262 protein-coding genes, 4 pseudogenes and 2 riboswitches (2 of these 268 only partly in view) are annotated in these 220,645 nt (G+C 47.8%); of the genes and pseudogenes, 93 read left to right on the top strand and 173 right to left on the bottom strand.

Annotated features, from left to right (window positions below; all coding sequences use genetic code 11):
• Positions 1-156, top strand: the end of a protein-coding gene (locus ACNA6I_RS12280) for a class I SAM-dependent methyltransferase (RefSeq protein WP_416313387.1). Its footprint begins 390 nt before the window's first position; the window shows 156 of its 546 coding nt (coding positions 391-546); its start codon lies off the left edge, out of view; its stop codon occupies positions 154-156.
• Positions 157-200: 44 nt separating this feature from the next.
• Here the strand turns inward: ACNA6I_RS12280 and ACNA6I_RS12285 are convergent, their stop codons facing one another.
• Positions 201-1,118 (bottom strand): alcohol dehydrogenase catalytic domain-containing protein, encoded by a 918-nt coding sequence (locus tag ACNA6I_RS12285; RefSeq protein ID WP_416313388.1) that lies wholly within the window; start codon positions 1,116-1,118, stop codon positions 201-203.
• A gap of 116 nt (positions 1,119-1,234) precedes the next feature.
• Here ACNA6I_RS12285 and ACNA6I_RS12290 point away from each other — a divergent pair, with 116 nt between their 5' ends.
• Positions 1,235-1,381 (top strand): hypothetical protein, encoded by a 147-nt coding sequence (locus ACNA6I_RS12290; RefSeq protein WP_159129422.1) that lies wholly within the window; start codon positions 1,235-1,237, stop codon positions 1,379-1,381.
• Positions 1,382-1,422: 41 nt separating this feature from the next.
• Here the strand turns inward: ACNA6I_RS12290 and ACNA6I_RS12295 are convergent, their stop codons facing one another.
• The 3 genes from ACNA6I_RS12295 to ACNA6I_RS12305 are packed head-to-tail and all read right to left on the bottom strand — an operon-like array spanning position 1,423 to position 4,034.
• Positions 1,423-2,340 (bottom strand): ribokinase, encoded by a 918-nt coding sequence (locus ACNA6I_RS12295; protein ID WP_159129421.1) that lies wholly within the window; start codon positions 2,338-2,340, stop codon positions 1,423-1,425.
• A gap of 1 nt (position 2,341) precedes the next feature.
• Positions 2,342-3,016, bottom strand: a complete 675-nt coding sequence (gene rpe / locus ACNA6I_RS12300; protein ID WP_159129420.1) for a ribulose-phosphate 3-epimerase — start codon at positions 3,014-3,016, stop codon at positions 2,342-2,344.
• Positions 3,009-4,034 (bottom strand): LacI family DNA-binding transcriptional regulator, encoded by a 1,026-nt coding sequence (locus ACNA6I_RS12305; RefSeq protein WP_159129419.1) that lies wholly within the window; start codon positions 4,032-4,034, stop codon positions 3,009-3,011. The genes rpe and ACNA6I_RS12305 overlap by 8 nt, the downstream gene beginning before the upstream one ends.
• A gap of 167 nt (positions 4,035-4,201) precedes the next feature.
• Between ACNA6I_RS12305 and ACNA6I_RS12310 the strand changes: the two genes are divergently transcribed.
• Positions 4,202-5,614: a PTS transporter subunit IIC gene (locus ACNA6I_RS12310; protein WP_159129418.1), complete on the top strand. Its 1,413-nt coding sequence runs from the start codon at positions 4,202-4,204 to the stop codon at positions 5,612-5,614.
• A gap of 47 nt (positions 5,615-5,661) precedes the next feature.
• Here ACNA6I_RS12310 and ACNA6I_RS12315 read toward each other — a convergent pair whose 3' ends face one another.
• Positions 5,662-6,252 carry a histidine phosphatase family protein gene (locus ACNA6I_RS12315; RefSeq protein WP_416313389.1) on the bottom strand — a complete coding sequence of 197 codons (591 nt, stop codon included), beginning with the start codon at positions 6,250-6,252 and terminating at the stop codon, positions 5,662-5,664.
• A gap of 97 nt (positions 6,253-6,349) precedes the next feature.
• On the opposite strand from ACNA6I_RS12315, the gene ACNA6I_RS12320 reads away from it, so the two are divergent.
• Genes ACNA6I_RS12320 through ACNA6I_RS12335 form a run of 4 tightly spaced genes read left to right on the top strand, consistent with a single transcriptional unit; the run spans position 6,350 to position 8,287 of the window.
• On the top strand, positions 6,350-7,054 hold the full coding sequence (locus ACNA6I_RS12320) for an MBL fold metallo-hydrolase (protein ID WP_416313390.1): 705 nt from the start codon (positions 6,350-6,352) through the stop codon (positions 7,052-7,054).
• A gap of 24 nt (positions 7,055-7,078) precedes the next feature.
• Positions 7,079-7,642: a TetR-like C-terminal domain-containing protein gene (locus ACNA6I_RS12325; RefSeq protein ID WP_416313391.1), complete on the top strand. Its 564-nt coding sequence runs from the start codon at positions 7,079-7,081 to the stop codon at positions 7,640-7,642.
• Positions 7,635-7,988 (top strand): YrdB family protein, encoded by a 354-nt coding sequence (locus tag ACNA6I_RS12330; RefSeq protein ID WP_251527949.1) that lies wholly within the window; start codon positions 7,635-7,637, stop codon positions 7,986-7,988. Before ACNA6I_RS12325 ends, ACNA6I_RS12330 begins: the two co-directional genes overlap by 8 nt.
• 17 nt (positions 7,989-8,005) lie before the next feature.
• Complete coding sequence (locus ACNA6I_RS12335; protein WP_048005225.1) at positions 8,006-8,287, top strand: RNA polymerase alpha subunit C-terminal domain-containing protein; 282 nt, start codon at positions 8,006-8,008, stop codon at positions 8,285-8,287.
• On the opposite strand, the gene ACNA6I_RS12340 is transcribed toward ACNA6I_RS12335, so the two are convergent.
• Entirely contained in the window at positions 8,277-9,389 is a 1,113-nt protein-coding gene (locus ACNA6I_RS12340; RefSeq protein ID WP_416313392.1) for a serine hydrolase domain-containing protein, read from the bottom strand. The two genes, ACNA6I_RS12335 and ACNA6I_RS12340, sit on opposite strands and share 11 nt — an antisense overlap.
• A gap of 75 nt (positions 9,390-9,464) precedes the next feature.
• Between ACNA6I_RS12340 and ACNA6I_RS12345 the strand changes: the two genes are divergently transcribed.
• Both ACNA6I_RS12345 and ACNA6I_RS12350 read left to right on the top strand, forming a co-directional pair.
• Positions 9,465-9,647 (top strand): hypothetical protein, encoded by a 183-nt coding sequence (locus tag ACNA6I_RS12345; protein ID WP_148795991.1) that lies wholly within the window; start codon positions 9,465-9,467, stop codon positions 9,645-9,647.
• Between the two features lie 91 nt (positions 9,648-9,738).
• Entirely contained in the window at positions 9,739-10,485 is a 747-nt protein-coding gene (locus ACNA6I_RS12350) for a class I SAM-dependent methyltransferase (protein ID WP_148985162.1), read from the top strand.
• A gap of 17 nt (positions 10,486-10,502) precedes the next feature.
• Here ACNA6I_RS12350 and ACNA6I_RS12355 read toward each other — a convergent pair whose 3' ends face one another.
• A complete protein-coding gene (locus ACNA6I_RS12355) occupies positions 10,503-11,225 on the bottom strand; it encodes an alpha/beta fold hydrolase (protein ID WP_148985161.1) in 723 nt (240 codons plus the stop codon).
• Between the two features lie 266 nt (positions 11,226-11,491).
• Between ACNA6I_RS12355 and ACNA6I_RS12360 the strand changes: the two genes are divergently transcribed.
• Positions 11,492-12,799, top strand: coding sequence for an aldehyde dehydrogenase (locus ACNA6I_RS12360; RefSeq protein ID WP_416313393.1), 1,308 nt, complete (start codon positions 11,492-11,494; stop codon positions 12,797-12,799).
• A 36-nt stretch (positions 12,800-12,835) separates the two neighbouring features.
• Here ACNA6I_RS12360 and ACNA6I_RS12365 read toward each other — a convergent pair whose 3' ends face one another.
• From ACNA6I_RS12365 to ACNA6I_RS12375, 3 genes are read right to left on the bottom strand one after another with little or no spacing between them, the layout of a single operon-like run.
• The gene (locus tag ACNA6I_RS12365; protein ID WP_416313394.1) at positions 12,836-13,585 is read right to left on the bottom strand and encodes a phosphotransferase family protein; all 750 of its coding nucleotides are present in this window, start codon (positions 13,583-13,585) and stop codon (positions 12,836-12,838) included.
• The gene (locus ACNA6I_RS12370; protein ID WP_309517577.1) at positions 13,582-14,211 is read right to left on the bottom strand and encodes an HAD family hydrolase; all 630 of its coding nucleotides are present in this window, start codon (positions 14,209-14,211) and stop codon (positions 13,582-13,584) included. The genes ACNA6I_RS12365 and ACNA6I_RS12370 overlap by 4 nt, the downstream gene beginning before the upstream one ends.
• 60 nt (positions 14,212-14,271) lie before the next feature.
• The gene (locus ACNA6I_RS12375) at positions 14,272-14,652 is read right to left on the bottom strand and encodes a VOC family protein (protein WP_416313395.1); all 381 of its coding nucleotides are present in this window, start codon (positions 14,650-14,652) and stop codon (positions 14,272-14,274) included.
• A gap of 155 nt (positions 14,653-14,807) precedes the next feature.
• Here ACNA6I_RS12375 and ACNA6I_RS12380 point away from each other — a divergent pair, with 155 nt between their 5' ends.
• Positions 14,808-15,662: a PhzF family phenazine biosynthesis protein gene (locus ACNA6I_RS12380; RefSeq protein WP_416313396.1), complete on the top strand. Its 855-nt coding sequence runs from the start codon at positions 14,808-14,810 to the stop codon at positions 15,660-15,662.
• A gap of 33 nt (positions 15,663-15,695) precedes the next feature.
• Here the strand turns inward: ACNA6I_RS12380 and ACNA6I_RS12385 are convergent, their stop codons facing one another.
• Entirely contained in the window at positions 15,696-16,313 is a 618-nt protein-coding gene (locus tag ACNA6I_RS12385) for a class I SAM-dependent methyltransferase (RefSeq protein ID WP_416313397.1), read from the bottom strand.
• A gap of 248 nt (positions 16,314-16,561) precedes the next feature.
• Here ACNA6I_RS12385 and ACNA6I_RS12390 point away from each other — a divergent pair, with 248 nt between their 5' ends.
• Genes ACNA6I_RS12390 through ACNA6I_RS12400 form a run of 3 tightly spaced genes read left to right on the top strand, consistent with a single transcriptional unit; the run spans position 16,562 to position 18,561 of the window.
• Positions 16,562-17,089, top strand: a complete 528-nt coding sequence (locus ACNA6I_RS12390) for an RNA polymerase sigma factor (protein WP_159644521.1) — start codon at positions 16,562-16,564, stop codon at positions 17,087-17,089.
• Positions 17,073-18,107, top strand: coding sequence for a DUF4030 domain-containing protein (locus ACNA6I_RS12395; RefSeq protein WP_252266182.1), 1,035 nt, complete (start codon positions 17,073-17,075; stop codon positions 18,105-18,107). Before ACNA6I_RS12390 ends, ACNA6I_RS12395 begins: the two co-directional genes overlap by 17 nt.
• A gap of 16 nt (positions 18,108-18,123) precedes the next feature.
• Entirely contained in the window at positions 18,124-18,561 is a 438-nt protein-coding gene (locus ACNA6I_RS12400) for a DUF4362 domain-containing protein (RefSeq protein ID WP_252266180.1), read from the top strand.
• A gap of 65 nt (positions 18,562-18,626) precedes the next feature.
• Here ACNA6I_RS12400 and ACNA6I_RS12405 read toward each other — a convergent pair whose 3' ends face one another.
• Positions 18,627-19,463, bottom strand: coding sequence for an aldo/keto reductase (locus ACNA6I_RS12405; RefSeq protein ID WP_048005238.1), 837 nt, complete (start codon positions 19,461-19,463; stop codon positions 18,627-18,629).
• A gap of 183 nt (positions 19,464-19,646) precedes the next feature.
• On the opposite strand from ACNA6I_RS12405, the gene ACNA6I_RS12410 reads away from it, so the two are divergent.
• The gene (locus tag ACNA6I_RS12410) at positions 19,647-20,300 is read left to right on the top strand and encodes a DUF3885 domain-containing protein (RefSeq protein WP_048005239.1); all 654 of its coding nucleotides are present in this window, start codon (positions 19,647-19,649) and stop codon (positions 20,298-20,300) included.
• A complete protein-coding gene (locus tag ACNA6I_RS12415; protein ID WP_148796004.1) occupies positions 20,297-20,854 on the top strand; it encodes a GNAT family N-acetyltransferase in 558 nt (185 codons plus the stop codon). The genes ACNA6I_RS12410 and ACNA6I_RS12415 overlap by 4 nt, the downstream gene beginning before the upstream one ends.
• A 17-nt stretch (positions 20,855-20,871) precedes the next feature.
• Here the strand turns inward: ACNA6I_RS12415 and ACNA6I_RS12420 are convergent, their stop codons facing one another.
• Positions 20,872-21,531 (bottom strand): O-methyltransferase, encoded by a 660-nt coding sequence (locus ACNA6I_RS12420; protein WP_252266176.1) that lies wholly within the window; start codon positions 21,529-21,531, stop codon positions 20,872-20,874.
• Positions 21,532-21,628: 97 nt separating this feature from the next.
• Between ACNA6I_RS12420 and ACNA6I_RS12425 the strand changes: the two genes are divergently transcribed.
• The 3 genes from ACNA6I_RS12425 to ACNA6I_RS12435 are packed head-to-tail and all read left to right on the top strand — an operon-like array spanning position 21,629 to position 22,664.
• Positions 21,629-21,733: a EutP/PduV family microcompartment system protein gene (locus ACNA6I_RS12425; RefSeq protein ID WP_416313398.1), complete on the top strand. Its 105-nt coding sequence runs from the start codon at positions 21,629-21,631 to the stop codon at positions 21,731-21,733.
• A gap of 9 nt (positions 21,734-21,742) precedes the next feature.
• Positions 21,743-22,162: a DNA topology modulation protein FlaR gene (locus tag ACNA6I_RS12430; RefSeq protein WP_416313399.1), complete on the top strand. Its 420-nt coding sequence runs from the start codon at positions 21,743-21,745 to the stop codon at positions 22,160-22,162.
• Entirely contained in the window at positions 22,155-22,664 is a 510-nt protein-coding gene (locus ACNA6I_RS12435) for an NUDIX hydrolase (protein WP_416313400.1), read from the top strand. Before ACNA6I_RS12430 ends, ACNA6I_RS12435 begins: the two co-directional genes overlap by 8 nt.
• 36 nt (positions 22,665-22,700) lie before the next feature.
• On the opposite strand, the gene ACNA6I_RS12440 is transcribed toward ACNA6I_RS12435, so the two are convergent.
• A complete protein-coding gene (locus ACNA6I_RS12440; protein WP_416313401.1) occupies positions 22,701-23,609 on the bottom strand; it encodes an alpha/beta fold hydrolase in 909 nt (302 codons plus the stop codon).
• Positions 23,610-23,744: 135 nt separating this feature from the next.
• Between ACNA6I_RS12440 and ACNA6I_RS12445 the strand changes: the two genes are divergently transcribed.
• Complete coding sequence (locus ACNA6I_RS12445; RefSeq protein ID WP_416313402.1) at positions 23,745-24,146, top strand: YybH family protein; 402 nt, start codon at positions 23,745-23,747, stop codon at positions 24,144-24,146.
• 98 nt (positions 24,147-24,244) lie between these two features.
• Here the strand turns inward: ACNA6I_RS12445 and ACNA6I_RS12450 are convergent, their stop codons facing one another.
• On the bottom strand, positions 24,245-24,877 hold the full coding sequence (locus tag ACNA6I_RS12450; RefSeq protein ID WP_416313403.1) for an NAD(P)-dependent oxidoreductase: 633 nt from the start codon (positions 24,875-24,877) through the stop codon (positions 24,245-24,247).
• 346 nt (positions 24,878-25,223) lie between these two features.
• Here ACNA6I_RS12450 and ACNA6I_RS12455 point away from each other — a divergent pair, with 346 nt between their 5' ends.
• On the top strand, positions 25,224-25,565 hold the full coding sequence (locus tag ACNA6I_RS12455; RefSeq protein ID WP_416313404.1) for a hypothetical protein: 342 nt from the start codon (positions 25,224-25,226) through the stop codon (positions 25,563-25,565).
• 9 nt (positions 25,566-25,574) lie between these two features.
• The gene (locus tag ACNA6I_RS12460; RefSeq protein ID WP_416313405.1) at positions 25,575-25,853 is read left to right on the top strand and encodes a hypothetical protein; all 279 of its coding nucleotides are present in this window, start codon (positions 25,575-25,577) and stop codon (positions 25,851-25,853) included.
• A 72-nt stretch (positions 25,854-25,925) separates the two neighbouring features.
• Here ACNA6I_RS12460 and ACNA6I_RS12465 read toward each other — a convergent pair.
• Positions 25,926-26,331: pseudogene (locus ACNA6I_RS12465) on the bottom strand (YjdF family protein).
• 167 nt (positions 26,332-26,498) lie between these two features.
• Between ACNA6I_RS12465 and ACNA6I_RS12470 the strand changes: the two are divergent.
• Positions 26,499-26,804 carry a hypothetical protein gene (locus ACNA6I_RS12470; protein WP_252266164.1) on the top strand — a complete coding sequence of 102 codons (306 nt, stop codon included), beginning with the start codon at positions 26,499-26,501 and terminating at the stop codon, positions 26,802-26,804.
• On the opposite strand, the gene ACNA6I_RS12475 is transcribed toward ACNA6I_RS12470, so the two are convergent.
• Genes ACNA6I_RS12475 through ACNA6I_RS12485 form a run of 3 tightly spaced genes read right to left on the bottom strand, consistent with a single transcriptional unit; the run spans position 26,774 to position 29,416 of the window.
• Positions 26,774-28,258, bottom strand: a complete 1,485-nt coding sequence (locus ACNA6I_RS12475) for a HEAT repeat domain-containing protein (RefSeq protein ID WP_416313406.1) — start codon at positions 28,256-28,258, stop codon at positions 26,774-26,776. The two genes, ACNA6I_RS12470 and ACNA6I_RS12475, sit on opposite strands and share 31 nt — an antisense overlap.
• A 19-nt stretch (positions 28,259-28,277) precedes the next feature.
• Positions 28,278-29,081, bottom strand: coding sequence for a metallophosphoesterase (locus ACNA6I_RS12480; protein ID WP_416313407.1), 804 nt, complete (start codon positions 29,079-29,081; stop codon positions 28,278-28,280).
• Positions 29,078-29,416, bottom strand: a complete 339-nt coding sequence (locus tag ACNA6I_RS12485; protein WP_048005251.1) for a hypothetical protein — start codon at positions 29,414-29,416, stop codon at positions 29,078-29,080. Before ACNA6I_RS12485 ends, ACNA6I_RS12480 begins: the two co-directional genes overlap by 4 nt.
• 89 nt (positions 29,417-29,505) lie before the next feature.
• Here ACNA6I_RS12485 and ACNA6I_RS12490 point away from each other — a divergent pair, with 89 nt between their 5' ends.
• Together ACNA6I_RS12490 and ACNA6I_RS12495 are read left to right on the top strand one after the other, a co-directional pair.
• Complete coding sequence (locus tag ACNA6I_RS12490; RefSeq protein WP_048005252.1) at positions 29,506-30,327, top strand: hypothetical protein; 822 nt, start codon at positions 29,506-29,508, stop codon at positions 30,325-30,327.
• The gene (locus tag ACNA6I_RS12495) at positions 30,324-30,809 is read left to right on the top strand and encodes a GNAT family N-acetyltransferase (protein ID WP_416313408.1); all 486 of its coding nucleotides are present in this window, start codon (positions 30,324-30,326) and stop codon (positions 30,807-30,809) included. Before ACNA6I_RS12490 ends, ACNA6I_RS12495 begins: the two co-directional genes overlap by 4 nt.
• Before the next feature lie 62 nt (positions 30,810-30,871).
• Here the strand turns inward: ACNA6I_RS12495 and ACNA6I_RS12500 are convergent, their stop codons facing one another.
• From ACNA6I_RS12500 to ACNA6I_RS12535, 8 genes are all read right to left on the bottom strand, one after another.
• A complete protein-coding gene (locus ACNA6I_RS12500; RefSeq protein WP_416313409.1) occupies positions 30,872-31,852 on the bottom strand; it encodes a quinone oxidoreductase family protein in 981 nt (326 codons plus the stop codon).
• Positions 31,853-32,035: 183 nt separating this feature from the next.
• Complete coding sequence (locus tag ACNA6I_RS12505; RefSeq protein ID WP_416313410.1) at positions 32,036-32,719, bottom strand: alpha/beta fold hydrolase; 684 nt, start codon at positions 32,717-32,719, stop codon at positions 32,036-32,038.
• Positions 32,720-32,738: 19 nt separating this feature from the next.
• Entirely contained in the window at positions 32,739-33,293 is a 555-nt protein-coding gene (locus ACNA6I_RS12510; protein ID WP_416313411.1) for a 2'-5' RNA ligase family protein, read from the bottom strand.
• A gap of 24 nt (positions 33,294-33,317) precedes the next feature.
• Positions 33,318-34,307, bottom strand: a complete 990-nt coding sequence (locus tag ACNA6I_RS12515; RefSeq protein ID WP_252266151.1) for a serine hydrolase domain-containing protein — start codon at positions 34,305-34,307, stop codon at positions 33,318-33,320.
• 1 nt (position 34,308) lies between these two features.
• Positions 34,309-35,250 carry a serine hydrolase domain-containing protein gene (locus ACNA6I_RS12520; protein WP_416313412.1) on the bottom strand — a complete coding sequence of 314 codons (942 nt, stop codon included), beginning with the start codon at positions 35,248-35,250 and terminating at the stop codon, positions 34,309-34,311.
• A gap of 45 nt (positions 35,251-35,295) precedes the next feature.
• The gene (locus ACNA6I_RS12525; protein ID WP_148796034.1) at positions 35,296-35,763 is read right to left on the bottom strand and encodes an NUDIX hydrolase; all 468 of its coding nucleotides are present in this window, start codon (positions 35,761-35,763) and stop codon (positions 35,296-35,298) included.
• 12 nt (positions 35,764-35,775) lie between these two features.
• Positions 35,776-36,894 (bottom strand): DNA polymerase III subunit beta, encoded by a 1,119-nt coding sequence (dnaN, locus tag ACNA6I_RS12530; protein ID WP_416313413.1) that lies wholly within the window; start codon positions 36,892-36,894, stop codon positions 35,776-35,778.
• A 126-nt stretch (positions 36,895-37,020) separates the two neighbouring features.
• A complete protein-coding gene (locus ACNA6I_RS12535) occupies positions 37,021-37,287 on the bottom strand; it encodes a PH domain-containing protein (protein WP_148796038.1) in 267 nt (88 codons plus the stop codon).
• A 133-nt stretch (positions 37,288-37,420) separates the two neighbouring features.
• Between ACNA6I_RS12535 and ACNA6I_RS12540 the strand changes: the two genes are divergently transcribed.
• On the top strand, positions 37,421-37,945 hold the full coding sequence (locus ACNA6I_RS12540; protein ID WP_416313414.1) for a histidine phosphatase family protein: 525 nt from the start codon (positions 37,421-37,423) through the stop codon (positions 37,943-37,945).
• Between the two features lie 32 nt (positions 37,946-37,977).
• Here the strand turns inward: ACNA6I_RS12540 and ACNA6I_RS12545 are convergent, their stop codons facing one another.
• Entirely contained in the window at positions 37,978-38,250 is a 273-nt protein-coding gene (locus tag ACNA6I_RS12545; RefSeq protein WP_416313415.1) for a hypothetical protein, read from the bottom strand.
• 292 nt (positions 38,251-38,542) lie between these two features.
• Between ACNA6I_RS12545 and ACNA6I_RS12550 the strand changes: the two genes are divergently transcribed.
• The 4 genes from ACNA6I_RS12550 to ACNA6I_RS12565 are packed head-to-tail and all read left to right on the top strand — an operon-like array spanning position 38,543 to position 41,415.
• Positions 38,543-38,977, top strand: a complete 435-nt coding sequence (locus ACNA6I_RS12550) for a type IV pilus modification PilV family protein (RefSeq protein WP_053428292.1) — start codon at positions 38,543-38,545, stop codon at positions 38,975-38,977.
• Positions 38,974-39,396: a PulJ/GspJ family protein gene (locus ACNA6I_RS12555; protein ID WP_318340856.1), complete on the top strand. Its 423-nt coding sequence runs from the start codon at positions 38,974-38,976 to the stop codon at positions 39,394-39,396. Before ACNA6I_RS12550 ends, ACNA6I_RS12555 begins: the two co-directional genes overlap by 4 nt.
• Before the next feature lie 6 nt (positions 39,397-39,402).
• Entirely contained in the window at positions 39,403-40,854 is a 1,452-nt protein-coding gene (locus tag ACNA6I_RS12560; protein WP_416313416.1) for a PilX N-terminal domain-containing pilus assembly protein, read from the top strand.
• 60 nt (positions 40,855-40,914) lie between these two features.
• Entirely contained in the window at positions 40,915-41,415 is a 501-nt protein-coding gene (locus ACNA6I_RS12565) for a VanZ family protein (RefSeq protein WP_367259532.1), read from the top strand.
• Between the two features lie 37 nt (positions 41,416-41,452).
• Here ACNA6I_RS12565 and ACNA6I_RS12570 read toward each other — a convergent pair whose 3' ends face one another.
• Positions 41,453-42,745 carry a helix-turn-helix domain-containing protein gene (locus ACNA6I_RS12570; RefSeq protein WP_416313417.1) on the bottom strand — a complete coding sequence of 431 codons (1,293 nt, stop codon included), beginning with the start codon at positions 42,743-42,745 and terminating at the stop codon, positions 41,453-41,455.
• A gap of 159 nt (positions 42,746-42,904) precedes the next feature.
• Between ACNA6I_RS12570 and ACNA6I_RS12575 the strand changes: the two genes are divergently transcribed.
• Complete coding sequence (locus ACNA6I_RS12575) at positions 42,905-44,143, top strand: MFS transporter (RefSeq protein ID WP_416313418.1); 1,239 nt, start codon at positions 42,905-42,907, stop codon at positions 44,141-44,143.
• Between the two features lie 52 nt (positions 44,144-44,195).
• Here the strand turns inward: ACNA6I_RS12575 and ACNA6I_RS12580 are convergent, their stop codons facing one another.
• Positions 44,196-45,797: an ABC transporter permease gene (locus ACNA6I_RS12580; protein WP_416313419.1), complete on the bottom strand. Its 1,602-nt coding sequence runs from the start codon at positions 45,795-45,797 to the stop codon at positions 44,196-44,198.
• On the bottom strand, positions 45,797-46,684 hold the full coding sequence (locus tag ACNA6I_RS12585; protein WP_251527877.1) for an ABC transporter ATP-binding protein: 888 nt from the start codon (positions 46,682-46,684) through the stop codon (positions 45,797-45,799). The genes ACNA6I_RS12580 and ACNA6I_RS12585 overlap by 1 nt, the downstream gene beginning before the upstream one ends.
• Before the next feature lie 144 nt (positions 46,685-46,828).
• Between ACNA6I_RS12585 and ACNA6I_RS12590 the strand changes: the two genes are divergently transcribed.
• Positions 46,829-47,416, top strand: a complete 588-nt coding sequence (locus ACNA6I_RS12590) for a TetR/AcrR family transcriptional regulator (protein WP_159129393.1) — start codon at positions 46,829-46,831, stop codon at positions 47,414-47,416.
• Between the two features lie 30 nt (positions 47,417-47,446).
• On the opposite strand, the gene ACNA6I_RS12595 is transcribed toward ACNA6I_RS12590, so the two are convergent.
• Genes ACNA6I_RS12595 through ACNA6I_RS12625 form a run of 7 tightly spaced genes read right to left on the bottom strand, consistent with a single transcriptional unit; the run spans position 47,447 to position 52,970 of the window.
• The gene (locus ACNA6I_RS12595) at positions 47,447-47,827 is read right to left on the bottom strand and encodes a VOC family protein (RefSeq protein WP_416313420.1); all 381 of its coding nucleotides are present in this window, start codon (positions 47,825-47,827) and stop codon (positions 47,447-47,449) included.
• Positions 47,818-48,183 carry a hypothetical protein gene (locus tag ACNA6I_RS12600; RefSeq protein WP_416313421.1) on the bottom strand — a complete coding sequence of 122 codons (366 nt, stop codon included), beginning with the start codon at positions 48,181-48,183 and terminating at the stop codon, positions 47,818-47,820. Before ACNA6I_RS12600 ends, ACNA6I_RS12595 begins: the two co-directional genes overlap by 10 nt.
• 33 nt (positions 48,184-48,216) lie before the next feature.
• Positions 48,217-48,672 (bottom strand): VOC family protein, encoded by a 456-nt coding sequence (locus ACNA6I_RS12605; RefSeq protein WP_416313422.1) that lies wholly within the window; start codon positions 48,670-48,672, stop codon positions 48,217-48,219.
• A gap of 15 nt (positions 48,673-48,687) precedes the next feature.
• Positions 48,688-49,494 (bottom strand): DUF6597 domain-containing transcriptional factor, encoded by an 807-nt coding sequence (locus ACNA6I_RS12610; RefSeq protein WP_416313423.1) that lies wholly within the window; start codon positions 49,492-49,494, stop codon positions 48,688-48,690.
• Position 49,495: 1 nt separating this feature from the next.
• Positions 49,496-50,875, bottom strand: a complete 1,380-nt coding sequence (locus tag ACNA6I_RS12615) for a sensor histidine kinase (RefSeq protein WP_148796062.1) — start codon at positions 50,873-50,875, stop codon at positions 49,496-49,498.
• The gene (locus tag ACNA6I_RS12620) at positions 50,872-51,543 is read right to left on the bottom strand and encodes a response regulator transcription factor (RefSeq protein ID WP_048013670.1); all 672 of its coding nucleotides are present in this window, start codon (positions 51,541-51,543) and stop codon (positions 50,872-50,874) included. The genes ACNA6I_RS12615 and ACNA6I_RS12620 overlap by 4 nt, the downstream gene beginning before the upstream one ends.
• A complete protein-coding gene (locus tag ACNA6I_RS12625) occupies positions 51,540-52,970 on the bottom strand; it encodes a PLP-dependent aminotransferase family protein (RefSeq protein ID WP_416313424.1) in 1,431 nt (476 codons plus the stop codon). The genes ACNA6I_RS12620 and ACNA6I_RS12625 overlap by 4 nt, the downstream gene beginning before the upstream one ends.
• A gap of 100 nt (positions 52,971-53,070) precedes the next feature.
• Here ACNA6I_RS12625 and ACNA6I_RS12630 point away from each other — a divergent pair, with 100 nt between their 5' ends.
• On the top strand, positions 53,071-53,673 hold the full coding sequence (locus ACNA6I_RS12630) for a LysE/ArgO family amino acid transporter (RefSeq protein WP_252266115.1): 603 nt from the start codon (positions 53,071-53,073) through the stop codon (positions 53,671-53,673).
• Between the two features lie 38 nt (positions 53,674-53,711).
• Here ACNA6I_RS12630 and ACNA6I_RS12635 read toward each other — a convergent pair whose 3' ends face one another.
• Positions 53,712-55,826, bottom strand: coding sequence for an MMPL family transporter (locus ACNA6I_RS12635; protein WP_416313425.1), 2,115 nt, complete (start codon positions 55,824-55,826; stop codon positions 53,712-53,714).
• Between the two features lie 116 nt (positions 55,827-55,942).
• Between ACNA6I_RS12635 and ACNA6I_RS12640 the strand changes: the two genes are divergently transcribed.
• Complete coding sequence (locus ACNA6I_RS12640; RefSeq protein WP_251527859.1) at positions 55,943-56,110, top strand: hypothetical protein; 168 nt, start codon at positions 55,943-55,945, stop codon at positions 56,108-56,110.
• A 100-nt stretch (positions 56,111-56,210) separates the two neighbouring features.
• Here ACNA6I_RS12640 and ACNA6I_RS12645 read toward each other — a convergent pair whose 3' ends face one another.
• Positions 56,211-58,124: a S9 family peptidase gene (locus ACNA6I_RS12645; RefSeq protein ID WP_416313426.1), complete on the bottom strand. Its 1,914-nt coding sequence runs from the start codon at positions 58,122-58,124 to the stop codon at positions 56,211-56,213.
• Between the two features lie 244 nt (positions 58,125-58,368).
• Positions 58,369-58,818 carry an AraC family transcriptional regulator gene (locus ACNA6I_RS12650; RefSeq protein WP_416313762.1) on the bottom strand — a complete coding sequence of 150 codons (450 nt, stop codon included), beginning with the start codon at positions 58,816-58,818 and terminating at the stop codon, positions 58,369-58,371.
• Between the two features lie 108 nt (positions 58,819-58,926).
• On the opposite strand from ACNA6I_RS12650, the gene ACNA6I_RS12655 reads away from it, so the two are divergent.
• Complete coding sequence (locus tag ACNA6I_RS12655) at positions 58,927-59,160, top strand: DUF3953 domain-containing protein (RefSeq protein ID WP_416313427.1); 234 nt, start codon at positions 58,927-58,929, stop codon at positions 59,158-59,160.
• Between the two features lie 39 nt (positions 59,161-59,199).
• Here ACNA6I_RS12655 and ACNA6I_RS12660 read toward each other — a convergent pair whose 3' ends face one another.
• Together ACNA6I_RS12660 and ACNA6I_RS12665 are read right to left on the bottom strand one after the other, a co-directional pair.
• Complete coding sequence (locus tag ACNA6I_RS12660; protein WP_048005281.1) at positions 59,200-59,514, bottom strand: hypothetical protein; 315 nt, start codon at positions 59,512-59,514, stop codon at positions 59,200-59,202.
• A gap of 90 nt (positions 59,515-59,604) precedes the next feature.
• Positions 59,605-60,546: a pectinesterase family protein gene (locus tag ACNA6I_RS12665; protein WP_148796573.1), complete on the bottom strand. Its 942-nt coding sequence runs from the start codon at positions 60,544-60,546 to the stop codon at positions 59,605-59,607.
• Positions 60,547-60,681: 135 nt separating this feature from the next.
• Here ACNA6I_RS12665 and ACNA6I_RS12670 point away from each other — a divergent pair, with 135 nt between their 5' ends.
• Complete coding sequence (locus tag ACNA6I_RS12670) at positions 60,682-60,996, top strand: SDR family NAD(P)-dependent oxidoreductase (RefSeq protein ID WP_416313428.1); 315 nt, start codon at positions 60,682-60,684, stop codon at positions 60,994-60,996.
• A gap of 173 nt (positions 60,997-61,169) precedes the next feature.
• Here ACNA6I_RS12670 and ACNA6I_RS12675 read toward each other — a convergent pair whose 3' ends face one another.
• The 5 genes from ACNA6I_RS12675 to ACNA6I_RS12695 all read right to left on the bottom strand — a co-directional run bounded on the left by ACNA6I_RS12675 (position 61,170) and on the right by ACNA6I_RS12695 (position 64,722).
• Positions 61,170-61,661: a hypothetical protein gene (locus ACNA6I_RS12675; protein WP_416313429.1), complete on the bottom strand. Its 492-nt coding sequence runs from the start codon at positions 61,659-61,661 to the stop codon at positions 61,170-61,172.
• A gap of 27 nt (positions 61,662-61,688) precedes the next feature.
• The gene (locus ACNA6I_RS12680; RefSeq protein ID WP_148796575.1) at positions 61,689-62,318 is read right to left on the bottom strand and encodes a hypothetical protein; all 630 of its coding nucleotides are present in this window, start codon (positions 62,316-62,318) and stop codon (positions 61,689-61,691) included.
• A gap of 168 nt (positions 62,319-62,486) precedes the next feature.
• Positions 62,487-63,173, bottom strand: a complete 687-nt coding sequence (locus tag ACNA6I_RS12685) for a hypothetical protein (RefSeq protein WP_159129385.1) — start codon at positions 63,171-63,173, stop codon at positions 62,487-62,489.
• A gap of 186 nt (positions 63,174-63,359) precedes the next feature.
• Positions 63,360-63,986 (bottom strand): hypothetical protein, encoded by a 627-nt coding sequence (locus tag ACNA6I_RS12690; protein WP_156183327.1) that lies wholly within the window; start codon positions 63,984-63,986, stop codon positions 63,360-63,362.
• An 85-nt stretch (positions 63,987-64,071) separates the two neighbouring features.
• Positions 64,072-64,722, bottom strand: coding sequence for a hypothetical protein (locus tag ACNA6I_RS12695; RefSeq protein ID WP_148796581.1), 651 nt, complete (start codon positions 64,720-64,722; stop codon positions 64,072-64,074).
• Positions 64,723-64,964: 242 nt separating this feature from the next.
• Here ACNA6I_RS12695 and ACNA6I_RS12700 point away from each other — a divergent pair, with 242 nt between their 5' ends.
• Positions 64,965-65,375, top strand: a complete 411-nt coding sequence (locus tag ACNA6I_RS12700) for an OsmC family protein (RefSeq protein ID WP_048005300.1) — start codon at positions 64,965-64,967, stop codon at positions 65,373-65,375.
• Between the two features lie 50 nt (positions 65,376-65,425).
• On the opposite strand, the gene ACNA6I_RS12705 is transcribed toward ACNA6I_RS12700, so the two are convergent.
• Positions 65,426-66,163, bottom strand: a complete 738-nt coding sequence (locus ACNA6I_RS12705) for a class I SAM-dependent methyltransferase (protein ID WP_048005301.1) — start codon at positions 66,161-66,163, stop codon at positions 65,426-65,428.
• Between the two features lie 65 nt (positions 66,164-66,228).
• Complete coding sequence (locus ACNA6I_RS12710; protein ID WP_416313430.1) at positions 66,229-67,935, bottom strand: methyl-accepting chemotaxis protein; 1,707 nt, start codon at positions 67,933-67,935, stop codon at positions 66,229-66,231.
• A gap of 538 nt (positions 67,936-68,473) precedes the next feature.
• Here ACNA6I_RS12710 and ACNA6I_RS12715 point away from each other — a divergent pair.
• The 5 genes from ACNA6I_RS12715 to ACNA6I_RS12735 all read left to right on the top strand — a co-directional run bounded on the left by ACNA6I_RS12715 (position 68,474) and on the right by ACNA6I_RS12735 (position 72,943).
• Positions 68,474-68,791, top strand: coding sequence for a PadR family transcriptional regulator (locus ACNA6I_RS12715; RefSeq protein ID WP_048005303.1), 318 nt, complete (start codon positions 68,474-68,476; stop codon positions 68,789-68,791).
• On the top strand, positions 68,778-69,350 hold the full coding sequence (locus tag ACNA6I_RS12720) for a DUF2812 domain-containing protein (protein WP_048005304.1): 573 nt from the start codon (positions 68,778-68,780) through the stop codon (positions 69,348-69,350). Before ACNA6I_RS12715 ends, ACNA6I_RS12720 begins: the two co-directional genes overlap by 14 nt.
• Positions 69,351-69,499: 149 nt before the next feature.
• A complete protein-coding gene (locus tag ACNA6I_RS12725) occupies positions 69,500-71,443 on the top strand; it encodes an ABC transporter permease (RefSeq protein WP_048005305.1) in 1,944 nt (647 codons plus the stop codon).
• 213 nt (positions 71,444-71,656) lie between these two features.
• Positions 71,657-71,896 carry a DUF896 domain-containing protein gene (locus ACNA6I_RS12730; RefSeq protein ID WP_048005306.1) on the top strand — a complete coding sequence of 80 codons (240 nt, stop codon included), beginning with the start codon at positions 71,657-71,659 and terminating at the stop codon, positions 71,894-71,896.
• 24 nt (positions 71,897-71,920) lie between these two features.
• Positions 71,921-72,943, top strand: coding sequence for an LLM class flavin-dependent oxidoreductase (locus ACNA6I_RS12735; RefSeq protein ID WP_063190827.1), 1,023 nt, complete (start codon positions 71,921-71,923; stop codon positions 72,941-72,943).
• Positions 72,944-73,002: 59 nt separating this feature from the next.
• Here the strand turns inward: ACNA6I_RS12735 and ACNA6I_RS12740 are convergent, their stop codons facing one another.
• The 13 genes from ACNA6I_RS12740 to ACNA6I_RS12800 form a co-directional block, all read right to left on the bottom strand.
• Positions 73,003-73,599: a class I SAM-dependent methyltransferase gene (locus ACNA6I_RS12740; protein WP_249931565.1), complete on the bottom strand. Its 597-nt coding sequence runs from the start codon at positions 73,597-73,599 to the stop codon at positions 73,003-73,005.
• A 249-nt stretch (positions 73,600-73,848) separates the two neighbouring features.
• Positions 73,849-74,346, bottom strand: coding sequence for a hypothetical protein (locus ACNA6I_RS12745; protein ID WP_148796593.1), 498 nt, complete (start codon positions 74,344-74,346; stop codon positions 73,849-73,851).
• Positions 74,347-74,629: 283 nt separating this feature from the next.
• Complete coding sequence (locus ACNA6I_RS12750) at positions 74,630-75,673, bottom strand: sugar ABC transporter substrate-binding protein (protein ID WP_048005309.1); 1,044 nt, start codon at positions 75,671-75,673, stop codon at positions 74,630-74,632.
• Positions 75,674-75,686: 13 nt separating this feature from the next.
• Positions 75,687-77,207, bottom strand: a complete 1,521-nt coding sequence (locus ACNA6I_RS12755; RefSeq protein ID WP_148796595.1) for a response regulator — start codon at positions 77,205-77,207, stop codon at positions 75,687-75,689.
• Positions 77,182-78,642, bottom strand: coding sequence for a sensor histidine kinase (locus ACNA6I_RS12760; protein ID WP_148796597.1), 1,461 nt, complete (start codon positions 78,640-78,642; stop codon positions 77,182-77,184). The genes ACNA6I_RS12755 and ACNA6I_RS12760 overlap by 26 nt, the downstream gene beginning before the upstream one ends.
• A complete protein-coding gene (locus tag ACNA6I_RS12765) occupies positions 78,639-79,616 on the bottom strand; it encodes a sugar ABC transporter substrate-binding protein (RefSeq protein ID WP_148796599.1) in 978 nt (325 codons plus the stop codon). Before ACNA6I_RS12765 ends, ACNA6I_RS12760 begins: the two co-directional genes overlap by 4 nt.
• Positions 79,617-79,927: 311 nt before the next feature.
• A complete protein-coding gene (locus ACNA6I_RS12770; protein WP_048005313.1) occupies positions 79,928-81,100 on the bottom strand; it encodes a sugar ABC transporter permease in 1,173 nt (390 codons plus the stop codon).
• Between the two features lie 14 nt (positions 81,101-81,114).
• On the bottom strand, positions 81,115-82,638 hold the full coding sequence (locus tag ACNA6I_RS12775) for a sugar ABC transporter ATP-binding protein (protein WP_148796604.1): 1,524 nt from the start codon (positions 82,636-82,638) through the stop codon (positions 81,115-81,117).
• A gap of 72 nt (positions 82,639-82,710) precedes the next feature.
• Complete coding sequence (locus tag ACNA6I_RS12780; protein ID WP_375540498.1) at positions 82,711-83,781, bottom strand: sugar ABC transporter substrate-binding protein; 1,071 nt, start codon at positions 83,779-83,781, stop codon at positions 82,711-82,713.
• A gap of 861 nt (positions 83,782-84,642) precedes the next feature.
• Positions 84,643-85,599 (bottom strand): arsenic resistance protein, encoded by a 957-nt coding sequence (locus tag ACNA6I_RS12785; RefSeq protein WP_416313431.1) that lies wholly within the window; start codon positions 85,597-85,599, stop codon positions 84,643-84,645.
• A gap of 142 nt (positions 85,600-85,741) precedes the next feature.
• The gene (locus tag ACNA6I_RS12790; protein WP_416313432.1) at positions 85,742-86,581 is read right to left on the bottom strand and encodes a methyl-accepting chemotaxis protein; all 840 of its coding nucleotides are present in this window, start codon (positions 86,579-86,581) and stop codon (positions 85,742-85,744) included.
• 20 nt (positions 86,582-86,601) lie between these two features.
• Positions 86,602-88,056, bottom strand: a complete 1,455-nt coding sequence (locus tag ACNA6I_RS12795; RefSeq protein ID WP_416313433.1) for an aldehyde dehydrogenase family protein — start codon at positions 88,054-88,056, stop codon at positions 86,602-86,604.
• 179 nt (positions 88,057-88,235) lie between these two features.
• Positions 88,236-95,810 (bottom strand): carboxypeptidase regulatory-like domain-containing protein, encoded by a 7,575-nt coding sequence (locus ACNA6I_RS12800; RefSeq protein WP_416313434.1) that lies wholly within the window; start codon positions 95,808-95,810, stop codon positions 88,236-88,238.
• A 68-nt stretch (positions 95,811-95,878) separates the two neighbouring features.
• Between ACNA6I_RS12800 and ACNA6I_RS12805 the strand changes: the two genes are divergently transcribed.
• From ACNA6I_RS12805 to ACNA6I_RS12815, 3 genes are all read left to right on the top strand, one after another.
• On the top strand, positions 95,879-96,172 hold the full coding sequence (locus ACNA6I_RS12805) for a hypothetical protein (protein ID WP_416313435.1): 294 nt from the start codon (positions 95,879-95,881) through the stop codon (positions 96,170-96,172).
• Between the two features lie 79 nt (positions 96,173-96,251).
• Positions 96,252-96,476: a helix-turn-helix domain-containing protein gene (locus ACNA6I_RS12810; RefSeq protein WP_416313436.1), complete on the top strand. Its 225-nt coding sequence runs from the start codon at positions 96,252-96,254 to the stop codon at positions 96,474-96,476.
• Between the two features lie 166 nt (positions 96,477-96,642).
• Positions 96,643-96,864: a hypothetical protein gene (locus ACNA6I_RS12815; RefSeq protein ID WP_416313437.1), complete on the top strand. Its 222-nt coding sequence runs from the start codon at positions 96,643-96,645 to the stop codon at positions 96,862-96,864.
• 341 nt (positions 96,865-97,205) lie between these two features.
• On the opposite strand, the gene ACNA6I_RS12820 is transcribed toward ACNA6I_RS12815, so the two are convergent.
• The 3 genes from ACNA6I_RS12820 to ACNA6I_RS12830 form a co-directional block, all read right to left on the bottom strand.
• Positions 97,206-97,577 (bottom strand): DUF1304 domain-containing protein, encoded by a 372-nt coding sequence (locus ACNA6I_RS12820; RefSeq protein ID WP_416313438.1) that lies wholly within the window; start codon positions 97,575-97,577, stop codon positions 97,206-97,208.
• Between the two features lie 116 nt (positions 97,578-97,693).
• Positions 97,694-100,288: a polynucleotide kinase-phosphatase gene (locus tag ACNA6I_RS12825; protein WP_416313439.1), complete on the bottom strand. Its 2,595-nt coding sequence runs from the start codon at positions 100,286-100,288 to the stop codon at positions 97,694-97,696.
• Positions 100,285-101,607, bottom strand: coding sequence for a methyltransferase domain-containing protein (locus ACNA6I_RS12830; RefSeq protein ID WP_416313440.1), 1,323 nt, complete (start codon positions 101,605-101,607; stop codon positions 100,285-100,287). The genes ACNA6I_RS12825 and ACNA6I_RS12830 overlap by 4 nt, the downstream gene beginning before the upstream one ends.
• A 511-nt stretch (positions 101,608-102,118) precedes the next feature.
• Here ACNA6I_RS12830 and ACNA6I_RS12835 point away from each other — a divergent pair.
• Positions 102,119-103,192, top strand: coding sequence for a peptidyl-alpha-hydroxyglycine alpha-amidating lyase family protein (locus ACNA6I_RS12835; RefSeq protein WP_416313441.1), 1,074 nt, complete (start codon positions 102,119-102,121; stop codon positions 103,190-103,192).
• 416 nt (positions 103,193-103,608) lie between these two features.
• On the opposite strand, the gene ACNA6I_RS12840 is transcribed toward ACNA6I_RS12835, so the two are convergent.
• Positions 103,609-104,652: a 2,3-butanediol dehydrogenase gene (locus ACNA6I_RS12840; RefSeq protein ID WP_416313763.1), complete on the bottom strand. Its 1,044-nt coding sequence runs from the start codon at positions 104,650-104,652 to the stop codon at positions 103,609-103,611.
• A gap of 117 nt (positions 104,653-104,769) precedes the next feature.
• Between ACNA6I_RS12840 and ACNA6I_RS12845 the strand changes: the two genes are divergently transcribed.
• A complete protein-coding gene (locus ACNA6I_RS12845) occupies positions 104,770-105,666 on the top strand; it encodes a LysR family transcriptional regulator (RefSeq protein ID WP_048005327.1) in 897 nt (298 codons plus the stop codon).
• A 90-nt stretch (positions 105,667-105,756) separates the two neighbouring features.
• Here ACNA6I_RS12845 and ACNA6I_RS12850 read toward each other — a convergent pair whose 3' ends face one another.
• Both ACNA6I_RS12850 and ACNA6I_RS12855 read right to left on the bottom strand, forming a co-directional pair.
• A complete protein-coding gene (locus tag ACNA6I_RS12850) occupies positions 105,757-106,938 on the bottom strand; it encodes a transglutaminase-like domain-containing protein (protein ID WP_416313442.1) in 1,182 nt (393 codons plus the stop codon).
• A gap of 119 nt (positions 106,939-107,057) precedes the next feature.
• Complete coding sequence (locus ACNA6I_RS12855) at positions 107,058-107,378, bottom strand: hypothetical protein (protein WP_053428359.1); 321 nt, start codon at positions 107,376-107,378, stop codon at positions 107,058-107,060.
• A 149-nt stretch (positions 107,379-107,527) separates the two neighbouring features.
• Here ACNA6I_RS12855 and ACNA6I_RS12860 point away from each other — a divergent pair, with 149 nt between their 5' ends.
• Both ACNA6I_RS12860 and ACNA6I_RS12865 read left to right on the top strand, forming a co-directional pair.
• Positions 107,528-107,809 carry a hypothetical protein gene (locus ACNA6I_RS12860; protein WP_416313443.1) on the top strand — a complete coding sequence of 94 codons (282 nt, stop codon included), beginning with the start codon at positions 107,528-107,530 and terminating at the stop codon, positions 107,807-107,809.
• A 181-nt stretch (positions 107,810-107,990) separates the two neighbouring features.
• The gene (locus ACNA6I_RS12865) at positions 107,991-108,551 is read left to right on the top strand and encodes a hypothetical protein (RefSeq protein ID WP_416313444.1); all 561 of its coding nucleotides are present in this window, start codon (positions 107,991-107,993) and stop codon (positions 108,549-108,551) included.
• Positions 108,552-109,077: 526 nt separating this feature from the next.
• On the opposite strand, the gene ACNA6I_RS12870 is transcribed toward ACNA6I_RS12865, so the two are convergent.
• The 7 genes from ACNA6I_RS12870 to ACNA6I_RS12900 all read right to left on the bottom strand — a co-directional run bounded on the left by ACNA6I_RS12870 (position 109,078) and on the right by ACNA6I_RS12900 (position 114,283).
• Positions 109,078-109,884: a hypothetical protein gene (locus ACNA6I_RS12870; RefSeq protein ID WP_048013712.1), complete on the bottom strand. Its 807-nt coding sequence runs from the start codon at positions 109,882-109,884 to the stop codon at positions 109,078-109,080.
• Positions 109,885-109,909: 25 nt separating this feature from the next.
• Complete coding sequence (locus ACNA6I_RS12875) at positions 109,910-110,257, bottom strand: hypothetical protein (protein WP_416313445.1); 348 nt, start codon at positions 110,255-110,257, stop codon at positions 109,910-109,912.
• 29 nt (positions 110,258-110,286) lie between these two features.
• Positions 110,287-111,834, bottom strand: coding sequence for an LXG domain-containing protein (locus ACNA6I_RS12880; protein ID WP_367259227.1), 1,548 nt, complete (start codon positions 111,832-111,834; stop codon positions 110,287-110,289).
• 40 nt (positions 111,835-111,874) lie between these two features.
• Positions 111,875-112,243, bottom strand: a complete 369-nt coding sequence (locus tag ACNA6I_RS12885) for a YwqH-like family protein (RefSeq protein WP_375540496.1) — start codon at positions 112,241-112,243, stop codon at positions 111,875-111,877.
• Between the two features lie 310 nt (positions 112,244-112,553).
• Positions 112,554-113,216 carry an MBL fold metallo-hydrolase gene (locus ACNA6I_RS12890; protein WP_416313446.1) on the bottom strand — a complete coding sequence of 221 codons (663 nt, stop codon included), beginning with the start codon at positions 113,214-113,216 and terminating at the stop codon, positions 112,554-112,556.
• A gap of 230 nt (positions 113,217-113,446) precedes the next feature.
• Entirely contained in the window at positions 113,447-113,638 is a 192-nt protein-coding gene (locus ACNA6I_RS12895) for a hypothetical protein (RefSeq protein ID WP_416313447.1), read from the bottom strand.
• A gap of 102 nt (positions 113,639-113,740) precedes the next feature.
• Complete coding sequence (locus tag ACNA6I_RS12900; RefSeq protein WP_416313448.1) at positions 113,741-114,283, bottom strand: nitroreductase; 543 nt, start codon at positions 114,281-114,283, stop codon at positions 113,741-113,743.
• A 332-nt stretch (positions 114,284-114,615) separates the two neighbouring features.
• Between ACNA6I_RS12900 and ACNA6I_RS12905 the strand changes: the two genes are divergently transcribed.
• The 3 genes from ACNA6I_RS12905 to ACNA6I_RS12915 are packed head-to-tail and all read left to right on the top strand — an operon-like array spanning position 114,616 to position 115,732.
• On the top strand, positions 114,616-115,002 hold the full coding sequence (locus tag ACNA6I_RS12905; protein WP_416313449.1) for a hypothetical protein: 387 nt from the start codon (positions 114,616-114,618) through the stop codon (positions 115,000-115,002).
• A gap of 16 nt (positions 115,003-115,018) precedes the next feature.
• Positions 115,019-115,258, top strand: a complete 240-nt coding sequence (locus tag ACNA6I_RS12910; RefSeq protein WP_416313450.1) for a hypothetical protein — start codon at positions 115,019-115,021, stop codon at positions 115,256-115,258.
• Positions 115,259-115,312: 54 nt separating this feature from the next.
• A complete protein-coding gene (locus ACNA6I_RS12915; protein ID WP_367023836.1) occupies positions 115,313-115,732 on the top strand; it encodes a hypothetical protein in 420 nt (139 codons plus the stop codon).
• A 13-nt stretch (positions 115,733-115,745) separates the two neighbouring features.
• Here ACNA6I_RS12915 and ACNA6I_RS12920 read toward each other — a convergent pair whose 3' ends face one another.
• Positions 115,746-116,654 (bottom strand): iron-hydroxamate ABC transporter substrate-binding protein, encoded by a 909-nt coding sequence (locus tag ACNA6I_RS12920; protein ID WP_159642292.1) that lies wholly within the window; start codon positions 116,652-116,654, stop codon positions 115,746-115,748.
• A gap of 483 nt (positions 116,655-117,137) precedes the next feature.
• Positions 117,138-117,241, top strand: a riboswitch (SAM riboswitch).
• Positions 117,242-117,325: 84 nt separating this feature from the next.
• Positions 117,326-117,431: riboswitch (SAM riboswitch) on the top strand.
• 90 nt (positions 117,432-117,521) lie between these two features.
• Here ACNA6I_RS12920 and ACNA6I_RS12925 point away from each other — a divergent pair.
• Genes ACNA6I_RS12925 through ACNA6I_RS12940 form a run of 4 tightly spaced genes read left to right on the top strand, consistent with a single transcriptional unit; the run spans position 117,522 to position 121,257 of the window.
• Complete coding sequence (locus ACNA6I_RS12925; RefSeq protein WP_251401650.1) at positions 117,522-118,553, top strand: methionine ABC transporter ATP-binding protein; 1,032 nt, start codon at positions 117,522-117,524, stop codon at positions 118,551-118,553.
• Entirely contained in the window at positions 118,543-119,193 is a 651-nt protein-coding gene (locus tag ACNA6I_RS12930; RefSeq protein WP_048005662.1) for a methionine ABC transporter permease, read from the top strand. The genes ACNA6I_RS12925 and ACNA6I_RS12930 overlap by 11 nt, the downstream gene beginning before the upstream one ends.
• A gap of 14 nt (positions 119,194-119,207) precedes the next feature.
• A complete protein-coding gene (locus ACNA6I_RS12935; RefSeq protein WP_367023834.1) occupies positions 119,208-120,032 on the top strand; it encodes a MetQ/NlpA family ABC transporter substrate-binding protein in 825 nt (274 codons plus the stop codon).
• Positions 120,033-120,054: 22 nt separating this feature from the next.
• Positions 120,055-121,257: a M20 family metallopeptidase gene (locus tag ACNA6I_RS12940; protein WP_416313451.1), complete on the top strand. Its 1,203-nt coding sequence runs from the start codon at positions 120,055-120,057 to the stop codon at positions 121,255-121,257.
• A gap of 142 nt (positions 121,258-121,399) precedes the next feature.
• Here ACNA6I_RS12940 and ACNA6I_RS12945 read toward each other — a convergent pair whose 3' ends face one another.
• Positions 121,400-121,525, bottom strand: coding sequence for a hypothetical protein (locus tag ACNA6I_RS12945; RefSeq protein WP_416313452.1), 126 nt, complete (start codon positions 121,523-121,525; stop codon positions 121,400-121,402).
• Between the two features lie 166 nt (positions 121,526-121,691).
• Here ACNA6I_RS12945 and ACNA6I_RS12950 point away from each other — a divergent pair, with 166 nt between their 5' ends.
• Both ACNA6I_RS12950 and ACNA6I_RS12955 read left to right on the top strand, forming a co-directional pair.
• Complete coding sequence (locus ACNA6I_RS12950) at positions 121,692-122,141, top strand: hypothetical protein (protein WP_416313453.1); 450 nt, start codon at positions 121,692-121,694, stop codon at positions 122,139-122,141.
• Positions 122,142-122,216: 75 nt separating this feature from the next.
• Positions 122,217-123,083 (top strand): GNAT family N-acetyltransferase, encoded by an 867-nt coding sequence (locus ACNA6I_RS12955; RefSeq protein ID WP_416313764.1) that lies wholly within the window; start codon positions 122,217-122,219, stop codon positions 123,081-123,083.
• 131 nt (positions 123,084-123,214) lie between these two features.
• Here ACNA6I_RS12955 and ACNA6I_RS12960 read toward each other — a convergent pair whose 3' ends face one another.
• From ACNA6I_RS12960 to ACNA6I_RS12990, 7 genes are all read right to left on the bottom strand, one after another.
• A complete protein-coding gene (locus ACNA6I_RS12960) occupies positions 123,215-123,505 on the bottom strand; it encodes a 2-acyl-glycerophospho-ethanolamine acyltransferase (RefSeq protein WP_416313454.1) in 291 nt (96 codons plus the stop codon).
• Between the two features lie 80 nt (positions 123,506-123,585).
• A complete protein-coding gene (locus ACNA6I_RS12965) occupies positions 123,586-123,930 on the bottom strand; it encodes a hypothetical protein (RefSeq protein WP_063190857.1) in 345 nt (114 codons plus the stop codon).
• Between the two features lie 14 nt (positions 123,931-123,944).
• Positions 123,945-124,952 (bottom strand): ABC transporter permease subunit, encoded by a 1,008-nt coding sequence (locus ACNA6I_RS12970; RefSeq protein WP_416313455.1) that lies wholly within the window; start codon positions 124,950-124,952, stop codon positions 123,945-123,947.
• The gene (locus tag ACNA6I_RS12975; RefSeq protein WP_416313456.1) at positions 124,949-125,683 is read right to left on the bottom strand and encodes an ABC transporter permease subunit; all 735 of its coding nucleotides are present in this window, start codon (positions 125,681-125,683) and stop codon (positions 124,949-124,951) included. Before ACNA6I_RS12975 ends, ACNA6I_RS12970 begins: the two co-directional genes overlap by 4 nt.
• Positions 125,684-125,860: 177 nt before the next feature.
• Positions 125,861-126,139: a hypothetical protein gene (locus tag ACNA6I_RS12980; protein WP_416313457.1), complete on the bottom strand. Its 279-nt coding sequence runs from the start codon at positions 126,137-126,139 to the stop codon at positions 125,861-125,863.
• A 40-nt stretch (positions 126,140-126,179) separates the two neighbouring features.
• Positions 126,180-126,986, bottom strand: a complete 807-nt coding sequence (locus tag ACNA6I_RS12985) for a hypothetical protein (protein WP_416313458.1) — start codon at positions 126,984-126,986, stop codon at positions 126,180-126,182.
• A gap of 634 nt (positions 126,987-127,620) precedes the next feature.
• Complete coding sequence (locus tag ACNA6I_RS12990) at positions 127,621-128,244, bottom strand: LysE family transporter (protein ID WP_416313459.1); 624 nt, start codon at positions 128,242-128,244, stop codon at positions 127,621-127,623.
• Positions 128,245-128,371: 127 nt separating this feature from the next.
• Between ACNA6I_RS12990 and ACNA6I_RS12995 the strand changes: the two genes are divergently transcribed.
• Both ACNA6I_RS12995 and ACNA6I_RS13000 read left to right on the top strand, forming a co-directional pair.
• Positions 128,372-129,199 (top strand): TrmB family transcriptional regulator, encoded by an 828-nt coding sequence (locus ACNA6I_RS12995; protein ID WP_148796658.1) that lies wholly within the window; start codon positions 128,372-128,374, stop codon positions 129,197-129,199.
• A gap of 31 nt (positions 129,200-129,230) precedes the next feature.
• Positions 129,231-129,737, top strand: coding sequence for a GNAT family N-acetyltransferase (locus ACNA6I_RS13000; protein ID WP_048015621.1), 507 nt, complete (start codon positions 129,231-129,233; stop codon positions 129,735-129,737).
• Between the two features lie 70 nt (positions 129,738-129,807).
• Here the strand turns inward: ACNA6I_RS13000 and ACNA6I_RS13005 are convergent, their stop codons facing one another.
• The 12 genes from ACNA6I_RS13005 to ACNA6I_RS13060 form a co-directional block, all read right to left on the bottom strand.
• Positions 129,808-131,217 (bottom strand): ATP-binding protein, encoded by a 1,410-nt coding sequence (locus ACNA6I_RS13005; RefSeq protein WP_416313460.1) that lies wholly within the window; start codon positions 131,215-131,217, stop codon positions 129,808-129,810.
• Positions 131,214-131,897, bottom strand: coding sequence for a response regulator transcription factor (locus ACNA6I_RS13010; protein ID WP_063191061.1), 684 nt, complete (start codon positions 131,895-131,897; stop codon positions 131,214-131,216). Before ACNA6I_RS13010 ends, ACNA6I_RS13005 begins: the two co-directional genes overlap by 4 nt.
• Positions 131,898-131,922: 25 nt before the next feature.
• Positions 131,923-132,489 (bottom strand): class I SAM-dependent methyltransferase, encoded by a 567-nt coding sequence (locus tag ACNA6I_RS13015; RefSeq protein ID WP_416313461.1) that lies wholly within the window; start codon positions 132,487-132,489, stop codon positions 131,923-131,925.
• A gap of 300 nt (positions 132,490-132,789) precedes the next feature.
• Complete coding sequence (locus tag ACNA6I_RS13020; RefSeq protein ID WP_416313462.1) at positions 132,790-134,199, bottom strand: MFS transporter; 1,410 nt, start codon at positions 134,197-134,199, stop codon at positions 132,790-132,792.
• Between the two features lie 313 nt (positions 134,200-134,512).
• Complete coding sequence (locus tag ACNA6I_RS13025) at positions 134,513-134,761, bottom strand: phosphatase (protein WP_416313463.1); 249 nt, start codon at positions 134,759-134,761, stop codon at positions 134,513-134,515.
• Positions 134,762-134,816: 55 nt separating this feature from the next.
• A complete protein-coding gene (locus ACNA6I_RS13030; RefSeq protein WP_309517695.1) occupies positions 134,817-135,023 on the bottom strand; it encodes a hypothetical protein in 207 nt (68 codons plus the stop codon).
• 90 nt (positions 135,024-135,113) lie between these two features.
• Positions 135,114-135,980: a GNAT family N-acetyltransferase gene (locus ACNA6I_RS13035; RefSeq protein ID WP_416313464.1), complete on the bottom strand. Its 867-nt coding sequence runs from the start codon at positions 135,978-135,980 to the stop codon at positions 135,114-135,116.
• A gap of 154 nt (positions 135,981-136,134) precedes the next feature.
• Positions 136,135-136,815: a metal-dependent hydrolase gene (locus tag ACNA6I_RS13040; protein ID WP_048005355.1), complete on the bottom strand. Its 681-nt coding sequence runs from the start codon at positions 136,813-136,815 to the stop codon at positions 136,135-136,137.
• Between the two features lie 174 nt (positions 136,816-136,989).
• Complete coding sequence (locus tag ACNA6I_RS13045) at positions 136,990-137,571, bottom strand: histidine phosphatase family protein (RefSeq protein ID WP_048013740.1); 582 nt, start codon at positions 137,569-137,571, stop codon at positions 136,990-136,992.
• A gap of 3 nt (positions 137,572-137,574) precedes the next feature.
• Positions 137,575-137,991, bottom strand: coding sequence for a GNAT family N-acetyltransferase (locus ACNA6I_RS13050; protein WP_048013741.1), 417 nt, complete (start codon positions 137,989-137,991; stop codon positions 137,575-137,577).
• Between the two features lies 1 nt (position 137,992).
• Positions 137,993-138,181: a hypothetical protein gene (locus ACNA6I_RS13055; RefSeq protein WP_416313465.1), complete on the bottom strand. Its 189-nt coding sequence runs from the start codon at positions 138,179-138,181 to the stop codon at positions 137,993-137,995.
• Positions 138,182-138,326: 145 nt separating this feature from the next.
• The gene (locus ACNA6I_RS13060; RefSeq protein ID WP_048005359.1) at positions 138,327-138,665 is read right to left on the bottom strand and encodes a YolD-like family protein; all 339 of its coding nucleotides are present in this window, start codon (positions 138,663-138,665) and stop codon (positions 138,327-138,329) included.
• Between the two features lie 287 nt (positions 138,666-138,952).
• Here ACNA6I_RS13060 and ACNA6I_RS13065 point away from each other — a divergent pair, with 287 nt between their 5' ends.
• Both ACNA6I_RS13065 and ACNA6I_RS13070 read left to right on the top strand, forming a co-directional pair.
• Complete coding sequence (locus ACNA6I_RS13065) at positions 138,953-139,465, top strand: hypothetical protein (protein WP_416313466.1); 513 nt, start codon at positions 138,953-138,955, stop codon at positions 139,463-139,465.
• A 407-nt stretch (positions 139,466-139,872) separates the two neighbouring features.
• Positions 139,873-140,328, top strand: a complete 456-nt coding sequence (locus tag ACNA6I_RS13070; protein WP_416313467.1) for a VOC family protein — start codon at positions 139,873-139,875, stop codon at positions 140,326-140,328.
• Positions 140,329-140,366: 38 nt separating this feature from the next.
• Here the strand turns inward: ACNA6I_RS13070 and ACNA6I_RS13075 are convergent, their stop codons facing one another.
• The 4 genes from ACNA6I_RS13075 to ACNA6I_RS13090 form a co-directional block, all read right to left on the bottom strand.
• Entirely contained in the window at positions 140,367-140,633 is a 267-nt protein-coding gene (locus ACNA6I_RS13075) for a type II toxin-antitoxin system HicB family antitoxin (RefSeq protein ID WP_416313468.1), read from the bottom strand.
• 86 nt (positions 140,634-140,719) lie between these two features.
• Positions 140,720-143,098 (bottom strand): FtsX-like permease family protein, encoded by a 2,379-nt coding sequence (locus ACNA6I_RS13080; protein ID WP_416313469.1) that lies wholly within the window; start codon positions 143,096-143,098, stop codon positions 140,720-140,722.
• Entirely contained in the window at positions 143,067-143,786 is a 720-nt protein-coding gene (locus ACNA6I_RS13085; protein WP_416313470.1) for an ABC transporter ATP-binding protein, read from the bottom strand. The genes ACNA6I_RS13080 and ACNA6I_RS13085 overlap by 32 nt, the downstream gene beginning before the upstream one ends.
• 21 nt (positions 143,787-143,807) lie before the next feature.
• The gene (locus ACNA6I_RS13090) at positions 143,808-144,467 is read right to left on the bottom strand and encodes a DUF4097 family beta strand repeat-containing protein (RefSeq protein WP_416313471.1); all 660 of its coding nucleotides are present in this window, start codon (positions 144,465-144,467) and stop codon (positions 143,808-143,810) included.
• A 187-nt stretch (positions 144,468-144,654) separates the two neighbouring features.
• Here ACNA6I_RS13090 and ACNA6I_RS13095 point away from each other — a divergent pair, with 187 nt between their 5' ends.
• From ACNA6I_RS13095 to ACNA6I_RS13105, 3 genes are read left to right on the top strand one after another with little or no spacing between them, the layout of a single operon-like run.
• Positions 144,655-144,807, top strand: a complete 153-nt coding sequence (locus tag ACNA6I_RS13095; RefSeq protein ID WP_053428394.1) for a hypothetical protein — start codon at positions 144,655-144,657, stop codon at positions 144,805-144,807.
• Positions 144,808-144,812: 5 nt separating this feature from the next.
• Entirely contained in the window at positions 144,813-145,556 is a 744-nt protein-coding gene (locus ACNA6I_RS13100; protein WP_416313765.1) for a MerR family transcriptional regulator, read from the top strand.
• On the top strand, positions 145,546-146,193 hold the full coding sequence (locus ACNA6I_RS13105) for a GAP family protein (RefSeq protein ID WP_416313472.1): 648 nt from the start codon (positions 145,546-145,548) through the stop codon (positions 146,191-146,193). Before ACNA6I_RS13100 ends, ACNA6I_RS13105 begins: the two co-directional genes overlap by 11 nt.
• A 44-nt stretch (positions 146,194-146,237) precedes the next feature.
• Here ACNA6I_RS13105 and ACNA6I_RS13110 read toward each other — a convergent pair whose 3' ends face one another.
• The 4 genes from ACNA6I_RS13110 to ACNA6I_RS13125 form a co-directional block, all read right to left on the bottom strand.
• The gene (locus ACNA6I_RS13110) at positions 146,238-147,629 is read right to left on the bottom strand and encodes a GntP family permease (RefSeq protein WP_416313473.1); all 1,392 of its coding nucleotides are present in this window, start codon (positions 147,627-147,629) and stop codon (positions 146,238-146,240) included.
• An 81-nt stretch (positions 147,630-147,710) separates the two neighbouring features.
• Positions 147,711-148,724: a 4-hydroxythreonine-4-phosphate dehydrogenase PdxA gene (pdxA, locus tag ACNA6I_RS13115; RefSeq protein WP_367259203.1), complete on the bottom strand. Its 1,014-nt coding sequence runs from the start codon at positions 148,722-148,724 to the stop codon at positions 147,711-147,713.
• Positions 148,721-150,028, bottom strand: a complete 1,308-nt coding sequence (locus ACNA6I_RS13120) for a four-carbon acid sugar kinase family protein (RefSeq protein WP_367259202.1) — start codon at positions 150,026-150,028, stop codon at positions 148,721-148,723. The genes pdxA and ACNA6I_RS13120 overlap by 4 nt, the downstream gene beginning before the upstream one ends.
• Positions 150,029-150,050: 22 nt before the next feature.
• Complete coding sequence (locus tag ACNA6I_RS13125; RefSeq protein WP_349665690.1) at positions 150,051-150,809, bottom strand: DeoR/GlpR family DNA-binding transcription regulator; 759 nt, start codon at positions 150,807-150,809, stop codon at positions 150,051-150,053.
• 236 nt (positions 150,810-151,045) lie between these two features.
• Here ACNA6I_RS13125 and ACNA6I_RS13130 point away from each other — a divergent pair, with 236 nt between their 5' ends.
• The 4 genes from ACNA6I_RS13130 to ACNA6I_RS13145 all read left to right on the top strand — a co-directional run bounded on the left by ACNA6I_RS13130 (position 151,046) and on the right by ACNA6I_RS13145 (position 152,522).
• A complete protein-coding gene (locus tag ACNA6I_RS13130; protein WP_416313474.1) occupies positions 151,046-151,522 on the top strand; it encodes a DUF2975 domain-containing protein in 477 nt (158 codons plus the stop codon).
• A gap of 10 nt (positions 151,523-151,532) precedes the next feature.
• Complete coding sequence (locus ACNA6I_RS13135; protein WP_063190886.1) at positions 151,533-151,751, top strand: helix-turn-helix domain-containing protein; 219 nt, start codon at positions 151,533-151,535, stop codon at positions 151,749-151,751.
• Positions 151,752-151,861: 110 nt separating this feature from the next.
• Positions 151,862-152,155: a hypothetical protein gene (locus ACNA6I_RS13140; protein ID WP_416313475.1), complete on the top strand. Its 294-nt coding sequence runs from the start codon at positions 151,862-151,864 to the stop codon at positions 152,153-152,155.
• Positions 152,156-152,174: 19 nt separating this feature from the next.
• Positions 152,175-152,522, top strand: coding sequence for an SH3 domain-containing protein (locus ACNA6I_RS13145; protein ID WP_416313476.1), 348 nt, complete (start codon positions 152,175-152,177; stop codon positions 152,520-152,522).
• 376 nt (positions 152,523-152,898) lie between these two features.
• Here the strand turns inward: ACNA6I_RS13145 and ACNA6I_RS13150 are convergent, their stop codons facing one another.
• Positions 152,899-153,141, bottom strand: a complete 243-nt coding sequence (locus tag ACNA6I_RS13150; RefSeq protein WP_416313477.1) for a hypothetical protein — start codon at positions 153,139-153,141, stop codon at positions 152,899-152,901.
• 160 nt (positions 153,142-153,301) lie between these two features.
• On the opposite strand from ACNA6I_RS13150, the gene ACNA6I_RS13155 reads away from it, so the two are divergent.
• The gene (locus ACNA6I_RS13155) at positions 153,302-153,724 is read left to right on the top strand and encodes a helix-turn-helix domain-containing protein (protein WP_416313478.1); all 423 of its coding nucleotides are present in this window, start codon (positions 153,302-153,304) and stop codon (positions 153,722-153,724) included.
• An 82-nt stretch (positions 153,725-153,806) separates the two neighbouring features.
• Complete coding sequence (locus ACNA6I_RS13160; RefSeq protein WP_416313479.1) at positions 153,807-154,286, top strand: hypothetical protein; 480 nt, start codon at positions 153,807-153,809, stop codon at positions 154,284-154,286.
• Positions 154,287-154,312: 26 nt separating this feature from the next.
• On the opposite strand, the gene ACNA6I_RS13165 is transcribed toward ACNA6I_RS13160, so the two are convergent.
• From ACNA6I_RS13165 to ACNA6I_RS13175, 3 genes are read right to left on the bottom strand one after another with little or no spacing between them, the layout of a single operon-like run.
• Positions 154,313-155,650 carry a replicative DNA helicase gene (locus tag ACNA6I_RS13165; protein ID WP_416313480.1) on the bottom strand — a complete coding sequence of 446 codons (1,338 nt, stop codon included), beginning with the start codon at positions 155,648-155,650 and terminating at the stop codon, positions 154,313-154,315.
• Entirely contained in the window at positions 155,607-155,909 is a 303-nt protein-coding gene (locus ACNA6I_RS13170) for a hypothetical protein (protein WP_416313481.1), read from the bottom strand. The genes ACNA6I_RS13165 and ACNA6I_RS13170 overlap by 44 nt, the downstream gene beginning before the upstream one ends.
• Positions 155,899-156,618, bottom strand: a complete 720-nt coding sequence (locus ACNA6I_RS13175; RefSeq protein ID WP_416313482.1) for a hypothetical protein — start codon at positions 156,616-156,618, stop codon at positions 155,899-155,901. Before ACNA6I_RS13175 ends, ACNA6I_RS13170 begins: the two co-directional genes overlap by 11 nt.
• Before the next feature lie 256 nt (positions 156,619-156,874).
• Between ACNA6I_RS13175 and ACNA6I_RS13180 the strand changes: the two genes are divergently transcribed.
• On the top strand, positions 156,875-157,543 hold the full coding sequence (locus tag ACNA6I_RS13180) for a haloacid dehalogenase type II (RefSeq protein WP_416313483.1): 669 nt from the start codon (positions 156,875-156,877) through the stop codon (positions 157,541-157,543).
• Between the two features lie 40 nt (positions 157,544-157,583).
• On the opposite strand, the gene ACNA6I_RS13185 is transcribed toward ACNA6I_RS13180, so the two are convergent.
• From ACNA6I_RS13185 to ACNA6I_RS13200, 4 genes are all read right to left on the bottom strand, one after another.
• The gene (locus tag ACNA6I_RS13185) at positions 157,584-158,411 is read right to left on the bottom strand and encodes a GNAT family N-acetyltransferase (protein WP_416313484.1); all 828 of its coding nucleotides are present in this window, start codon (positions 158,409-158,411) and stop codon (positions 157,584-157,586) included.
• A gap of 25 nt (positions 158,412-158,436) precedes the next feature.
• Positions 158,437-158,673 carry a hypothetical protein gene (locus tag ACNA6I_RS13190; protein ID WP_416313485.1) on the bottom strand — a complete coding sequence of 79 codons (237 nt, stop codon included), beginning with the start codon at positions 158,671-158,673 and terminating at the stop codon, positions 158,437-158,439.
• A gap of 580 nt (positions 158,674-159,253) precedes the next feature.
• Positions 159,254-159,562: a hypothetical protein gene (locus tag ACNA6I_RS13195; RefSeq protein ID WP_416313486.1), complete on the bottom strand. Its 309-nt coding sequence runs from the start codon at positions 159,560-159,562 to the stop codon at positions 159,254-159,256.
• Positions 159,563-159,647: 85 nt separating this feature from the next.
• Positions 159,648-159,824, bottom strand: a complete 177-nt coding sequence (locus ACNA6I_RS13200) for a hypothetical protein (protein ID WP_251526164.1) — start codon at positions 159,822-159,824, stop codon at positions 159,648-159,650.
• A 173-nt stretch (positions 159,825-159,997) separates the two neighbouring features.
• On the opposite strand from ACNA6I_RS13200, the gene ACNA6I_RS13205 reads away from it, so the two are divergent.
• The 4 genes from ACNA6I_RS13205 to ACNA6I_RS13220 all read left to right on the top strand — a co-directional run bounded on the left by ACNA6I_RS13205 (position 159,998) and on the right by ACNA6I_RS13220 (position 164,403).
• A complete protein-coding gene (locus ACNA6I_RS13205; RefSeq protein ID WP_416313487.1) occupies positions 159,998-160,678 on the top strand; it encodes a response regulator transcription factor in 681 nt (226 codons plus the stop codon).
• On the top strand, positions 160,675-162,519 hold the full coding sequence (locus ACNA6I_RS13210) for a sensor histidine kinase (RefSeq protein ID WP_416313488.1): 1,845 nt from the start codon (positions 160,675-160,677) through the stop codon (positions 162,517-162,519). The genes ACNA6I_RS13205 and ACNA6I_RS13210 overlap by 4 nt, the downstream gene beginning before the upstream one ends.
• A 131-nt stretch (positions 162,520-162,650) precedes the next feature.
• Positions 162,651-163,166, top strand: a complete 516-nt coding sequence (locus ACNA6I_RS13215; RefSeq protein ID WP_063190897.1) for a hypothetical protein — start codon at positions 162,651-162,653, stop codon at positions 163,164-163,166.
• 301 nt (positions 163,167-163,467) lie between these two features.
• On the top strand, positions 163,468-164,403 hold the full coding sequence (locus ACNA6I_RS13220) for an LCP family protein (RefSeq protein ID WP_416313489.1): 936 nt from the start codon (positions 163,468-163,470) through the stop codon (positions 164,401-164,403).
• A 91-nt stretch (positions 164,404-164,494) separates the two neighbouring features.
• Here ACNA6I_RS13220 and ACNA6I_RS13225 read toward each other — a convergent pair whose 3' ends face one another.
• From ACNA6I_RS13225 to ACNA6I_RS13240, 4 genes are all read right to left on the bottom strand, one after another.
• On the bottom strand, positions 164,495-165,037 hold the full coding sequence (locus ACNA6I_RS13225; protein WP_416313490.1) for a GNAT family N-acetyltransferase: 543 nt from the start codon (positions 165,035-165,037) through the stop codon (positions 164,495-164,497).
• A gap of 49 nt (positions 165,038-165,086) precedes the next feature.
• Entirely contained in the window at positions 165,087-165,596 is a 510-nt protein-coding gene (locus ACNA6I_RS13230; protein ID WP_416313491.1) for a GNAT family N-acetyltransferase, read from the bottom strand.
• Positions 165,597-165,747: 151 nt separating this feature from the next.
• A complete protein-coding gene (locus ACNA6I_RS13235; RefSeq protein WP_416313492.1) occupies positions 165,748-166,743 on the bottom strand; it encodes a hypothetical protein in 996 nt (331 codons plus the stop codon).
• Positions 166,744-166,818: 75 nt separating this feature from the next.
• Positions 166,819-167,547, bottom strand: coding sequence for a hypothetical protein (locus ACNA6I_RS13240; RefSeq protein ID WP_416313493.1), 729 nt, complete (start codon positions 167,545-167,547; stop codon positions 166,819-166,821).
• A 142-nt stretch (positions 167,548-167,689) separates the two neighbouring features.
• Here ACNA6I_RS13240 and ACNA6I_RS13245 point away from each other — a divergent pair, with 142 nt between their 5' ends.
• From ACNA6I_RS13245 to ACNA6I_RS13255, 3 genes are all read left to right on the top strand, one after another.
• The gene (locus ACNA6I_RS13245) at positions 167,690-168,040 is read left to right on the top strand and encodes a hypothetical protein (protein ID WP_416313494.1); all 351 of its coding nucleotides are present in this window, start codon (positions 167,690-167,692) and stop codon (positions 168,038-168,040) included.
• A 229-nt stretch (positions 168,041-168,269) separates the two neighbouring features.
• Entirely contained in the window at positions 168,270-168,893 is a 624-nt protein-coding gene (locus ACNA6I_RS13250) for an HNH endonuclease family protein (protein WP_416313495.1), read from the top strand.
• A gap of 63 nt (positions 168,894-168,956) precedes the next feature.
• The gene (locus ACNA6I_RS13255) at positions 168,957-169,199 is read left to right on the top strand and encodes a hypothetical protein (protein WP_048005410.1); all 243 of its coding nucleotides are present in this window, start codon (positions 168,957-168,959) and stop codon (positions 169,197-169,199) included.
• Between the two features lie 61 nt (positions 169,200-169,260).
• Here ACNA6I_RS13255 and ACNA6I_RS13260 read toward each other — a convergent pair whose 3' ends face one another.
• On the bottom strand, positions 169,261-169,695 hold the full coding sequence (locus ACNA6I_RS13260) for a DUF4275 family protein (RefSeq protein WP_416313496.1): 435 nt from the start codon (positions 169,693-169,695) through the stop codon (positions 169,261-169,263).
• Between the two features lie 171 nt (positions 169,696-169,866).
• Here ACNA6I_RS13260 and ACNA6I_RS13265 point away from each other — a divergent pair, with 171 nt between their 5' ends.
• A complete protein-coding gene (locus ACNA6I_RS13265) occupies positions 169,867-170,442 on the top strand; it encodes a uridine kinase family protein (protein ID WP_416313497.1) in 576 nt (191 codons plus the stop codon).
• A gap of 124 nt (positions 170,443-170,566) precedes the next feature.
• Here the strand turns inward: ACNA6I_RS13265 and ACNA6I_RS13270 are convergent.
• Positions 170,567-170,683 (bottom strand): annotated as a pseudogene (locus tag ACNA6I_RS13270) (IS1595 family transposase); the annotation flags it as partial.
• A 130-nt stretch (positions 170,684-170,813) separates the two neighbouring features.
• Between ACNA6I_RS13270 and ACNA6I_RS13275 the strand changes: the two are divergent.
• Positions 170,814-171,077, top strand: coding sequence for a hypothetical protein (locus ACNA6I_RS13275; protein ID WP_416313498.1), 264 nt, complete (start codon positions 170,814-170,816; stop codon positions 171,075-171,077).
• Positions 171,078-171,176: 99 nt separating this feature from the next.
• Here the strand turns inward: ACNA6I_RS13275 and ACNA6I_RS13280 are convergent, their stop codons facing one another.
• On the bottom strand, positions 171,177-172,022 hold the full coding sequence (locus tag ACNA6I_RS13280) for an aldo/keto reductase (protein ID WP_416313499.1): 846 nt from the start codon (positions 172,020-172,022) through the stop codon (positions 171,177-171,179).
• 164 nt (positions 172,023-172,186) lie between these two features.
• Here ACNA6I_RS13280 and ACNA6I_RS13285 point away from each other — a divergent pair, with 164 nt between their 5' ends.
• Positions 172,187-172,603: a MerR family transcriptional regulator gene (locus tag ACNA6I_RS13285; RefSeq protein WP_416313500.1), complete on the top strand. Its 417-nt coding sequence runs from the start codon at positions 172,187-172,189 to the stop codon at positions 172,601-172,603.
• A gap of 36 nt (positions 172,604-172,639) precedes the next feature.
• Here the strand turns inward: ACNA6I_RS13285 and ACNA6I_RS13290 are convergent, their stop codons facing one another.
• On the bottom strand, positions 172,640-173,047 hold the full coding sequence (locus ACNA6I_RS13290) for a cupin domain-containing protein (RefSeq protein ID WP_416313501.1): 408 nt from the start codon (positions 173,045-173,047) through the stop codon (positions 172,640-172,642).
• 14 nt (positions 173,048-173,061) lie between these two features.
• Positions 173,062-173,919: an aldo/keto reductase gene (locus tag ACNA6I_RS13295; protein WP_416313502.1), complete on the bottom strand. Its 858-nt coding sequence runs from the start codon at positions 173,917-173,919 to the stop codon at positions 173,062-173,064.
• 206 nt (positions 173,920-174,125) lie between these two features.
• On the opposite strand from ACNA6I_RS13295, the gene ACNA6I_RS13300 reads away from it, so the two are divergent.
• Positions 174,126-174,671 (top strand): TetR/AcrR family transcriptional regulator, encoded by a 546-nt coding sequence (locus ACNA6I_RS13300; RefSeq protein ID WP_416313503.1) that lies wholly within the window; start codon positions 174,126-174,128, stop codon positions 174,669-174,671.
• A gap of 41 nt (positions 174,672-174,712) precedes the next feature.
• Here the strand turns inward: ACNA6I_RS13300 and ACNA6I_RS13305 are convergent, their stop codons facing one another.
• Entirely contained in the window at positions 174,713-175,618 is a 906-nt protein-coding gene (locus tag ACNA6I_RS13305) for a helix-turn-helix transcriptional regulator (RefSeq protein ID WP_416313504.1), read from the bottom strand.
• An 81-nt stretch (positions 175,619-175,699) separates the two neighbouring features.
• Between ACNA6I_RS13305 and ACNA6I_RS13310 the strand changes: the two genes are divergently transcribed.
• The gene (locus ACNA6I_RS13310) at positions 175,700-176,143 is read left to right on the top strand and encodes a VOC family protein (protein ID WP_416313505.1); all 444 of its coding nucleotides are present in this window, start codon (positions 175,700-175,702) and stop codon (positions 176,141-176,143) included.
• A gap of 227 nt (positions 176,144-176,370) precedes the next feature.
• Here ACNA6I_RS13310 and ACNA6I_RS13315 read toward each other — a convergent pair whose 3' ends face one another.
• The gene (locus ACNA6I_RS13315) at positions 176,371-177,015 is read right to left on the bottom strand and encodes a hypothetical protein (protein ID WP_416313506.1); all 645 of its coding nucleotides are present in this window, start codon (positions 177,013-177,015) and stop codon (positions 176,371-176,373) included.
• A gap of 318 nt (positions 177,016-177,333) precedes the next feature.
• On the opposite strand from ACNA6I_RS13315, the gene ACNA6I_RS13320 reads away from it, so the two are divergent.
• The 3 genes from ACNA6I_RS13320 to ACNA6I_RS13330 all read left to right on the top strand — a co-directional run bounded on the left by ACNA6I_RS13320 (position 177,334) and on the right by ACNA6I_RS13330 (position 178,733).
• Positions 177,334-177,486 (top strand): hypothetical protein, encoded by a 153-nt coding sequence (locus ACNA6I_RS13320; RefSeq protein WP_416313507.1) that lies wholly within the window; start codon positions 177,334-177,336, stop codon positions 177,484-177,486.
• Positions 177,487-177,533: 47 nt separating this feature from the next.
• Complete coding sequence (locus ACNA6I_RS13325; RefSeq protein ID WP_416313508.1) at positions 177,534-178,040, top strand: hypothetical protein; 507 nt, start codon at positions 177,534-177,536, stop codon at positions 178,038-178,040.
• Between the two features lie 285 nt (positions 178,041-178,325).
• Positions 178,326-178,733, top strand: a complete 408-nt coding sequence (locus ACNA6I_RS13330) for a hypothetical protein (RefSeq protein WP_416313509.1) — start codon at positions 178,326-178,328, stop codon at positions 178,731-178,733.
• A gap of 156 nt (positions 178,734-178,889) precedes the next feature.
• On the opposite strand, the gene ACNA6I_RS13335 is transcribed toward ACNA6I_RS13330, so the two are convergent.
• On the bottom strand, positions 178,890-180,116 hold the full coding sequence (locus ACNA6I_RS13335; protein WP_416313510.1) for a DUF819 domain-containing protein: 1,227 nt from the start codon (positions 180,114-180,116) through the stop codon (positions 178,890-178,892).
• A 159-nt stretch (positions 180,117-180,275) separates the two neighbouring features.
• On the opposite strand from ACNA6I_RS13335, the gene ACNA6I_RS13340 reads away from it, so the two are divergent.
• Entirely contained in the window at positions 180,276-181,043 is a 768-nt protein-coding gene (locus ACNA6I_RS13340) for a hypothetical protein (RefSeq protein WP_416313511.1), read from the top strand.
• 50 nt (positions 181,044-181,093) lie between these two features.
• Here ACNA6I_RS13340 and ACNA6I_RS13345 read toward each other — a convergent pair whose 3' ends face one another.
• The 5 genes from ACNA6I_RS13345 to ACNA6I_RS13365 all read right to left on the bottom strand — a co-directional run bounded on the left by ACNA6I_RS13345 (position 181,094) and on the right by ACNA6I_RS13365 (position 188,595).
• Positions 181,094-182,203: a type I restriction endonuclease gene (locus ACNA6I_RS13345; protein ID WP_252265961.1), complete on the bottom strand. Its 1,110-nt coding sequence runs from the start codon at positions 182,201-182,203 to the stop codon at positions 181,094-181,096.
• Positions 182,204-182,386: 183 nt separating this feature from the next.
• On the bottom strand, positions 182,387-185,278 hold the full coding sequence (locus tag ACNA6I_RS13350) for a DUF3427 domain-containing protein (protein WP_416313766.1): 2,892 nt from the start codon (positions 185,276-185,278) through the stop codon (positions 182,387-182,389).
• Positions 185,279-185,384: 106 nt separating this feature from the next.
• A complete protein-coding gene (locus ACNA6I_RS13355; RefSeq protein ID WP_048015958.1) occupies positions 185,385-185,780 on the bottom strand; it encodes a (deoxy)nucleoside triphosphate pyrophosphohydrolase in 396 nt (131 codons plus the stop codon).
• A gap of 52 nt (positions 185,781-185,832) precedes the next feature.
• Positions 185,833-188,268, bottom strand: coding sequence for a DEAD/DEAH box helicase family protein (locus ACNA6I_RS13360; protein WP_416313512.1), 2,436 nt, complete (start codon positions 188,266-188,268; stop codon positions 185,833-185,835).
• A gap of 3 nt (positions 188,269-188,271) precedes the next feature.
• Complete coding sequence (locus ACNA6I_RS13365) at positions 188,272-188,595, bottom strand: nucleoside triphosphate pyrophosphohydrolase (RefSeq protein ID WP_048015956.1); 324 nt, start codon at positions 188,593-188,595, stop codon at positions 188,272-188,274.
• Between the two features lie 296 nt (positions 188,596-188,891).
• On the opposite strand from ACNA6I_RS13365, the gene ACNA6I_RS13370 reads away from it, so the two are divergent.
• From ACNA6I_RS13370 to ACNA6I_RS13380, 3 genes are all read left to right on the top strand, one after another.
• Positions 188,892-189,503: a hypothetical protein gene (locus ACNA6I_RS13370; RefSeq protein WP_416313513.1), complete on the top strand. Its 612-nt coding sequence runs from the start codon at positions 188,892-188,894 to the stop codon at positions 189,501-189,503.
• A gap of 247 nt (positions 189,504-189,750) precedes the next feature.
• Complete coding sequence (locus ACNA6I_RS13375; protein WP_048015954.1) at positions 189,751-190,008, top strand: helix-turn-helix domain-containing protein; 258 nt, start codon at positions 189,751-189,753, stop codon at positions 190,006-190,008.
• 63 nt (positions 190,009-190,071) lie between these two features.
• Entirely contained in the window at positions 190,072-190,245 is a 174-nt protein-coding gene (locus tag ACNA6I_RS13380; protein ID WP_156183394.1) for a hypothetical protein, read from the top strand.
• 63 nt (positions 190,246-190,308) lie between these two features.
• Here the strand turns inward: ACNA6I_RS13380 and ACNA6I_RS13385 are convergent, their stop codons facing one another.
• Positions 190,309-190,845 carry a DUF2247 family protein gene (locus ACNA6I_RS13385; RefSeq protein WP_416313514.1) on the bottom strand — a complete coding sequence of 179 codons (537 nt, stop codon included), beginning with the start codon at positions 190,843-190,845 and terminating at the stop codon, positions 190,309-190,311.
• 901 nt (positions 190,846-191,746) lie between these two features.
• On the opposite strand from ACNA6I_RS13385, the gene ACNA6I_RS13390 reads away from it, so the two are divergent.
• The gene (locus tag ACNA6I_RS13390) at positions 191,747-192,220 is read left to right on the top strand and encodes a CBO0543 family protein (RefSeq protein WP_416313767.1); all 474 of its coding nucleotides are present in this window, start codon (positions 191,747-191,749) and stop codon (positions 192,218-192,220) included.
• Here ACNA6I_RS13390 and ACNA6I_RS13395 read toward each other — a convergent pair.
• The 26 genes and pseudogenes from ACNA6I_RS13395 to ACNA6I_RS13520 form a co-directional block, all read right to left on the bottom strand.
• Positions 192,215-193,315, bottom strand: a complete 1,101-nt coding sequence (locus tag ACNA6I_RS13395; RefSeq protein WP_416313515.1) for an L-dopachrome tautomerase-related protein — start codon at positions 193,313-193,315, stop codon at positions 192,215-192,217. The two genes, ACNA6I_RS13390 and ACNA6I_RS13395, sit on opposite strands and share 6 nt — an antisense overlap.
• 146 nt (positions 193,316-193,461) lie before the next feature.
• A complete protein-coding gene (locus tag ACNA6I_RS13400; RefSeq protein WP_416313516.1) occupies positions 193,462-194,223 on the bottom strand; it encodes an SDR family NAD(P)-dependent oxidoreductase in 762 nt (253 codons plus the stop codon).
• An 80-nt stretch (positions 194,224-194,303) separates the two neighbouring features.
• A complete protein-coding gene (locus ACNA6I_RS13405) occupies positions 194,304-194,609 on the bottom strand; it encodes an ArsR/SmtB family transcription factor (RefSeq protein WP_416313517.1) in 306 nt (101 codons plus the stop codon).
• A 75-nt stretch (positions 194,610-194,684) separates the two neighbouring features.
• Positions 194,685-195,467, bottom strand: a complete 783-nt coding sequence (locus tag ACNA6I_RS13410; RefSeq protein WP_416313518.1) for an SDR family NAD(P)-dependent oxidoreductase — start codon at positions 195,465-195,467, stop codon at positions 194,685-194,687.
• A 114-nt stretch (positions 195,468-195,581) separates the two neighbouring features.
• Positions 195,582-195,797, bottom strand: a complete 216-nt coding sequence (locus tag ACNA6I_RS13415) for a hypothetical protein (protein ID WP_416313519.1) — start codon at positions 195,795-195,797, stop codon at positions 195,582-195,584.
• Positions 195,798-196,132: 335 nt separating this feature from the next.
• Positions 196,133-196,618, bottom strand: coding sequence for a DUF6985 domain-containing protein (locus ACNA6I_RS13420; RefSeq protein ID WP_416313520.1), 486 nt, complete (start codon positions 196,616-196,618; stop codon positions 196,133-196,135).
• Positions 196,619-196,672: 54 nt separating this feature from the next.
• Positions 196,673-197,227, bottom strand: a complete 555-nt coding sequence (locus ACNA6I_RS13425; protein WP_416313521.1) for an SMI1/KNR4 family protein — start codon at positions 197,225-197,227, stop codon at positions 196,673-196,675.
• A 293-nt stretch (positions 197,228-197,520) separates the two neighbouring features.
• Entirely contained in the window at positions 197,521-197,982 is a 462-nt protein-coding gene (locus ACNA6I_RS13430; RefSeq protein ID WP_416313768.1) for an Imm30 family immunity protein, read from the bottom strand.
• Positions 197,983-198,105: 123 nt separating this feature from the next.
• Positions 198,106-198,420, bottom strand: a complete 315-nt coding sequence (locus tag ACNA6I_RS13435) for a hypothetical protein (RefSeq protein ID WP_416313769.1) — start codon at positions 198,418-198,420, stop codon at positions 198,106-198,108.
• A 171-nt stretch (positions 198,421-198,591) separates the two neighbouring features.
• Complete coding sequence (locus ACNA6I_RS13440) at positions 198,592-198,954, bottom strand: hypothetical protein (protein ID WP_416313522.1); 363 nt, start codon at positions 198,952-198,954, stop codon at positions 198,592-198,594.
• A gap of 197 nt (positions 198,955-199,151) precedes the next feature.
• Positions 199,152-199,475, bottom strand: a complete 324-nt coding sequence (locus ACNA6I_RS13445; protein ID WP_416313523.1) for a hypothetical protein — start codon at positions 199,473-199,475, stop codon at positions 199,152-199,154.
• Between the two features lie 160 nt (positions 199,476-199,635).
• Positions 199,636-200,154: a SecY-interacting protein Syd gene (locus tag ACNA6I_RS13450; protein WP_416313770.1), complete on the bottom strand. Its 519-nt coding sequence runs from the start codon at positions 200,152-200,154 to the stop codon at positions 199,636-199,638.
• 30 nt (positions 200,155-200,184) lie between these two features.
• Positions 200,185-202,068, bottom strand: a complete 1,884-nt coding sequence (locus tag ACNA6I_RS13455; protein ID WP_416313524.1) for a T7SS effector LXG polymorphic toxin — start codon at positions 202,066-202,068, stop codon at positions 200,185-200,187.
• A gap of 12 nt (positions 202,069-202,080) precedes the next feature.
• On the bottom strand, positions 202,081-202,362 hold the full coding sequence (locus ACNA6I_RS13460; protein WP_416313525.1) for a YwqI/YxiC family protein: 282 nt from the start codon (positions 202,360-202,362) through the stop codon (positions 202,081-202,083).
• Positions 202,363-202,741: 379 nt separating this feature from the next.
• The gene (locus ACNA6I_RS13465; RefSeq protein WP_416313526.1) at positions 202,742-203,098 is read right to left on the bottom strand and encodes an Imm3 family immunity protein; all 357 of its coding nucleotides are present in this window, start codon (positions 203,096-203,098) and stop codon (positions 202,742-202,744) included.
• 650 nt (positions 203,099-203,748) lie between these two features.
• Complete coding sequence (locus ACNA6I_RS13470) at positions 203,749-204,057, bottom strand: hypothetical protein (RefSeq protein WP_048016398.1); 309 nt, start codon at positions 204,055-204,057, stop codon at positions 203,749-203,751.
• A 61-nt stretch (positions 204,058-204,118) separates the two neighbouring features.
• Complete coding sequence (locus ACNA6I_RS13475) at positions 204,119-204,412, bottom strand: hypothetical protein (RefSeq protein ID WP_416313527.1); 294 nt, start codon at positions 204,410-204,412, stop codon at positions 204,119-204,121.
• Positions 204,413-204,507: 95 nt separating this feature from the next.
• The gene (locus ACNA6I_RS13480) at positions 204,508-204,993 is read right to left on the bottom strand and encodes an antitoxin YezG family protein (protein WP_416313528.1); all 486 of its coding nucleotides are present in this window, start codon (positions 204,991-204,993) and stop codon (positions 204,508-204,510) included.
• A 132-nt stretch (positions 204,994-205,125) separates the two neighbouring features.
• A complete protein-coding gene (locus ACNA6I_RS13485) occupies positions 205,126-205,785 on the bottom strand; it encodes a hypothetical protein (RefSeq protein ID WP_416313529.1) in 660 nt (219 codons plus the stop codon).
• 325 nt (positions 205,786-206,110) lie between these two features.
• Positions 206,111-206,977, bottom strand: coding sequence for a hypothetical protein (locus ACNA6I_RS13490; RefSeq protein ID WP_048016402.1), 867 nt, complete (start codon positions 206,975-206,977; stop codon positions 206,111-206,113).
• A gap of 110 nt (positions 206,978-207,087) precedes the next feature.
• Positions 207,088-207,330, bottom strand: a pseudogene (locus ACNA6I_RS13495) (immunity protein YezG family protein); the annotation flags it as partial.
• 13 nt (positions 207,331-207,343) lie between these two features.
• On the bottom strand, positions 207,344-207,700 hold the full coding sequence (locus ACNA6I_RS13500; protein WP_048015401.1) for an Imm3 family immunity protein: 357 nt from the start codon (positions 207,698-207,700) through the stop codon (positions 207,344-207,346).
• A 144-nt stretch (positions 207,701-207,844) separates the two neighbouring features.
• Positions 207,845-208,288: an SMI1/KNR4 family protein gene (locus ACNA6I_RS13505; protein ID WP_416313530.1), complete on the bottom strand. Its 444-nt coding sequence runs from the start codon at positions 208,286-208,288 to the stop codon at positions 207,845-207,847.
• A gap of 11 nt (positions 208,289-208,299) precedes the next feature.
• Positions 208,300-208,606 (bottom strand): annotated as a pseudogene (locus ACNA6I_RS13510) (cytoplasmic protein); the annotation flags it as partial.
• Positions 208,584-209,714 (bottom strand): low temperature requirement protein A, encoded by a 1,131-nt coding sequence (locus ACNA6I_RS13515; protein ID WP_416313531.1) that lies wholly within the window; start codon positions 209,712-209,714, stop codon positions 208,584-208,586. The pseudogene ACNA6I_RS13510 and the gene ACNA6I_RS13515, both read right to left, overlap by 23 nt.
• A gap of 437 nt (positions 209,715-210,151) precedes the next feature.
• Positions 210,152-210,478 (bottom strand): DUF2834 domain-containing protein, encoded by a 327-nt coding sequence (locus ACNA6I_RS13520; RefSeq protein ID WP_416313532.1) that lies wholly within the window; start codon positions 210,476-210,478, stop codon positions 210,152-210,154.
• Between the two features lie 178 nt (positions 210,479-210,656).
• Here ACNA6I_RS13520 and ACNA6I_RS13525 point away from each other — a divergent pair, with 178 nt between their 5' ends.
• Positions 210,657-211,202, top strand: a complete 546-nt coding sequence (locus tag ACNA6I_RS13525; protein ID WP_416313533.1) for a TetR/AcrR family transcriptional regulator — start codon at positions 210,657-210,659, stop codon at positions 211,200-211,202.
• A 397-nt stretch (positions 211,203-211,599) separates the two neighbouring features.
• On the opposite strand, the gene ACNA6I_RS13530 is transcribed toward ACNA6I_RS13525, so the two are convergent.
• The 16 genes from ACNA6I_RS13530 to ACNA6I_RS13605 all read right to left on the bottom strand — a co-directional run.
• Entirely contained in the window at positions 211,600-211,932 is a 333-nt protein-coding gene (locus tag ACNA6I_RS13530) for a hypothetical protein (RefSeq protein WP_416313534.1), read from the bottom strand.
• 135 nt (positions 211,933-212,067) lie between these two features.
• A complete protein-coding gene (locus ACNA6I_RS13535) occupies positions 212,068-212,496 on the bottom strand; it encodes an SMI1/KNR4 family protein (RefSeq protein WP_416313535.1) in 429 nt (142 codons plus the stop codon).
• Positions 212,497-212,615: 119 nt separating this feature from the next.
• Positions 212,616-213,089: an SMI1/KNR4 family protein gene (locus ACNA6I_RS13540; protein ID WP_416313536.1), complete on the bottom strand. Its 474-nt coding sequence runs from the start codon at positions 213,087-213,089 to the stop codon at positions 212,616-212,618.
• A 150-nt stretch (positions 213,090-213,239) separates the two neighbouring features.
• Positions 213,240-213,716 carry an SMI1/KNR4 family protein gene (locus ACNA6I_RS13545; RefSeq protein WP_416313537.1) on the bottom strand — a complete coding sequence of 159 codons (477 nt, stop codon included), beginning with the start codon at positions 213,714-213,716 and terminating at the stop codon, positions 213,240-213,242.
• Positions 213,717-213,754: 38 nt separating this feature from the next.
• Positions 213,755-214,366 carry a DUF600 domain-containing protein gene (locus ACNA6I_RS13550; protein ID WP_416313538.1) on the bottom strand — a complete coding sequence of 204 codons (612 nt, stop codon included), beginning with the start codon at positions 214,364-214,366 and terminating at the stop codon, positions 213,755-213,757.
• Positions 214,367-214,392: 26 nt separating this feature from the next.
• Positions 214,393-214,830: an SMI1/KNR4 family protein gene (locus tag ACNA6I_RS13555; RefSeq protein ID WP_416313539.1), complete on the bottom strand. Its 438-nt coding sequence runs from the start codon at positions 214,828-214,830 to the stop codon at positions 214,393-214,395.
• A gap of 365 nt (positions 214,831-215,195) precedes the next feature.
• Positions 215,196-215,534: a hypothetical protein gene (locus ACNA6I_RS13560; RefSeq protein WP_416313540.1), complete on the bottom strand. Its 339-nt coding sequence runs from the start codon at positions 215,532-215,534 to the stop codon at positions 215,196-215,198.
• 59 nt (positions 215,535-215,593) lie between these two features.
• Positions 215,594-216,127, bottom strand: coding sequence for a hypothetical protein (locus tag ACNA6I_RS13565; RefSeq protein WP_416313541.1), 534 nt, complete (start codon positions 216,125-216,127; stop codon positions 215,594-215,596).
• A 105-nt stretch (positions 216,128-216,232) separates the two neighbouring features.
• Entirely contained in the window at positions 216,233-216,544 is a 312-nt protein-coding gene (locus ACNA6I_RS13570; protein ID WP_416313771.1) for a suppressor of fused domain protein, read from the bottom strand.
• Between the two features lie 9 nt (positions 216,545-216,553).
• Positions 216,554-216,835, bottom strand: a complete 282-nt coding sequence (locus ACNA6I_RS13575) for a hypothetical protein (RefSeq protein ID WP_416313542.1) — start codon at positions 216,833-216,835, stop codon at positions 216,554-216,556.
• Positions 216,836-216,849: 14 nt separating this feature from the next.
• Entirely contained in the window at positions 216,850-217,272 is a 423-nt protein-coding gene (locus ACNA6I_RS13580; RefSeq protein WP_416313543.1) for a hypothetical protein, read from the bottom strand.
• A gap of 380 nt (positions 217,273-217,652) precedes the next feature.
• The gene (locus ACNA6I_RS13585; RefSeq protein WP_048015391.1) at positions 217,653-218,159 is read right to left on the bottom strand and encodes a hypothetical protein; all 507 of its coding nucleotides are present in this window, start codon (positions 218,157-218,159) and stop codon (positions 217,653-217,655) included.
• A gap of 157 nt (positions 218,160-218,316) precedes the next feature.
• Positions 218,317-218,694: an immunity 22 family protein gene (locus tag ACNA6I_RS13590; RefSeq protein WP_048015390.1), complete on the bottom strand. Its 378-nt coding sequence runs from the start codon at positions 218,692-218,694 to the stop codon at positions 218,317-218,319.
• Between the two features lie 520 nt (positions 218,695-219,214).
• Positions 219,215-219,694, bottom strand: coding sequence for an immunity protein YezG family protein (locus tag ACNA6I_RS13595; protein WP_416313544.1), 480 nt, complete (start codon positions 219,692-219,694; stop codon positions 219,215-219,217).
• An 82-nt stretch (positions 219,695-219,776) separates the two neighbouring features.
• Complete coding sequence (locus ACNA6I_RS13600; protein WP_416313545.1) at positions 219,777-220,190, bottom strand: hypothetical protein; 414 nt, start codon at positions 220,188-220,190, stop codon at positions 219,777-219,779.
• A 128-nt stretch (positions 220,191-220,318) separates the two neighbouring features.
• On the bottom strand, positions 220,319-220,645 hold the 3' portion of the coding sequence (locus ACNA6I_RS13605) for a hypothetical protein (RefSeq protein WP_048015387.1). 120 nt of this gene lie beyond the right edge of the window; 327 of the gene's 447 nt are visible here — the last part of the coding sequence; its start codon lies off the right edge, out of view; it ends in the stop codon at positions 220,319-220,321.

Here is a 220,645-nt window from a genome sequence, read left to right on the forward strand (position 1 = left end):
GTCAAATTATTGGAGTACTGCGATGAGAATGGACAGTTTCACGCTTCCGAGTGGGATGAAGCAAAGGGCGTGATCTTCCGTTCGAAGAAGGTGGATCCCCGGAATCGGGAAGTCTTGACGTTCCCTTCTTTGATGGTGGATGCGGTGAAGAATTAACAAAGAGACTCGGCCATCGGCTCTTTGCGTACCCTGCCTTCACCCTATTGATAATCAACAAACACCTTCAGCGGCCGGACGGATTCCATCTCTTCAAAGCATGACATCACTTGATCCGGAGCAATCTCTTTTTCAAATAAATCCATAAGATAAGGCGTCTCTTCATATGTACTGAAAAACCACTCACCATGTTTGCGATAGTCATAGCCATCACTTGAAGCGACCATCTTCAATTCTTTCTCGAAGAAAGAAGAAGGGAGCGTAAATTCATCACGATTCCCATCTGATAAAACACAGATTGTCCCCTCCCGCTTCATGACGTTCATTAGCGTGAGAAATGCAGCACTGTGGGCTGAGCACTCCAATCCCGCATCATAAGAATCTTCTATTTCGGCTTCACTGCGGTAGATCCTGTCGGCACCAAGTCGCATCGGCAACGGATGTCTCGCTTCATCGGGCTCCACCACATCCACATGCCTCACCCCGAGATGATGTTTCAAAAAATGAACTGCAAGGACCCCCATCGTCCCTGCTCCTGTTACAAGGACACGATCTTCTTCCGAAAGATTCAGCTTCAGGACGCCCTTGGCTGCATCACAGGAATGCGTATTAAGAAGCGCATACTTCCACTCTACATCCGCAGGAATCCTGACCGCCTTACTGGACGGGGTCACCCCGAATATCTGCTGACCGTAAAAAGCGATAACGCGATAGCCCACTTTGAAATCTGTCACGGCACCCCCAATTTCAATGACCTTCCCTGCGCTTTCGTACCCGACCTTTCGCGGATAGACGGGCTCCAGATCGGTCGGGTCCGTCCCTAGATATTGAGGCATTTCAGCCCCGATGCTTATTCCGCACGCATTGGTTTCAACCCGGATTTCGTCTTCTGATAGGACATAGTCCTCTTCACTGAGCCATTCCAACTTCCTTGGGGCATTCAGGACAAGACGTTTATTCATATTGATCACTCTTTTCTCTATACTCCTTTGACAAGGGATGGTAAGTCGTCCTACACTTGCATTTAGCTATATTTTACCAAAGGAAGGGACGTTCGCATTTGTTTTTATTGTTTTTAATGGCTGTAAGTAGCCTGATCGGATTCGTTCTCTTAGGAATGGATCAGCTTGGCATGGTGATTGGATTCGGGATGATTTTGGGTTGTTTGATCAGGGGGATTTTTTTAATGAAGGAGATATTGAGTAAATTAGACGAAACCAAATAAAAAAAAAGGATGCCACCATTAAAGGAGGCATCCTTCTTCTATTACTGAGGTTGCTTATAGGCTTGGACTTCTTCCATCGTCGGAATCGCATCCTGCCCACCTGAACGGGATACCTTGATTCCTGCTGCAACGCTTGCAAATTTGGCAGCCTCCACTAGATCATTGGTATCTAGATAGGCACATGCCAATGCTCCTGCATAGCAATCTCCCGCCCCTACCGTATCCACCGCTTTCACTGCAATGGCGTCAACAAATGTTATGTTGCCGTTTTGTGAGATGAGGCTGCCGTTTTCAGCCATTTTGATAATCACATCTTTTACGCCAAGTTCATGAATCTTTTCAGCGGCAAGATGGGCACTGGTCTGGTCATGAACTTGAATGCCTGTAATTCGTTCGGTTTCCTGCTTATTCGGAACAACTAAATCGGCATAATTAAAAGCTTCATTGAAGATGCCGTCTGCTGGTGCAGGGTCTAAGATCACATACATACCTTTACTCTTTGCTGCTTTCATTGAAGCGATAATGGATTCTTGACTTGTCTCCATCTGTACCAAGAGGATCTTGGCATCGATCTGTTCAAACACAGAGTTGATGTCCTCTTCGGAAATATGGTCATTTGCACCCTTCGTTCCCACCATCGTGTTCTCACCTGTTTCATCAATCATGGCAACGAATGTTCCTGTACCGTGTTCTTCCACCTGAAGGATGTGACTTGTGTCGACGCCTTTGGAAGAAAGATTCTTCAAGAGTTGTGTACCCGCAGAATCTTTCCCTACCGCACCGATCAGTGCCGTCTTCTTCCCCAAACGTGCTGCTGTCACCGCTTGATTTGCCCCTTTTCCTCCGGGAGTCATTCCGATTGAGTTGGCAAAGACGGTATCACCATATGCCGGGTACTGCGGGCACTCGACTATTACATCCATATTGATACTTCCAACTGTGATCACATCGTATTTCATATTAATTCGCCTCCACTGCTTGAAATAGTTTTCTCGTGTTTTCAACGTTCTCTTGCAATGTATGATTGCTATTGAATACTGCACTGGTACCTAGAACATACATGGATGCCCCATTTTCTCTGCATCCAGGAATGGTTGCTGCACCAATGTTCCCGTCTACCTGTATTTCAATATCTCGATCGTATTGGTCAATTTTCTGTTTCAAGTTCTTGATTTTTTCATACATTGCCGGGAGGAATTTCTGACCGGCAAAACCGGGATTGACCGTCATCAGCACTACGTAATCGGTTACGTCAAACACATAGTCAAGAAAATCCAGTGGAGTGGCCGGATTGACCGCTACTCCTGCCTTGATCCCCTTACTTTGAATCTGAGACAGGGTCCTTTGCAGATTCGGAGTCGACTCCTGGTGTACCGAAATCATCTCCGCTCCGCAATCAGCGAACAGATCTATGTAACGCTCAGGTTCCTCAATCATTAAGTGGATGTCTAACGGTTTATCCGTGATCTTCCTCACCGTCTTGACGAAATCCGGCCCCAAGGTGAAGTTGGGGGCAAACTTCCCATCCATCACGTCAATATGATAGAAATCTACACCTGCATGATCCAATGCACGAATATCCCTTTCCAAGTTTCCTAAGTCTGCGCACATCAATGATGGTCCAAGTTTACACATCTTCACTACCTCCAGTTGTTGAATTTCTTGTAATAAGTTTAGGCTTAAGTTGATGATGTTTTGGTGACTCGTTCTGACCTTGAATAAGTCGTACGAGTTCATTTACGGCCACTTTCCCTATTTCCCTCTTTTGCTGATCGATGGTAGAAAGAGGCGGTGCCGTATACGAAGAAAAACTAACATTGTCATAACCGATGATCTTGATATCCTCAGGAATCTTCACACCCGCTTCATGGCAAGCCCTGATGGCGCCGATGGCCATGGCATCATTGGAACTGAAAATCCCATCGAAGTGTACCCCTTTTTGGAGCAGTACCCTGATTTGTTCATATCCACTTTCCATTTCAAAATCACCATATACGGTGAATGTTTCAATTGGATGGTGAGTGGATTCAATTGCATGATTAAATCCTCTTAATCGATCCTTTGCGCTCTTTTCAATTTTCGGGCCGGATATAAACACAATCTTTCGGCATCCGCCTTCCTCAATCAAATGCGTAACCGCGTGCTCAGCGCCTAATTGATGGTCGACGGTAACAGCGGAATAAGGATGTTCAAAGTTGGCACGGTCAATGGTGATCGTCTTGATCCCGCGCTCCTCAAGCATTTGCAGATCTTCCTTGTCTACATGCAGGGAGTTAATGATCGCACCACTTACATAGTGATCCACCATGGAATCCAGATAATATTTCACTTTGGACCTTTTATCATCGCTATTACACAAATAGATATTGTATCCGCTCTCATTTGCAGCCGACTCGATTTCCTTCACAAGTTCTGGAAAGAACGGGTTGTTTAATGTTGGTATGAGCAGGGCAATCAGATCGGAATGACGCTTTGACAAGCTTTTTGCAATCGCGTTCGGCTTGTAATTCAATTCTTTAATAATTCGTTTCACACGGGCAATGGTTTCCGGACTTGCTTCACCTTTATTATTGATGATCCTTGAGACCGTTGCGGAGGAAACACCTGCTGCCTTGGCAACATCTTTAATGGTTGTCATGTGATTATCCCTCATTTTACGTAACCGGTTACTTCACAGTTAATCATTCCCACTTTCAATTGTCAAATAAAATTTTATATTTGCTTTTTTGGGAATATGGTGATAGTTTATAGTTAATTGTTCCTGCATTGTAATGTAACCGGTTACGTAACATCACATTACAACTGGAAGGACGTTATCATATGTTAGATCTTATCAATGATGGCTTTAATGGGTTCATTAATCTTGGAGGGGCCGCGATGATGTTCATCATCATAACGCTTCTGTCTTTATGTGTAAGGGTTTCCATTTCTAAATCCATTGAAGGCGGCTTGCGAATGGCCGTGGCACTTACAGGAATGGGCGCTGTAATTTCCTTGTTGACCAGCGCGTTCGCCCCTGCTTTGGAAGATTTCGTGGAATCTACAGGCGTAGCCCTTTCCGTCACGGATCTTGGCTGGGCACCTCTTGCTGTTATTACATGGGGCTCTGTATATACGCTGTATTTCGCTTTTATCTGTCTTGTTGTCAACTTCATCATGCTCATTACGAAACGAACCACTACATTCAATGTAGATTTGTTCAATATATGGAACCTCTCGGTGATCGGTCTTCTTACGATGTATTACTCCGGAGATAATCTTGTGCTGACCTCGCTCTTCGTCATGGTCATTTATGCTCTGATGCTGATCAATGCCGATGTGATGAAACCGACAATCAATGAACTGCTGGGTTATGACCATACCAATATTACGACCACTGCCCACCCATCCCTTCTTATTGCACCGATTGTCATGGTGTTCAATAAACTGATTGACGTGTGTCTGCCTTTCATCGATAAATTCGACTTCAATGCCGAAGTGTTGAATAAGAAAATCGGATTCTGGGGAAGTAAATTTGCAATCGGTGCTTATCTTGGGGTGTTCATCGGTTTGCTTGGACAACAATCTGCTGGTGAGATCTTTACCCTTGCCTTTACAGGAGGGGTAGCGCTGGAATTGTTCGGTCTTGTTGGCGGCTGGTTCGGCCCTGCCATTGAACCGTTATCGGATGGAATCACGAAGATGATGAGTAAAAAACTTCGCGGAAGAAAACTTTTCATCGGAATTGATTGGCCGATCCTTGCTACGAGAGCAGAACTTTGGGCGGTAGCAAATATTCTTGCACCGATCCTTCTGATCATCGCCATCTTCTTACCAGGTAACACCGTTCTCCCACTTGGCGGAATAATCTTGACTGTTCTTGCTCCAGCTCTCTTAATTGTTACAAAAGGGCGCGTCATCCGTATGACACTGATTGGAACGATCCTGATCCCACTATTCCTTTGGGGAGCAACGCTCATTGCAGAATTCGTCACCAATACATCCAAGGCCATGAACAATTTCCCATCCGGCTTATCTGAAAGCGCTCTATTCTCTTCGGTTGATTCTGACCCAATTGAGAAAATGCTCGGAATCCTTATGGGGAAAGCCGTCGAGTCGATGGATATCAAACTCATTCTATTTGCAGTCATCGGTTTTGTTGCCTATCTCCTTATGTTCTTCTGGTACTTCAGACAAATGCGTAAAGAAAATGCAAAGGCAGGGAAGAAAGACGATTCTGTCTCTGCTGCCTGATATGAAAGCAACCTCTATCTAGATTGATAGGGGCTGTTTTTTTCGTTTTACGTCAAAGTATGCCCCGTATCATTCAAAAAGTGAACCAACCTCTCCTCCCCGTCCTTCTCCAACAGATGCATTCCTGTGTCACCCGTGATAAACCACACATTCTGATCAACCGGATTCCCCATAAAGATATTCAGAAGCATGGATAAAACACCGCCATGAGCGACGATGATGATCCTGTCTGCATGCGTTGTATGAATGATCTGGGAGAAGATGTGCTCCATCCTCATCCGGAACTCAATGAATGTTTCCCCTCCCTCCACAGCTTCGTGAAGATACTGAGGGAGGGGGATCTTCTCAGCTTCCACAAGTGGCATACCGGCTAAGATTCCATTATGTTGTTCCATCAGCTCGTCTACATAGCGGACGTCCTTGCACCCCGCTTTATTTGTCAGGATATCCGTGGTTTCGGCTGCTCTTTTTAACGTACTGGACCAGATGATGTCTGGTTTGAAAAAGCTTTCTACTTTTGCCGCCATGGCTTTTCCTTGCGTACGACCAAGCTCCGTCAACGGATAGTCGGCCCTTCCTTCATGTACGTTCAGGACATCTGCCTCGGACTGTCCGTGGCGAATCAATAACAGTTTCAAATAATTCCCTCCTCATCACTAGACAAAACTAATACCATTAGTTATATTGTTATTATCATTAGTTTTAAAATTCATTTTCTTAAAGGAGAACGCCATCATGCGTCTAACCCGTATAAATCAGATCCATCAGTTATCTTTTCTGCCGCGGTTGTTTCCTGTGAATTGCTATCTTGTTGAAGAACAGGATGACCTGACCCTTATCGATGCCGCACTCCCTTATAGTGCAAAAGCAATCCTGGCTTCTGCCGAGAAAATTGGCAAACCCATTACCCGCATCGTCTTGACCCATGCCCATGACGATCATATCGGTGCGCTGGATAAACTGAAGGAATCACTGCCTCATGCTGAAGTCTATATTTCCAAACGGGATGAACGACTTCTTCGCGGGGATGTTTCCCTGGATGATCACGAGCCCCAGACACCTATCCGCGGCGGCGTGCCAAAGAACATCCAGACCCGTGCGGATATCCTTCTTGAAGAGGATGATGTGGTCGGTTCCCTCCGAGCCATTTCAGCACCGGGGCACACACCGGGGTCAATGGCTTTCTTCGACCAGAGGGACGGTAGCCTGATTGTTGGAGATGCTTTTCAAACGCGCGGAGGGACGGCCGTTTCCGGGCAGCTCAATGTGCTCTTCCCGTTCCCTGCGCTTGCAACTTGGAATAAAGAGGTGGCAGTGAAAAGCGCTCAAAAGCTGGTTGATCTGAAGCCCACTCTCCTCGCCGCAGGTCACGGAGGGATGATCCCGTCACCTGAATCGATCATGAATAAAGCCATCTTAAAGGCAAAAAAGAAAGGTTGAATCAGTATGTCACCACGAATCGGAATGGATCTTAATATCATCGTAAAAGCAGCAATCGAGCTTGCTGACCGTGAAGGGATGAGTGAGGTTACCCTTGCCACCTTGGCAAAATCATTACATGTCCGGCCCCCTTCCCTCTATAATCATGTAAAAGGCGGACTCCCTGCACTGAAGATTGAATTGGCCAAACGCGGCTATTCCCAGTTGAACCGACGATTGACGGACGCTTCAGTCGGCCGTTCAATGGATGCCGCTGTCCTCGCCTTCGGTATGGCCTATGTACAATTCGTCCGGGACCATCCGGGACTGTATGAAGCCATGCTCATGGTAGCGGTCGGAGCCGATGAAGAGCTGCAGGACATCCAGGATCAAAGCATCAGGATCATCACTCAAGTCATGGAGGGCTATGGTTTGGGTGAACATGGTACCCTTCATGCCGTTCGGGGACTGCGGAGCATTCTCCATGGCTTTGCTTCATTGGAGCAGCACGGAGAATTCGGACTTCCCCTTGAAAAAGATGAGAGCCTCACCAAAAGCATCAACGCTTTTCTTGCAGGAATCCACTGGTTCAAGGACTCCAATGAGTAGATGGCTTAGAAGGTTGAATGCTGCCCTTCGCTTCACGCTGGAGCTGATGGGTTTGACGGCAATCGGGTATTGGGGGTTCCATATGGGAGATGGCTGGATGGGGTGGCTGAGCGGGATCACCCTTCCCCTGTTATTCGCAATCGCGTGGGGAATGTTCGGTTCTCCGCGCGCCCCATTCCCACTCCCCAAAAATGGTAGGCTTATGCTCGAAGCCTTGATATTCGGGCTTCCAGGGGCCCTTCTATTGGGGTTGATGCCTGTGACGGCCATTATTTATCTAGTAGGTGTGGTCCTCAACCGTGTGCTCATTGTATATTGGAAACAAGAAAACCTGATTCACACTTGAAAGGAGATGCCTCTAACATGACATCCAAACGAGTCTGCGAACAAGGACATGTTTATTACAAGAGCAGTGATTGCCCCACATGCCCGACCTGTGAGAAAGAAAAAAAGCCTTCTGAAGGCTTTCAGTCCAAGCTTTCGGCTCCGGCACGCAGGGCTTTGGCCAGTGAAGGAATTGCGAAGGCAGAGGACCTCTGCAGATACACGGAAAAAGAAATCCTTTCCTTGCACGGGATTGGTCCTTCCTCGCTTCCTGTGTTGAGGGATGAACTGGAACGGAATGGGCTTGCTTTCAGGGCGTAGACAGGAGTTCCCTGAATGGCGTCAAATCTGCATCTTCCCCCCATATTACCTTCTCCATAGCCAGCGTGAGCAGGTGGGGGATCTTTACGTATCCTTCACCGATGAAGTCGTGGTTGCTCAAGAGGAGAAGCGTCTTATCAAGATGCAAATATTTCACTAACCCATGACAGTACCCCGCCCAATAGCCATCATGCATGGCTATTTTTCCGTATTCAAGATGCTCTTCAATCTTCCAGCCGGCTCCATATCCCCCGTAGTGTTCTTCATGTAGGGCTGGGCAATAATCTGTATATCTACCATCTTTTAGAACGGCTGGCTGTACGATCTGCTGGACGCTCTCCTCCGATAGCAAGATTCCTGAAAAGAGACCCTGCTCCCACTTCAAAAGATCTTCTGCCGTGGATTTGATGCCCCCGTCCCCCTTTACACGGTCAAACATCACGACATATTCATGGTCAGGAAGATTGGCCGGCAGTTCGATGCGACCGTCGCCGTCCACTACATAACCCGTTGCGTAGTCTTTCGGTGGCCCGTCCACAAATACAGAGGAAAGGGAACTTCTACTCATGCCCAGAGGCTCGAAAATCCTACGATTCACAAACTCTTCATACGTCATCCCGGACTTCAATGCTATGATTTCAGCGAGTAGGACATACCCTGAATTGCAGTACTCCCACCGTTCACCGGGGAGGAATTCAGCTGGTAAAGTTTCAAGGCACTTCACTACGTCCGCGTTCGTGACCATATTCGTCCTGTCCCACTTGTCTTCAAACCACTCCATATAATCCGGCAAACCCGATGTGTGATGTAGAAGATGTCCTACTGTCACGCCTGGAAAGGATAAGCGCGGGAAAAAGGCAGCCAATTCATCTGAAAGTGACAATCCTCCCTCCTCTACAAGCATCATGATGCACGCTCCGGTGAATGGTTTGGTCAACGAGGCGATTTCAAATACAGACTGGCTGGTAAGAGGGGATGCTTCATTACGTTTTCCCACACTCCGCTCATACACCGGGACACCTTTGTCTGCGATCATAATGACCCCGTTGAAAAGTTGATGCTTCTCCAAGAAATCCATCACTAGATCATATTCATTCTTCATGTGCTCACACCTTTTTTATATAAATTTTACCATAAATAATAGCGTGTGGTACGATATCCCCAAGGAGTGATGAACATGCCAGATAAAGAACCCTTCAACGATGTAACCGATCACATGAGTAAAATCGAAGGATCACCAATAAGTACAGACCCAGGGAATGGAAGCCTCCCTAAACCCATACGATGGATTGGTATCTTCATCATCGGAGCGTTTGTTCTCGGGGCTTTATTCATCTTGATTGGCAGCTTCATGAATTGACGACTGAATTTCCTAGAGGGAAGTTCAGTTTTTTTATTTACAGGAAATGTTCACCAGTTTATAGAAGTAGTACGGGGAAGGATGTGTTGAGATGAAACCTGTAGATATTTTGACGATGAATAAGACAAGCTGGGAGCAATCGGCCGAGCGCTTTTTCGGACGGACGGCCCTCCCGGAGTTCGGCCCGAATGCCCCGAGTGAAGATGAGCTTCACCTGTTTGGAGATGTAAACGGAAAAACCGTACTCGATATCGGGTGCGGGAGTGGACATTCCCTGGCCTATATGGGAAATCAGGGGGCCGGTGAGCTGTGGGGCCTCGACTTGACCACAAAGCAGATCGAAGCGGCGACGGGTGTGCTTTCGGAACAGAATGCCACAGTGAAGTTGTTCGAATCCCCCATGGAGGAGAATCCCGGGCTTCCTATGAACCATTTCGACGTGGTGTACTCCATATACGCCCTGGGGTGGACGTATGATTTGAAGAAAACATTGAGCCACGTCCACTCTTACCTGAAACCGGGCGGCACGTTCATCTTCAGCTGGGAGAATCCCATGCACGACCGCCTCCAGTACAGGGACGGCGAGTTCGTCATGACCAAATCGTATGTAAAGGAAGGTCCTGAATACAATGAGGGGTGGAATAAAAGTGTCGTGATTCACCACCGAAAGCTGACCACCTACATCAATACGCTCATACAGTGTGGATTTACGATTGAAAACGTCATTGATGAAGCAGTGATTGCCGACATTCCGTCTGACAACCCGGAACGTTGGTACGCCAGTCAGAAGGCGGAATGGGTGCCTTCCACGTTTATTGTGAAGGCGAGGAAGATGTGAGGGGATGTTTCCCCTCTCTACTTCTTAATGAGTTCCTTAATGGCCGAAATAACCACATCCGGCTGATCACGTTGTATGTAATGAGCACTATCTTCTATGACCCTGTATTCTCCCCTTGTAGACAATAAAGAAAGCTCTTGCTGCATATCATTCCAAAGTGATTGTGCCTCCTCTGAATAGTGATCCTTCTTCCCTGCACAAAGAACAACGACTGGTATTTGTAGAGGCTTCTTCTCTGCAGACTTGCATTGATCCAAGCTCTCCTGAAATTCATCGTAGTTGCCTTCGAGGGTGAATTGTTGTGCATACCTGTTTTTGAACCCGTCAGACATTACAGGGAGAAAACGTTCCCTATAGTCAACGGGAGTGGAGTCCACAAGAATCAGTCCGGCAACTTCATCAGGATACATGCTTGCAAACAGCCTGATATTTACTCCTCCAAAAGAGTGCCCAACCAAGATCAAAGGGCGTGTGATGCTTAATTCATGCAGGACCTCCCTAAGTTCTTCAACCATGTGAAGACTGGTTCTCTCCGACCTAGTTGGATCGCTCCTCCCCAACCCAGCTCGATCATATAAAATCACTTGTGCATGGTCAGATACGTTTTCCCACACCCCATCCCACGCTTTCGAATCATTTCCATATCCAGCTTCAAAAACAACGGTGTGGCCACCTTCTTCTTGACCTGTCATCCTTACAAAGATGTTTACATCTTTTACTTTCACCCAACGTTCATTCATAGTGGTTCTCCTCCTGTATAAAATCCATTAGAATCTTGCTATACCTTAGACAAACGAGCGTGTAGTATGATCCTTCTCTCCTTCATTTCAGGCACATCAAGCACATCCCTTGCAAACAAAAAACGGCTGTATTATAGTAGTCCTAGTCATCAATTGACATATCAACTAATTGCGCACAATCAATTGGAAATTCGAGAAATAGTTCCCATGATTATTTTTGTCCCAAACGGGAAAAGCAATAGAGTAGCCAAATCAAAGGAGTGTTCATGTTGGAAAACTACCAAGATCTTTTAACAAAACAACGTACGTATTTCCGTACGGGAGAAACCAAAAGTGTTGCTTTCCGTATTAACACATTAAATACATTGAAATCACTTGTTCAAAAGCACGAGCAGGATATCCTGGATGCTGTGAAACAGGATCTGAATAAATCCGAGCTTGAAGCAAAACGTGCCGAGGTCGGCCTCGTGATCGGTGAGATCGACTTCATGGTGGAGAATCTTGAAGAGTGGGCAGCGACAAAAGAAGTGCCGACACCTGCTTCCCACGAGGGAGCAAAAAGCTTCATCCAGCCTGAGCCGTATGGTTCCGCACTTGTCATCGCACCTTGGAACTATCCATTCCAGCTTGCTGTGACACCGCTTGTTGGCGCCATTGCCGGTGGGAATACGGCCGTATTGAAGCCTTCCGAGCTTACACCGAAAACATCTGCCCTTCTCTCTACATTGATCAACGACAACTTCCCTGAAGAGTATCTTCATGTAGTGGAAGGCGAAGTTGAAACCAGCACGGCCCTATTGAAAGAAGACTTTGATTACATCTTCTTCACAGGCAGCACCGGAGTAGGTAAAATCGTAGCTGAAGCGGCAGCGAAGCACCTGACTCCGACTACGCTTGAACTGGGCGGTAAAAGTCCGACGATTGTTCACGAAGATGCCAACCTTGATGAAGCAGCTCAGCGCATTGCACGCGGTAAATTCGCCAATGCCGGCCAAACCTGTGTGGCACCGGATTATCTTCTTGTCCACAGCAGCGTAAAAGATGAACTCATGAGCAAATTCAAAGAAGTCATCACGGCTTCTTATGGTGAAAACATCGTCGAGAACCCGAACTTCGGACATGTAGTGAGCGAGCGCCACTTCGACCGCCTTGTCGGCTTCCTCGATAACGGAAGCATCGTGACCGGCGGGAAACATGACCGTAACAACCTGATCATCGAGCCGACCATCCTTGATAACATCTCATGGGATGACTCCGTGATGCAGGATGAGATCTTCGGACCGATCCTGCCTGTCATGACGTATGACAGCTTGAATGAAATCATCGAACCGATCGTGAAACGTCCGAAACCACTGGCTCTTTACCTGTTCTCTGATGACGAAGCCGTACAGGATGAGATCCTGAGCACGATTTCCTTCGGTGGCGGATCCATCAATGATACGATCAACCACATGACATCCCACTACCTTCCATTCGGAGGCGTAGGCGATAGCGGAATGGGTGCCTATCACGGGAAAGCAAGCTTCGATACGTTCACTCACTTCAAGAGCGTGTTGAAACGTTCAACGAATTAAATGACGAAGAGAACCCCTTGCTGATGCAGGGGGTTTTTAGTTTTGTTTAGCCAGTCCTTCCAACACAATCTCCAGAAGCCGGTCCGCATCCTCACCCGGAACGTTTTCCGACAGCCTAGCCCCTGCAATCATCGGTCCCCACTGAAGAATCTCTTCCCTCCGCAGCCCGCTCTTCTCGCAGTATAGTGCAAGGTACTGCTCGGCGATTTCCTGATCGAAACCAACATACAAGAGATAGGTGCGAACCACATCGGCGCGGATATCCCCCGAACTGGCGTCCACCCAATCGAGGACCCGGATCCCATCCTCGGTTTCCACCAGATTGAATAGATGAAAGTCACCGTGACACAGCTTGGTTCCCGACACTTGGTCCACCTGTTTCAACAGACCCATCTTCTCTTCTGAAGATAGTGATGAGGCGTCATGGAGCTGCCTGGTCAGCTTATCTGTCATCGGTTCAAGTCCCGGCGCGTCTTTCTCATGAATCATCATCTGGATCTCGACTGACACGGACAGATAGTCCTCCAGAAGGGTTCGGTCCTTCATGGCGAGATCCCCGAGTGTTTCCCCCTCTATGTATTCCATGACCAGGGCCTGTCTTCCGTTGAAAGTGGTGAGTTCAAGGACTTCCGGCACAGGGATGCCAAGGGAATGGATGTAACGCTGCTTTTCCGCTTCCTTCAGGACTACATCTGCCGGGAAGCCTTCCTTGTACACCTTGACGGCATGGCCTGCATCATTCAGATAGATCTCCGCCGTGTTACCCGTGGCGATGGGTCCCTTCATATCAACCCTTCTTCCTTCAAGAGCTCCCATAGATCCTGCTTCTTCCGCTGGAGATGCAGGGCCTTCATGCCGATCCGCTCGGCCCCCTGGATGTTCTCGATAAGATCGTCGACGAAGACGGCTTCTTCCGCGCGGATGTTCATCTCTTCTAGTGCGTAGCGGTAGATCGCTTCGCTCGGCTTCACTTTATTGACGGTGGAAGAGAGAATGATCCGCTCGAAATATTTCCGCAATCCGAGCTGGTCGAATACCCAGTCCATGCTAGGCACGGCGTTTGAGATGACCGCGAGGCGATAATGCTTTGCTTTCAGCTTCTCAAGCACTGCCTTCACTTCCATGAACATCTCGCAGTGGCGGGCATAGTGGCAGAAGTAAAAAAGTTCCGGCGCTAACTCCCTTGCCCCCATTTCGTCTGCAATGACCTCGTAATAGCGTTTGAAATAGCGCTCCTCTTCTTCCCAGTTCGTGATGAACGGAAGCTCCAGCATCTTCGCCTTCCCGATCGCCGCCTGCACATCCTGTCGCTCGAATCCCCGTTCTGCGAGAATGTGATGGACCCGGTCTTCCCCTTTTTTGACTGTATCGAATAAAACGCCCCCTGCATCCAGGAATATGACGCGCTCCATACTTGTTCCTCCTTCATAAAAACAGGCCCTCAGCTCATGTCTGAAAACCTGTCACCTTCTCTATTGTTTATGATCCATAACGGCAAAATAATTGTCTTCATCATCAGCGAAATTGAACACACGCTGCGGGCCCATCTGGACGATTTCCCCGACGGTCACGCCACCCGAGGAAAGCTTATCATACAATTCGTCAAACCGGTCGCTGAAAAACATGATGGAGGGCGTTCCGAGATTGAGCTCCGGTGACATCTTGGCAATAAGTTCCTTATTGTGCAGGATCATTGTCGTCTCGGCCTCGGCTGTAGGAGCGATTTCCACCCAGCGCATATGACCGTTATCCTCTTCCGACTTGATGTGGAAGCCTGCTTTTTCACTCCAGAATGCCTTCGCCTGATCCTGATTGTTCACATAGAGCATGATTTGACCGATTTGATTGATCATGTTTTGATCCTCCTGGTAAATGGGGTATGTTTCTTCATTCGCCATGGATACCTGTTTTCCTGCCTTGAACTGCATGTTTCCATCTATATTTACGCTGATGGGACAAGAAGGTTTCAAAAATTTGATACAATAAGGAAAAATGTCTGGGGAGGAAAATGATGAAGTTTTTTATTGTGGATGCCTTTACCGATGTTCCGTTCGGCGGGAATCCTGCCGGGGTCGTCCTGGTGGACGCCATGGACGAGTCTTCCATGCAGCTGTTTGCCCGTGAACTCGGATATTCGGAGACCGCTTTTGTGGAAAGGAAGAGTGATTCTACTTTCCACGTGCGGTTCTTCACGCCGAATGCTGAAGTGGACCTATGCGGGCACGCCACCATCGCTGTGTTCACCGTCCTTTTTGACAAGGCATTGGTGGCAGACGGTCGCTCGTACATAATGAAAACCGGAGCGGGCGACATCCCCGTCCATTTATCGGATGGTTGCATCATGATGGAACAGGCACCACCAAGGCTCGGGGATCTCTGTGAAGATGTGGTGGAACTGGCTGGGCTCCTTGGAATCGAAGCGTCCTACATCGGAGGATCCCTGCCGCCTCGTGCCGTGAGCACCGGCCTGATGGATCTCTTGGTTCCGATTACAAGCAGGCGCGCACTCGACGCCATCAAACCGGACATGAAGGCTTTGGCAGCTTATCAAAAAAAGCATGGCTTGGAAGGGATCCACGCGTTCACACTGGATACGACGGATGCCCTTGCATGCAGCCGGAATTTCAGCCCCCTTTACGGGATTGACGAAGAATCCGCCACCGGGACGGCGAGTGGCGCGATGACGTACTATCTGTATCATTATGGGGTGTTGACGGAGTTTGACGAGGAGTTCCGGTGTTTACAGGGTGAAAGCCTCCAACGGCCATCGGTCATTACGACGGTGCTGACTGATCCCACGAAGCCCCGGGTGCTTGTTGGAGGGACTGGGATTGTCATTTCGGAGGGAACCATACGAATTTAAAAAGAGGACGCCACTCAGCGTCCTCTTCCTTATTTACCCAATCACATAGACGCCGCCACAGTGGGAAATCTGATGATACTCATACATCACTTGGAGCGAGTCCATCAGTTCATCCCTCACAAAATAAAACTCGTCATCATCCCAACGTCCCCGATTGTCCTTCCGACACGCCTCAAGGTCTTCCCTCGTTTGAAACGAAATGTCTCCGATCAGGAGTTTGCCCCCGGTCTTTAACAGACCCATCAACTCCTTGATCAGCGCTGTCTTCTTTTTATCCGTAAGGTGGTGGAGCGTGTAGGTGCTGATGATGACGTCATAGGATGACTGCTTGATGACAGAAGGGAGCCCTTCCTGCAAGTCCGCTTGTATCAATTCCGCAGCCGGCATCTTCTCACGGGCTTTCGCCATCATTTCCCTGGAAAAGTCGATTCCGGTGATCGTGTGACCATGATCGTAAAGCCTGCTTGTGAGAACCGCGGTCCCAAAGCCGATGTCGAGGATTTCAGCATTGTCCTTCCCCATCGCTTCCTTATAAATCACATTCAAAATTTCCCTGTACCCCGCAAACGGGTACTGGTTGCTTTCCTCGCTCTTTTTTACCGTTTCATCGTATTGGTCCGCCCATAGATCAAACCCAGTACTATTTAACATATATGCCCTCCGTAAGTGTTGATTCATCACGGGCATGGTGTTGGTTTTTACCCGTGACGTGCCTCTATCAGGTTGGTTGCAAGTGTTTGGAATTTCATGTGGATCACGCCTTTCGATTTTGTTGATTCAATTGTAACATGAATAAATGGGTTTAAATGGATAGGAGTTTTAATTTGATCGAAATCACAACGTTTTTCCAAGCTATCCGTCTAAGCTATAGTGGACACCAACGAAAGGAGGTAATGATCATGACCGCTTCCCCAAAAGATGAGATAACCCGCTTATATGATGAGCACAGCCGCTCCATCATTCATTTCATTATCCTTATGGTCAAAGACTATTCATCGGCAGAAGATCTCACTCACGATACGTTTGTCAAAGCCTATACGAAGTGGGATTCCTTCAACCATCAAGCCAGCGAGCGGACATGGCTGTTCAGCATCGCACATAACGTAACGATGGATTACATACGCAAACGAAAACCGGCCCTCTTCATGAAGGAATTCTTCCAACGTCAGCATGACTCGGCTCCCTTGCCAGATGAGTTTGTCATAACAGAAGAGACTTCATCCGAACTTCATTTGGCCATCGGCAGTCTCAAAGATTCATATCGAAAAGTCATCATTCTGAGAAAGATCAAGCAGTTTTCCATTGAAGAAACCTCAGAGATATTGGGATGGTCAGAGAGTAAAGTGAAATCCACCCTTCACCGGGCCATGCCTGCACTTCGGAAACAAATTGAAAAGGAGGGCTATTGGGATGAAGAGATCATCTAGTGAAACGCAACTCGATCAACAGCTGTCGGAGCTGGAATCCAATATGAAGTGGCGTGGAGAACGTAACCTGAAGAACAGAATTCTCTCTACGATTGATACCAAACAGCCTCTTCGAAAAGGCTGGTTACGCATGACAGCTTATGCTCTGACCGCATGCCTCTTCCTTTTCGGTATCTTCATTGGATCGGCTTTTGTTTCCCCTACAATGGCAAAGGTGGCTTCTAAAATCCCCTACCTTAGCACCATCTTTCATTCTGAAACCTTGCATGAACGTTTATGGGAGGAATTTAAAAAGAATGACATCAATGTGATCGGCATTTCCGGGACACGGGATATCATCGTTTCCATTGAGGGTTCAGAAGAGGATCTTCGTGAGGTCAGTGGGAAAATCAAATCCATCTCAAGGAAAGTATTTTCGGAAAAAGGATATGATGCTACTACTGTGGAAGTGGTACTTCAAGTTGACAAGATTCCACAGCCATCGGAAATGGAAGAGAAGCTGAACTTGGCATGGGAGGAAGCAAAGGAAAAACTCACTGCAGTTGATGTGACCATTTTGTCTGGCGGTTTTTCTTTAGAACCGGACTCCGACCACGTATCCGTGGAAGTGAGCGTTCCAGCATCTGAATCAAGAAAAGAAGAAATCAAAACCATCATTCAGCAAACATTTGAGGTTCATGGCACCAAGGATTTGAATGTTAAGCTCCAATCAGTCGATGTAGAAAAAGAAAAAGCAAGATCAACAGCATGGAATGAGTTATTCCAAACGATGATTGAAGGATTGATGACCAAGAAAGAGTACCAGGTCACAGGGTTTGCTTATTCGTTCTCCCCTCCCCCTCTTCAGATCATCATCAAAACGTCAATCAAGGAATCAGATCCTGATCGATTAGAAAAAGTCGGAAGGATCGAAACAGACATCCAACAATTCCTTCAGTCTGATGAAGTACAAAAGAAAATCAATAAGGAAGAGTACCAGCTAGTAATCAGAAGTAAGGACGGAAACAAAATCAATTAATGATGGAGGTGTAAAATTGAGGACTCTCATCCCTGTTATCCTATTAATAGTACTTTCCTCGGCCTGCTCAAACGGAGCCTACAACTCCGATGAAGCAATCAAACGTGGTGATGTCGTAGTCCAGAACGGGGTAGAAAATCCGGGACCCTTCATAGAGTTTGTGAAGAATGTGCAGGATAAGAATGAAGCTACACTGAGGATAACGGGATATACCAAGGAAGGAGATCCGATTTTTCATGATGTGGAGTATGACGGAAGTAAATTCGGATTTTCCTATGATGACTCCCATGATAAATTTGGCGGTGAAGATATAGGGGTTACAACGGACACCTGCACTGAATTGGAGCAAAGGGAAACACCGAATGATGAAATAGGGTTTTATTTGAAGGGGTGCTCTAAGGAAACGGAGCACCCGCTTCTTGAACTATCAAAAGAACAGTGGGAAGAACGCTAAGATCCTGGTTCCCATCCATGCAAAAAACCGGATGCCCAATCGCATCCGGTTCTTTGTTGTTAGGTTTATTTAAAATCAAACTGGTCCGGATCCGGCCCGATGCGTTTGTGCTCATCGAGGGCGTCCAGGGTTTTGACTTGTTCTTCGGTCAGTTCGAAGTCGTAGATGTCGATGTTTTCCTTGATGCGTGATTCTGTCATGGATTTCGGGATGGTCACGACGCCGTGTTGAAGATCCCAGCGAAGGATGACCTGTGCCGCTGATTTGCCAAGGGATTCGGCGATTTCGTTCACCGTTTCATGGTTCAATAGCTCGGCGTTCATGAGCGGGGACCATGCTTCCACCTGGATATCATGTTTTTCACAGAATGCACGTACTTCTTCCTGTACAAGTTTCGGATGGAATTCGATCTGGTTGATGACCGGTTTCACCTCTGCTGTTTCAAGAAGATGCTCGAGATGGGATACTTGGAAGTTGCTCACACCGATTGATTTGATGCGACCTTCTTTATAAAGGGCTTCAAGGGCTTTCCAAGGCTCCATGTATTTGTTTTGGCCTGGCCAGTGGATGAGGTACAGGTCAAGATACTCAAGACCGAGTCTCTCCAATGTATCTTCGTATGCCTGGATCGTTTCATCGTATGAAAGACCGTCATTCCACACTTTGGATGTGATGAACAGCTCTTCCCTCGTCACGAGACCGGCGTCAATGGCGTTTTGGACACCTTTCCCTACGCTCTTCTCGTTTTGATAGATCGCAGCCGTATCAATGCTGCGGTATCCGATGCGGATCGCGGTTTCCACTGCTTTCTCCAGGTCTTTTCCTTCTTCGACACGGAACACGCCGTAGCCGATTTCCGGCATTTGTACGCCGTTATTTAGTGTAATGGATTTTGCACCCATGAATGAACTCCTCCTTCAAAAATCGTTTCTACTTCAGTATGTACCATCTTCCCAAAAGATAGAAGTAGGCACTTTCATGTGCGATAGGCACTGACAGGTAACCTTTACCCGCTGAAACTATGACAAAAACATATCCAAAATGTTCCACTATGGTAGAATAGTTGATACGAAAGGAGCCTTATCATGAATACACACAACTATCTACACGAACACTTTCCTGGGCTCACCCTCGAACCACCGCTCTTTTATTCATGGCCGACGGGGCTGCGGTTTGAAATCGCCAAGCCCGGAAGTGAGCACCTCGACAAAGACAACCTTGAGCAGATGGGCGAAAGGACGACAAGCTTATTCAAGGCGGTGTTTGAGCAGGACGATGATGTGATCCTCGTGACAGATCTCCTTGGTCTATCCGATTCTTCACTACCGAAGACCAACATCTTTCTCAAATACATCAAGGATAAAGACGTACGCAAGAAGCTGCGGGTTGAACGGTTAGACAGAAGGTTTGATGAGGAGGATGAGACGGTGACTCATCGCTTCTCCCTGCAATGCAAAGCAGGCGACATCCGCTATCGGCCGCTCCTGATGGCAATCTGTCATGAAGATTTTAATCATCCGACACGGATTCTGAAGAATCGTTGGAACATAGGGATCGACATTTACATCGTCAACATCACCAAGCACCTCATCTACCATCTCTATGACGACCGCGGCTGCGATATTATTTCAGCTGAAAAAGATACCCTCCTTCCACTTTATCATTCGGCATCCCCTTGGATCCTAGAGTATGATCGGGAGCAGATTAATGAGGTTTTCATGAAAGAGGAAACAGGATGAAACAAGCATTCCCCACCATTGAAACCAAACGGCTGACACTCGTAAACACCACAGCTGACGATGCCAGATTCATTCTCGCACTCTACAAGGATCCCCTCGTCTGCCGGTACCTCTATGATGAAGAGCCTTTCACCTCGATCGATCAGGCAAAAGAGTGGATCGACTGGCATGAGTATCCGGAAGACTATGGACGGAACCGTTGGATCATCCGAAAGAAAGAAACCGCCACCCCGATCGGAACGTGCGGCTTCGACCAATGGGATGTCGTGAATCATGTGGCTGAAATCGGCTTTGATCTCTGGCACGGGGAATGGGGAAAAGGATATATGAGCGAAGCCTTGACCGCCGCCATCGACAGCGGCTTCCGCAACATGGGGCTCAACCGGATACAGGCATTCGTCGCCCTTGAAAACACGGCATCCTGCCGGTTACTCGAGCGGTTGGGGTTTGAAAGGGAGGGAATCTTCAGGGAGAAGCATTTCTTCCAGGGGGAGTACTACGATCACTACATCTACTCCCTCTTGAAGAAGGATTGGAAAAAGGGCGGCTTGTGACCGCCCTTCGGGGATGTTCATTTGACTATGCTGATCACGAGGCCGTCATAGCCTTTGGAACCGACGGTCTGAATCGCAGTCGATTCGATGCGGGGATCACGCTGGGCAAGATCCATATACTCCCGGATCCCGATGACGCGTCCGTCCGTGGAGGCGGCATCCACGACCTCTCCATTCCGTACGACATTATCGGCGATGATCACGGATCCTGATGTCGTGAGGGCAAGGGCCCATTCCAGATAGCGCGGATTGTTCTCTTTATCGGCGTCGATGAAGACAAGATCAAAGACGTGGCCCGCTTCCTTCAGCTTCGGCAGCGTATCAAGGGCACTCCCGACCAGGACTTCCACCTGCTCATGGAATCCCGCACGCCGGATGTTCCCTTCTGCAATCAGGGCGTGGGCCTGGTCCACTTCAAGGGTCGTCACCCTTCCGTCGACACCGATTCCCTTTGCCAAGCAGATGGTACTATAGCCGCCAAGGGTACCGATTTCAAGCACCCGCTTTGCCCCCTTCATCTGGGCCATCAGGGTGAGGAACTTCCCTTGCAGGGGAGACACATCGATCTCGGGAAGGCCGGCTTCCCTGTTCGCCTGAAGCACCCGTTCCAATTCATCATCACCTAATAGCTTTCTGGCAAAATACTGATCCACTTCATTCCACAACTCAGAACCCATATGCACCGTCTCCTAATCTAGTATTTTCACACCTTCATTATATGCTAAAATGTTCCATACAGGAAATCGTAGACTCAACTGAAAGGACGGAGCCCCCATGCCAACCATCCCAAAACGAATCCATATCATCGGCTCCGTCGGAAGCGGGAAAACCACATTGGCCCGCGCCCTCTCTACCGCCACCAGTATCCCCTTTCACTAACTCGACAATGTGGTGTGGGAACGGAGGCAGGGTGGAGACCGAAGACGCACAGATGAAGAGCGCAACGCCGTCCTCGCCGACCTTGTGAAAGCGGAGAGCTGGATCATCGAAGGCGTCCACAGCACTGCCTGGGTAGAAGAAAGCTTCCGGAATGCAGACGTGATCCTCTTCCTCGACACCCCCTACTATAAGAGGATGAAGCAGATCACCTTCCGCTTCCTCCGTCAGAAAACGGGCCGTGAATCCGCTCACTACACGCCGGACTTCACGATCTTCAAGAACATGTTCAAATGGAACGCCCTGTTTGAAAAGGAAACAAAACCGTATATCCTCAAGCTCTTCAAAGAAAGAGGGTACCCGCTTCTCATCCTTCACGACAATCAACAGCCCATCGACTGGGACTTACGAAAGGAGAAACGCCATGTATAAGTACACGCTATGCTTCATCCAGCGAAACGATGAAATCCTCATGCTCAATCGCGATAAACCCCCGGTACTCGGTCTATGGAACGGAGTCGGCGGCAAAATGAATGACGGGGAAACCCCGGCGGCATGCATCCTTCGCGAAATAGCTGAAGAAACAGGCCTTCACCTTGCCCCGGAACATATTCAGGATAAAGGAACCGTTTCCTGGAATACGGATGATGGCACAACGGGCGGAATGCATCTCTTCACGGCCGTGATTGCAAGTGACGTTCCCTACTCCACCCCGATCAGGACCCTTGAAGGGCTGCTCGACTGGAAAACGATTGATTGGCTTCTCATGGACCTGAATCACGGTGTCGGCAGCATGATTCCTCATTATTTTTCAAGGATGTTGAAAGAGAAGAGCGGATTCCACCACCGGTTCACCATGGAAAATGGGTCTGTTCGCACCTACTCGTATGAAGAGATTCCTGCTTCCGGAGTCATCCCACTTGTCCAGGCATAGAAAAGACCCTGCATCAATGGGCGCAAGGTCTTCTCTCTAAGCCGTTTCTTCGTTAATAAAGCGCAGCACTTCCTCCTTGAAGGCATCCGGCTCCTCATAATGAGGCGTATGACCGCTATGCTCAAAAATGGTGACACTACCGTTCGGAGCGTCATGCTGGAACGCTTTGATCTGCTTCTCGCAGGTGGTCGCGTCGAATTTCCCTAGAGCAAGGAGCATGGGATTCGGCACGGTACTCAGCAGGGGCAGGAGGGATCGGAACACTTCCCCTTCTTCACGTAGAAGATCATAGTGAAATTCAGAGCGGTCATAAAATTCATCCCATTCTTCTTCAGAGTGATAGGATTCGTAATCGGTGGGATTGTCGTGATTGTAACGATAGATTTCCATGCGGTGTTCCCCGAGATGATCACTCAGCTCCATATACCCTTCCGTCAGTTCCCTGATGGATACATCGGCTTCAGCAAGCTCCCTCCCCTGTTCGGCGAGATTGCGTTGTCCGTACTTTTCCAGCAGGCAGGACGTTTTCCGGATCAGGCTCCGGGATGTGAGCTCAAAATCGAACGTCGGCCCCTCAAAGATGATCTTCTCAATGGACCCGGGATAGGCTGACGCATACAGGAGCGCGAGGAATCCCCCGAATGAATGGCCAATCACCGACCACCGTTCGATGCCGAAGTAATCCCGCAGTGCTTCACAATCCTCCACAAGGTCACGGAGTCCGAACGCTTCCCCCTCCTCGATTCCTTCAGACCTGCATACGCCCCGCTGATCGATGATGATAAGGCGAACATGTTCACCCAGACGCTTCGCCTGGTGATAATAAAAGTCATGGCTGCCTTCCCCAGGTCCACCGTGAAGATATAAAACACCCGGAAGCTCTTTCTCTCCAAATGTCTCCACATACAGCTTCTTCCCTCTGATTTCAATCAGTTCTCCTATCATAGCATCCTCCTAGAATTTCTTTTCTTTTATTCTAGCACACCACATAATAAATGATGTAAATTAAGGGTTATTATGGTAAATTAGTTGCACTAGAGATTTTGCTTTTCGTACTGAACCCATAAGGAGGAAACGAACATGAAGCAAGCTGCAATGGAGAACGATTACGTACATCCGGCAGAAGAAACCTTAGACCGTTACATCGACGCGACGAACACCCATCGCTTCAGCGAGGTCGAGAAACTTCTCCATCCCCATGCCGTTTATTATTTTTCTGACCGGACCTGCTCTTCTATGGAAGAAATACAGACTTACTTTGAACACGCCTGGTCGGTCGTGAAGGATGAAGTATATGGTGCGAGTGATGTGAACTGGCTACAACGAGGAGAGCAGGAGGCACTTTGCGTCTATCGGTTCACGTATGAAGGCTATGTGGATGGGGCATTTGTGAAAGGTCACGGGAGAGCGACGAATGCGTTTGTTAAAGATGAGGGGTGTTGGCTTCTTATTCATGAACATTTGAGCAGGAATCCTATATAGGATAGAGCGGAAAGGACTATGCGTCCCCCGGGCTTAAGGTAGGCAGACAGCCATAAGTGTTGCAGCATCCAGTTCCTTCACCTATAACCAGGATTGAATCAAGTGACGGAGCCGTTGGAAATGAAAGGAAGTTGTTGAGAGAAGCGCTTGCTCTCAAGTTCATCCAAAATGAATGCTGCAATGACTTCCGGTGATACAGATAGACCTGGCATGTCGGTCAGACTGACCTCATACCCGGTCACTGAATGATCTCTAACAAATGGAAGACGAATAAGCGTCCAGTCTCTATCGCTTTCCTTTAAGATTTCATATTCCAATTGCTTATCTTTGATCATAGGACCATAGAAGATGCTAAAACCGAATGCACCGATTCGATTGACCAGCGATTTCCGGTCTCCTAGAATGGTTAGAGATCCTCCGGTCACTCCTATGTATCGTTTTATCCCCATATGAGTCATCTTGCGTAAAATCTTCTTCGTTAATGTACTATATAAGGGCTTTGCGCGGTTGGGTTGTCCAAATACGTTGATAATGACTTCACATTCTGACATCAGATCGACTAAGGTATCCTCACTAAACGCATCACCTGTCACCACCTTCAGAGAAGAATCCGTAATTGACACCTTTTTTGGATCCCTCACGAGCATATGAACGTGGTGACCTTGATCTAACGCCATTCTCGTAAGGGCCTTTCCAGCTGTCCCTGTGCCCCCAATAATCGCTATTTTCATAATGGTTCCCCTCTTTCTCTCCACTACTTTTATATTCATGAGTATTTTACCACAATATTCCCTCTGGCTAGGAAAATAGTCATTTCATACTCAATGTCCAAAGGGGTAGTTGGTGTTTTAATAGCCGGTGTTTTTAGCGTAAGGAGTCTAACCAACGACTGTAATAGCAAACTATTATTTACAATTGTTGGGGACTAATAGGGTTCCAGACGAAAAAAAAAAAATCGTCAAGTTGAAGCGAATTAACTGGAGGAAGATCTGTGTGATACAGGTCTTCTTTTTTATCTTTACAGGAAGGATTTGTGGTACAGTATATTTATCATATTTTTCCAAAAGGAGTGGTTGAATGAGATTCCTTCTTCTTTTATCCGTTATGCTGGTGGCGGGGGGATGCAGCATGTCCCCTTCAGAGGTACAAACGAAAGTGGAATGGGCCGATATTGTCCGTTGGAACGGACACAACTACCTCCTTGATCAAGACTTTGGCGAGGCTCGGGCCGATGAGAAACTTGGTGAAGTCTCATTTTCCTTGGTCGGTAGTGAGGAAGAAGATAACCCAACGTATCAATTAAAGGACGGGGAAGCTACTTTCGCTTCTCCGGGGAGTGCGATCCAATCAGTGGCGGGGATTCCCGTAGAGAAGGCCGTTTTGGTCGAGGACAATGTGTATACCACAAGGGAGGAATGACAGGAATCAATGGGAAAAAGACTAGTTACCGTTTTATCTTTGCTCCTTGGCATCCTTCATCTGATGCTGATCGATCGCTTTCTTCATGGTTGGCAATCGTTTACGACTGCATCTGGTTTCATCAATTGGGTGGGTTCAATCCTGATCGGTATGATCATGTTGCTTTTTCATCGGACAACAAATGCGCTGATGGGAAATTCTCTTTCGATCAGGTTGGTCAGGAGTTCGACCTTGATGGTGATGGCGATCGGTTTGACAGCGTACCTGATTGAAGGAATTATCTACTGAATTGCGTAGTTGAGACGCCCATCAAGGAAAGAAAAAAAGAAACCCCACGGATCTATCCATGGGGTTCCAGCTCTACTTGCCGCGATGACGCGCTTTAGCTTTTTGTTTCTTTTTCTCGTATTTCAACTGTTGAAGCGTATCCCGTTCGATGCGATTTTGAATCTTCGCTTGCACTTTTTTGTGTTCAAGCGCTTCTTTCATGGCTTCCTGGGCCTTGGTCGAGATTCCTTTTTTCATTTCCTTGGCTGCGAGGCGCTGCAGGCGTTTCGACCTGTCCACGCTTTTTGTGTGCCACCTCGACTCCCGGCTGTGATGATTCGTCCAGCAGCCTGGATAATCTTCCATGAATGAATAACAGGATGTCTTCCTCTTTCGGTTCGGTGCCGAATACATGGCGGAAGGCCTTAAGCTTGCCTTTCTCCACTACTTCAACGATGCCGACCCAGTACTGACCATCATGGTAAATCGTTAAGGTCATAACGATTCCCTCCTCTTTGTTTACTGAAATGATGGACATCCCGAGGAGGGGAAGGTCACTGACACGCCAAGCGTGCATCCGGACTACCAACCGGATCGTGTTTTTACATTTCATTTCCATTATACTATTTTTGTATAATGGATGTCATCCTGAAAGGAGAGACTCCTATGGCTATGATTCTAGCTTGTCTGTCATTCATCACGGTTTTGTTGCTCTTCAGGGGGTTTGCATGGGCGGAAGCAAAACCGTGGCGTGAGGTCGGGAAGCACCTTGTTCTGCTCTTATTTGGCCTCCCGTGCCTTTTCCTGATCCCCTTTTTCGCCTATGAAGTGTGGCTCGCAACCGGACTTCCACCTGACTTCGGAGCTGTTTATGTAATGGGCGGGAGTTCTGCTGTCGTGACACTTTTCGGGATCATGTCCTATTTCAGCGGAAGACGATCCTATTTAAGACAAAAAGCAAGTTCACGCTGAACATCCGGGGGTAACGCATCACCGTGCTTTTGCAAGGCTTCCTTGATGCGATGCTTTTGGTCAGAGGTCGGGACAGTGAAGGTTTTGTTAAAGGTCCTGAGCCATCTGTCCACCTGGTGGCGACCGAGTTCCCGGATGGCCGGCTCAGTTGATGCGCTCATTTCGATACTGTAGCGGATCCCCTTCCATTTTGGAAGGGTCCCCAGTAGAACGGCACACTGCAAAGCCGTATGAAGAGTGGAAGCCCCGGCATACACCCCGTAAATCCTATCTTCGAACGCATCATACCCGGTGTGTTGCAGCGCTCTTCTCGCTTCCTTCGCCACCCCTCTATGCTCATGATCCAACAGGTCGATCAGCTCCTCCTGATAACATCCGCCTCCGATGAAACCAAGTGAACGGATCGAGGCCTTGACGATCCCTGGCTCACTTCTTTCCAGGAAAGGAAGGATCCTCTCGGCATCACCCGCATCTCCTGTTTCACCCAGACCCAGGATGGCTCCCCTAAGAGAGGTTCCTTCCTGGATGGCCTCCCGGTAAATAGGAGCAAGATCGGCGACTCCGTTTTCCTTCATAAGGTAGCGGGCGACGGAACGGATCATTCCGCTCCGGTCAAATAGAGCTTTCCTGACTTCATTCTCATCTTCTGGATGCATGGAATGATAGCGCCTTAAGACATCCGCCCTGATTTGAGGAAAGCGGTCGTGTTTCAAGACGAGATAGGCAGCCTTGAAGGCATCCTCCGTCACGTTTTCCGTGAATGAACGGTAAAGCAGAAGCCTGGAATTCGGCTCTGACTCCCTCTTCATCCACTCTATGAGCTGGCACTGTGTAGCCCGGCCCCCTTGAAGGATCGATCTGTAGCTGAAATGGCGGATTCTCGGATGGTTGGATGACGTCCCTTTAATAAGGGCGGCTCCTTCTTCCGTGAGCATCGAGAAGATCACCTCAAGCAACCCCTTGTCAGCCCGCTCTGATTCTCTCCATTTAAACAGGATCGGCAAATGGTCAACGAACGAATTGGCATGCTCCGGTCGGATCTTTGACCGGACGAGATGGTTCGCGACTTCCCTGACTTCCTTTACCCAATCCATGCAGCGCAAGAGTAAAAATGGTAATGAGAGAATGGAATCCAATTCTTCATGTGCTCTCAGTGCCCGTTCGCGAAAATAGCCGTTTGGATGAAAGGTAGCGAGGCCAAGAATGGTCTTCTTCATATCTTCACTTACGCTTCGCGGCAAAAGGGTCAGCGGATCTTTCCGGGACCAGTCCCGGGACCAATCCATGGACGTGCGTTCCCGGAAAAGGACATCGAGCGTGATGAGATCGGTGCTGACTAATGTGCTCACATAGGTGTGGAGCTCTCTTGCTGCTTTTTCTTTTTTCCGTGTGAGCAGCTGTTGGAATTGATCAGGGACCTGCGAGAGGTCTCTTTCATGCTGTGTATTCTTCATCCCATTCCCACCCTTTCGTTTATTTTGCCAAAAGCGTGATCTCGACTACCTCGGGGCGATTGAAGATCCGGAGGGGAATGATGCTATTGCCGAGTCCTCGATTGACAACCATATGCGCGTCTCCATCTTTATAGAGCCCCTCTGTATACGCTGGAAACAACCCTTGATCAGGAGCCACTAGTCCTCCGATGAACGGCAGACGGACCTGGCCGCCGTGGACATGACCGCTCAGTACAAGATCCATTCCGTATTCTTTATAGAGATTGAAGAGCTCCGGTCTATGAGAAAGAAGGATGTTAAACCCTTTTTCCTTTCCAACTGACTGAAGGGCAGCTGGCACATCTCCACCGGCAGGGTCATCCACCCCGAGGAGCCCGATTTCTTCCCCATTCTCCGTGATGGTGACCGCATCATCCTCGATGAGGAATGCGCCTGTTTCCCCCACCTCATCCCTCAGTTCCTCCCACCGGCCTGACCACCATTCGTGATTTCCTGAAATGATGTATACCGGTGCAAGGGTGGACAGTTCCTTTAGGAGGGTGAGTCCGGGACCTGGATCATATCGCTTTGCGTCGACAAGATCTCCTGTGAATACTATCAAATCAGGCTCAGCTTTCTTCACCTTTTGTATCAACCTGTCCTGATTGGGTCCGAAAGACTTTCCATGAAGATCGGAAAGCTGGACGATCCGATAGCCATTGAATGCTTCTGGGATCTTCGAAGATTCTATTTCAAGCTTCGTGGTGACAAGGGCATTATTTTGAAAGTAGCAAAACAATCCCAGAAGAAGGACGATTCCACTTACTACAACCCTTTTCTTCACCGGCTGATTTCCAGTTGGAACGCTTTTTTAAGATAGATGTACTGCTCTTCATTTGTATCGGCATATGCTTCGTCTCTTGAGGATCGTCGGTCCTCGTAGTCGGGGATGCAATCAAACTGTGAAACCGTGAAATCTTGACGGACGCCGTCTATCATATTGTAAAAATGCCAACTTCCTTCGATCGGGGTTTTGGCGATTTCACCTCCCAGATGATCATGGATGACGAGAGCCGTCACCCCGCACTGCCCTCTCGCCGGATTCTCCTCGACCCACTTCGAGCTGGACTTGATGGACCACGCTATCCGCAAAGCATTTTCTATGGTTTTTATCTCCAATTCCCCCCGCCTCCTCTTCTTTTTCTATTAAAATAATAGCAGAAGCATTTTCCAAATACAGATTTTATTACAAAAAGGAGGAAACATCTTTGATTAAACTTCAATCGATTGGCTCGGTCTGCCGGGTGGATGAAAACGGCGTATTCGTGAATGAGTCGAGTCTGGAACGGGTGCATCCCACTTTCAGGCCTGTGGTGGAAGAACTGACGGAACGAATCGCTGACGGGTTTGGGGATATGATTCACAGCGTGTATCTGAGGGGATCACTGCCGAGGGGGCTCGGGGTGGAAGGGATTTCGGACATCGACCTGCTGGTGATCACCCATCAACCGTGGACGGACGTAACCAAATCCCGCCTGCAAGCATTGGACACCGGTTCACACCCGCTGATCAACGGGGTCGAGTTTGCCGTATGCACGCTGAATGAACTCTTGGAGCCACAGCGCTTCCACCTGATTTCGTTCATGATCAAGGTGTATGGCGTGCATCTTTATGGCGAGAACCTCCAGCCTGTACTCCCTGACTTCCGTCCAGATGCGGAGCTTGCCCGTGACCATATCGCATCCATTTCCGACCAGATTGTCCTTGCGGTAAATGATCTGAAGGGAAATGAAGACCCGGACGATGTGATGGACTGCTGCACGTGGATCATGAAGCTGATCATCCGGTGCGGAATGGCCTTTGTGATTGAGGAAGAAAGAACCTACACCCGCGACCTGTATCCTGCGTATCAGCTATTCTCATCGCACTACCCTGAGAAGGAAATGGAAATGAGGCAAGCTGTGGAATATGCCATCAATCCGGTGCGTGATCCAGAAGAGGTCATCCGATTCCTGAACGAATTTGGGGATTGGATGGTGACAGAAGCCGAACGCTGGCTTGTTGTACATAGAGAGGAGCAAGATCAATGAACTGGACGATCACAGAATTGAACAGGGAAGCAGCGGAGGAAATCCTCGCGTGGAAATATGAACCACCCTATGACTTTTATGAAAATGAAAGGTCGGAAGAAGCCGTGGCGGAGCTTTCAGGCGGTGAATATCGCCTGGTCCTGGATGAGTCGGGGCAAATTTACGGATTCTTCTGTACCGGTTCTTCCGCCCAGGTCCCCATCGGCCATGAGTTTGATGTCTATCCGGACGATCATGTCGATTTCGGACTCGGCATGAATCCGACATTCACCGGGAAAGGAACGGGGGCCGCTTTCACTGCCTTTATACTAAAAGAGATCCGGAGGGATACGTCCTTGCCGATCAGGCTTTCCGTGGCGACCTTCAATAAGCGCGCCATTGCTGTGTATGAAAAGCTTGGGTTCCGGAAAGCAGATGACTTCCGCACCCGCAGCGCCGAGTTCATTACAATGGTTGAAAACCGGGGGAATTTGACCATTTGACGGAATACTTGGAATGATTCATGATGAGGCAAGTGGTTTATCTATCCCACAGATGATTGTCATTACTCCTCTCCAACAAGAATGACAATCTTCCCTTTACTCCCCCTGTTCTCCATGAGCACGTGCGCTTCTTGAATGTCGCTCAAACTGAACTCATGACCCACATCCACGGTCAATCGGCCTGATGCGAGCATGGGGATCACGGCATCTGCGGTTTCTTGCAGGGTCTCCGGTCTTTTTTTCCGTGTGGTACCGAGGCTGAATCCCAGTATGGAGCGGCAGCTTGAGTGAAGATCGACCGACCGGATCATGCCGGGAGGTCCTCCAGCGTTGCCGAAGTGAACGAGCCTTCCGTAGGGGGCGAGACAGGTGAGGCTTCGCTCCGTGACCTCACCTGATATGGAATCCAGGACGATATCGACTCCGTTTCCATTCGTGAGCTCGTTCACCCGTTGGGCAAAGTCTTCTTCCTTGTAGAGGATGACCTCGTCCACTCCTGCTTCACGGGCGATTCCTGCTTTTTCCTCGCTTCCTACCGTTCCGATTACGAGACCCGCACCGAGCTGCTTCGCCAGGCGTGCCGCAGTGGTTCCGACCCCACCTGCCGCTGCATGGATCAGGACGGATTCCCCCTTCACCATACGGGCCACATCCGTCAGCAGGCGATGGCTCAGAAAGGAGACGACGGGGCTTGCGGCTGCAACGGTCATGTTCATCTCATCAGGTATTGGAAACACTAATACCTCGCGGACGATGACATATTCCGCATACGAGCCGTTATCCGGGAAACAGATGACCCGCTGACCGACGGATACGCTCCTGCAGCCTTCCCCGATCTCTTCCACGATGCCAGCAGCATCAAGCCCCGGAATGAAGGGAAGTTTGTTTCCCTTTCCTCCGCGGCGCGCTTTGATATCGGCAAAATTGACGCTCGTCTTCACCACCCGTACGAGTACCTCCCCCGCACCTGGAACCGGCCTGTCCACCTCTTCTAGGTACATTCCCGTCACATCTCCATATTCCTTCACCACAACTGCTCTCATTTTCTTCACTCCTCCTGCCATGATTGTAGTTTAAGAATAGAAGATTTTTCCTGATAAGCAAAGATGTTTTTTTCGATGAATGGTCATAAGAAGGACTTATCAATAACGGTTCCATCTATTCATAACAATTTAAAAAGAAAAGGGATTCCAACTATCCGGAATCCCTTTTCTCATTGCTTCCCTCTACAGAATCTTCTCTAAGAATGCTCGCAAAATCTCATTATACACCTGAGGACAGTCCATATTGGCAATATGGCTGCCACCCGGGATGAGCCCCGCCTCGATGGCCGGGTTGGCCTTCTTCATGAATGCGACGGCATCGACTTCGTGGGGGTCGATGCTTCCGTTCAGGATGAGGGCCGGGACCGACAGAGCGGCAAGGTCGGCGGCGCTCACGGAAGGATAGTCGTAGGTCATCCGGTCGAGGACGACCCTCCGGATCTTCTTCCACTTTTCGCCGTGCAGGTTGTTGAAATGTGCGGCCACTTCCGGCTCGTGATCTTCAATGCTCAGGAAATGGCGGTGCTGCTCTTCCATGATGCCTTTCAGCTCATCAGGGATGAATGGTGAATAGCCGGTGAGGACGATCCCCTTCATCAGTTCCGGTGTGCGGAGGGCGAGATGGATGGCCAGGGTTGCCCCGAGTGACAAACCGACCACATAGCCTTTTCCGTGCTGTTCAATCTGTTGTTCAACAAAGCGGATGGCGCCTTCTATGTAATCTCCTTTAAGCTCTACAGTTGAATTCCCGTGCCCGGGAAGATCCAGTGCAATGACGTCATAGTCGGCTTTGAACGCTTCGATCTGGTGGGAGAAATGAGCTTGCCCCGTTCCCATGAAGCCGTGAATCAGATAGAGTTTTTCCATGATTGTTCTCCTTTTTTTATCAGACTGTGCGTAATGGCAGGTCGATGAGCGGTTCGTATTGCTTTTTATCCGTATTCAATTCGTACACCCGAATGGAGGTGACATCAAAACGAGGATACGGGACGAGCTCACTTCTAGCCTGGTGTTCCATGACGCCAAGATCCGTTTTTCCTACCCCTTCCCGGATCGATGAGGGATACAGCTCTTTTCCCAGTGTCAGATGCGGTACGAATGCCTCCAGTTCAAAGTACTGCCGGATCTCTTCCGGTGAAGGGGACACAGCCTGGACAATCTCGCGATGAAGATCAAAGAGAGCAGGGGAATGGACAGTAAGATATAGGATGATCCCTCCGAAATAAGCCTGTTCCCCGAGACTTAAGGAAAACGGGCGGAAGCGTGAAACCACCCCCTTCACTTCATCCAGCCACTTCCGGTCAGGCGATAGTCCCCCTTGGGCTTTCAGGGTGATGTGGGGCTCCACCCCTACGTTTCCCATCCACCTGTTCTGAAACTGTTGAACCCTTTCCAGGTACTCTTCTGGGGGTACGATGCCGATAAAGTATTCCTTTTTCACTGGCTTTCCCTCCTTTTCCAAGCGCTATGTTGTGAGTAGTCGGTACACATCACCAATCAGCCCATTCATCTGATGGATGCCCGTATTGCCGTTTGTCATGATGATCCATGCTTTTCCCTCCAATGGCTCGGCGACCATCATGGACTGAAACCCTTCTCCCCAACCGAGGGAAGAAATCTCCTTGGAGTTTCCTTCTCCATCCACGAACACGCCAAGTCCTGCCCAGGATGCGGCGCCTTGCGGAGAAATCATGTCCATCGCATACTCTTTGGAAAATAAGATCCCCTCTCCGTTTAAAGAACGGAAGAGCTCCTTCACGAGTTTCATCAAGTCGGAAGGCGTGCTCCATAGACCCGATGCCGCGGCATACGGATAATGGGGTATCCGGTCCTTCATGACGGAGCCATCGGGCTCGTGTCCAGAGGTCATGGGAAAAGTCGGCTCGTACATGCTTCGCTTCATTCCCAGTGGACGGAACAGGTGCTCTTCGATCGCCGTTTCAAACGGGATATCCAGTACGTCTTCCACCACCTGTTGGACGATGCAATAGCCGGCATCTGAATAGATGAACTCCTGGTTTGGCGGCTTGACTGCCTCAATGCGTGCGGGGCATGCAGGCGTTTCTCCATTAAGGATCTGTGCCATATCAGGGCGGCCTGGATGAATGCCGAAGCTACCTTCAGGATCCTCAATTCCCCCCTGATGACTGAGGAGGTGGCGAAGGGTAACGGGGCCATCACCACTCTTGAGCGACCAGGACCTCAGGTAGTCTTGAACGGGATGATCCAGTGAGAGCAATCCTTGGTGGCATAGCTTCAGTACCAGCATGGAGGTCGCGAATTTGGAAATCGAGCAGGTGTGGAAAAGGGTGTCTTCCGTTATGCTCCCTTTGCCTCTTTGAGCCTGGCCGAGGGAGAGAGTAAAGGGCGTTTGATTGTTAAATATTGCGAGACCCATTCCAGGTACGTAATAGGGTTTCATAAGGTTCGTAATTTTGTTGGTCAGCGTAATCATATCAGCACTCTCCCTTTCTCAACCCTCTCATCACTTCATCCCCAAACCCCCGGATATCGGCCAGATAGTCATATCCCTCATACAAACTATTAAACAATCGAACCGCAACGGCCCGGTACTCCGGGATGACGAGACAGGCGCAGCCAGAGGCACCGAAGATCTGGAAGGAGCCGTCCGGCAGCGTTGCGCCCAGTTCGTTTTGCGGGTGACAGCTGTATCCTTCTTTCAGCCACCAAAAATAGCCGAAGGATGGTTGCCCAGACCGGTGGACGGGGGTGGTTACCTGCAGGATCACCTTTTCGGGAAGAATCTGTTTTCCGTCCTTCATGCCACCCGTCACATGGAGGTTCCCCCACTCGGCGAGCTCCCTCGCATTCACAAATAGATTGCGGTCCGTCCCGTCGTCGGCGCCCAACCGGATCGTTGGGTATCCGAGGGAAGACACGTCACAGACGAGATTCTCTGCGGCCGCTCCCATCCACCCTGTATGGGTCCATCCCATGGGGTCGATGAGCCGTTCATGAAGGATTTCCCGGATGGTTTGACCCGTTGCTTTCTGTATGATGGCGGCCACGAGGTCCGGCCGCTTCCCTTCCAGTACGGTGCCCGGCGGAGCCACCACTTCTGCCCTTCCTTCCGTCCACTTCAATCCCGTGCTCCTCGTAAGCAGATGTTGAACGGTTGCCTCACCCGGGATTCCGGGAAGGTAGTCCTTCAGGGGATCGTGGAGATGGATAGATCCTTCCTCGATGCAGATGGCGGCGGCCAGGGCGATATAGGTCACGCGGACGGAGTAGACGTTGAAACGCGAAGAAGCATCGATGCTCCTCGCCCCTGTCCGGCCATGATGGAAACCGTCGTACCATTCCTCGACGACCCGGTTATCCTTCATGACCACAAGGGCTGCACCTGATGCTTTCATTCTTTCCTTCATAGTTTTCATATGGGATCTCAGCCCATGAAATGGATCATTCATCCCGCTTCCTCCTCAGCTCACTTCCGGCCTCAGTCCTGCATAGAGATCCACAGGGTAAAGGTCGTCATTCTTCATGTGGTCGATGATGTTCCGCAGGGTAGCGGGTTCTCTGAGATCTGCGTCGTCCATCGCTTCTAGCTCTGCAAGGGTCATCCATTTCCCGTCCTGGATCTCCCCTTCTGCCGGGCGGAAGCTTCCCCCGGTCACCACCCCGGTGAAATGGAACAGGACGATACGGCTGCCTTTTTCACTGATGAACGGATAGACGCCTGTCGTCGAAGTGAGCTGGACGGAGTAGCCCGTCTCTTCTTTCACTTCCCTCCAGGCAGCGTCGGCAATATCTTCCCCTGCTTCGATCCGACCTCCGGGAAAATTCCACTTGCCCCTGATCCCGGGCTTATTTTCTTGGATCAGAAACACCTGATCGCCCTGGGTGAGGGTGACGCTGACGACTGCGATCGTATTCGGTACGATATTCATGTTGTCTCCATCCTAGTAGGCCCTGACCGGTGAAATGAGCTGAAGATGGGCGGCATTGCCTTCAGGGCGAATCACCACAGGCTTCATGATGCCCCCGAATTGCAGGGTCACGGTCTCTTCCTTCACTGATCTCAGTGCTTCCATCAAGTACTTCCCGTCGAGGGTCATCTTCATTTCCTCCGTGCCTTCGATCTCCATGATCTTCTGTGATTCTTGGATATTCCCAAGCTGTGTGGCGGCAGATGAAAGCTTCATCCTTCCGTCGTGAATGGTGATGTATACATTATGATTCTTCCATTCCCCGGCAAAGAGGCACGCGCGGTCGACACCTTTCAACAGCTGCTTCGTCTCCATCTTCACGAGCGTCTCACCGCCTTCCGGAATGAGACCAGATACGTTGGGATACTTCCCATCAATCAAGCGGGAATAGAGGCTGGTTTCACCTAGGCGGCAGTGGATATGATGCTCGTTCATGGCCACCTCCACTGCCTCTGTCTTGCCGTCCCACAGCTTGATGAGCTCCCCGATCGCCTGATACGGGACGATGCATGCCCATTCGATTTGTTGATCAATCATTGTTTCACGATAGGCGAGGCGGTGTGAATCGGTGGCAACCGATTTCAGCCGCCCCTCCCCCATGGAAATATGTACTCCGGTCAGGACCGGTTTTGCTTCACTTTTCGAAACGGCAAATACGGTCTGCTTCAGCATTTCCATCCACTGGGAGGCATCAAGCTGAAGCGTTTCGCTCTCTTCCATGACGGGAAGCTTCGGATAGTCATCGGAAGGGAAGCCCTTCAACTTCGTCTTGATCTCCCCGCACCGGATATCGGCCGTCGTATCGTCAATCAACTGGAGGTGGATCGGACCCGAGAGCTTCTTGACGATCTCAGCCAAATACCTGGCAGGAAGGACAATCGCTCCCGGCTTCTCAACGTCGAGCCTCCCCGCTTCAGCAGGCAGCTCCCTCGTGATAATCAGGTCGGAATCGCTGCCGACAAGCGTGAGCCCTTCCTCCGTCGCTACAAGATGCACACCCGTCAGCACCGGCATCGGCGTTCTCGTCGAAACCGCCCTCACCACATCTCCCAACGCCTGGTGGAACACCTCACTCATAATCGTGATCTTCACCACAATTCCCCCTCGGAACTTTTCTATTATTCTTACAATTACGCGCAAACATTTCCCTACCCGAACTAGTTTACCAGAAAATGAAGGGGAATATGGATAAATATTACTAGAATCTACATGTATTTTTTATACAGCGGCCTGTTTCATGAGTGTTTCAATCTTATCTTTCATGCCACCATTGCTTGTATAAAGCAGATAGGTTTCGCTCCTGGTCTTGATTACCACCCGGTCGGTGTGGCCGTATGGGAATCCGAGTCTGATGGCCCGTTTTTCTTCCCCAGCATACGTGTCATCCAGCGTTACGTCTGTGATGTCGGAGACGGGGATGTCGATTGTACTGAACTGCCATTTGATGCGCAGATTATGGTGTTTGATTGAAACTTTTGGTTCCATGATGGTCACTCCTTATGCAGAAAAATATAATTGCTAGTTGTATATACGTTCCGAATTGGAGAACGTTCCCAAGAATTCTTAAACATGCTATACTATCAAGAAAAAATTCAGTCAATTCGAAAGGGAGTTACAGATGATCTACGTCATCCGCCACGGCCAAACCGATTGGAATAAAGAACGCAGGATGCAGGGCAGACGGGGCCTGCCCCTGAATGACCACGGTATCGGGCAGGCTCATTCGTTGCGGGACGCCCTAAATGGAATTTGGTTCGACCACGTATTTTCCTCCCCTCAGGAACGGGCACGCCAAACGGCAGAAATCGTATCGGGCAGATCACCCGTGATAGATGAACGCCTGAATGTGATCGATCTCGGGGAAGCAGACGGGGTGCGGCTGGAGGAACTGAAGCGCGTCGGTCCGCTTCCCGATCCAGAAATATATAAGGGCATTGAAGACCCGAACGCCCTGGTCCGCCGTGTGTTTCACTTCATGAATGAGCTCCAAGCGACGCATAGAAGTGAAGAAAACATCCTCATTGCCGGGCATCGCTGTACGACCGGCTGCATCGGTGCCTTCTTCAAAGGGATGCCGGAGGACCGGAATATCCTAACCCTTTCCTCCGACACCGGTGGATACAGAACCTATCATTTCGCATAAAGAAAGGGACCTCAATTCGGAGGTCCCTTTCTTTATTCTTCTGACAAATATTCGTCCACTTCCTGTTGCATGACCGCAAGCTTCGACACAACGGTGGATTTTGGAATCTGATAGTTCTTATCGTATTTGCACATCCTGCATGAGCAGTGCAGTTTTCCCTTTGCCAGTTTCCCCGGATGCACGATGAACGGATGCGGAATATGTTCTTCCCCATCCCTCCCCCACACATTGCGGACGACAAACAATTTTTGTTGGATGACGCGACGACGTTGGTGCCGTGTATTGGCACGTGTTCGATTCTTCATAGATGAAGACCTCCCTTGAATGGAACCCGCCTGCACGGGGCCTCAAGGTCTGTCCCCTACAGGCAGGTACTAAGGAAAGGCTTCGCTGCTTCAGTACCTGACATATTTTCTCACGTCCTTTATCCCTATAAGTCTATCATGTTTCGATTCGCAGGCTCAAATCTTATGGAAGGTCCATCTTCAAGTAAGTGGCACATCGGAACCGTCCCCATGCGCCAAAAATAACCCAAAAGCCTGACAGTCTATGGTACTATATGAATAGAAAAATACGGAAACAAAGGATGGTCAAACCATGAAATGGATCCTTCAATATACGCGGAACGCCCGCGGTGTCACCCTTGTTGAAATTCTTGCGTCACTGGTCATCTTAAGCGTCATCCTGGCGGTATTCGTGCCCCTGTTCGGCCACTCCATGACCTCGACAAAAGTGTCGGAGGATATGCTGGATGCCACCTACGTCGCCCAGACGACGATGGAAGAGCTCCACCAGCAGATGACCACGCTGAATGAAACCTCGATCGGCTCATTGAAAAACATCACCTACCTAAGAAAAGACACAGAGCGCTACTACTATAAAAAAGAAACGTCAGATGCCTATATCGAAATCTCTATCAAAGCACCGGTGGACGGGCTATCCAGTGTCCTGGTCAAGGTGTACCCGAATTCCGGGAAGAGCAAGCTCCTCGCTCAGATGGAGACGATCAACCGCTGGGGGAAAACACCATGAAGAAGCTGATTCATAATGAACGCGGCGTCACCCTGATTGAACTGCTGGGGGCCATGGTCGTCCTCGCCATCGTCATGGTGCTGATCGCCAATGTCCAGATCTTTGGACAAAAGCAGTTCGTCAATCAAACGGAACAGGTTTCCCACGAAGCAGATATCAGGCTTGCCATGAACCTCCTGACGAAAGAAATCCGTTCCGCCACTTCGATCTCCGTTACCAACAACACCATCCAGACGGATACAGGCAAGATCGAGCTTAAAGGCAGCACCCTGCAAAAAGGGTCCAAAACAATTGGAGAGAATATCGCCTCCTTCTCCGCTGTCCAAAAAGACGGGAACATCACCCTTACCATCAAGAGCAAGGCAAACGGAAACCAAAAAGCATCCTCATTATCCACGACACTGTACATAAGGAAGTGATCAGTCATGTTTAAAAAACACCTCACGAATGAACGGGGCATGTCCCTTCTGATGGTCCTCCTTCTCATGACCGTCCTGACAGTGCTCGGGATGGGTGTGATGAGCATCGTCATCAATAATACGAAGACCACTTCATCCGAACGGGACAATCAATCCGCCTATTACATCGCCGAAGCCGGCATCACCAAGCAAATGAAGGCTGCTGAGGATGCTGCGCGCAAGCTCTACCCACTTCAATCGACCGCACCCGGCTTTTACACCAACCTGGAATCCCAAATCGTGAAAACGACGACTCTCACTGATTTCGCCTCTTCTTTCGGAGAGAAGCCTTCAGCCAAAGTGACCATCGCCAAGGTATCGGGTGAAAACCCCCGCCAATATATGATCACCTCTGTCGGTACCATCGGAAAACGGTCCAAGCAGCTAGAGAAGACGTTTACGATCAGCTGGGAGATGAAGGGCGGACTTCCCCTCAACAAAGACCTGGCCGTATACACCGATACAACCATTTCCCTTTCCGGCGGAGCCCACATCAAAGGAAATATGGGGACGAATTCCAAGGCCGCAAGCACGATTCGATTCGATGGTGGTGCGGGGATCGACGGGAATATCTATGTACCAAAGGGATCGGAGAATATAGCCATTTATAAACCTGATTATATGAAGGTCCCGCAACCTCAACCATTCAAGGAACAGGCACAGTTTCAGCTACCTCCTTTTCCTTCCTACCCAAGCTACCCGCTTCACCCAAATGTGACAGTGGGAAATGAATACAATAAATACAATGTGATCAACAATGGGGTCCTGCAGGTGGATAACTATCTTGCAGCTGATTATGAACTCAAGCTTAATAACAATACCGCCTTCAAGGAAATCAAAATGGGCTCCAATTATACCCTTTATATCAATGTCGGAAATACGGACAAAGCCATCGTGGTGGATCACCTCAACGTTCAAAACGGACACATCATCCTGAAAGGGACAGGCAAACTCACGATCTACGTCAAGAACGAGATCAGCATGGGATCCGGGAGCACGGTGAATAATGATGGCGACATCAAGCGCCTGAACATCTACCTTGCTAAATCCACCGCATCATCCAACGTCAAACTGGGAGGCAATCAGAAGATCTTCGGTTCCCTCTATGCAGAAAATGCAGATATCGAAATGAACGGAAGCGGCGGATTTCAGGGTCACATTTTCACAGGAGGAAAGAATGTGACCATCACCGGTGGTGCGCGTGCGTATTCCACCCTCATCTACGCTCCGAATTCGACATTTCAAGTACTTGGAGGTGGTACGGTCAAAGGCATGATCGTGTCCAGGTCGTTTGAAGGAGCTGGAGGGGCAGATGTCATCTATGAATCAATCAATCTCAATGAAGTCCCGTTTGCAACAGGCGGAAGCACCGAAATCCCTGAAGGACTCATCACCTCCGACCCGGTCCGGGAGAAATAAACCTCCCAATACTACTAATAATTGGTATAATAGGCGAGAATCTATTCGGAGGTACCTACCATGAAACGCATCATCAAATCGATTATCATCCTAAGCTTTATTGTCTACATCGCCGTCTGCGTGAACTTGCTTTTCCTTGATCAAAGGACATTCGGGGCAAGCGAGATCACGTATGCCCAGTACATCCGCTTCAGCTCGAATTTCATACCGTTCCGTACGATCTGGAGCTATGTGCAGGCTCTCGTCAACGGTTCTCTTCCCCTCAACATTCCGATCACGAACCTGGGAGGGAATCTCATTGCCTTCCTTCCAATGGGCCTTTACCTGCCACTCCTTTTCCGTAGGATGCGCAGTGTCAAAGCGTTGATCCTCACCATGACCATCATGATCTTGGGTGTAGAATCGACCCAGCTCATCACCAAAACGGGTAGCTTCGATGTGGATGACATCATCCTGAACGTCAGCGGCAGTCTGATCGGCTATTGGATCTTTACGTGGGATTGGGTGCAGAAACTGTTATTCGTATCCAAGACGAATTCTAAGCGCGGGAAAGCGGCATAAGAAAAGGAACGGGAAGCGTGGCTCCCGTTCCTTTTTCTTATAGCTGCTCTTTCCATTTTGCATGAAGGGAACCTTGTGGCTCCTTCATGGCACCGGTTTGATTCATGACTTCTTCATATACGGAAAGGACAAAGTCCCTTGACGGATGGTCAACAAGTGGAAGTACGGCCTCTCTCCCAGCAATCGCTTCTTTCCTGGCTTCTTCTGATTCCCTTTTCCGAAGGTGGATCAGGGCAGTGTAGGCATACGATTCTGCTTTGGTGGCCACGTCATAAGGATGCCGGGCCATGGGATTCTGTACGTGTACTTGAGAAAGATACCCCAGTGCCTTGCCATGCTCACCGAGATGAAAGAAAGCGATGCCCAGATAAAGATGCATATAACTGTCCATCACAAGCTTCATTGCCTTGTCTTTAACGGGTTTCTCCTCATAAAGGGCATGAAGGCCAATGATTTCTTCAGGATTTCCTTCTATTAGATAGGCGTGCAACATCTTTAAAAAGTAATAGGCAAACCGGACTTCTTCTGCATCCGTCATCTGGATGAGCAGCGCCAAACGATCCTCATAGTAGCGGTACCTCTCCATGTCCCCTTGAATCAAGGCAAGATACCCACCGTTTGAAAGGATTTCATGGTCCCTAGTCATATCCCTCGTCCGGGCACTCTCCTGTGCTGCTTCATATAGAAATTCCCTGCCTGCTTCCCGGTTACCTAGAGCCAGGTGAATCCCACCGATGTTGTAAAACACCTTAATCTTTAAGGAGGGGTTATCGATCATCTCAGGCTCATTCTCCATCAACCGTTTGAGTTCCAGGATTGTCTCCAGTGCTTCTTCGTACTGACCGTTCAGGAAATGGAACATGGAAAGATCCCGACGGGTCTCGGTCGCTTTTTGCCTGTGCCCCAGGTTGAGAAAGACACCTTCGGCTTTTTCAATATATTGAGTGGCGCCTGCCTGATCCCCCTTCAGGGCCAATAGATAGGCATACATCTTAAAGACCTCCGCACCGTGGTACGTGTGCGCAATTTCATCGAGATGGGGATGGATCAGGCCGTACACCCGGTCAGGATCGGTAAATCCTTTTTCCGATAAATACTCCTCTACCTGTCTCCAAAGCTCCTTCGTTTCCCCTTCACTTTCCCCGATCAATTCACTGACGCCCACTTCAAGCATCCGGGCAATATGCCGGAGGTTGTCCATGGTGGGGTTGGATTTCCCATTTTCAATCAGGCTCAACATACTCACCGAAAGCTTATCGCCGGCCACATCAGCCAGTGTTTTTCCTTTTTGCTTCCGGATCTGGCGAATCCTCTTTCCAATCTGCCCCATCACGCGACACCTCCAACTTTAATGATACTCATTATATCACACTCCGAATCTCCCTTACCCATAAAAATTTTAATTAAATTCAAATTTCCAGTTCCATTCCCTAGAAAATAGTGGTACGATTTTATCAATCTTAAAAACCATAATCTGGAGGTATTTCCATTGAAGGCTTCCCCAACCAAACGGAACATCGTTCTCATGCTGATCAGCGACGTCACATCCACCTATGGCAGCACGGTGTTCAATCTCGCCATGATGTGGTTCATCTATTCAGAAACGGGCTCAGCCTTCGGAGCGTCCGTCATAGCCGCTTTAAGTACGATTGCCATGGTGGTGGCGAGCCCCCTTGCAGGCGTCCTGGTCGACCGTTTTGATCCTGTGAAACTATTGCGGCTTTCCCTTCTTTCGGCAAGCATCCTTTTGGGTATTCTGTTTTTATCTTCCCTTTATGTGGATGGTCTCACCCTTGTCTTCATCATCTATGCCGTCGTCTTCCTTCTTTACCTTGCCTACAGTATCACGAATCCAGCAGAGAACAAGGTGGTCCCCAATATCGTGAGCAAGGATAAGGTGGCATCCTTGTATGGAATGAAATCCTCCACCAGTCAGCTGTCTTCCCTGGCCGGCAATGCGTCCTCGGGGTTCTTGATCACCTTGTTCTCCCTGGCCGGCAGTATCCTCATCAACTCGGTCGCCTTCCTGTTCTCTGCTTTGGCATTGACATTCATCCGGGTGCTGAAGCCCTTCGATAAAGAAGCACCGGAAGAAGAGCGGCCGTCCATGCGCACCCAGATGCGCCAGGGAATCGAGGCGATCAAAGACCACCCGGTCCTGAAGAGGATTGCCCTCCTTTGTGTCGTCATCAACATCGCTTCATTCGGTCCCCTCCTCGTCGTGCTGACGAGCAGTCAGTACGGGGGAGATGCGAAGGATTTCGGTTTCCTGAATTCGGCAGGACTTGTCGGCGGCGTCATTGCCGGGATCATCATCGGGTACATCCAGAAGAAGGTCCGGCCCTCTCTCCTCATGGCGGCAGGCTTTATCTTCTCAGGGACCCTTCTTGCTTCCATGGCCCTGATCCACACCATGTCTATCGCCTTCATCCTCTATGGATCGGCCATGTTCTTCGTCACCACGGCCAATATCATGCTGCAGACGATCATGGCGGTCATCGTCCCTGAGAATCTCCGCGGACGGGTGAACGGGATCCTGACCAGTGCCTCCGTCCTCTTGATACCGGTGTCCTCCCTATTGATGGGCTGGCTCACGGATCTTGTCGGCGTGTCATGGGTCTTCCTGTTCTGCGGGCTATGGATCGCGGCCATCGGGTGCGTGACGATGCTCATGAAGGATACACGGAATATCGATATCGAAGAATCCCTGGAGAGCTCAACAGCCTAACTGTCCCAAATCGAAAAGGCATGAACCGGTCGACGGTCCATGCCTTTTTGTATCACCCTTGGAGATCCCTCTTTCTGTACCCCCATGCACCGACCACCATGAATAGAATGGCGAAGGCACAGATAAGCAGGAACGGACCTGCCTCGAATGACTCCACCGGCAGACGAGGAATATAGCCGAACGGAGTCAATCGATTCACCATCTCCGGAAGGTCGAGCATCCCACCGAGGTACACAACCAGGAATGAATAAACAAGATAACCCCAGGTGAAGATGAGGAGCCGTGGCCTTACCCCTATGAAAAACGTGCTCACAGCCAGCATGCACCACTGAGCCGGCAGATACACCATCCCCGAGGCGATCATATTCGCAAGTGGGATGGGCTCTTCCATCACCATCGATGCCGATGCCCATAAGCCCACGATGGCGAGCAGGATCACGAGGCCACCCCATAGGATCGAGATCAGGACATACTGCCAAAGGACACGCATTCTAGACACCGGACCTGCTAGAAGGTGCTCAAGGGTGCCTTTTTTCTCCTCGCTCCTTACTTTATGAAGGAATAGGAGGGGTGGGATCGTGCCGAGGACAGCGATGACGATCATCATGAGGGTCATGAATTGTTCGGTCAGGCTGTGGCCGGATGCATCGGGCAGCATGGCGGCAAGCTCTTCATTCCCCGACAGGAATGCTTCAAGGTCACCGAAGACGGAACCATAGGACACGCCCAGAAGCAGCATCCCGATGGCCCATGAGATCAACGACGTCCGCTGGATCCTGAGCATGAGTCCGAATGGACCGGTAAGCCACCTTGATCCTCGCTCCCTCCCTGCTTTCGCCGGTATCAGACCGCTTCCGATGTCCCTGGAAGCATTCAACCTGAAGCCCAACCAGGCCACAAGCACGATCCAGCCCGCCGCAGGGAGGAGCGGCCACCATATATTCTGCACGAAGACCCGGGTTTCAAGGAGCCAGCCGAGGGGTGAACACCAGGTGAGGAACAGATCGCCCACGTCCCCGATGGCCCTCAGTAGATAGGAAAGACCGAGGAAGGCAAAGCTCCAGCCAAGCGTCCCCACCGTGCTGCCGAATAGCTGTCCCGCTACCAGGGTCACGGTTCCGAAGATCATGCCGGCACTCCCGACGGCGATCCCATAGAGGAGGGAACCGCCAAGGCTTATACTGTCAATCCCAAGGGACACCAGCCCGCCTGTCAAGAAAACGGCCAGACCCCCATTCGCCATGAGGATGAGCACCAGCACGGCCGACAGATTCGCCGCCCTTCCCACGGGAAGCGCATGGATCATCTCCATCCGTCCATCCTCTTCCTCCCCCCGCGTGTGACGCGAAGCAAGCAGGATGCTCATGATGGCTGCAGCGATCATGGTAAACAACAGCATCTGGTGACTGAGCATCGCCCCATCGGTGTAGTCCGACAGGCCGTATCCCTTCCCTACCATGGCAGTCATGGCGGGATTCTTCATCGTTTCCGCCATGGCCTGCCTTTCCTGGTCATTCCCGTACATCCCTGCGTACGACAAAGCGGTCACGATGGTAAGAACCGTTAAGGAGACGACCCATGCGGAAAGATAGAGCCGATTTCGTCTGAGCATCAGGCTGATCAGGGTCCCCGTTTGATGAAATCGTCCCTCCATCACCCTTCATCTCCTTCATAATGACGCATGAACAGGTCTTCGAGGGTCGGCGGTGAGCTCTCGATCTTCACCAGCCCCTTTTCACTGATGGCCTTCATGATGGAACCAAGCTCATCCCGGTCCGCCTGGAACGTCATGCCTGCACCGGAAACCTTCAGGTCATGGACCCCACTCCTCTGCCCAAGATCATCCAAGGCCTCTTTTGTTTCAACATAAAGTGTCGTCCGCGTCAGATGTCGCAGCTCATCAAGGCTTCCCTGCTCAACCATCGTCCCCTTCCGGATGATCCCGACCCGGTCGCATAATCGCTCGACCTCCGATAAGATGTGGCTTGATAACAGGACGCTGTGCCCCCGCTCCTTCGCTTCGAGCACATACTCCTGGAACACCCTTTCCATGAGGGGATCCAATCCCGACGTCGGTTCGTCGAATATGAACAGCTCCGTATCGGACGCGAAGGCCACAATCAGTGCGACCTTCTGCCGGTTCCCCTTCGAATAGGTCCTGCACTTCTTCCTCGGATCGAAGTCAAAACGCTCCATAAGCTTCTTCAGTCGCGCGGGATCTGCTCCACCTTTCATCTTCAGGAAGAGGTCGATGACTTCTCCCCCGGTCAGGTTCGGCCAGAGCGTCACATCACCCGGTACATAAGAAAGGCGCTTATGAATCTCTACCGCATCTCTCCACACATCCTTTCCGAAGATGGAGGCTTTCCCTCCCGTCGACCGGAGGATCCCGAGCAATATTCGGATCGTTGTGGATTTTCCGGCTCCATTCGGACCGATGAACCCGTAGATCTCCCCTTGGTTGATGGAGAGCTGGACGTCATTCAGTGCTTGAAACGAACCAAACGTCTTTCTGAGCGCTTCTGTGTGTACAATTTCCATTCTGATACACCCCTCGAAAGTTATGAACTTTTTAAACTACTTTATTTCATAATATACAAACCAAACAGATTCCACAACAAGTTTTGAACTAATTCATTTGTTATATTTCATAAAATTAAGTACACTAATGGGGAGGTGAATGAAATGGATGGATTCCAACGCCGTCGCGAACAGAAGAAACAGGCGATCCTTCTTGCCGCCCTGACCCTTTTCATGAAGAATGGCATCCAGAAGGTATCAATCGCTGAAATCGCCAAGGAAGCCGGCGTTTCCCAAGTGACAATCTACAACTACTTTGAAAGCAAGCATCAGTTGACATATGACGTGTTCGTCTTTTACATCGAGAGCGCTTCTTCCCAGTTCGAGGAGCTCGTGCACAGTGACCTCCCCTTTCCTGATAAGATCCGCATGATCATGTTCAGTAAAAAAGAGGTCGCACAACAGATCCATGAGGAATTTTATCAGTACCTGATGAAACAGTATTCAACAGAAGGAAATCTATTCGAGAACCTTTACGAAGAAAAAGTCGTTCCTTACTTCAGTCAGCTGATCCAGGAAGGAAAAGATCAGGGATACGTGGATGATTCCCTTTCAGAGGACGCGATCCGATTTTACCTGGAGATGCTCAGAACCTATATGGAGAATGAGGAAAACTATACAAAGGCGCTTCCCCTGACGGAGGATATCAACAAAATTTTCTTTTATGGCATCATGAAGGGGAAACAGGAATAGAAAAAGGAGAGTGGCATGCCACCCTCCTTTTTATAGGTTTTCATAGATTTCAAGCAGCGCCCCGTCCGGATCGCGGAAATGAGCGACCTTGATGCCCCACTCCTGCTGTTCCACAGGCTCCGTTATGAAATCGACTCTTTCCTTCCATTCCTCATAAGAACGGGCAACATCCGCCACCTTGAAGATCAAAGCCACGCGGTCCGTCCGGGAATCATCTCTCCGGTACACATCGCCGATCGCTGCCGCCATCTGCCTGCGGTCGAAAACCCCGAGCTTCAATCCATCGAACTCGAAGTCCGCATAATTCGATTCCTCATCTCCCCATGCAACCTTGAAACCGAGCACGTCCCGGTAAAATAGGAAGCACTCTTTATAGCGGTCGACCAGAATCCTCGTGTGGGTCAATTCCACCAAGACTGTCGCCTTTCCATGGAGGCATAAAACCGGGCACTGGTGGAGGGCATGAAGGTGACTTCGAATCTTCCCACAAGCTCTTTTTTCACCTTGGACGCGAGCCCGCTGCCCTTTTGGTTGAAGGCTTCCTCCATTTCGATTCCACCGGCCCGGAGTTTATCATGGTCCCAATCGATCCATTCCCCGTATGTTTGACCCCACTCATCCAGCTCCCTTGATAACAGATTGGAGAGATGCAAATCATCCAACTCGAGGTTACTTCCGCACGAATGGCACCAGATGGGGTCGGCACCGACGTCGCCTTCAATCCGGATTTTTGTGGGTGTACCAGTTACACATTCACAGGTCATCATCCTTCATTCCTTTCATCAAAAAAATGCCGACTTTTAAAAAGTCAGCATCGCACCTCGCTCATCGAACGTCGAAGAAGGATTCCACGCCACTTCCCACAGATTCTTCTCCAGGTCGGCAAAATAGGAGGTGCGCCCTCCCCAGAAGGCGTCGCTCGGTTCGCGGAGGATGGTGCCCCCCTTCGACCGGACGGTGTCGATGATACGGTCGACTTCTTCTTTTTCTTCCACGTTGATGGCGAGGGTGACAGGCTTGTAGCCTTCCGTCGGTTTGGCAAGTGGGACGCCGGCATCCTTCTCCAGCTCCTCATGAGGGAACAGGGTGAGCATGACCCCGGCCGTTTTGAAGACGCCGTATGTATCCGAACTGAAGTCTGCTTCCTCCCATTCCAGTGATTGATAGAAGGCACGGAGCTTCGGCAGATCCTCCGCCCCCAGTGTAACGAGTGATATTCGCTGTGGAATCATATTCATTTCCCCTTTCCTCTCCATCGTACAGGATCCCCTTCAGGAATGATTGTAAAAATCGGACAGTTTGAGCTGGGACGGGGTCTTCCCCGTCTTCTTCAGGATGTCATGGTAAAGATGGGACTGGTCATAAAAGGAGGCGGAAGCTTCCCCGACATTGCTGGCTCCGCTTCTCACATAATCCGAGACAAGGGACTGGAACCGGATGACGGCGCTGAACTTCTTCGGCGTGAGCCCGACGTAGTCTGAGAAAAGCCGGGAGAGGGTCCGGGTGGAAAGGAACTGTTCAGCCGCAATTTCCTTAACCGACCGGATCCCTTTACCCTCCAGGATCGAATAAACTGCGGCGTTCGCCTGGATGGATCTGTCGGACGCTGAATGAGCACCTCGTTTCTTTAGAAAAAAAGAGTCAAGGGATGCTACACTCATGCCCGATTCAGCGAGACCCGTCAGTTCCCTCAGAAGATCCGGTGACAAATCATCGAGAAGCACCGTGGTTCCTGTGAAGCTTGATGCCTGATCCCGGATGATGCGATGGTAGGCCCCCGGGTAGAACCGGATGCCCCATGTGACAGACCCGGCCCCTCCCGGACTGGTGGCATGGAAATAGTCATCGAACATCCCGCAGTAAGACCATTCGTACCGGCCCGTCAATGAATCCTTGTCGTAAATGATATCCGTGCACCCGTCGGGGACGATGATGCTTGTTAACGTCCGACCATCGCCCCCCTCTTTCGGCACCGACTGCCAGTAGCAGACGATGAACGATGTGAGGGCGGGGTGTGGTCGATATTCCCGGTAATCCGTATTGGGACTTGTCATGACAATGGGGCGGAATGGCACCATGTTAATTCTCCTTTGAAGGCAGGGTGATGATGAAGCGCGTTCCTTTACCCAATTCGCTTTCGATGGCCACTTCTCCTCCATGAAGGGAGATGATCTGCCGCACGATGGAAAGGCCGAGACCCGTCCCCTCTTTTGTCCGCGAATCATCGACGCGGTAAAATTTATCGAACACCTGTGACACTTCGTCTCCTGAGATGCCGATTCCCGTGTCGCTGATGATGACCCGGGTCTCCCCGTCCTGCTCGAGGGTGATTCCGATCGTCCCGTCTTCGCGGTTGTATTTGATGGCGTTGGTGAGGAGATTTTCCCATACGTTCTCCAGGAGCTCTTCGTCCGCCCTGATGGCAACGGCCGGAAGTTTGTAGGAGAGCTCGATCCCTTCCTCATCCATCCGCCAGCGGTACTTCCGGATGACGGCTTTCAGCTGTTCATCCAGACGGAAATCCGTGACCTTGAGAGGGTAGGCTTCCTGGTCCAGGGAGGTGAGGAGCAGGAGCTGCTTGGTCAGATTCGACAGCCGCTTCGTCTCCCTCTCGATCACCTCGGCATATTCAATCCGGTCTTCCTCCCCTTCTGCGGTCTTCAACAGACCCGCATAGCCCTGTATGTTCATGAGGGGCGACTGGAAGTCATGGGAGACGGAGCTGATGAACGACTTCCTGGCCCGATCATTATGAAGAAGCTGATCCTGCATGCGGTGGAAGCTCTCGGACAGCTCCCCGATCTCGTCCTTCCGGTGGATATCGATGGGGTAGCTGAAGTTCTCCTGCGACACCTGCCTCGTCGCTTCCGTCAGCTTCGAAATCGGACGGGTGAGCTGCTTGGCGAGCATCATCATGCCGACAATGTTGAGTATGGCGATGACGGCGATGAACCCGGCAAGGACCGTATGAAAGTCCGATGCCAGAAGCTTTGTATCGGACCGGATGAACAGGCCGTATGGTTTCCCCTCGTACTCGAACGGCACTCCTACCGTATTTTGCAGCTCATTGGAAAAATGTCCGAACATGAAGTTCAGGGTCGAGAAATTGCTGATGCCGTGGTAGACGTCCCCATCGGTCAGGACCCGTTCTGCTTCTTTCGGGAACTCATCATTTTTAAAAGGCAGGCCGTAGAAACGCTCGTCACCTTGTCCGTCTGTCACATAAATCTGATAGCCGAGCTTCGAGATCGAATCAAGATAACGGTCGAAACTCTCCCCGGAGTGGTGCATGGAGTCGAGGACCTTCACGATCTCCCGCGCCCGGTCCTCCTGCTGCTGATCGGTTTTCTTCTTCGTGTAGTTCATATAGAAGAAGTTGGCGAGGAAAAAGCCGAGGACGGTGCTGACGACCAGGATCAGGAGAGTGGCGGCGATGAACTGCTTGTACAAGGTCTTCATTGCGCCCCCTCCAACCGGTAGCCGACACCGCGGACCGTCTGGATCTCGATGCTCGCGCCGTGCTTTTTCAGGCGGTCCCGGATCCGGTTCATATGGGTGTTGAGTCGAAGCTCGGTCCCTTCTTCTTCAAGGCCCCAGATTTCCTCGATCAATAGCCCGCGGGACGTCACCTTATTGGCCCGTCCCATCAGGGTATAGAGGATTTCGAATTCCTTCAGCGGCAGGATCAGCGTTTCCTGATTGATGACCACCTCGAAGGTCTTCCGGTTGATGGACGTGTTCCCCATCACGATCTCATCCCGCATACTGCGCTCATAGCGCCTGAGGATCACCTGGACGCGGAACAAAAGCTCTTTCGGTTCGAAGGGCTTCACGATGTAATCCTCCGTCCCGGAAAGAAATCCTTTTTCCTTATCCTCAAGCTGTCCTTTTGCGGTCAGGAGGATAACGGGGATGGACAGGTCCTCCGTCAGGATCTTCGTCAGGTCGAACCCGTTCATCCCCGGCATCATCACGTCGACGATGGCGAGATCCACCCTTTCTTCCTCCAATAGGTGCAGGGCCTCATCGGCATCCGATGCCTTCAGCACGTGGTAGCCTTCCTTGGTGAGGTGGATGGATACGAGACGCTGGATATGGAGATCATCATCTACGACAAGGATCTTCATGGCGCATCCCTCCTTTCTTCTATGATTTTACGCAATTGGTGTAAGCCGATTTTCATCTCATCCAGCGATGCATACGCAAACGACAAGCGGATGTGATGAGCATCACCAGGGTCATAGATATATCCTGGATTCAAGAGGACCTTCCGCTGCAGTGCCTTCAGAAACAAGGCTTTATTCACAATGGGCGCGTGGAATCGGATCCAGATATAGAAACCTCCAGATGGACGATTCCACGTAGCAATATCCTGATACTGCCGCAATAAGATATTTTCCATTCGTTCCGCCCTCTCCTGCAGACGCGTACGAAGCCTCTCCACATGCCGATCATACCTTCCGGACATCATCCAGTGAGCTACGATTTCTTGTGAAAACGCACTTGAGCCATAATCGGTCTGCATCTTGATATCAGCGAGTCTCTTGATGACAGGCGTCGGGGCCACGATCCATCCGATTCGAAGACCGGGGCTTAAAGTCTTCGACACACTGCCCAGGTAGAGGACATGGCCAGCTTCATCCATGGCCTTCAACGGTGGGCTGCCTTCCCCGAACTGAAGTTCATGGTACACATCGTCTTCAATGATTGGAATCCGGGCGTCACGACAGAGGGTGTAGAATGATTTTTTCTCCTCTACTGTCCAACTGTAACCCGTAGGATTATTCAGGGTCGGGACGCAATAAAAAAGGGATTGCCCTTTTAGGCTACGGATCCTGGAAGATAGCGTTCCGTCTCTGTTGACGGCTTGCATCCGCATGCCCGCTGATTGGAACGGATGGACAGAGTTGAGATAGGAGGAACCCTCCTGGAACACCGTCGCCCCTTCCTCCAACAAACCGACGGCGATGAGTTGGAGGGCCTGCAGGGCTCCTGAAACGATCAAGATATTATCAGAAGATACCGTGATGCCCCGTTTCTCAAGTCGGGCGGATAGGGCTTCCCGGAGCTTTATGCTGCCTTGTGGCGATGAATATCCGATGGCCCGTGCATCAAGGGTAATGGAACGAAGGGATTCTTCCAGTTCCCTGGCAGGTAGGAGGTCCGGTGACAGTTCTCCTGTGCCGAGTCTGATGATATCGTCTTTTTGCTCATAGTCATTGATTAATTGAATGGTGTGGTAATTGGGCTTGTGGACGCCGGTTTCAATGTGACGCTGCCAGTTCGGACGCGCTTGGTCCATCAGAAGGTTCCATGCATTCCCGGTAACATAGATGCCGGAACCGACCCTCCCTTCAAGATATCCGTCTGCTTTCAACTCATCCAAGGCTGCCTGGATGGTACTTCGGTTTACATCGAATTCTTCTGCAAGCTTCCTTTGAGGGGGAATTCGCATATCGGTGCTCCAATCCCCTCTTTCTATCAAGGCTTTGATCCGATCGGTGATCTGCCGATGAATGCTGATCACGGCGTGGCGATTGGGTTTCCAGTCCATCCTGTTCTCCTTTGAAAATTGGATGGGTGAAAAACCATCCAATTGGTTGTTTTCTTTTAGTTGTAACACAGTATGATGAAAGAAGAAAGGAGATGGTGCAATGGACGCCCTTCTTCATGGTATCCTACTGGCAGTCGGTCTTATCCTTCCTTTAGGTGTGCAAAATGTGTTTGTCTTTTCCCAGGGGGCAGCACAGCCTTCCATTCCGAAGGCACTACCAGCAGCAGTCACTGCTTCCCTGTGCGATACCCTACTCATTCTGTTATCAGTCACCGGCTTATCCGTCATCGTCTTTACGTTTGATTGGCTTCGGACAGGATTGATCATCGGCGGAGTCCTGTTCCTGGTCTATATGGGGTGGTCCCTCTGGCAGATCGAAGGAGCAAGTGCTTCGACTCATGGTGCCATGCCGATCAAACAGCAGATGGTCTTTGCCCTTTCCGTCTCGCTCCTCAACCCCCACGCCATCCTTGACACGGTCGGGGTCATCGGGACGAGCGCATTGGCATATACCGGAATGGATCTACTCCTATTCACCTGTGCCTGTATCGGTGTTTCATGGCTATGGTTCCTCGGACTTATCTTCGCAGGATCTACCATGAAGCATGTTGATCCGGCTGGAAGAGTGATGACGGTATTCAACAAATGCTCTGCCCTTTTCATCTGGGCCATGGCCCTTTATCTTCTCTCCGGTTTGGTTTAAAAGAAACCACAGGCCTCATAAGCCTGTGGTTCTTCACGTTATTCCGTTGCTTCCTTCTTATCCTTCTCAAAGAAGAGGATGAGGGCCGGAAGCAGCATGCCGCGGACCAGGAAGGTGTCGATCAGGATCCCGATTGATACCATGAATCCGAAGATGAACAAGTCGGCGATCGGCATCGTCATGAGGGCTGCGAACGTTGCCGCAAGGATGACCCCGGCCGACGAGATGACGCCTCCTGTATTGCGTATGGCGATCTCGAGTCCTTTCTTCACCCCGTGCACCCTGCGTTCTTCCATGAAGCGCGAGACAAGGATGATGTTGTAATCGATCCCGAGGGCGACGAGGAAGATGAAGGCATAGACCGGCACCCTCGTGCTGATGGCATCATATCCGAAGAACACGTCGATGAGGAAAAGTCCCGCACCCAGTGCCGATGCGTATGAAATCAGGATCGTCGCCATCATGTAGAACGGCATCTTCCATGAACGGGTCAGGAAGAAAAGAAGGGCAAGAATCAGGACGCTCTCCAGGACAACGATGGTTAAAATATCCCGGTTGTTCACGTCGCGTTCGTCGACGAGCTTCGCCGTCACACCCGCTACATGGGAATCACCTGAGATCGATGCATCCTTCAGGAGGCGATCGCCATTGTCGCGGATTTCTTTCATGAAATCCATCGCTTCCACTGAGTAAGGGTCGGTATTCAACGCGATGCTGTACGATGCAGCGTCACGATCATCCGTCACCCCTGTTAGCCTGACCGATGCCACTTCTTTATAGGAATCCAGTTTTTCCTGAAGGGCCTTAACGGATTCATCAGAGAGCTCTTTTTTGCTCTCCACCAAGAACGTAGCAGGAGCGAGTTCCCCTTTATCAAACTGTTCTTCGACGATTTCATATCCAACGCGGGATGGCAGATCATCCGGGAAGGATTTGACCATATTGAATTCAAATTCAAGATTCAGGACGTTGGCGGCGGTGATGATCATGAACACCGCGACGGCCCCTCCGGCAACAATCGGTTTTTTCACTACGAATTTGGCGACCGGTCCCCAGAACTTGTGCTTCACTTCTTTCTCTTGGCCATATTTCGGTACTTTCGGCCAGAAGGCTTTCCGTCCGAACAGGGTGAACAATGCCGGGACAAGGGTGATGGATGCGAGCATGATCACGAGCATGGCCATACCGAACACCGGCGCGAAGTTCGAGTAATCACGGAAATTCGCGAAGAAGAGGATGAGCATGGCGGCAAGCACGGTACCCCCGGCGAAAAAGACCGGTTCTCCCGTCGCCCTCATGGCCTGCTTCATGGACTCATATTTGCTTTCATGGCGGTTGAGCTCTTCACGATAGCGTGAGAACACGAACAGTGAATAGTCGATAACGGCGGCGAAGAGCAGGATGCTCATGATCGATGTCGTCGAGTTGTTGATCTCAAGACCAGCCGACCCCATAAGGGCAATGGCCTGGTTGGCAACCTGATACACAATGGCGGTCGCGAGAAGCGGGATGATTGCCAGGAGCGGCGAACGGTAAATCGCAATCAGAAGCACGAGGATGATGAGCACGGTCGCAATCAATAGGACGAAGTCGGCGCTTTCGAAGAGCTTCACCGTGTCCCCGGCAATCCCGGCAGGACCTGTAATATAGAAATCTGTACCATCCTGACCTTTCGCCACGTCGTTCCCGATTTCGGAGGCTTTATCGATGATCGTCGAGTATTCGTCATTACCGAGGCCTTTCTCGAGATTCATCGGAACGATCATCGTGGAACCGTCTTCCGACGTGAATCCTTTCAGGGCCGGTGGCGGCAGCTTGCTGATGTCCACGATGGAATCGATGCCTTCGATCTTTTCAGCCCGGATCGCATCCAGGATCTCATTGGCATCCTCTGTGTTCACCTTTCCATCTTCATTGTGAAAGACGAGGATCCCCGGAGTTCCCTGGTCATTTGGGAAGTATTTCTCTACTTTTTGATCTGCGATGATGGACTTGGCGTCATCGGGCAGGGACTGGAAATCCGACACCTTGTAGTCCGAGAGCTTCGGTCCGGCACTCAGGGCGATCATGACCACGAGCCAGGTGATGATCGTGATCCACATCCCCCGCTTGGTCGATACCCAATCGGTGATGGGTGCTAATACTTTCTTCATGTATGACAACTCCTATGAACAGAATGATTAAGCTTACGGGATCATTCTATCAAGGGAATATAAACTGAATATCAATTCCTTGTGTCAAAGGGAAATTTGATGAAACTCCTCCCGTCATGAAGAAAGTGTGCATTAATGAAAAGACCGTTCCATGCCGCTGCGGGCGCCCGCTTTCCACGGGGAGGGAGTCGAGCCTCCTCAGCTGCGCTTCCGGGGTCTCGATCTTCCCTCTTTTCCCGTTGGAGTCGGACGCCCTCCGCTTCATTGCACTCAGTGGTTTTTAATGATGGGTTCAACTCCTAATCTTCCCTGCCACCCACAACCGTTCATTTGGTTGCAGTGCTCCCTTCAGCACACTTTCTTAAAAAAGAATGGTTACTCTGTTCAACGTTTCTGCCTTCCTCCATCAAGAATATGACGGGTGAACCATTCAAGGTTTTGCTCCATGATCAATTTATGAACCTCCGGATGGTCAGAGCTGTAGCCCATTCCTGTGAAGATTTCGAGCTCAACCTCCACCCCTTGATCTTTCAGGCCTTTGTAAAGTTCATGGGCGTTCTCAACCGGCACCCTTGCGTCGGCTTCTCCGTGCTGGATAAGCGTCGGTGTGCGTGCGGATTGTACATACCATATCGGTGAGCACTTGGCATAGATTTCCGGGTCATTCCAAGGGGTATCACCGAGATAGCTGAGGACGTTGGAGGGAAGGTCGGTCGTCGTGTAGTTCGTCACCCAGTTGCTGATCCCCCCGCCGACGGATGCCGCCTTGAACCGGTTGCTGTAGATGGACGAGAACGCGGTGATGAATCCTCCCTGGCTCCACCCCATGATGCCTACTGCATCTCTGTCTGCCATCCCCTGCTCCACCAGGGCGTCGACGCCTGACATTACATCCTCATAATCACCGATCCCCAGATTGCGGGCATTCGCCTTCATGAAGACATCCCCATACCCCGTGCTACCCCTGTAGTTCGGTTCAAGGACGATGAAGCCCTGTGCGATGAACGACTCGACGGGATACTTATTATTGAAGGAAGTCGATTGAAACGGGAAAGATGCCCAGTTTGGACCACCATGGACCAGGACCAGGAGCGGATGCGCCCGATCTCGTTCCATGTCTTCAGGTATGGATAGAACCCCTTCAATCGTTTCGCCATTGGGATTGGACCAAGTGATCACCTTTTTCCGGCTGATGCGCTTATGGCTCAGCAAGGCATTCTCATCGGTCACCTTCTCTCCATCCACATAGAGTTCCACGGTTTCATTCGGATGTGCCTTCAGGCATGCCAGATGATGGCCGTCTGATGATATGGAAGCTCCGAGCGTGTAGCCATCCTCATGGCTGTAGGATTCCAGGTTTCCATCCGGTTGGATGAGCCCGATCCTCCCGTTCGTCCGGTCCTGCCATTTCACAAGGATTCCTTGTTCTGTCCAGCGGATCGGCATCCAAGTGGAATCGGCTTCGGATAGGGGCTGCATCCTTTCCCCCGTCGTCAGGTCATGAATCTCGAGAGTGCTGTCTGGGATATGGGTTCGGTAGTAATCCTTTTCCTCGCGACTCACCGTATAGCAGATGTGTGTCCCTTCCGGCGACATGCTCACCTGTCCACCAAGGCGCCTGCTTTCTTCAATCTTTTGCACAACTCCAGTGAACTTGTTCAACAAGTACATCTCCGCCTTGTGAGCGTCATCGGCATCCGGTCCCGGACTCGCCAGGAAAATGATCCTTCCTCCATCGAGGGAAAGATCAAAATCCAAAACATGGACTCCTTCTTCTAATAGAGGAAGGAGTGAATCCCTCTCTTCAAGATCAAGATAATGGAGCCGGTGATGCCCGGTATGAGTGGGTGCGGTGAAGTAGAATCCCTTGCCTGTCGGATCCCATTTGTAAGAAGCGACCCCTCCTTCTACATCCGTCAGTTGGACTCGCTTCCCTTCTTTCATAGACTGTATGAAGAGTTGATTTCCGTTGGGCTGTTTACGCATGAAGGCAAGCTGATCCGAACAGGGCGACCATGATGGACGGAAACCAGGTCGGACCTCGGCCGTCTTTTCACCTTTTTCATGTACTTCGATATAGGTGATGTATGCGTCTCGTTCCCAATCTGCTGTCCGCTTGACGAAAGCCGATCGTTGGCCGCATTCGCTGATCGTGACATCGGATAGTGTCGGTAGGGAAAGAAGGTCTTTTATGCTTATGTAGTCTGATTTTGTATCGTTCAATGGAATCCCGCCGCTCTGTTTTAGTGGTGCCTGCCGGATGGCAGGGTTTGGTGTTAGTTTAACATAAAATTCCATGTTGGATGTTTAGAAATTCACGTCTGGGATAGGGTCTGTATTCCTTATGGGACGTTCCATTCCGCTGCGGGCGCCCGCTTTCCACGGGGAGGGCGTCGAGCCTCCTCAGCTGCGCTTCCGGGGTCTCGATCTTCGCTCTTTTCCCGTTGGAGTCGGGCGCCCTCCGCTTCATTGCACTTTTTGGTCATGGTGGTTTCTGATGGCTCACGACAGGATAGGTGTCCGTCTGTGCCACCACTACTTCTTATTCAACAGGAACGAGCATTTCACACCGATGCTGCCTGATCAGTTCATCGGTGTACCGTTCGACGATGGGCTGGTTTCTTATGGATAAACCGCTCTTTTCAATATCTGATGGCATGTACTTCCACCATTCCGTTATGGCTTCTTCGGTGTGAGCCAGTGTGAATACGGCGTATTTGCCCCCTGTAAATACCCCCTCCATTGCACCTCCGGTCACCTCGATTTCTGCGGCGATCACCACGGCTGTGTCGTAGCGGCAGGCTTCCGGTGGTGTGAAATCCGGGTGGTCCCGTGGGATTCCGAGTATCACGGAATCATTCATGAGGTCATTCTTCCTTGCCCACGATTTCACCTTTTCCATGAGTTCTTTATTTGATTCTCCTCCATACGGGCCTATGTTCCTGAAATAGGCGATTCTCAGCTCTGGAATCTCTTCTATCATCATGTCGATCTCCTCCTCCATTTGAAGGTAATATGGTATAAAATGTTTTTCAAGGGGATTTTTAAAAGTCTCCATATATGATACGGTGAGAACAGTACGTTGATTGGAGGCATTTCCTTGTTAAAGATCCTGCGTTTTCTGTTTGCCATCATTACCATCTCATTCGCTCTTTACGGAATGCTGTCGGATGATTTCAGTTATGCACCCCTTATGCTTCTATTCATGGGCGGTGCGATGCTTGTCATGGGGATTGAAGAGTACAAGAATAATAAAAAGGTGTCAGCCAGTTGTCTGGTCGGGGTATGCTTATTATTATTTTACACCTCGTTTCGGGCCATGCTGGGCATATAAGGCACAAAAAAATGCACCGTCAGATGACGGTGCATTTCTTCATAACCCAAACTGCTCTTTCATTATAAGCCGCCCTCGCTGGAAGGAAATGATCACCATCTTCTCTTCCTCTTCCCATCTGTAGACTGAATCATTTTCCCCGTTGTCTTCCTCCCCTTCCGGTACGCCCGGTTGACCCATTACCTCCACGACTTCAGGGTAGGTCATGCCTTTTTCAAGATTGTTGTACAGGTCGAGGGTGAACCCCTGCTCTTCTTCTTCCACCTTGCCAGTCGAGCTGGACCATTCGACGCGGCATCCGGAGAGGATGATCAGGGCCGCCAGGAAAAACGCGATCGTTCTGAACCGGTTCATGGATTACCTCCCTTTTTCTACCTTTACGAAGAGACTCATCGATAAGTTTCAATTAAAATAAAAAGATGGACATCATGTCCACCCTACACATTATTTTTCATTCTGTTCCTTAGGAATAAAGGTAATCCAGTCTGGAATAGTGATATCTTTTAACCTTTCGTAATCATTTCGGTCCTCGACATAGGTAGTCGTAAGGCGATTGGCTGGATCTTCCCAATCATCCCAGCGATCAGGATGAAGATGGGACCCCATCAAGCACCTTGAGAATATCGTTTTTCCATATGCCCTCCATGGACGTCCGAGGTATACGTTTCCCGTCCCTTCTTCAGCAGTGATGTAGCACTCTTCGAATAGCAGGCCACGGACCTGACCTTCAGGTGTAGAAGCAGCGGAGATGAAGCTCTCATCCTGATTGGGACGTTTAAGGGACTTAATTTCACATTGTCGGAATACGGCCTCGCCGCCCCCAAAGATAAAATCGACCGTTCCTTCAATCATGCAGTGGGTAAACTCGCTCCTCTTACTCTCAAAGTGATTCTTCAGCTCCGGTGTAGAAAAGGGAAGACCCGTTTTTTGCAAATCCGGGAGTGGACCTAGACAAATAGTATCCTGATACCCTTTGAAACGACAGTTGTTGAAGGAAACGCGATCTCCTTCCGAGTACATCGCCACCGCTTGCCCTACCTTCTCACCAGGTCCTGCATCATTCGTAATCGTGAGGTTACTCATCACCACATTTTCAGCATTGATGAACACTGTGGCAGTTTGGAAGGTCCCTATTTCGACCCCATTTTGATCCAACTCTCTAGCATAGCGACCGCTGACAATGTTTACATCGCCTATTCCACAGAGAGTTAGATTGGATTGATAGATGAATAGATTCTCCCGATATTCCCCACTTAGGATGTTGATTTGTACATGCCCTTCTTCTCCCGTGCAGAGATTTAAAGCTTCCTGGATTGTAGAAACGTTGCCGTCCCTCCCCTTACCTACTACAATTTTCCTCTTAGCCACTTCTACCTTCATGTCCATTCCATCTCCCTTTTTGTGCTCTTGCTATCCCTCTTCTCTTTATAGCATTGAAAACCCTTTCTTTCAGACGGATTTTTTACTGATTATGCGTTAAACGGATAGTATCATCCAGTTATTACTAACCGTTTTCGAGCATTGATCGAAGTCACAGGTGCCGCAGGAGGAATCGGGTTGGCTGCTGCTCTGGAAGTCGCCGATTATGGAATCCGCGTCAACGCTGTGGCACCCTCAGGCGTGGATACAGCCATGATGCGCTCCATTGAAACGAATGCAGCGAAAGGCCACGAAGAAGAAGCACGTAAAGGATTCGAAGCAAGCGTTCCGATGAACCGCTATGCAACAGCTGAGGAAATTGCCGATCTTATGCTCTTCCTCTCCTCCGACCGCGCCTCCTTCATCACAGGTTCTTACTACCGCATTGACGGTGGGCAGGGTGCGACATCTGTATAAGAAAAATTCAGGAAGGCCCTTGTTTGTACAAGGGACCCTCTGCTTGGTGGAGCCTATACACCCTTTCACCGTCGACAGCAATCTGCTGGCGGTTGATCGCTTCACGAGATGATACACAACAAAAAAAACCGACAGCAGGATGATGATCTAGCTGTCGGTTTCTTCTATTCTTCTTATTCCAATTCCTGATCAGTGATCTCAACGTCCCACTCATCTGCAAGCTTCTTCAGATCTTTATCGAACTTGACCGCTTTCTCTTCGATTTTCATCTGGGTCTCATCCGCTTTCGTCATCAGTTCCTCGTCCTCTGTCTCAAAGGCTTCTTGTTGAACGTCGAGGTTTTCCCTGCTCATTTTCACGACTTCACGCAGCTGCTTTGCTTTCGCCTCTACCTCATCTGTCTTGAACTCCCACGAATCGATTTCCTTCAGCATCTTATCATATTGCGGCTTGGCATCTTGGATTCCGGCAATGAGTGCTTCGATATCATAACTGGTCACTGCCTCTAAAATCGGCTCATTCGCTTTTTCTTCCATTTCAATGATCTTATTCAGTTGTTCATTATTGAACTCGACCAGTTCATCCGCCTTGCCGCTCCCAAATACACCAAGGCTGCACCCTGATAAAAGAAAAAGTAGTGCTGACGCTAACATAAGTTTCTTCATTCTAATTCCCCTTTGTAAAGTTCTGTTTTATGGTTGTGTATACGTGTACCCATACTTCGCCGCGAGTTCATTCAGATTGTCATGGAACGCTGCCGCCGACTTCTCGAATTCATCCCCTTTGGCATTCATTTCTGCTTCCTTCCCAGGGTCATTAAAGGTTTCCCTGTAGAGGACGAGGGATTCTTTATACAGGTTCACTCCCTCTAGTGCTCCTTCTTTCGCTTTCTGTAGTTCTTCCGAGTCCACCTTGATGGCTTCGACCCTCTCGATCACTTCATCATAATCGATGATGGCCTGATCCAGGACCTCGATCAGTTCTTGTTCCGGCTGTTCGCTTGCTTGCAGGATGGAGTTCTGGATGTCCATTTCAAGTTCACCGACTTCTGCCATATCCACATCCACAAAGTGCTCGAACTGTTCCTCAGGAGTACCTGGAGAAGTCGCACCATCGCTATCCTCTTTGAGGGCATCCCCCAATGAACCGTCCATTTCTTCTTTCAGTCTCTCAAGCTCTTTCTTCGATTCTTCCAATTTCGCTTCTGCTTCTGCGGTTTTATCCTCTGCCTCCGAATCAGCTGTAAGGACCTTTGCCGCCTTCTGTAACCCGCATCCGCTCAATAGCAGTGCAAGTAGCATGATGATCAGTATCTTTTTCATTTCCTGTTGCACACCCATTCCCTGCCAATTTCTAAACCTTTCACATAATACCATTTCTCTGGGTTTTCCATAATGATTCCATCGATTCATTTTGTTTCGGCCGTCCAGTCGGGACTGCTCTATCTTGTGTCTTTTTTCCCAGAAACGTTAAAGAAGGGATAGCATGGGTCAGGAAGGGGGAGCCATCTCATAGTCAATTCCGTATTCCTTACTGATGTCATCCACCAGCGTGCGGTATCGCTCGACTGACTCTCCGTATTCAAGCGTCTTTTCTTCCACCTTTGTGCTCAAGGATGGGTCATCGATGGTCTTCCTGATGAGATCGAGTGTATCCCTGTACAGCTTGAACCCGTTGACGAGCTCCTCCTTCACGGGCTTCAGTTCATCTGATTCTGCCGGAAGGCTTTCTGCCTGTTCGACCAGGGATCCGTATTCCGAGATGCCCTCATCCAGAGCCTTCCTGGCGGCTTCCTTGTCCCCGTTCATCTCATAGAGATCGACCCCGTCCTGTACCTTCTGGCGGATCACCATTTCCTGTTGACCGATGGCAGGGACGCTCACGGCGATGAACTGCATGAACTGCGCTTTATCTTCCGTCTCCTCCCCCCCTTCGCCCTTAGTCGTGCCGTCCTTTCTCTCAGTAGAGGCAGCTGGATCTTTCCTGACTTCCTCTTGCTCTTTCGGCGCAGGCTCTTTATCCGACGCACCGGCATCCGGTTCCTTTGGCTGAGACTTCGCCTTCTCATCCTCCATGCCCCCGCATCCACTCAATAGGAGGAGGAACAGGACGGGCAACAGGAATTTCTTCATTGCGTGATTGATCATACTCCACACCTCGACAGGTTCTTCCATCATATTGGCAATTGTTCACTTTGATTTACCCATATTTTGAGAGGATAACCCTATTTTTGTAACTTTTTGCCGATGACTTTTGGTCTGGATTCCTGGTAATAAAATAAGACTGGCGGTCGTGTCGACATGTGGGAACCTGAAAGCTTGGGATCGTCAGGATCGCCAACCGCACTGCTTTTCAATTAAACATCATTGTTCAAACGAATACCCATACTCATCGGCAAGATCCTCAAGATGAGACTGGTAGGTTCCTTTTGCCCGTTGATATTCAAGGTTCTTTGCCATCATCTCCTCGTCTTTTGATGGGTCATCGATCAATTCCCTGTTGAGAATGAGATACTCCTGATAGATGCTGAATCCCTCAAGCGCCTCTTGCTTCAGCTTGACCAGCTCATCCGATTCCACTTCGATGGCCTCCATCTTCATCGAGAGCTGCTCATATCCTGCGATGGCCCTTTCCAACGCATCCTTCATCGCCTGATCCTTATCCTCGGCAGGTTCCCTTTGGGCTTGGGACAGACTGACTTGTATGTTATATTCCATGACTGAAATGTCACTCATATCCTCTTCTATGAATCGGGTGAATTCGTCTGCCGGGGTCATGCTTCCGTTCTTGGAAGATTCATCCTTGGCTGCCTGATTGCCTTCCGTCTTCTGATCCTGGTCGTTCCCTTTATCTTCCGTTGATTCTTCATCGGTTGCAACCGCTTCTGCATCCTCCGCCTCTGTGTTTGACGAATTGATCTTTTCCAACTTCATCAGGCTGCATCCACTCAGTAAAAAGGGAAGCAGCACGAAAACTAGTAATCTCTTCATTCCAGTGACCACCCATCCTGTTTCGTCTTTTGGATCTTTAAGGGGAGTTAGCCCTTTCCTCTTGGACTTTCTCCTACTTATCTCTTTATTCAGGCTGTCCGACCTGATAGTTGATGCCATACTTCTCGCTGAGCTCTGTGACCATGCTATGGTACTTTTTCACGGATGCATCATATTCCGCGCCCATGATGTTCGCTCCGGTCCACTCGGAAGGATCATCGATGGCATCCCTGATCATCCTGAGGTATTCCTGGAAGAGCATCACGCCATGGATCAATTCTTCCTTGAGCGGTTCCTGTTCATCCATGTAGGTCCGGACATTTTTTGCATCCTCAAGGATGGATTCGTATTCCTTCATGGCCCAATCCACCGTCTCATACGCTGCCTCTTTGTCCCCATCCATTTCGAAAGCGGACAGTGCCTCATACAATCTTTCCTCTACAGCCGCTTCCCGCTGGCCGATCGGAAACACTTCCTGTTCAATGAAAAGCAGCAGTTCGCCTTCCCCTTTGACCGGTTCATCTCCCCGTTCGATCTCATCCAGCTTCTTATTCGCTTCTTCCACAAGTGCATTGGCTTTATCTAAATTCGATGGCTCATCAGACTTTTCTTGGGCTGTCTCCTCCCCGCCCGTTTCCTCTGACGGGGAACTGGACGGAAACACCTTTCCAAGTTTCGTCAGCGAGCATCCGCTCAGCATGATTGCAACGAACACGATCATCAGTATCCTTTTCATTCCATCCATCACCTTTCCTTTTCCACATATGTGTCCGATCACAGCACTCATGTTTTTCCATAATGATTCCAATTGCTCATTTTGATTTACCCATTTTCCACGCAGCGAATCCTTTTTATTACATTTAAAGAAAAAAATCATGAGGACGATCCCTCATGACACTTCTGTATTTCTTACTAAACGTTTTGATATAATACTCACAAGGGTATATCACTTATATCTCTACGAAAGGGGTGCGATCCATGAAGTTCACCATTCATGAAGACTCCGTCACAACCGGTACCACCTTCGGGGATCTTTCCGTATCGACCAATGAAGAGGAAGGATATCGCCCGTTTCAATTATTCATCTCTTCCCTGGCAGGATGCAGCGGGACATTGCTTCGCACCATCTTAACGAAAAAGCGGATGGATGTTGCCCATATGGAAATTCTGGCGGACTACGTGAGAAATCCGGAAGAAGCGAACCGGATCGAAGAGATCCATTTCACTGCATGCGTTCAAACTGACCATAGCCTGACGGAAAAGCAGGCAGAGCGTATTTCACAGCTCGTTTTGACTAACTGCAGCATGATTCAATCGGTCATTTCTTCTATGGAGATTACGTTCAAGATCCACCTCATTGATGAGAAACATCCTTCACAAGAAAAATAGCCCGAACGAAAAAAAAGATTGCCTGAAGGGACGGCAATCTTTTTTCATGATTATTTTTCACACGAGAAAAGCAACACGACGGGGATCCTCAAACGTCGCTCATATTCCTCATCGCTCGAGAAATGCTCCCGCTGTGGATGACCTTCCCGAAGGGTATCCACGCGGAATCCCGCTTCGGTCAGCGCCGTGAAATACTGCTCAGTCGTGCGGTGATATTTCACCACGGTCTGATCGATCCAAGGTTCCTTCCGTTCACCTGTACGGAAATAATCATCCACGATCCAGCTTCCGCGACGTTCTCCGTTCTCCTTGCTGGCGAAAGAGGACGTGGTGAGGGGATGCTGAAGGCTGAAAATGAAGCGCCCGCCGGGTGTCAGCGTCAAGTGGATGCTCCTGAAGATGCTCTCGATGTCTTCTATGTAGTGAAGCACAAAACGGGAAGTGACCAGGTCGAAGCTTGCTTCAGGGAATGCATAGGTCTCCAGGGTTTCATGAAGGATTGTCGCCTGGGGGTGACCGGCAAGGGATGCCCTTGCCGCCTCCACCATCTGGCTCGATCCGTCCACCCCGGTATAGGAGCCAGCTCCCCCTTCAAGGAGTGCCGTCCCGAACGCCCCGTCACCGGAGCCGAGGTCCAGGATCCGGGCATCCTCATAATCCCCCATCAGCTCCACCATCACCGGTCCTTCGATGGCATTATTCGGACTGTCGCGCCTGCCCCTTCGCTTCGTGTACTGATCAAAAAACGCTTCATTATCATAAACGGTCGAACCTCTGTATTCGGTCATATGTCCTCTCCTTTTTTGAAATGGTGAGTGGCGCATGGGGACGGTCCCCGTACGCCACCCGTGCGCTAGACTGTGAAACGGCTGACGAGCTTTTGGAGGTCGTCGGCCATGGTGGCGAGTGATGCAGTGGTGGCTGAGATCTCCTCCATGGTGGCGAGCTGTTCTTCGGTGGCGGCGGAGACGTTTTGGGTGCCTTCGGTGGTGAGTTTGGCGTGGTCATCGATCCCTGATATACCGCCTACGAGCTGTTCGGTGCTGGCGGACATCTGGCCGGATGAAGCCGATACTTCCTGGATTTGTGCGAGCACTTCCTGTGCAGAGGTAGTGATGGTGGTGAAGGCTTCCCCGGCTGCCGAGACCACCTGTTTTCCTGTCGTGACGTTGAATGTTGCCTCCTCCATAAGATTCGTCATGGAGGTGGTTTCTTCCTGTATGGTCGTGATGAGTTGTTCAATTTCCTTTGCCGAACGGGCCGACTGCTCCGCAAGCTTGCCCACTTCCGATGCGACGACGGCAAATCCGCGTCCATGTTCACCGGCCCGGGCAGCTTCAATGGCGGCGTTCAAGGAGAGGAGGTTCGTCTGGGAGGCGATGCCCGTGATGATGGTCGTGATTTCACCGATCTTGGAGGAGCGCTCCTCGAGTTTGGCCGTGTTCGTTGACAGGTGCGTCATGCTCTCCTCGATCTTTTTCATCTGGGCGACGACGCTTGAGATGGCTTCATTCCCGTCTTTTGCCTGGCGTGATGCTTCAGAGGAAGTGGCAGCTGCCTGCTGTGAGCTTGCGGCGATCTGCTGGGCACCGGCGGACATTTCCCCGATGCTTTCGGACATCGCTCCGATGATCCGTACCTGATGTGTGGTCCCCTGGGCGAGGTCCTGGATATTCCGGACGATGTGTTCTGTCGCTTCTGTCGTATGATCCGTACTGGCAAGCATCTCCTCAGATGAAGCGGCAAGCAGCTCCGAGCTTTCTTTGATGTGGGCAATCACCGACTTGATGCCGGCGACCATGTGATTGAATGAGGTCCCGAGAGACCCGATTTCATCCTTCGAGCGGTAGGTGCTTTCCACGGTCAGATCTCCATCGGCCGCCCGTCTCATCAGCCCCCTCATCTCTTTGATCGGACCGACGATCATGCGGACGATGGCGATGCCGAGAAGCAGGCAGAGTAAAGCAGACAATGCGACTGCCGTCGTCTGGATGACCGTTGCTTGTTTGAAATAGGATTCGTTGGCCTTTTGAAGGTTGGCAGCCTCTTTTTCATTGTGGGAGGTCAATTCATCGATGATCAGGCCGATTTCCGTCCGGTACGGTTGGACCCGGTCAATGAGGATCCGGTACGCCTGTGCATTGCTATCCGAGCGGGATGCCAGATCCGTTGCAGCCTTCAGTTCTTCTTTATACGATGTAACAAGTTCTTCATACGCACGGATCTTTCCCATCGTGTATTCGGTGCGGTTTTGACGATAGGACGAAATGATCGCCTCATTATCACTCAGCGTCTTCTCGATTTCCTTTTCTAAAAAGGCTACTCGTTCCGGACCCTCAGATACCATCAACTCCATGGCCATGGCATCTACCGTGCGGTTATGGATCTCAACCTCCATCATCTGCTGAATCGATTTCAGTCGCTTATCATACATTTCAGCCGTATTGGCCGCCATCCCTTTCATATAGATATACCCCGTTGCCCCCACCACACAAATGAATACCAGCGCACACACAATCAACACCGCAATCTTCCTGCTCACCCTCACATTCTTCAGCATCCTGCCACGCTCCCATTCTCTGGAATAAAAATCCAACTATAGTTGTAAAAAAGTCTGTTATTTTTGTATCGGGTGAGATGCCGGTTTGTGAATACGTTTACAAAAATTTAGTGAAAGGCCAGGTTGAATAAGGTTTATATAGACATTTATGGATATTGAAAAGAACATGAGGAAGATGCAAACACAGATGCATTTTGACATATGGAAATACTAATAGCCTTCGAATTTTCTGGGGATTATGTCAGGCATTGCCGGAATTGTCCTGATCATTAATATGATGGAAGCCGGGTGAACACGTTTGTCATTAGCGTGCTTGGATCACAACTTTTCACTCATATAGTAGTTGCTCATGTTAAATGAAATAGTCGCACATTTGTTTTATCGTTTAGAGTCCGCAATTCGGTAAAGGTCGGTACCCTCCAAAAGGGAAACCGGCTTTTTTGATGAATTTGGAAATAAGGCATTGACTATTCAGTTGAACTGTATTATCTTTTTAGTAAGTTGAACTATATAGTCGAACTGAATAAAGGATGAGACGATGAAGCATAAATTATTACCCCTGTCAGAAACGATGCACTATATCCTGCTCGCACTGCGCGAGCCCCTGCATGGCTATGCTGTCATGCAGAAGATCGAAGAAATGAGTGATGGCGCGGTCGTGCTCGCAGCGGGTACCCTGTACGGCGCCGTTGAAAATCTGAATAAGCACGGCTGGATCGAACCGGTCGGGGAAGAAGGCCGGAGGAAGGTCTATCAGATCACGTATGACGGAAATGCCGTTTTAAATGTAGAAAAAGAACGATTGCAGCATATTTTATCCTTATATGAAGGAAGTGGATCGGTTGAAAAAGCTTAGGATCTTTTTTGATATCGAAAAAGAAGAAAAGTGGCTGAATGAGCAGCTGGCGAAAGGATTCCGCTGCACCAAAATCAGTTCGCTGGGTGTCTATACGTTCGAGGAAACGGACAAAAAACATGTGATGCGATTGGATTACCGTGACCGGATGAAAAAGGAAAAACACCTCGAGTATACGGACATGTATGAAGATTTCGGCTGGAGCAGCATCGATGGTTCTAAGTTAGTCGGAATCCGGTATTGGCAGAAAGAAGCGGACGGTCACGATGAGCTTTTCTCCGACCGCGAGTCCCTGGCTAAATACTATCAGCGGTTGATGGGCTACTCCTTTTGGTTAGGGATCACCATGTTTTGCATCGTGGCCATGTATTTTTTCAATCAGGACTACAGCCTTTACCACGACGGTCTATGGCGCATGGAAGGCTCACTATTTTGGAAAGCGTTCATTTTTGAAACACCGTTCGCCCTGTTGAAAGCATTGCCTGGGATCATGGTGATTTTGTTCATCGGCAGTTATTACAGAGCGTATAAAAAGTATGAGTTGTTCAAGGAAGCTTGATGCGCGGTGAGTCCCCGCATCTTTTTTCTTTCCTTACCCATGTGACAACAATGTCACACCATCCCCCATTTTGTTCGCCGAATGAAACGATTCCCGCCTGACTCCTCCCTATAATGGGAAATACCAACAACGAATCAGGAGGAATCATCGTGAACATGTACTCTCTTATCGGAAAGAATCTCAAGAAGAATCTCAAAAACTACTATCTTTATATTTTTGCCCTGACCTTCGGGGTGTCGCTGTTCTTTGCCTTTGTCACCCTGCAGTATGATCCGTCCATGGATGCGACGAACGGGTCGATCAAGGGAGGGGCCGCCATCCAGGTGGCGTCCTTCATGCTGATCGCCATCATCGGCGTCTTCCTTATCTATGCGAATGCGATCTTCATCAAACAACGCAGCAAGGAAATTGGGTTACTACAGTTGATCGGGATGTCGAAGAAGCGGATCGTGTTCCTATTGAGCGCGGAGAACTTCCTGCTGTATGCCGTGGCCACCGTGCTCGGAATCGGCGTGGGATTTGCCTTTTCGAAGCTTATTACGTCGATCCTCTTCAAGGCAGTCGGGATCACGGCTGTCGCAAAGCTTCATTTCTCCATGGCCGCCATGGAGCGGACCCTCATCGTCTTCTCTGTGATCTTCCTGTTGATCCTGCTCATCAATGCCGCCTTCATCAAGAAACAGAGCATTTTGAGCCTGTTCAAAGTCAAATCTGCTTCTGAAATGAATGTGAAGAAGCAATCCGTGTGGGAGATCCTGATGGGTATCCTCGGCCTTGGCCTGGTATCGTCGGGGTACTTTGTATCAACGAAGCTGTTCGGCGGGGATTTCACGTCGACGATCGAACTGATGGGTGCCATGATGTTCATCCTCGGTTCGGTCATCATCGGGACGTATTTCTTCTATAAAGGGTCTGTGAGCTTTGTGTTCAACGTGATCCGCAAGCAGCGAAAAGGGTATCTGAACGTGCGGGAAGTCCTGTCCTTGTCCTCCATCATGTTCCGCATGAAGACGAATTCCATGCTCCTGACGATCATCACGACCGTCTCGGCACTGGCCATCGGACTCCTGTCCCTCACATACATTTCGTACTATTCAACCGAGGCGTCTGCCGAGAAGCAGCTCCCGGATGATTTCACCTTCCTCCAGGAGGACGGGTTGAATCAATTCGAGAAAGCCCTTGGTGACCATCGCATCGATTACAGCGAAAACCGCATCGACGTGCTTCAGGTGGCGGTCGATCTGGAAGGCATCGTGTCCGGTAAAGTGGACGGGATCGCCATGGATCTAAGCAAAGCGCAAATGGCCGTCATCTCTGCAGATGATGCCGGGTTGAACCTTAACGAGGATGAAGCGATCCTGACGGGGTACAGTGATATGCTGAAGAACTTCATGCCGATGAAGGAGAAAGGGGAAATCGTCCTCCAGAACAAAGATACGAAGCAGCCGCTTGATCTGATCAAAACGAAGGATGATCACTATATTTCCTGGAAATTCACAGGTGGCGGATTCCCGGTGGTGATCGTGAACGATACCGTCTTTCAAACGATGAAGGAACATCTGGATCCCGGGCTTCAGGGTACATCCAATGCCAATCTGGGCGTCAACATCAAGGATGACCGTCAACTGGAGAAAGCGAACGATCTGTACGTGAGCCTGTTCGGAAAAGAAGAAAACCTGTCTGATTCCCGTCCGATCTACATCGAGTACCAAAAAGCCAATATGGGGATCTCCGTGTTCATCGTCGGATTCCTCGGACTCACCTTCCTCATCACATCAGGCTGCATCCTTTACTTCAAACAGATGGATGAAAGCGAAGAGGAACGTCCGAACTACACGATCCTCCGCAAGCTCGGCTATTCACGACATGACCTGCAGAAAGGCATCCGCTTCAAGCAGCTGTTCAACTTCGGGATCCCGCTCGCCGTCGGCCTCCTGCACAGCTACTTCGCCGTCAAATCCGGCTGGTTCTGGTTCGGCAGCGAACTCTGGACGCCACTCCTGATCGTCATGGGACTCTACACCGTCCTCTACTCGGCATTCGGCGTCCTCTCCACCCTCTACTCCCGCCGCATCATCCGGGAATCCCTTTGATGACGAATGAATGGGGACGGTTTTTGAAGCAACGGGTGACGCGTAGGGACGGTTCTTATACGAAAAATTAATCAAAGCGATGATAATGGACGATTCCCTTCTTTACGGGAATCGTCCTTTTTTGCCCAGTTGACATTCCCATATTCTGGTGGTAAACTACATTTATCTCGAATTCGAGATAAATGAATATAAGATAAAAAGGAGGACGAACACATGATCAGCAGCTTGCAGCGAATCAATGAACTGGCCCGTAAAGCACGTAAGGAAGGGTTGACTCCAGGGGAAGTCGAAGAAAGAGCGGCATTGAGGGCAGATTACCTGCAGGAAATCCGCGGTCAGGTCTCCTCCACCATGAGCAGTTTGACCATCGTGAATGAAGACGGCGAGGACGTCACCCCTACAGCCCTTGTCATCGAAAAAGCCATTCAGTATCGGAATTCACTTCCGTTTTAATCATAGAAGAAAGAAGGAATCGACATGGAAATCGGATTGTATTCAATCGGGGAACATTTGAGGAATCCCATGAACGGGGATTATATTTCTGCACAGCAACGGATCCGGGAATTAATTGAAACGGCTGCCTACGCAGATGAAGCCGGGCTGGACGTTTTTGCCGTCGGGGAAAGCCATCAGCGCCTGTTCACGACCCAGGCCCATACGGTCATCCTCGGTGCGATCGCCCAAGCCACGAAAAACATCAAGATCGCAAGCTCCGCAACGGTTCTCAGTACATCCGATCCGGTTCGCGTGTACGAGGACTTCGCCACCATCGACCTGATCTCGAACGGCCGCGCGGAGATTGTTGCCGGCCGGGGATCGCGTGCGGGTGCGTATGAGCTCTTCGGGTATGATGTAGAGGATTATGAAGACTTATTCGAAGAGAAAATCGAGCTCCTCATGCAGCTCAACCGAGAGGAGAACGTAACGTGGGAAGGCAGATTCCGGGCGCCGCTCCGCAAGGCCACGATCCTTCCTCAGCCGCTCCGTGGCTCCATGCCGATCTGGCGGGCTGTCGGGGGACCGCCGGAGAGTGCCATCAAGGCGGGAAAAGCGGGCATTCCGATGATGCTAACGACACTCGGAGGGCCTTCCACGGGCTTCCTTCCAGCGGTAGAAGGCTTCCGGGACGCCGCCACAGAGGCTGGTCACGATCCTGCTTCCCTTCCGCTTGCCACGACAAGCTTCCTTTATACAGCCAAGGACAGCCAAACGGCACTGAGGGAATTCTATCCCCACCTCAACAGCGCCATGATCCAGCTGAAGGGCGGCGGATACCCGCAGGATCAGTTCGCCGCAGCCACTGACCACCGGGATGCCCTGATGATCGGCTCCCCTCAGCAGATCATCGAGAAGATCCTCTATCAGCACGAACTCTACGGCCATCAGCGCTTCCTCGGGGAAATCGATCTTGGGGGAATACCGCTTGACCAGATCAAGAAGAATATCGAGCTCATCGCTACCGACATCATGCCGTCGGTTAAGAAATATACGGCGGGATGATATGGTAAAGAGGGACGGTCCCGCGCACCGATTCTGCTACATCGGAACCGACCCATGTTTCACCGCCTGCGTAATTGTTCCAGCTTCCATAAAGCCATTGTTTTGGTGCGGAGCGTTTCTTCAAGTACCACAGTGGGTTCAGGGAAGGAAAATGGCGGCAAGCACAGATTAAGGGGTCTCCAGTGTCCCAGGGGGATGTCTTTGTTTAGTGGAACTGAAGGGAAGTGAGTGAGTAATACATAGGTACTCCCACTATTGAGGAAGTTGTCGATGGATTGTTCCACTTGGTGAAATGGGAAGTGAACTAGGGCGTCCCGACAAATAATCAAGTCCACTTTTGGCAATGGATCCTTCATGATATCCCCTTCTATGAATTGAATATTTCGCGAAGCATGTTCCGTTTGATTCTTTTTGATGATGTCAGAAACGATATCTACTCCAACATAATGATAGTTGGATAAATCGACATGCTTCATCCAATTAAAATCACCGCAGGGAGCATCCAGTATGGATTGAATGTTCAGTGAATCAAACAGCAAGGGTAGTTCATTTAAAAGCCCCTGGGCTTCGCGCATAGAGGATCCGGTCCCCGATACCGACTCTTCACTTCCCCATATGTTTTCCTTATAGATTTTGGTGAAAATATCTTTCATCATACTAGTCTCCTTCATCTGCATCTGATTTTTCATTTTATGTATTCGCCTAAAAAAAGTGCTGATTTCAATTGAACCATGCATACATACAGAGTGGTCAGGGCTTGGTTGAAGAGAAAGAAAAAAGCACCCGGTGCGAAGCGGCACTGAATGCTTTCATCATTTTATTCTATGCTGGTGTACATCGAACCCCTTCAGGACCCTTCAATTACGAGTATTCACTCTTCAACCTCAACGGCATGGGTGTCAGTTCTATTGATCTTTCAATTCCACTTCCCAGTCCTCCGCCAGTTCTTCGATATGTTTGTTTAACGTTGTGACCTTTTTATTATAGTCTGCAAGCAGGTCATCGGACTCTTCCATCAAGGCATCATCGGTGGCTTCGAGGGCGTCCTTTCGTTTATGAAGGAATTCAAGGTAGAGTTCTTCTGCCTCACGTGTCTCTTTTACTAATTTTTTCATTTCAGATTTTTTATAGTTCCAGGAATCTATCTGATCAAGAATGTCTTCATAACCAGGAATGGCATCATTTTCGATGGCAGCCACCACTTGATCAAGATCCTTGTTAGGACCCTTCGATGCTTCAATCATCGATTTTCTGGCGTCCGCTTCCATGGATCCCAGCTCAACTAGATCTTCATTGATGAAGGCAATCAGTTCTTTTTGGCTTTTATACGTAAAGAACGTATAATCCACGCTGCATCCGGCTAAGACCATCGTGGCCAAGCAGGCTAAAAATAGTTTTTTCATAGGCATCTCCTTCTCCTCTCTCTTATGTACAGATCAGGGTTTGATTATCCCGACTAGCGTCTTTTTTACAACATTTCCCACTATATCATGGATACCTTTACCCATAAAAGTACCTTTTTATTCATTTAAGCAACGGATTTACCAGAATGAAGGGCCTACAATCTAAAAAAAAGGGACGGTTCCGTTCAGGCATCAGCCGATCGGAACCGTCCCTTTCTTAATCACGCTGGTCTTAGCATTTACACGTCTGACTGTTTTGACGCACCGGAACCGGCACCGTGCGTCACTCATACACTTCCTCCCGGGTGTGGAAGTCGTCGGCGATGATGGTGGTGTCGAGGTTGGCTTTGTTGACGGCGGTGGGTTGGAGGAGGACGGATGGGACTTCGATTTTGCCGTTGTTGATTTTTTTGTCGGTGTCGATGTATTCACCGCGTGCGATGGAGATGGCGAGGGCTGCCGCTTCTTCGGCCAGGATGTTGATCGGCTTGTAGACGGTCATGGCCTGGGTGCCCTGGACGATGCGGCGGACGGCGTTGAGTTCGGCATCCTGCCCGGCGACGGGGATCTTCCCGGCGAGTCCCGCTTCCTCCAGCGCCTTCTCGGCCATGCCCGCGGTGGCATCGTTGGCGGCGATGACGGCATCGATGTCCTGCCCGTTCGCTTCAAGGGCCTCTTTCATATTCTCATAGGCGTTCTCGGGCAGCCAGTTGTCGGTCCACTCATCGTACACCACCTGGATCTCTCCCCGGTCGATCGGCTCCTTCAGTACGTCAAAGACGCCTTTCTTCAAGAGGTGGGCGTTGTAATCCGTTTCCGCCCCGCCGATATACACATATTTCCCCTTGGGAACAAGTTCGGTGACGGCATCTGCCTGTAGCTCCCCGACCCGTTCGTTATCGAAGGATACGTACAGGTCGATGTCGGCATTCCGGACGAGACGATCATAGGAGACGACCTGTATGCCGGCCTTATGGGCTTTTTGGACGATGGCCGCGGCGGCTTCGGCGTTATACGGGACGATCACGAGGACGTCGACCCCTTCTGCGATGAGGGTTTCCGCCTGCAGCACCTGAAGGGCATCATCCCCACGTGCCTCCGTGATCAACACTTCCGCTCCCTGCTCTTCCACGGCCTGCTTGAAGAGATCCCGGTCCCGCACCCATCGCTCCTCCTCCAGCGTGTCCATGGAAAATCCGACCTTCACGGGACCTGGCGCTTCTTCTTTTTCTTTATGGACCGGCACGACCGGCTTATCTTCTTCGCATCCGGCGAGGATCACCCCGAAGAAGAGGAGCCACGCCAGGTGACGCATCGCTTTCCCCATGCCCCATCACCCTTCACACATGTTGTCCGAGCAGGCTCCTCCGATACTCTTTCGGGGAGTGCTTCGTCATTTTCTTGAATACCTTGCTGAAATAGTTCGGGTCATGATACCCGACTTCGTAGCTGATTTCCTTGATGCTTTTCTCTGGATCCTTCATGAGCCCCTTCGCCTTGTCCATGCGGCATTCCGTGAGAAAATCGATGTAGTTCATCCCCTGCTTCTCCTTGAACATCTTGCTGATATAGATCGGACTGAGATGGACGGTCTGGGCCAGGGTATCAAGGGACATATCCTCGTGGGAGTGGTCCTGGATGTACTGCTTGATCTGCTGGAACGTGTCGGCTTCCGTATGGCTGAAATGTTTCCGATAGGCTTCCTTCATCTCATCGAGGAGGCGCTCCGCTTCCTTCCGCAACGTGCGGTAGTCCGTCGGCTGTACGGAGAAGAGGGGCTCCTGCGTGTCGATCCCGCTCTCACTGAGGACGCGGGACGTCATCCACAGCACCTGAAGGATCCGCTGCTGGGAATAGATGATCGGCGTCCTTTCTTTCTCCAGGGTGGTGATGGCGTTGATCACCTGGGTATGGACCCGGTCCCACTGGCCTAAGCGGATGTTTTCCATGAGCTCCTTCTGGTCGGTCATCGCCTGCTCCCGTGTTTCGGGCTTCAGGGGGATCTCCTCGAAGAACCGGTACCGTTTCCGTCCCTGTGTATCGACGGTGGCGAGCATCGCTTCCTGATAGGAACGCCTCACGTCATCCAGTGAGGAGCAGACGTTCCCGATGCCGATGAACCAGTCCTGTTCCGCCCCGAGGGAAAGGAGTTCACGGGCGAGGGCAGTCGCCTGGGAGCGGTAGGTGGTCCCGGGCTCCCTGAAGACGATGAGGGGCAGCTGCCGGCCATATAAGGCACCGGTCCAGCCACGCTGGCGGATCGCCTGACGGATCTCGGAATAATGGCCATCGCCGCTTTCCGGAAGGAGGAGGACCATGACGAACAGATCCCCTTCTGCCGGAACGTCCAGCATCTCCATGAGCAGATCCACATGCACATCGTGGACATGGTCGAAAAGGAGCTGGGTCACGACGTCGGTTTCGACGAGCATCCGTGCCCTCTCCCATTTCTCCTGCTGATCGAGACTCGCCACGTGCTTACTGCGCTCTGCCTCGATTTCACCGAGGACCTTCCCGATCGTCGCCACAATCTCCGCTGCCTTGCTCGGCTTCAGGATGTAGTCCTTCGCCCCGAGCTTGATGGCTGCTTTCATATAGGAAAAGGTATCATAGGCCGTCACCATGATGAACTTGATATGCGGCTGTTCCGCCGTGATGGCCTCGATGGCTTCAAGCCCGTTCATCCCCGGCATCTTGATGTCCATGAGGACAAGATCGGGACTGAATGTGGCCGCCATGTCAACGGCCACCCTTCCGTTTTTCGCCTGTTGGATGACGAGATCGGGGAAATGCTTCTCCAGGATGAGCTGCATCCCTTCCCTTTCCATCGGTTCATCATCCACGATGAGCAACTTGATCATGATTCTCCGCTCCTTCCCGTTTGATTCGCAGTGTGATGGTCGTTCCCTTACCTTCTTCGCTTTCGATTTCAATCACATCCTCGACGCCGTAAAAGAGGCGCAGGCGCTTCACGACGTTGCTGAATCCGATGCCGGTCGAATGCCCTTCCGGCAGTGCTTCTTCCTCGACGATCTGACGGATTTTTTCCCGGAGCATGCCCGCTCCGTCATCGCTGATCTCCACCGCGATCCCGTCTTCCTCCTCATACACCCGGAAGCGGATGCTGCCACCGTCTTCCTGAGGTTCGACGGCATGAATGACGGCATTCTCCACAATGGGCTGCAGGGTGAGGGCCGGGATCTTCGCGTCCAGGCAAGAGGGATCGATGTCGGTGGTGAACTGAAGGCGATCGGCAAACCGTGCCTTCTGGATATCCATATACTGAAGGAGCACAGCGATCTCATCCCCCAAGGTGACGGAGCGGTTCTGGCGCTTCAGGTTGTAGCGCAGGATGCCCGCCACGCTCACGAGGAGGTCACTCGTCTCCTCGGACCCTTCCATATAGGCCTTCTTCGACAATGTATTCAGCGTATTGAAGAGGAAGTGGGGATTGATCTGACTCTGAAGGCTCCTGAACTGACTTTCCTGAAGGAGGAGCTTGCTTTCCTGCAGCTCCCTCTCTAAGGCGGCCTTCTGCTTCATCTCCGAGATGAGGTTGTTGATGTTGATCCGCATCCGGTCGAAGGTTTTCGCGAGGAAGGCGATCTCGTCATTCCCCTCCACCTTCACCTCCTGACTGAAATTCCCCCGGGACAGCTCGTTGGCGGCCTTTGTCAGCTTGAAGACAGGGCGCGTGATGCCGAGGGAGAACCAGTACGAAGCAATCAGCAAGAGACAGGTGATGAGGAGGAGCACCCAGATCCCGAGCTTGATCACTTCGGCGGACTGCTCCATGATCCCCCGGTAGCGCACATTGTACGTCGTGAGCTCCTTATCGATCAGGGTGAGGGTCATTTCGGAAATATATCCCGAGATCCGGTTCGCCTCGGCAAACTCCCTTGCCGCCGCTTCCGCATCGTTCTCTTCCTGGAAAAGGAGGAAACGGTCCGTGGTCTCAACGAGGCTGTCGATGAGATTCAGATAGTTTGATAGGGTGAAATCATTATCCTGGTTCCGCAGGCCGTCCACGACGGTTTTCCCGTCCTTCATCTTTTCTTTGCTTGCCTGCAGTTTGGCGAGATTCCCGTCGGTGGTCTCGACCATATAGTTATTGAGATCCGTGACCACCTGCTGGCTGTTCCGCGATACCTCATTCATGCCGAGGTAGCGCTGGAGGATATCATTGTATTGTTCGTGTGTGCGGTAATTGTAATAGGTCAGGGCGAGCCAGATCGCCGACATGATGATCATGACGACCGTGATGAGGGTGAGGATCTTCTTCTGTATGTAGGTCATCGGTCGTCACCTTTCACGATCTTTACGTCGGTTATATAGCCGGCGGGGTCAAGGGGTACCGTCTCCCCGTTCAGCCATTCCTCCATGAGCTGCACGCTCCACTCCCCCATGCGTTCGGGTTCCTGTTCGACGACGGCGTTGATCTTGCCCTGGGCAAGGAGCGTCATGGATTCAGGACCGTCATCGAAGGAGTAGATGAGGTACGCCTCCTCTTGAGAGCGCTTACTTATTTCCTCGATCATGGCCCCGAGATTCCCCGCATTCACGGAGATGAACGCATCGACATCGGGCTCGCGGTTCATGACCTCACGGGTCGCCGTGATGATCTGATCGCGGGCGCTGCCCGTCTCCCCCTCCACGATGGTGATGGATGGGTAGTCATCAAGGACGGAGCGGATGCCTCGTATTCTCTCATTCTGATTGTATTCACGCTCGGCATCCACCATGAGGACGACCTTGCCCGCATCGCCCATTTCCTTCACTAGGGCATCGGCCATGAGCTTGCCCGCTTCGAATGGATCGGAGCCGATGTAGGTGCGGCGGAGGCTCTCACTCATGGGCACGTCATTGGCAACCGTGATGACGGGGATCCCGTTGAAGGAGGCTTTCACCTTCGTCAGCTCCTTGAACTCAGGCGTGTCCATGCCCTGGATGAGGATGCCGTCGACTTTCGACTGGATCGCGATCTCGATATTCTTCAGGAATTCTTCTTCATTCTTCCCGTATGTCCCCCACACCTCGAGACTCACGCCTTCCTTCTTCGCCTGCTCCTTCGCCCCCGTCGCCACCTGATCCCAGAACGGCGTCTGCGTATCCTGGGTGATCAGGACGAGCCGGCGCTGCTCCTTGGCAGCAGGCATCGTTTCCCGCAGGGGCCCCTCATCGGCCAAAAATACCTTCTTCGCTGACAGGAACGTCAGATGACACAGCATCAGCACCCCCACACACAGCACCACCAACCCGATCTTCCTCACGTCCCATCACCTCCCGTACATGCCAAATCTCCTATGCCTATCATAGCACGGCAATGCCCCGTGCGCTTCCTATTTTTTGGGTGGCGCACGGGGACGGTTCCTATGTGCCACGTTTATCCGCGGGTGGTGCACGGGGACGGTTCTTGTTCGTCATGCCACACCCTGCCACACCCTTCGGTTAAAGCATTCTGGCTGACGCTTCGGAACCGTTCCCTTGTTTCATTCCCTCTCGAATGCCTCACCGGAACCGTCCCCATGCTTCACTCACCAAACGCCCAAAAGGACGACCCTTTTGGGGCCGTCCTGGTGCGTCAGCGTTTTTTGCGGGTAAGCACGTCGAAGATGACGGCGCCTGCGAGTACGCCTCCGCGGATCATGTATTGGTAGGAGATCCCTACTCCGAGAAGGTTCATGCCGCTTGTGAGGGAGGCCATGACGATGGCACCGATGATGGCGCCTGTCACTTTCCCTACTCCTCCGGCACTGGATACACCGCCGACGTAAGCCGCGGCGATGGCATCAAGCTCGAACAAGGTCCCGGCCGTTGTCGTGGCCGATTGGAGCCTGGAGGTGAAGAGGATTCCCGATAGGGCGGCTAGCATCCCCATGGAGCCAAACACGATATACGTGATTTTTTTGACGTTGATCCCGCTCAGGTGAGCCGCTTCCGGATTGCTTCCGACGGCGTAGATGTGACGTCCGAGGACGGTTTTCGTCGATAGGAAGTGATACACCACCACGACGAGGAGGATGATGACCATCGTCCAGGAGAAACCGTTGTATCCGGCAAGGATCCATGTTACGTAGCCGATGATGGCTGAGACGAACACGAGCTTCAGGGCAAAGATCGGCGCTGAAATGACTTCGAACTCGTACTTGATCTTGTTGCGGCGTGTGGAAAATTCGCTGTAGATGTACAGGAGGATACCCACGACTCCGACCAACAAGGAGAGGAGGTGAAGACCGTTCACCTGTGTCAGGGACGGGATGAACCCGTTCCCGATGGCATTGAACTTGTCATCCTGGATGATGATCGTCCCGGTCTTCTCCGTCACCTGGAGGAGCGCTCCGCGGAAGATCAGCATGCCGGCAAGGGTCGCCACGAAGGACGGGATGCCGATTTGTGCCACAAGAAGTCCGTTAAAGAGTCCCACGACCGCCCCGAGGACGAGGATGATGGGAATGGTCAACCACGGGGACAAGCCCGCCTGGGTCAATAGGATCGCCGCGATGGCGCCCAGGAATCCCGCAGCGTACCCGACCGATAGATCGATGTGGCGGATGACGATGACGAGGGTCATCCCCACGGCAAGGACCGCGATGTATCCAGCGGAATCCAATAGATTACTAATGTTCCTCGACGTCATGAACAGCCCGTCGGTCATGAATGTAAATGTTAGAATGATAACGAATAATGCAATGTACATCCCGTAGTCACGGATGTTGTCCCGGATCAGCATCCTTGTTTCTTGAAAAATATTCATCTCTGTCTACCCCCTTATTGCGTTGCTAGCTCCATGATTTTTTCCTGATTGGCGTCTTCGACTTGAAGCTCGCCTTTGATCTGGCCCTGGGCCATGACGTATACGCGGTCGCTCATGCCGAGGACCTCCCCGAGTTCCGATGAGATCATGACAATACTGAGGCCCTGTTCGATGAGCTCATTCATCACTGTGTAGATCTCGAACTTCGCCCCAACGTCGATTCCCCGCGTCGGCTCATCGAGGATGAGCAGCTTCGGTCCGACGAACAGCCATTTCCCGATGGACACCTTCTGCTGGTTCCCCCCGCTCAGGTTCCCGACGAGCTGTTCAAGGGATGATGCCTTGATATGAAGGGATTTATGATATTTCTCCCCTACCCGTATCTCTTCATTTTCATTGATCACGCCGGCCTTGGAGGAAATGCCCCCGAGGTTCGCAGCGGAAATATTGCTCTTGATATCCTGGAGAAGGAATAGTCCATCATCCTTCCGATCCTCCGTCACGTAGGCGATGCCCGCCTTGATGGCATCACGCGTATGCTTCAGGACGGTGAGGGTGTCGTTCCAGATGAGATCCCCTTCTAGTTTGTAGTGCTTAGCGTTGCCGAAAATGCTCATGGCAAGCTCGGTGCGCCCGGAGCCCATGAGTCCTGCGATCCCGACGATCTCGCCTTTTTTCACCGACAGATTGACGTTCTTGATCACCTGGCGGCCGAGCTGCGGATCATACGCCGACCAGTTATGAAGCTCGAGGATGTTCTCGCCGTGCTTCTTGTTCGGACGCTTCGGATAGATATCCTGGATATCGCGCCCGACCATGTTCTTGATGATGACGGGTTCTGTGATCTGGCCCGTTGAGGCATCGAGGGTGCAGATCGTCTGCCCGTCCCGGATGACCGTCGCCTTGTCGGCGATATGGATGACCTCTTTCAGCTTGTGGCTGATCATGATGCACGTGATGCCCTGTGCCTTCAGATCCTTCAAGAGCTCCAGCAGGTTTTCGCTGTCGTCTTCATTCAGGGCCGCCGTCGGCTCATCGAGGATGAGGAGCTTGACGTCCTTACTGAGTGCCTTCGCGATTTCCACGAGCTGACGCTTCCCGACGCTGAGGTCGCGGATGAGCGTATCGGGATTCACATCGAGCTTCACTTTCTTCAGAAGCTTCTGGGCTTCCACGATCGTGCGGTTCCAGTCGATGAACCCGCCGACTTTCACTTCATTCCCTGCAAAGATATTTTCATAGACCGTGAGATCCGGGAAGAGAGCGAGTTCCTGATAGATGATGGCGATGCCTGCCTGCACACTGTCACTGATTTTGTTAAATTGCTGAACGTCCCCTTCGAACACGATGTCCCCCGTGTAGGTCCCATATGGATAGACGCCGCTCAGCACCTTCATGAGCGTGGACTTCCCAGCCCCGTTTTCCCCGATCAGACAGTGGATCTCGCCTTCCTCGACTTTGAAATTCACATCGCTCAGTGCTTTGACCCCTGTAAACTCCTTGGAGATATCATTCATCTCCAGCAAATACTTCTTCAATTCGTTAACCCCCTTTAACAAAAGCAATGACAGGTGGAAAAGTGGCGGGATTGCCCCGCCACCACATCCTTCTTACTCCAAACCTGTAAATTCGCTAGCTTCATAGTATTTGGAATCAATCAGCTTTTCTTTCACATTTTCTTTATCCACCACGATGACTTCCGTTTGCTTCGCTTCTACTTCTTTCTTCCCATTATCGTAAGAACCGGTTGTTTCAGGTTTCTTATCATCAAGCACGTCGACTGCGATACCCATGGCATCCGTTACAAGTGTGCGGACATCCTTGAAGACCGTCATGGACTGCTTGCCGTCGATCACATATTGGATCGATGCTTTCTCTGCATCCTGACCTGTGACCACAAAGCTCTTCACTTCTGAATCGGAACCGAATACATCCGCGATGCTTCGTGCCGTACCATCATTCGGTGCAAGGACGGCTACGTCACCCTTCATGTCCGCTCCGACTGCTGTCAAATGCGTTTGAGCCTTGTTCTTGGCTTCGTTTGGATCCCAGTTCGTTGTGACCTGACCGAGGATCTTACTCATCTGGTCACGGGTGAGTTCTGCCGTATCCTTCAGGCCTTCTGCTTCACTGGAGTTAGCAATCTTGAACGTGCCATCGGCGATTTTCGGTTGAAGGGCTTTCCAAGCTCCTTCGAAGAAGAGGAACGCGTTGTTATCAGACGCTGCCCCGGCATATAGGTAAAGCGGTACATCCTTGCCTGTTGCGTGGTCGATCAAGTATTGGCCTTGAGCTTCCCCAACCGCGACGCTGTCGAATGTCACGTAGTAATCAACGGCATCCGTGTTCGTGATCAAACGGTCGTACGAGATGACCGTTACGCCTTCTTTTTTCGCAGACTCGACAGCCGCTGCTGCAGCGTCCCCGTCCTGAGGCGTGATGATCAGGACATCGATTCCTTTATTCAGCAATGTTTCCACATTTTCTTTTTCCTTGGCAGATGAACCCTGACTGAACAAAATCTCAACGTTGTAGTCCGAATCCTTCAGCGCATCCTTAAAGCGTTTTTCATCCTGAACCCATCTCGGCTCATCCTTCGTCGGAAGAACGATCCCGATATCGACACCGGATTTGCTCTTTCCACCGCCTGAGCTACTGCTGCTGCCACAAGCGGCCAGCATCCCCATGAATAAAGCCAGAACCATTAAAAATGAAGCCATTCTCCACATCTTCTTCACACTTGAATCCCCCTTTAACGTGTTGGTACATCTTGATTATATGGGTCCTTTATCATGAATGTAATCGCTTTCACTAGCACTCTTTTGGTATCGCCTGTATTTTTTTGGTGTTGGGGGTTTGGGAGGAATAGGTTGGGTGATGGCTGCGAGTTTTTGTGGGGAGTGTGGTGTGGATCGGAGCTTGAATGGTGGACGGTCGTTCAGGGGGGATGGCGGTGGTGGCTCGGGGTTGGAATGATGGATGCGGTCTGTCGGTGAGTGCCCGTTAGTGGTTGTTGGCGTTCGCACATAACGTGGCCGATTCAGCATTCAATCGCTTATTTGATTGGAATGTCGCAAGTGGAAAAACGGTGAGGCTGGGAGTTCGCAAATAACCAAGCAGATTCATATGGAACAGCATTCAATCGCTGATTTGACTGGAATGTCGCAAATAGAAAAATCGTAGACCCGGGAGTTCGCAAATAGATTTTCGTTTTTCGCAAATAAATTTTTAAAAGTCGCAAGTATTTTTTTGATTTTCGCAAGTAAATCGATCTTCAATAGTTTCGAATCTTCCCGTTCGACAAGGTTCGACCAGATTCACAGCGTGTTTGGATGATTCAAGGCCTTTTTGAACAGATCCGTTGATATGACGACTGGTAAACGCATGGTAAATCAGGGCAATTCTCGTATAAAACTAGATTGTTAACGATATCGGGAAAAAGTCGCAAAAAAGCTGCATGCGGTCCAATCAGAAATGACCACCATCCATTCCCCCTACCTAAAAAAGACCCCCAATACCTTACGGCTTCGGGGGTCCCTCCATTATTTCATCAACCTCGGTACGACCTTGATGTACACCAGCTCCCCCACGAGCTCGACGATCGTCTGGGTGACGATGACGGCTGCGGCGAGTCGTGCCCAGTCACCCGGCAGAGCGAGGGCGAGGGGCAGCACGACAAGGGAGTTCCGCGTGCCGGCGCTGAAGATGAGGGCACGGCCTTCCCCCGTGTTGAGCTTGAACAGGGCGGCAATGGAACGGGAGATGATCGGGCTGATGACCAGGAAGAGCCCGTAGATCGGAATGACACGGACGATCGCATCGAGATCGCTGTACACCTTGCCGATCTGCGAGGCGACAACGACGATGAGCACAAAGGCCATGAACGGGACGGGAAGCCACGCGGTCCAGTCGAGGAACCGGGCTCCGGCCGTCTTCCTGCCTGCCCACATCTGTGTGAGGAGCGCCATGATGAGCGGCGCCACGATCAGGAAGAGGAAGGCATCCAAAAAGGGACCGACGCGCACGATTCCGGTCATGTCTCCACCTATGAACAGCCATAGGTATACCGGTAGCAGGAGCATCTGCACGACGAATAGCACGGGCGTGGACGCAAGCATGAGCTTTTCATTCCCTTTCCCGAGCTGAGTGAACACGATCACGTAATCGATGCACGGCGTGAGAAGCACGAGGCATACGCCCAGCAGGACGGGCGGCGCCAAAGGAAAGAGTGTGATCAGTCCCCAGACAATGACGGGCACCGCGATAAAATTCGCAATCAATAATGCCATCATGAATCTCAGATTCGACAGGGCTTCACGCAACTTCAGGAACGGGATCTGCGTGAACATCCCGTACATGAGGATCGCGATCAACGGTGAGATGGCAGCATCCAGGCTCCCTGCTCCAGGACTGAGGAGCCCCACTGCCCCGCTGATGAGGAGGGCGATCGCATAAATCCATATTTGCTGGTTTTCCAGCTGGTCTCTTGTAATCTTCATTTCTTACTCCTTCTATACATGGATACTAGTAAGTGTATAGGAAGCACTGTGGTATCTCAATAGCGGCGCATGGGGACGGTTCCTATGCGCCACCATGCACCACAAAAAAAGAAGCACGGGGGCTGCCCATGCTTCTTTTCGTTCAATTCCCGTCGTAGAGGGTTTTCTCTGCGAGCTCGGCGAGTTCTTGTGCTTTGGCGCTGATTTCCTGGATGGTGGCTGAGAACTCCTGGATGGAGCCTGATTGGGTGTCGGTCAAGGTGTAGACTTCCTGGAACGACTCGTTTAGGGACAGAAGGAGTCCCTGGATGTTCTTGGTGATGTCATTGATCTGGGTCACGTTCTCTTTTGAGTTCGTGGCAAGCTTGCGGATCTCGTTGGCCACGACGGAGAAGCCCTTACCGACTTCGCCTGCACGTGCCGCTTCGATGGCCGCGTTCAGCCCAAGGAGGTTGCTTTGATCCGAGATGCCTTTGACGACTCCGGAGATTTCGCCGATTTCCTCTGCGCTGGAGCTGACGTCTTTCATCTGGTCAGTCATATCGGTCACTCGGCCTGACAGTTGGGTGACGGAAGTGCTGATGTCTTCAATGGACGCAGCGGTTTGCTCGACGATGACGGAGAAGCTTTCGGCCATTTCAAACAGGGCACTTGCCTTCTCCAGGCTCGTCCCGATCCCGACCCCGCCAATGACGTTCCCTTCGTCATCATGAAGAGGGATGGCACGTGCGATCAGGGGAAATCCGAACAGATCCTTCGGAAGGACCGCCGTCAGTTCTTCGTTGGAGCGGATCGCCTTCGTGACGATATCCTCGTCAACGAGGGGATCACCCGGCTTGACGTTCAAGGCGAACGTCTTCCCGGGGATGTTGATGATGAGCTTTTCCGTGTCATAGATTCCAACGGTGATGTCATCCTGGATCAGGCTGTTCAACAAGGGCGCGACCTGGACGAATGATTCTAGTACACTTTTGTTTGCCATCTTCATTCACACTCTTTCTATTAATAAGGTAGTTGACGCTGACCGTAGTTGACTGAGATCCATTTGAGGGTCGTGAATTCATCAAGACTCCACTCCCCGTTCATGCGGCCGATACCGGATTGCTTTTCCCCGCCGAAGGCCACGATCGGCTCATCGTTGATGGTGATATCGTTCACGTGGATCATGCCGGTGTGGACCTTCTTCGCAAATTCCACTCCGCGTTCCAGGTTCGATGTATGCACGGCACCGCTAAGCCCGAAGCGGGTTTCGTTGGCGATGGCGATCGCTTCTTCTTCCGTATCGAATGGAATGACGCACACGACCGGACCGAAGAGTTCTTCCTGGGCAACGGTCATATCCGTCGTCACATCCGCGAGCACGGTCGGTTCGAACAGGCGGCCGCTGTTGTTTCCTCTGAGCACAGGGTTCGCTCCTTCTTCGATTCCTTTTTCGATGAGGGCGGCGAGATTTTTCGCCTGGCGATCGTTGATCACAGGTCCGATGATGGTGTCCGGATCTTTCGGGTCACCGGTTTTCAAAGTCGAAACCTTTGCCGTAAATTTCGTCACGAACTCATCATAGACCGAGCGCTGTACGAGTACGCGGTTGGCACACATGCAGATCTGGCCCTGGTGGGTGAAACGGCTGAAGGCTGCTGCGTTGACGGCGTATTCAAGATCTGCGTCTTCCAGTACGATGAAGGCACTGTTCCCACCAAGCTCAAGAAGAGGCTTTTTGAAGTTTTTCACGGCCACTTGACCGATATAGCTTCCGACGCCGGTTGACCCGGTGAACGAGATGATGCGTGGGATCGGATGCTCCACGAACGCGTCCCCGATTTCCTTGATATCTGCCACAACAACGTTCAGAAGGCCTTTTGGCACCCCTGCTTCTTCAAAGATCTTCCCGATGAGGGTCCCGCCTGTGATCGGGGAATCTTCATGAGGCTTCAGGACGACGCCATTTCCGGCTCCAAGTGCAGGTGCCACCGATTTGACCGATAGGAAGAACGGGAAGTTGAACGGACTGATGACGCCCACGACACCAGCCGGGATGCGATACAGTCTGTTTTCCACGTCGTCGATCGTAGACGGCAGGATCTTGCCTTCCATGCGGATCGGGAAGGTGGCTGCTTCTTTGATCATGTTTTTCACAAGACCGATCTCGAATACGGCCTTCAGTCTTGTCCCACCGAGCTCATCGATGATGATTGAAATGATCTCTTCTTCATTCTCTTCAATGTATGTCACGGCCTTTTCGAGGATGTCGCGCTTCTTGAACGGGTTTACTTTATCCCACTGGAGCTTCGCCTCTGCGGCTGCCTGGTAGGCTGCGTCGATGTCTTCCGTGTTTGCAAGTTTATATGTAACGATGGATTCACCGTTGTACGGGTTGATGTTCACCATTTCACCGGTGCTGTTCCCGTCTCTCCATTCGCCTCCGATGAATTGTTTTCCCAATGACTGTCTATTCATGTTAAAACCTCCAGGTATACTAAATATCCAACATTCTTCTTATCGGCTATTTAAGGAAAATCTTTACTGGGAAATGGATATTTCATCCCATATCGTTCTCACTATTTACCACAAAGCCCTCTGCACAAGCCTTATGGCCCACAAAAAAAGAACCGACCCCAAATGGGATCGGTCATGGTTTAACAGTTAGAAGGCCATTCCGGAAAATCACAGCTGGAATTGGCGTCCTGATCGCTGAATTCAGGATTCCCACGCGGGAAGCAGAATTCAGCGAGGACCTCCAGGGTGACGTTGGCATGGACCTCGATCTGCAGGCAGGCCAGGAGGTTGATCTCAAAGAACTGATCGGTGAGGACTCCGCCATCTGCCATGCATTTCACTTCGAGGAGCGAGCAGTCGATGTTCCCGGCGTTTAGACCATCCGGAATGCAGACGGCGAGGGAACGGTCGAGATAGGCGCGGTACTCGATGACACATGAGCCCCCGTCCTCCACCTCAAGGGTTAGCGTGACCGGAATCTCGATCCTGACGTTCACAACACCCGGCCTTCCGTTTTCGTACCCGATTACGCGGCAGCTTGCGGCTCCCGTGCTGCAAGCGACCGTCACGTCTTCGCCAAGGGCGAGGGCGTCTTCCACGATGCCTCTGCACTCAGGCGGGATCGTAACCTTCTGAGACTCCCTGAACGGGGCGAATACCCAGTCGTACAGTTTGTCGGCTTTGATGCATTCCGGACGCAGATCGTTCGGTGGCGGTGGGTTCACATTCCCCAACTGGATGTCGAGCCTCAGGACCTGCCCTTCGAGAAGCGTGACGTCAACGAATTTCTCCGGATAGCCGAATGCCCTGACCCGGATCACATAGCGTCCAGGCGGGAGGCCGAAGAGGATATAGAAGCCGTTTTGTGCTGACAACGTGGACCGGATCGGGACGTCGGAACCGAACGGATAGATTTGGACCAGTGCTTGAGAGATCGGTTCACCTGTGCGAATATCCGTGATGAAACCTGTGATGACGGCCGGGTCTCCGAGGAGATTGAAGTTTTCCTGGATGGTTTGACCTCCAATGATGGCGACTTCCCTTGTTTGCGTCTGGAAGCCGACGGCCCTGACGACGAGTACGATTGGTCCTTGCGGTAACCCATCGATCAGGTAATTCCCGTTAATATCCGTAATGGCCGTTCCAAGTGGCACACCGGTTACAGAGAAGGCAAGAACGAGGGAATTTCGAATCGGCTCACCAGTCAAGGCTTCCCTGACAGTACCGGTGACGCTTCCGAATTCCAACCTCAATGCCTGGTTCACCGTCAATGTCTCAGCAAACCCGAGTTGAATCGGGACCGATGCCGTTTGGTAACCAAACGCCTCAAAACGGAGGCTGTACGTACCTGCCGACAATCCTGTCAGCACGTAATTCCCGTCCTGATCCGTTGTCGTCGAGGCGACTGCGATCTCCGTCCCTTCGATGAAGAGCGTCACCGTTGCGTTCGTGATAGGAAGTCCCGTGGTGACATCCGTGACGACACCTACGATGCTGGAAGGCAATCTAGTCAACTCGGCATCGACCGTTTTCGTTTCTCCAGGATTGAAGAAGAGGATGAACGTTTCGGACTGATACGTCGGTGCACTGTACACCACACGGTACTCTTCCGGCAGGATTCCCGAGATAAAGTATTGCCCTGACTGATCGGTTAAAACAGAAGCAATCGGAATAGTCGTGCCGATGGTGAAGATTTGGACAAGGGCTGAAGGAATCGGAAGTCCTGTGGCGGCATCACGCACCGTTCCCTGAATGGCCGAAGACTCAGCCAGTAGACCGACGTCCACTGTCACGGTCGCTCCCGCCGGGATGGCGATGGTCCTCGATTCTGCCCCGTAGCCTTCCGCACTATAGATGACCGTATACAATCCTTCTGCTATGCCAGGAAGTTCATAAATCCCATTGACATCGGTGAGCGTGCTTGTGATAAAGGTGCCGTCCTGATTGAACACCCGAACCAGAGCCCCTTGTATACTTGCACCCGTCACTTGGTCGAATACTCTTCCCGTTAAAGTTCCAGGATTCGGATCAAGGAAGGCATCTACTACTTCCACTTCATTCGGTTCCAAGATCACAGGGACAACGACATTCGCATAGCCATTGGCCGAGAAGATCACATCGTATTGTCCGACAGCAATATTCGATAGGGTGTAGGTTCCATCTGCCGAGGTCAGGATGCTCGTCACTTCAATATCTGTATTTGCAATGACCAACTTCACCAATGCACCTGAAATAGGGGCAAGCGTGACGGCGTTTACCACCGTACCCCTTATAGTCGCAGGAAAAGGTTGCATCGGGATGTTCAGTACTTCCGACTCACCGGCTGTCAGGAAAATCGTATTCGTCGTGATCATATAGTTTTGAAGTTCAGCCACGACATCAAACGTTCCAGTCGGAAGACCTGAAATGATGTAGCGTCCATTTTCATCCGATGTGACACGACGCACGAGAACGTTGGTCCCCGCTAGCCTGACCTCGATCACGGTACCGGGCAGCGGCGATCCATCGACAGCGTCGAACACCAACCCGCTCAATGTGGCCGGGTTTGGCTGTAGTGAAAGGTTTACGGTATTGGTTACATTCGATTGGATTAAGGTTTCTGCAAAACCTGCTTGATAAAGTGGATTGACCGCTGTAATCGTGTAATCTCCCGGTGGCAGTCCCCCAAGATAATAGAATCCATTACTGTCGGTGTGGATGAAGGCAATGATCGTGCCTTGATTATTGATTGCACGAACGAGCGTATCGCTAATTGGAAGCCCTGTCGCTGCATCGCGGACCGTCCCTTGAACAGCGCCTGGATTCGGCGTCAGGAACAACTCGACGTTAGTGACCTGACCACTCAGTACTTCAGCAGAAACCGTCGCTGTTCCATAACCTTCTTTGCTGGCTATGACGACATAGGACCGCGGTGAGAGATGGGTCGTCTGGAAAAAGCCATTGGCATCGGTAAGCGTCGTGGTGATGATCGGTCCATCCCCTGAAAATTCCCTGACGGCAATCGTGGCATTCGGAATCGGCAAGTTTGTAACGGAATCTCTCACTATGCCTGTAATGACACCTGGGTTCGGTCGTAATGCAAAGCTGACGTTGCTCACCACATTCGGCGCCACGGTCACACCCGAAATCTCCGGTCCGAAGTTCGTTGCGTTGGCTGTTAGACGATACGTGCCCGGTGTTACTCCAGAGAACGAATATTGACCTGCTGTGTTGGTTACCGCAGTGGAAACAATGACACCTGTGTTATCTGTCAACGTGATGGTGGCATTCGGAATCGGGGCACCTGTTGCAAGGTTTGTGACGACACCCACAACCTGACCTGGATCGTCTGGTAAGAAGAGCTGGACCGTGAGCACATCTCCCGGAGCGGCAAACACTGACTTCGAATCTGTACCAAAGTTTTGTGCATCTGCTGCCACGATGAGTGTCCCAGCGGTAAGACCCGTAAACGTGACATTCCCTGCTGCATCGGTCGTACCTGTCGCGATGACAATGTTGCTGGATGTCTTCACTTGGACCTGTGATCCGGCAATCGGTGTCGAGGTGCCAAGGATCAGGACCGTAGCCGTCAGTGTCACCGGATTCGCCGTAAGGACATTCGTGACCGGCACCGTCGCTCCTGCTGTCACAATGGCGGATACGGTGGAGGATGCAAATCCCGGCGCGCTCGCTGTGACGAAATACGTGCCAGGTGGCAATTGCGGTACTTGGTACGTGCCATCTGGATTCGCAAGAAGTGTCACGATGAGCACATTATTTTCATTCAGGACTGAGATTTGAATGTTATTACCCGTTATCGGATTCCCGTTCACATCGACTACATTCCCAGATATGGTTCCTGGATTCGGCTGCAGGGAGATATTGGCCGTGCTGTTCTGATTGCTGATGATGATGGCTCCGACCTGCTCTGTGGAATAATTGGCCAGGGAGGCCGTGACGATGTAGGTACCCGGCGCAAGACCATTCAGAACATAGTTTCCGAACAATGACGTGGTAGTCGTGGCCACCGGCAACTGTGTCGTGGCGTCCAATACGACAACAGAAGCACCGGATAGTACGTTACCCGTTTGTCGGTCCGTTACCTGACCGGTCAGATTTCCGGTATCTGCCGTCAATACAAAATCAACGTTGGTGAGCACCTGCCCGATCGTCAGAGTGATTCCTCTCACTTGTTGTCCATAGTTCGGTGCATTGGCAACCACCGTATAGGACCCTGCCGGAAGACCTCCGACGATATAGAATCCATTAGCATCCGATGAGCCCGTCGCAACCAGTATCCCATTTGAATTCAATACCTCGACAAAAGAAGTCGGAAGCGGCACGCCACCTGTCGTTGTAATCTGCCCTGAGACCGATGCAGGATTCGGTATGATCGTCAAATTGACGACGGTCGTCCCGCCACTCGTCACCGTGGCCCCACCTTGAGCTGACGTATAATTCGGAGCACTTGCCGTGACGGTATACACGCCCGGTGCAAGATTATTGAAGGAATACGTACCATCCGGATTCGTTACGAAGGAATCGATGAACACATTGTTGACATCCCTTAGTTCCACGATTGTATTCGCTACTTCAGGTGTGACGGTCCCGATGATGCGACCAGGGAAAGGCTGGAGCTGAACGGCGACTGGAGTCGTCTGACCTGATACGACAACGGCACCAACGGAACCGCTTTGGAAATCTTGTGCGATGACCGACACCGTATACGTATCCGGTCCGAGTCCTCCGACAGTGAAATTCCCTGCAGGATCCGTTATGACGGACGTAACCAATATCCCGCCGCTGTTGACGATGGAAACGGTCGCTCCACCAATGGGGATCGACCCGATACTGCTCGTGACCGTACCGAATATACTTCCAGGATTCGGTACAAGGGCCACATCTCCAATCGCTGTTTGGTTCGATACTACCTGAACCGTTGCGCTGTTCGTCTGAAAATCAGGTGCAGCAGCCACCACGGTATAGATTCCTGGTGCAAGATTACCGACCGAGTACTGACCGTTGATGTCGGAAGAAACAGTGGCGATAACGGTCCCACCCGCATCGAGGATCCTTACCTGAACATTGGCACCGGCAATCGGTGTACCCGTCTGTGCATTGGTAATGGTCCCAGCCAATGATCCCGGATTGGCTGCCAAGATGAAGTTGACAACCGTTGTCGCGCCTGAAGTAATGGTCGCCCCCTCAGATCCTTGTTGAAAATTCAGATGACTTGCCACCACGATATAATTCCCTGGCGCGAGTCCCGTGATCGTATAGGTCCCGTCCGTCCCTGTCACGGTCGTCGCCACGATAACACCTGTTCCGGAGCTCGTCGTGACGGTGATGTCCACGCCCGCTAGTGGATTAGCCCCAGTATCCTGAACAATACCTGTGAGCGTTCCTGGATTCGGGGTAAGAGTGGCATTCAGAATGGTCGTCTGCCCTCCAGTGATGGAAGTCCCGAGTGTGACGGTCGAGAAATTGGTGGCTCCAATCGCCACGGTATAGGAACCAGGCGCCAATCCTGGAATCGTGTAATTCCCCGACGCATCCGTAAGGACACTCGCAATTTGTACGTTATTAAAGAATACTGTCACAGTCGCGTTTGGAATGGGAGCACTTCCTGGATCGGTGACGGTACCAGTAAGAGTTCCTGCGATCCGTGTCAATTCGGCATCAAGGATCGTCGTTGTATTGGAGGTGACTGTCGCACCCTTCGTCTGACTTCCATAGCCGCTCGCCGTGAATACGAACGTGTACGAACCTGGTAGGAGGTTGTTGAACGCATATTGCCCATTAGCATCCGTGGTAAAGGCATCGATGACGAATCCTTGGCTATCAACAGCCTGAACCGTGGCTCCCTGGATTGGAAGCTGTGTCGCTGCATCCCTCACCTGCCCGGCAACGGCACCCGGATTTTGTTGAAGGAAGAGGTTCACCGTCGTGGTGGCACCTGAAACAACCTGGGCAGAAACCGTCGAGGTCGAATATCCGAGAGCCACGGCCCTTACCTGATAGCTCCCCGGCGCCAAGTTGCCGAACGTATACAGCCCTGCTGCATCTGTAACAGTTGAAGAAAGAAGAATACCGGTCTGCGTGAGCAGTTCCACGGTTGACCCTTGGATCGGCGCGTTCGTCAAGCTATCCCGTACCGTTCCAGAGATGGCACCCGGGTTGGCCAAAAGCACAAAGTTCACGATGGACGTCTGGTTCGCAACCGTCGTCACACCAGCCGTCTGGGACTGGAAACCTGCTGCTGTAACCGATAAATTATAGGAGCCTGGAATGATGCCCGTAAACGTGTAATTTCCGGCTCCATTCGTCGTCGTCGTAGCAACAATCGTTCCTGCTGGATTGGTCAATACGATTGTGGCATTGGCGATCGGGCCACCGCTCGACACATTTCCCGTAATGGTACTGGTGAGGGGCTGGAGGGCAATATTGACCGTTTGTGAACTGCCGCTCGATACGGACGTATTCACTGAAGCGGTCGTGTAATTCGTTCTCGATGCTTGCACCGTGTAATTTCCCGCGGCAAGATTGGTGAACGAATAAAAGCCTGCTGCATTGCTAGTCGTAGTGGCAATCACCGTTACTCCTTGAAGAAGGGTCACGGTCGCATTCGGAAGCACAAGCCCAGTGGATTGATCGGTTATCGTCCCGTTAATCGTCGCTGCAGCCAACACATTCACGTTTACGATCGTCGTATTAGATGTTACCGTCCCTCCCGAATAGCTATCAACCCCTGTCGCCACCACACGATCCAATAACCGTGTCCCGCTTGTCGTATAGCTACCGACCAAGGTGAAAGTCAGCGTCGCCTGCGCTTCTTCCCCTAAGTTGCCGACACTCCAGGTCAATTGTTTCGTTGCAGGATTATAGCTGACCAACCCCTGTGAAACACTATTTACGACAAAGGAACTGATGTTATCGGGTCCAAGGATGTCCTGGAGAAAAATCGTCGTCGCCTGTGAATCCCCATTGTTCCGTACCCTGATTATTCCCGTCCACGTCGCTTGCTGGCCCAAGGTCACTGTGGTCGGTCCACTCGTCAGCTGTTTGGTGGTCCTAAGTCTGGCTCGGACATCCGAATCTTCCGCCGTGACAGGATCACTGAATGCATCGGCAAAAGAAAACCCTTCACTTGTCCGTAATGCATCCTTGTTGTAGACATTTGAATTGGCCGATGTGAAGAAAATGGTTCTAAGCTCCGAAGTTTCCGTAATGCCCAACGTCTGAAATACGACGCTTGCGGGGAGGAACCAATCGAGGAAAAAATCCTGATTCCCCCCTATGGACGAATCTGCCGGCGACACCCTTGCAAAATCGAAGTTGTTGATTGGTCTAGAGACATTCGGTGCACCACTTCCATTGGTCCCTTCTGCCTGATCGTTCCAGGAATTCACCTGAACGACTGTATTTTGGATAAGACTGACACGATTATTCAGACCATCCACATTGAACAGCCAGTTATATGTGCCTGCTACCCCCGTCGTATTAATGAGTACGCCCCATGAAAACGTCCTGAAACCTGTCTGTTGATTGTTGCGTGGGTCCCCATTTAAACGGAGCCTGAAATAAACATTGGTGCCATCATAAGCAAAAAAACCGGCCGGGAAACTTGAATTCCCTACGATATCCGTCGACGGCGGCGATTCATCACCAAGTACGTCGAACAATGGATTGCCATTTACCTCTATGGGTGTGAATTGGTCATTGCTGGGAAATGCCAAACCTAACCCCCTCCTTAAGATATAATCCTTACATCCTATTGCGGATGGGACAAAAGGGTATAGTACATTTGTCCAAATCAGTTAAAAACAAAGTGGAAGAGGACTTCTCAAGGGGCGGAAGGCGACCTTGGGACCCTTTTCATATCAATGAAAAGCCTACTCGCGATGGATCCATGAAGCATTTTCTCAACACACCAAAAGACCATCACCCCGCCACTGGGATGATGGTCTTCATCACTCTTGAAATTTTTATTCATGAATTTTTGGAAAAAGGTTTAGGTTTAACTGGACAGGGTAAAATGACAAGAGAACAGGTCTTTTTTTCCATTATAAATGGAACCATTGTTGATAACGCTTTCTGACATTCTTAACGTAGTTTCGTACGAAATAAACTGAAAGAATTAGGTCCGCTAAACCTAGTTCTTATTTTTTTGGAAGTGGGTGTTCTTCTTGGCGATTACAGAATATGTAGGACGACGGCTCAGGTTTCATCGAAGAAGTCAAGATATCACCATCCAGGAACTAAGTAAAACGACAGGACTGTCCATCAATTTTATATCGAGCCTGGAAAGGGGAAAAACAAACGCCTCCCTGAATAAGATCGAAATTCTCGTGAAGGCCCTCAACATTTATTGGGAGGATATTCTCCCATCCAAAAACGAGTGATTTGACATCCGCATTTGGAAATAAAAAGAGATTATTTACTAAGATAGTTGGATTTTCACTACTCATAAACGTAATAAAAATGGGATTTTCTGAATATTGAAGCTGTGGATTCACTAAAGTAGAATGGGAACGAATGTTTCCAATTCATACTAGAGGGTGATTCCACATGATCTTTCACATTGAGCGAACCGGCTGCCGGAAACAGGAAAAGCCACATGAGCGCGCTTACGATATAAAAGGTAAATGGTATGTTGAACTTGATGACCTGTCAGAACTGGTTGAAATCATCGAGCAGTTCAATGAAGCGGTTATCATCAAGCAACACCATTTAGAACCTAATAAAGACGGCATTGCCTCCATCCTCATTCAAGAGTGCAAGTGCTGTTAAAACTGGCAGGGAGACACAGTCTCTCTGTTTTTTTCATGGCTATGCCATTGTCTTTACCCTTTCCTCTTGGTCTTGAAACCGATTCAGTAAGATTATTTTAAAAATCTATATTTTTTTGCTTATGCAAGGATACCGAGGAGTTGAAAAGTGAGCCTCCTCGACAAGCCTGGGGGGTCTCACATCAGCTACTCTTCCCGCATGCACTCCAATCAACCGCCGGAAACCATGAAATCGTATGGTCATGAAACAAAGGAAAAATCCGAATTCCTTTGCCTTATCGTGGGCAAAGGAATTCGGGTCTTACGATGACTAAAACACGTTTGTCCCAATCTCTTTCTTTTTTACATCACGATGATCAGGGCAATCAGCGCCAGTATCGCTGGCCCCCCCTGTTTCACGATGATCCCCTTATTGGAAGTGACCCCGCCAAATAACGCAGCGATCACCACACAGATCACAAAGAAAAGCTGGATCATATATCCGACAGGGTTACTTCCATGAATCAAGCCCCAGATGAGTCCGGCCGCTAGAAACCCATTGTACAAGCCCTGATTGGCAAACATCGTGGCCACGTTGGGGTCTCCCTGGAGATGCTGCGGCAGATTGAAGGCCCTCTTGGCTATCTTGGAACGGATAAAAAACATCTCGAGGATCATGATGAACAGATGCTCGACCGCCACGATTCCTACTAAAATAGCTGTTATGATTTCCACTTGGTTCTCTCCTCTATTCGTTCATCCCTTTATAGTATGTCCAGCAGTGGTTCTTGGCAAGGGGGAAGACACGGAAAAGCCCTTCCTCACACAGGATAGGGCTTCTCTTTCGTTATTCATAGTCTCGGATCTACAGGATCGGCATTGCTGGCGAGTGTCCCAAGGGCGCACTCGTGGATGCGTTCGATGCTTTCCCCGTCAACGAAGCGCCTGACTCCTTCGAGGCCGAGTGCGAACTGCCGAAGGGCAAGCTTCTGCTTTTTGGACACATTCCGCTTCCTCAATCGGTCAAGGTTTTCCGGCTCCCTGTAATCCATGCCGTAGATGATATGAAGGTACTTCTGCCCCCTCACCTTGATCGCCGGTTGAACGAGCTTTCCTTTCGATCTGGTAAGGAAGATTTCCGGCTTGATGACGATGCCTTCATGCCCGTCTGCCGTCATCTCGAGCCACCATTCGATCACGTCCTGTTCCGAGGCCTCACCATCGATGATCTTGTACTCGGTCTCCACAAATAAATTGCTGAAGCGCGCAAACTCCCGGTTCTTCTCCATATGCCACGTATGAGGCTGATTGAAGAACGTTTCCCCGCTGTGGGCAAGGACGTGGAACGGGGCGATCTGGATGTCGCCGAGATCCTCGACGTCCCAGCAGTACGTTTCATAGACACCCTTGAATACGCCGGCGTTTTCAAGCTTCTCCTCATACTCCCCAAGCCAGGCCTTGATTCCTTCATGCTCCCCGACGGCCTCCGCGAGCTTGCCGGTCAGCTTCTTCCGGTCCATGAGCGCCTGCTCCGCCACATGGGCGTATTGTCGATGGATCAGTTCCTTCGCCTTCAAGTTCCACGGCATGATCTCGGCATCGAGGAGCACATAGTCGGTCTCGTACCGCGAGAAATATCCACCCTTCACAAGATCTTCATGAAGGGCATAAAGGACACGATCCTCCACCTCTTCCTGGAAGAAACGCCTACCCGTCCGCGTGTACATAACGCCTAAGGTTCGTCTTCCTATGACACGCTCCCCGGCTTCCTCGTCCTTGAATAAGAGCAGGATCCCCCTGCTGCCCATATGCTTCTTCTCAGCCACCATCCGGTTGATGCCAAGACTCCGGTAGTAATCGATGGCGTCCTGCGGGTGTTCAAGGAACCCGTCGACCGTCGATGCTTTTGGAGTCGGGCTCATGGTCGGCGGGATGTAGATGAGTTCTTCGACCGGGACCGTGAAATGGGAGACGGCGTCAATCGTCGGGATAATCTGTGCCTTCGGGATGGCCACTTCCCCGTACGTCTCCGTCTGCACGCTGTAGCCATTCAGAAACCTGGCGATATTCGGTGGATTGAGTCGTTTTTTCGCCAGCTCTTCCAGAGGATTCGAATCGTGTCCTGAATAGTCCTCTCTTCCCTTCACTGACAGCAGCGTCCGCTCCGGATACCGGTAGGCCGTTAGCTCTCCTCCGAACACCACGCCTTGATCGATATTCAGGGTGTTGTTCATCATGAGGGGCTTAGGCTTCGGATCATGCCCCCATAGGATTAAGAGGCTGTTCCGATGATGAACGGTCCAATCCTTCCTCACCGGGCGCCCGTCCTCATGGAAGCCATCTGTATCCCCGTATCGGCAGAAGTCGCTGACTGCATGGGACTGCTTGCCGATGAATTCATCCTTTATACCGGCATGGGCACACACTGCGACCGGTACCGCGTTTTGCTTCAACACAAGATGGGAAGGGGCCCTTAACAGGAAGCTACGCCATGTTTCTTTTAGCTCATTGGCCGCCTCTTCCCCGTGCTCCGCTTCGTAACGCTCAAGCGTTTCCGCGATCCACTCATCTCCGTGGCTCAAGGTGACGTTCCTGCCCCCAAGGTAGCGCGCGATCTTCCATCCGTGATTGCTGTCGATCATATGGGCAAGCCCCCGGTCTACGTGCCTGTGGAAAAAGGTCATCGCCTCAAAAGACTTCGGACCCCGGCTCATGATATCACCGAGGGAAAGGAATATTCGCCCGTCGGGATGGATGTAGAGCCCTTCTTCATTTTCCTCATAGCCGAGTTTCACGAGGAGCTCGATCAGTTCATCAAAGCATCCGTGGACGTCCCCGATGATGTCCACTCCCTTTCCTACATCAAATTCCAGCGGATTGGCTCCCCGGATCCACTCGACGGAATCAGAAGGACGGACCGTATAGACAGCGCGGTAGCCTTCTTTCTTCACGAAGCGCTTCTCCCTCTTGAAAACCTGGTACTGCTGCTTGATGCGGCGTTTCCCACGGGGGTTGTCCCTATGGAGATCACGCTCAAGGAGTTGATCCTGATCGGTATCAAGGATGAGGGCCACGACGGGAACGTGGTTCTCCTTCCCCATGGCGATGTATCGCTTCCGGTCATCGGGATGCAGATGGGTGGCATCGACGAAGGTCAGCTTGTTCATGCGGCAGCGTGCCCCAATCACGGCATTCATCATCCCGAACGCTTCCTTGGAGATCTGCTGGTACTGTTCATACAGCGCATCGGCTTCTTCCTTCGGCCTGTCCTTCCAATCGATGAACTCCACGTCTCCGACGAGCTTCCTGAACTCATCGGAACTCACGATCTCGGATGGTGCCAGGATATCCTCCTCGACCAGCTCGCGCAAGAGCGTCGTCTTGCCGCTGTTGGATGGCCCCATGAGGAGTATGATGCCGGCATATGGGATCACAATCTTCATCATGATTCCTCCTTTCGTGTGAAAATGGCAAACTGCGTCGGCTGACCATAGCTGTCATGGTCATCACCGATTCCCTGATGGGTGATGTCATACGCTTGATCCCCGTCCATATTCCGGCACCAGGTCTGGAACTCTTCCCGGGTCCATTCGAACCGGTGATCGGGGTGGCGGTATCCTTCCCCCATGTCGTACACCCGGTTGTACTCGGCGTTTGGCGTCGTGATCAGGAGGGTGCGCGGTCTGTAGGCACCAAGGATCGTCTCCATGATCTTCGGCAGGCGGTGTTCATCGATATGCTCGATCACTTCGCACAGGATGATCACATCCTTATTCCGGAGGCGCTCATCATAATAGAATAGCGACCCCATCACGTTTGTTGGTTTCAGGAAACCCGGCTGACTTTCCGCTTTCTCGAAACGCTTCAACGCCTTCAGGACGGCCTGCTCCGAAGGCTCGACAGCAAGGATCTCTTCTATTCCGGGAACAAACCCGAGGCGTGCGGCCAGCTTTCCTTCCCCTGAGCCCATGTCGACCACGCTCGATTTCGTTCGTAGTCCTTTGACCACGTGAATGATCGACTCATACCGGGTATCATTGAGTCTCGGTTTGGCCGGCTCCGACTTTCCTTTCCCTTCCTCAGGAAGAACATGGCGGTATACATCCTTGAAGCGGAGGGCCCGCTGCAGGATGAATGCGCGTTTCGGGTGATCATCGAGCCACCCTTCCCCGTATCTCTCAATCTTGTCGATTTCCTTTTCATCGATATAGTAGTGCTTGTACTGATCAAGGACCGGGATGAGGACGAACAGCTGCCTCAGTCCTAGTTGGAGGGTCGTTCTCCCTTTCAGTGTGATGAACCTGGCGGCCGGTTCCCCTTCGCTCCGGTCGATCCCCACGGCAAATCCAAGAGGCTCGAACAGCTCGGTGATCGCCCCGTCCGACAGGGAGGATGCGAGGGGGCCGAACTCGAACGTGAACGGGAAGGCATGATCCACCCACTCCGTGTAGGCTTCCTTCGGTTTGCCGTTCAGGGCCGTGCCGAGGGCCGTGCGCAGGAACGTACAGAAGATGCTGCTCACGGAAAATTCGCGGTCATTGATGTAGGAAGTGATGTCATACTTCTCCGAACCGTCCCTCGACAGTTCGATCGGGTCGGGTGTCACGAAGAAGGTCACTTCCACCTCATCCTCACTGAACGTGCTGAAGAACATCCTGACGAGATGCCCGTTCTGACTACGCTCGTAGAGGTTCGCCGGGTTCTTCGCAAGCAGATGGGAGATGACTCTCGCATCCTTATCTGCCGTATGGATCGTCAATTGCATGGGGATCCTTCCTTTCTACTGGGTTATTAATTCACTAGTATACCAGTTCAGGATGGAATAAGTTTCAATAATTGTTAAATGTTCTTGCCAATTCCCACTAGCCACAAACATCAGACACATAAACCAGGATTAGAGAAGAGCTTCATTTTCCCAATAATTCACTAGAAGATTTATGCTAAATTAAAGTTGGTACCGTCGATAGAAACTAACAGAGGAAACTAAATTAAGTCTAGATTTCGAAGAAAAGAAAACTCACTTATTGCTAGAATCCGAGCTTAAATTACTCCAGTTGCCTGTATTCAAAAATTGCTTACATTCAATTCCTCCATTTTGGAAGTTTGTATCTCAAAACCAAAAAAACATCTATGGACAAAGATTCTTATCAGTCTTTCAAAGTTAAATTTTTTCTACGGCTCAAGACCTATTCAATTCCAATCTCACGCCCGTTTTTTTAACCATAAACTTCATATACTATTGATTAGTAAAATCGTTCATATTGGAGGAAAAGATTATGAGTAAGTTAAAAGTTTTTCTGGCTACCTCTCTTGTTATAAGCGGTCTAATCATTTGGTTAAGGCAAGGCGATTCTGAAGTCATATATAAAAAGAAACCTGTTGAAATTTCAGAACCAGAAACATATACACCTGAAATCCTATGGCCGAAAACACTTGTTGATAAAAATACAGCTGGTGAAGCAAGCGGTGTGGCGGTAAACTCTAAAGGAGATATTTATTATTTTCACCGGGCTAGTGGAGAGTATAGCGGAAACAACTACATTGAGGAACCGACGATAGTCGTTCTGGACGGAAAAACAAAGAAAGTAAAACAAATGTGGGGAGAAGGTTTATTTAAATCCCCACATGGCCTTGAAATAGACAGCAAGGATAACATTTGGGTGACTGACGTATCTTTAAACAAACTATACAAATTTGATAAGGAAGGAAAGCTTATTAAAACATTCGGAGAAGATTACAGAGTTGGTATGGAATGGAGTCTTCGCATCCGGAACAAGCTACCGAACTTTCCTGTTTTTATGAATGAGTACACATTTGCACGACCAACAGATGTAACGGTCATGGATGACGGGTCATTCGTCGTCTCAGATGGCTACAGAAACCGAAGAATAGCAAAGTTTGATAAGGATGGAGAATTGGAATGGCAAAAAAATAAGCTTGGAAGCAAACCTGGAGAATTCAACTTACCACACGGAATTACTAGTGACAGTGATGGTAAAATATATGTCGCGGACCGTAACAATGCCAGAATACAGGTGTTTGATAAAAACGGTCGCTATGTCGACCGTTGGGATAATCCTGAAATTGGTAGACCATATGGTGTCGAAGTCGGTAGCGATGGAAAAATATACGTTGTGGACGGTGGGGATTCATTAAACGGCGCAAAGGACAAGTTGACAAGTCAAATTATTATTCTGGACAAACAGGGAACTGTACTAGAACGTTTCGGAACATGGGGAAGCAAAGAAGGGGAACTAAAGATTCCCCATGATATTGCAGTGGACGTTAAAGGAAATATTTACGTTGCAGAACTTGAAAATAAAAGAATCCAGGAGTTCAAAAAAGAATAAATGTTTGTTGATTGACAAGTAAATTAGAACTTATAATTTTATTAACTGACACCTAGGGGTAAAACCCTTTTATACATTTGTTACCTTCAAAGGTCAAAATTTTAACATCCCTGCTCTTCATGGTCATCCTTAACTTTCCTTGCAGTGTTATAGTTTAACTCTTGATACAACATAACATAGTCTCGAATGGACTAAAACATGCTTATACTAGTAGCGCGAGATGCTGATCATTATTTTTCCAATTCTTCTGCTTAGCGGTTTTTCTTCTCACTATTACTTTTGTGGAGATTTGTGGAGATAGGAATGGGGAGGTTTTTTGCATTAGCTGAAAAGGGATACCCCATCATATAATGGGGTATCCCTTTGGTTTATACATTTTTAGAGTACCCGTTACTTACCAGTTTTCCAATTCATTTCTATTGTTCCGATTGCACCAAAATCTTCACCTGATTTTTCTCCTTGATCAGACTCTGGAAGCCTTCTTCGATGACGTCATCGAGGGGAATCCGTTTGGTGACGAGTTTGTCTGCTGAGAAGTAGCCTTTTTGCATGAGGGAAAGGACGGCCGGATACACGTCGCGGTAACCGATTATGCCTTTGACGGTCCGTTCCTTGATGACGATGTCATTCGGCAGGATTTCCGCTCCCTGTTCCCAGATGGAGACGATGATCGTTTCGCCGCCGATCCCTGTTGACTGGATTGCTTGGCGAAGGACGACCGGTACCCCTGTCACTTCGAAGGATACATCGACACCTCCACCGGTGAGGCGGCTGATTTCCGCCACGGTATCGTCCACTTCGGCCGGGTTGACGACAATGGCTCCCAGTTCTTCTGCCTTGGCTTGTCTCTCAGGAGAAAGCTCGACGGCATAGATATCGGTTGCACCAGCGGCTTTCAATGCTTCGATCACAAGAAGCCCGATCGGCCCGCATCCGAACACCGCGACTTTATCCCCTGCCTTTACTTTACTTGAGCGTACCGCGTATAGGGCCACGGCAGACGGTTCCACGAGTGCGCCCTGTTCGTAGGATAGGTCATCGGGAAGCTTGAAGAGTAGCTCTTCATCGACAGCCACGTATTCACTCAAGCCGCCGCCACCGCCTGCAAGTCCGAGGAAGCCCATTTGCTCATCGAGATTATAAGCGCCTTGGTGACCATGTGTGGCAAAGATCGGTTCCACGACGACGCGGTCGCCTACTTTGTAATTGCTCACGCCTTCTCCGACTTCCACGACTTCACCGGAGAACTCATGTCCGAGGGTGACAGGCGCTTTTTCGCCCGTAAGAGGATGGGGCTCATCGACCGGGATGAAGATCGGTCCGCCCAAGTATTCATGAAGATCACTACCGCAGATTCCACACCATTTCACTTTCATTTTCACCTGACCGGCACCTGTCACCGGTTCTTCGATTTCTTCCAAACGAATGTCTTTCTGGTCATGCCATCTTAGTGCTTTCATCATGTGCCATCTCCTTCTGTCTTGTCTACACCCTCAGTATACAACGAACGACACTTATGTTAAATTTAGTTAATATTAACGTTTGTTAAGCAGAACGTAACTAAAAAGAGGTTTATTATGACGATCGAACAGTTGAAGTACATTGTCGAAATCGGAAAAACCGGCTCCCTGAAGGCAGCGGCAGATCAACTCCACATCACCCTCCCTGCCCTCAGCCAGTCGATCAAACAGCTGGAAAAAGAACTCAACATCCCCATCTTCCATCGCTCCAGAAGGGGATCGATCCCGACCGAGGAAGGACGCCGGCTCATCGAAAAAGCCCAGGTCGTCCTCTTGAAGCTCCAGGATTTCATGGATGAAGTCGAAACCTACACGGAAACCATGAACGGCGAAATCAAGGTCGCCACGTATCCCGGCCCAATGGAGATCCTCGTGCGCGTCATCACGGAGCTGAAGCGGGAATACCCGAACGTCAAGGCGTCCGTCTATGAAAACAGTACCGAATTCATCATCGACCGCGTCCTTGAAGGCGAAGTCGACGTCGGCTTCATCACCTATACGGAAAAAGAAGAAAAGCGATACCGCAATCTCGTTTTCAAAAAGCTCGTCGACGGTCATATGGTGGCAGCCGTCAACAAGCACTCCCCCCTTGCAAAAGAAACCCTCATCACCCAGGACATGCTCATCGGCCAGCCCATCGTCCTGTACAATGACAAGTACATCCAGGAATTCATGAAGGGCTTCAGCTCCCTCCCCTTCGACATCCTGTTCACCACCAACAACGTCGACACGATCCGACTCGCCCTCGAGACGAACACGGCCATCAACATCGGCTTCGACTACGCCTTCCGCACCGACGCAGGATTATCCAGAAGCGACGAATACGTCCTCGTGAACTTCGCCCCGCCTTATTACAAAACGTATTCCTTCGGGTATTTTTATAACGCCAATAATGGATTGTCCCGGGTCATCCGGGAGTTTTTAAAGCGGGTGCGGTCGGTGATCGTGGATTAAGAAAAGGACGTGGAGATTGACTCCACGTCCTTTCCCGCAGAGGGGCATCCACGGACTCGTGCCGAAGACGTCCAAGATGCATCTGTGAACTCAAGTTAAAAAGCTCAAGATACTGAATGAAAAGAGAAGGGAAAGGACGAGGATCGGAATGTTGAATTCCCTTCTGGCCAAGGTCAGAACACCGAATATTCCGAATAACAGACTCGTACCACCCTCCAACCATTTCTCGAAGGTGATGTGCGTGTCGATATTCCATATGTTCAACATGAGAGAGATATACACAAGGATCGCGCCTATGGAGAACGAGTAAATCTTAATACGCATGGAATAATGGTCCAGCCGATTGGAGGGGGTGACCCTGGTATGACCCAAGACGTTTTTCGCCTTTACCTTTTCAAATGCCGGGTGGAGCTGTGGGTAGATCGGCTGCATGTAAGGAGCCCTGCCTTCCATCGATTCAAACCCCCATGCAAAGGGTTCACCAACGACAGGAAAGACCATATCGTCAGAAGCAGGATGTTCATCGCGATAAGCAGGATGCATCTCACTCTCGGGATCCATGGAAAAAACGACCCTTCCCTTCTCCACTTCGCCGAAATATCGCTCCCTGTTCCGAAGGGCACCCCATTTCACCACCGACCCTATATTGGCAAGCGGATTGCGGAAAAATGTGTACATGGGCAGGGAAACATCGACAGGCATCCATCCCGACTCCTCCAAGTAGACCTCGTTCCACGCATGGAGCTGGTGCCTTCCCCGGAATGCCCCGACCATCATCCTGCACGGGATCCCGATGGAACGGCAGTAAGACGCAAACACGGCCGAGAGCTCTCCACAGTCCCCTTTCTTACTCGTTGTGCAAGCTTCGAATCCCCTCTCCTTGATCCTGGCCGAATACTTGTATTCTTCTACAATATGATCAAAGATTCGCTTCGCTTGCTGACGGGGCTCCAATTCCCCACTCATCATGGCAAGCACCCTTTCCCGAATCTCCTCATTCACAGGAATCAGCTGACAATCCCTTAGAAAGTACTCCCTCTCGTCATCACCAATCCCTTTTCCCCATTGATAATCATAGGTGGCCGTATACGTAAGCTCTTCCTTTCCATCCAGTTCAAAGTAAAATTGCTCCCCCAGGAAGGGATGTACGGTCCGCTCGTCCGGTTCATGACTGAAGGTCACCCCCTCCGTACCCGGTGCGGCAGACAGCCAGATCTTCACCGGCGCATCACTCGTATTCCTATAACGATAGACGATTTCCGCTTGTGACATCCTCAACATCCTTTCCGTGGTCCTTTTTCTACGGATCTCCCAAACACAGAATCCACTTATATGTAAATTATCCCAAAATCAAGGATGCAAACCAAGCAGTAGGTCATACTTCTTTGAGGTCATACCACCAGTCCGAATCCACCCACCACCACAAGCATGAGAACGAAGCGGACAAGCTGATGGCTGAATGTCACCTTTCCATTCATGAATTTCCCATTCAGGATGGCCCCGAGCTGAATCACAAGAAACCCTGCCGCAAGTAACGCCAGTGCTCCCAGGGTATTCGTGAAGAAGACGAGATAAACGGCCATGCATAAGCTTCCGGCCACGAACAGCACGGCGTTCTGAACCGGTATATCGCCCTTGAAGAGCTGGACCGATCCTGTTAAAAGGTGAAGAAGTGCGTAGAGAGATGCAATGACGATGAGTGTGATAAGCATAATGACCTCCATATTTTAAGTATTCAATCTATTTAACATCGTACCTATCATTCTATCAAACACACACTTTTAAATCCAACTAATTCCAAATAAAGAAATATATGATATAGTAAGATGGACTGTAAAAAGAGACCAACGGAGGATTCACCATGTGGATTATATTAGGACTTTTCGCAATCGCAGCAACGGTATTAAATCTTTTCCTCTATTTCTCTGGAAAGAATCACACACTCGCCATGGCACTGGGGCTATCATTCACCGCATTGACGATGTGTGCAGAGTACAGTCTCGTCTCGCAGTGGGTAAAAGCGGGAGACTGGTCAGCCCTCGAGGATGTGGTACCCGGTATGGAAAAGGCCTTATGGGTTCTTGTCATTGTTTCCATCCTACTAAATACAGCACCGATGATTGTAGGCAGAGGTAAAAAATAAAATCGAATGTGGAAGAATTGCGCTACATTCGTCATAATACTTACCAGAAATGGGTACTTGTGTTAACAAGGATAAACACAGAAAAGGAGGAATGCTATATGAGTTATTGGACGTGGCTCATCATCTGTATCCCCATCATCGCCGGGGTCATCGCGGCAAATTCTTCGAGGAAGGGTAAACAATGAACGTCATTCGCCGACCATTGACTCTCATGCTATTGGCCATGCTTATCATCGGCGGGTGTTCGGAATCCGCCGATAAGCCAGAGGAAAAGGAAGAAAAAGAGGAAAAACAGACCGTCCTGCAATACGAAGGAAAGCCTCTGAATATCGCCGTTGTCGGGGAAGACGGACCCGCAGACTTCCCCGGGGTCACCTATCACACCTACTCCATGCAGAACCTGGCAAACAAAGACCAACTGGAGTACGACGCCATCATTGTCATGAAAAGCGAATTTGAAGAAGCAGCAAAGAAAACCTTTACCCCTTTCTTCAACTCCATCGACATCCCCGTCTTCTTCTCCGAGGCGGATGATATCGGCCTGTGGGCCTTCACCAATGAAGAATCGACCCTTGATACGGCCAAAAGAAACAGCGCCGGATTTATTCAGGGGTATTGGAACGGAACGGCTGAACGTGACTCAAAGGGTTGGAGCTATTACTTGCCCGATGATCCGACGGAAGCGGACCGGACAAAAGCCTGGGTCGGGGTGTTCGAGACGGTGGAATCGATTGTGGAGTGAACCTTTCAGGGAAAGCCTATCAGATCATCATAGAAAGCATTTATAAGAATCCCAACGACGTATATTAGAGGTGATTGGAATGTTTACTGAAGGTTTTTGGCTTGTGGTTATGGTGATACTGACTATTTTCAGTATTTATGTGACGGTGAAATCGAATCGTTAAGAGGGTATAAAAAGAATATATTCTTACCCAATTTCTTCTCAACTTTATTCATCATAACCAAGTATCCGACACAATTAAAACCATGAAAAACATTAAAAACTAGGTAGGCCCATCTACATTTCACTACTATTAGTTCATGTCTTACACCCAACATGCTGATACAATGTTCTTACCTATATTTTCTTTTGATAAGTTGGGGTGAGAAAATTGACGTTTTGGATCATAGTGGCGGTAATTCTAACGATTTATGGAACGTATGTGACAATTAAATCCAATAGACCATAAACCATATAGGATCTAAACAGCCAAACATTAATCAAGACACAAATAAAAGAAGCCCTTTTAAAAGGGCTTCTTTTATATTTAAGAATTCTTCACTAATTGAGAAGCCAGCTCCCCAATTCCTTCCAACATCTCTTCCCATTCCTTATCATCTGCTAAATGAAAATAGACAGTATCCGAATCGTCCTGATATTCTGTAAGCCAGATTCCTTCGGTTGATGGTAAGAAGAACAGTATGTTTTCAAGATAGACCTCATCTTCTACGGTCACGATATTAAAATTTGAAATATTGAACAGCGACCATTGGAAACGTTCTAAATCTTCTACAAACAAATGAAAGCTTTCTTCTTCCTCTTTTGTAAACGTCGAACTTTTCAACACTTTCTTCAGCTTATCAGGTTTGCTGAGGCGATCAAAATTCTTCTCGGTTAGAGTAAACGAGTGCGATATACTCGTATCAAGATTTTTGATTCCGTAATACTCCCTCATATAGGTATGTATCTGCTGCGCCTTGATGATTGAAAACTCATGGATGATATCTCGATCAATCAAATGGAGTAACCAGTCTTCACCCTCGAAATGGTGTATCATCAAAACTGACTTCATTGGTGCATTTGAACATCGGATCATACGCTTCGATTCTACATATTTTTGGAGAAATCCTAGCATATCCTCTGTTAGAGGATTTTCCCCTCGTGCTTCTCTTTCTTCATCAAATATTCTTTTCATGATCAGATGCTTGCTCGTAGCTTCCATTACGGCAACCCACTCTTGCTCACTTTTCTCCCCAACGGCCGCTTCAGCAATTCCTTTTGCCACACTGTCATATCCAGCAACGCTAACCATCAATGCCAACTCTTCTGATGTACACGTTAGTACATGATCCATATTTTACTCACACCCCTTACATTTTTTATAATGGAACCGGAACAAGAATTTCAAAAATTAAAGCAATAATTTGGAATAGAAGGATTGATAAGATCCCTTGTACAATTAATATAAATAAGTACAGTATTTTTCTGACAAACCAATTGTATTTGCCTATTTTAGTGTAAACGTAGTACCCAGAACCAATGGTTACCCTTTGAAATGCATTGGTGATTTTTTGGACTATATTCTTGGGCGGTTCAAAAATTGAAATCTCATAAAAATCTAACATTGTCTTTTCAAAAAGTAAAATAGCACATCCGTATGAGAACTGTGCGGCTAATATTGCAATAATTAATATTTTCAAAAACTCTACTGCTGTGTAAAGTGCCAAGTTTATTCCCCTTTACGCAATGTATGAAACTATTTAAACCAGCTTACAACGGAGTCTTTTAATTTCCCTACCTTTTTTGCAGCCTTACTATTTTTAACTTTATCCCATGTTTTTTTAGCAACATCTCCTGTAAAGTCTTTAATTTTGTCTCCATATTTACTGCTAACGATACCTCCCACTAGTCCGCCTACAGCACCACCCACTACAATGCCAACTGGCCCACCAACACTACCAATCGTAGCACCAATCTTCACACCCGTACCTACAGCTACTGCATCGGTAAGTGTCCCACCAATAAAGCGACCTGTTTTCTCAGCCATTCCTTTATTAGCATTTTCTTCAGATGTAAATTCACTTAAATTTGAAGTAAATGATACGATGTTTCCTACGACCGGAACGGTTTTTGCTACTCTTGTATACTTACTGGACTTAGCTGCCAGGTCCGCGAGATCTTTCGTTGAAGTTTCAACACGATTCTTAATACTTTTTAATAGATCAGATCCCTTAATTCTATTAGAGTTTTTAGGGAATCCAGCAACATTTTTATATAAATCTGAAGGACTATTATACGAATCAACAAATTTATGGGCCATTTTTAACAGGGGGTTGGACGGTGAAGGAGCACGCTTAAAATCCAGAATTTTTTTTGCGATTTTAGAACTATGCTTAGATTTGCTTGTCCAAGAATCATCCATCTTTATACTAAATTCATAGTTGCCCTTAAGCTTGTTCCACAAAGACGGTTTACCTTTAAAATAATTGACCTTTATCTTCGATGCAAAGAGGCTAGTGGACATAATTGAAAGTGTATGATATCCAAGTAGTAAATTGTCTCCCCATCCCAAACCTTCGTTAATTGTATCAAGGGGAGAAAGAATTTTATTCACAACTTCCGATGCTTGTCTTTGTATTTGGTTCGTAGCCAATTCCTTATAGTCTTTCGACTTTAACAGATCTTTGTAATTGTAATTCCTTACTTCAAGGCTCCCATTATTAAATCTTTCACTTATATCATCAATAACCCTCTCCATCAACTGAATATCTTCCTCCACAGAATCAAAGCTCTTAGACTGTGTCGAATCATACTTATTCAGTTTTTCAACCGTATCCTTGATCTCTTTCTGAGCTTGTTGATGGTAGCTTAAAAAACGATCATCTTGGATTGTAGGAGCATGGAGGATATCATTGACACTGCTTATGGATGAATTGGCATCGTTCACTAATCCGACGGTTAAATTCCTTCCATTGTCCAGACCATTGGTAAGGTCATTCGATAGGAATGATTCACTAATATACCCGGATGGATCAGATTCCAATTCCGTTGTGGCCTCTTTAACATTTTTTAATACTTTCACATAATTTTCAAGAGTCGAAGTATAGTAAGTTAAGAACTTTCCGTGAAAATCTTTATAGAAGGCACGGATGGAATCTCCTGCTTCTCCTTTGAATGCGTCATTTAAGTTGACGAGATTATCAATTTCACTTTTTAGCTTTTCAATGCTTTCTTGCTGTTCTTTAAACTTACTGCTCTGCTTTTCAATACCTTCATGAAGAGCACTCGCATCCAGTACCTTCACCCTCATCACTCCCAGCCCATTTGTTTAGCTATCAGTACTCTCACTTTTTTTCATTGCGCTTCCGTTCAAGATCCGCTTTTTCACGCGTGATGTCTGCTTCCAAAGAATTGATTTCGTATTGAAGCGATTGACATTTACTTTCCATTAGTTGTATCGATTCACTTAATTGATTTTGAGCCATATCCCTATAGCTCGTCATCATGTTCTCCCGAATGTCACTGAATTCGTTTGCAAGGTTCCCTTTCCACACTGCCGGTGATAATTCGGGATCATCCACTCTTTTCTGACTATGTATAAATTCACTTTGGGTATCATCCAATTCCCTGATGGTCGACTGGAGTCGCCTAAGCTGTTCACGTTTTTGTGCAACCTGTTGCTGTAACAAAGATAAATAGGACAGAAGATTCATCCCCTTTCATAAATAGACAATTTCTCCCTATGCTAAATGGTACCAAATGGTATAGTCTGAGGTAATAGGAAATTCAACTCAACTTAGGATGCATTGACAGTACTTTTTTCCCAATATCATCTTTGTTCTTTACCATATTTTATACCTAAATAAACATTTATTGGGTTTTACTAGTAATAAAAAGCCTGGCACTAGAATCTAGCACATTATTGATATGGAATTCACCCCTGAAATTGAATTCCGTTCGCATAATAGGCATATAAAAATAAAAAAACCTCCTCCCAATCAACCGGAAGAAGGTTCTCTGTCGTTAATCCCTATATCGAAGCACATATTTCTTATACAGATCTTCATGATACTCGATCTCCTCACCATGGGATGAGCTGATCAATGCGGGCTTGAGGTCGTCGATGATGGCGCCGCTGTCGATGTTTTCGTTCATATCGACACTGAATTTCCGGATCGGGGGATGCAGGTCTTCCCTGCTGGTGATAAAGAGGTCCCCTGTCATGAGCACCTTGTCCTCTTCATGGTAGTAGACGACATGTCCCGGAGCATGACCCGGTGTCAAGTAGGCACTGACGGGAATGGTGGCAAGGATGTCATCCGTCAGCGGCTTCACGATACCTGCGACTGCATTCTGTTCAGGCGCCTGCTTATTCGGGTAGGGCTTTTCCCCGTTGATGAAGGGCAGTTCCACCTCATGGGCATAGATGGGGATGTCGTACGCCTTCAGCCACTCACCGGCCCCTTTGATGTGGTCGCTGTGCCCATGGGTCAGCAGGACTGCCTTAGGGGTGCCGAGTGATTCGGCCGCTTTGATTTGTTCATCCACATGGGATTCGACGCCCGTATCGATGATGTACACATCCTCCCCATCTTTCACCAGCCACACATTGACCGGGATCTCCACGGAGACATTGATGGAAAAGACGCACTTATAGACATGCGGAGACAATTGAATAACATTCATGGTAAGCATCCTTTCTACAGATCATTCTCTTCATATTCACTCTACCCCACCCATTAAAGAATACTCAACCAATCCACCTGCATGAATAAAGGACCGAGCAACGAAGCCTCGTCCCACGTGTTCTTATGCTTCTTGGCGATCGGACTCATTTCATCCGGTGAGCTGCTTTTATTCAAAAAACTATAAACAAAAGGCCAACAATCTGAGATCCACTCAAATCGTTGGCCTTTTTATCTACTTCGAAGCAATCGTTTGATGCCCTCGGTACAAATGACACTAGCTGCCACTCCAACGTACGCACTTGATGACAGCACTTTTCCCAGATAATAAAAACCAGTCCCCGCCAGGCAGTCCAGGAGAAGGAATCTCTTGATGCTCGAACTGTGGATGGCGCAGAAGATCACTTGATGCTTAGCTTTCATCCCTATGATCACACACCTGTTTTTTTCAAAGGATATGACGGATGCGGATTGTCTTATTCATCCCAGAAAAAAAGAAGGACTCCGGTGAGCCCTTCTCCATCATCATTTCCCGTAAACGGAAAACTTGTCTTCAATCGGTGTCCTCTTCTTCGCCGGCGGAACCTCATCAAAGTAGCCGAGGTGCAGGAATCCGGCGATTTTCTCGCCCTTTTCGACGCCGAGCAATTCATGGACCTTCGGATCATAAATATGAGGATTCGTTTTCCACACAACTCCGAGCTGCTGTTCCCAGGCGAGGAGCTGGAAGTTTTGGATCATGGCACCGATGGCTCCGAAGTTCTCGTCCCACTGCTTCTGACGGGGGTCTTCGGTCATGACGACGACAAGGATCGCCGCAGGCTGGCTGAAGTAGTTGCGGCGGTTCTCCCTCATATCGGGCGGGAAGGTTTTCACGAGATCCTCTACGAATCCTTCCTTCTCATCCGCCGGTACGAAGATGAATCGCCACGGCTCACGGAGTCCGTGATTCGGTGCCCAGACGGCATCCTCCAATAGGCTCAGTACCGTTTCCTGTGTGACTTCTTTATCAATGTAGCCGGCTTTTATGGAGCGGCGTTCGCGAATCGTTTTAGCTATGTTTGTCATGATTGTATCTCCTTATCTGCTTATCTCTCATCTAAATGATAACAATTCTCACTCTCAATTGCAATCTTTCTATAGGAAAGGAGTCCCCTTATGAGTAAAAAAATGCTGCGTATCCTTTGGATCGTACCGAAAGTTTCTCTCCATGTCCGCATAAGGTGTTCCTCACACAATAAGCGGACATAGATAGTGGGTTCATATCACATGCTGCCTGTTCTTGGTGACCACATTCGGAGTAAACAACAAATTATTATTGAAAAAGAAAAACTTTTTATTGTTTTACAATAAATAATCCGATACAATCATGTCATAGAAATCATTTACCAAGATTCTACATGTACAAATTCATCGGAATGGACGTGGACATCATCGGATTTACAATTATTTTTTTGTTGGTGATTGGATTGATCGTATTTGGTTCCATCATGACAGCGCTCATGGTGAGGAAGACAAACACCAGGCCTCCTAGGAAATTATCCTATATTGTTTTGAGCCTCCTGGTCCTTCACTGGATTTTCTGGCTTTCAAGCGGCTATGAATGGTTTTCCGACGAAGTGGCCGAGGCCATCTTCAATCCTATATGGGGTGTGCTATGCGCAGCAGGACTGACTGCCAGCCTTTATGAACTAAGGCATAATAAGAGCTTTGCCTTCCCCGTGGGCGCATTGTCGGGTGTCACCTTGATGTTCGTGGTCTTCATCAATTTTGTTACCAGTATGTAAAGGAGCGTTGACCCGCATGAAACTTTTTGCCTGGGTGCTCGTGGCACTCCACCTGATCATTACGATCCTATGGATTGCCAACTCGCCTGCCCTGTTTTCACTCGCCGGGATCGTCGCCTGGCTCCTCTTGATCGCCGGAGGATTCGTCCTCTATTCGAAAACAAACCATATGGCGATCATTGTCTCCAGTTCCTTCATGGTCTTCCTGGTCCTCTTGACCGGATTGATCGAGTGGACGGTTTCATCCATGCCTTAACATAAAAAAAGAGACTCCCTTCGGTGGCGAGTCTCTCACAAAGGAGAATGCTTTATGTTGAAGAAAACCATTATGAATGTGTACAATGCGGCCCTGAGCGTGGGTGCTTTTTATCTCGGTGGTTCCATGATGTCAGGTAAAGGGATCTTTGCGGCCTTCCCACCAGAGTGGGCAGGAGATCTGCCTTTTGACAGCTGGATGGCTATGGCGATTGTGGGCATGATCGTTTTCGGACTGGGCAATGCGGTCGTAGCAATCAGAGGGTTCATCCGGTATGACCGGCAGATTTTCTTCTCGACCCTGTTCATGGGCGCCCTGCTTTTCATTGCGACGATCGGTGCCACCCTATCCGTGGGAGAATGGTACTTACCATCGGTACAGCTCTTGATCGCCAGTATTGGCCAGGTGTTGCTGGGCCTTGGCGCTTTCATGCTTCATTTTCTTCGTCCGGAATCGGCAGGGGTCACGGATTGACCCCCGCCGCCCCTTACTCTCCTAAAAAACCATCCTCGAATGCCTTCAAGAGATGCTCGAGCGTCACGGGATCACTGTACGTCGATTCCTTACTGTTGATCTCGATGACATGACCGTTTTTCACCGCCGGGATGTTCTTCCACGTGTCGGTCTCCATGAACGAATTGTCCACATCGGGATTCTTGCTCAGGACGAGGTAATCTCCGGTGAAGTCGCCTACCGCTTCCGGCGAGATGACGTGAATACCCGTTTCCAAGGCGTTATCCTTCACGGCTTCCGGCATGTTGAGCTTCATGGCCTGATACAAAATCTCAGAACCACGGGCATAATTGTTTCCGAAGACATAGAGTTCCTTTTGCCCGGTTTCAATGACGGATACCGTGGCGTCGTCGCCGATCTTCTTGCGGATCTCCTCCCCGATCGTCGCGGCACGCTCCTGGAAGTCATCCGCCCATTCCTTCGCTTCTTTCTCCTTATTCAACAGCTTGCCGATCTCGATCTGTTGATCGATGTAATTCAATTTCCCCCATGTGAAAGCGACGGTCGGCGCAATCTCTTTCATCTTATCGAGGTTCTTCGTCTGACTTCCGGCAATGATCAAGTCCGGGTCGAGCTCGATGATCTTCTCGAGCTGATCGTCACCCACCACTTCCACATCTTTCAGCTTGTCGGTGAAGAGCGGGTTCATCTCAGTCCACTCATCGATTCCGACGAGCTTCCCTTCGAGGGAAATCACATTCGGACCATTGGTGAGGGCGACGATCCGCTTCGGCTCTTTCGGCACCTCCACCGGTCCCTGCTCTGATTCATATGTAAATGTCGATGATTCCTCCTCGGACGAATCCGTTTTTGTTTCTCCGCTGCTGCACGCCGCCAAGAGCAGACAGACCATCAATATGGTAAAGAACGGTGCTTTTTTCATGTGGTTCCCCTTTCGTTTCTTGATAATGAGAATCATTTTCAATTATAACTTTACGGGGGAGGAGGCTAGATGTCAATCACTATTTCCCATATTTAACAAAGGCGCTATGGTCTCCCTTCGAAAAGATGAGTGAAATGAAGCGGAGATGGCTCGACTCCTGCGGGAATGGCGGGCAGGTGAGACCCAGCAGGCGCAGCCGATGCGGCTCACCGCACGCCCCGCGGAAAGCGAGCCATCGCAGCGAAATGGAACGGACACTATTATCTTTAACGCCATTTTCGAAAAAAATATATTTTTAAGGAGTTAGAATCATTTTTCCGATAAACCCAATCGAAATAAAGGGTTTTCACGACATAACATATGTATCTAAGGACCTATTTTCACCCCATTTCCACTTCTTCCAGCCAGTCTCATTTCTGCCAGAGGGTGTTGACGCAGGAAAAAGTCCGGCGTAGAATAAGGCTCACGTTAAACAAATTGAACTTCTTATCACGAGAGGTGGAGGGATTTGGCCCTTTGATACCTCGGCAGCGGGCTCACTTGAGCACTGTGCCAACTCCAACAGGCGGATGCCTGAGAGATGAGAAGAGTACGGATCTTTCTTTCCTTATGGATCTCCGGCCTCTTCCTGTCTCAGGAAGGGGCCTTTTGTTTACCCTGAATTTCATAATTTCTTATCCAGAGAAGCTGAGGGACTGGCCCGATGACGCTTCGGCAGCAGACTTTCCACAAAGTACTGTGCCAATTCCAGCAGGCAACATGCCTGGGAGATGAGAAGGGAACCATTGATTCCGTGTGAATCCATGCCCTCTTCTCGAGACCTCGGGAAGAGGGTTTTTATTTTAATCACCAGGAGGCATGACGAACATGATTGAATTCAAAGGAGCCACGAAAGTGTATGACAGCGGCGGAAAGGAAGTCCGCGCCCTCGACGGTATCGACCTCCGGGTTGAGCAGGGGGAAATATGCGGGGTGATCGGATTCAGCGGCGCCGGGAAAAGTACGCTGATCCGCACCGTGAACCGATTGGAGCGATTGAGCTCGGGGAAGGTGATCGTAGATGGCCAGGATCTCATGGCCCTTTCACCGAAAGACGTGCGCGAGGTGAAGCGGAAGATCGGGATGGTGTTCCAGCACTTCAACCTCCTGAACTCCAAGACGGTCTTCGCCAATGTGGCGATGCCCCTCATCCTCGCGAAGCAATCCAAGGCTGAGATCCAAAAGCGGGTGACAGAGCTGCTGAGCTTCGTCGGTCTTGAAGATAAAGCGAACCAGTACCCAGATCAATTATCAGGCGGTCAGAAGCAGCGCGTCGGCATCGCCCGTGCCCTTGCCACGCAGCCGTCGATCCTTCTGTGCGACGAGGCGACATCGGCCCTCGATCCCCAGACGACGGGCTCGATCCTGAAGCTGCTGAAAAAGATCAACCGTGAGTACAACATCACGATCCTCATGATCACCCATGAGATGTCGGTGATCCGGGAAGTGTGCGACCGGGTGGCGGTCATCGAAGGCGGGAAGATCATCGAGTCCGGATCCGTATTCGACGTCTTCTCCTCCCCTCAGACCGAGACGGCGGCAAACTTCGTGAGCTCCGTGCTGAACGATTCCATCCCGGAATCGGTCCTCGAGCTTGTGCAGAAGGAAAACGCACCGGGACGGATCTACAAGATCCGCTTCGTCGGCGCCTCATCAGGTCAGCCGCTTCTGTCCCAGGTGGCGAAGCGCTTCGACCTCGATGTAAACGTGCTGTTCGGAAATATTACGGAGCTGCAGGGCACACCATTCGGTCATCTCATCGTCGAGCTCATCGGCTCCGAGAGCGAAATCAACCGTGCACTGCTTGTCATGAACGGAGAAAACGTCACCGTGAAGGAGGTCGCACCACATGCTAGTTGATTCACAGCAGATCATCGATGCACTCATTGAAACATTGGTCATGACCGGCTTCTCCCTCCTCTTCTCCACCGTGATCGGGCTGCCCCTCGGGGTACTCCTCGTCATCACGAGGAAGGGTCATCTATGGGAGAATGCCTTTATATTCACCATCCTGAACGGGGTCGTGAACATCTTCCGTTCCGTCCCGTTCATCATCCTGATGGTGGCGATCGTCCCTCTCACACGTTTGATTGTGGGAACATCGATCGGAACGGCCGCGGCCGTCGTGCCACTGGTCTTCTATGCAGGACCGTATATTGCACGATTGATTGAGAACTCCCTCCTTGAAGTCGACAAAGGCGTCATCGAGGCGGCGGAATCCATGGGGGCGACATCCACCCAGATCATCTTCCGCTTCCTCGTCCCGGAAGCGCTCAGCTCCCTCGTCCTCAGCCTCACCATCGCCACCGTCGGACTCGTCGGGGCATCGGCCATGGCAGGCGCCATCGGCGGAGGCGGACTCGGGGATCTCGCCATCACCTACGGCTACCAGCGCTTTGACACCTGGGTCATGGTCATCACCGTCGCCATACTCATCGTCCTTGTACAGGGACTGCAATCATCCGGTAATTTCGTATCGAAAAAAATCAGAAGAAGATAGCGAGGAGATACAACATGAAGAAATGGATCATTCTATCACTCATTCTACTAATCGGCGGGTTTGCTGTAGGCTGCAGCTCAAGCGCCAGCAAAGACGAAACGAAGGTCAAGATCGGCGTCAGCGGTTCCGATAACCGCATCTGGGACTTCGTCGCCAAGAAAGCGAAGAAGGAAGGCATCGATATTGAAATCGTCCGCTTCTCCGACTACGTCCAACCGAACTTGGCCCTTGAAGAAGGCGAGCTTGATGCCAACGCATTCCAAACGATTTCCTACTTCAACGAATTCAAGAAAGAGCATGACCTCGATCTCACGCCGATCGGAACAACCGTCATCGCTCCCCTCGGCCTTTACTCCGAGAAATATAAATCAGTAGACGACATCCCGGATGGCGCCAAGATCGCCGTGCCGAACGAAGCAACCAACATGGGAAGAGCTTTCCTCCTCCTACAAGAAGCGGGCCTCATCGAGCTGCCTGAAGACTTCGACGGAAACGGATCACTGGATAAAATCAAAAAGAATCCGAAGAACATCGAGATTGTTCCGGTCGTAGCCGGCCAAACACCGCGCGTCCTGCCTGATGTCGCTGCATCCATCATCAACAATGGCATCGCCGTCGACGCCGGATTCAACCCCGTGAAGGATTCCATCTTCCACGAAGATGACACGGCTACACCTTACATCAATGTCATCGCCGCACGAACAGAAGACAAAGACAACAAAACCCTCAAGAAAATCGTCGAGCTCTACCAGGAAGAAGACACAGCCGACTTCATCAAAAAAGAATACAACGGAAGCACGATTCCGACCTTCGTCCCACTGAGCAAGATCGGAGAATAAACAACCCAGAGGAGGAATGGACATGAGTACCGTCGTCGACACATTGAGAGACCAAATCATCGCAAGTCTTGAGGAAAATAAAGAAAAGTACATTGCCATTAGTCATTCGATCCACGACCGTCCTGAGATCGGCAACGAGGAATTCTACGCTTCAAAAACCCACGCAGAGCTTCTGGAGTCGGAAGGATTCACGGTGGAACGCGGGGTGGCGGGACATGAGACCGCCCTCCTTGCCCGCCGGAAATCGGCTAAACCCGGCCCGGCAATCGCATTCCTCGCCGAGTACGATGCCCTTCCCGGCCTCGGTCACGCCTGCGGACACAACATCATCGGCACGACGAGCGTATCGGCGGCCATCGCCCTCAGCAAGGTGATCGACGAAACCGGCGGAGAAGTCGTTTTATTTGGGACACCGGCCGAGGAAGGTGGTCCGAACGGCAGTGCCAAGGGAAGCTTCGTGAAGCACGGTCTCCTCGAAGGGATCGACGCCGCTCTCATGGTGCACCCGGCGAACTCCACAAGGATCACATCGAACTCCCTTGCCGTCGATCCCCTGGATTTTGAATACATCGGGAAACCCGCCCATGCCGCGGGATCCCCACATCACGGAATCAATGCATTGGACGCGGTCATCGGCCTGTTCAACGGGATCAACGCCCTTCGCCAGCACGTGACCGATGACGTCCGGATCCACGGCATCATCACCCATGGAGGCGACGCGCCGAACATCGTACCGGAATACGCCAAAGCCCGCTTCTTCATCCGCGCTGCGACCCGCAAGACCTGCAGCGAAGTGACCGCCCGCGTGAAGGCGATCGCAGAAGGCTCTGCCCTGGCAACGGGGGCGAAGCTGAACGTCATCGCCTTCCAGAATGAAGTGGATAATCTCGTGTTGAACCGGACGTATGACGCGGTCTTCAAAGAAGAGCTTGAACGACTCGGCGAGTATGTTTCAACCGAAGAGCGAAACGGACTCGGCTCCACCGATGCCGGCAACATCAGCCAGGTCGTCCCGACGATCCACCCTTATATCCAGATCGGACCCGAAAGCCTCGTCGCCCATACGGATGAATTCCGCGAAGCAGCGAAATCGCCCAAAGGGGATGAAGCACTGATCCTCGGAGCAAAAGGGTTGGCGCTCACGGCCTTGCGACTGGTCACAGACGGTGACGTGCTCGCTGAGATCAAAGAAGAATTTACTAGAAGAAAAGAATTAGAGAGCTGAAGTTAGTGGGAGTCCCCTTGGTTGGTCATGGGGGCTCCTTTTTTGTTGGTTTGGGGGTGATGGGCTAGTGGATTGGAGTGGATCGGGGCATTTTTGTATGTGAAATCACTTTGAGTTGGTGGGATTGGGGGGAGATGAGGCTTCATTGGTCTGAAATAGAGAGTTTTGAGCTTAAATCACACCCTTTATTTTCCACCAAACAACTTCCTTCCCGTTTTTCTACCGACTTTTGAATTTTTTCTATCAACTTTTTCACTTTTACTTTCAACTTTCGAGATTTTATTACCAACTTTTTTTGGAAGGGAATTTTTATCGTCAACTCCGCCGGTTTATTTTCAACTCCATTCTTTTATTACCAACTTTCACCCTTTATCACCAACTCCCCACACCCCATTTTCTGGTAGAATAAGAGGGAAGTGAAAGGAGCCTGAACCATGATCATCCTTCCGACCGGCGTCACCGGATTTTTCGATTCGCAGTCTGGGGAACCTCCCCTGACGGATCTATCCCTATTTCAAAAGCTTTGCTACAGCATCGCGGCTGAATCGGGTGGCCGGGTATTAGCATTCGAATCCGTCGATGTCTCAACGAATTTCGCCTATGCCCGGATCAAATGGAATGGGGATGAGCTCTTTGTGCTGCTCAATGACCATTACCCCTATCTTGCAATGGCCGATGCCATCGGGTTCGGTGGGATCTCCTTCGTCGACAGAATGTTGTTAAGAGAAGCGTTTTCCCCGTACTACAGCGTGTTGGAGGCTGGTGAACTGAACACACCCATCAAACCGCCGATGATTCAACACCTCAACCGGGCGGAACGGGCGCAGATTTCCTATTGGAAACCGAAGACTGTTGGGGAGGTCGTGTTTCATTATTGGGATTAATAGTAAAAGGAGTGATGGCAAGTGATCACCATTCAAAAAGCCGAAAGGTCCGATGCTGAGAAGCTGACCGATATCATGAAAAAAACCTTTGATGAAGAAGCACGGAGATGGCTATCTGATGACTCGATCGTCGATTACAATATTCAGCCCCCTGGATATTCTTCGGTCGAGATGACGAACTATATGATCGAAGAATTGATCTATTTCAAGATCATTGCTCATGATGTAGTAGTGGGCGGGATAATCCTTACTTTGACGGGGAGCTCCTTCGGCAGGATTGACCGCATATTTGTCGATCCCGACGTGCAGGGACAAAACATCGGGTCAACGGTCATCCGTCTCATCGAAGAGACATTCCCTGACGTGAGGACGTGGGATCTGGAGACGTCCAGCAGGCAAGTGAACAACCATCATTTTTACGAAAAGATGGGATATCAAGCTGTATTTCAGACAGAAGACGAGTATAGCTATATTAAGAGAATCAAGCGCCAATCCCCCGCCGGGAACGTCGTGGAGCAGCAAGATCTATCCCTTACCCAATATGAGGACTGCAAGATGGAACACACGGAGTACTATCAAGTTACACTACAGGGAAGTTCCTTCTGCAACAGCAATTTGATGAATACGCACTTCAGCAATTGCAACCTCCGTGATTCTACCTTCAAGAATATCAATCTCACCCATGCCTCTTACGCCGACCTGAATCTTTCCTACAGCAGCATGAGGCTGGTCACGATGGGGGGCGTCCGTTTTATGGATACGAGTCTCGGAGAAAAGCAGGACCCCCTCTCATTCGAACGCTGTGAACTACAAGGTACAATCATCAAGAACAGCAATCTAAAAAACGTACAAATTACAGGCAGTGATATATCGGGAATGACCATAGACGGAATCTCGGTAGAAGAACTGCTCGACGTGTATAAGCGCCATTCTCTACTATAAAAAAGACAGCCACTCCCCGTAAAAGGTTCCGTTCCCTATTGCAAAACTTGAAATTGCAGTTGAGTAAGATGCATATCAAAAAAAGAATAGCTCCATTCATATGAATGGAGCTATTCTTTGAATATATCCTATCAAGGTGCAGTCCTAAGAAACTCATCGATGAATTCCATCATTAAACCGTAAACAAGAATACCGAGCGGCAATCCATTGATCATTAAAACAATCATTCTCTTTGCTAAATTTTCTTTACTGAACATGGAAACGATACTCAGTGGTATGCCGAACACGGAAAGAAGGAAGGTAAGGAGTAATAACGGTCGTATAATGGGAACGACATGATTGCCGGAAATGGTCGGAATGAGGAACAGTGGCAGAACAATCACCATAGCTAGTGCAATATAGGATGAGATTTGAGTGAACATCTTCAGATTATTCCTTTTCAATTTAAACACTCCCTAGGCTAACCGATGGCCTCCGTGTTACATCCCAGGCTGTCTTTTCCCTACTCAAACGAATGCGTCGTCGCCGTAATCTTCCCGGACGGGTCCACACTGTACTGGGCCACGGCGTTGGTGGCGACGGTCTTATTGGTGAGGCCGTCTTTGTAGTTGAACGACACTTCCCATGCTTTCGAGGAGCTGCTGAAGACGGTGTCGTTCGAGAGGAGTTCGAGGTCGTTGATGTTGATTGGCTCACTGGCGGTTTCATTATAGATGTGAAGGTCCTGCTCCAGTTGGACGATGGCGATGAATTCGGCGTCCGTACTGTCGATGGTCTCGTCTCCATTGTTTCCGCACCCCATCAGGAACAGGATGACACCGACGATCAGGAATGAACATTTTTTCATACATATTTCCCCCTTTAACCAATTTTTCGATCTATCCGTTCAAAATCTCCTTTTCCGTTCAAGCGGGTATCTTCTGCAACGGGCACTTCTTTCCTTTTCTCTCCCACTCCCCCATACGCCTCCTGATATCCTTCCACCATGAGCTTGAGGGCGATGATGGCGAGCGTCAAAAAAAGGATCGGTACGAAAGGAATCCACGTATAGGTAGTAAATAGATACCTAAAATCCCTTCCGATGAGGCCCGACCATTCGTTTGAGAGGGAGGCCATGGCAGAGTTCCCGAATAGATCTTCCATCAATGCCCCTCCTCCAAAGAAGATGCCGAGGATACCAAGGTGGGAAAGGAGGATCAACACTTGGATCGCTTCCCTCAAAAAGAGGATGACGAACCGCGGCTTCAGGAACGGAAGAAGATGCTTCCGGAGGATGTGTCGCCGATTCCCGCCGAGAACCTGGACGCTTTCCATGAACTCCTGCTTCATGATGTCCTTCACTTCATTGGACACGATGAGGGTGGAAATCGGGACGGCTGCCAGGGTGAGGACGGCGAGTTCGATCAGCACCCGTGCACTGAAGGAGTAGCTGAATTCTCCCCCCATGAGTCCGTCCTCAAACAGCACCCAATACAGCATCATGAAGGCAAGGAGTGTGATCGGATAATAATAGAAGGTTTGCAGGAACGGACGGATCCACGCGGTGAACTTCGGAACGTACAGGGTCATCACGGTCCCGATGAAGGCAGACAGGACAAAGCGCAGAAACGCCACAAGGAAAGCGATCCCCAGGGTGAATTTCGCCCCGACCAACATCACGAGGAACATGCTTTGCCCCAGTGCGTTGGTGCCGAACGGGAGGTGGTCCATCGGTCCATAGGGCGGTTTGATCGCCACTTCCGCTCCGGACTTCAACGGAACGACAGGGATGGCATCACCGTACACCCACCCGTAAACGAGGCTCCCTCCCAGTATGAGGCCAATGAACGAAAAGCCGATCACAAACGAGAGGTTTTTGAATGCCTTCACTGCCCTTCACCTCCGACGATGCATGATTTCAGCTTATTCATGCCCTGCTCAAAGAGAAGGATCGGAATGGCAAGGAGCAGGATGCTCACGGTGGCGATTTCCGGGGTCGGATGATGATAGACGAACCAGGTGATGCCCCTCGTATTGAAGATGATCTCCAGCATGATGAGGTTTGAGAGCATGAACGTCAGGATCATCTTGGAATGATTGAGAAGACCCATCAGCCCATTCCGGAACACATGGACGAATAGCACCCGAAAATCCGTCAGCCCCTTCCCCCTCGCAAGCTCCACGTAGGGCTTCCGCAGCTCTTCATCGAATAGGAGCGTCAGCGTCCGGTACAGGAAGATGGTCGGAAGGATCGTATAGGTGATGAGGGGCAGTACAAACGGACGTTCATAGGCGCCGACCACATCAAAGAACAGAATCCCCGTCTGCTTGAACAGGAAAATGATGAACAGCTGCGCCATGGCGATGACGAACAGGTCGGGCACCGCCTCCAGGATGGTGGACAGCTTCATGAGTGCCGTGCGTTTTTTCACAGATAATTGGAACGTGATCATGATGAGGACGACCGCGATGACAAGGGCCAGGATGAAGCCCAAGAAAAGGACGGAGATCGAATAGCCGTAGAACTCAAAGACGTATGGAAACAACGGGTATTGGCTGCCGGTATTATAGTCACCCGTGGAATACATGATGGAGCCTGGTTGAACCAGTGAAACGGCCAACCCTTTCAGGCTGCTCCAATAGGTGGATAGACTGAGATCGATGCCTCCCTGGAAGAGCGTGATGAAGGCGCCGAGAAGGATGATGGAGATGAGAATGGTGGCTGTTTTGGTGAGGAACCGAATGAAGACACCCCCTTTTTCTTCTTATTTTAACATAAAATACCATAAATGATTGTACTAAAAAAAGAAAACAAGCAAAATAAGAATGATAACCCCCACCATAAGCAGACCATATAGGAACGAGAGCGTTTTGAAAAGGGCGACAAAGTATGGAGCAGGTGCGAGCTTTCTTGAGATGAACAATAGAAAATCCATGACCCAATGAACAGGAAGGATTTCCAACGTGGGGTGATGAAATTCATCATCCTCTTGATACGTCTTGAAGACGATATAAAATGCGTTCCCGGCTACATAAAGTAATAGGGCTATGACAACTACTGCAAGTATCTTTTCCAATCAGATTTCCCCACAATCGTTATGAACTTAAAGCGAAGCACTAGCTGGTCCACACTTCCCTTTTCCTAACCAACCCATACACCATTCCGCCCGACAACACACACGTCACAAACGGGAAGAACACCGGAAAGCTGAATGCAGGAAGCCCCTCGCTCAGCTGCGTATGGTATCCGATTGATTCACGGTGGGCACCGGAATGATTGATGGTGCGGACCATGTCGGGATCACGACGCAATTCTTTTATGGACGGGATGCTCTCCCGCTTGACGGTCCCTTCCAGATCAATGGTGAATACTTCCCATGCCTCGGGTCCACCCTGCCCCACCATGATTGTTTCACTCTTTCCACTGTCCCGGTCCGTCTTTCGGACCAGTCCCACGTTTCCGTAGCGCATATCGACTGAATCCTCTAGGTTGATTAGTTTTGGAAACGAACCGACGAACTCCCCATTCACCGACAGGATCACCTGATCACGGTCGAATTCTTCCTTAAGAGAGACTGTATTGCCATCCACTGCGTAGATCCGTTCATAACCCGTCGTGCCTCCATCGTTCATGGCCGACACATAATCGGAGTAGGTAGCCGTGCGGACTTCATCCCCTTCCCCTGTAGAGAAGACATGGGTAACAGTCACGCCGGGAATTTGGCGATACGGTGGCGAGTCCACCACCTCGTACAATCGTTCAATCGATGTATTTCCTTCCCTCTCATCAAACGTCAACGGTTCGATTATGTAGCGAGCCTTACTTCTTTCATCGCTTATATATTCCCTTACGATCAAGCCGATTGTGACGGATGAAGCCAAAAAGACCAATCCCCCGAGAAGCCCTATGATGATCCGTTTCATCCTTTCCCCCCAATCCCTGTCTAGTTTCAAGTATACTATTTCTCCTCCACCTAGTATTCTCATTTTTTGGATGATAAAGGATTTTAATATGAACCAGGACTACCTCATGAAGTAGAACGTGATCGGCACGGAAATGCGAGCTTAGCCAGTCATTTCATCATCTTTCCCTAATGAATAAACACTAATTTACAACAAGGAATAATTTACTTTTTATGGTATTATATAAAAAAGACTTACTCAGCAAACGGTAGATAACACAAAAGGTAATTGTAACTATGGTGACATTACAATCTTTAGTACATAAGGGGTGTATCATTTATGAATTTAACGATCAAGGTTTTCTTATTATACTTTTTATCATTTGTTGGATTTTACTTAGGATTTATACAGTTGAGCTCCTTTGCAGATACGTATAACCTCTCTTACTTATACGTTGTAAATGTTAAAGAAGACGGGGTAGAAATTTTCCCAACGATCATGCCTTTTTTAATCATGTTCATCTATATCTTAGGTTCTCATAAATTAATTTCCAGAATAAAAAAAGGACTCTAATCTTCACGATAATAGTATCGCGGATGGTCCAACTAGCAACGAAAAGAGCTACCCACACAATACGCTGGGTAGCTCTCTTCTTTCATATACCGGTTTTGATTCCGAATCCGACGAGGAGAATCCCCGCTACTCTTTGGAACTTTTGTTGGTGTTTTTTATCATTCAACCACTTCTTCGCATAGTCCACTACATACACCAGGATCAGGAACCAGGCGGCTGCCAGTCCTGTCAGGATCGAGGCCAGGATGATCAACTGCTGGTTGACATGACCGTTCAGGTTGATGAACTGCGGCATGATGGTGATATACACGATGACGGTCTTTGGATTCAGCACATTGCTGAGCATAGCCTGCATGAACGACTTTTTATGATAGCCACGGTCAATGGGTACGTTCGCGGAGGATTCCATTTGATCCACGGCAAGGGTCTGTTTCGTGATCAGGCTCTTGATCCCAAGATAGATCAAGTAAGCGGCACCGAGGTATTTAATCGTGGTAAACAAGACCACGGATTTGGCAATCACGACGGATAATCCCAGTATGGCAATGCCCGTCCAGAACGAAAGGCCAGAGAGCATGCCGAGAACCGTAAAGCGTCCCGCTTTCGGTCCGTAACTCAAGGTATTCTTCATGAGAAGCATGGTGTCTGCGCCGGGAATGACGACCATAAGCGTAGCGACAGGTATGTAAGCAAGCAAGTTGTCCATGTGTCCTCTCCTAACATGATAATAGTGGTTACTACAGTAACTACTAAAAAGAATACCAGAATCGATTAGAAATAATCAATCTATTTTGATACACTAACAGAAATAAACCCACGCACACGGAGGATCTATGAGCGAAACCCTTTTAAAGACACTGACCAAGCTGCATTTCACCGAATACGAAGCCAAAGCCTACCTGGCCCTCCTGGAAGAATCCCCTCTCACGGGCTATGCCGTAGCGAAAAAATCCGGCGTACCTCGATCAAGGATCTATGAGACCTTAGATCATCTCGCTGGAAGGGGAGATATCCTCGTCAGTCCGGGCACCACCCCTCAGTACACCCCGATCCCGGCAAAAGAGCTCATCAAGAATCGGCGCAGGGAAGCGAATGACCACTTCAAGCTGGCTGAGAAATCACTCGCGGAGTTTGAACAGTCTTCCCATGATCGTGAACATATTTGGAACATCACAGGGCGGAATGAAATCATCGACAAGGTGAAGAACTGCATCGCCACCGCGCAAACGAGGATTCTTCTTGAAGTCATGGAAGAAGAATATGAGGAAGTGGAAGAGGAGCTGAGACAAGCAACCCTTCGCGGGGTCAATGTGACCATCATCGCCTATGGTGACATCTCCTCCGACTTTGCCCACGTCCACCTCCACTACATGGGCTCTGCCATCAAAGAGGAGTACGGCGGCAACTGGATCGTCATCAGCGCCGACGACGTGGAAGTGGTGGCAGGCATCGTCTCCCTCGGAACCGACAGCCGCGCAGCCTGGACAAGACACGTCGGATTGGTCATGCCCATCACGGAAGTCATGATCCACGACCTCTATCTCATGGAAATCATGAAGGAACATCGGGATGAGCTGGAGAAAACGTTTGGAAAGAACCTCGTGAATCTCAGACGGAAATTTTCGATCCATCCTGATTTTAAGAAGCATTATTTAAAGTGAAATCATTCCATACACGAATAGAGGGTAAGAGATGATACAAATAGAAAGAGCGACCCTTCAACACGTAGAGGGGATTTCCGATGTATGTTCCCGCGGCTACCGTGCGACCTACGGGGAAAGCCATCCTGAATCGTATATCGAACGGATCATCGAAGAATTTTATCATCCCGACCGGATCAGCAGTGAAATCACCGATGGAGGTGACGGCTGGGACGGGTGGTATGTGGCCCTCGAGGATGGCACCGTCCTCGGCGCAATCGGCGGCGGCATGACCGGCGCATATCAGGGCGAAGTGTTCGTCCTTTATCTTGACCCGGACCGGCGAGGAGAAGGAATCGGCACGCTCCTCCTTGAAGCCCTTACCCGAATCCAGCGCGAAAAAGGCGCCACCGAACAATGGGTATCGGTGGCGAGAGGGAATCAAAAAGGGATCCCGTTCTATGAAGCGCGGGGCTTTGTCTTTCAGCATGAGCAGGAGAGCTACTCGAATGGGGAGGATGAACCGTTTGTGTCGAACCGGTACTGTCGTGGGATCTGAGCAAGCTTGACTCAAATTAAATAATCAAAAAAGGCGATGCCTCCCACACGGAAGCATCGCCTTACTCTTTCTATCCTTCAACCGGCAGCGCTACCCACACAGTCAGCTCACCTTCCCCACTCTCTGCCCAGATCTCCCCGTCATGAAGCTCAACGATGCGCTTGGCAATCGCAAGGCCAAGTCCGGATCCGGCGATCTTGGTGGAGCGCGCTTCGTCGAGTCGGTAGAACTGGTCGAAGAGGCGGTGCAGTTCTTCGGGATTCACAGGGTCCGATGGATTGGAGAGACTGGTGAGCACCCGGTCCCCTTCCACTCTCATCCGAAGATTGATCGTCCCTTCCAGACTATATTTCTCCACATTGGAAAGGAGGTTATCGAACACGCGGATCATCTTCTCGATGTCGACGGTGACGAGGACAGGTTCTTCCGGTACGTCCATCTCCACGTGAAGCCCCTTCCCTTCCAGGATCGGGGTGTACTCCCCGACGAGCTGGTGCAACAAGGCGGCAAAATCGACCCGATCGGTCTGGAGTTCAACCTGATGATGGGTGAGCTTCGTATACTCGAACAGCTCGTCCATGAGCCCCTTCAGCTTGAGGGACAGGCGGTAGGTGGTGTCCACATACCCCTTATCCCCCGGTGACTTCTGGTCTTTCGCCAGCTGCAGATAGCCGATAATCGACGTAAGCGGCGTCCGGAGATCATGGGACAGATTCGTGATGAGCTCACTTTTCGACTGCTCGAGCTCCCGTTCCCGCTCGAACCGGAGCCGGAGCTGATCCGTCATCCAGTTGATGTTCGCCGCCAGGGAGGACAGCTCATCACGCCCTTTTACCGGAATCTCATACGTCCAGTCATGATCCACAATCCGTCCGATGCCCGCTTCGATCTGCTCGATGTAGCGTGTCACCGGACGCATGAAGAGCACGAACAGGACAAGGAACACCACGACCGCCAGGGAAAAGGCGAGTAAAAGTTGTTGATTGTAGGTCGTGGGATTGATTGCCTTGAGCCTTGACGGGGCCTCAATTACCACGTATCCCAAGCCTTCCTGGAACATAACCGTGGAAATGAAGGGTGCCTGCTTCTCGTCACGCCCGCTGGAATAGTCATTACGGAGCTTCTGCTCAAGGAGCTTCGGCAGATCTTCACTGTAAAGCTTCCCCGTCCGGTACGTCACATCCCCCTCGGCCTCGGTGACGAGGAAACCCCACTCTTCGCGCTGATCCTTCACCGTTCCGAGCGCTTCTTCAATCCCCTTCGAATCAGACAAGCTCACGTTTCCCGCTTCCAATGACGCCTTCCAGTCGGCCAGCACCTTCTCCACCTGATTGTTGACCTTTTCCTGCTTCCTGTAGTCTTCAAGGGGAGTGAAATAGAACACCGTGAGGAAAAACGTGACCGTCGCCGCGGCCAGGCAGGCGATGAAGATCAGGATGAGCCTCACATTCAGGTTCAGTTTAAGGGGCAGGAACCTCATGCCTTATACCCCACGCCCCACACGGTCTTCACATAGAAGGGCTTCTTCGGATTCTCTTCGATCTTGTCGCGGATATTGGTGATATGCACCATCACCGTGCTGTCGGATTTAAAGAAAGGTTCCTTCCACACCGCTTCATAGATCTGCTCGATGCTGAAGACTTGTCCTTGATTCCGCAGCAACAGGGATAGGATATGGAATTCCTTCGGGGTGAGGCGCACCTCGCGACCGCCGACGGTCACTTCATTCGTCCGTTCGTTGACGGTGAGATCCCCTTTTTCAAGCAGATGGGAGGGTTCGCTGTTCCCGGAAGTCATCTTGTAGCGGCGGAGCTGGGATTTCACCCGGGCCATGAGCTCGAGGGGGTTGAACGGCTTGGTCACATAATCCTCCGCGCCGCTCGCGAGGCCATGGATCTTATCGAGATCCTCGCTCTTGGCCGACAGGAAGATGATCGGCATATCATACGACTGCCGGATCGTCATGCACGCCTCCACCCCGCTCATCCCCGGCATCATGACGTCCAGGATGATAAGGTCGACAGTGCTCTCCTCAAGCACGCCGAATGCTTCGTGGGCATCAGCCGCTTCCAGCACCCCGTACCCTTCATTTTTCAAATAAATCGCAATCATGTTCCGGATGTCGGCTTCATCATCGACGATCAGGATAGTCGTTCCGATCATATGGTCCACTCTTTTCTCTTCATCATTTCATCGGCCTCGCGGCAAGCACATAGGCAGGCGGTACGTTCCACCACACCCGCTGCCATTCCATCCCTGCAAAATATTGCTCGAATAGGCCCTTTTTCATCATGGAATACTGGAACGTGACGAACACGCCTCCAGGCGCGAGCACCTGATTGGTTACTCTTAAAATAGCGTGTGACACGTCATTTGGCAAGCTTGCGAACGGAAGCCCCGACACAATCGCATCCAATTGCCCCATTCCGCACGCCTGCATATGTTCCCGAACATCCTCGGCCGAACCGTGGATCACCACCACATCGTCCCGCTTGCTGTAGCGGTCATGTAGTAGCTCAAAAAAATCTAGGTTCTCCTCGATCAGCAGCAGCATCGTTCCATTCTGCTTACGATTGAGGATTTCCTCCGTAAACACACCCGTACCCGGCCCGAACTCTGCGATGCTCTCCACCTTGTCGAATTCAATCGCCTCCACCATCTGACGGGCAAGCACCTTCGAACTCGGCAGCACCGCCCCCACTGTCCTCGGCTGTTTCACATATTCCTTCACAAACTGCAGCGCACTCATCATCTGTCCCTCGCCCTTCTCGTATCGTTTCCATCAGATTACCGGACGGACCTTAAGAAAAAGGACGGGGAAATCTTAAGGAAAGTTAAGAAATGACAGCTGGATACACAGAGATCAATCAATGGTATCATCTACTTATAACGAGGTGATGAAAAGTGAGTGGTGATTTCTTATTTATCGTAATTGCCTTTCTTATGATTGCAGCGGTATTGGGCGCAGTATCTGTTGCCTTCTTCAAACGGAGCAAATAGAAAAAGATCTCCATCTACCTGTTGTAGACGGGGATCTTTTTCGAAAACAAGGTTATGATTTATCTTCCTGCTCTGATTTCCACCATAGGGAGTCTTCAGGATTCTCTACTGCTTCTTGGAATTCAGACTTTGTCGCAACGGTTGGGTATGAACCTTTGAGGGACTTACCGGACGTACTCGTGAACATGAACAAGATGATGAAGAAACCGATGACGCTGACAATGGTTAGATACCATGCAGGTGCCAAGTTGTTACCTGTTTGGTGTACAAGCCATGTAGCGACCAAAGGCGTCGTCCCACCAAAGATGGAGACCGAGACATTGAATGTGACGGATAAGGTGCGATAGCGTACATCACTGAAGAACATGGATGGCAACGTTCCAGGCATGGTTCCTTCATAGCTCGCCAGTAGGATACCTAAGATCAAAATGCCCAGTGACACGAAGAGCAGACCATTGAGATTGACTAAGTAAAAAGCAAAAGCAGACAGGAGCGACAGACCACCCAACCCAATCAAGATGGTCGCTTTGTTGCCGATCTTATCGCTCAGTTTTCCGAACATAAGGGCCAATGGGATCATGATGACCATGACGCCTGTAATCAGGACCGTTCCCGTCGTGCTGGACAATCCGACGATTTCATCTAGATAAGAGGGCATATACGATAACAGCATATAATTGGTGATGTTAAAGAATGCTACTGCAACGAAACAAACAATAATGTCCTTCTTATGATTCTTGAGGATCGAAACAAAGCTTTCTTTCTTCTGATCCCCGTCATCACCGGCAAGTTCATTTTCGAAGATCGGTGATTCCTCCAAGCTCTTCCTCAAGTACAATCCAACAAGCCCCAATGGCAAACCAAGCAAGAATGGGATTCTCCATCCCCATGAACTCATTTGATCGTCCGATAGCGTGATGAAAAGGATACTCGCAAGGAGAGAGGCCAAGATATAGCCGGTAAGGGTTCCGATCTCCAACCCACTAGCGAGGATATTCCGTTTATTATCCGGTGACGATTCTGCAATATACACCATGGCTCCGGCATATTCACCACCAGTTGAGAATCCTTGGATGATCCTTGCAACAAGCAGCAATATCGGAGCCCATACCCCGATTTGATCATAGGTAGGAAGCAACCCGATCAGCAACGTGGAACAAGCCATCAAGATGATTGTGGTCGTCAATACGACCTTCCTCCCTAACTTGTCACCGATCCGACCGAAAATAACCCCGCCAAGCGGTCGCATTAAAAAGGCAATGGCGAAGGTTCCGAACGTGAAGATCAACTTGAGTTCATCATTCTGGACAGGACTGAAAAAATTCTGACTGATGATAACGGCTAAATATGAATACAAACCAAAATCGAACCATTCCATCGCATTCCCTACACCCGTTGCGAACACACTCTTCTTGGCCTTTTCAATACTAACAACGTTGATTTTCTTCTTATTGAATTTCATAATTTGCTGTCAACTCCTTTGATGTGGATGGATTTCTACATGAAATACCAGGTTGCCTGAATAATCGTATATGATTTCAACTTCTACTTACTGAAAAGGCCTGTTACTGTATGATAGTACCCTGTATTCAAAAAATGTATTCCTCCTCGACAAACAGGTTTCTTGTCATGTGTAAGTACACCTATATTGAGCCTTTACAATCCTACTTTAGTATTTGCCACAACCCCTATTGCTATTAGCAACGCGAACCCGATATAAAAAACAAAGCAGCCTCCATTGGGAGACTGCTTTGGTTGGGTGGTGCATGCGTCATTTATGATTTCTTTTTCTGATAAAACGAAAAGCCTGTGAATCCAATCCCCACCACAGCCAAGAGTATCGAAAAGACCAACGGAACCGTTCCGATCCTCCGAAACGCCGTCCCGAACACACCGTAGCGCGGGTCCCAACCAAAACCTTCTTTGCTAAGAACCGTGGAATAAATCGCTGCAGTAATCAGCGTCGATCCATATAAAATGGCACTGGATAAGATCAGCACCAACCCTGTCGCAAGTTTTTTCATGAACATTTCCCCCGATGTCTGATTTTGGACGACGCATGGGGACGGTCCCCACACGTCATACATAAAACCCAATGGCATTCAAGATCGCGACCCCGACCACCGTCACCAGGATCCCCGTCAATGCCGCGACAAACGCCGACCGCATCTTTCTCGTATCCCACCATACCGTCACCCCGACGATAATCGTGAAGATCAACCCGAAAAAGATCGACGCCATCGGATTCGTCGGCGTCAGCCAGTCATACCAGGATAGAAAGTCCATATCACACACCTCCGCTCCAGAATCACCTTACATATATAATTCCACATAAAGAAAATAATTCCTTTTTTTGAAGAATGGCGACGGTTCACGTCAAGCCTGCGCCGTCAACGGATGCTTCACCCCATCAGGTATTCCCGCCCCGCTTCGCATGGGAAGGACAAACAGCACCTCATCCCCATGGAACACGTCTGCCCGCATCCCTTCCGTCTCCTCCGGTGTGAAGTGAAACACAATCTGCCGCGTATCATCGTCTGCAAGCTTTTCGGCAATCTTTCTGACGTCGACGTTATCCCGGCACACCACATCAAACAAATCAATCCGCTCCCCGTCACGCTGGAACATCACCACCGCTTCTTCTTCCTCGAGATAATAGAGGTTATCCGGGAAGGCATAGAGAGCATAGAACATGAACAGCTCACCCGTATTCTTCGTCCCGAAGCGATTGGATACCGGCAGCCTGTCCCTGGCGATCCCGTATGCAAGATTGCGATCTGCTTCCTCCTCCATATCAAGCTTCCTCGCGTTCATTTTACCGGCGGTGCCTGGCACCATACTGAACAGCGTTTCTTGCTGCGCCTGGAAGCCGAACTTCGGGTAAAACTCCAGTACATTTTGATTGGCAAAAAGATAAACGAAATCGACCTGATCCCGGTATTCCGCCAGCACGCTCTTCAGGAGATCCGTCGATAAACCGCGATTCCGGTAGTCGGGATGGGTCATGACGGTTCCGATCTGAATGGCCTTCTTTTCCTCTCCTGCCATGATAAAGTCGATCAGGTTCACCGACACGTTGGCAATGACCCTGTCACCTTCGATATAAGAAAATGGCACGTATTTCTCTGTCCAGTATCCTCTGGCATGCCACTGTCCGAAATGGATGCCGAATGTGTCCTCGGCAAGCTGGTTGAAGCTGTCACGTAAGTCCTTATTCTCCCGAACGTTCTTTCTAAGTTCCACATACATCCCCCTTTGCTTTAGCATTTTTACCTAACGCTGCCGCTTCTTCCATCATAGCAAAAAGGAAAATTATAACAACACTATTTTCTTCCACTCAACAAAAAAATCATCCGGAACCTCCATGTGAAGGTTCCGGATGATTCCGGTGATGATCTTATAGTTCGATGGTGTCTCCTGCTTTCATGACGCGCCCTTTGCTGTCTTCAAGCATCTCGACGAATTTATGCGGATCCTGCTTGATCGGCGGGAATGTATCGTAATGGACAGGAACGACTTCCTTCGCTTTTAAGAACGTAGCGGCAAGTGCTGCATCCTCTGGTCCCATCGTGAAGTTATCCCCGATCGGAAGGAAGGCAAGGTCGATCGGATGACGTTCACCGATCAGCTTCATGTCGGAGAACAAACCTGTATCTCCTGCGTGGTAAATCGTCTTCCCTTCAGCCATCAAGAGGAAGCCTGCCGGCATGCCGGTATAGATGATTTCGTTATCTTCTGTTGTATAGCTTGAGCTATGGAATGCCTGTGTGAATTTCACCTTACCGAAGTCGAACTCTCGCGCTCCGCCGATTGACATCGGATGCGTGTTGAGGCCCTGAAGGCCAAGATAGTTCGCCAGCTCGTTCGGTGCGATCACCAAGGCATCATTCCTTTTCGCGATGGCGACAGTATCACCCACGTGGTCGTTATGTCCGTGGGTCAGGATGATCACATCAGCTTTGACGTCATCTGCATTTAGATCGGTATATTCATTCCCGTTGATGAACGGATCAACAAGGATCGTTTTTCCGTTTGTTTCGAATTTCACCACTGAGTGGCCATGATATGAGATCTTCATCATTATCTCCTCGCTTCCGTAAATGTTTACAGACGTAGTTTACCCGTTTGATCAACCGGTAAAACAGGATGATTCTCTACAATGAGCTCTTCTTCAGACTGCTGATCCGTTTGAAAATCACACGGGAACAGAACGCATGACTACCGGCTGCTGTGAGGCAGCCTTTTGTAGCGGTCACTGTCCAAACCGCTCCCTGATCCAGCCCGCATCACTCAAAAAGTGAGCCCTGGACAGTGTTTCACCCCTCAACCGCTCCCGGTACGCCGTGATCGTTCCGTCATGGGACACCACGTACACGTGACATGCCCCCTGTTCCTCAGCCCACCGTAAAAAGACATCTGCGCATTCTGCAAACTCGTCATGGGGCAAGACATTGATACCTGACGTCCACATGTTCCGGTCCATCCCTGATCCCAACTCAAACCCAGGAAATTCGGTTCCAATTGTCTCCTGGTCGAGCATCCGGTCGCATGGAAGGGTCATTGCCCCCTGCTTCTGCGGGAACATCCTCGGGGACACCAACGGATGCACGACCCGCCTGCACCCCGATTCACCGGCAATCAAGGAGGCCGTTTGCAAGGTCCTTCGCGTAGGGCTCGCCACCACTAGATCATCCTTCGTGACATCGAAAACGGACGAAAGGCTTCTCGCCTGCTCTCTCCCCGCTTCCGTCAATGACGGGTCCTCCAACTGCAAGCTTTCCGGCAGGCTCAGCGTATGCTCCCCCTGCCCATGTCGGATGAATGTGATTTCCATTGGCTACCCCTCCTTTGACGCATGTGTCATTTCCATGATCACATACGTCTTGCCGCCTTTGGTGAAGCGGCGATCGGTTTCACGCAAGCCGAACCGGGTATAGAAGCCGGCTTTCTCGGTGCGTGCGTTGCACCAGATCCGGCGGATGCCCATGGCTTTTAGTTCTTCGAGTACATAGTCAAGCAGTCGGCTCCCGTAGCCCTTTCCCTGCTCTTCTTCAAGGGTGGCAAACTTCCTGAACTGACACTCCCCATCCTCGATGAAGAGGGAGATGACGGACTTCAGGCCATCCTCATGAAAGAGTCCGTAGTGCAGGGCCGATTCATCCCCTTCCACCTTGATATAGTCATAGGGTCTGTCCGGCCACATGACGGTGTGGCGGAGATCCCAGGCTTGCGGATGCTCGATTTGTTTAATCATGTCAGGCTCTCCTCTTGGATGCATGTTTGTTTGTGAAAAAGTTGGAACTGATTGCCACTAGGACACCGATGATCAACCCCATCTTCCAATAACCTTCCTCAGTGAATTCTGAATACAGAAAAGAGCTTAGTACAAATAGGATGAACCCCATCGTAAAAAGGATTTTCCCCGTCGTGGTGAATTTCTTCAAGATGATTTCCACCCCCATTATCTCTTCTTGATCAATAACCGCTCGTAAAAGCACTTCTCTATTACCATATCATATCCTCCGTGTGATTTCCTTTTATTTCCCATAAACAAAGACACTCACGTTTCCGCAAATGTCCCTGCCGTTCTTATTCCACTACATCCACCGAAATCAGGTCCTCCACGCGTACCCGGACGAACCCCTCATCGCCGCACTCAAGCATCAGATTCCGGTCCCGTTCATTCAGATAATGAATCGTACCCGTCTTCATTTCACATTTCCCTTTCAATTCATTCCATATTTTCATCCGCAGGGGAAGGTGGTACTCCATGGCATAGCGGATCCGCTCCTCCATCTCGCTCAAGGCGAAGATGTCGACTTCAGGCTTCGTATCGCGCTCGAATACCTCCCATATATCCCTCAGTTCCTTGACGTGCTCCGGGAGCATGAGCGACGTCCATTTGATTTTCCCTCTGTCTCTAATCATTTCAATCACCTCTGCCCGTTATTATAACCGAACATTTGTTCGTTTATAAAATGAGACGTATTGAGACAGAAGGTTAATCCTGTGCCAATTAATACCATGTGTTGAATCAGTTAAGGCCAGTCTCTCTATTAACCCAATTAACGATGATTCGAAATACACATGTAAAACGAATTCAATTTTTGTAATAATATTAAAAAAAATGTGAACAAATCCCACAATTCATTGAATTGAAAAAATAGAAAATATAGACTGTAAGTGTAGTAAATACTAACTTGGAGGTATGAAGAATGTCTATTTATTTGAAGGACTCGAAGAAATTTTTAGCCATGCTGTCTCTGGTTCTAGCTTTCTTTATGACCACTCAAGCCCCTAGTACTGCAAGCGCAAATGTAAATACTTTAACATCTTCTGATGAGTTTACAGAGAAACAAGAGGTCGTTCAGAATGCGTTAGTTTTTAAAGACGGGGTCTACCAAATCGATGAGAGCCTTACTGATGGAAAATTAACAGACTCTGAGATTCAACAAGTGAATCTCTATTATAAGAATTTAGACCCTGAATTATTGGAAGCTATAGAAAGTGGTATGCAACCCGCAGATGGCGAGGTGGCCCCGGCTGTAGCGCCACTGCTCCCAGCCGCTGTAATAGCCTTCCTAGGGACCTTGGCTGTATTTGTAGGATGGGAATTGGCTTCAAGTATCACAGCAGACTTCTACAAGTGGGGAGTTACCTCAGGATGTAAAAAATGGAAGGACGTCGATGTTGTAAAGAGTTTCTGTACAGCCAATGATTATCTATAAAAAAACAAAAAAGCCCTAAGGGCTTTTTTGTTTTTAACGAACAAGCAATTTATATACTAACTTAATTCCAAAAGCCACTAAACCGATGCCAGCAACAAATGCAAGAGCCAATAATCCGAAGAAATAAAAACCTTCCATATTTACACTCCTTTTCATTTGGCTTCTAATACCTGGATTGTAACATAATTGGATGTTGACCTTAAGGGGAGATTTTAACTATTTAGTGTACCCCCACATTATCTCCAATCAGGAAAGCTTCACCAAACCAGACACGTTGCAGATGACAAAGATTTGTTCATGATAGCCCCCCACTCTTTCCTCCACCAATAGTCTTATACCCGCCCGGTCTTTAGCCGGTCGAATCAACCTATTCTTCAGGGTACAGTATAGAAAAGGAGGTCATGACCATGATCAAAGGATTATATGAAGCCCATCTTCCCGTCAGGAGCGTAAATCGTTCCATCGCATTCTACGAGGGGCTGGGTTTGGAGCTCTCCCACCGCGCAGGGGACGGGCTTGCGTTCATGTGGATCGAGAAAGAAAGAAGCTGGCTGGGGCTATGGGATACGGATTGCGTGGAGCATGATTATCACCCGTCCATCCGGCACCTTGCATTTCAAGTGACCCTTGACGAGCTGAAAAAATCGGTTGCATGGCTCATCGAACGTGGATGTCCCCCACGGCGGGCGTTCGGCTTTGAGCCGGTGGAGCCCTTCGTGATGGCACATCACGGGATGGCCCATGCGAAAATCCATTTCGATGATCCGGACGGAAACAGCCTGGAGCTGATTTGTCCGCTGGAGAATCCGGGGAATGTGGAGGGGCGGATGTATTTGAGTGAGTGGGAGCTCTCTCATAGTTAGAAAAAACCTATACCGCTCATGCGAGATAGGTTTTTCTCTTATTCAAGCCCATCTTTATCAGTATCCACTTCAATCAGTACCAAGCTGTCCCCTTCCTTTAAACGATCTTTCAGGATAGAGACCGGGGAAGGAGGAGAAAATGGCGTTCCATCTTCTTCACATATCCAAAGCATGGATACCAGTACTTCCCACGCATGCTTGATGGCTTCCTCCAATGTATCACCGTCAGTAAAAACATTGTCTAAATCCGGGAATGAAACAATAAACGCTGAGCTTCCATCTTCCTCCTGCTCTTCCTCAATCACCGCATAATACTTATAAATCACGCTGCTCATCCTTCTTTCTACTACACTTCTATATCAAGCAGCTTCACTCTATCACAGACCCCTACCTATTTTTTGCTCCCCTTCCCCCCGGACGCGACTCCTGAAGCAATCAGCGTCAGCACCAGACCTGCGACGGACGCGAACAGCATCATATCCCACGGCATGATAAGAGGCATTCCGGTCATGGAGGAGTTGTCGTTCATCCAGATGACCATCATGCCGGCTATGATCCCCATCACTGTGCCGGTGATCCCGATCAGCAGGCCTTCTCCGAGGATCATCTTCCTCACCTGTCCGTCCGTGAAGCCCATGGCGCGGATGGTACGGATTTCGCTGTTCCGTTCGAGGATGTTCATGAGGAGGGTGTTGCTGATGCCGACGCTGGAAAGGCCGATGATGAGCAGGAGCAGGAAGAGCATCACGTCGTTCATCCCATCAAAGGCGCTTTGGGCCGAGGTGATGGCATCTTCTTCAAGGGTGATCGAGGAGAGGGCTATGGGAAACGCTCCCCTCAGCTCCGATCGGAATTCGTCCGGATCGACTCCCTCCTTCAGAGTGACCATCACCGTTCGGCTCCGGCCCCACCCGAAATCATCCGTGAACTCTTCTGCAGCTACAAATCCAGTGTACCCCCCGTCCTGTGATGTATCGACAGTTCCGGATACGCGATATTCTTTCTGCCCCGCAGGCGTCTGGACGGTCACAGAGCTCCCGATCTCCCCGCCCCATTCCTCGAAGGCGCGCTCCCCTAGGAGAATGTGACCCGGTCCCACCGTTCCCTTAAATCCGCTGAACAGCCTGAATTCTTCCTTCCCCGCCGGGACTCCTTTCAGATAGAATTCCCTCGGCTCCCCGTCAGTTGTTTCCCACACCGAGAGCACCTCCTGATAAGGGAGCACGTCCTCAATACCGGGAAGATCACCGAGAACGGAGGTACCGTCGACCGCCTCTTCAAACTGGACGTGCACGTCACCGCCGAAGGTCTCCCGGATTTCCCGCTCGAGTCCCGCCGGCATGGACGCAAGCACGGCACCGAGGAACATCACGATGGTCATGCTGATTGAAACCATCGCGGCCGTATTGGCATTCCGGCTCAAGTTCGCACGGATATTTCCTGCGGATAATGTCCCAGGGTAGCCCAGCAGCCTGCTGAGGATGGGGGAAAGCAGACGGGTCACGCCCCTGAGGATCAGCGGGAAGACCAGGATCAACCCAAGCAGAAACAGGAGGGTCCCCGCGTAGTGATCGACGATTCCGGACAACATGAACACGCCCCCTGCTCCATAGCGGATTCCACTTCCCTTGATCCGTGGCTCAGTATCCTTGATCCCCGCCATGATCGGGGTCTTGACTGCCTTCATGATGGGAACAACGGCTGCCGCGAGGGGAAACACCAGACCGATCGCCGCCGACATGAGGGTGGCGCCTTTCCAGTTCAGCGTATAAACCATGGTATCCTCGAAGATTCCGAGAAGCATGGCGACGAATGCATCGGCCGACCATACCCCGATCGGCAGCGCCAGGATCGTGGCCAGTATGGAGAGGGTCACCATTTCCATCACCACGAGACGTCCGACATGAAAAGCACTGTACCCCAGGGCCTTCATGGTAGCGAACTCCGCCCTCCTCTCCATGACGCTCGATGAAATCATATTGAACACGATGAAACCTGAGATGAAGAGCGAGAGGATCGAGACGAGGGTAAACACACTGTAGAGCCCATCCACATCATTGTTCCTCAAATCATCGATGACGACGGGCTGAATATAGAGGGGCGTTCCTGCAAGCTGCTCCTCATAGCGTTCCAAAGAAGTTCCACCCTGTTGCTCCCAACGGATATACGAAATGTCACCCCTGAGGTCCAACCCCTCCTGAAGGGTACGAAGGTCCATCATCACCCGGAACGACTTCCCTTCCGCCTGATCCCAATCGGTTGGGCCCGCCAGCCAAGGCGTGTATCCCGTGATGCCTGTGATCTCCATCTCGCCAAGGTCACGGAAGCGCACCGTATCCCCTACGCCCTTCTTCCATAATCGGGCCGCATTCTCGGGGACCACGAGTCCTCCCCGCTTCCCTTCGATCAGGGGAAGCTTGAGAAGATCGGTCTCCCACTTGCTGACTCCGGTCACTCGGACGGGTACATCACGATCTTCCCCAACCATGAGCCGTGTCTCTTTGTCGAGGACGCGGAGGACATCTGCCGCTTCCTCTTCCACCCCTTTCACAGCCGATTCCTGAAAGGTTGCATCCCGGCTCTGGATCCAGTAATCCGCACTACCGGCGTATAGTTCTTCATAATAAGCAAACGTATCCTTCACCGTTCTGTCCGCCACGAGCATGGCAGTGGTCAGCGTGAGACCCATGACAAGGGCCGTCAAGGTAAAGAAAAACCGGCGCCTGTTCTTCGTGATGTTACGCCAAGAAACCCGCCAGATAGGCAGCATAGTCTTCATTCTCCTTCACCAATTCGTTCTCGATCACACCATCTTTGAAAAGGATGATTCGATCGGCATAGCCCGCGGCAAACACATCATGGGTCACCATCAGAATCGTCTGATTCCGCTCCTTATTGAACCGCGCCAAGAGGTTCAAGATGTCTTCCCCACGCTTTCGATCGAGATTTCCCGTCGGCTCATCGGCAAGCAGGATCTTCGGCTCATGGATCAACCCCCTTGCCACGGCGACCCGCTGCTGCTGCCCCCCGCTGAGGAGATTGGGCGATTTTTTCTCAAGTCCTTCGAGTCCCACCGCCGTGATCAGCTGGTGGACGTTCCGGATGAGGTCCCGCTCCTTCCTTCCATCGGCGTGCAGAGGGAAGGCCACGTTCTCCTCCACCGTCAAAGTGGGCAGTAGCTGATAGTTCTGAAAGATGAAGCCGATCTCCCGCCTCCTCATGATCGTCCGTTCTTTCTCCGATCCTCCGAAAAAATCTTTCCCATCGATCGTCACGTTTCCGCCGGTGGGGGTATCCAATCCGCCAAGAAGGTGAAGCATCGTGCTCTTCCCTGATCCACTAGGTCCCATGACCGCCACCAACTCCCCCTCGCGGATGGAAAGGTCGACCCCCTTCAACACCTTCACCGTTTCATCTCCCTGCTGGAATTCCTTTGTCACACGTTCAAGCGTAATCATAGAATCCTCCCCTTCTTCACGTCAGTCGATCCTCACTCCGCCAGACCTCGTCTCCACCTTCACGTCATGGGTGCCATCCCCCGATACCCCGCTGACTCCCTTCTTCGATGATGATTTCTCTTCAAGCGTCACGCCGATCGACTGGCTCCCGCTATTGGTCGACACATCAAGGGCGAGATCCGGGCTATCCTCTTCAAAGCGCACCGCTGCCTTTCCGCTCCTGGTCTTGATCGTGATGGGTGCGTGAAGTTCGGCCACGTGGAGATTCACGTCTCCGCTGCTGGACTCGACCTCAAGTTCCTGTGCACCCAGATTTTCACCCGACACGTTCCCCGAGGATCCATCAAGGACGATTTTTCCCGTAAAGGTTTCCGGGATCCTTACTTCCAATGATGGCTTCTTCTTCAGATTCACCAGGCGGGTGATGTCACTGTCCATCTTGATCGTCAGTAGGTCGCCGTTGCGGTCGAGGATCACGCCCGGCCCACCGTCATACACGGTCATATGGGTCTCCACATCTTCCCCCTCACCAACTGTCACCTTGACATCCGTACTGGCAAAATCCACGGCCACTTTCCCCAGATCCCCCGCCGATTCCTTCTGTACCAGCACCTCTTCCGACCCTTCCCGGCATCCCGCCAGCACCATCGCACTCACGATGACCAACATGATTTTCTTCATTGATCCTTCCTCCTTTGGTGCATGGGGACGGTTCCGATGCGTCAAAAAAGTGGCGCACACGAACCGTCCCCATGCGTCATGCCCATTATAGAAGATGACGCAGCGTCACCTTCAACTGATAAGGTGTTTCGTTCTTGCAAGTGACGTAACGTCATCTTTTATACTGAAAAAAAGGAGGAGATTCGGAATGAAGAAAGAAGATATGGTGATATACGGATGTGTCATCGCCGGCGCCGGGATCGGGCTCGTATTCGATGCGGCGATTCCAGGGGTGCTTGTCGGACTCGGTTTGGGGTACGTGTTGAAATCCGGTATGGCGACGAAGGATAGAGAGGAATGATGAGGGTGCTCCATATCAATGACGTAAAGAAGATGAGCGGGGTGTCGGTGCGGACGCTACGCTATTATGATCAGATCGGCCTGCTGATTCCTGCAGGGAAGACGGACGGCGGACACCGTCTCTATACATCGGCGGAACTGAAAAAGCTTCAACAGATCCAGTTCCTGAAGTCGATCGGCTTTCAGCTGGCGGAAATCGGGGAGATCCTCGAGTCGAAGGAGTGGGACTGGGCCGAGAGCCTGAAGAAACAGCTGTCGTATGTCCTCAATGAAAAGGACAGATTGTCCGATATTGAGAAATCCCTGCGCGAGCTTATGAACGGCCTCGCGATTGACGGGGAGGAATTCCAAATCTCGAAGATCATGAGCCTGTATGCCAGGGGCAAGAAGGACTCCCTCCTGAAGTCGCGGGATGACTGGGATGTGCATGACGAACGCGTACTTGAGCGCCTGCCGAATATGAACAGCACCGACCCCGATTCCCTCGAGTGGATCGCCCTCCTCGGCCAGCTCAAGAAGTATATGGACCTTGGTCCATCCCACCCCAGGATCCAGAGCATCATCCGCCGCATGGACGAGAAGCGCGCACTGGACTTCGACGGCGAAGATGCGTTCCTCGACCAGCTCTGGGAGATCCGCATGTGCCCCGAGAAATCCGAAGAACACCGCCTCTATCCCGTCGATCAGGACGTCCTCGAGCTGATGGCCGAAGCGTACGATCTCTATCTGGAGGAACCGGATGGGAACTGAACTCCTCCTCTACCTCGGCGGCCTGGCCCTCCTCGACACCCTGAGCCCGACGATCATCGGCGTCACCCTTTATCTGCTTTTAGGCAATCAACCAAGGACAGCATCGCGTCTCTTCGTCTACCTGTCCACCGTGGCCATCCTTTACGTGGTCCTCGGCATCATCATGATGCTCGGCTTCACATCCATACTCGACGCCTTCAGCTCACTGACCGAGCATGTCATCGTCAGCAGGACCCTGTTCGCCATCGGCGTGATCCTCTTCATCGCAAGCTTCTTCATCCCCACCAACAAGAAGCGCACCATCCCGCTGCCGAAAACGGAAAGCCTCCTGTCGATCACCATCATCGGCCTCACCACCTTCGTCATCGAAGCCGGCACCGCATTCCCTTATTTCGCGGCCATCGGGCTCATGACGTCTGAAGGAATCCCCCTGTATCTCTGGCTCCCCACCCTGATCATTTATACCTTCATCATGGTTCTGCCTGCGGTATTGATCTTCATCGCATATCGCTTGATGGGAAAGTGGCTGGAGGCACCTTTGGAGAAACTGAGGCTGAAGCTTGCGGAGCATTCGAATTCGGCTCTGAGCTGGGTGATGTGCATCGTGGGGGTGGTATTGATCTTGAATACAATCTAAAAAACCGGATCAAATGGAGTTCGATCCGGTTTTCGTTGTATAGATCAGAAGATGAAGTCAGCTACCAATAGCATGACGAGGGATACACCCCATGCGAGGGTGGTTGGAACCGACCAGACAAGGATCTGTTCCTTTACGTTTTTGATTCCTAGCATTCTATTCAATACCCAGAACAAGCTGTCATTGAAGTAGGAGAAGATCATCGCACCAAGGGCACATGCTTGAGCAGCCAAGACAAGGTTCACATCAAGCTGGGCAATGATCGGTGCGGAGATGGATGCTGCGGTAATCATCGCAACCGTCCCACTTCCCTGAACAAGTCTTACAATCGTAGCAATCAGGAACGGCACGAGGATGGCAGGCAGAGCCAATTGAGAGATTTGCTCAGCGATATAATCTCCAGATCCACTTGCACGAAGGATGTTTCCTAGTGCTCCACCGGCTCCGGTAACGAGAAGGATGATTCCAGATGATTTAATTCCTTCTTCCATACGATCCAATGTATCCAGGCGTTTCATATTGTTGGTCAAGGTGTAGATGGCAATGATCAGACCGATTCCTACAGCGATCACAGGGTTACCGAAGAACTTAATATACGATAATAGCTGTGCGTTAACGCTCACCGTCCCCGCGTCTGCCAAGGCCGTCAGTGTCGTATTAAAGAAGATTAATAGAATCGGGAAAACAATCGGCATCAGTGACTTTGTCAAAGATGGGAGATCCTTCGTCCTTTCCGATTCAAGCTCCAAGAATTCAATATACGCTTCTTGCTTGGAAGGCCGGATGAACTCATCTCCTTCTTCAGCAGGCAACTGATAAATTTTCTTCCCGATCCACTTCGCATAAAACACTCCTACAATTACAATACCCAGTCCAAAAACCAATCCAGAAAGAATCATCATCCCGATATCAACACCGAAGATCCCCGCTACCCCCAATGGACCCGGTGTCGGTGGAACCGCATGGTGGGTCGCAACGAGACCTACACCAAGAGCCACTCCAAGTCCGACGACGGATTTACCCGTTTTTCTTGAAAGCGCTTTAACTAAAGGGTTTAAGATAACGAAGGCAGAGTCTACAAAGATCGGGATGGAAATCAGATAACCCGCTGCCGCCATGGCCCACTCTTCCTTCTTCTTTCCTAATGTCTTCACCAAGCTGTATGCCAATCGTTCAGCAGCACCCGACAGCTCGAGGATTTTCCCCATCATGACACCAAAACCGATGACCACACCGATCGAGCCCAGGGTCGTTCCAAATCCGGTCGATATCTCCCCTACAACCTTGTCAGGTGCCATCCCTCCGATGATCCCAGTCACGGATGCGGATATAATCAGCGCAAGGAATGCGTGAATCTTGGTTTTCACGACAAAAAAGATGAGTAAAATGACTCCGACAACCAAACCACCGATCATTTGCATAGCAGTTGCTTCCATATCCAAGTCCCCCTTGTTCGTCCTATATTTTTATTGAGTCAAAGGCAGGAACTCTCCTGCCCATGACCCTCAACCCCTTTTTTAAGCCATTGTCTCCCGTGTGAAGCTCGGTGCATACTGAGCTGCCAGGTGGATACATTCTTCCATGCTCTCGCTTGAGGCAATGTTTTTTCCAGCGATATCAAAGGCCGTACCGTGATCAACGGACGTGCGCAGGAACGGAAGACCGTTGGTGATCGAGATGGTTTTGTGGAAGTCCGTCATCTTCGCCGCGATATGCCCTTGATCGTGATAGAGTGATAGAACTGCATCGTATTTGCCTTGAAGAGCTTGGAAGAAGACAGAGTCAGCAGGTACCGGGCCGACTGCGCTGATTCCTTCTGCAACGGCAGCTTCGATTCCCGGCTTGATTTCGTTTACTTCCTCCATGCCGAACAATCCATTTTCACCACTATGTGGGTTCAAACCGGCAACGGCGAAGTGGCGCTTTTCTACGCCAAGACGTTGAAGGGCTTTGTCACAGCGGATCAAGTAATCTTTCACACGCTCTTTTGTCATCTGATCAATGGCATCCTTCAATGAAAGATGGCGCGTAAGGAAGAAGATCCTCATGTTCCGCACTTGGAACATCGTGAGGGGATCTTTTGTATTCGTCAGTGATTCTAGCATTTCAGTGTGACCGATATAAGGAACTTTTGCCGCTTTAAGTGACTCTTTATTGATTGGAGTCGTTGCCATTGCCTGAACCGATCCTTCTGTCGCAAGCTTGACCGTATGTTGGATATATTCAAATGCAGCCTTTCCGCACTGAGCTTGCACTTCTCCATACTTCATCTCTTCAATATTGATGTTTTGAAGGTCAATGACATCGATTGTTCCATGTTCGAACTTTCCATCTTCAGGGTTTTCGATCGTATTGATCTCGAGTCCTGTTTGGGTAATGGCGATGGCCTTTTTTAGGACCGACGCATCCCCTACGACAACCGGCTTACACTCTTCGTAAATTTTTTCTGATGCCAGTGATTTAACTGTGATTTCCGGACCGATCCCTGCAGGATCTCCCATTGGGATGGCGATGATTGCTTTTTCATTCATAGTTGAACACTCCTCTTTGTGTTTTTGGTCATTAAGTATTTCACACTTGTATAAATGGCTTTTTTATCCCCGATCATGCCGCCTTTGGTCACGACAGGCAATCCGTCGAGATGACCTCCGATGAAAGATCCATATGCGGCAAGCGGCAACACTTCATCCTCCAGGCGAATACCGCCTGCACGGCTGATGGCACATAGAGATGCTGTGACGTCTCCCCCACTGGAGAAGCAGCCTTGAATGTCGTTCCTTCTCTTCTCGATCACGACTCGGCTGATCTTCGCCAAGCCATCGGAGATCCTCTTGGCAAGTGCATCCTGACTGACTCCTTCTTCCAGGGCCAGCGTACGCAGGTCGAGGATCTTCGGATTGGTTGAATAGGTCGTTATGAGAAGGACCGTTTCTTGATCGATGCGCTCCAACGCTTCCGCCGTCGCCCGCTCGATCTCTGTCTCCCATGATTCAGAGAATGTTGCAAGTTTCGCAGCGTCCACGAACACCGGCGAGGTATTGGTTTTATCAATCAAATAATTGATCTGTCTTCCCGTATGGGTGGTGACACTTCCGATGGTCACGACGATTTTCTTCGAATCGACCATTCGATGGTGTGCAGACCGTGCATAGGCTGCCGTTAGCGGACCCGGATCGATGGGAATCAATCGGCGATCTGTGATTTCTGCCATTGCTTCGGCAATTGCTTCGATTTCCTCATCGGTGACAGCATCGAACACAAGAATACGGGTACCCTTATCAACCTGTTCTTTTATAGCGCTTACAATTTTCTGTTTGCCTGCCAATACGGTTTCAAGACCAACGTGGCTTACTTTATTTTCACTCTGCTTTTGAATCAAGCCTGGTACGTAAGACTGGGTGATCGGCATGACAGGATCTTTTGCCACATCGGTCTCTTGCACGGGTACACCATCGACAAGAAGGTAACCACCGGATGTGATCCTTCCTGAGCTCGGGAAGGAAGCGACCACGATGCCGATCGTGTCCTCACCTAACCGACTCAGCATCGTGTCGATCTCGTACCCGATCTTCCCCCTGACCGTACTGTCGATCCGCTTACATAGAATGCCTGCTCCCCATCGTTCCAGCTCGTCCATTGCCCGGTTGAGCCGTCGGTCGATCACCTCATCCGGGGCGTATCGGCTGTCGGTATCGATGCAAACCGCCTCTACACCAGCATCCGCTATGATTTCCCGATCATACACAATCGTCGAAGCCGGGAAGCCCGTCTTCGTAAGGCGGACGCCGGTTGCGTTCGCTCCAGTTAAATCATCTGCTATAACGCCAATCTTCATAATCACTGCCCCCTCTGTGCTGCTATATGACTTCCACCATGTTGGAATACCTGTTCCGCGTTTCAGGATTGATTCCCTCATCGACGATCATGCCTGCCAGATCTGAGATCCCGCATACCTTGGCAAATGACTTATGCTGGAATTTACTCGAATCCGCCACAAGCCAGGTTTGCTGTGCTGAAGCCAGCATCGCTTTCTTGATAGCCGCTTTCTCATAGGTAGGTGCGGTGACACCAGCTTGTTCCTCAACGGCGTGGGCCCCTAGGAAGAACAGATCTACATGAACACCCTGGAGGAATTCCTGTGCAGATGGTCCGAAGAGCGCTCCCACTTCTGACTGCAGCTCTCCCCCGGTCACCATCACTTTGGATTTCGCTTCAAGAAGTTCAAAGGCAATACGGATATCATTGGTGATGATCGTCAGCCCTTCGATTTCTTTAATTTGCTTCGCAATTTCCAAGGTTGTCGTCCCGGAATCAAGGAACAAGGACGAACCCGGTTTTATAAGTGGGATCGCTTTGGTTGCGATCTCCCGTTTGTACTCAATGTTCTTGCTTTCCTTCCACATATACGGTGTTTCCGCTATGATCGGGTCCGGTAATACCGCGCCCCCATGCGTCCGGATCAACTTCCCTTCCTTTTCTAGAAAGGCAAGATCCCTTCGGATCGTCATGGCCGATACTCCGATATTGTCCAATAGCTCTTCCAACTCGACCTTCCCAGTCTGCTGGAGCTTTTCGATGATGATGGAATGCCGTTCTTCAGGTATCAAGAACTTCACCTCCATTTCGTTATCTTGATTTCATTATGTTCGAAACGAACAAAATAGTCAAGTTTATTTGTTTATTTTGAACATAAAATGTTTTTTATTTGATCAAAACGAACACATTTCCTTAGGCTTAAATTAATACTTCTCCTCTTTTTTCATAAATTATATTAATTCATAATAATATTTTATTGTAAATCAATAAATAAGATGATACATTCATCTATAAGAAACCATAAGAGGTGACCTACATGAAACAAGGCTCAACACTATTCCTCAAGGTCGTTCTGTTCTGCATGGGCATCCCCGTCCTCGCTATTTGCGTCGCAGGGGCCGTCCAATTGGTCCGGAACCCAGCTGATCCGGAGTACGCACCATTACTCTATCCAGCCGTTGTGCTGATCTATATCACCGTGATCCCTTTCATCATGGCACTGGTCCAATCCTATTCGCTCCTTGGGCTCATCGATCGCCAAGAGGCGTTCTCCGCTCGCTCCGTGACGATCCTGAAGAAGATCAAACGGTATGCTCTCACGGTCAGCGTTCTCTACGTTGCCGCGTTCCCGTTCGTCTTCATGGTCGCTGACAAGGATGATGCACCGGGTCTGATCCTCGTTGGGCTCGTCCCGATCTTCGCCTCCCTCGTCATCGCGGTATTCGCTGCCGTCCTCCAAAAATTATTACGTGAAGCCATTTTCATTAAAACTGAAAATGATTTGACGGTGTGAGGAGGATACGATGGGAATCATCATTCATATCGACGTCATGCTGGCCAAACGGAAGATGAGTGTCACGGAGCTGTCCGAGAGAGTCGGTATCACCATGGCCAACCTTTCCATCCTGAAGAATGGGAAAGCCAAAGCCATCCGTCTTTCCACCCTTGAAGCGATCTGCAAAGCGCTGGACTGTCAGCCCGGGGATATTCTGGAGTATGTGAAAGAAGATGAAGCGCCTTGACACCTTCATCTATAAAAAACGCCATCTTCCTGAGACAGGGAGATGGCGTTTTTTGTCCACCGGAATCCTCAAATGTGGTAATATATTCTAAAACAAAACTAGGAGGCTCAATGAACCAAACTCTTAACAACGCGTCCTTTATCGCCACCCTTATCTGCATCTCCCTGTTCTTCCTTGCCACTTCATCATCCATGATCGTCACCTTTACAGAATACAAGCTCCATATCCACCCATTATCCATCGTCCTTGTTCTTACCCTCCTCTCCTTCCTTGCCGGATTTGCTGGACTATCCAGGGTGGACAATGGCAGGACCTACGCAAAAAGCATGACAACGATCCTGTTATCAGCAATTCTTATACTGATCACTGGATGCATCTTGGTGATGGGGAGCCTTTTTGGCTAACCATGAAAGGAGTCTAAGCATGAACCAATACGTCGTCATCAAGCCAAACCACTCCACCTATCCGGATCCCATTACGTTAAAAACTGGGGACAAGGTCATCTATGGAAAGGAAGACACCGAGTACCCCAACTGGATCTTCTGTACCTCCCCATCAGGAAAGAAGGGGTGGGTACCGAAACAAATCCTTTCGCAGGATAAACGACCCCACTTCGCTACGGTATCCGAGGACTATTCAGCCCATGAACTCACGGTGGAGGCAGGAGAAACGTTGACCGGTTTGCGTCAACTGAATGAATGGACCTTCTGCCGCAGGGACACCGGTGAGGAAGGCTGGATCCCAGATATTTGCCTTAAGAAGATAACGTAAAGCCACCTATTGTCGGGTGGCTTTTGCTGTTGCCTGAATACAAACAAGAAACTGACTGACACTAAGAGGACATTCATGTATAAACTGAAAGGAGATCGACTGTGAAAACATTCTTGATTACATTACTCGCTTCAGGTCTCGTTATGAGGCATAACCTGAACTGGCACCGCAGGATTCTTACGCTTTCTATTCCAGGAGCCCTAATTGGTGCTTTGGTGTTGGCGGAGTATATCAGGTATCGAGAAAGGGATATAAGCTGAGGGAAAAAAGAGCCCATCTATTTTTACATGAAGGCTCTTTTTATATAGATAAAACATTCCAACCCCTTCTCTGATTGCCCACATTTCCATCCCCATCCAAATTCTCTGCTATGTCATCACCTTCTATCGTTCATTCCGTCTCTATTTCGCCACTTAGATCGCATATTATAAAGAAAATCACTCCCAAAAAACACCGCCGCCCCCACCAGCATGATCGTGAATGAAGCCCCTGTCTCGGACGTCTTTACATACGAATAAACGGAATGCCCCAACAGAACGATCAATAAAATGGAGAAGGCAGTCCCACTCGCTTTTGTTGAATTCCTCTTTTCTTCCTCCGTCATCTTTCTGAAGAACATGTTTTGCCCCCTCTCCTTTTTCGTTTTCCTCCACTATACACCTATTGACAAAAATTGTATCCCCCCCTCCCTTCAATCCCATCAGTGGCATATTCAGGAGTCTATTGGTATGATAAGCTCCGGCAAAGGGAATTGAACATCGATTGGAGAGACAGAAGAAATGAAGAAGATTGAAGTGGATACATTGATCGAAGGCGGCCACAGCATGATGAACAGTGTCGTGGTGGATACGGCGATGGAACTGAGCGGGGCTCACTTTGTGGTGAAGCTTGATGAGCTGTTAAAAGAGCGGGGAGTCACCCAGAAGCAGCTGGCCGAGATGACGGGGATGAGGGTCGGAACGATTTCTGAAATCGTTAATGGAAAGGGAACCTCCATTAATAAAACTCAGCTCTTTTCCATCATGGCAGCCTTGAAGGTCACGCGCCTGAGCGATCTCTATGAGGTGGTCCTTCCTGAAGAGATGCGCAAAGAATATCTGATGCTCAAAGACGAATGGGTGAACGAACGCAAGATGCCCCTGGCCGTCAAAGAGATGTATAAGAAGAACGTGTTGAAGGCTTCCGGCCTTTCACTTGATTAATCAACCATACGCCCCATTAGCAGGGCGTATTTTTTTATGGAGAGGAGACATCCTATACGAAAAAAGGGACGAGGTATGACAAATGAAATCATGGTATGTTCTCTTCATTTTATTAGGTTTCATCCATCCTCATACTATTGCAGGAGGATCCATGCCGGAACAGGCTCTGCTCGAAGACATGCGGGAAGACGGATACATAGGGATCGAGGATGCCGTTGCTGCGTTCGAAGATCAGCAACAGATGGAGGTCAAGCTCCCCCGTCCCCCATTTCACGCCACGATTGCACTGGGGAAAGCCTCCCCTGACACACTGACCCTCCAGTGGTTCAACACGGTCAACCATGCCCATATCCGGGTCACCATCGGCAGCCGGCCATCCCTCAACAAGAGCCATGCGGTTGTTGTCACTCTGAAGGACGGTGTCAAAGCATTTTACAGGGAGGATCCGCCTCATCACACCCTGTCATTTATCAGCGGCGGGCTCACGTACGACATCTACACCAGTGAACCGGTTGTCACGAATCAACGCGAGATGGTGGAATTCGCCAATAGCTTCAACTAGCTACGGCCCTGTTTTCAGGGTCTCTTTTAGTGCTTCATCGTTCTTCCCTTTTTCCCCACAAACCGCCCAAATTCCTTCATAAACTCCACCTTCACCGTCCCCACCGGACCATTACGATTCTTGGCGATCTTGATTTCCACTTCCCTCCCGCTCTTCGTGTCGGTGTGATAGTAGTCATCACGGTAGAGGAACAGGACGACGTCGGCATCCTGCTCGATGTTGCCGGAGTCGCGGAGGTCGGTGAGGCGCGGGCGTTTGTCTTCCCTGGATTCTACGCCCCGTGACAGCTGGGAGAGGAGGATGATCGGGATGCCGAATTCTCGGGCCATTCCCTTCAGCTCCTTGGTGATGTAGCCGATGGCGAGGTCGTGGCGGTCGAACCGGCCTTTCACCGTGATGAGCTGGAGGTAGTCGATGAGGACGAGGAACGGCTTGTCGGGATGCTCCTGTTTCAGGGTGAGGATCTGCTGCCTCATCTCCTGGAGGGTGATCATCCCATTTTGCGACAGCTCGAAGTCCGATTTGTATACGTCGTTAAGGGCTGCATGCATCTTGGGCATTTCGTCGACGGTCAAGTACTTATAAGGGTTATTCCACTTCATCATATTGATGCCCGTAAGGCTTGAGAGCAGGCGCTGCATGACTTGACGCGACGACATTTCCAGGGAAAAGGTGAGGGCGACGCCGTCTTGTTTGATGCACTCCCACGCGAGCTGGATCGCGAACGCGGTCTTCCCCATGGACGGGCGTGCCGCCAGGATGATGAGCTCACCCTCCTTCCATCCCCCGGTCAGGGCATCGAGGGACTCGAAGCCCGTCGCGACACCCGGCAATCCTTCCCGCTCATGATAGAGAGATTCATAGAGCTCCACCATCAATTCCTTCTTCGACTCTTCCTGATGCGTCATATGGGGCTTCATGCTCGCAAGCGCCTTGTACAGATCATGGGCCGATTCCGGCGTGTAGTCCCGGAGGAATTCATAGGCCGAGTCCCTTATAAGGGCGAGCTCATACTGCTTCAGGACGAGGGATTCGAAGTGGGCGACATTCGCCGCCGTCGGGCAATGGGCCGCAAGCTCCAAGAGGAACTGCACCCCGCCGACCTGCTCCACATCTTCCCGCAGCTCGTCCACAAGGGTGACCGGGTTGACATCCAGCCCCTTTTCCTCAACCGCCCGCATGGCGGCGAAGATCCTCCGGTTATGCCATTGGCTGAAATGCTTCTCCTCCAAGGTGATGTCCCCGATTACACCCGGCTCCAGAAGCACGGCCCCAAGGATCATGCTTTCTGCCTCAAGGATCTGACGCAGCAGCTTCTCCTCATTCCCAGGGTGGTACTGCTCGATATCCCTTACACTGTTCAATGCGTTCCGCCCCTTCCTTTTCCCATCTCAAGATCATGTCCTTCAGGCGCGTCTCCTCGACAGGCTCCTCGTACAATTCACTTACGCTCGGTAAAAATCGGCTTTCACGAATGTGCACCGTCAGCCTTTGTTGCACCCGTTCATACGTGCATCTCTTCAGCTCTTCTGCCCATACCTCCAGCATCGACCGCGATAAGGGCTGATTCGGATAGGCCGCCTGCATCCTCTCCAACACCTTCCCCAGTTCATCACGCGTCATGGTGCGGAACCACATCATCGAACAATTCGTGGAACTTCGCCATCACGGTATCCCCCTGTTCCTTCCGTGACTCCCACACCTTCTCGATGTAGATGGCGCTGTTGATCGTCCCCTTCTCGGCAAATAACGCCTCCATGAACGCCATCAATTCCTCTTCGGATTCCTTTTCACACAGTCGTTCCAGTGCCATGGAGTCGGCAGGTGAAACGCTGAGCCCCTTCCCCCGCTTCAGGATGAAAAAGTCCGTCACCGCCTGCAGCTTGCGCGTACTCATCAATCTCTTCACAATCTTCTCTTTCTTTACAATCTTCTTTATGTTTTCACCTTCATTTCGCAGCCCTTTCACATCCATTTCACGTCCATTTCGCAAAGAAGCCCCCCAATGCTCAGGGGCACGGAGCGTGACGATCAATCCATAGGCAAACGCTTCAGTCGTCAGAATCCCCACCTTCTCCAGGCGCTTGATGGATCGATGGATCCTGGACAGGGAATACACCTCTTTCTTCCGGCCGTCATAAAACCACAAATCCTTTTGAAGCTGCTTCAGCGACGTCACATACTGCCTCGAAGACAACTCCACTTCCCCCACGCGCAACCCGGCCTTGAACGTCACATGCGTCAGCAGCCAGATGAAGATCCGCATATCCGCCTGATGATGGAACACATTCATCTCCACGATCTCATTCTCAAACTTACTCCAACCTTCCATTTCCACACCACTCCCATTTCAACATATGTATCTACTCTGTATATAGGCTCGACTTGTCGAAATGGGTACGGTCGACGAAAAAAAACCTTTTCCACGGAAGAAAAGGGTGAGAAGTAAATTTGGTTGTTGAATCTTACGCGGACTATTGTTGCCTGAATGTTCCTCCTGCACCCTATCCTTCATCCCGTTCCCGACTTTGTTTACTACCAACCAAACAGGGAAAAATAAACCCATCACTTCAAAGGAGCCGATCCCCATGACCAAACCAACCATCAAAGCATTCATATTCGACGTCTATGGCACACTCTTCGACGTCCATTCCGTGCAGGACACGTGCAACAAACACTTCCCTGACAAAGGCGAAGCCATCAGCCAATCGTGGAGGAAAAAACAGCTCGATTATTTCTTCCTGAGACAAGTGATGGGCACATACGAAGACTTCGTCACAGTCACCCGTGAGTCCCTCCGCTATGCCCTCATGGAAAACGGAGCCGAATGGACGACGGAAGCAGAAGACGAATTGATCGACGCCTACACGCACCTCACCCACTACTCTGAAGTCGAGGGCGTCCTCCAAGAGCTGAAGGACAGGGACCTTGTCATCCTGTCGAACGGCACGCAGCACATGCTCGACAGCCTGATCGAAAACGCCGGTCTCGCTCACCATTTCGACTCGGTCCTGAGCGTCGATGACGTCAAGCAGTTCAAGCCCGCCCCCGCCGCCTACACCCATGCCCTCAAGGAGCTCGACGTGAAACGTGAAGAAGTACTCTTCATGTCCTCCAACGGCTGGGACATCTCCGGTGCCAAGAACTTCGGCTTCCACACCGCTTGGATCAACCGCGGCCACGTCCCCACCGAGCAGCTCGGACTAGAGCCGGATGCGGAGTATGACGATTTAACAGGTATTCTTGAGTGGAAATAAGTAAAGGGATCCGATGCTGATATCGGATCCTTTTTTCTATCTATAAGGAAAACAGATACACTTTATAATCAAACACATTCACCAACCCAAGTCTTCTCGCAATGGCATTGGACGGCGTATTGATTTCCATGCAGTCCCAGTATGGACGCAGGCCCTGTTCCAGCCCTTCGTTAATTACCCGATGGGCGACGGCGAGCCCCAATCCTTTTCCTTGGTGCTCCTCCAAGGTCTCGATATCAATCGTGTGCTGATCACCGGCGAGGAAGCCGGAAAAACACAGGCTCACCACTTCATCATGATGCATCACCACGTACCCCATCCCTTCCTGAAAGAAGTCCTCCGGGGTGGCCCAGAACTCCAGGATCTTCGACTGAAGGAAATCAGGATTGGTGATGACCCCGGCACGATTCTCATAGAGATCCCTGCTGAGTTTCACCAATCGGTACCCTTTCTCCAGAGCGGCGGGCTCAGAATCACGAAGATGCTCCGCTTCCAATCCATACACCTTTTGCTGAAACACCTCTAACCCGCGATGTCCAAACACTTCCCTTATCACCGGTTCCCACCGTTCATGGTGACCGATGCCGATAAAGGACTGCACGCCTTGTGCCTTGGCTTCCGGTCCGATCACCTCGTCAATATATCCATTGATCTCCTGATTGAAAGCAGCATTCGTTTCACTGCCGATGAAGAAGAAGCCATCATGATTCCCCAGCCAGACTAGTCCGGTAGTGGGGGTCTGCGGGTCATCGGCAAACACTCTGCCGGGATTGATCCTTTCAAGCACCGCCTTGACCTCCAAGTGACCCTGTTCATGAATCAACCCTTTACACGTATGAAACTCACTTCGATCTAATTCAATAATCATCCCTTACTCCCCCTTACTCCCTGCATCAACTCACACTCAATATATAAACCAATAAAAACCCGATCGCATATGCCAGCACCACACTAAGAACAGAAGCAATCATCAGGGCTCCCCCCATCTTCCGGTCCCTGAAGTGATGCCAGAGGATAAACCCAGCCACCAGTGCAACCAGCGCAAGCACCATGGACGCCAACAACATGGCCGCAACCGCAGCCACCCAGCCTACAATCGTCGTGAATGTCTTTCCTCCTGTTTCGTTCATGCGTTGACCCCTCTTTCGGATTTTTCTTTTAACCTATACCTATGCGTACAGTCCGCCCATTTACCGGATTCAGAAGAAAAATAATGAAGATCGCAGCTTTTCCCAAGGATTATTTTCATGCAATTAGTGTGTGAGGAGCGCAACCAAGACGGGAAATAATAATGCGTGGATGTATGATATCAATATCCTTTTATTAGTGGCTAGTTTCTTGTACATGTTTAAATGTCCATCTTCATAAAAGACCTTCAACATAACATGTTTTTCTTTTATAGGCATGTAGATATCACACATGCCAAAGACAATCATCACCATAAGAATGGCGACTTCAAGCTTGGGTTCAAAAAGGACGATTCCACTATAGATCGTGACTGACATAATCGAAATGATTACCGGGATGATTACATATGCCGTTACTTTATTCCACCTGGACAGTACATCTAATTTTGCCTCCGAATTCAAGTCAGCACCTTCTATTCTCTAAAGCTATGTTGGACTTTATGATCGTCTCGGAATCATTAACTAATAGGATACTTTGTAAAAGTATGACAGGTTCCATACCAGCTACCCTTACGTTCTTCCCTCAATGCATGTTTATTGCAAAAAAAGCTGTAATGGCCGTGACCATACAATATTTCATCAAAGTTCCTTTATGTTTCTTGAGCTTCTCTTTTAAACGTAAGTCTCCATCGGTCCCATATACATTCATACATTCATCCTTCTCAAAGATGGGTTGATACAACACACAGTAAAGAAAAGGTGTCGCGATCAGGGCCAAAACGCTCTGGCCGTGGATATCTCCAAATGAGTAGACCAGATAAAGGACGCCTGCTCCTGCTGACATGATCGTCGGCACGAGTAAGAAGGCCAGAAATTTGTTACGAATATTCATATTTCAGTTGATGATTCGTTACTCACCCTATCACCTTCCCCTCTTTCATTTGCTAGAGCGTTAGATCCATCTACGCCCACACCACCTATAGCACTCTACCAATCAACCAAGGCACCAGATTGATGCTGATCACGCCCCACACCGTGACGGCAGCGATCCACCAGATCATAAACCGGGTCGACGGGTGCTTCTTTCTCTTCCGGATGATAACCAGGGTGATGAGTCCAAGTGGGATCATGACGGCAACTAACCATGAGACCATATCATGCACGCTCCCCTCTGTTTCATATACCCAAACTTTACCATGTAACTGGAAGAAAATGAAGGGGAAAGGGGCGGCATCCTTCTAAATGAAGATTTGAATCCTCCCCCCAAGAAGCTTATAATGAGGTGGAATTTGGAACGATGAACAAGATCCGGAAAGGTTTAGATAGGATGAAACAGACAGTGTTAATCGCAGAGGATGAAGAGATCCTCCGGGAAATCAGTAAGAATTATTTTGTGAATGAAGGCTATGAGGTATTGGAGGCAGGCGACGGAGAGGAGGCGCTCGAGCTCTTCGGGTGCCACCCCGTCGACCTGATCATATTGGATATCATGATGCCCCGCCGGGACGGGTGGGACGTGTGCCGGCAGATCCGGAAGCAGTCGGCGGTGCCGATCATCATGCTGACGGCGCGCTCCGATGAGGAGGATACGATCCAGGGATTCGAGCTCGGCGCGGATGATTATGTGACGAAGCCGTATAGCCCGAAGATCCTGCTCGCGCGTGCCAAGCGCCTCCTCCAGCAGCGCACCCAGCCCGCTCCAAAGGACGATGGCGCCTTGACAACGGGCGGTCTGCAGCTGAATCTCGGAGCCCGGACGGTAAAGGTGGCAGGTGAAGAGGTCTCCCTCACCCATACGGAATTCGAAATCCTGTCGTACCTCATGCTCAATGAGAACATGGTCATCTCCCGGGAGCAGCTGATCATCAAGATCTGGGGCTATGAATACCAGGGGGATGAGCGGTCCCTCAACACCCATATCCGGAACCTGCGCTCGAAGCTCGGGTCGTGCGCCGGGATGATCAAGACGATCGTCCGGGCCGGATACAAGTTCGAGGGACAACCATGAAGAGCCGCCTCTTCCTCAAGCTCTTTTTCCTGACCCTTGCCCTGTGCATGCTGATGGTCGGAGGAATCTATGTCGGTCAGACGCTTTTCTTCGATGAGTATTATGAGTCGAGCAAGATCGGGGAACTCTCCGACTCCATGGATGAGTTCCAGAAGGAATACCTGAAGCTCGATGACGGGGAACGGGCGAACCATGAGCTGGAACGCAGCTTCCATCAGGAGACGAATGCCTGGATCACGGTCCTCGATGAGAAGGGCTATGTGAAAACCCTCGAGGACTACACCCTCACCATCACGGGTGGATTCGTCGAGGAAGGCGGCATCGTGGCCAATATGGACCAGGAGTACACGATCCCCTTGGCCTATCTCGAAAACTCGTTATCTGATACGTCGATCCTTGAAGCCCTGCAAAACTACCGGGATCATGTTCTTGAGGTCAAGGCGATAGCAAAAGGCGACGATCTGTATCCATACGAAATGGTCGTGGATAAAGAACATCACCTGAACAACCGGGAGAGCCCCTTCGAGATCTTCGACGGCGGGATCGACAGCTACATGGACTATATGCGGAACCGGGTCCTCGACGACAGGATCGATCACACACGGGACCAATCCCTCAAGAAGAAGATCCTGTACGGGAAGGTCGATGCCACGCATACGCCGGAACAATACCCGTTCCAGATGAACCCGGTTTTATCAAATCGCGTGTTCCTGGAGCAGGTCAAAGCATTTCAGGCGGATCTGCTGCTCCGTCCGGGTCATGATCCCGTCGAGTTCTCCCCGAAGAGCTATGAGCGGAATGGCATCTCCTATAAGATCCTCGTAGACAAGAAGCTGGATGAAGACGGAATACCCCTTTATTTCATCTCGATGACGTCCCTCCAGCCCATCGATGAGGCAATGGAAATGCTGAAGGATTATTACATCTACGTGATCATCGGGGCGGTCATACTGGCCCTTCTCGGTTCCTTCTATTATTCGAAAAAGATCACACAGCCCTTGGTGAACATCAACAAGACGGCAAAGAACATGGCCAACCTTCAGTTCGAACAGCGCATCCCGATCAAGACCACCGATGAGATCGGCGAACTGTCGGAGAGCATCAACAATCTCTCCGACAACCTCCATCGTCATATCAACCAGCTGCAGCATGAGATCCAAAAGGAAAAGCAGCTCGAGCATACGCGCAAGAATTTCATAGCCGGCGTGTCCCATGAACTGAAGACACCCCTCAGCATCATCCAGAGCTGCACGGCGATCCTACAGGACGGCCTTGCCAAGGACCGCACGGATCACTATTTTGAAGCCATCAACCGGGAAGTGAGCCGGATGGACCGACTCATCGTCGACATGCTCGAGCTCGCCAAGTACGAGTCCGGCACCTTCCAGCTCCAGCCGGAAGCGTTCCCCGTCAAAGAGGCGATCCAAAACGTGTTCAATCAGCTCATGATGAAGATCCAGGAGAAACAGCTCCAGATCCACATGGACGTGGCAGACGTCACCGTGCTCGCCGATCAGCACCGCATCGAGCAGGTGCTCAGCAACTTCCTGTCAAACGCCATCAAACACACACCGGCAGCGGGACAAGTGACCATCGAAGCCCATCCCGAAGACGGCCACGTGCGGATCAGCATCATCAACGAAGGCGAGCCCATCGAAGAAACCCAGCTGAAGAGGATCTGGGACCAGTTCTATCAAGAGAAGAAAGCCGGACGGGCCAAAGACGGCACCGGCCTCGGACTCGCCATCGCAAAGAACATCCTGAAGCTCCATGACGCAGAGTACTCCGCTCAGAACACGGACAGCGGCGTTTGTTTTTCGTTTACGTTGAAACAGATGTAGCTGCCAAACCTTTGCCCTGTCGCGTACAAATAGCTCTCCTCCAAGGGGTTGTAATCTAAATGATTTATTTGTAAATAAACTGATACAAAAGGTCGAATCATGTGTTACAATCTTTTGGGAGGTGAGTAAGTATGAAAAAATTCTTAGTAGTCGTACTTGTTGCGCTGCTCTTGGGAGCTTGTGGCGCAACGGAAACGAAGGAACCAAAGTCTGTCGATTCCAGTGAAAAATCCAAGAACGAAGCCAATAAGGAAGAAACCAAAAAGGAAGAGCCTAAGAAGCTTAACCAGGAAATCGCTGACACAGAAAACATCAAAGCAACCTTGATTTCTGTGGAAAAGAAAAAAGACGATGTGTTTGGTGATACCATTGAGGTCATGTTCGAGGTTGAAAATAAACGTGATGATACCATCGAAGTTCAAGCAAGGGAAGTTTCCGCTGACGGAAAGATGGTCGATGAGGGAATGCTCAGCATGAGCCAAGAAATTTCAGGTGGCAAGAAAGCCGATGCTATCCTTACCATCCAAAGCTATGACGAAGGAAAAGAGATTCCTGAGCTAAAAGAAAATCTCGAAATGATCCTTTATGCTTTTTCATGGGATAACATGGACTTTGAAGAAGAGCACAATGTAAAAATAGACTTCTAACATAGGGGAGGGCGACTTGAAAAAGTCCCCTCTTTTTTTGTTTCGATCAATGCAACGGCATACCCCTCTCCTCTTACTCTCCGGGCTTTTCTGTCCCCATGTAACATTTATATTTCCTCTACTTCACTATTCCCTTCTCAACATTTCACTTTCACTCTGAAGATTTCCATCGCCATCTTCACCTCATCTTTATCTCCCTGCTATACAGTAAGAAATGATGCGGATACGCGCATATGGGATTTTCGACAGTCGTGAACGACCACATAGAGAATGAATTTCACACATGAAAGGTGGATACACAGTGAAGCGTACAGTCAGACGTAAACGAATCAGAAAAAGAAGGGTCGGTCTTCTCCTTATCGTCGCCCTCCTCCTCGCCTTCGGGGTCAAAGGGTATATCTTCGCCAACGGGAATTCGCCCCTTCATAAGACCAGCGCCGAAGAGGAAACGGAATTCAACGGATCGGACGAGCAGGTCGACAACACCAATGTCCTCATCCTCGGAAGCGATGCACGCGGGGACGAGCGGGCACGGGCAGATACGATCATGATCGCCAACTACTCCTCGAACACGAAGGAGCCTAAGATCGTCTCGATTATGCGGGATACCTACGTCCATATCCCGGAGCACGGATACAACAAAATCAACGCCGCGTATGCTTTCGGAGGGGCAGAACTCATGAGGCAGACGATCGAGGAAAACTTCGGCATCCCCATCCACTCTTATGCTGAGGTCAACTTCAACTCGTTTGAAGAGATCGTCGACGCCGTCGCACCGGACGGGATCGAAGTGACGCCGACGTATGAAATGACCCAGGACAAAAAAGCCCTCGGCGTCCAACTGACCGAAGGCACACAAAAACTCCACGGCAAGGAGCTCCTCGCCTACAGCCGCTTCCGCCACGACGGGAACGGCGACTACGGACGCATTGAACGCCAGCAGGAAGTCTTCGGCAAGCTGAAGGAAGAAGTAAGCAGCTTCTCCACCATCACCAAACTGCCGAAGATCGTTCGCATCGCCTACAACTCCGTCGACACCAACGTCCCTTACCGCACCCTCCTCTCGGTCGGAACCGATGTGGTGCGCGGCAAGACCAAGGACGTGGAAACCATGCGCCTCCCAATGGATGACACCTACCATAACACCCGTTATGATGTCGGTGCCGTCCTGGAATTTGATGAAGGCGGGTTGGAAGAGAATGCGGCTGAAGTGCAGGCGTTTTTGGAGGAATCATGATGGGGAAAACCATAAAAAAAGAATAGCCAATATGAAGATTGTTAACCTAACAAAACCCAGAGTTCATGACTCTGGGTTTTATATGCTTCCATTAATAAAGGTAGCCCAATAAATCTAAACATCCATTTTCCCACGTCACATTTCCGATTTCCTTCATCATTAGTTCATTCATGACTTCCATTCCCAAACCTAAAGATTTATGATTTTCATTATCTATTTTGAGCCATGTACATTCGTTCATTACGGATCGGTATCCATTCTTCAAATACAAACCCTTATCATCTGCAAATAAAAGTAAGAAATCAATCGACTTATCTTCACTGAATTTTTCAATTTCTGAAAGCAACAAAGAGCCTAATCCATTTGAGCGGTATTCCTTTTTGACACATAGATCAATGACTCCAAGAACGTTTATTGGAAGGCCATTTAGATTCATGACTCGATAATCCAGCCCTACTTGAGCAACAAGTATATGGTCATCATTCAAAACCAAGTATCTAAAATGAGGCAATTGCTTAAAATAAATTCTTTCCTTCGGATAATCCTCTCCAAAACTCTCCGACAGTAGCTCTTGAATACTTCTTCTTGCCACATCATCTAGCTCATACTCGTGTACTCTTTTGATTTTCAACATTTTTCACCTGTCCTACATTAATCCGTTTAATCCTTGAGCGCAATGAGACCTATACGATACGGGAATAGTACGCGACATCGGCAACCCTGCCCAGCAAATTCGATTCGGGCAACACCGCTACCAACGTAAATCCTAGTTTTTCGATTAACTTCTTTGACTGCACATTTTCATTATCGATCGTAGCCGATAGGCGTTTAAGATGTAATGTGCTTCTACAATGCTCGATGACCGCGGACACCGCTTCATACGCAAACCCGCATCCCCAATGCTTCCTCATGAAGCGATAACCTATTTCCCCAAGATACCCTTCTGCTATAGTTGGAATCATGACGTCCCCGATGAATTCATCCGTCTCTTTTAATGCCACCGTCCATTTTGTTTCAGTACGATTCCTGATCATTTCTATCATGGCGTGTTCATCATGAGGGGGATTGATTCCGAGGTATTTTCTTACTTCCTCGTGGTTAAACATTTGAAGCATGTTAGGGATGTCTTTTTCCGCTCTCGGACGTAAAACCAATCGTTCTGTTTGAATGATTGGTGCTTCTTTATTTGTCATGATGGATTCCAGCCTTTCGTGCATTGTGTAAATAAAAATGGTCACATTATCTATATGCTAGGTCAATGTTGAGATCCCTGTTCTTCTGACGCTACTTAACTCTTCAGGGGTGTGTAGCGTGGACAGGCTTTTATACAGGTAGAGGCAACCATTAACCTTTATCAAATATCTCTTGTTTGTTTTCCACTATTCTGGCTACTTTCATATTGACACGTGGAACTCCATCTTTTTGATAATAATCATTTATTATAGGCTCTACTTCATAGTTGTCTGTACAAAGGATCTTAGGAGAAAATTGCTCAACATTCATGTCGCCATAACCTTTGACACAGTTCGCCATTGTATCCAGTGCAATTAAACTTAAAGGTCTTCCTTTGTTTAGCCACGTTTTCATTCTCTCCCAGGTTGGGAAGCATACGGCTGCCAGCCTTCCCCAATTATCGTTAAAACTCGTGGAAGTTGACTCAATCCAATCAAGTACGTTACTTGAACGGAAGCGGTGTAAGCAGGTAAAAGCCGCTATTGGCAATTCTTTTTCATCTACCAGTTTCAATTTCCCAAAGATATTACTTAATCCCTCTTCGGATGGCAAACTACTGGCTGTCGCCCAAGAAATCGGGTAAAGTAAATCTTCGTCATAATTCTCCCAAAGTTCTCTTACCCACCCTGAAGCAGAAGCACCTAAAACATCAGCTACAATTTCCAACATTCTCGATTTCACTTCGTAATTTCCGGTTACATAAAACCTAGATTTCACTGAACTCAAAGTCTTTTGGATATCGTGTTTTTTAAGGGCATTTATTACATCATCCTCAAGAAACCATCTGGTGATCGAAAAGTCTAATAAAGACTCCAAATTATCTTGAACATTTCGTAATGTGGGGGCTTTATCTTTTTTTGTTACAACTATATCTTCTTCTGGTTGGTAAGCCTCTCCGTTCTCTTCATAAAAATCATCATGCAATGAAAATTTATTAGGGGAATGAACAACCGCTAAGTTGTACCATTCAATAGGTCGTAATGAATATTTCACTAACCTTTCGTGACATTGATTGCATAATTTATAAGGTTGACTAGGGTCATCAGATGTTTCTACAACGTTAATCTCGTTTCTTTTACAGGCTTCACACAAATCAGTTATCGCCACTGACACCACTCCCTTTTATTGCATATATATTAATGCCCACCCCAAAACCGATACTCATAAAGATCAAAGTCCATTTCATGCTCCAGAAAACGCTGGAAAAAATCCCTTCTCTTCACGTGGAATCTCAAAGGAGCCAGTCACCGGATGCGCTGCTGACAGGAGGAAGATCCTTCGGCACTCATCCAGGGGGATGCCGGTCACGCCTTCTTCCCCCACGCGGATCTTGGACTCATCCTTCAGAGCATTCCATCCGATTTCCCAGATGATCTCTTCTGCTGAAACCCCATACGGGGACGGCTTATTCTCAACAAACAACCCATGGTTGGCCGCCCTTTCGATGGCCGAGGGACAGTCCACATGGGAGCCGGTATACATATAGTAATCCGTCCCAAAATGGATGAAGAGCCGGTCCTCGCTATACAGCTGGCACCAGATGAAATCTCGTAGCACCATCTTCATGACCAATCGCACGTCATCCAGGCTGATCAAGGAGTCTTCTTTCAGCACGAGTCGTTCGAATTCGTTTTCATATAAAGAGGTCGCCCGATTTTCTTCTGTGATATGCTCCTCGAGCCCCAGGATCCGCACGAAATGGATGCCGCTTTCCTCCATGAAGGCCATGGCAGCATCCAGATAGGCTGTCTCCATCCGAAGATAGTCATCGAGCGTCAATTCGTTTCCATCAAAGGTTTTTCCTATCTCAGAAGGGGAAGTCCAGTCTTCTACTACTGCGTAGTGGCCATGCTCATCCCTATTATCCGGATTGTACTTCGTGACGCGCCACTGATGATGGATTTGTTTCACGAGCCGATTCCTCCATTATTCCCGTCATGTAATCCTTATGCTTCTTTCACTATATCATATATTTTTCCAATATTATCAAATTATTTGTAGTATAATGGAAACAAGATTCATTTCCGGAAGGACAGATCAACAGGGGGTATGTATGAATAAGAAAAAGGTGATTCGGATTGTGTCCGTTCTCTCTCTAGGAACCGTTCTATTAACGTTATGGGCTGTTTTTTCTTACCAAGAATCTGATAAATTCGGTGGATTTCCAGTCCCTCAATTAGCGAAGAAAACAGTGAGTCGGGAGGACTTTGAATCGTTCACATGGGCTGGTACTTCTGAAGCGAAGGAGGATGGACTTCCCTTCCTTTACCGTTCGCATATCAAAGCGGGAGAATGGAAAAAAACGTTTAGAGAAGGGACTCTGACGACGTATGAAAAAGGTGAACATAAAATTGATGTGATCGCGCAAACAGGCTATCTTTCCATAAACGTTAGTAGAGAGTAGTCGTGTATTCTGCATGAACCAATCCCTTAATAATAAGGTGGTTGGTCCTTTTTCATTTCAAGACATTCTTTCACCACCAATTTTAAAAATCCAAAAGAAGTCTGAATCTTTACAAAAAACCTCTTGTAAACCTCTCACTCCCTCCCCTATCATGGCAGTAGTGGCACCTTACCCCAGTATGCGCATCCATCAGATGTTCATATAAAAAACTACATACAGGAGGCTCTCCATGTTCAAGAAAACCATGTTGTTTGTCGTTGCCCTTGTCCTTTCCTTCTCCCTGTTCCTGCCGTCCGCGTTTGCCACTCCGCCTGTCACGCCGTCGAAAGCGACGTCCCAGTCCCAGCTGAACGGACTCACGGTGAAGAGCGAGGGGGCGATGACCGGCTACTCCCGGGACAAGTTCCCCCACTGGATCAGCCAGGGCGGCGGATGTGATACCCGCCAGGGCGTCCTGAAGCGCGATGCCGATTCGTACAGTGGCAACTGCCCGGTGACGTCGGGCAGCTGGTACAGCTATTATGACGGCGTCACGTTCACCGATCCTTCCGACCTCGACATCGACCACATCGTCCCACTAGCCGAAGCATGGCGCTCCGGGGCCAGCAGCTGGACCACCGCCCAGCGCGAGGCGTTCGCCAATGATCTGAGTGGATCCCAGCTCATCGCCGTCTCCGCGAGCAGCAACCGATCCAAGGGTGACCAGGACCCATCCACCTGGCAGCCGCCCCGTGCCGGTGCGAAATGTGGCTACGCCAAATGGTGGATCAGCACCAAGTCCAAATGGAACCTAAGCCTGCAATCGTCCGAGAAGACCGCCCTTCAAGGGATGCTGAACAGCTGCGTATACTGATAGAATAAAAGAAAAACGGACGATCCTCACCGGGATCGTCCGTTTCAAACAGGAGGCCAAACCATGGAAACCAAATCAACCACGTTCAACGCAAGCCACGGCGTCATGACCGAGGAAGTCGGCGTCATCAGCGGGGAGCTTGAGCTCGTCACCACCTGCGATGAAGATGGCATCCTCTCCCTCAAGATCACCTATGTGGGTGCAGAAGAATGGTACACCCTGCCCGGTGAGGAGTATCGGCTGTTTGATGCCCGGGATCATGAGGTGGTTCATGGCATGCTGGTGAAGGTCCTGGAAAGAAGCTGAGTTTCTACTAAAATATAATCAATGCCAAAGACGCTTGGAATCCCAAGCGTCTTTGTCTTTTCTATCTCCTACTGAAATAAGGCCCAAGCCAATCCGTCTCATGCGTGAGGACGAACGTCCAACGGAACTGTTTATCTACGACATAGACGTCGCGGCCCACTTCACTTGATAAGTCCTTCACATCAAAACCCGACGCATTCTCAAGGAGAAGGGCGTCCTCCGTGTCCTGAAAGAAGATGAAACACTTCTGTTTCTGTTGATCCCTGAAGGCAACTTCAGCCTTCTCACCTTCAAGACATGTCCTCTTCTTGTAGCTGAACAGATGCCACAGATATCCACCAAATCCATCCTGGTCAGACAAATAGATCGACTGTTTCTCCTTTTCGCTGAGGTGACCGGCAAAATGGATTTCCCATTCTTTCTTCAAGTACGCTCCCCATCCCGGAATGTCCCGTACCTTGATGTTTTTTTCTATTAATCGATCAATCAGATTCATTGGTACCTCCGTGATTTTTTATAAAAAGATTTTTTTGTAAAGTTAGTTACTTAGAGTATTACAAAGCTATTTTACTTTTTATGGTATTATATATAAAAAGCCTAACTTAGCTACAGGGCAGCATAACTCAAAAAATATATCGACAAAGAAAGATAAGTAGAGGAGTTTCTAATGAAAAAAGTAGAGCGTTGTATTTTAATTGGAATAGCAGGCGGCTCCGGAAGCGGAAAGACCTCTTTTTGTAGTAATTTGGCAAAGGACTTAGACAGATTAAAAGTTAAAACAATATCTACTGATGATTATTTTAGAGAGGTTAAACCGAAAGCGAATGCTCCTTACAATGGGAAGGAATATGATGATTATGATCACCCAACTTCTGTAGATGTGGACAGATTAATTAGAGATATTAATCATTTTATATCAGCAAAAACTTTTGATGTAGTTATAGTTGAAGGTTTATTAGTCTTGTATTTTGAGGGAACAAGAGAAAAATTTGATTTGAAGATATTTGTTGATTGCCCATCAGATGAACGATTAGTTAGGAGATTAAAAAGAGATATAAATGAACAAACCTTTGAAGAAATTTCTTCAGAATATCTTGATTTAGTAAGGCATCGTCATAACGAGTTTGTTGAACCCACAAAATGGTACGCAGATTTAATCTTGAACGGTTCTATAACTCCCAATAAATCCTTAGATGTAGTTAGTAATTGGATATTAAATCATCAACAAAATTCACTTATTTAATTATGAGTAGTTTAACTTAATGAGGAATACAGCCGCTCCTTAAAGGAATGGCTGTTTTTTATACTTGGCGTTAGAAATTGACGGAAATTAGAATTTCGGCAAGCTTAGAGGAGTATTTAGTTTGTCTATCTTTTTCCCCATTCTTCTCACCTAATTGAAGGAAGCTGAACCAGTAGAGGTGGTTATCCAAATACCTCGTCGCCACTCCATGGAATTTATCCATCCAAACCTTTAGTCGTTGACTCGGTGTCATCGCTTTCGATAATCTCTTTCACATTTGATACACCATTTAACAAAGTGCATAAAGAATTTATGTACCGAAAAAAATGCAGTAAAGGTTAAATAGCTTAATTTGCTCTTCTATAGATATTATGAATACAAATCAGGAAAAGTGGGTGATGAAATTGGAACCTATTCGAATTGATCAAGCTGATGTAAAAAAAGCCATTCAATCTGGGCATCCGTACATCCAAGTTGATAACATGAAATTCTTACTTATGGAAGTAGAAGAAATGACGGACGACAGCGGGTATCACGTTACCGATCCTGATGAGGAAAAACAACTAGTAAAAGCGTTGGAAGAAGACAATTCAATCCTATCAGAAAATGAAATCAGAAAAATGCTAGAAGATTAAACGCATCTCCCCATTTAAAATCAACTGCAATAGAACATATTAAAAAGCTCCCCAGAGAAACGGACCAACCGTCCATTCTCCAAGAAGCTTTTCTTCATCTCATTTCCCGTAATTCACAAACATCTCCACCGTTTCAGGATCAGTATGATCGAAGAACAGCGACTCCTTCTGATCAAGCCCTGCAATCTTCTCCATATCCTCTTTAGACAGTTCAAAGTCGAACACATCGAAGTTCTGGATCATGCGTTCTTTGGTGACGGTCTTCGGAATGACGACGACGTCGCGCTGGATCAGGTAGCGGAGTGCTACTTGGGCAGGGGTTTTGCCGTATGGTTGACCGACTGCCCGGAGCGTTTCGTTGGTGAAGAAGTCGTTCTTTCCTTCGGCAAATGGTCCCCATGATTCGATCTGGGTGCCGTATTTCTTCATGATCTCCTGTGGTTTCTGCTGTTGGTTGAAGACGTGGGTCTCCAATTGGTTGACCATCGGGGTGATCTCACTGAATTCGGCGATGTCGATGAAGCGGTCCGGGTAGAAGTTGCTCACGCCGATTGCTTTCAGCTTGCCGGCCTTGTAGTATTCCTCCATGGCGCGGTAGGTGCCGTAGTAGTCGTTGAACGGCTGATGGATCAGCAGAAGATCGATGTAATCCGTCTGCAGCAGGCGAAGGGATTCGTCGATGGATGCCTTTGCCTTCTCGTAGCCCGCGTTCGAGATCCACACCTTGGTGGTGAGGAAGAACTCTTCCCGTGGCAGTCCGCTTTTCTTCACGGCATTGCCGACGGCCTCTTCATTCCCGTACGCCTGGGCCGTGTCGATGGAGCGGTACCCGACTTCGATCGCCTCGCTCACGACGCGCTCGCATTCTTCAAGATCCCTTACTTGATAGACGCCGAAACCTAAGATCGGCATCTCGACTCCGTTGGATAATGTCACATTCTTCATGGTTGATTCCTCCTATATGTGGTTGATCACTTTCATTCTAATCCCTTCGAGTTACTCGAAGGCAAGCCCCAACCCTCATTGTTTACAAATCAAATCGGATGGGCTATCCTTACGTTACCACCTTCGAGTAACACGAAGGCAAATCGTATACATATGGAGGGATTATGTTGCTGACCGTCAAAGAAGTATCCAGGCTCCTGGATTTGACCGAGCACACCATCCGCTTCTACACCGACAAGGGCCTCGTCCCGAGTCTGAAGCGCGATGAACATAACAAACGCCTCTTCGATGAAGAGTCCATCAGCTGGCTCACCGGCATCAAATACCTGAAGCAGTGCGGGATGAGCGTCGAAGACATCAAAGCCTACGTCGACCTCTGCCTGGAAGGGCACGACAACATCGAAGAGCGCTATGCCATCATCGAGAAGCAGCGCGCCATCGCCCATGAACAGCTGAAGGAAGCCCGTGAACGCGTCGACTTCATGGAGGAAAAAGCCCGGCACTACCATGAGATCCTGACGAAAAAAATTCCTGATGATACGAATCCGGGTAAGTGGTATAAGGAAGTCCAGTCCACCTAAAAACGAGCTTGTCCCTAAAAGGGCAAGCTCGTTTTGTCATAGAGATCCATACCATTCATCGGACACAGGTTCCAGCCATTCCGGTGTCCCGGCTGTGATGGCCACATGGGAGAACCAGCTGTCCTTCGTCGCCCCGTGCCAGTGCTTGACTCCGTCATGGGTGACAATCACATCACCCGTTTTCAGGCATTGCGCTTCCTTCCCTTCTTCTTGGTACCAGCCTTCTCCTCCGGTGACGAGGAGGATCTGATAGCCGCCCCGGTGGATGTGCCAGTTGTTCCGGCAGCCCGGTTCGAACGTGACGTTCCCGACGCCGACATTCACTACGGGATCGGCGACCAGGCCTTTCAGGTAGCTCTGCCCGATAAAATACTGGGTATATGCATCATTCTTCTCTCCAATCGGGAAGACGCCCCCGTTTTTCAACACGTTATGCTTTGCCATAAGGCACTCCCTCCTTACTTTTTATTGAATACCGGGAAGAAATCATGCTCCCCGTAGCTCTCGAGGCTTTCCACGCGCTTCAAGGCGTCCATGTCACGGTCGCTGATGACAAAATCAAGGTCCGCATTGTTCTTCATATGATCCGGGTTCGCCGTCTTCGGAATGACCACCATCCCGAGCTGGAGGTCATAGCGCAGGCAGAGCTGAGCCACACTCACCCCGTAGCCGTCGGCAATTGCCTTCACTTCGCCGTGGTCGAGGACCGCACCGTGGGCAATCGGGGAATAAGCTTCCACGAGGATTCCGTTCTCCTGACAGAACTCGATGAGCTCCGTCGGCGTGTGGCTGACATGCGCGAGGATCTGATTGACCATCGGCTTGACCTTGGCATGGGCCAGGATGTTCTCCACATCATCCTGAAGGAAGTTCGATAGGCCGATCGCCTTCACCTTCCCTGTTTCATACGCATCTTCAAGCGCCCTCCATACGTCCACGTTTTCCTCGAAATACCGCTGTTCTTCACGGAACTCCGCCCAAGGCTGCGGACTGTGGACGATCATGAGGTCGATATAGTCCATCCCGAGCTTATTCAGGGATTCGTTGATGGACGCGGAAACCGCTTCATACGATTTCGCTTCCCCCGCCACCTTGGAGGTGATGAAGAGCTCTTCCCGCGCGACACCGCTCAGGCGGACTCCTTCGCCGACGCCCGCTTCATTTTCATATGCCTGAGCCGTGTCGATATGACGGTACCCGATGGCGATTGCATCTTGCACCGCTTGTGACGCCTGCTCGTCATCCAAGAGCCACGTGCCGAGACCGAGCTTCGGAATCTCGATGCCGTTTGATAATCTGCTTGTTTCGTTGAACATGTAATCGTCTCCTTTTTAGTCATATCATCTATTGGTCCAACCATTCTCTAACATCCACATGCGAAATCGCATATTGCTACGATACCGCACATCTGTGTATAATATAAAACGACACAGCCCGTTCTTCAATGATCAAAACCTCTTGATCTGTGCGTTTTCGCACGAATGCGGCCACATTGTACGACATCAGAAAAGGAGTCACCCATATGACCAAGATCGACCGCAGGGTCCAGAAAACACAGGACGCCATCAAACACGCCTTCATCGGGCTCATGGCGGAGAAAGGCTTCGACTACCTTACCATCCAGGACATCTCCGACCGCGCCAACGTCGGCCGCCGGACCATCTATGATCACTACCTCGACAAATTCGATATCCTGGACCGCCTCATCGACGAGCACATCCATGAGCTCCGTGTCCTTTGCCGGGGCGCCGCCGACCTCAGCTTCGAGGAAGGAAACCTGATCTGGTTCGAGTACTTCCAGCAGAACGAGGCTTTCTTCACCACGATCTTATCCAGCAAAGGAGCCCCGACCTTCCGCACAAGCTTCCTCACCTTCGTCATCGAGGAACTCGAAGCCGACGTCGATACAGCAACAGGATTGAATGAAGGTTTGAGCCGTGAAATCGTCCTGCGATTCTTCGGGGCGGCCATCGTCGAAATTGTGGAAGCGTGGATCACCGGGGGGCTTGCGGAGCCTGCTGAAGTGGTGGCGAGGCAGATGGGGAGTTTGTTGGACCGGAATCTCTAAGGAAACACGTAAAAAAGGCTGCCACTCGGCAGCCTTTTTCCTCATTGATACATCCTCAACGCTTCTTCTAGAAACCCTTTATATTTCTCCACGTACTGTTCCGGTTCCACGATCCTCACCTTATTCCCAAACCCCGCCAGAAACTGATAAGCAAAGTGATTCTCAGGCAGTTCCATCGTGGCTTCATATGTCCTTCCACCAGCGTGCACGACGGACTGCTTTCCAAACCGCTCAATGAATTGATCCCTGACACTAATATCGATTTCGGCTTTCACCATCATAGACATCATCGGTGGCTGTTCCATGCCAGTTCCTGCAGAAGATTGGGGCCGTGGTGTAAACGAGCCCTTTATCTTGAGATCCGTCATCCTTGTCACCTTGAACGTCCGGTGATCCTCACGCTCCATACTGTACCCGGCCACATACCATTTCATCTCATGGAGCTTCAGATGATAAGGCTCCACGGTTCGGCGGCTGATGGCCCCTTTCTGATCCACGTAATCAAATTCAATTAGCCAGTGGTTTTTAATGGCGTCCATCAGAGTAGAGAGTTCCTCGTTCAATCCGCTCTGACCCACCCTATCAGAAAAGGTCATGAAGAGGGTGGGAGTAAGATCGATATGACTCATCCCCTTGATCTTCGCGATTGTTTGTTGAACCTCTTCATTCGATGACAGCTGACCGAATCCATCCAAGGCCACGACGATATGCTCAATGTCCCTGTGGGTCAACAACCGCTTATCAAATTTATATTCTCCCATCAATCCGTATCCACCCTCCCGCCCGTGCATGGCATAGACCGGTATATTCGCATAGGTCAGGGTGTCCATATCGCGCTGGATCGTTCGCTTCGTGACCCCGAAAAGCCGACTCAGCTTAGTGGCAGATATCCGCTCCCTCTGCAGAAGCAACATCACAATCGAAATCAATCGCTCAATTTTTTGCATAACGCCCTCCAAATGGCGACATATAGTTGTCACCTTTCACTCATTATACTACCGGTAGACCCATAAAGGAGGCAACACACAATGAAATCAATCGTTTATCTTCAATTCAACGGCCAGGCACAGGAAGCACTCACATTTTACGAAAAAGCCCTGCAGGGAATAGTCCAACAAGTGACCTTCGGTGCAATCCCTCAAGATCCCCCGTTACCGGCCGAAGAACAAACCATGATCATGGAGTCGCGACTCGACTTCTCTGGAAACACCATCATGATCTCCGACGTTCTTCCGTCCATGCAATCAGTCACGGGTCCCATCACTCGAGGAACCAATGTGATCATCAGCCTGATCGACGGCGATCCTGATCTGAACCAAACGTATTTCGACCATCTGTCTCAAGGAGGGACCATCCTCATGCCCCTCTCGTCCGTTCCGTGGTCATCAAGCTTCGGCATGGTGAAGGACCGCTTCGGCGTGGTATGGAAATTCAACAGTGACGCAAGTACGTTTTTGAACCAGCTGATTTAACCAGCAGCCCCCACTCCAGTTGAGATGGTGGAAGCCTGGATCACCAGGGACTTGCTGAGCCTGCAGAAGTGGTGGCGAGGCAGATGGGGAGTTTGTTGGATCGGAATCTATAAAGATATGACAAATGCAGTGCCGAACAGTATAAAGATATCTCCACATGCACACAGCAAAAAAACGGACCCGATTGGATCCGTTTTTTTGCTGTGCGCATGGGTGACAAGAGTGTGTTACATGATGCCAACCTTATTCAAGTCTATATCCAAGACCCTGGTCCGCACATCATTTTTCGAAACCAAGACTTCATTCCCCTCCCTATCGAAGCAAAAGGCTACTGGAATAGAGAATCCGCAATTCCGATACGAGCCATCAGCGTGGCTGGCACCGATCACAAATGCTTTTTGTTCAATCGCAATTTTCTTCGCCTCTGTCGTCCACTCGATGAATTGCTCTTCACTGAACATTCCAACCCCGATCGGATTAAAGATGATATCGGTTGGGTCAGAATCCAAATCTTCAAGACCCATGAAGATCTCACGGCAAAGCACATAGCCTATTTTCAAATCGTCATCCTGCATTTTTGAAGGAGTATATAATGTCTCATTTTCCGGTGTTTTCGCTCGGTCCAACACGATATCCCCTAGAGGGTTTACAATAAACGCCCGATCCTTATGATTGATATCTCGATACCCCGAGACAATATACGTCTTATGTATGCGTGCCATGGAACTGACTTCTTCGATCCATTCATGAGTGAAATAACCTTCCGGAAACAAAACAAGATCGATTTCCTGGTTATGGTCCAGCTCGGACTTCAATTGGATTAATCCATTTTCTAACGTAGGTTGAGCAATCAATATTCTCAACTCAAACACCGCCTTTCACTTATATAATTCCCTTTGCAAGTGAGAATGTCCTCTTTATAAGATCCTATCCAGTTGCAAAAATATAAAGTCCTATGATGATGCTTCTACACCTTAGATCCCAACGGACCAACGCTTCACACAGGGGCCCATCTAAAAATCCATAACCTTTATACCCGAATCAAACAAACAAAAAAGGAAAATAATGTTATAATAGATACTCAGAATCGACGCAAGACCAATGAAAAACTCAAATGGGAATACTCCCCCACCAGTCGGGTATAGATTCATCAAACACCTTCTTCAAAAATATGTAAAAGGAGTGAGCCGATGGACCTCTGGTATTTCCCATTCACTGTCGGCATCATAGTATTCCTGGCCCTATCCATTATCGGTAAGCATGACATGACATACATACTCCTGTGGAGCGGCGGCATTACACTGGGCTTCTTTCTCATGTATCTAGTGGGTAGGAAAAATTGAAAGAATGGCAGCTAAGTAACAACGCCTTACAATCTCTAATTAGGAAGGTGATCCGAATCAAAACAGCCTCAATCGTCCTGCATGTCCTCTTCAGCATGACCCTTCTCTTTCAGATGGGTGCCATCCTGATCATCTCTTCAACCTCCGACGACCTGACCGTTCCCATCCACTATTCTATTGATGGCACCGCAGATAGCTTCGGAACCATCCAGGATTATCTGATTCTGATTGGAGTCAACATCCTCGTATACGCCCTCTCGGTAATTGGGGCGAAATTCGTACGGAAAACGAACCCACAGCAGTTCGACTTCTTCCATACCGAACTTGAGAAGCAAAAGGCCGCTGTGAAAATCAAGATCTTCGCTCAAGTCCTGGCCTTCCACTTCTCCGCTTTCGTCACGTGGCTGATCGCAAGCGTCCTTCGACGTGCATGGAACCCGGGGAGCGACTACAATCTCGACAGCATTCATATCCTCGTTTTCATCGGGTTGACAGCAGGGATCCTATTCCTTGGGTTCCTATGGATCTTCAAGACCCGTCGACCGATTAGATGATTGGGCCAGTTATGATCAACATATGTGTCTTTGACTAAAATGAATTCTAAGATGGTGATATCCATGCAACGAGACATCCAGTTAAAAAATGGATGGCTGTCCTCACGAATCGTGCTCCGTTATGGGGATGAGGTGTTGCAGTTCAAGAAGATAATGAGTGATGATGAGCAGTTTGTTGAAAGTTAAAAGAATACGTAGCCCCTATTCAAATCAATGATAGAAAAGTGGTGGAGGAAATTGAAAAAAGGGGTTAGTGCCATACTTACGTTAATTGGAGTTTGCATAATGGCTTTTATTATACTCAACCTACTTGATGAAAAGACGGTGAAACTGGAATCCAGCCTTGAACAGGTTTCAAACGAAGATGGGATCCAAACATATGAGTTCATGGTTAAGCCCATTGAAAAGGGTGACCACACGATCCAGTTCGGTTTGATAAAGGATATCGGGTATGCCTTTGGTGCAGTCGATGATAACGGGAAGGAATCCTATCCTGAAAACACCGTTAAGGCCGAGATCCCGAATCGAGAAAAAGGTGAGACCACCACCTTAACGCAACAGGATGAATTGATCTATCCCATCAGTATTGATACCAATCTGTTAGAGCCTGGCGTGTATGACTTGAATGTATCCTTTTCAGGAGCTGAAAACGTTGAAGTCAGTGACCAGACTATCAGCATTGAAATTGACTAACACCAAGCACAGACGAGCTAGTAGTCTGTAACTAGTAGACCCCCTCCTTGATAGAAGGGGGTTTTCCTATGCAAGCTAAGAAGCAAGCTACCGATTGGGCAGCTTGCTTCTTAGCTTTCTATTAAAGTCGATCGTCCGCGGATCAAGCAACAGCCATCACATAAACCCAGCAAACCACAACCCAAGCGTCGTCCCAACATAATTCCCGATGATATACCCCAAGGTACCAACCACAAGGATTGGCCCAATCAAATCCTTCCATCCCTTAGCAATCGCCATGGCGGCAGCCGTCGTCGGGCCTCCGACGTTTGCGTTGCTGGCTAGGAGGATCTCTTCAAGATCATACTTCAATAGTTTCCCTGCACCGAGTGAAATGCCCAGGTTGAGGATGACGATGATGAGGACAAACACAAGGAGCAGCGGAGCATTCTGAATGATCAACGGAATCGAAGCCGGTATGCCAATCACGACAAAGAACAGGTAAATGAGGAACGTCCCGATCTCCTGGCTGCCGTTGATCGAGTCGAAGTACTTCGGGAACAGGGCCAGTGCTAGGAAGGTCAGGGTCGTGAGCATGAGGTACTTATCCCCTAACAGCCCGTTCATCAGATTCAGGAAGAAGGACGCATCCTCTCCGGACGGGATGAGCCCGGCAAATAGTTCGGCGATCTTGAATGACACCACGACAAGCAGGAAGGCGGTCCCGACCGATAGGGCTATATCCTTGAGGGACATTTCCTTCCGCGACCAGAATCCTTCGGCAAGCGTCTTGCCGTCTTCCTTCATGCCCCCGTTTTCCACCTTTTCCACATGGGGTGCACGGAATCGCTTCCTGAAGAAGCCCATGGTCGGAATCGTCATCAGCACGATGAAGTAGATGGCCATCATCAGATTATCCGCCACCACCGCAGACGAGACCATTTCTCCCGGCGGTGCGAACTTCGCGGCCATGGCGGCAAAGTTCACCCCTCCCCCGACATACGAGGCACTGAGCATCGCACCTAGCTTATCAAGGTAGGGAATGTGATCCTTCAATAAGAAGAAACTGATGATCGTCCCCGCCACCGTCCCGACGGAACTGATCAAGAACAGAATGAGCAGCCGCCCGCTCTCCTTCCACACCTTCTTGAAGTTCACATGGAAGAGCAGCAGCGGAATCGCAAGGGGAATGATGAACGTCCACACGGCATCATACACCGGTGACTCCGTCGGGATCACCCCCGTATTCGATAGTATGATCGCACCCACCAGGGCAATGATGGCTCCCGATATCTTCGCCGCCCAGCTATAGCGCTGTTCGAGGAAGATGCTGACGGAAGCCCATACGACGATGATTCCCCACAGGGTTATGTAATCGTCCGGTTGAATGAGAGCTTGGTTCATGGGGTAGCCTCCTTTTTTTATCTATATTCTATCGTACCCATTTCAGAGAGAATTTTCAAAATATTATTCCTTCTTGAAGGCACTACCCCTTCTTCAAGCAAAACCTCTTTTCCAGATAGTGTATACTATACGTAGATTCAGTTAACAGGAGGAATAGAAATGTCCATTGCGCCCTACTCAAAGTTCAACCGCTATAAAGCAACCATTCAATCATTACCTTCACCAACACAAGAAGCCCTATTGGTTGAACCATTCCTGCTGGAAAAAGACCCAAAGAAAAAACTCGAAATCTACTATGCTCCATTTGAGCATCTAAATACCAATGCAAAGGTCGTCATCGTCGGGATCACCCCCGGCCTCCACCAGATGAAAAAGTCGTTCGAGACGGTATGGAACCTGAGAGAATCAACCCTCACAGACGACGAAATCCTCCACGAGGTCAAAAAGAACTCAAGCTTCGAAGGGCCCATGAGGAAGAACCTCATCACCATGCTCGATGAACTCAACCTCCCCGCTCACCTGGGGATCACTAGCACCAGCGAGTTATTCGGATCACATAGCCACCTGGTCCAAACCACCTCCGTCCTTCCCTATCCGGTCTTCTATAATGGGAAGAACTACAGTGGATCTACACCGAACATAGTGAAAACAGATCTGCTGCGAGACTACATCCTTCAATCGTTCCCTAAAGAAATGGAACATATGGACAATCCGCTGATCGTTCCTCTCGGGGTGAATGTCTCCAAGGCCCTTGCCTATCTATCGGAACAAGGTCTGATCGACGCCGCGTGCATCTTGGACGGCTTCCCCCATCCTTCTGGAGGGAACGGGCATCGACATCGGCAGTTTGCTGAGAATAAGGAGGAGATGGTGGAAAAGGTGAATTTTTATTTCAGTGGCTTTGAGATTAGTAGTACTATGAAGTGAAAAAAGCAAGCAAGGTAGCGCCTTGCTTGCTAAAAACTAGATTATCTACTCTATTTACTAGCTGCTAAATCAAACGATTTTGCTACTTCAAGTAACTTATCTTTGTGAACCAGGATATCATTAACCGAATCAATTTTTATCGTTGTTTTGTCCTCATTGTTTAGCTGCATATATTTGTTGGCATTATTAAACCCAAGTCGACAAACCCATCTTCGGATATTATTGTCCAAAAGAACATTGAAATAGCTCTTATTGTCGCGGTAATAGACCCTCGCTGGATCAATTTCCTCTTTAAGGATTAGCTTTACTAATACATACCCCTCAATTTCTTCTTCAGTAGTATGAATTTCATTATCTTCTTTTTCAACCTCAACCTCATGCTCTAACTTTTCTTTTTCTATATCTATTGCAGAGTTCACAGTTGGCTCACCCAAATTATTTTCGCTTGAGGTATATAATGCTTTTTGCAACTTATCATTAACCTTTTCATTTATATACTGATTTAATGACTTTTTAACCAATTCTCTGAAATTATCTAAGACTTTTTTTGTTTTAACGCCCTGATAAATATCGTTAATGACTACTTTTACAAAATCTTCTGAAGGGTTTTCAACTTGCGCGTTAATATACTGCTTTATTTCACCTGTGTATTTCAGCTCAGAAGCTGTGGTTAATACATTAACTACATCAAAGTCACTTTTTCGAAACTTTGCAAGTTCCAATATATCAATATCCTTTAAATCCAGCATATTAATAGTGAAGAAAGGTTTCTGATCCATTTTGTTTTGCTCTTCAAGATCTGTAAAGAACTTATATTCAATTCCATTTGATAATATGGCAAACTTAGCTTTGGTTGTGCCGAAATATCTAAAAAGTTGAGAATCATGTTTTGTAAGAATTTCCGTCACGCTCTTCGCCTCAATAAGAATTACAGGCTCCTCATTTTTCATGATGGCATAGTCAATCTTTTCGCCTTTCTTAATGCCTACATCTGCAATATATTCAGGAACCAGTTCTTCTGGATTAAACACATCATATCCTAAAGCTTGAATTAGAGGTAGGATCAATGATGTCTTTGTCGCTTCTTCCGTATGGATACTCTCTCTAACCTTTTCTATTCGACTAGATAAATTTTTGATTTTCTGTTTAAAATCTTCCATGGTACTCAACTCCTCATTTTAAGTATGTAAGATAATTATACCAATCATTAGGTTTATATACATAAAATTCTATAATTTCTAATAATTCAATCGTTAATTTTGTTCTTAGAATATTGATGACCTCTATGCATTTTCAGAAATAATAAGAGAAGCTATTATAAAAAATAACTCCTCTTCTTTGAATTATTCTTCAATTAGATAATGATACAATGCACCCTCCACTTCATGTTCAAAAAGCATGTTCATACACACTACAGGGAGATCACTTGCTTTTTTATCTTTCATAGTAGTTTGTTCCACACTATTATCTTCAGGCAGTACTTCTCCTAGGTAATAGAAATCAGTGCCTTCATCATCATCTTTCTTTATAAAAAAGTGGAGTTCCAAACCTATTTTTTTTGCGTTAATGATCTTCTGAACTTCTTGGGAACTCAGTGTCCTATTACTACGTGAATACCATTTAAACACATTCGGACTAAGGAATTCGTCTCCGTAATTCACACTTGATTCCACATTTTCATTTTTATGATAAGTCACAAAGATTGGGCACGTATTGAATTTAGGTTTATACCCATACATTGTAGAACTCTCATCGGTGTTCCAATTAAGCAACTTACATGCATCTTTACGTGAATATTTTTGGTATAAAGTAAGTTTTTTAGAGCAATCATATTCCAACGTTTTATTTTCAGCACACTTTATAATGTCTTCAATCAAAAATTTAAAATAACTATTTTTTTCTATAAGTGATGATAATCGATCATTAAATCTATATTTATGATCGTCATTGACTACTAGTGGTACTTCTCCATATTTTTTCTTTGCTGCTTGTGTAAAGAAAGTTAAATCTAGAATTCTCTCAACTGAAGCAAGTGTTTCTTCCTTAAAAAGGCACCCTTCGCGAGCTAAGATATCTTTCCATTCTTTTTTTGTGACACCCTTATTTATGAGCAGGGATTTAATTAACATAATTTCATGCTTTCTTTTCCCATTTAAAACTTCTTGTGACAGCATGGTTAACACTTTACACTCGTACTCAGTTAATTTTGGAACCTCTTCTTGTACTCTCATTAAGAAATGGTAGTAATTTGTTTTTGTTTCATTTACAATCACGCAAGGATCAAGAGAATGTTGAAGAACAAAATCATGTAGATAAGGAATTCTTCCAATTTTATTTTTCAGCTCCACATAGGCATCCCGAAGAATTTTGAAAGAAGTTAATTTTGTATTATTTATAGAATTAAAAATTTGTTTCTTTGCTATTTCTTCAAAATTTATTGTCGAAACGCCCTTAATAAAACTAGGATCCTTTGTTTTACGTCTGATATTATCTTTGTTTTGTGTACGATCACCAGAAAGAGCAACAGGGATTAAATAATTGTTCTTATAATTCCCTATAAAATCAATAACCGTTACATACTCTTTATCATCATGTTTCCTTAATCCTCTACCTAGTTGCTGAATAAAGATGATACTAGACTGCGTTTGTCTGAGCATAACCACCTGATTTATACATGGAATATCAATTCCTTCATTAAATATATCTACGGTAATGATGTAGTCCAATTTATCATTTTCCAACTCTGAAACTTTTTTAAGACGTTCCTCCGAACTATGTTTGCCTATAAGAGCAGCAGTTCTCAGGCCTCTACTATTTAATGTTTTAGACAGTTCTAATGCTTCATCCGTTCTACTACAAAAAATAAGTCCCTTCACTTTATCCCCGGAATAACCATAGTAATTCACTTTTTCTAAAACATGATCTACTCTTTCGGTAGTAATTAGATTTGTCAGAATCGAGGTATCATCTACTAGTTGACCGTTCAATTCAAAATCAGTCACCCCAAAATAGTGAAATGGACAGAGCATATCCTCCTCTAAAGCCTCCTGTAGCCTTATCTCATAGGCAATGTTGTAATCAAAGAGAGAGTAAATATTAATATCATCCGTTCTTTCTGGAGTAGCAGTCATCCCCATCAAGAATTCAGGCTTAAAATAATCGATAACTTTTGAATAAGACTTAGCTCCAGCTTTATGTACTTCATCGATAAGAATGTAATCAAATTCCGTAGGATCAAATTGATTAAGTACATTATCCTTTGATAGTGTTTGAATCGTTGCAAATAGGTATTTAGCATCTCTTGCTTTGGTGGTACCAGAAAGAATTCCAAAATCACGATCCGCTCCGCCCAAGACTTTCCTATAATCTGTTTTTGCCTTTTGAAGAATTTGTTCACGATGAACAATAAATAACATTCTCTTCGGTGCAAATCGTCTAACATCAAATGCAGATAGATAGGTTTTACCCGTACCAGTCGCAGAGATTACCAAAGCTTTTTTATTCCCTTCCCCTCTAACCTGTTCAATACTATCTAACGCGGCTGCTTGCATTTTGTTAGGTTGTATAGCTAATGCAGTTTCTAGAGTATTTATTTCATATTGACTAGGATGTTCAATAAGTTTATGTATTTCAGGGAATGTTGTCGCTTTATATGATTTTTCATATGCAGTAATCCAAGAGTCAGACAATGGGGCTGCCTCAAACCATACTTCCTCAAATTGAGTTATAAAATGGCGAATGATTTCCCCATTTTCATGAGAATTCAATTTCACATTCCACTCATAATTTGCTTTGAGTGCCTGCGCAGTTAGGTTTGAACTACCTACAATTAAAGAGTAATGAGTTGGCTGTTTAAATATATATCCCTTTGCGTGGAATCCTTTAAGATCAGTTAACCGAACTTCAAGATTGGAAATTTTCAGAAGCTCTCTAAACACTTTTGGTTGATTAAACTGAAGAAAAGTTGAAGTAAGTATTCTTCCCTTTACTCCCCTCAACTTTAGATCCCAAAGCAGAGCTTTTAAAGTAGCTAAGCCGCTTTCAGTTATAAATGCCACGGAAAAGAAGAAATCTTCACTGTGTTTAAGTTCCTCTAAGATCGAGTAGAGAATAGTATCATTGTTTTTACTATTATTTATGAGAAGTTGTGGCTTATACCTCGTAGACTTTCCATGTGCTTCATCAATAAAACCCTTATAAATTGACTCCTGTAATTGTTCAACAAAATTAGTCATTAGGTCACCATTCTTTTCCATTATTATAGTAAAAGTGTAATATTATTATCCTGCGATGTAAATGATTCCAAACTAAAAAAGCTACCCAAATCGGGTAGCTTTTTACCTATGCATAAATTTCAGCTAGTTTTTCAATAGCAGGTACATCTGCTGGGGCCCATTCCAGCAAATGTAGTTCATCAGGCGTTAACCATTTTATCGCTGCATGCTCTGTCAAGGTTGGCTCTTCGTTAATCAACTCACAAGCAAATGTTGTTAAATGAACTATACCAAAGTCATACTCATAAACTGTATGTTCAATTTGTTCATTAACTACAATTGAAACCTTCATTTCTTCTTGAATTTCTCTTAGTAAAGCCTGCTTAGCAGTTTCACCTTTTTCAATTTTACCACCCGGAAATTCCCACAGCAAAGGCAATGATTTATCGTTCCCTCTTTGTGCACAGAGTATTTTTCCGTCTCTAAATATAACAGCTCCAACTACATGTATATCTTTCTTCATAATTATCCTCCTGGCATATAAAGCATGATCATAGGTGAAATCATATCATAGATTAGTGAAGGTGCAACACCTCAGTAGTAGCTGCTTTTCTTTGAAAATACGCATGCAATCTATACTCACAAATCTCTTTAGTAAATTCATATAATGCTATTTCTGAAGCCTTCTTTGTTTCCAAAGCTATAGTAAATTCACCATTTTCAAATGAGATTAGCCCCTTAGAGCTTCCACTCCACTTTGTCATTGGCATTTTTTCAATTAACCCGGTGATCTTTTTCTCGTTATACTCCCACATTCCCTTATGGGATTTACCAGAAAAGTCAATACGCTTTCTATATTCTTCACTTGTTAAGTACCAGTGAAAGAAGGGAGCAACTTCATTAGCGGTAATTGAAGCAAACCAATTAGCAGGTCCTCTTTCCAGCATGGCTTTCAAGAGAACCATTTTGTAGCTCCTACTCATACCTGTCTTCTCCACTTCCTTTAACCAACCCTCATGATGGAGAAATACCTCTTGTTCTTTTCCACTTAGCTCCCCTACTTCATAGAGGAAACGATGATACGATTTCCATTCTTCATAATATGCTTTAGCGCCCATTCTTCCTTTGAGATGGAGCTCAAGATAAGATGGCCTTCTACCAAGTTCATATTTTAGCTCGTCGAATGCATTTTTCAATTGTTCTTTCCTAGGCTGTCGTTTTAGTGCCATCTCGGTTAAAAGGTCTATAACTTTCATTTCTAAATTTAATGAGCAGTTTGCTGGTGTGGAGGGAATAGTACCCAAAGGTTTTCCTCTTTCACTACTTTGATCAAATAAGGACATTTTTATATCTGCATTTCTGTAGTTACCAATCAAATCAATGACGACACATTGGTCTTTATTAGGATGAATCCTAAGGCCGCGGCCTATTTGCTGAGTAAAGACTGTTAATGATTCTGTAGGGCGCACAAATAAAAGCGTATCAACGGACGGAATATCAACACCTTCATTAAATAGATCTACTGTGAAAATGGCGTCTATTATACCTTCTTCCAACTGATTAATAACTTGGGAACGACTTATACTATTTGCTTTAGAAGTAAGAGCAGTCGTATTGTAACCTTTTTCATTAAAATGGTGCGATAAAAACTCTGCCTGCCGTATGGATGAACAGAATACAAGAGATCTTTTTTGCTTATGCTTTTCCCAGGCCCCGATTGTTTTCTGAGCAAGGCTATCTCTCATTTGTACTGCTAAAAGCTCTTCCTCATCATACCTTGACCCAAGCCAAGTAAGTTGCGAGTAATCAGTATCATCATATACACCATAGTAATGAAAAGGAGATAACCATCCTTGATTGATCGCTTGAAGAAAATCAATACGATAAGCCAAATTCCCTTCGCATATAGCATAAATATCCCTATTGTCATTTCGATCTGGAGTTGCTGTGATACCTAGGAGGAAAGAGGGATCAAAGTAGTTTAATACACTCTGATAAGTATTTGCGGCAGCATGGTGAAATTCATCCATAACAATCAGATCAAAATCATTGGGGTTAAACCGCTTCATATGCTTTTGCCTACTTAGAGTGAATATAGACGCAAATACAGCTTCCGCCTCACTTACTTTTTCTACTCCATTGTAAAGGCCCGTTGTGATCTGTGGATTTACCATTTTGAACGATTTCTCTGCTTGCTTCAGTATTTCTTCTCTATGAGCAACGAATAACACTCGCTTAAATTTTTTCGCAAAAAAAGCAGCGAGATATGTTTTACCTAAACCTGTCGCCATAACCACTAACGATTTGGAATATCCTTCTTCAAAGCTTTTTTCTAACTCTTCTAGTGCTTCTATTTGGGCAAAACGAGGTTGAACCTTCCCATAAGGCACAGGTGGGTCTATGATCACTTGTGTTGATTTTTCTTCTTCCTCTTTCGGCAGCATCATGTCTACTTCTTCTTGTTTCGTCCATTGGGTAGCCAGATTTGGATGCTTTTGATGATATTGCTCGTAATCTGCTTCATAAAGCTGTACGCTTTTATTATTAACAGGGATCGTTTGTTCGTCATAGAATAATCGCAAGAACTCCTTTGTTCCTTCTTCAAATACAGGCTTATCGTCATTAATTAATACATTCCACTCGACCCCATTTTTCATAGCGGAGGCAGACAAATTAGATGACCCAATAAAAAAATGATCATGTTTTTGGGTTTCAATTAAGTAAGCCTTCGGGTGAAAACTAACACCCCTACTCCTCCATAAACGGACCTCTATAGATGGATGAATTGAAATTAAATTTCTTAGTGCAAGAGGTTGAGTTATATATAAATAGTCACCTGTTAAGATCTTAATATCTGCACCTTGTTCTGCTGCGATTTTCAATGCATTCCCAAGTAACCTCACACCAGATTTCATTGAAAAAGAAGTGATTATATAAATGGTCTTACCCATCAATAATCTATCTTGTAATTGCTTTCCCAATTGGGAGGTAATTAGCGAAATGGAACTCATATCTTACTCCTTAACCTCTATTAAAAATATCTTTTCTTGGAATCCCCCGCGTTTTGTAGCTTTCTCTTTACGAACTGCTTCCACCTCTTCAATCGAGGAGCCATTATGTTTAGCAAGTGCATGCATAATCTCTAATAAATCAGCTAACTCCTCAACAGCCTCTTCATTTGTTTCAGCCGAGCAATACTCGTCTAGCTCTTCATAACTTTTCTCTTTTAAGTATTTTATGTAGTCCTCTTCACCAAGAATTTTGGTAATAGGTTGCTCCCCGCTATCCTTAATAATTTGAGGAATTTTATCTCTAACTAATTTGTTGTATGTTGGCATTTAAAAGCTCCTTCCTTTTATACTACTACTATACTTAGCTTACCATAATTATGGAATAAATCGCGGCAGGCTGGAATAAAGATACTTCTCTCCATAGTCTTCTAAAATCATGTTTTGGGTTATGACATCATAAATCCATAAGTTTATTATAAAGGTTTACCTATATAAAAATTCATCCAACCTAAAGCCCCATACCATTTTTTGATGTCATGCAAGAATTCGGGTTAATAATATGTAATAATACGGTAGCGTATAAGGAGTATTTTACTAGTGTTTATTGAAAGGATGAGACATTGATGCCTATAGCTGAAAGAGACTACTGGAGAAATGATCAATATCGACCCAAAAAGAAAAAAACACCCAAATTAACGTGGGGCTTTGTAGGACTTATACTCCTGGCCTTGTTTGCCAGTGGACTTCCCATGAAGATCTACAATGAAGTCACGATTCATCACGACCAAAAGATACGAAGTTACTTGGAACAACGGGAGCAATACTATAGTTCCAGTGATCAAAGTTTCAAGCAGCTGATAAATAAACTGAAAAAGAATAACGGTAACCTTTCAACCTTGTCATTGGAGCTCAACGAAGCCGATGTTACACTCTCCCAAAATTATCAAAAGCTCATGAATCTGGATCCTCCCCGAAACTTTAAACAGCTTCATGAAAAAACGATTGAAGAATGTATTATCAGGCAAGCTGCCGTCAACTACCTCATCTCCTCTGATGCTATAAATGCCTATAAATCTGAAGTGTTATCAACCTACATAGAAGAAAGTAACCAAAAAATAAGTGAATTGCGTCCACTTCTCATTGAAGGGTTACAAAAGGCCGACTTGAGATATCAGATTGAAGAAGATGGAACATTAACCTATTGGGTGAAAGATGACCATTTGAGATTGGAATAAATATAGGGTCTGCCCTTGATTAACTGAGGGTGGACCTTTTTATGCCCAACTTCCTTATAAGTGGTGAATATGCCAATCAAAGCATCCTCTCTCAAAAAAAACTTCATAAGTGGTGAATATGCCAATCAAAGCATCCTCTCTCAAAAAAAACTTCGTTACATTCCCTATAATTGTAAGAACTTGACGTTCTGTCTGTTCCGGCCTTCTTTGTGCAACTTGATAATGGTTGTAAAAAGGGGCGTAACCTTTGCCAGAACGTGATTTATATAAGAAATATCTAGGTATTCATCTTAGGAATAAGAGGATTGAGATTGGCATGACCCAGGATGAACTGGAGGAAAAGGCAGGTCTAAGCGAAACCGTGATCAGCAAAATTGAGAACAACGAACGACTCCCCAGTTCCTACACTCTCTATTTGATAACCAGCGCAATGGAAATCAGCATAGACCAGTTGAATCAAGACATTACCCGATCCATTCATGAAGAGACCAATGAACCTACATAATCGCAAGCAATCCATTTCCCACGGAGGTGATCGATCATCGTCAAAAAACCACAATGGACCAAGATGATGGTAATTCAGAATAAGAAGACCCTTACCTATGAACTCATCGGCTTCAAAGACGAACAGTCGTATGGAGAGATCTATGTCACCAATGACGATTCGAAGACCTCCATCTTCCGGGGGACCGGATTGAAGAGAGTCATGCGGGATGCGAAGAAAGGAAGCTGCAGGCGTTGAGCCGCAGCTTCCTTTCTTTTCGTACTATGGTTACCGCGTGTTTTGATCCAAATGCTTACAAGGTCAGTGTGTCCCACGGTTTTGCAAATATTGCTGCTCACTTCTTAAAAACCGTCGGAATTCATCCATCAAACCGGATACAGGTCGTTCTATAGAGTCAGGCAATGAACCGGTATCTTGGCTTGGCGGGAGATAGTGGATGAAGGCTTCCATCTCTTCTGGATAATGAAAATCGGCATATACTCCGGCCACCTTCTCAAGGAGGTCACGATCCTCTTGATCCTCCATGCTGAGGGTGACCAGCAAGCCAAATCTCCATTTCCTGCTCTCTATGCTCCACTCATCGGATTCTACGCTCCGATCATAAGTCCATGAATGGCCTGTGATGAGAGCCAGTAATTTCTCGTAATCGATCTCCTCTCCTCCCCATGCGAGTTCAATGATGTGGGGATTGTTTGTATCCGGATGGGCGGTTAGATAATCAACGGCATAGTCAACAATGGCTCGCTCTTCTATTCGTTCCAATATTAATCCTGCATACAGTGTCTTCCAATCGTACTGGATGTTATGTTGCTCAAAGATTTCTAATGGGGGTTTCATTTGGATCACCTACTCTCATGGGCGCTAAAGAAGGGGGGTCTCGCATACTAATTTAATGTGAGTCATTCCAGGTGAGTGGCCTAGCTTCAGTTGCTCAGACATCCGACAGAAAATACAGCTGAAAGTGCGGTGATTAGTTAACGCTATTCATTCACAACGAGTGAGGCTTATGATACGCTTATTCTATCACTTTTTCCATATTAATCCTATTGGAGATCAATAAATATAACCCACTAAAAGAGAGGCTGATCGACTTGCAAAACGCCCCAAGGTTTAGACCGGAGTATATACCGATTTCGATATTGGTCATCATGACCATCGTCTTACTGTTAACCCTGTTTTCGGGTCTAGCATCAATAAAGGATATCATCACAAATGTCTTAGTCATCATTTTGCTTGGGTTTATAACTGTAGATGTCAAGAATCATTCTTTAGAAAGCCAATCGTTAAGGCCCGCTTATAAATATGTTGTCATGATCATTCTGCTCTCTCTTTTATCTTTATTTTAACTAACACATCTTGCTAGACTACACTTCTTTACTTCTTCATAATCCCCGCCACAAATCGCGTCAACACTTTTCTCGGAAATTATCGATTACTGTCACGAAACCACAATGGACCAAGATGATGCTATTCCAGTACAAGAAGACCCTTACCTACCATTCGAAGACCTGCATCTTCCGGGGGACCGGATTGAAGAGAGTCATGCGGGATGCGAAGAAAGGAAGCTGCAGGCGTTGAGCCGCACCTTCCTTTCTTTGCTTAATGTGGTGGAGTATTACATACGTGGCACGCTGATGTTTAAAAGGGTACTATCTAACGCTCATTAGTATAACTATTTGAATCAGGGATAACCTATTCGGTGGAGGTGCTATAAGTGAGAAAGAAATTCGAAATCAACATGATTAAATGGCTTTATTTCTTTGGTATTGGTTCCTTTGTTTTGTTAGTTAATAAACCTCTTGCAAAGGACTGGCTCCTTGTTTTCTTTATAAAGAGTTATTATGCATCGTTGGTCGATAAGTTGGTTGTATATAAAGGGTATGTTGAATATCCCACACGGTTTCCAAAACGTGTTAAAACGAGCGTATTGTTCGATTACATCCTCTTTCCGATTACATGTGTTTTTTATAATCAAATCACTAAGGATTCTCATATCCTTCAGTGCCTAATAAAGGTTCTGTATTTAAGTGTACCCTTGACCCTTATTGAGCTATGGCTAGAAAAAAACACTCAGCTTGTAAAATATAAAAAAGGATGGAATGTGAGCACTACTTTTTATTCACTTTCCTTTTCCTTTTTAGTAGTCAGGTTTTCAATGTATGTTATAAGACGTTTATTTGATAATCAAAAAAGACCGGATCACACCTTATAGCGTGTATGTGGAAGCAGGAAGCTCATCAATTTTCATACGAAGTAAACTATACGGTTTCTCTCGCAGGTCTTTTCCATAATGAAACCTTGCCTGCCGGTGTAATTGGTTTACAATGACATATAGGTATCGATCCGGACCAATCGAAAAAGTATCCGGCCATAAGATTCTCGGATCATGTGCAATGGTTTCCATTGTGCCATCCGGCCATATCTTTCGTATACTATTGTTTTCATAATCTCCAGCATAAACCGTCCCTTTTGCATCTGTAATCATGCCATCCGATGCACCTTTTTCTCCCCAATACTCCACATGATAAGGTAGATCCGTGTCAGGGATCGTTTTGTCTCTAAGGGCCTCTGTTGAGATTGAGAACAAATGACGGCTGGTTAGTGGAGCAAAATATACTGCCTTCCCATCGGGAGAAATCGCGAGACTATCAGAAGCTAATGTAAATCGGGAAGTGGATCCATTTTTGTTTCGATTCATTAAAATCCGACCTTCAACTTTCGGTAAAAAATAGGGATCGGGTGATGTTGAGTTTGCCCCATTTAACCGCCTGAATGCGTGTCCAGTTGATAAATCCACAACGATAATAGCTCCTGGTCCTTTCGATGATGAATCCGTGATATATGCATAACCCGCTTTTCCTACACGGAAATCAAATCGCACATCATTCAGATACGTTGTGGCCAGGACAACATCATCCGAAAAGGTATAAACCTTTCTTATTGTATTGGTTTCTAAATCAACAGCGACTAATTTCGCTCCACCTTTCATCGGTTCGGAAAAATTGGGTGCCGCTGTATCCAATACCCATAGCGTTCCCCTTCCATCGGCAACTACACTTTGGACACTGATGAACGTCATGGTGATATCCTCGTAGTTCTCCACATTCGTTTGTACATCAGGATAAGGCTGTAATGTATTCTCAACAATTTCCCCCACAGTAAACGTAACATCGTCTCCCCACTTCGGAAAACAAACGAAAATACGACCCGTTTCAGAAACAGTAACTCCTGTGGGCATAGCTCCATAAAATGAATGAACTAATTCTAATTCACCGAAATATTTTTCACTAGGTAAGAAAGGCTTCATGATATCCTCCTTAAGAAACACGGATATCACCTATATATGTGATAAGTTTCTTCTAGTGCATGTTTCAATTTACTTAGTTATGAGGTCATACTCGAATGATGCTCCCGAGTAAAGTAAGGCACTTCTATTATGGAATGGAAAACTCTCTATTTCTTCATAATCCCCGCCACAAAACGCGTCAACACTTTCCGCGGCAGAAATCGCCCCATTTGTGTGGTCGCATAGTTCGACTTCCCATCGACGACGAAGCTGTTCCCTTTCGCCAGTGCTTGGAAGGCGGATTGGACGACTTGTTCAGCTGTCCGCATTTTCCCGAAGGAAACGTCTCCGGCCGTTTCGAAGAATGAGGTGGCTGTGGCTCCCGGGCAGAGGGCGAGTACCTTGATCCCCTTCTTCCGGTATTCTTCCCAAAGGGATTCGGTGAAGGAGAGGACGAAGGCTTTGGTTGCGCCGTATACGGCCATGTAGGGGACGGGCTGGAATGAGACGACGGAGGCGAGGTTGATGATGGTGCCTGAGCCTTTTGCCACCATGTCCTTCAGATAAAGATGCGTCATATCCACCACCGCGGCCACGTTCACCATGACCTGGTTGTGATCGGTCTCATGGGGGTTGGAGAGGAATTCACCGCTGGTGGCGAAGCCGGCATTGTTCACCAGATAATCGACGGTGAGCCCGAGCTCCTGCGTTTGCTTATAGACGTCCTTCGCCCCGTATTCCTTGCTGAGGTCGGCCGTGATGACCGTTGCGTTCACGTTCCATTGCGCTTGCAGTTCTGTTGCAAGCTCCTGCAATTTCCCCGTCGAGCGGGCGACGAGGATGACGTCCATTCCTTTGGCTGCGAGCTGCGTGGCAAACTCTTTCCCGATACCGGATGAGGCTCCTGTGATCAATGCGGTTTGGTTCATTTGTTTCTACTCCCTTTCTGCGTTTATATGTTTAATCATTTGAACGTTTGTGGTGAAAGAAAGGATCTGAAGCCGGATGACTAAAGATCGCATGTACTTTCCACTGTATGGATCAGTTGCTTCAGCAGTCCGACCGATGGCTCGAGGGCCAATGAGTAGAGACGCTGTGTGCCTTTTTGCTCGATGGCGACCAGCTGATTATCCCGGAGGATCTTCAGATGATGCGAAATGGCTGGTCGTGATAACGTGGAATGCTCGGTGATTTCGTTTACTGTCAAATGGTCATGCTCTGCCAGCAGCAAAATGATGTCCTGCCGTGCCGGATCACTCAATGCCTGCAAGAGCGGAATACAGGAACGAAACACGTCGATGGCCTGTTGCCCCATATCCATCCCCCTCTAATGTCTATTTGTTTAAGCTAATCAACTCAATGATAGTCAAACGAGCGCCAAACTTCAAGACTAACGGGCCCTCTCCTGGACATTTCGCACCGTCGCCGTCACCCATTTCCTCGGGATGAAGCGAATGCTGTTGGCAAGCAGCTTATTCTTGAATCCCGGGATGACGATGGTCTTCCCTCTCATCAGCCCGTCATACCCGATGCGGGCAACCGTCTGGACGTCCATCACGCCACTCTTGAACAGCTTCGACTCACCCAGATTCGCACGGGACTTGAACCCGGTCTCCGTCGGCCCCGGACATAAGGCCGTCACCGTGACGCCGCTCCCCTTCAGTTCGTTCTCAAGCGCCTCCGTCAGAGAAAGCACATACGATTTCGTCGCATAATACACCGCCATGAGCGGTCCCGGCTGAAAGGCAGCAGAAGAAGCGACATTCATGATCCTCCCGCGCCCTCTCGCCTTCATCCCCGGCAGGAACAGCTTGGTCAACGCAGTCAGTGCCTTGATATTGATATCGATCATGGACAGCTCATCCTCAAGATCCGTCTCATCAAAAGCCCCATACAAGCCGAAGCCTGCATTATTCACCAGTACGTCGATCTCGATATGCTTACCCTTCAATTCTTCATTCAGGCGGTACGCTTCCTCCGGCTTCCCCAGATCCATGGCGATCACAGTACCCCGGATCCCGTACTGCGCCTCCAGTTCCCCCTTCAGCTGATTGAGCTTCCCTTCACTTCTTGCCACAAGTACAAGATCATAGCCGTCTTTTGCAAATAGCTTGGCAAGTTCCAGCCCGATGCCCGATGAGGCGCCGGTGATGAGTGCGGTTTGGTTGGTCATGGTTGGATCCCTTCCTTTTCTTATGATTAGTTATTTTTTATGTTTAATTACTTAAACGTTTAAACATTTAAACATATTGTAGTGAATTGTTTTGTTAGTGTCAATATAGTTGACTCATTTTCTTTTTTGATCAATCTCTTCTAGGAATCGTTCTGTATCCATATGGGACTCAATTACGTTATCCAAAAATTCAACGCTGACTTCCCTATCACCCTCAAATATATGGACTGCAGCTCCAGCATTCAATAGTAAACCTATGGTCTTTTTCATTTCCAATAGTTCATCAATATTTATTCCGTTACAAGTTAGGATATAATCACCGTTCTCCAATGATTCTTTTAGTACCTCTTACCGGTACTTTTTCTTACTATAGGAATGTATTTAAGCACTTGATATCATTTTCTATTTTTACATTCATTATGGGCATTACATTGCCACCTCCCTCAAATCTCCGTTCTTATCAGCATTATGACTTCTTCCTAGACCTGGATGTAACCAGATAGTCGGTATAAGACCGGTACATGCCCTCAGTCACTTATTGTAAAAAGGTCCGTCCTAATTCATCTGTACCATCACAAAGCCCTTCGACGATCCAGATTCAACCTTCCTCATGATTCTTCTTCGGTACATCAATCGCATTTTATTCTACTTCCGCACCTATACGTTCATAGTGCGATATCTTGGTATCCCACTTCTTCCACAACTTCATCCTCAATCCTTATGCCCAACCCATTCTCAGTATCCCAAGACACATCGCACAATAACCCCAATCTTCTCTTACCATTCTCTCTTGCTCTTCTTACAATGAATTCAATAGGTTCCACTAATTCTGCTAAGCCAGTTAGTGAATCTAGTTTAGGAGCAATGTTATTTGCTTCCGATTCATCACCTACCATTTCTCTGTATTCATCGACATTCTCACAATAGTACTCATAGACTTCCTTCTCCGCCTCGCTCATAATAGAGGACATATCATGAATGAAATGTCGGAATGCCTCTCTTTGTATAGTTGAAAAATCAGCGTCTTCATGAGCATCCACACTCAATCGTATTCTCCTTTCGACATTAAACATGTTAATAATCATTTCGCCTCGCCAGAAGTTATTTTTATACTCAAGGTCTCCAAACAACTCATCATACATCTTTACCATTTCTCACTCTCCCATCTTATATGCCTTTCAACTTCCCAAATGGTTGATCTTTCATCAATCTTCATCTAATAAGAACAAGTCGATTTCATCCAGATTTACATGTTGCTCCCTTTCATGCAATGAAAATTTCCTGATGAACTCTTCGAAGGAGTTGGCTACAAGATAATAATACTCTTGACCATTCTCACCAGTATCGCCTTCATGATACCAATAATAAATTCTCCCGTCGTATTCACCTTTTAACCCCATGCAAATTAAATCCCCACCATCTGCATCTGCAATAGGCAAGAAGCTTCCACCCAACACATTTTTATACGTTTGTATTACTGACATTAGGTTCAAACTGTTACTCACACATCCATAAAATCCATTTATTGAGTCAAAACCATCTTTTGGTGTTACGGGGGGCATCTCAATGGGTTGATACATCGCATTTTCTTTAATAAAACAACCTCCAAATCCCAGTAAAAAATCCTTATAGTCTTGTGGTAAAGACACACCATACTGTTGTTCTATATGCGGGATGGATTCATGTGCATGATGTTCTATCGGCCTATCTATTTCGAAGTCGATTATCTCATTTAAGGTTTGTTTCATTTCCTTATTCATTAAAATCTCCTCCTCTTAACCCTGTTCTTGCTTGCTGCCATTCAGTTTGATCTTATAGTCATAACTAGATTCCCTTACCGGTCGCTTGGCAATCCTTATTTTCACAAAACTTAAGTTCCTCCTAAAGACGAACTTTCATTAAACACAATTTCCCACTCAAGAAAATCCTGCGGAATATAAAAAATGGAAGCTGCAGCCTTTGAGCTCTAGCTTCCTTATAGGTGATTGAAGGATCCATGAAGAATAACACGACACCTTTTGTATTTGCTTTTATATCGTTTCAATTTTGAACTTCAGATGCTCTTGATTACCTCATTAACAGATTCACTAAACAGATCGGGGTCTTCATTTTTTATATTAATCAATAATTCTTTGATACCGATCGTAATGGATGGATCCAATCCCAAAAGTACTTTTCCATATGCTGATCTTACTTGAGGGTGATTAAGGATTCGATAATGCAAAATTTCTGCCCATCCTTTAGCTGAACTAATCATGTTTGGAAAAGCATCAGCAATACATCCAAGTCCTTCTTCTATATTATTTTTATATAAGCTCTCTATTCCATGAATCAAGCCAAACATAACCTCAAATTGCTCAGTCTCATCATCCAAAACGAAACATAATTCTGTAATAACAGAAACGTCGTTGTACGCTATTACTTCCATTAATGACTCATTAAAATCTCGTACCTCATTCTCATTTTCCAATAAACGATGATTGTATAGTCTTTTCAAATGACTCTTTATATCCAGAGGTAATCATCCTTCCCGCCTGATATAGTACTCCATGATGGTGCAACCATCATGATCCAATTTCAAGAATGCATCAATATATCCCATGATCCTGTGATTAAGCACACCAACGATTCCTATAATTTAAAGATCTTCAATATAACTTTCTGCTAGATCAATATCATTTGTCATTTCTAATTCTGGATATTTTTCATCTAATGTTCTTAAGCAATCAATCAGTTTCTTACTTTGTATGATTTCTGCTATATCTTCAAAAACTTCACTTATCCAATACAACTCTTCTTTACTACAAGTCTCTAAGTATCTTATGGTATTTTCCTCATTTTCTGAGAGAACTTCTATTATTTCATTCCAACTTTTATAAATCCCATAGTCATCATTTAGATTTAATTTTTTTCTTTGGTTTAATATAACTTTCATTTTGTTTTCTATATCCATACCATCCCTCCAAATTCTACCTGTTCTTTCCATTGGTTCATTCCACTTTACACAAATGATTGTATTAACCATATATTAACAAAAACCAAACAACCTTGAAAGGCATATAGCCAATCAAGGTTTTCGATAAAAAATTAGGGAAGTTTGATATCACATTTCCATATATAATTATTAACCTTTGTATTTTAAGTCATGTTTCGCTAAATCAAGAGCAACAGCTAATTTAATTTGATATTGCTTATTAAGCCCTCTTAAATACTGAGATATTGTCATTGTTTCGACTTTCGGCATTATTTCAGAATTATTACGCTCTAGTTCAATTTCTGATATAATGCTATCGTTTATTAGTATCTCATAAATATCCTCACCTTGTTCAGGTATCCAATAAATGATATACGCTGTAATCATTTCTGGATAAAAACATTTTATCACTTCTAGAAGCCTTTTTTTCTCTTCACTTTCGAAAAGTAACTGATTAGATTTAATAAGGAGTTTCCTAATTTCTTGTTCAGTTTTACTCCCAATAAGTTTCATAATTCATCTTCTCCAAACATTTCATTTCCCAATCTATTACCCACTCCCAACATTTACAAATAACTTTCCGGGCATAAAGTTGATCTTCCTTTTAAGAAAATACCGACAAAACTTTTTCTGAAAGTCCAAGAAAAAATATTACTTTACCGTCTCCTGTTAAACGACCGAAGTTTGTACTATCCATAATTACCCTCCAACTATTCAACACACTTTCCATTTTTTATCTCTAGATTAAGCCTACCACTTACTTTAATGCTTTCGTCAATTTCTGATGTTACTTCGATTATTAGATTAGGATATTTTAAACTTACTTGCTTTAACACACCAGGTGGAACTTTATCGTTCGCCAATCCCTGATGATAACACTTTCTACATACACTGAAGGATTGTTGGATGCGCTGGGCGGCGGTTTGGTTCCGGATTTCAGGACGCAGGGTGTTGGCCTGCTGGCCGGCTGATTTGAAGGCGGCATTGGCACCGGCGAGTTTGTCGGCATGTTGCGCCACGGCTCCACCGCCCATAATAAAGAGCGACTGGGTCAGGCTGTTATTGCGCTGTTCCCCAAAGCCGAGGGAGGTGGCGGTGCCCTACAGTCCGTATTCGGCGGTTTTCATCAGGGGTGAATTCTTTTACGAAATTCAGTTTTCACCATTTCTATCCCCCGACTAAATAAATCAAATGTTATCTTTTTAATCTTAAATTCCCTATTAATTCTTGAATATTCTCAGCAATATTATCAAATGTACCTCTTTCAAAATCTTCTAATTGAATTATTCCAGTATCGTTCTCAATAACCACCAACAAACCATTTCCTTCAATCCCAATAGGTATCTTCTCTAAACTATCCCCGTGATTTTTTTTATATCCTTTCAAAGACTCTCGGAATGAACATATCTCAGTATTCGGTAGGACATGCTCTAATGTAATATAGTGCTCCTTATAAAATCCATCTAGGTCTGCAAACCAATATGAGTTAAAATAATCAACTATTGTTTTATGCAATTTTATATCAAATTCATCTTCTAAAATTGTAAAATCTTGTGAAATAGTTATTTCCACAGGTTTCCATGAGATGTAATCATCCTCATCAACTTCACCTTCATAAATTATTAGATTATCATCACTACTAATTGGTGTTTTAAATAAAAATTCTAAACCTTCATTAGCTACCTCTTTCCTCATTTGAAAGTATGTCCGCATTGCTTCTTTTGTTGACAAAGTTATCACCCTTTACTTATTTATAAATTTTTCAAGTAATTCAGCATACTCACTATCATTTCCCCAAACACCTGCAGCTTTTTCAGCATTATGAATACCACCTGTTCCTGGGTGTAGCTTTGAAGGCACTGCAACTGCTTGACCACCTCCACCTACGTGATGATGGATTAATTTATCATTATATAATTCTTCTATATCATATTGAGGGAAATGTTTTCTAAATGTTTTATCATTTATAGGAGAGTAACCTAAATCAATTTTTTGTTTATTCGCTTTACTTAAACTCTCTGGATGTTTTTTCATTATTTCTTTCCAATATAAGTCTTTATCACGTAACCAACCTTCTGCATTGGTTCCTGGCTTACCCTTACCCATATATGGCATTTCTACTGTAATTCTTGGGTCAGCAGTATATTTCTCTTCTAATTTTTTTAAATCTGTATTTCTATAAGTCCTTATAGGATGATTAGCATTACCCGTACCCTTAGTGCCTATCTTACTATCCCCAGAAATCCCAGTAAACCTTACGCTCCCATTCTCATTCAACACAAGCTTCTTAAGCGTAGAATAAGCCTCTGAATTAACAGCTTTTGAGACTGGTCCTGATACCACTTTTTGATACGTTTTCTCCATTTTGGTGCTAAACTTTTCGGAATTCAAGACATTTTTTGACTTTCCAATGACATCGTTTATTTTTTCTGAGTAAGAGTTTACTTCCTTTGCCATTATACCGATTCCCGAAGAATACAGCTTACGATTGGATTCCTCCGCTAAATCAAAGAAGCTTTTAATTCCGTCGTGGGCAGCAGCCTTTATTGCAGCCGCGGTCATGACATTGTACGGGATGTCTTGCTTGGTCCCTTTTTTACTAGCATTACTGACCCTGCCGGCCTTGCTTACTGTACCGAATTTCTCTGTACCTTTCACTCCATAAATAGTGGCAGCAATATAGACTCCTGAATAGGAAATAAACCTCACTCTGCTTCTCTGGTCACCATTGATGAATTCTTCTTCAAAGGATTGCTTCACATCATTCCACAGATACTTAATTGTCTCGTCCAGATGGATGACTGCGTTAAACATACCCTGGGCAAACCCAAATGGATCAGAGACCATGTAATAAAGAGTATCAACGAGGTCAATAACGATATCAGTGAGTGCCAATAGACCACCCTCCAGAATGGCAGCACTATCCGCTGGATTATGAGGGTTAATTTTAAATTTTTTGAGGTCTAATGCAAACGACATAATGTCTTCTTTTTCACTCTTAAACTTCTTTGTAGGTAATAAAACGGGGTTGAAATCCAATCTTTTAAAAACCGGAGTTAGCTGCATGATTTGCTTCTCCAAGGCATCGACCTGCCCCTGTAGTGAAGAGAGGGAAGCGATTTGTACATGATCAAACTCATACACCTTTTCGATACTATAGCTCATTTCTCTCTCGGCCTTGACCACATATTGCATGCAGGTCTCGTCCTCGATCTTTGGCAACGTGACGATGTCGGATACACTTTTGATTGTTTCATTGGCTTCAAACGTCAGGTGTACCGTTGTCTGTTTCGCAAAATGAAGACCTGCCTGTAATTCATTCTCCAAAAAGCCCTCATTCATGAACCCATCAGGTGCTGGCTCCAGGTTCAGAAGTGCGTCATTCATTTGCTTGATGGCGGATTGGTAGTCGGATAGAAATGTCTGATACTGTTCAAGTAGGGGAAGGTGCTTACTGCGGTAAAAATCCCGGATGGCGTTTCCGCCGTTTCCCTTGAATGCCTCATCTAGATCGGTAACGCCCTGTATGGCCTTCGCCATTTGGTCCGCCTGTTTTTTCTGAAAGGATAAGGTTTCCTCAATTTCTTTTATTCCCTTTTGAAAGCCGTCTACGTCTAGTATTTTCATAGAGTGCCTCCCCTATCGACCCATAGAAATCATGGAATGGAGGCTTTGGTCGGTATCTTCCATGTAATCCACTGATTGCTTCGATGTTTGCTGGTTGTCCAGCAGGAGTTCTTGGTAGGTCTCGAGCATTTTCTGACATTGTGCATTGAGCTCGTTCAGCTTGTTGATGACTTCAAGCTTATTCGCTCCGCCAATCTCTTTCGGGAATGATGTGTCCCAGGAATCGACTGACTGACGCAGCTTTGACAGTGCCGCTTCCGCCTCTTCATACTGAATCTTAATCTCCGTACCCATGTGATCGGTCCTTTCTATCTGAATCTAGTTACCCACTCTATTCATCCAATTAAATTCCAATTTGTTCAATATCGTACCATCAATACCAGCTATATACCACTAATAACCAGACTTTTAACAAAAATGGGTATTTTAACTCTGTTAATTGGTCATGTTTTTGAAATGAAATTAGAAATTGAAGGCTGAAGCCAAAAAAAAAGAAACATGGGTTCCGTCCCCATGCTGCTGTAATTTAATGACCCTTAATGGCATGAGTTGTTAATTTCATAGAGTTATTTTTGTTATCCAAGACAATGACTCCTTACAAAAAAGCACTTGTTGCCTAAAAAGACAATCAAGTGCTCCTTATAGTTATCTAATGTTGAGAATCTAATATAACTTACTCGGCAGATGGGTTATAATCTATCTCGACTTTACTAAGACCCACTAATACTTTTTCTATCCTATTCGTTAAATCTGCTATTTCCTCTTTTGTCAGTTCATTTGAAGCATCAATATCTTTAAACTTGCTTAATCTCCTTTTTATACCTTCAATAAGCCCAATAAAAACTCTATCATGTCCAATTGCAATCTCACCAATAGCAGTATCAACAATGACATCTTCTATCTTACCTAAGTTATCAAACTCATCTGATAGTTTTGCTATAGCATACTTAGATCCCCTATCTTCATCTAACAACTCTTCATATGTCTCCTGAATTGCTTCAAATATTTCATTATACTCCCAATCTTTCATGATCACTTTCCTCCAAAGAATTTAGTATAAGGAATAATTCTATTAACAACTGTCGCAAGTTTCTTTCTAATACAATAAGTCTATTTTAAAGTAACTCCACTCCAACTTGTTTATAAAATTTAACTTTTAGCCTCTCTTCTTCGCCCACATTCATTACCATAGCTTTGGCATCTACTTGGCAAGTGTAACGTTTAAACACTTTAGCTTGTTTAATCTCGTGTGTTTCGTCCCTATGACATCCATAAGTGGTCCCTTGTAAGTAAAATGTCATCTCGCCTATTCTCGCTCTTATTACATTAGCGTTAAAATAGCACTTCTTGATGGTTTAGCCTTCATGAGTTATTAATTCAAATTCAAGGATATCTTTAACTGTACACAACTAAAATCTATTTATATCCTTGTTCATCGCCACGAGATTTGTCATTATCGTTTATTTAGTCACTATTCCATACAAAACTACCTCCTGCATGTAAAATGTCATCTTGCCTAATTCTCACACTTTTCTTTCTAGCCAATGTTTACATAGTACTCCTTGATGGCACAGCCTTTATGAGCTCTTGAATCAAATGTCAGATTATTTTTTAACCACAAACTTCTTTGAGTTAAGAAAAAACCTTGAAAGGCATATAGCCAGTCAAGGTAATAAACTCTCAAAGAATTATTTTATTTTCGACCTTATAATTATCGCTTAATTTGCTTTCAATCGAGTTGGCGGTTTCGCTAACTAAACGTAGAAAATGTTCTCTATCTTGTTCCTGTGCAAAACCCTTAAATTCAAAACTCACTTCGTTATCCTCAAATAAGTTATCATATGTTTCTTGAATTGCATCTAGTGCTTTAACAATCGATTGCTCATTCATAAGTTCACTAGCAATATCATTATCAACTAGCTCACCGTCTTCATCGTAAATCCACATTGGATAGCACTGATATTCCAAGTATAGTTTTATTTTTTTCATGTTTCCTCCTATTTTATAGAGACTGGATTTGCGCCTACAATAAATCCATTGCTACCCGTAGTTATTGCAACCCTTTGCGTTTGTCCATTAAAGTTGATTTCATAAATAGGTCTTCCAGTGCCCTTTCCTTGATATCCAACGTTTTACCTTCATTTACCGCCATTGTAATAAATTCAGGCAATTGACTTTGAATATTTCCTTTGGTGGCAAATTCATCAGCATGATTAAGAATATGATTAAACCCTGCCTGTGAATATCCATTTTCAAGCCATACTATTTTGCCATCAGCGTTTTTAGTTACGGCAACTACATCATTAGGAATATACTTTACACCACTATTAGCAAGTTCATCCATAAGACCTTGTGGTTTAAGGTTACCCGTATCCTTAGTGCCTATCTTACCTCAAGCAGCTCTCTGCTCCCCCTTTGTCTTGAATGTCTTTTAGTTAATTAAATTGGATCATCCGGAAATTCACTATGATATTTATCGATTAACGCTTGATACTCTCCATCACTTGGCACTTCTCCCAAGTACTTATTTTTCCAGATCATCAATTGGTCACCAAACCCATAGTCTGTATTGAACCAGTTTGTATAATCATAACGCACCTTACATTTCCCGCTACGCTCTAGGGACAGTGTAAAGGAATACCAAGGTTCCTGTTCATTATCTATAAAAACTGTTCTAAGTTCCTTACTCAATTGATATAAAACATCTTCTTTCCTTTCAAATTCATCTTCATCAACCTGACAGTTGAAAGGAATTTCCACACTATATTTATAATGCTTATTTTCAAGTGTATTATAAAAAAAGTACGTTCCTCCTCCAGTTTCCGATATCTGAGCATAAAAATAAAATCCCTCCCATTCTTCTGGGATCATTTCGTTAACCGTTTCAGCTATTTCTCTATATAACTTGTTCATTTCATTTTCCACTGAAATCCGCCTCCTCCCAAGTCTATAAAAATTGAAATGAGATCAGTACCCACTTCACCAGATTATGTAAATAGCCAGAATGTATCTTCGGTGAAGTATTTGCCACTCCTCTTTATCTAACGATGGCCACCACTAATATTGCAATGGTAAGCAATATCCGTTGCCTAAATGAATACATAGATTATCTTCATGATCTTTTTTTAATACCTTCCACTCCTCAAATAAGCCCTTATCAAGATAAGCAACAAAGCTTTCCCAACTGTCTTCACCTTCCATTATCTTACTTTCTTTTAATACCCACTGATGTTCAATAAGATCATAAAGAATGGTTTCCTGACCTTCTAAATTTGTAGAAAGTGCAATGATATTATTATTAACTGACTTGATTAGACCTGACATATCATCAATTCGTTCTATCCCCCTAGCCCTAATCATCCACATCCGTTTTAATTCATCTGCACTTATATTTTGTATGAAATCCAGGTCAGCTTCTGCATCATATTTTAAAGAAGTCCATAATTCTTTAAACTGATCTGAATTTAAGATAATCGTGTTATAGATATAATCTGAGTCTAAAGAGATTTTGGGTATCCATACAATATGTTCATCATATTTTCTAGCGATGACTGAAGAAGTACTCCTCATACCATGATTCAATTTAAATTCCAGGTCACCTGTTACTGAAGTTATCAAGTCATCTGTATACCCCTCGTAAATTACTTGTTCGTCATACTTGAGAATCAACATTTCTTCTGGAAATTCTCCGTATGTTTTATAATCAAGTTTTTTCAAGTCCTCTAAACCTCCTATTTGTGGGGTAACTGGAGAAGGTAATTCCCAACGGTATAAGTTGTGCAAGCCGGGTGGCCCCACCATTTATTTAACCATTTCACCCAAGCCTTAATCTCAGACAGGTTCTTGTTCTCTAACATCTCCATGAGCTTTTGATTGGAGTAATGACCTCTGGGAAAATGTTTTTATTACCTATTAAAAACACCTTCAAGTGCAAATGAATTATTTACTACTTGAAGGTGTTTTATTTACGCTTTTATCCTAAGATCTCTCTACCTTACCCAGCAAGGTTCGATATCATCTTGACCTTCCTCCATCACAACTACTACTCCCCTTGGTGTTTGAGAATCGTATTATCGATATGTGCCTTGACTGCTTGGTATACCAAATTGTGGACTCCTCGACCGGACGGGATACTTATCATATCGTTTACTTCCACTAATCCAGTTTTAGTCTCACCCACAACCCAGTCCACTCCCAACAGGTCGGTTTTGTAACTCTTTGCTATCTTGATTGATTCCTCTACCATCTCTTCCAAGTGAGGGATCCCCAATTGTCTCCGCTCGTTGTAACGATAGGTGTTTTCTTCTTCTGGCTCATCATTTTTCAACCACGTGGACGTATTTACATGTTCGGTAATAAATATCTGATCAAAGCTATCTGTATGACCGACGATCCCTACACGGATGCTGCGGGCATCCGGCACAAATTCCTCAACAGTAACAGGAAGTTTCCTCATTCTATACGGCACCCGTGGAATTTCTCTGTTTTTATCAAGCAACCATTTACCTTCTGATGCATGCAGATTGCACACCTTCAACACCACAGGATTATCTCCGAACGCCTCATCGATAAATGCACGCGTGACGCTTTTGATGTTGTCTGCATACCGCCGTTTCAATGGATACCGTGTCCACCCATCCAACTCGGGAAGATACCGATCCTTGTGTCGAATGGCTTTTGACACTAATGGATTTGGAAAAAGGGAGTAGCCTGATTGGCTCAATTTCTCTTGGAAGTCGAGGTCGCTCTTAGAGGATCGTAGAAAGAAGATAACATCTCTTTGCGTCACTTCTTTCCTATTTACCAAGGCTTTCAACTGTTTATAAGATGAAATGAAATTATACTGGTTTGGGTAATCGGTATACAACTGACTTTCGATGTCATACCACAGTCCGTAACCATATATCATCGGAACGCCTCCTTTACTTTTGTTTTTTGGTTGGTCAGTTAATTGCTCAAAATATGGGGCGCTTTATAGTAAACTAAACTATATAGGCTTTCCTTATCTAATCTATGTTATTAAATTGGATTATCTGGATATTCATTTATATATCTTTCAATCAACTCTTTACTCTCAACATCATCTGGTTCATTCCCTAAATATTTATACTCCCAAATAACCAACTGATCAACAAAGGTATAATTTGTATCAAACCAATTAGTATAATCATAGTGAATTGTAAATTTCCCATTATCCTCTAGAGATAATGTAAACGAATACCTTTCCTCTTGCTGATGGTCTGTGAAAACATTTCTTAGTTTATGATGGAAGTGACTACTCCGAATAAGGGTTATAATCTATCTCAACCTTACTAAGACCATCTAGTACTTTCTCTATCCTAGTAGTCAAGTCTGCTATTTCTTCATGTGTCAATTCACTTGTAACATCTAGATCTTCAAACATGCTTAATCTCTTTTTTATCCCTTCAACATATCCAATAAAGACCTTATTTTTGGATAACAATATTTCTCCTATAACGGTATCAACAATAAAGTCTTCTACTCTTCCCATATTCATATAATCATTAACAGTTCTTGCGATTGCATATTCAAGTCCTCTATTTAGCTTTACATACTCATTGTAGTCTTCATTAATGGCCTCAACTAATTCATTATATTCCCAGGATTCCAAGATATCACTCCTCCTTTATTCCGCTGAAGGATCATAATCAACCTCCACATCTTTTCTATTTACCGTGATACTGATTGTTGTATTTCTGCATATAAGAATGCAAATAAACGAAGCTGCAGCTTCCTATTGATAACGAAATCACCTTCACTCATCCACAAGCAATCCCAAGTAATAATGATCATCATCCGCTATCTTCCGTAAAAACTCTTCGAGAGACTCCGCGATTTGACTATTATAATAGTAGACCGGACTGCGATCCTTGCCATTGCATTCAATTGACATCAAAGCTGATTCACTGCCTTCGAAGAAGATCAATTTGTTGTCTTCATAGTCATCATAGATTTCAATGTCTGGATAAAACTCATAGTCATCTACCCTCAGCCGGAAATCCCTGACTGAGTAGGGGTCCATTAAACGATTGATGTTATACTCCGAACCTTGCATGAACCCGTAACCAACCTCTTTGTAGAAGTTCACCAGCTCCTCTGGGAATGCCAGATCAATCTCCTTTTCGGCTTCCCTTATCTGGTCATCCGTCACGGGGTAGAATTGGTTCTCTTTGTTCGCCATGATCCATCCGTATCCCATGGTCCACCACCTTCCACCTTCGACACGATCTCCTCATTTCTTGTTTCCACTATGTCATTCGTTGCGATGAATTCCCTTCCTCTTTGCGTCTCATACCACTCTTTTATGCGGATAAAGTGGGCTGTCTCGCGTTGTATACGCTGTTCTATCTCCATGTTCCCATTTCGTTATCCTTCTTTTAGCGACCTACCAAGCGGGAACCGTGCTTCAGTTGGTGGGCAGGTTCGTGTGGATGAAATGATGATTGACCGCATCAAAGAACTCTCTTTTTACGATATAGTACTTTTTTACATCGTTACACCTCTTTCGTGGGTACAGAGGTATTATGACTTATCTTCTTGGTAGTCAGTGCGGCATAAAGGATGAAGAACAGCGTCAGCTCGCCGACCACCGTGACCGTTGGGACCTTCACGAGCTCATCAATGACAAAGAAGATGGCGAGGACGCCTAGGAACAGGGTTAAATGAGTGACTTTCAACCGATGATGTTCAAACCGGTATTGGTGAAATACTACGGTGGTGGAAAGGAAATAAAGCAGCACAGACCCGAACACAAAATAGACGATAAAGGAATAGTCGGTCTCATGGGTAACCAGGAGCCTGATCGATGCAGCCACCATGCTCAGGGACATAAGGATCAGGAGATGGCCGTAGATGATGACCTGCCCGGACGACTGCCTGGACTTGTCCAGTTTCTGATCGATGTTATCAAAGTACTGCCACCACATGGAGATGATGAGGATGAAGGATATGACGGCAAAGCCGATCGAACCCCAATTCCCCTGAGTGGGCTTGATGACCGCAAGCGTGCTCACAAGCGCCTCTCCGAAGAGGATGATCGTAAACAGGCCGAACCGCTCCAACAGATGCGCGGTGTTCGGCGGTACCTTCTCCAGGATCCTCCTTCCGATTACCGGCACGAGGATATCTACCAATATCCCTAGATAGAGCACCGCATAGCGCATCCAGGAATCAAAGAAAAGGGATAACAACGAGATGCCGATCCCGATCCAAAAGTACCTTCCCAAAAAGAGCGCCACCCGTTTGCGGTCCCCCTCTTCCATGCGCTGGACCACAAGATACTGAATCGCCGTCACGGCCCTCAAACCGATATAACCAATTAAAAACGTAAGATAATACGGATCAAAATCCGCCGACAGCCCAGATGTCATGATCAGCACAAAGAACATCTGCAGGATCAAAAACACCCGCTGATGAAACAAATCCGTCCCGAACCGGTTGATGAAGATCGTCTGCCCCACCCACGCCCACCAAATCGGAATGAAGATCAGCACAAACTTCACCAGATATTCCATATGGATGTACCCATCCTCCACATGGAGCAACACATGCGTAGCCGCCGCCACGGCAGCCACAAACAATAAATCATAAAATAATTCCAACCACGTCACTTTCTTCTCTTCCATCTCCCGACCCCTTCCAACACTTGTATAGAATAATAGTATGCTAGAAGACGATTGAAATGGGAAGATAATTATGTGAATAGTGGGAATTCATATAGCATACCCACTGACCCTCAGCCAGGCAGATAGAACTTGGCAGATCTTTATTGGAAAACCCTATCCCGGACTTATTCCTTCTAACAAGGCTTATCAAAGTGATCTGCCACTTCAAACCTGACAGGGCTGAACCCAACCGATTCTCTTCAGCCCCCAGCATGTCAGGCACCAAAACACTTCATGTTCTTCAATTCATTCGTTTGAAGGCAGTCAAAACGGTGACGTATAAGAGAGTAGCAGCTTTAAAGCGTTTTTTAGGAATGTTATGACCATGAGTGTCTATGACGTCACCAAGGTTGATTTAACTGTCGTTATGATCAAAAACATGAGCTATACTTCCCCCATTATTTTTTTTGGAGCAATAAATAAAACAGTGGACCGAATGAGCCGGTTACTAAAGTAAGCAAGGCCCATGGCCAAAAAGACCGATTCGTTTTTTTGGCATCATGCCACATCCATATAAGGATTAAGATGGATGCAATGAGCAAATCAACAAAAACTTGAATAGTGGCGTAACTTTTAAACACTTCCGTAAAGATACCTAAAAATCCATGGTGAAGTACTGCCACAATGGTTAATGGCGAGAATAAAACCAGTATAGAGATAATCACCTTTTTGGAAATAGGATTGTTTAAAGAGCTATTTCTTTGTTCGTTCTGACTTTTTAACATATGGATCCCCCTTATCGAAAATAGTGTAGCGATTACTACATAAAATTAATGTAGCACTCACTACACTTTTTATCAAGTAGAGAAAACAAATTATTGAATCCCTAATATTGAAATGTAGTATTTGCTACAAAAACAGGGTGTAGCATATACTACACAAAAAGAGATGAAGGGTGTTCATATGAAAAAAGGAGAAAAAAGAAAACAAGTATTGATTGAGGGGATGTCTGCGTATATCTTATCGAATGGGATTCAATCAGCTAGTTTGCGAAACCTTGCAAAAGCAACAGAAACCAGTGATAGAATGCTTCTTCATTATTTTAAAGATAAGGAAGAATTACTAACTGTTGTCTTGTCCTTTATTTCAAAAGAGTTAATGCTTATGTTAGACAATGCTAAAATGGAGAAAAGGTCATTTTCCAGTATTGTAAGATATCTTTATCAAATGATGAAAGAACCAGAAATTAGCCCCTATATGAAATTATGGCTAGAATTAATTGCAATCGCCTCTAAAAAAGAAAATCCATTCTACCCTATAGCAAAGGAGATTTGTGACAGCTTTTATACATTTTACAAAGAGGTCATACAGGTAGAAGAGGGAATGACGAGAGAACAAATGGCTGCAATAGCTTTAATTGTAGTAGAAGGTATTGCTCTTCTTGAATCCCTGGGTTGTGATGACTTAATATTGGAAGCGATTGAAGGGATAAAAAAATTAGATCAGTAAGAGGGATCTTTAGAATGAATGCCTTGAATTTCACAAAAATTAAAAAGCCAAATAGAAAAGCCTAACTTCTTAATTTCGAAAATTACTTGTATTGCTGTTTTCACCAATTCATATAAGCAGCCCCTGTTGGGACTGCTTTTTTGTTATCATCTACATACTTTTTTGGTTAGTCCAAGATCATCTATTTTACCCTTAATGCCTGAATTCTGATCAAAACGTAATGGACTATCTTTTTTCCACTATGTCATTCGTTTCGATGAATTCCCTTCCCCCATGCTTATCGTACCACTCTTTTATGCGGGTAAGGGGGCTGTATCGCGCTGTATACTTTGTTCAATCTTCGCTTACGCTTCACGGCTGTCGTATTCCCAGTAGGCGAAGAACGTCCCTTCTTGATCTACTCACTTCTGCTCCACACCTTCTGACCATCAGCCAGGCAGATTGCACTTGGCGGGTCCTTATATAGGGAAACTTCAATTAACTGGCCCCCCTCTTCCACCAACCAACGATAGATTGCGCTTTGGAGACTCATAGGATGAGTCACAATACGGCTCACCTTAAATACCGCCGCATCATAATCAACAAACTCCAAGGCATCCTCGTCATTCTCATTGCTTGTCTCAAAGACAGTATCCAAGTTCCCCTCCAGTCTCAAACCACTTCCCCACTCGAGGATCATGGTATGCTTTTCATATTGGATCAATGCACTAATTAACGAATTATATCCCATGGTTAATCCCCCAGTTCCTGTATATAGAGTCGACTTAGTGTGTTTATATCTCCTTGCTCCACACCCTTTAACCATAAGACAGGCAGATCGCACTTGGCGAGTCCTTATATAGTGGGCATTAATGATAACTACATATCAACAATTAAAATAGTCCTGCAAAAAATCAAAAAACGAGGACCAGGTCTCTTCTAGTTCTCCTGTTTTAAGCCGTTCATCTGCTCCTTCAAAATTAACGATATACACTTTATCCGTTACAGTATTAAGCACTAATACAGCATGTGAACTCATTTCACTTAAGAAAAGAAAGTGATTCAAAAATCCGTGCTCCTGTCTAGAAATGAGTGTATACGATTCAATATTATTCTCTCTATCTACCAGATCCAGTAGCTCAAAGGGCACATGTTCTTCCCAAAAAGGGCCTTCGTAGTGATGATAGAATGCCTTGAATGTATCTGACGAATCCACTCCCAGCCTTTTCAATGCATTCCCCACTAGAGTGGGGTCTTCGCGTGCATATCGTTCATTTTCTAATACTTCTGTTAGTCTATTGGGCAAAACACTCATACTATTCCCTCCCATATCTATTGCCGGAAAGAATACCTACACCTACCTGATAGCACCAGCATAATCAAAGCCACTATATAAATTCACACAGCTATCCTGGACTTATCCTTTTAAATAGCTTACTTTCTAAGCAGCTCTAAAAACCCATCAAAGTCCTCTGCCACTTCAAAAGTGACTGGGCTGAACTCACCCGATTCTTCATGAGACCAAACGCATACAGAAGGATTTATTCTATTATTCCTAAAATCTAGACAAATGAAATCCCCGGCGAACACACAGGCAATAGGCAACATTTCAGCTCCCACCAAATCTTCATGATCAGTTAATCTATCTCCAATCTGTGAGAACACAACATCCATGTCGTATATACCTTCAAGGTGTTTTTCTACATCATCAATCACGCATAAAAACCGTTCTATTGCATACACGCGATTGTTACACTCAAATGTCGCCTCTTCCACCTGTACTCCATTGTAGATCTTCATGAACTCCTTAAAAGATTCTGGCAACGTCAGGCGCCAGAACGCTTCATGTTCTTCAATCAAATCTGTTGAAGGTAGTGGTGTGACGATGCTATCTCGTTTAAATCTCATAGATTTCCCCTTTCATCAAACCGTACGCATATTCAACATCACCCAAACGGTAAGATTTTCTTACTAGAATGACCCCTTTTCATGCTATACCATTCCTAGAATACTTCCCTACCAAGACGTTCAAATCAACCTTGGTGACAAAGTAGATACTCATTGTGATAACATCCCAAAAAACCCTTCAAAGTTGCTGCTCACCCTATACGTCACAGGGTTAAGTTCCGAAGACGCTTCATGGTCCCACACACATACAACAGGCTCTCCTCCACAATGATGACGGTAGTCAAGACAAACGAAATCCCCTGCGTACAAAACCGCTATGGGCAGCAGCTCAGTACCCACCACATTTTCATCAAAAACAATCCGCTCATCCAATTGTGTCCTCACAACGCCGATATCGTAATATTCCTCTTCACTCTCACCCGTAACGCGCATGATACATAAGAACCGTTCAATCATATATAGTCGATCATTGCATGTAAAACAATCATCTAAGGGTTTGACACCATTGAACCTTTTGATGAAATCCTTATAGGCATCCGGTAAGGAGATCCTCCATTTCCCTTCTTTATCTTGAAGGAGCAGGTCGTTTGGTAATGGGTGGATGATCGAGCCTTTTTTATATCGCATAAGGACTCCGTCTACCTATATTACGATTCGGAACTTCCTTAACATTCATTTCGCTTCTTCCCTTCCTTTACGTCTTCAAACCAAGCCTTGAAAACATTATTTGGAAGAAGTTCATCATCATGAGAGTATACGACATCATAGTTATACGTTCCTTGCAACTTGTTATTCTTCCTAATGTAACGCAGCTTTATTTCAGTTGGCATCTCAGAGTTGAATTCCTTATACCTTTTATGGATCTCTTCTAAAATTTCAGTACCTATGCGTTGGAATTCGATTTGTCGTTCAGTTGAAAGATCATATAAATATTCATTATTCTCGAAGCTAGTGTCATTTAATTTGTGCTTCAAAACCATCTTTCCCTGCACATTAAAAAACGCATTGAAGTAATAGGCATCCGGCTCATAGGAACCATACATATAAATTTCATCTGCCTTCCGATCAACAAAGTCCAAACATAGTTCCACCAGAATTGTTTGAAGTTCAGAAATATACTCTTCAAACGCCTTCATACACCCACCTACTTTCCCAAAGTTCTCACCAGCGATAACCCATCTGTCATCGTACCAGGCATCTACTGTTGTACAAATGATCCCCCAGTTGGTAGATGAGGGTTCCATGCCAGTGTCTTTTACAACGGAGTCATCCTGCATTGAAATTGCCGCCTAAACCTGAAGGCTCAATCAACCATCTGCCAAAAGTATTCTGCATCCTCGTCCATCTTGCTTATGAACTCTTTCAACGAACCGGCAATGTGGGTTTCAAAATAATACACAGGAGTTTGGCTGGCCTGATTTAAATCAAGCGTCAGGTATACGCCCTCGTTCACTTCAAAAAACACTAATTGATCCTCTTCCTCATATATTCCATCTAAATCCGGATCAAACTCGTAAATATCTGCTCTCAATCTAATATCCGCTATGGTTCCTGGGCCCAAAAACCGGTTGAATGCATTCTGATTACGGCTTTTAATAAAGCCATAGCCCACCTCAAGATAAAATTCTCTCAGTTCTCTTGGCAACTTAAATCCGAGTCTTTCTTGCGCATCTAACAATTCGTTTTCATGAACGTTGTAAAAGGTATGATTTTCACTATTGAAGAACCCAAATGCAGCCATCCAAATTACCTCCTGTATATCAACCTTGTGCTCGCGAAATATGTTTGAGTTTTAGTAGGTTCCTTCCTCTTTTCTCTAACGTTTCACCTTGCTTCTCATGCTGTTCAAGTATTCATCCATTTCAGCCGAAATCATGGGCCACTCCATCATGTTTGAGGTTTTGCGCAGACTTCACGTCGTCTTGTGTTTAGGCCATGATACAAGCCGCCCCTTGTTGGTTCTGCCAAAAGGCACGTGATTAACCATATATTAACAAAACCCAAACAACCTTGAAAGACATATAGCCCGTCAAGGTTATTAAATCTGCTCTATTATGGTTAGGAAGTCCAGAGCTATAAGGGTTTTGTTGTCGCGCTTCATAAATATTATTCTTCGATTAAGCACGTAAACTCACGTGGTACTTTAGGGTTAGCAACAAATAATTTTTTTCTATAATCCTCAAAATCATTATAGTGTATCTCGTGTTTAACATTCGAAGTAGACCAATCAATTTCGCTCAAACTCTGTATAGCGATACCATTTCCAAAGTCTTGGTCATTGTCGATTACTTGGAATATATTCTTGGTCACACCATGGTTAACTATTTGGTTGATACTTTTCACATCGTAACCTAATTGATCAATGAAAAAACCAACAATCGTACTGATTTGGGCATCTTCCTCAGCAATGAACGTTAAGAATTGAAGCAGATCTTTTTCTCTCATACTATACTCCTCTATTAAGGTATGCGTATCATGTCACTACCCATAGCAGGTTTAACAGCTCAATAACTATCCTCAAAAAGACAATTAAATATTGTAACGTCTTCCTCTTTTAACTCTAATGAAATATTCGGCACTACAACATGAAGGAGATCATCATCTAGTTTTTGAATTCCATGATTAGTTAATATCTCTAACAACCTTATATAAATGCGCTCTGTTTCATTATCAAGTGGAGAATATGCCTCATGCATTTGTATAGCCCCATCATTGTCATGGTACCTAAAATACTTAACCACTGAATACGGAGCAATTACCGAAATCAAAACCATAACCCCGGTTATCTCATGCTTTTCCTTAAGATAATCATTGAACTCATCACTACCTACTCTAAAGTTCGGACCTGGCGATGATTGAATAAAATAAGAAAAGCACGTTGAATAACTGAAGTCGGTAAGATTATCGATGAAAATCTGTTCTACCTCATCATTGAACGTACGAGCCCAATAGTCCTTATCAATATACTTGGCTAGTACATAGTGAAAATCACCTTTTGCATACAATCTGTCAATGGTGTTCAGTAAAACTTCTTTCATAGTATGCCTCCATTATTGTGCAGGATAGCCAGCTGACACCTTTTTATTGGAATTATAAATAACCTTCAAAGGTATTAGGTCCATTAAGGTTAACAAACTAGAAAATCACACGATTGATCCTCTTTCTAAATCAAAGATATCGATCTCTTCCTGTTCAAATAATTCTTCTAATGAATCTGTTCCTTTTTCTTGGGCAAATAGATATTCATTCTCAGATATCGGAACAGCTAGCAGCCAAGCCACTTTTTTGTTTGGAAACTCAAGAGTCTTTAAATCCTCCCACAAGAAAGGTGACACAAATAACACATGTCTCATCTCGATATTGGGATAATACATCTGGATTATGTCACTGAATACTCCACCGTGAGAAACTGACAATTTCGAATTAATAAGACCAAATGCACAGCTTGCCAGTATATTAGGAAATTACTCATAATCTGTTGCACTTGCTCCTACTATTTCGATTCGCAAAGATGTCTCGTCAACAGTCAATTCAATTGAATGATCAGATAGTCCAATAGTAGAATACGATGATACACCGTCAACGGGTCTATTCACGGTTGTTAGCATATCAATATTACTCACATTATTTTCGTCCCAGTATCTCGAGACACCAGGTTTACCCCCAAAAGCATGGTGTGCTGTCTTTGCAATGATTTTATGATCAGTTGAAATGCTCAAAGTAAACCTCCTTGTGTCTTCATCCATAACACCTTTTGAGATTATTTATTTTTCTCCAAGCTATCATACGGATTAGAGATATTCTCGCCTACTTCATCTATTGCTTCCTGGATCTCATTCAGGATTGATTGATCGATATCCTTATTCTGATCCAGTGATTCTTTTATCTTTTCAAAGCAAATTTCCAGACCAAGATTGACCACAATAGAAAGAATCAGATCTACTTCATCATAGGAATCTGTATTCCATAATCCAGAAAGAGTTCTATCGATATCATTTCGGATATCACTTCTTACTAGCTCGTATGTCATCACTTGCCTGTCTGTTAATTGACCAAGGATGATTAAGAAAACATCTCTCTCAATCTCTTCCTTTCTAAATTGATCTAATGCGTTCTGAAACAATGCTAGTAGTATTCCCGCCGGTAATCTATCAGGTAGATTTTCAATTTCTTTTGTATCCATATTACATTTCCCCTCTATTGGAATATGAACCCCATTTGAAGATTGATGTCTAGTCGATGTTCCGTCTGATTTCAGCTATTTACGATTTTCATCTGTGCAGTCCATCAGGAAGAGTACATTTACATTTGTAATAGTATCCTTTGTTATAGATATCTCGTCATCTTTCATACTATCCGGAGCATTTGATTCAAAGTTCCTTATTTTTATCTTCCATTTATCAGGTCCCCCATTCAGCCTATCATGATTTTTTCACTAGCAAAAAATCCGGTAAATTGGGGCGTTCCAGTTCTTACCTTATACCCCATGCTAATTTTATCCATTCATATATTAACAAATAGAAAAAAACCTCGAAAGGCATTTAGCCAACCAAGGTTCCATACTCATTCTTCACATACACGAATCATTTCTTTAGGTACAGATTCAAAAACTAAAACTTCTGGCTTTGAATAAGGCTTTGTTATCAAATAATCTTCAAGAGGCATCACACTTTTCCAGTATAAGTTAATCCAAAACTCAATCGTTTCTCCAGTATCAAAATTTAAAGCTTCCTCATCAAAGTCTTTAAAATCTTCATAGAAAGCTTGGTCATAGATTGAAAGAGATAGATTACCATCAAACACAAAAATTTTATCTGTAAATATAGGAAAGCAAAAAGACTTTGAGAACCGATTAACTAAATCAACACCTATTGCTTCCTTGAAGTTTAGCCATTCAGGGATGTCGGAAGGTCTGAACCGTTCTGTTACCTCAAGTTTCACCCTGCCGCCGTTACTATATCTATTGTTTGACTTACTAGAATAATTAATACCACCACGTTTGACTTCTACAAGCGAGATATGATGTTCATGATTTTCAGGCAAATATGCATGGTACAACAAATTACTCAAATCTCTCACCAACTTAACATTTGTTTTCTTGATCCATAAGGAAAATGTGAGCTTCTCGTTGGATCGAACTTCCTGTGACTTCTTAAGGTTTTAAATTAATAGTAGATTAACGCTCTTCACTGTCCCACGGATTTTATTAGTTTCATTCCAGAGATTACTATTGTGAGTAACTAGTAGAAGCAATATAATCAAAATCCTCACGTGAATTAACTAGGTTCTCGTACTCATAATTGTAAATTAAAATAACAGCGTTATATAATTTATTTAATTTTTTGTACCCTCTAAATTCAGCCAGTATACTCTCCTCATAGGAACACCCCTCCAATAAAGCAGAGATCTTATCACTCTTTTCTTCCAATACTGCTTTTTCAATAAAATCCTCATCTATTTCATCCATATCGATATTAAAATCCGAGAAAAATTTAGAAGGTACAGACTCTCCGTCTTCATCGTAAGTTAGATTGACGTATTTCTCTAACTGGTTTTGTATTTTCAAATTACCTAACCATATAGAAACCATTCCTGGCTTTTCCATAAATAGCACCTCCCGCTTCGGATTCACCAATTATTACTTTTTTTCACATATACCCTGGTTTTTTGATTAAACTGCAACCTAGTAAATGCGTGTATTGAAATATCAAGTTCTTCTCCATCTTACATTATGATAAATAATTTCATACAATAAGCCATCTCTGTCAGTCATCAGGGAAAGCGAGTATCCATCGACGTATGCAAAGTGTTAGGCACCGACATCCAGAAGTTAATTGAGGTGGGAGTAGCTGTTCGACAAAGTAATCGTTCCATGTACGTCAAAGTTGCGAAATAAATAAAAGAGAGGGAAAAAGCGAAGGTAGGTGTTTGGAGGATAGCATTGGTGGTAACTCGTAATGTTGAGATTATTTTCAGAAGGGATCTGTTATTCGTTTAAAAGCAGATGTACGTACTACGTTATTTGTTCGAACATTATTGAGGGACATATCACCTCCAATTTTTTCAATTTAGGGTCTGGTTGTGGTTTAAGCTTACTTAAAGATTCTCCTCTGATTTGTTCAAATTCAACCTTTGTTGTTTTCTCTATACTCTTCAATTATCTTAACGTCTCGCGCTCGATCCTCATTCGGAACCAAACCTAGTCTTTCATATTCCCAAATTATTTGCTGCTCATAGCTATCTTCATTTACCAAGTTATTATATTTGAAATCAATATTGAACGTACCATCCGAATTTAACTCCAATGTTAAATTTGTCCACTGTTGTTGATTTAGATTTTTAGTTTCAACCCATAATTCTTTCAAGTATTTATATAACTGGTGTAATTGCCTATTTACTTCGTATTCGTCTATATCGATCATTTCTTCAATATCCAAGCTATAAATTGGTGTCTCCTTATTATGAGGATAATAGTAAAAATACGTTCGATTACTCACCTCGGTTACTTCAGAATATAGTAATACTCTATCCCAGGGTTCAGGAATAATTTGATTTACTTGTTGTCCAATATTTATATATATGGGTTCCATATTTCTAATGTCCATTGTCTTCACCTCCATATATGTTTTCCGACCGATTCATATGAATTTTCGCAATGATTCATACAGTTCAAGACATTCCCCTTATCTATATTTTGTATTGTTCTAAGTTTGTTTTTAAAATCCTTTCAATAGGTGCACTGGCGTTTTTTAACAATCGCTCTACTTTGTCCTTTATTTGCTTATTAGAAGTAATTATTTTTCTATACTCTTCTCCATCAAAAGAACGTAAAGAATCTATTGCATATTTAGCCACTTCATCACTCTCATTAAGTAGATCTAATAATAGATTAAATCCATATACTCCGTTATCTTCATCTATACAGTAGGCCAATCTAATTTTGTATGTATCATCCTTATTATCTTTTAATCCTCGAATGAAATTCTCCCAATCACAATTAGTAAATTCACTCAACAATTCTTGCACATGCATAAACTCATCGTCGTAAAAATAGTTATCTGCGCTATCTTCAGCTAGGATTGCATCTGCCTTTTCGTACATCGACTCTCCTCCTCTATTACCTAAAACCAACGATTGTTACACTCAAAATATCGCATCTTCGCCACTTCCCATGCCCTTGTGCATTAAGTAACTTTTCCTTACTCTATACAAAAACAACATCAATGGCTCTATCGTCTTTCCCCATTGGATCCTCTATACTCAATTTCAATAATGGCCTCTTTAGCAGCTTCTTTTATTTCTCCGCTAGAATGATGAAGAAACGTCTCCAGGATCGATCTATATTTACCCTTTCCTGAAAAACCCATAAACGTCAGAACATACGTTAACTGTTCTTCATTGAACGTCGATAGAACTGGCACCAGCAGATCCAATGAAATGTCAGAAGCAATGTCTTGATAAACGATTCCGTTATGAATCGAATGAAGAATACTTTCTTTTACTGCATCATCCTTTTCCATAGGAATATGCGCTAGGAGTAGATCGATCCCTTCTAT

The organism is Rossellomorea sp. FS2 (genome assembly GCF_047915635.1).
GTDB classification, from domain to species: domain Bacteria; phylum Bacillota; class Bacilli; order Bacillales; family Bacillaceae_B; genus Rossellomorea; species Rossellomorea marisflavi_A.

Coding starts and splice junctions, on each gene's coding strand:
- ACNA6I_RS13345 (WP_252265961.1), bottom strand. CDS start 182,203: ATGGAAGATTTTAAACAGAAAATCAAAAATTTATCTAGTCGAATAGAA.
- ACNA6I_RS13365 (WP_048015956.1), bottom strand. CDS start 188,595: ATGCCAACATACAACAAATTAGTTAGAGATAAAATTCCTCAAATTATT.
- ACNA6I_RS13070 (WP_416313467.1), top strand. CDS start 139,873: ATGATCAAAGGATTATATGAAGCCCATCTTCCCGTCAGGAGCGTAAAT.
- ACNA6I_RS12850 (WP_416313442.1), bottom strand. CDS start 106,938: ATGTCACAAGCGGAAATCGTCTATCGTTATAGGAATACGAGTGATGCG.
- ACNA6I_RS13145 (WP_416313476.1), top strand. CDS start 152,175: ATGAACCAATACGTCGTCATCAAGCCAAACCACTCCACCTATCCGGAT.
- ACNA6I_RS12700 (WP_048005300.1), top strand. CDS start 64,965: ATGAAGTTCACCATTCATGAAGACTCCGTCACAACCGGTACCACCTTC.
- ACNA6I_RS13310 (WP_416313505.1), top strand. CDS start 175,700: ATGAAATCAATCGTTTATCTTCAATTCAACGGCCAGGCACAGGAAGCA.
- ACNA6I_RS13400 (WP_416313516.1), bottom strand. CDS start 194,223: ATGAACCAAACCGCATTGATCACAGGAGCCTCATCCGGTATCGGGAAA.
- ACNA6I_RS12550 (WP_053428292.1), top strand. CDS start 38,543: ATGAAATGGATCCTTCAATATACGCGGAACGCCCGCGGTGTCACCCTT.
- ACNA6I_RS12935 (WP_367023834.1), top strand. CDS start 119,208: ATGAAGAAATGGATCATTCTATCACTCATTCTACTAATCGGCGGGTTT.
- ACNA6I_RS12750 (WP_048005309.1), bottom strand. CDS start 75,673: ATGGGGAAAGCGATGCGTCACCTGGCGTGGCTCCTCTTCTTCGGGGTG.
- ACNA6I_RS12305 (WP_159129419.1), bottom strand. CDS start 4,034: ATGAGGGATAATCACATGACAACCATTAAAGATGTTGCCAAGGCAGCA.
- ACNA6I_RS12745 (WP_148796593.1), bottom strand. CDS start 74,346: ATGAAAAAACTATTTTTAGCCTGCTTGGCCACGATGGTCTTAGCCGGA.
- ACNA6I_RS12545 (WP_416313415.1), bottom strand. CDS start 38,250: ATGAAGAATCGAACACGTGCCAATACACGGCACCAACGTCGTCGCGTC.
- ACNA6I_RS12845 (WP_048005327.1), top strand. CDS start 104,770: ATGACGATCGAACAGTTGAAGTACATTGTCGAAATCGGAAAAACCGGC.
- ACNA6I_RS13420 (WP_416313520.1), bottom strand. CDS start 196,618: ATGGTAAAGATGTATGATGAGTTGTTTGGAGACCTTGAGTATAAAAAT.
- ACNA6I_RS13195 (WP_416313486.1), bottom strand. CDS start 159,562: ATGAATATTCGTAACAAATTTCTGGCCTTCTTACTCGTGCCGACGATC.
- ACNA6I_RS12460 (WP_416313405.1), top strand. CDS start 25,575: ATGGGAAAAAGACTAGTTACCGTTTTATCTTTGCTCCTTGGCATCCTT.
- ACNA6I_RS12665 (WP_148796573.1), bottom strand. CDS start 60,546: ATGGACATGAAGGTAGAAGTGGCTAAGAGGAAAATTGTAGTAGGTAAG.
- ACNA6I_RS12405 (WP_048005238.1), bottom strand. CDS start 19,463: ATGGGTGCAAAATCCATTACACTAAATAACGGCGTACAAATGCCGGAA.
- ACNA6I_RS13470 (WP_048016398.1), bottom strand. CDS start 204,057: ATGAAAAAAATAAAACTATACTTGGAATATCAGTGCTATCCAATGTGG.
- ACNA6I_RS13280 (WP_416313499.1), bottom strand. CDS start 172,022: ATGAAGAATGTGACATTATCCAACGGAGTCGAGATGCCGATCTTAGGT.
- ACNA6I_RS13065 (WP_416313466.1), top strand. CDS start 138,953: ATGTCTATTTATTTGAAGGACTCGAAGAAATTTTTAGCCATGCTGTCT.
- ACNA6I_RS12625 (WP_416313424.1), bottom strand. CDS start 52,970: ATGGACTGGAAACCCAATCGCCACGCCGTGATCAGCATTCATCGGCAG.
- ACNA6I_RS13245 (WP_416313494.1), top strand. CDS start 167,690: ATGAATAAGAAAAAGGTGATTCGGATTGTGTCCGTTCTCTCTCTAGGA.
- ACNA6I_RS12415 (WP_148796004.1), top strand. CDS start 20,297: ATGAAACAAGCATTCCCCACCATTGAAACCAAACGGCTGACACTCGTA.
- ACNA6I_RS13250 (WP_416313495.1), top strand. CDS start 168,270: ATGTTCAAGAAAACCATGTTGTTTGTCGTTGCCCTTGTCCTTTCCTTC.
- ACNA6I_RS12580 (WP_416313419.1), bottom strand. CDS start 45,797: ATGGAGGGACGATTTCATCAAACGGGGACCCTGATCAGCCTGATGCTC.
- ACNA6I_RS12435 (WP_416313400.1), top strand. CDS start 22,155: ATGTATAAGTACACGCTATGCTTCATCCAGCGAAACGATGAAATCCTC.
- ACNA6I_RS12630 (WP_252266115.1), top strand. CDS start 53,071: ATGGACGCCCTTCTTCATGGTATCCTACTGGCAGTCGGTCTTATCCTT.
- ACNA6I_RS12795 (WP_416313433.1), bottom strand. CDS start 88,056: ATGAATAGACAGTCATTGGGAAAACAATTCATCGGAGGCGAATGGAGA.
- ACNA6I_RS13545 (WP_416313537.1), bottom strand. CDS start 213,716: ATGCGATATAAAAAAGGCTCGATCATCCACCCATTACCAAACGACCTG.
- ACNA6I_RS12740 (WP_249931565.1), bottom strand. CDS start 73,599: ATGATGAAAGATATTTTCACCAAAATCTATAAGGAAAACATATGGGGA.
- ACNA6I_RS12835 (WP_416313441.1), top strand. CDS start 102,119: ATGAGTAAGTTAAAAGTTTTTCTGGCTACCTCTCTTGTTATAAGCGGT.
- ACNA6I_RS12905 (WP_416313449.1), top strand. CDS start 114,616: ATGTACAAATTCATCGGAATGGACGTGGACATCATCGGATTTACAATT.
- ACNA6I_RS13440 (WP_416313522.1), bottom strand. CDS start 198,954: ATGAAACTTATTGGGAGTAAAACTGAACAAGAAATTAGGAAACTCCTT.
- ACNA6I_RS12940 (WP_416313451.1), top strand. CDS start 120,055: ATGAGTACCGTCGTCGACACATTGAGAGACCAAATCATCGCAAGTCTT.
- ACNA6I_RS12320 (WP_416313390.1), top strand. CDS start 6,350: ATGCGTCTAACCCGTATAAATCAGATCCATCAGTTATCTTTTCTGCCG.
- ACNA6I_RS13460 (WP_416313525.1), bottom strand. CDS start 202,362: ATGGGTACGGAGATTAAGATTCAGTATGAAGAGGCGGAAGCGGCACTG.
- ACNA6I_RS12475 (WP_416313406.1), bottom strand. CDS start 28,258: ATGAAGAATACACAGCATGAAAGAGACCTCTCGCAGGTCCCTGATCAA.
- ACNA6I_RS13020 (WP_416313462.1), bottom strand. CDS start 134,199: ATGAAATTCAATAAGAAGAAAATCAACGTTGTTAGTATTGAAAAGGCC.
- ACNA6I_RS13380 (WP_156183394.1), top strand. CDS start 190,072: ATGATGGTAATTCAGAATAAGAAGACCCTTACCTATGAACTCATCGGC.
- ACNA6I_RS12675 (WP_416313429.1), bottom strand. CDS start 61,661: ATGAAGAAACTTATGTTAGCGTCAGCACTACTTTTTCTTTTATCAGGG.
- ACNA6I_RS12590 (WP_159129393.1), top strand. CDS start 46,829: ATGGATGGATTCCAACGCCGTCGCGAACAGAAGAAACAGGCGATCCTT.
- ACNA6I_RS12535 (WP_148796038.1), bottom strand. CDS start 37,287: ATGGAACCAAAAGTTTCAATCAAACACCATAATCTGCGCATCAAATGG.
- ACNA6I_RS13330 (WP_416313509.1), top strand. CDS start 178,326: ATGGCTTTTATTATACTCAACCTACTTGATGAAAAGACGGTGAAACTG.
- pdxA (WP_367259203.1), bottom strand. CDS start 148,724: ATGAATGAAAAAGCAATCATCGCCATCCCAATGGGAGATCCTGCAGGG.
- ACNA6I_RS12695 (WP_148796581.1), bottom strand. CDS start 64,722: ATGAAAAGGATACTGATGATCGTGTTCGTTGCAATCATGCTGAGCGGA.
- ACNA6I_RS13045 (WP_048013740.1), bottom strand. CDS start 137,571: ATGGAAATCACATTCATCCGACATGGGCAGGGGGAGCATACGCTGAGC.
- ACNA6I_RS12565 (WP_367259532.1), top strand. CDS start 40,915: ATGAAACGCATCATCAAATCGATTATCATCCTAAGCTTTATTGTCTAC.
- ACNA6I_RS13435 (WP_416313769.1), bottom strand. CDS start 198,420: ATGGATATAGAAAACAAAATGAAAGTTATATTAAACCAAAGAAAAAAA.
- ACNA6I_RS13395 (WP_416313515.1), bottom strand. CDS start 193,315: ATGAAGCCTTTCTTACCTAGTGAAAAATATTTCGGTGAATTAGAATTA.
- ACNA6I_RS12455 (WP_416313404.1), top strand. CDS start 25,224: ATGAGATTCCTTCTTCTTTTATCCGTTATGCTGGTGGCGGGGGGATGC.
- ACNA6I_RS13595 (WP_416313544.1), bottom strand. CDS start 219,694: ATGGACATTAGAAATATGGAACCCATATATATAAATATTGGACAACAA.
- ACNA6I_RS13230 (WP_416313491.1), bottom strand. CDS start 165,596: ATGACAAATAAAGAAGCACCAATCATTCAAACAGAACGATTGGTTTTA.
- ACNA6I_RS13320 (WP_416313507.1), top strand. CDS start 177,334: ATGGACCTCTGGTATTTCCCATTCACTGTCGGCATCATAGTATTCCTG.
- ACNA6I_RS12910 (WP_416313450.1), top strand. CDS start 115,019: ATGAAACTTTTTGCCTGGGTGCTCGTGGCACTCCACCTGATCATTACG.
- ACNA6I_RS13565 (WP_416313541.1), bottom strand. CDS start 216,127: ATGAAAGAAGTTTTACTGAACACCATTGACAGATTGTATGCAAAAGGT.
- ACNA6I_RS12930 (WP_048005662.1), top strand. CDS start 118,543: ATGCTAGTTGATTCACAGCAGATCATCGATGCACTCATTGAAACATTG.
- ACNA6I_RS12340 (WP_416313392.1), bottom strand. CDS start 9,389: ATGAAGAATGAATATGATCTAGTGATGGATTTCTTGGAGAAGCATCAA.
- ACNA6I_RS13275 (WP_416313498.1), top strand. CDS start 170,814: ATGAATACAAATCAGGAAAAGTGGGTGATGAAATTGGAACCTATTCGA.
- ACNA6I_RS13015 (WP_416313461.1), bottom strand. CDS start 132,489: ATGATGAGTGCGCTGCAGTTTGTGAAGGAATATGTGAAACAGCCGAGG.
- ACNA6I_RS12645 (WP_416313426.1), bottom strand. CDS start 58,124: ATGGAATTTTATGTTAAACTAACACCAAACCCTGCCATCCGGCAGGCA.
- ACNA6I_RS13600 (WP_416313545.1), bottom strand. CDS start 220,190: ATGTACGAAAAGGCAGATGCAATCCTAGCTGAAGATAGCGCAGATAAC.
- ACNA6I_RS13370 (WP_416313513.1), top strand. CDS start 188,892: ATGCCTATAGCTGAAAGAGACTACTGGAGAAATGATCAATATCGACCC.
- ACNA6I_RS13525 (WP_416313533.1), top strand. CDS start 210,657: ATGAAAAAAGGAGAAAAAAGAAAACAAGTATTGATTGAGGGGATGTCT.
- ACNA6I_RS12950 (WP_416313453.1), top strand. CDS start 121,692: ATGATCATCCTTCCGACCGGCGTCACCGGATTTTTCGATTCGCAGTCT.
- ACNA6I_RS12285 (WP_416313388.1), bottom strand. CDS start 1,118: ATGAATAAACGTCTTGTCCTGAATGCCCCAAGGAAGTTGGAATGGCTC.
- ACNA6I_RS13515 (WP_416313531.1), bottom strand. CDS start 209,714: ATGGAAGAGAAGAAAGTGACGTGGTTGGAATTATTTTATGATTTATTG.
- ACNA6I_RS13385 (WP_416313514.1), bottom strand. CDS start 190,845: ATGAAACCCCCATTAGAAATCTTTGAGCAACATAACATCCAGTACGAT.
- ACNA6I_RS12440 (WP_416313401.1), bottom strand. CDS start 23,609: ATGATAGGAGAACTGATTGAAATCAGAGGGAAGAAGCTGTATGTGGAG.
- ACNA6I_RS12705 (WP_048005301.1), bottom strand. CDS start 66,163: ATGACCGAATACAGAGGTTCGACCGTTTATGATAATGAAGCGTTTTTT.
- ACNA6I_RS13215 (WP_063190897.1), top strand. CDS start 162,651: ATGAAAAAATTCTTAGTAGTCGTACTTGTTGCGCTGCTCTTGGGAGCT.
- ACNA6I_RS12710 (WP_416313430.1), bottom strand. CDS start 67,935: ATGCTGAAGAATGTGAGGGTGAGCAGGAAGATTGCGGTGTTGATTGTG.
- ACNA6I_RS12965 (WP_063190857.1), bottom strand. CDS start 123,930: ATGAAAAAATGTTCATTCCTGATCGTCGGTGTCATCCTGTTCCTGATG.
- ACNA6I_RS12780 (WP_375540498.1), bottom strand. CDS start 83,781: ATGCTGGCCGCTTGTGGCAGCAGCAGTAGCTCAGGCGGTGGAAAGAGC.
- ACNA6I_RS13405 (WP_416313517.1), bottom strand. CDS start 194,609: ATGGGGCAACAGGCCATCGACGTGTTTCGTTCCTGTATTCCGCTCTTG.
- ACNA6I_RS13455 (WP_416313524.1), bottom strand. CDS start 202,068: ATGAAAATACTAGACGTAGACGGCTTTCAAAAGGGAATAAAAGAAATT.
- ACNA6I_RS12815 (WP_416313437.1), top strand. CDS start 96,643: ATGATCTTTCACATTGAGCGAACCGGCTGCCGGAAACAGGAAAAGCCA.
- ACNA6I_RS12505 (WP_416313410.1), bottom strand. CDS start 32,719: ATGGAAAAACTCTATCTGATTCACGGCTTCATGGGAACGGGGCAAGCT.
- ACNA6I_RS12960 (WP_416313454.1), bottom strand. CDS start 123,505: ATGTTCACTCAAATCTCATCCTATATTGCACTAGCTATGGTGATTGTT.
- ACNA6I_RS12390 (WP_159644521.1), top strand. CDS start 16,562: ATGACCGCTTCCCCAAAAGATGAGATAACCCGCTTATATGATGAGCAC.
- ACNA6I_RS12500 (WP_416313409.1), bottom strand. CDS start 31,852: ATGAGAGCAGTTGTGGTGAAGGAATATGGAGATGTGACGGGAATGTAC.
- ACNA6I_RS13040 (WP_048005355.1), bottom strand. CDS start 136,815: ATGAAGATCTCATATCATGGCCACTCAGTGGTGAAATTCGAAACAAAC.
- ACNA6I_RS13560 (WP_416313540.1), bottom strand. CDS start 215,534: ATGAGAGAAAAAGATCTGCTTCAATTCTTAACGTTCATTGCTGAGGAA.
- ACNA6I_RS13445 (WP_416313523.1), bottom strand. CDS start 199,475: ATGGGCGGTGGAGCCGTGGCGCAACATGCCGACAAACTCGCCGGTGCC.
- ACNA6I_RS12525 (WP_148796034.1), bottom strand. CDS start 35,763: ATGAATATCGTACCGAATACGATCGCAGTCGTCAGCGTCACCCTCACC.
- ACNA6I_RS12555 (WP_318340856.1), top strand. CDS start 38,974: ATGAAGAAGCTGATTCATAATGAACGCGGCGTCACCCTGATTGAACTG.
- ACNA6I_RS12955 (WP_416313764.1), top strand. CDS start 122,217: ATGAAAAAAACCTTTGATGAAGAAGCACGGAGATGGCTATCTGATGAC.
- ACNA6I_RS12345 (WP_148795991.1), top strand. CDS start 9,465: ATGCCAGATAAAGAACCCTTCAACGATGTAACCGATCACATGAGTAAA.
- ACNA6I_RS13360 (WP_416313512.1), bottom strand. CDS start 188,268: ATGAGTTCCATTTCGCTAATTACCTCCCAATTGGGAAAGCAATTACAA.
- ACNA6I_RS12515 (WP_252266151.1), bottom strand. CDS start 34,307: ATGATTACGCTGACCAACAAAATTACGAACCTTATGAAACCCTATTAC.
- ACNA6I_RS13005 (WP_416313460.1), bottom strand. CDS start 131,217: ATGAGGTTCCTGCCCCTTAAACTGAACCTGAATGTGAGGCTCATCCTG.
- ACNA6I_RS12840 (WP_416313763.1), bottom strand. CDS start 104,652: ATGAAAGCACTAAGATGGCATGACCAGAAAGACATTCGTTTGGAAGAA.
- ACNA6I_RS12755 (WP_148796595.1), bottom strand. CDS start 77,207: ATGATCAAGTTGCTCATCGTGGATGATGAACCGATGGAAAGGGAAGGG.
- ACNA6I_RS13160 (WP_416313479.1), top strand. CDS start 153,807: ATGAAATCATGGTATGTTCTCTTCATTTTATTAGGTTTCATCCATCCT.
- ACNA6I_RS12375 (WP_416313395.1), bottom strand. CDS start 14,652: ATGATCAATCAAATCGGTCAAATCATGCTCTATGTGAACAATCAGGAT.
- ACNA6I_RS13025 (WP_416313463.1), bottom strand. CDS start 134,761: ATGAAAAAACTTGCGACAGGGTTGGTGCTGATCTTATCCAGTGCCATT.
- ACNA6I_RS13575 (WP_416313542.1), bottom strand. CDS start 216,835: ATGGATGAAGACACAAGGAGGTTTACTTTGAGCATTTCAACTGATCAT.
- ACNA6I_RS13155 (WP_416313478.1), top strand. CDS start 153,302: ATGAAGAAGATTGAAGTGGATACATTGATCGAAGGCGGCCACAGCATG.
- ACNA6I_RS12770 (WP_048005313.1), bottom strand. CDS start 81,100: ATGAATATTTTTCAAGAAACAAGGATGCTGATCCGGGACAACATCCGT.
- ACNA6I_RS12995 (WP_148796658.1), top strand. CDS start 128,372: ATGAGCGAAACCCTTTTAAAGACACTGACCAAGCTGCATTTCACCGAA.
- ACNA6I_RS12730 (WP_048005306.1), top strand. CDS start 71,657: ATGATCAGCAGCTTGCAGCGAATCAATGAACTGGCCCGTAAAGCACGT.
- ACNA6I_RS13210 (WP_416313488.1), top strand. CDS start 160,675: ATGAAGAGCCGCCTCTTCCTCAAGCTCTTTTTCCTGACCCTTGCCCTG.
- ACNA6I_RS13390 (WP_416313767.1), top strand. CDS start 191,747: ATGATTAAATGGCTTTATTTCTTTGGTATTGGTTCCTTTGTTTTGTTA.
- ACNA6I_RS13335 (WP_416313510.1), bottom strand. CDS start 180,116: ATGAACCAAGCTCTCATTCAACCGGACGATTACATAACCCTGTGGGGA.
- ACNA6I_RS12380 (WP_416313396.1), top strand. CDS start 14,808: ATGATGAAGTTTTTTATTGTGGATGCCTTTACCGATGTTCCGTTCGGC.
- ACNA6I_RS12425 (WP_416313398.1), top strand. CDS start 21,629: ATGCCAACCATCCCAAAACGAATCCATATCATCGGCTCCGTCGGAAGC.
- ACNA6I_RS13340 (WP_416313511.1), top strand. CDS start 180,276: ATGTCCATTGCGCCCTACTCAAAGTTCAACCGCTATAAAGCAACCATT.
- ACNA6I_RS13540 (WP_416313536.1), bottom strand. CDS start 213,089: ATGAGATTTAAACGAGATAGCATCGTCACACCACTACCTTCAACAGAT.
- ACNA6I_RS13185 (WP_416313484.1), bottom strand. CDS start 158,411: ATGATTATTGAATTAGATCGAAGTGAGTTTCATACGTGTAAAGGGTTG.
- ACNA6I_RS12570 (WP_416313417.1), bottom strand. CDS start 42,745: ATGGGGCAGATTGGAAAGAGGATTCGCCAGATCCGGAAGCAAAAAGGA.
- ACNA6I_RS13120 (WP_367259202.1), bottom strand. CDS start 150,028: ATGAAGATTGGCGTTATAGCAGATGATTTAACTGGAGCGAACGCAACC.
- ACNA6I_RS13095 (WP_053428394.1), top strand. CDS start 144,655: ATGAAGAAAGAAGATATGGTGATATACGGATGTGTCATCGCCGGCGCC.
- ACNA6I_RS12330 (WP_251527949.1), top strand. CDS start 7,635: ATGAGTAGATGGCTTAGAAGGTTGAATGCTGCCCTTCGCTTCACGCTG.
- ACNA6I_RS12310 (WP_159129418.1), top strand. CDS start 4,202: ATGTTAGATCTTATCAATGATGGCTTTAATGGGTTCATTAATCTTGGA.
- ACNA6I_RS13190 (WP_416313485.1), bottom strand. CDS start 158,673: ATGAACGAAACAGGAGGAAAGACATTCACGACGATTGTAGGCTGGGTG.
- ACNA6I_RS12920 (WP_159642292.1), bottom strand. CDS start 116,654: ATGAAAAAAGCACCGTTCTTTACCATATTGATGGTCTGTCTGCTCTTG.
- ACNA6I_RS12560 (WP_416313416.1), top strand. CDS start 39,403: ATGTTTAAAAAACACCTCACGAATGAACGGGGCATGTCCCTTCTGATG.
- ACNA6I_RS12855 (WP_053428359.1), bottom strand. CDS start 107,378: ATGCTTATCACACTCATCGTCATTGCATCTCTCTACGCACTTCTTCAC.
- ACNA6I_RS13200 (WP_251526164.1), bottom strand. CDS start 159,824: ATGGTCTCATGGTTAGTTGCCGTCATGATCCCACTTGGACTCATCACC.
- ACNA6I_RS13130 (WP_416313474.1), top strand. CDS start 151,046: ATGAAACAAGGCTCAACACTATTCCTCAAGGTCGTTCTGTTCTGCATG.
- ACNA6I_RS13490 (WP_048016402.1), bottom strand. CDS start 206,977: ATGATATATGGTTACGGACTGTGGTATGACATCGAAAGTCAGTTGTAT.
- ACNA6I_RS12885 (WP_375540496.1), bottom strand. CDS start 112,243: ATGAATCTTCTGTCCTATTTATCTTTGTTACAGCAACAGGTTGCACAA.
- ACNA6I_RS12355 (WP_148985161.1), bottom strand. CDS start 11,225: ATGAATGAACGTTGGGTGAAAGTAAAAGATGTAAACATCTTTGTAAGG.
- ACNA6I_RS12610 (WP_416313423.1), bottom strand. CDS start 49,494: ATGGTGCCATTCCGCCCCATTGTCATGACAAGTCCCAATACGGATTAC.
- ACNA6I_RS12600 (WP_416313421.1), bottom strand. CDS start 48,183: ATGATGACCTGTGAATGTGTAACTGGTACACCCACAAAAATCCGGATT.
- ACNA6I_RS13255 (WP_048005410.1), top strand. CDS start 168,957: ATGGAAACCAAATCAACCACGTTCAACGCAAGCCACGGCGTCATGACC.
- ACNA6I_RS12715 (WP_048005303.1), top strand. CDS start 68,474: ATGAAGCATAAATTATTACCCCTGTCAGAAACGATGCACTATATCCTG.
- ACNA6I_RS13030 (WP_309517695.1), bottom strand. CDS start 135,023: ATGGACTTTCTATCCTGGTATGACTGGCTGACGCCGACGAATCCGATG.
- ACNA6I_RS12395 (WP_252266182.1), top strand. CDS start 17,073: ATGAAGAGATCATCTAGTGAAACGCAACTCGATCAACAGCTGTCGGAG.
- ACNA6I_RS12990 (WP_416313459.1), bottom strand. CDS start 128,244: ATGGACAACTTGCTTGCTTACATACCTGTCGCTACGCTTATGGTCGTC.
- ACNA6I_RS13105 (WP_416313472.1), top strand. CDS start 145,546: ATGGGAACTGAACTCCTCCTCTACCTCGGCGGCCTGGCCCTCCTCGAC.
- ACNA6I_RS12360 (WP_416313393.1), top strand. CDS start 11,492: ATGTTGGAAAACTACCAAGATCTTTTAACAAAACAACGTACGTATTTC.
- ACNA6I_RS12985 (WP_416313458.1), bottom strand. CDS start 126,986: ATGAAACGGATCATCATAGGGCTTCTCGGGGGATTGGTCTTTTTGGCT.
- ACNA6I_RS12410 (WP_048005239.1), top strand. CDS start 19,647: ATGAATACACACAACTATCTACACGAACACTTTCCTGGGCTCACCCTC.
- ACNA6I_RS13550 (WP_416313538.1), bottom strand. CDS start 214,366: ATGCAGGATGACTCCGTTGTAAAAGACACTGGCATGGAACCCTCATCT.
- ACNA6I_RS12620 (WP_048013670.1), bottom strand. CDS start 51,543: ATGAAGATCCTTGTCGTAGATGATGATCTCCATATCCAGCGTCTCGTA.
- ACNA6I_RS13505 (WP_416313530.1), bottom strand. CDS start 208,288: ATGGGATACGGATGGATCATGGCGAACAAAGAGAACCAATTCTACCCC.
- ACNA6I_RS13180 (WP_416313483.1), top strand. CDS start 156,875: ATGACCAAACCAACCATCAAAGCATTCATATTCGACGTCTATGGCACA.
- ACNA6I_RS12925 (WP_251401650.1), top strand. CDS start 117,522: ATGATTGAATTCAAAGGAGCCACGAAAGTGTATGACAGCGGCGGAAAG.
- ACNA6I_RS13175 (WP_416313482.1), bottom strand. CDS start 156,618: ATGGAAGGTTGGAGTAAGTTTGAGAATGAGATCGTGGAGATGAATGTG.
- ACNA6I_RS12640 (WP_251527859.1), top strand. CDS start 55,943: ATGAAGAAAGTGTGCATTAATGAAAAGACCGTTCCATGCCGCTGCGGG.
- ACNA6I_RS12450 (WP_416313403.1), bottom strand. CDS start 24,877: ATGAAAATAGCGATTATTGGGGGCACAGGGACAGCTGGAAAGGCCCTT.
- ACNA6I_RS13355 (WP_048015958.1), bottom strand. CDS start 185,780: ATGAAGAAAGATATACATGTAGTTGGAGCTGTTATATTTAGAGACGGA.
- ACNA6I_RS13265 (WP_416313497.1), top strand. CDS start 169,867: ATGAAAAAAGTAGAGCGTTGTATTTTAATTGGAATAGCAGGCGGCTCC.
- ACNA6I_RS12290 (WP_159129422.1), top strand. CDS start 1,235: ATGGCTGTAAGTAGCCTGATCGGATTCGTTCTCTTAGGAATGGATCAG.
- ACNA6I_RS13135 (WP_063190886.1), top strand. CDS start 151,533: ATGGGAATCATCATTCATATCGACGTCATGCTGGCCAAACGGAAGATG.
- ACNA6I_RS12915 (WP_367023836.1), top strand. CDS start 115,313: ATGTTGAAGAAAACCATTATGAATGTGTACAATGCGGCCCTGAGCGTG.
- ACNA6I_RS12520 (WP_416313412.1), bottom strand. CDS start 35,250: ATGAAAACTATGAAGGAAAGAATGAAAGCATCAGGTGCAGCCCTTGTG.
- ACNA6I_RS12325 (WP_416313391.1), top strand. CDS start 7,079: ATGGATCTTAATATCATCGTAAAAGCAGCAATCGAGCTTGCTGACCGT.
- ACNA6I_RS12825 (WP_416313439.1), bottom strand. CDS start 100,288: ATGATGAAGATTGTGATCCCATATGCCGGCATCATACTCCTCATGGGG.
- ACNA6I_RS12615 (WP_148796062.1), bottom strand. CDS start 50,875: ATGAAGACCTTGTACAAGCAGTTCATCGCCGCCACTCTCCTGATCCTG.
- ACNA6I_RS13050 (WP_048013741.1), bottom strand. CDS start 137,991: ATGATTAAACAAATCGAGCATCCGCAAGCCTGGGATCTCCGCCACACC.
- ACNA6I_RS12865 (WP_416313444.1), top strand. CDS start 107,991: ATGAACGTCATTCGCCGACCATTGACTCTCATGCTATTGGCCATGCTT.
- ACNA6I_RS12585 (WP_251527877.1), bottom strand. CDS start 46,684: ATGGAAATTGTACACACAGAAGCGCTCAGAAAGACGTTTGGTTCGTTT.
- ACNA6I_RS13150 (WP_416313477.1), bottom strand. CDS start 153,141: ATGTTCTTCAGAAAGATGACGGAGGAAGAAAAGAGGAATTCAACAAAA.
- ACNA6I_RS12660 (WP_048005281.1), bottom strand. CDS start 59,514: ATGAACCGGTTCAGAACGATCGCGTTTTTCCTGGCGGCCCTGATCATC.
- ACNA6I_RS13580 (WP_416313543.1), bottom strand. CDS start 217,272: ATGGATACAAAAGAAATTGAAAATCTACCTGATAGATTACCGGCGGGA.
- ACNA6I_RS12900 (WP_416313448.1), bottom strand. CDS start 114,283: ATGACAAACATAGCTAAAACGATTCGCGAACGCCGCTCCATAAAAGCC.
- ACNA6I_RS12735 (WP_063190827.1), top strand. CDS start 71,921: ATGGAAATCGGATTGTATTCAATCGGGGAACATTTGAGGAATCCCATG.
- ACNA6I_RS13090 (WP_416313471.1), bottom strand. CDS start 144,467: ATGAAGAAAATCATGTTGGTCATCGTGAGTGCGATGGTGCTGGCGGGA.
- ACNA6I_RS12335 (WP_048005225.1), top strand. CDS start 8,006: ATGACATCCAAACGAGTCTGCGAACAAGGACATGTTTATTACAAGAGC.
- ACNA6I_RS13425 (WP_416313521.1), bottom strand. CDS start 197,227: ATGAATAAGGAAATGAAACAAACCTTAAATGAGATAATCGACTTCGAA.
- ACNA6I_RS12685 (WP_159129385.1), bottom strand. CDS start 63,173: ATGATGGAAGAACCTGTCGAGGTGTGGAGTATGATCAATCACGCAATG.
- ACNA6I_RS12680 (WP_148796575.1), bottom strand. CDS start 62,318: ATGAAAAAGATACTGATCATCATGCTACTTGCACTGCTATTGAGCGGA.
- ACNA6I_RS13170 (WP_416313481.1), bottom strand. CDS start 155,909: ATGACGCGTGATGAACTGGGGAAGGTGTTGGAGAGGATGCAGGCGGCC.
- ACNA6I_RS12420 (WP_252266176.1), bottom strand. CDS start 21,531: ATGGGTTCTGAGTTGTGGAATGAAGTGGATCAGTATTTTGCCAGAAAG.
- ACNA6I_RS12385 (WP_416313397.1), bottom strand. CDS start 16,313: ATGTTAAATAGTACTGGGTTTGATCTATGGGCGGACCAATACGATGAA.
- ACNA6I_RS13530 (WP_416313534.1), bottom strand. CDS start 211,932: ATGGGATATAATTCGTTAATTAGTGCATTGATCCAATATGAAAAGCAT.
- ACNA6I_RS13285 (WP_416313500.1), top strand. CDS start 172,187: ATGTTGCTGACCGTCAAAGAAGTATCCAGGCTCCTGGATTTGACCGAG.
- ACNA6I_RS12760 (WP_148796597.1), bottom strand. CDS start 78,642: ATGACCTACATACAGAAGAAGATCCTCACCCTCATCACGGTCGTCATG.
- ACNA6I_RS13290 (WP_416313501.1), bottom strand. CDS start 173,047: ATGGCAAAGCATAACGTGTTGAAAAACGGGGGCGTCTTCCCGATTGGA.
- ACNA6I_RS13295 (WP_416313502.1), bottom strand. CDS start 173,919: ATGTTCAACGAAACAAGCAGATTATCAAACGGCATCGAGATTCCGAAG.
- ACNA6I_RS13080 (WP_416313469.1), bottom strand. CDS start 143,098: ATGCTGCCTATCTGGCGGGTTTCTTGGCGTAACATCACGAAGAACAGG.
- ACNA6I_RS13535 (WP_416313535.1), bottom strand. CDS start 212,496: ATGAGTGTTTTGCCCAATAGACTAACAGAAGTATTAGAAAATGAACGA.
- ACNA6I_RS13300 (WP_416313503.1), top strand. CDS start 174,126: ATGACCAAGATCGACCGCAGGGTCCAGAAAACACAGGACGCCATCAAA.
- ACNA6I_RS13305 (WP_416313504.1), bottom strand. CDS start 175,618: ATGCAAAAAATTGAGCGATTGATTTCGATTGTGATGTTGCTTCTGCAG.
- ACNA6I_RS12785 (WP_416313431.1), bottom strand. CDS start 85,599: ATGAAGATTACAAGAGACCAGCTGGAAAACCAGCAAATATGGATTTAT.
- ACNA6I_RS13350 (WP_416313766.1), bottom strand. CDS start 185,278: ATGACTAATTTTGTTGAACAATTACAGGAGTCAATTTATAAGGGTTTT.
- ACNA6I_RS13225 (WP_416313490.1), bottom strand. CDS start 165,037: ATGTTGAAAATCAAAAGAGTACACGAGTATGAGCTAGATGATGTGGCA.
- ACNA6I_RS13520 (WP_416313532.1), bottom strand. CDS start 210,478: ATGTTAAAAAGTCAGAACGAACAAAGAAATAGCTCTTTAAACAATCCT.
- ACNA6I_RS13085 (WP_416313470.1), bottom strand. CDS start 143,786: ATGATTACGCTTGAACGTGTGACAAAGGAATTCCAGCAGGGAGATGAA.
- ACNA6I_RS12370 (WP_309517577.1), bottom strand. CDS start 14,211: ATGGAGCGCGTCATATTCCTGGATGCAGGGGGCGTTTTATTCGATACA.
- ACNA6I_RS12860 (WP_416313443.1), top strand. CDS start 107,528: ATGTGGATTATATTAGGACTTTTCGCAATCGCAGCAACGGTATTAAAT.
- ACNA6I_RS13000 (WP_048015621.1), top strand. CDS start 129,231: ATGATACAAATAGAAAGAGCGACCCTTCAACACGTAGAGGGGATTTCC.
- ACNA6I_RS13555 (WP_416313539.1), bottom strand. CDS start 214,830: ATGGCTGCATTTGGGTTCTTCAATAGTGAAAATCATACCTTTTACAAC.
- ACNA6I_RS13590 (WP_048015390.1), bottom strand. CDS start 218,694: ATGGAAAAGCCAGGAATGGTTTCTATATGGTTAGGTAATTTGAAAATA.
- ACNA6I_RS12350 (WP_148985162.1), top strand. CDS start 9,739: ATGAAACCTGTAGATATTTTGACGATGAATAAGACAAGCTGGGAGCAA.
- ACNA6I_RS12895 (WP_416313447.1), bottom strand. CDS start 113,638: ATGAAAGCTAAGCATCAAGTGATCTTCTGCGCCATCCACAGTTCGAGC.
- ACNA6I_RS13410 (WP_416313518.1), bottom strand. CDS start 195,467: ATGACCAACCAAACCGCACTCATCACCGGCGCCTCATCGGGCATCGGG.
- ACNA6I_RS13110 (WP_416313473.1), bottom strand. CDS start 147,629: ATGGAAGCAACTGCTATGCAAATGATCGGTGGTTTGGTTGTCGGAGTC.
- ACNA6I_RS12295 (WP_159129421.1), bottom strand. CDS start 2,340: ATGAAATACGATGTGATCACAGTTGGAAGTATCAATATGGATGTAATA.
- ACNA6I_RS12470 (WP_252266164.1), top strand. CDS start 26,499: ATGGCTATGATTCTAGCTTGTCTGTCATTCATCACGGTTTTGTTGCTC.
- ACNA6I_RS12495 (WP_416313408.1), top strand. CDS start 30,324: ATGAACTGGACGATCACAGAATTGAACAGGGAAGCAGCGGAGGAAATC.
- ACNA6I_RS12540 (WP_416313414.1), top strand. CDS start 37,421: ATGATCTACGTCATCCGCCACGGCCAAACCGATTGGAATAAAGAACGC.
- ACNA6I_RS13475 (WP_416313527.1), bottom strand. CDS start 204,412: ATGGATGAACTTGCTAATAGTGGTGTAAAGTATATTCCTAATGATGTA.
- ACNA6I_RS13450 (WP_416313770.1), bottom strand. CDS start 200,154: ATGCGGACATACTTTCAAATGAGGAAAGAGGTAGCTAATGAAGGTTTA.
- ACNA6I_RS13140 (WP_416313475.1), top strand. CDS start 151,862: ATGAACCAAACTCTTAACAACGCGTCCTTTATCGCCACCCTTATCTGC.
- ACNA6I_RS12445 (WP_416313402.1), top strand. CDS start 23,745: ATGAAGCAAGCTGCAATGGAGAACGATTACGTACATCCGGCAGAAGAA.
- ACNA6I_RS12635 (WP_416313425.1), bottom strand. CDS start 55,826: ATGAAGAAAGTATTAGCACCCATCACCGATTGGGTATCGACCAAGCGG.
- ACNA6I_RS12690 (WP_156183327.1), bottom strand. CDS start 63,986: ATGAAGAGATTACTAGTTTTCGTGCTGCTTCCCTTTTTACTGAGTGGA.
- ACNA6I_RS12605 (WP_416313422.1), bottom strand. CDS start 48,672: ATGGAGAGGAAAGGGGAAATGAATATGATTCCACAGCGAATATCACTC.
- ACNA6I_RS13260 (WP_416313496.1), bottom strand. CDS start 169,695: ATGAATCTGATTGATCGATTAATAGAAAAAAACATCAAGGTACGGGAC.
- ACNA6I_RS13465 (WP_416313526.1), bottom strand. CDS start 203,098: ATGAAAGATTGGGAGTATAATGAAATATTTGAAGCAATTCAGGAGACA.
- ACNA6I_RS13205 (WP_416313487.1), top strand. CDS start 159,998: ATGAAACAGACAGTGTTAATCGCAGAGGATGAAGAGATCCTCCGGGAA.
- ACNA6I_RS13060 (WP_048005359.1), bottom strand. CDS start 138,665: ATGATTAGAGACAGAGGGAAAATCAAATGGACGTCGCTCATGCTCCCG.
- ACNA6I_RS12365 (WP_416313394.1), bottom strand. CDS start 13,585: ATGAAGGGACCCATCGCCACGGGTAACACGGCGGAGATCTATCTGAAT.
- ACNA6I_RS12790 (WP_416313432.1), bottom strand. CDS start 86,581: ATGGCAAACAAAAGTGTACTAGAATCATTCGTCCAGGTCGCGCCCTTG.
- ACNA6I_RS12870 (WP_048013712.1), bottom strand. CDS start 109,884: ATGGATCATGTACTAACGTGTACATCAGAAGAGTTGGCATTGATGGTT.
- rpe (WP_159129420.1), bottom strand. CDS start 3,016: ATGTGTAAACTTGGACCATCATTGATGTGCGCAGACTTAGGAAACTTG.
- ACNA6I_RS12830 (WP_416313440.1), bottom strand. CDS start 101,607: ATGCAATTGACGATCCATACGGCAGATAAGGATGCGAGAGTCATCTCC.
- ACNA6I_RS12890 (WP_416313446.1), bottom strand. CDS start 113,216: ATGAATGTTATTCAATTGTCTCCGCATGTCTATAAGTGCGTCTTTTCC.